213 protein-coding genes, 1 tRNA gene, 1 other RNA gene, 1 pseudogene and 1 riboswitch (1 of these 217 running past the window's edge) are annotated in these 230686 nt (G+C 55.0%); of the genes and pseudogenes, 119 read left to right on the top strand and 97 right to left on the bottom strand.

The window, feature by feature from the left end; genetic code table 11:
* Position 1: 1 nt before the first annotated feature.
* The 3 genes from rpoD to rpsU all read right to left on the bottom strand — a co-directional run bounded on the left by rpoD (position 2) and on the right by rpsU (position 4598).
* Entirely contained in the window at positions 2 to 1846 is a 1845-nt protein-coding gene (rpoD, locus tag RAC90_RS08805; protein WP_028723590.1) for an RNA polymerase sigma factor RpoD, read from the bottom strand.
* Positions 1847 to 2520: 674 nt separating this feature from the next.
* Complete coding sequence (gene dnaG / locus RAC90_RS08800) at positions 2521 to 4266, bottom strand: DNA primase (protein ID WP_033739835.1); 1746 nt, start codon at positions 4264 to 4266, stop codon at positions 2521 to 2523.
* Between the two features lie 116 nt (positions 4267 to 4382).
* Positions 4383 to 4598 (bottom strand): 30S ribosomal protein S21, encoded by a 216-nt coding sequence (gene rpsU / locus RAC90_RS08795; protein ID WP_001144069.1) that lies wholly within the window; start codon positions 4596 to 4598, stop codon positions 4383 to 4385.
* A gap of 278 nt (positions 4599 to 4876) precedes the next feature.
* Between rpsU and tsaD the strand changes: the two genes are divergently transcribed.
* Complete coding sequence (tsaD, locus tag RAC90_RS08790) at positions 4877 to 5890, top strand: tRNA (adenosine(37)-N6)-threonylcarbamoyltransferase complex transferase subunit TsaD (protein WP_006118207.1); 1014 nt, start codon at positions 4877 to 4879, stop codon at positions 5888 to 5890.
* A gap of 34 nt (positions 5891 to 5924) precedes the next feature.
* Here tsaD and plsY read toward each other — a convergent pair whose 3' ends face one another.
* Entirely contained in the window at positions 5925 to 6524 is a 600-nt protein-coding gene (gene plsY, locus RAC90_RS08785) for a glycerol-3-phosphate 1-O-acyltransferase PlsY (RefSeq protein WP_006118206.1), read from the bottom strand.
* Between the two features lie 108 nt (positions 6525 to 6632).
* On the opposite strand from plsY, the gene folB reads away from it, so the two are divergent.
* Positions 6633 to 6992, top strand: a complete 360-nt coding sequence (gene folB, locus RAC90_RS08780) for a bifunctional dihydroneopterin aldolase/7,8-dihydroneopterin epimerase (protein WP_006118205.1) — start codon at positions 6633 to 6635, stop codon at positions 6990 to 6992.
* 193 nt (positions 6993 to 7185) lie between these two features.
* A complete protein-coding gene (bacA, locus tag RAC90_RS08775; RefSeq protein ID WP_054633121.1) occupies positions 7186 to 8004 on the top strand; it encodes an undecaprenyl-diphosphate phosphatase in 819 nt (272 codons plus the stop codon).
* 28 nt (positions 8005 to 8032) lie between these two features.
* On the opposite strand, the gene RAC90_RS08770 is transcribed toward bacA, so the two are convergent.
* Complete coding sequence (locus RAC90_RS08770; RefSeq protein ID WP_375124241.1) at positions 8033 to 9250, bottom strand: multifunctional CCA addition/repair protein; 1218 nt, start codon at positions 9248 to 9250, stop codon at positions 8033 to 8035.
* Positions 9251 to 9409: 159 nt separating this feature from the next.
* Positions 9410 to 10030, bottom strand: coding sequence for a TIGR04211 family SH3 domain-containing protein (locus tag RAC90_RS08765; RefSeq protein WP_006118202.1), 621 nt, complete (start codon positions 10028 to 10030; stop codon positions 9410 to 9412).
* A 264-nt stretch (positions 10031 to 10294) separates the two neighbouring features.
* Here RAC90_RS08765 and RAC90_RS08760 point away from each other — a divergent pair, with 264 nt between their 5' ends.
* From RAC90_RS08760 to hldE, 3 genes are all read left to right on the top strand, one after another.
* Positions 10295 to 11605, top strand: a complete 1311-nt coding sequence (locus tag RAC90_RS08760) for an inorganic triphosphatase (protein ID WP_375124240.1) — start codon at positions 10295 to 10297, stop codon at positions 11603 to 11605.
* A 29-nt stretch (positions 11606 to 11634) separates the two neighbouring features.
* Positions 11635 to 14487, top strand: coding sequence for a bifunctional [glutamate--ammonia ligase]-adenylyl-L-tyrosine phosphorylase/[glutamate--ammonia-ligase] adenylyltransferase (glnE, locus tag RAC90_RS08755; protein WP_375124239.1), 2853 nt, complete (start codon positions 11635 to 11637; stop codon positions 14485 to 14487).
* A 61-nt stretch (positions 14488 to 14548) separates the two neighbouring features.
* Positions 14549 to 15973 carry a bifunctional D-glycero-beta-D-manno-heptose-7-phosphate kinase/D-glycero-beta-D-manno-heptose 1-phosphate adenylyltransferase HldE gene (hldE, locus tag RAC90_RS08750; protein WP_033739825.1) on the top strand — a complete coding sequence of 475 codons (1425 nt, stop codon included), beginning with the start codon at positions 14549 to 14551 and terminating at the stop codon, positions 15971 to 15973.
* Between the two features lie 38 nt (positions 15974 to 16011).
* Here the strand turns inward: hldE and RAC90_RS08745 are convergent, their stop codons facing one another.
* Positions 16012 to 16350: an accessory factor UbiK family protein gene (locus RAC90_RS08745; RefSeq protein ID WP_006118198.1), complete on the bottom strand. Its 339-nt coding sequence runs from the start codon at positions 16348 to 16350 to the stop codon at positions 16012 to 16014.
* Positions 16351 to 16521: 171 nt separating this feature from the next.
* Positions 16522 to 16670: riboswitch (FMN riboswitch) on the top strand.
* A 110-nt stretch (positions 16671 to 16780) separates the two neighbouring features.
* Here RAC90_RS08745 and ribB point away from each other — a divergent pair.
* Both ribB and ygiD read left to right on the top strand, forming a co-directional pair.
* Positions 16781 to 17437: a 3,4-dihydroxy-2-butanone-4-phosphate synthase gene (gene ribB / locus RAC90_RS08740; RefSeq protein WP_006118197.1), complete on the top strand. Its 657-nt coding sequence runs from the start codon at positions 16781 to 16783 to the stop codon at positions 17435 to 17437.
* A gap of 182 nt (positions 17438 to 17619) precedes the next feature.
* Positions 17620 to 18402: a 4,5-DOPA dioxygenase extradiol gene (gene ygiD, locus RAC90_RS08735; protein WP_054687032.1), complete on the top strand. Its 783-nt coding sequence runs from the start codon at positions 17620 to 17622 to the stop codon at positions 18400 to 18402.
* Between the two features lie 40 nt (positions 18403 to 18442).
* Here ygiD and RAC90_RS08730 read toward each other — a convergent pair whose 3' ends face one another.
* The 3 genes from RAC90_RS08730 to tolC form a co-directional block, all read right to left on the bottom strand.
* Positions 18443 to 19603: a glutathionylspermidine synthase family protein gene (locus tag RAC90_RS08730; RefSeq protein ID WP_006118195.1), complete on the bottom strand. Its 1161-nt coding sequence runs from the start codon at positions 19601 to 19603 to the stop codon at positions 18443 to 18445.
* Between the two features lie 8 nt (positions 19604 to 19611).
* Positions 19612 to 20280 (bottom strand): DUF1190 family protein, encoded by a 669-nt coding sequence (locus RAC90_RS08725; RefSeq protein WP_033739822.1) that lies wholly within the window; start codon positions 20278 to 20280, stop codon positions 19612 to 19614.
* 142 nt (positions 20281 to 20422) lie between these two features.
* Entirely contained in the window at positions 20423 to 21895 is a 1473-nt protein-coding gene (gene tolC, locus RAC90_RS08720; protein WP_006118193.1) for an outer membrane channel protein TolC, read from the bottom strand.
* Positions 21896 to 22106: 211 nt separating this feature from the next.
* Here tolC and nudF point away from each other — a divergent pair, with 211 nt between their 5' ends.
* The 5 genes from nudF to parE are packed head-to-tail and all read left to right on the top strand — an operon-like array spanning position 22107 to position 26563.
* A complete protein-coding gene (gene nudF, locus RAC90_RS08715; protein ID WP_375124247.1) occupies positions 22107 to 22742 on the top strand; it encodes an ADP-ribose diphosphatase in 636 nt (211 codons plus the stop codon).
* Positions 22739 to 23164, top strand: a complete 426-nt coding sequence (locus tag RAC90_RS08710; protein WP_006118191.1) for a DUF1249 family protein — start codon at positions 22739 to 22741, stop codon at positions 23162 to 23164. The genes nudF and RAC90_RS08710 overlap by 4 nt, the downstream gene beginning before the upstream one ends.
* A 42-nt stretch (positions 23165 to 23206) precedes the next feature.
* Complete coding sequence (gene cpdA / locus RAC90_RS08705; protein ID WP_033739819.1) at positions 23207 to 24034, top strand: 3',5'-cyclic-AMP phosphodiesterase; 828 nt, start codon at positions 23207 to 23209, stop codon at positions 24032 to 24034.
* A 3-nt stretch (positions 24035 to 24037) separates the two neighbouring features.
* Positions 24038 to 24619: an esterase YqiA gene (gene yqiA / locus RAC90_RS08700; protein WP_039342135.1), complete on the top strand. Its 582-nt coding sequence runs from the start codon at positions 24038 to 24040 to the stop codon at positions 24617 to 24619.
* A gap of 48 nt (positions 24620 to 24667) precedes the next feature.
* Complete coding sequence (gene parE / locus RAC90_RS08695) at positions 24668 to 26563, top strand: DNA topoisomerase IV subunit B (protein ID WP_375124238.1); 1896 nt, start codon at positions 24668 to 24670, stop codon at positions 26561 to 26563.
* A gap of 65 nt (positions 26564 to 26628) precedes the next feature.
* Here the strand turns inward: parE and RAC90_RS08690 are convergent, their stop codons facing one another.
* Positions 26629 to 26937: a putative quinol monooxygenase gene (locus tag RAC90_RS08690; protein WP_033739815.1), complete on the bottom strand. Its 309-nt coding sequence runs from the start codon at positions 26935 to 26937 to the stop codon at positions 26629 to 26631.
* 31 nt (positions 26938 to 26968) lie between these two features.
* A complete protein-coding gene (locus RAC90_RS08685; protein WP_033739814.1) occupies positions 26969 to 27550 on the bottom strand; it encodes an NAD(P)H-dependent oxidoreductase in 582 nt (193 codons plus the stop codon).
* A gap of 175 nt (positions 27551 to 27725) precedes the next feature.
* Here RAC90_RS08685 and RAC90_RS08680 point away from each other — a divergent pair, with 175 nt between their 5' ends.
* Entirely contained in the window at positions 27726 to 28475 is a 750-nt protein-coding gene (locus RAC90_RS08680; protein ID WP_006118186.1) for a transporter substrate-binding domain-containing protein, read from the top strand.
* A gap of 287 nt (positions 28476 to 28762) precedes the next feature.
* Here RAC90_RS08680 and RAC90_RS08675 read toward each other — a convergent pair whose 3' ends face one another.
* The 6 genes from RAC90_RS08675 to RAC90_RS08650 form a co-directional block, all read right to left on the bottom strand.
* Complete coding sequence (locus tag RAC90_RS08675; RefSeq protein WP_006118185.1) at positions 28763 to 29623, bottom strand: ketose-bisphosphate aldolase; 861 nt, start codon at positions 29621 to 29623, stop codon at positions 28763 to 28765.
* Positions 29624 to 29709: 86 nt separating this feature from the next.
* A complete protein-coding gene (locus RAC90_RS08670; RefSeq protein ID WP_033739812.1) occupies positions 29710 to 30561 on the bottom strand; it encodes a class II fructose-bisphosphate aldolase in 852 nt (283 codons plus the stop codon).
* A 9-nt stretch (positions 30562 to 30570) separates the two neighbouring features.
* The gene (locus tag RAC90_RS08665) at positions 30571 to 31662 is read right to left on the bottom strand and encodes a PTS fructose transporter subunit IIC (protein ID WP_039342140.1); all 1092 of its coding nucleotides are present in this window, start codon (positions 31660 to 31662) and stop codon (positions 30571 to 30573) included.
* An 11-nt stretch (positions 31663 to 31673) separates the two neighbouring features.
* Entirely contained in the window at positions 31674 to 31988 is a 315-nt protein-coding gene (locus RAC90_RS08660) for a PTS fructose transporter subunit IIB (protein WP_006118182.1), read from the bottom strand.
* A 20-nt stretch (positions 31989 to 32008) separates the two neighbouring features.
* Entirely contained in the window at positions 32009 to 32479 is a 471-nt protein-coding gene (locus RAC90_RS08655) for a PTS sugar transporter subunit IIA (protein WP_033739808.1), read from the bottom strand.
* Between the two features lie 18 nt (positions 32480 to 32497).
* Positions 32498 to 34060, bottom strand: a complete 1563-nt coding sequence (locus RAC90_RS08650) for a BglG family transcription antiterminator (protein ID WP_375124237.1) — start codon at positions 34058 to 34060, stop codon at positions 32498 to 32500.
* 392 nt (positions 34061 to 34452) lie between these two features.
* On the opposite strand from RAC90_RS08650, the gene parC reads away from it, so the two are divergent.
* From parC to ftsP, 3 genes are all read left to right on the top strand, one after another.
* Positions 34453 to 36726, top strand: a complete 2274-nt coding sequence (gene parC, locus RAC90_RS08645) for a DNA topoisomerase IV subunit A (protein WP_033739803.1) — start codon at positions 34453 to 34455, stop codon at positions 36724 to 36726.
* A gap of 45 nt (positions 36727 to 36771) precedes the next feature.
* Positions 36772 to 37509 (top strand): 1-acylglycerol-3-phosphate O-acyltransferase, encoded by a 738-nt coding sequence (locus tag RAC90_RS08640; RefSeq protein WP_039342149.1) that lies wholly within the window; start codon positions 36772 to 36774, stop codon positions 37507 to 37509.
* A 146-nt stretch (positions 37510 to 37655) separates the two neighbouring features.
* Positions 37656 to 39086 (top strand): cell division protein FtsP, encoded by a 1431-nt coding sequence (gene ftsP / locus RAC90_RS08635; RefSeq protein ID WP_039342152.1) that lies wholly within the window; start codon positions 37656 to 37658, stop codon positions 39084 to 39086.
* Positions 39087 to 39130: 44 nt separating this feature from the next.
* Here the strand turns inward: ftsP and RAC90_RS08630 are convergent, their stop codons facing one another.
* Both RAC90_RS08630 and dkgA read right to left on the bottom strand, forming a co-directional pair.
* Positions 39131 to 40063, bottom strand: a complete 933-nt coding sequence (locus RAC90_RS08630; protein ID WP_375124236.1) for a flagellin — start codon at positions 40061 to 40063, stop codon at positions 39131 to 39133.
* Between the two features lie 478 nt (positions 40064 to 40541).
* Positions 40542 to 41369, bottom strand: coding sequence for a 2,5-didehydrogluconate reductase DkgA (gene dkgA, locus RAC90_RS08625; RefSeq protein ID WP_006118176.1), 828 nt, complete (start codon positions 41367 to 41369; stop codon positions 40542 to 40544).
* Between the two features lie 193 nt (positions 41370 to 41562).
* Here dkgA and RAC90_RS08620 point away from each other — a divergent pair, with 193 nt between their 5' ends.
* Positions 41563 to 42471: an AraC family transcriptional regulator gene (locus RAC90_RS08620; RefSeq protein WP_033739797.1), complete on the top strand. Its 909-nt coding sequence runs from the start codon at positions 41563 to 41565 to the stop codon at positions 42469 to 42471.
* An 11-nt stretch (positions 42472 to 42482) separates the two neighbouring features.
* On the opposite strand, the gene RAC90_RS08615 is transcribed toward RAC90_RS08620, so the two are convergent.
* The 3 genes from RAC90_RS08615 to RAC90_RS08605 form a co-directional block, all read right to left on the bottom strand.
* Positions 42483 to 43142, bottom strand: coding sequence for a DedA family protein (locus tag RAC90_RS08615; RefSeq protein ID WP_006118175.1), 660 nt, complete (start codon positions 43140 to 43142; stop codon positions 42483 to 42485).
* A 218-nt stretch (positions 43143 to 43360) separates the two neighbouring features.
* On the bottom strand, positions 43361 to 44551 hold the full coding sequence (gene metC / locus RAC90_RS08610; RefSeq protein WP_133745626.1) for a cystathionine beta-lyase: 1191 nt from the start codon (positions 44549 to 44551) through the stop codon (positions 43361 to 43363).
* A 78-nt stretch (positions 44552 to 44629) separates the two neighbouring features.
* A complete protein-coding gene (locus RAC90_RS08605; protein WP_039342159.1) occupies positions 44630 to 45436 on the bottom strand; it encodes an IclR family transcriptional regulator C-terminal domain-containing protein in 807 nt (268 codons plus the stop codon).
* Between the two features lie 186 nt (positions 45437 to 45622).
* Between RAC90_RS08605 and RAC90_RS08600 the strand changes: the two genes are divergently transcribed.
* From RAC90_RS08600 to pcaC, 6 genes and pseudogenes are all read left to right on the top strand, one after another.
* The gene (locus RAC90_RS08600; RefSeq protein WP_375124234.1) at positions 45623 to 46312 is read left to right on the top strand and encodes a 3-oxoacid CoA-transferase subunit A; all 690 of its coding nucleotides are present in this window, start codon (positions 45623 to 45625) and stop codon (positions 46310 to 46312) included.
* A 10-nt stretch (positions 46313 to 46322) separates the two neighbouring features.
* Positions 46323 to 46979 carry a 3-oxoacid CoA-transferase subunit B gene (locus RAC90_RS08595; RefSeq protein ID WP_033739788.1) on the top strand — a complete coding sequence of 219 codons (657 nt, stop codon included), beginning with the start codon at positions 46323 to 46325 and terminating at the stop codon, positions 46977 to 46979.
* A 10-nt stretch (positions 46980 to 46989) separates the two neighbouring features.
* A complete protein-coding gene (gene pcaF, locus RAC90_RS08590; RefSeq protein ID WP_375124233.1) occupies positions 46990 to 48192 on the top strand; it encodes a 3-oxoadipyl-CoA thiolase in 1203 nt (400 codons plus the stop codon).
* A 3-nt stretch (positions 48193 to 48195) separates the two neighbouring features.
* A complete protein-coding gene (locus tag RAC90_RS08585; RefSeq protein WP_375124232.1) occupies positions 48196 to 49536 on the top strand; it encodes a 3-carboxy-cis,cis-muconate cycloisomerase in 1341 nt (446 codons plus the stop codon).
* A pseudogene (gene pcaD, locus RAC90_RS08580) lies at positions 49533 to 50288 on the top strand (3-oxoadipate enol-lactonase); the annotation flags it as partial. The gene RAC90_RS08585 and the pseudogene pcaD, both read left to right, overlap by 4 nt.
* Entirely contained in the window at positions 50289 to 50675 is a 387-nt protein-coding gene (gene pcaC, locus RAC90_RS08575; RefSeq protein WP_226374744.1) for a 4-carboxymuconolactone decarboxylase, read from the top strand.
* A 9-nt stretch (positions 50676 to 50684) separates the two neighbouring features.
* Here the strand turns inward: pcaC and RAC90_RS08570 are convergent, their stop codons facing one another.
* The 3 genes from RAC90_RS08570 to pcaH are packed head-to-tail and all read right to left on the bottom strand — an operon-like array spanning position 50685 to position 53035.
* Positions 50685 to 51617: a LysR substrate-binding domain-containing protein gene (locus tag RAC90_RS08570; protein WP_162285894.1), complete on the bottom strand. Its 933-nt coding sequence runs from the start codon at positions 51615 to 51617 to the stop codon at positions 50685 to 50687.
* Between the two features lie 60 nt (positions 51618 to 51677).
* Positions 51678 to 52298, bottom strand: a complete 621-nt coding sequence (gene pcaG / locus RAC90_RS08565) for a protocatechuate 3,4-dioxygenase subunit alpha (protein WP_033739781.1) — start codon at positions 52296 to 52298, stop codon at positions 51678 to 51680.
* On the bottom strand, positions 52295 to 53035 hold the full coding sequence (gene pcaH / locus RAC90_RS08560) for a protocatechuate 3,4-dioxygenase subunit beta (RefSeq protein ID WP_033739780.1): 741 nt from the start codon (positions 53033 to 53035) through the stop codon (positions 52295 to 52297). Before pcaH ends, pcaG begins: the two co-directional genes overlap by 4 nt.
* 233 nt (positions 53036 to 53268) lie before the next feature.
* On the opposite strand from pcaH, the gene RAC90_RS08555 reads away from it, so the two are divergent.
* Complete coding sequence (locus RAC90_RS08555) at positions 53269 to 55161, top strand: bifunctional sugar phosphate isomerase/epimerase/4-hydroxyphenylpyruvate dioxygenase family protein (RefSeq protein ID WP_162285896.1); 1893 nt, start codon at positions 53269 to 53271, stop codon at positions 55159 to 55161.
* A gap of 279 nt (positions 55162 to 55440) precedes the next feature.
* Positions 55441 to 56817 carry an aromatic acid/H+ symport family MFS transporter gene (locus RAC90_RS08550; protein WP_162285897.1) on the top strand — a complete coding sequence of 459 codons (1377 nt, stop codon included), beginning with the start codon at positions 55441 to 55443 and terminating at the stop codon, positions 56815 to 56817.
* Positions 56818 to 56832: 15 nt separating this feature from the next.
* On the opposite strand, the gene RAC90_RS08545 is transcribed toward RAC90_RS08550, so the two are convergent.
* On the bottom strand, positions 56833 to 57348 hold the full coding sequence (locus RAC90_RS08545; protein WP_239001149.1) for a hypothetical protein: 516 nt from the start codon (positions 57346 to 57348) through the stop codon (positions 56833 to 56835).
* Between the two features lie 695 nt (positions 57349 to 58043).
* Between RAC90_RS08545 and exbB the strand changes: the two genes are divergently transcribed.
* The 3 genes from exbB to RAC90_RS08530 all read left to right on the top strand — a co-directional run bounded on the left by exbB (position 58044) and on the right by RAC90_RS08530 (position 60835).
* On the top strand, positions 58044 to 58769 hold the full coding sequence (gene exbB / locus RAC90_RS08540) for a tol-pal system-associated acyl-CoA thioesterase (protein WP_199227862.1): 726 nt from the start codon (positions 58044 to 58046) through the stop codon (positions 58767 to 58769).
* 5 nt (positions 58770 to 58774) lie between these two features.
* Positions 58775 to 59197, top strand: coding sequence for a TonB system transport protein ExbD (gene exbD / locus RAC90_RS08535; RefSeq protein WP_006118163.1), 423 nt, complete (start codon positions 58775 to 58777; stop codon positions 59195 to 59197).
* Between the two features lie 315 nt (positions 59198 to 59512).
* Complete coding sequence (locus RAC90_RS08530; RefSeq protein WP_375124231.1) at positions 59513 to 60835, top strand: MFS transporter; 1323 nt, start codon at positions 59513 to 59515, stop codon at positions 60833 to 60835.
* Here the strand turns inward: RAC90_RS08530 and RAC90_RS08525 are convergent.
* From RAC90_RS08525 to RAC90_RS08505, 5 genes are read right to left on the bottom strand one after another with little or no spacing between them, the layout of a single operon-like run.
* Entirely contained in the window at positions 60832 to 61806 is a 975-nt protein-coding gene (locus RAC90_RS08525; RefSeq protein ID WP_006118161.1) for a spore coat U domain-containing protein, read from the bottom strand. The genes RAC90_RS08530 and RAC90_RS08525 overlap by 4 nt on opposite strands.
* The gene (locus RAC90_RS08520) at positions 61803 to 64250 is read right to left on the bottom strand and encodes a fimbria/pilus outer membrane usher protein (RefSeq protein ID WP_162285898.1); all 2448 of its coding nucleotides are present in this window, start codon (positions 64248 to 64250) and stop codon (positions 61803 to 61805) included. Before RAC90_RS08520 ends, RAC90_RS08525 begins: the two co-directional genes overlap by 4 nt.
* Positions 64251 to 64256: 6 nt before the next feature.
* Complete coding sequence (locus tag RAC90_RS08515; protein ID WP_006118160.1) at positions 64257 to 64955, bottom strand: molecular chaperone; 699 nt, start codon at positions 64953 to 64955, stop codon at positions 64257 to 64259.
* A gap of 18 nt (positions 64956 to 64973) precedes the next feature.
* Positions 64974 to 65495, bottom strand: a complete 522-nt coding sequence (locus tag RAC90_RS08510; RefSeq protein WP_006118159.1) for a spore coat U domain-containing protein — start codon at positions 65493 to 65495, stop codon at positions 64974 to 64976.
* Positions 65496 to 65519: 24 nt separating this feature from the next.
* Positions 65520 to 66086 carry a spore coat protein U domain-containing protein gene (locus RAC90_RS08505; protein ID WP_006118158.1) on the bottom strand — a complete coding sequence of 189 codons (567 nt, stop codon included), beginning with the start codon at positions 66084 to 66086 and terminating at the stop codon, positions 65520 to 65522.
* Positions 66087 to 66138: 52 nt separating this feature from the next.
* On the opposite strand from RAC90_RS08505, the gene RAC90_RS08500 reads away from it, so the two are divergent.
* The 3 genes from RAC90_RS08500 to RAC90_RS08490 all read left to right on the top strand — a co-directional run bounded on the left by RAC90_RS08500 (position 66139) and on the right by RAC90_RS08490 (position 70299).
* Entirely contained in the window at positions 66139 to 66477 is a 339-nt protein-coding gene (locus RAC90_RS08500; RefSeq protein ID WP_375124230.1) for a hypothetical protein, read from the top strand.
* A 246-nt stretch (positions 66478 to 66723) separates the two neighbouring features.
* Positions 66724 to 68820 carry a bifunctional diguanylate cyclase/phosphodiesterase gene (locus tag RAC90_RS08495; RefSeq protein WP_033739769.1) on the top strand — a complete coding sequence of 699 codons (2097 nt, stop codon included), beginning with the start codon at positions 66724 to 66726 and terminating at the stop codon, positions 68818 to 68820.
* 72 nt (positions 68821 to 68892) lie between these two features.
* A complete protein-coding gene (locus RAC90_RS08490; protein WP_054633191.1) occupies positions 68893 to 70299 on the top strand; it encodes a PLP-dependent aminotransferase family protein in 1407 nt (468 codons plus the stop codon).
* Here RAC90_RS08490 and RAC90_RS08485 read toward each other — a convergent pair.
* The 3 genes from RAC90_RS08485 to RAC90_RS08475 all read right to left on the bottom strand — a co-directional run bounded on the left by RAC90_RS08485 (position 70296) and on the right by RAC90_RS08475 (position 72342).
* Positions 70296 to 70778, bottom strand: coding sequence for a YlaC family protein (locus RAC90_RS08485; RefSeq protein ID WP_006118156.1), 483 nt, complete (start codon positions 70776 to 70778; stop codon positions 70296 to 70298). The two genes, RAC90_RS08490 and RAC90_RS08485, sit on opposite strands and share 4 nt — an antisense overlap.
* 78 nt (positions 70779 to 70856) lie before the next feature.
* On the bottom strand, positions 70857 to 72017 hold the full coding sequence (locus RAC90_RS08480) for an amidohydrolase (RefSeq protein ID WP_375124229.1): 1161 nt from the start codon (positions 72015 to 72017) through the stop codon (positions 70857 to 70859).
* Between the two features lie 55 nt (positions 72018 to 72072).
* Positions 72073 to 72342: a hypothetical protein gene (locus RAC90_RS08475; RefSeq protein WP_375124228.1), complete on the bottom strand. Its 270-nt coding sequence runs from the start codon at positions 72340 to 72342 to the stop codon at positions 72073 to 72075.
* Between the two features lie 303 nt (positions 72343 to 72645).
* Between RAC90_RS08475 and RAC90_RS08470 the strand changes: the two genes are divergently transcribed.
* From RAC90_RS08470 to RAC90_RS08405, 14 genes are all read left to right on the top strand, one after another.
* Positions 72646 to 73647 carry an LLM class flavin-dependent oxidoreductase gene (locus RAC90_RS08470; RefSeq protein ID WP_058708807.1) on the top strand — a complete coding sequence of 334 codons (1002 nt, stop codon included), beginning with the start codon at positions 72646 to 72648 and terminating at the stop codon, positions 73645 to 73647.
* 15 nt (positions 73648 to 73662) lie between these two features.
* Positions 73663 to 74817, top strand: a complete 1155-nt coding sequence (locus RAC90_RS08465) for an amidohydrolase (protein WP_375124246.1) — start codon at positions 73663 to 73665, stop codon at positions 74815 to 74817.
* 77 nt (positions 74818 to 74894) lie between these two features.
* A complete protein-coding gene (locus tag RAC90_RS08460) occupies positions 74895 to 76208 on the top strand; it encodes an LLM class flavin-dependent oxidoreductase (RefSeq protein ID WP_324020876.1) in 1314 nt (437 codons plus the stop codon).
* Between the two features lie 11 nt (positions 76209 to 76219).
* Entirely contained in the window at positions 76220 to 77158 is a 939-nt protein-coding gene (locus RAC90_RS08455; RefSeq protein WP_205950752.1) for an ABC transporter substrate-binding protein, read from the top strand.
* A gap of 10 nt (positions 77159 to 77168) precedes the next feature.
* Entirely contained in the window at positions 77169 to 77681 is a 513-nt protein-coding gene (locus RAC90_RS08450; RefSeq protein ID WP_006118148.1) for a GNAT family N-acetyltransferase, read from the top strand.
* 9 nt (positions 77682 to 77690) lie between these two features.
* A complete protein-coding gene (locus RAC90_RS08445) occupies positions 77691 to 78617 on the top strand; it encodes an amino acid ABC transporter permease (protein ID WP_058708812.1) in 927 nt (308 codons plus the stop codon).
* Complete coding sequence (locus RAC90_RS08440) at positions 78601 to 79395, top strand: amino acid ABC transporter ATP-binding protein (RefSeq protein ID WP_133745628.1); 795 nt, start codon at positions 78601 to 78603, stop codon at positions 79393 to 79395. Before RAC90_RS08445 ends, RAC90_RS08440 begins: the two co-directional genes overlap by 17 nt.
* Before the next feature lie 9 nt (positions 79396 to 79404).
* Positions 79405 to 80304, top strand: coding sequence for an ABC transporter substrate-binding protein (locus tag RAC90_RS08435; RefSeq protein WP_375124227.1), 900 nt, complete (start codon positions 79405 to 79407; stop codon positions 80302 to 80304).
* 375 nt (positions 80305 to 80679) lie between these two features.
* On the top strand, positions 80680 to 81282 hold the full coding sequence (locus tag RAC90_RS08430; protein WP_033739757.1) for a cupin domain-containing protein: 603 nt from the start codon (positions 80680 to 80682) through the stop codon (positions 81280 to 81282).
* 301 nt (positions 81283 to 81583) lie between these two features.
* The gene (locus tag RAC90_RS08425; protein ID WP_033739756.1) at positions 81584 to 83290 is read left to right on the top strand and encodes a lysophospholipid acyltransferase family protein; all 1707 of its coding nucleotides are present in this window, start codon (positions 81584 to 81586) and stop codon (positions 83288 to 83290) included.
* A gap of 74 nt (positions 83291 to 83364) precedes the next feature.
* The gene (locus tag RAC90_RS08420; protein ID WP_375124226.1) at positions 83365 to 84432 is read left to right on the top strand and encodes an ABC transporter ATP-binding protein; all 1068 of its coding nucleotides are present in this window, start codon (positions 83365 to 83367) and stop codon (positions 84430 to 84432) included.
* Between the two features lie 15 nt (positions 84433 to 84447).
* Complete coding sequence (locus RAC90_RS08415; RefSeq protein ID WP_375124225.1) at positions 84448 to 85449, top strand: ABC transporter substrate-binding protein; 1002 nt, start codon at positions 84448 to 84450, stop codon at positions 85447 to 85449.
* A 2-nt stretch (positions 85450 to 85451) separates the two neighbouring features.
* Positions 85452 to 87194, top strand: coding sequence for an iron ABC transporter permease (locus RAC90_RS08410; RefSeq protein ID WP_033739752.1), 1743 nt, complete (start codon positions 85452 to 85454; stop codon positions 87192 to 87194).
* A complete protein-coding gene (locus tag RAC90_RS08405; protein WP_033739751.1) occupies positions 87182 to 88270 on the top strand; it encodes an MBL fold metallo-hydrolase in 1089 nt (362 codons plus the stop codon). The genes RAC90_RS08410 and RAC90_RS08405 overlap by 13 nt, the downstream gene beginning before the upstream one ends.
* 17 nt (positions 88271 to 88287) lie before the next feature.
* Here RAC90_RS08405 and RAC90_RS08400 read toward each other — a convergent pair whose 3' ends face one another.
* Complete coding sequence (locus RAC90_RS08400) at positions 88288 to 89352, bottom strand: LacI family DNA-binding transcriptional regulator (RefSeq protein ID WP_039342364.1); 1065 nt, start codon at positions 89350 to 89352, stop codon at positions 88288 to 88290.
* Positions 89353 to 89569: 217 nt separating this feature from the next.
* Between RAC90_RS08400 and RAC90_RS08395 the strand changes: the two genes are divergently transcribed.
* Complete coding sequence (locus RAC90_RS08395; RefSeq protein ID WP_133745631.1) at positions 89570 to 90877, top strand: MFS transporter; 1308 nt, start codon at positions 89570 to 89572, stop codon at positions 90875 to 90877.
* Between the two features lie 10 nt (positions 90878 to 90887).
* A complete protein-coding gene (locus RAC90_RS08390; protein ID WP_133745632.1) occupies positions 90888 to 93251 on the top strand; it encodes a TIM-barrel domain-containing protein in 2364 nt (787 codons plus the stop codon).
* A gap of 70 nt (positions 93252 to 93321) precedes the next feature.
* On the opposite strand, the gene ftnA is transcribed toward RAC90_RS08390, so the two are convergent.
* The gene (gene ftnA / locus RAC90_RS08385; protein WP_006117595.1) at positions 93322 to 93828 is read right to left on the bottom strand and encodes a non-heme ferritin; all 507 of its coding nucleotides are present in this window, start codon (positions 93826 to 93828) and stop codon (positions 93322 to 93324) included.
* A gap of 423 nt (positions 93829 to 94251) precedes the next feature.
* Here ftnA and RAC90_RS08380 point away from each other — a divergent pair, with 423 nt between their 5' ends.
* From RAC90_RS08380 to mrdA, 11 genes are all read left to right on the top strand, one after another.
* Positions 94252 to 94851, top strand: coding sequence for a pentapeptide repeat-containing protein (locus tag RAC90_RS08380; RefSeq protein WP_006117596.1), 600 nt, complete (start codon positions 94252 to 94254; stop codon positions 94849 to 94851).
* 347 nt (positions 94852 to 95198) lie between these two features.
* Entirely contained in the window at positions 95199 to 96785 is a 1587-nt protein-coding gene (gene prfC / locus RAC90_RS08375; RefSeq protein ID WP_039342235.1) for a peptide chain release factor 3, read from the top strand.
* Positions 96786 to 97040: 255 nt separating this feature from the next.
* Positions 97041 to 97655 (top strand): molecular chaperone OsmY, encoded by a 615-nt coding sequence (osmY, locus tag RAC90_RS08370; protein ID WP_006117598.1) that lies wholly within the window; start codon positions 97041 to 97043, stop codon positions 97653 to 97655.
* Positions 97656 to 97754: 99 nt separating this feature from the next.
* Entirely contained in the window at positions 97755 to 97916 is a 162-nt protein-coding gene (locus RAC90_RS08365) for a DUF1328 domain-containing protein (protein WP_003848537.1), read from the top strand.
* A gap of 239 nt (positions 97917 to 98155) precedes the next feature.
* A complete protein-coding gene (locus tag RAC90_RS08360) occupies positions 98156 to 99205 on the top strand; it encodes a patatin family protein (protein ID WP_006118237.1) in 1050 nt (349 codons plus the stop codon).
* Complete coding sequence (locus RAC90_RS08355; RefSeq protein ID WP_375124224.1) at positions 99202 to 99975, top strand: TatD family hydrolase; 774 nt, start codon at positions 99202 to 99204, stop codon at positions 99973 to 99975. The genes RAC90_RS08360 and RAC90_RS08355 overlap by 4 nt, the downstream gene beginning before the upstream one ends.
* 231 nt (positions 99976 to 100206) lie before the next feature.
* Entirely contained in the window at positions 100207 to 100986 is a 780-nt protein-coding gene (deoC, locus tag RAC90_RS08350; RefSeq protein WP_033739743.1) for a deoxyribose-phosphate aldolase, read from the top strand.
* 59 nt (positions 100987 to 101045) lie between these two features.
* Positions 101046 to 102374 (top strand): thymidine phosphorylase, encoded by a 1329-nt coding sequence (gene deoA, locus RAC90_RS08345; protein ID WP_054687052.1) that lies wholly within the window; start codon positions 101046 to 101048, stop codon positions 102372 to 102374.
* Positions 102375 to 102467: 93 nt separating this feature from the next.
* Positions 102468 to 103691: a phosphopentomutase gene (deoB, locus tag RAC90_RS08340; protein ID WP_033739739.1), complete on the top strand. Its 1224-nt coding sequence runs from the start codon at positions 102468 to 102470 to the stop codon at positions 103689 to 103691.
* 33 nt (positions 103692 to 103724) lie between these two features.
* Positions 103725 to 104438: a purine-nucleoside phosphorylase gene (gene deoD, locus RAC90_RS08335; protein ID WP_375124222.1), complete on the top strand. Its 714-nt coding sequence runs from the start codon at positions 103725 to 103727 to the stop codon at positions 104436 to 104438.
* 205 nt (positions 104439 to 104643) lie between these two features.
* A complete protein-coding gene (gene mrdA, locus RAC90_RS08330; RefSeq protein ID WP_039342248.1) occupies positions 104644 to 106527 on the top strand; it encodes a penicillin-binding protein 2 in 1884 nt (627 codons plus the stop codon).
* On the opposite strand, the gene RAC90_RS08325 is transcribed toward mrdA, so the two are convergent.
* The 4 genes from RAC90_RS08325 to RAC90_RS08310 are packed head-to-tail and all read right to left on the bottom strand — an operon-like array spanning position 106524 to position 109440.
* On the bottom strand, positions 106524 to 107234 hold the full coding sequence (locus RAC90_RS08325; RefSeq protein ID WP_033739733.1) for a GGDEF domain-containing protein: 711 nt from the start codon (positions 107232 to 107234) through the stop codon (positions 106524 to 106526). The two genes, mrdA and RAC90_RS08325, sit on opposite strands and share 4 nt — an antisense overlap.
* Entirely contained in the window at positions 107231 to 107635 is a 405-nt protein-coding gene (locus RAC90_RS08320) for a DUF1987 domain-containing protein (RefSeq protein WP_033739731.1), read from the bottom strand. Before RAC90_RS08320 ends, RAC90_RS08325 begins: the two co-directional genes overlap by 4 nt.
* Positions 107628 to 108194 (bottom strand): SiaB family protein kinase, encoded by a 567-nt coding sequence (locus tag RAC90_RS08315; RefSeq protein ID WP_006118245.1) that lies wholly within the window; start codon positions 108192 to 108194, stop codon positions 107628 to 107630. The genes RAC90_RS08320 and RAC90_RS08315 overlap by 8 nt, the downstream gene beginning before the upstream one ends.
* Before the next feature lie 16 nt (positions 108195 to 108210).
* A complete protein-coding gene (locus tag RAC90_RS08310) occupies positions 108211 to 109440 on the bottom strand; it encodes a SpoIIE family protein phosphatase (RefSeq protein ID WP_006118246.1) in 1230 nt (409 codons plus the stop codon).
* A 295-nt stretch (positions 109441 to 109735) separates the two neighbouring features.
* Between RAC90_RS08310 and RAC90_RS08305 the strand changes: the two genes are divergently transcribed.
* Positions 109736 to 109811 (top strand) — tRNA-Phe (locus RAC90_RS08305).
* Positions 109812 to 110237: 426 nt separating this feature from the next.
* Here the strand turns inward: RAC90_RS08305 and RAC90_RS08300 are convergent.
* The gene (locus RAC90_RS08300) at positions 110238 to 111548 is read right to left on the bottom strand and encodes a glycosyl hydrolase family 28-related protein (RefSeq protein ID WP_205950744.1); all 1311 of its coding nucleotides are present in this window, start codon (positions 111546 to 111548) and stop codon (positions 110238 to 110240) included.
* Positions 111549 to 111901: 353 nt separating this feature from the next.
* Between RAC90_RS08300 and RAC90_RS08295 the strand changes: the two genes are divergently transcribed.
* Positions 111902 to 112072 carry a hypothetical protein gene (locus tag RAC90_RS08295; RefSeq protein ID WP_205950743.1) on the top strand — a complete coding sequence of 57 codons (171 nt, stop codon included), beginning with the start codon at positions 111902 to 111904 and terminating at the stop codon, positions 112070 to 112072.
* A gap of 440 nt (positions 112073 to 112512) precedes the next feature.
* Here the strand turns inward: RAC90_RS08295 and RAC90_RS08290 are convergent, their stop codons facing one another.
* Positions 112513 to 113787, bottom strand: coding sequence for an MFS transporter (locus RAC90_RS08290; RefSeq protein ID WP_375124221.1), 1275 nt, complete (start codon positions 113785 to 113787; stop codon positions 112513 to 112515).
* Positions 113784 to 115205, bottom strand: a complete 1422-nt coding sequence (locus tag RAC90_RS08285) for a M20 family metallopeptidase (protein WP_375124220.1) — start codon at positions 115203 to 115205, stop codon at positions 113784 to 113786. The genes RAC90_RS08290 and RAC90_RS08285 overlap by 4 nt, the downstream gene beginning before the upstream one ends.
* A gap of 145 nt (positions 115206 to 115350) precedes the next feature.
* Here RAC90_RS08285 and RAC90_RS08280 point away from each other — a divergent pair, with 145 nt between their 5' ends.
* Entirely contained in the window at positions 115351 to 116265 is a 915-nt protein-coding gene (locus RAC90_RS08280) for a LysR family transcriptional regulator (protein ID WP_164482557.1), read from the top strand.
* Here RAC90_RS08280 and RAC90_RS08275 read toward each other — a convergent pair.
* Together RAC90_RS08275 and RAC90_RS08270 are read right to left on the bottom strand one after the other, a co-directional pair.
* A complete protein-coding gene (locus tag RAC90_RS08275; protein ID WP_375124219.1) occupies positions 116212 to 117102 on the bottom strand; it encodes an EamA family transporter in 891 nt (296 codons plus the stop codon). The genes RAC90_RS08280 and RAC90_RS08275 overlap by 54 nt on opposite strands.
* Positions 117099 to 118232, bottom strand: a complete 1134-nt coding sequence (locus RAC90_RS08270; RefSeq protein WP_164482555.1) for an MFS transporter — start codon at positions 118230 to 118232, stop codon at positions 117099 to 117101. Before RAC90_RS08270 ends, RAC90_RS08275 begins: the two co-directional genes overlap by 4 nt.
* 209 nt (positions 118233 to 118441) lie before the next feature.
* Here RAC90_RS08270 and RAC90_RS08265 point away from each other — a divergent pair, with 209 nt between their 5' ends.
* The gene (locus tag RAC90_RS08265; protein WP_164482554.1) at positions 118442 to 118906 is read left to right on the top strand and encodes a helix-turn-helix domain-containing protein; all 465 of its coding nucleotides are present in this window, start codon (positions 118442 to 118444) and stop codon (positions 118904 to 118906) included.
* Positions 118907 to 119194: 288 nt separating this feature from the next.
* Entirely contained in the window at positions 119195 to 119557 is a 363-nt protein-coding gene (locus tag RAC90_RS08260; RefSeq protein WP_006118252.1) for a hypothetical protein, read from the top strand.
* Between the two features lie 131 nt (positions 119558 to 119688).
* On the opposite strand, the gene RAC90_RS08255 is transcribed toward RAC90_RS08260, so the two are convergent.
* From RAC90_RS08255 to RAC90_RS08220, 8 genes are all read right to left on the bottom strand, one after another.
* On the bottom strand, positions 119689 to 120897 hold the full coding sequence (locus RAC90_RS08255; RefSeq protein ID WP_375124218.1) for an aldose 1-epimerase family protein: 1209 nt from the start codon (positions 120895 to 120897) through the stop codon (positions 119689 to 119691).
* A gap of 294 nt (positions 120898 to 121191) precedes the next feature.
* Positions 121192 to 121965, bottom strand: a complete 774-nt coding sequence (locus RAC90_RS08250) for a DUF1868 domain-containing protein (protein WP_375124217.1) — start codon at positions 121963 to 121965, stop codon at positions 121192 to 121194.
* 445 nt (positions 121966 to 122410) lie between these two features.
* Complete coding sequence (locus tag RAC90_RS08245) at positions 122411 to 123697, bottom strand: methyl-accepting chemotaxis protein (RefSeq protein WP_375124216.1); 1287 nt, start codon at positions 123695 to 123697, stop codon at positions 122411 to 122413.
* Between the two features lie 757 nt (positions 123698 to 124454).
* Entirely contained in the window at positions 124455 to 125741 is a 1287-nt protein-coding gene (locus RAC90_RS08240; RefSeq protein ID WP_033739723.1) for a PAS domain-containing methyl-accepting chemotaxis protein, read from the bottom strand.
* A 287-nt stretch (positions 125742 to 126028) separates the two neighbouring features.
* Positions 126029 to 126424 carry a thioesterase family protein gene (locus RAC90_RS08235; RefSeq protein WP_006118258.1) on the bottom strand — a complete coding sequence of 132 codons (396 nt, stop codon included), beginning with the start codon at positions 126422 to 126424 and terminating at the stop codon, positions 126029 to 126031.
* A 187-nt stretch (positions 126425 to 126611) separates the two neighbouring features.
* The gene (locus RAC90_RS08230; RefSeq protein ID WP_133745640.1) at positions 126612 to 128189 is read right to left on the bottom strand and encodes a methyl-accepting chemotaxis protein; all 1578 of its coding nucleotides are present in this window, start codon (positions 128187 to 128189) and stop codon (positions 126612 to 126614) included.
* Positions 128190 to 128631: 442 nt separating this feature from the next.
* Positions 128632 to 129297 (bottom strand): YfdX family protein, encoded by a 666-nt coding sequence (locus RAC90_RS08225; RefSeq protein ID WP_033739721.1) that lies wholly within the window; start codon positions 129295 to 129297, stop codon positions 128632 to 128634.
* 112 nt (positions 129298 to 129409) lie between these two features.
* A complete protein-coding gene (locus tag RAC90_RS08220; protein ID WP_033739719.1) occupies positions 129410 to 129652 on the bottom strand; it encodes a hypothetical protein in 243 nt (80 codons plus the stop codon).
* Between the two features lie 443 nt (positions 129653 to 130095).
* Between RAC90_RS08220 and RAC90_RS08215 the strand changes: the two genes are divergently transcribed.
* The 5 genes from RAC90_RS08215 (at position 130096) to RAC90_RS08195 (ending at position 134271) form a co-directional block, all read left to right on the top strand.
* The gene (locus RAC90_RS08215; protein WP_375124215.1) at positions 130096 to 131034 is read left to right on the top strand and encodes a diguanylate cyclase; all 939 of its coding nucleotides are present in this window, start codon (positions 130096 to 130098) and stop codon (positions 131032 to 131034) included.
* A gap of 140 nt (positions 131035 to 131174) precedes the next feature.
* Complete coding sequence (locus tag RAC90_RS08210) at positions 131175 to 132005, top strand: alpha/beta fold hydrolase (protein ID WP_006118263.1); 831 nt, start codon at positions 131175 to 131177, stop codon at positions 132003 to 132005.
* Positions 132006 to 132601: 596 nt separating this feature from the next.
* Entirely contained in the window at positions 132602 to 132766 is a 165-nt protein-coding gene (locus tag RAC90_RS08205) for a general stress protein (protein WP_006118264.1), read from the top strand.
* Positions 132767 to 133270: 504 nt separating this feature from the next.
* A complete protein-coding gene (locus tag RAC90_RS08200; protein WP_006118265.1) occupies positions 133271 to 133768 on the top strand; it encodes a ferritin-like domain-containing protein in 498 nt (165 codons plus the stop codon).
* The gene (locus RAC90_RS08195; RefSeq protein ID WP_033739715.1) at positions 133765 to 134271 is read left to right on the top strand and encodes a ferritin-like domain-containing protein; all 507 of its coding nucleotides are present in this window, start codon (positions 133765 to 133767) and stop codon (positions 134269 to 134271) included. Before RAC90_RS08200 ends, RAC90_RS08195 begins: the two co-directional genes overlap by 4 nt.
* Before the next feature lie 70 nt (positions 134272 to 134341).
* On the opposite strand, the gene RAC90_RS08190 is transcribed toward RAC90_RS08195, so the two are convergent.
* Positions 134342 to 136000 carry an alpha,alpha-trehalase gene (locus tag RAC90_RS08190; protein ID WP_050504863.1) on the bottom strand — a complete coding sequence of 553 codons (1659 nt, stop codon included), beginning with the start codon at positions 135998 to 136000 and terminating at the stop codon, positions 134342 to 134344.
* Between the two features lie 317 nt (positions 136001 to 136317).
* Between RAC90_RS08190 and RAC90_RS08185 the strand changes: the two genes are divergently transcribed.
* Positions 136318 to 136824, top strand: a complete 507-nt coding sequence (locus tag RAC90_RS08185; protein WP_052133206.1) for a GNAT family N-acetyltransferase — start codon at positions 136318 to 136320, stop codon at positions 136822 to 136824.
* A gap of 49 nt (positions 136825 to 136873) precedes the next feature.
* Here the strand turns inward: RAC90_RS08185 and RAC90_RS08180 are convergent, their stop codons facing one another.
* The 4 genes from RAC90_RS08180 to RAC90_RS08165 form a co-directional block, all read right to left on the bottom strand.
* Positions 136874 to 137584, bottom strand: a complete 711-nt coding sequence (locus RAC90_RS08180) for a helix-turn-helix transcriptional regulator (RefSeq protein ID WP_044241491.1) — start codon at positions 137582 to 137584, stop codon at positions 136874 to 136876.
* A 5-nt stretch (positions 137585 to 137589) separates the two neighbouring features.
* Positions 137590 to 137973, bottom strand: a complete 384-nt coding sequence (locus RAC90_RS08175) for an amino acid-binding protein (protein WP_039342299.1) — start codon at positions 137971 to 137973, stop codon at positions 137590 to 137592.
* Positions 137966 to 138289 carry an antibiotic biosynthesis monooxygenase gene (locus RAC90_RS08170; RefSeq protein WP_006118272.1) on the bottom strand — a complete coding sequence of 108 codons (324 nt, stop codon included), beginning with the start codon at positions 138287 to 138289 and terminating at the stop codon, positions 137966 to 137968. Before RAC90_RS08170 ends, RAC90_RS08175 begins: the two co-directional genes overlap by 8 nt.
* Positions 138290 to 138460: 171 nt before the next feature.
* Positions 138461 to 139318, bottom strand: coding sequence for an SDR family oxidoreductase (locus tag RAC90_RS08165; protein WP_185200159.1), 858 nt, complete (start codon positions 139316 to 139318; stop codon positions 138461 to 138463).
* 103 nt (positions 139319 to 139421) lie between these two features.
* Between RAC90_RS08165 and RAC90_RS08160 the strand changes: the two genes are divergently transcribed.
* From RAC90_RS08160 to RAC90_RS08125, 8 genes are all read left to right on the top strand, one after another.
* On the top strand, positions 139422 to 139805 hold the full coding sequence (locus RAC90_RS08160; RefSeq protein WP_033739707.1) for a helix-turn-helix domain-containing protein: 384 nt from the start codon (positions 139422 to 139424) through the stop codon (positions 139803 to 139805).
* Positions 139806 to 140574: 769 nt separating this feature from the next.
* A complete protein-coding gene (locus RAC90_RS08155; protein ID WP_033739705.1) occupies positions 140575 to 141987 on the top strand; it encodes a cytochrome ubiquinol oxidase subunit I in 1413 nt (470 codons plus the stop codon).
* A 1-nt stretch (position 141988) separates the two neighbouring features.
* Positions 141989 to 142993 (top strand): cytochrome d ubiquinol oxidase subunit II, encoded by a 1005-nt coding sequence (gene cydB, locus RAC90_RS08150; protein WP_033739704.1) that lies wholly within the window; start codon positions 141989 to 141991, stop codon positions 142991 to 142993.
* A gap of 1 nt (position 142994) precedes the next feature.
* Positions 142995 to 143162, top strand: a complete 168-nt coding sequence (locus RAC90_RS08145) for a DUF2474 domain-containing protein (protein WP_006118277.1) — start codon at positions 142995 to 142997, stop codon at positions 143160 to 143162.
* A gap of 223 nt (positions 143163 to 143385) precedes the next feature.
* Positions 143386 to 144252, top strand: a complete 867-nt coding sequence (locus tag RAC90_RS08140; RefSeq protein WP_375124214.1) for a helix-turn-helix domain-containing protein — start codon at positions 143386 to 143388, stop codon at positions 144250 to 144252.
* A gap of 166 nt (positions 144253 to 144418) precedes the next feature.
* Positions 144419 to 144613: a hypothetical protein gene (locus RAC90_RS08135; protein ID WP_006118279.1), complete on the top strand. Its 195-nt coding sequence runs from the start codon at positions 144419 to 144421 to the stop codon at positions 144611 to 144613.
* A 212-nt stretch (positions 144614 to 144825) separates the two neighbouring features.
* On the top strand, positions 144826 to 145608 hold the full coding sequence (locus RAC90_RS08130; protein ID WP_324020898.1) for a siderophore-interacting protein: 783 nt from the start codon (positions 144826 to 144828) through the stop codon (positions 145606 to 145608).
* A 79-nt stretch (positions 145609 to 145687) separates the two neighbouring features.
* Positions 145688 to 146221, top strand: a complete 534-nt coding sequence (locus RAC90_RS08125) for a PadR family transcriptional regulator (protein WP_006118281.1) — start codon at positions 145688 to 145690, stop codon at positions 146219 to 146221.
* Between the two features lie 16 nt (positions 146222 to 146237).
* Here RAC90_RS08125 and RAC90_RS08120 read toward each other — a convergent pair whose 3' ends face one another.
* Entirely contained in the window at positions 146238 to 146531 is a 294-nt protein-coding gene (locus RAC90_RS08120; RefSeq protein WP_375124213.1) for a SelT/SelW/SelH family protein, read from the bottom strand.
* A 256-nt stretch (positions 146532 to 146787) separates the two neighbouring features.
* Here RAC90_RS08120 and RAC90_RS08115 point away from each other — a divergent pair, with 256 nt between their 5' ends.
* Positions 146788 to 147303, top strand: coding sequence for a CinA family protein (locus RAC90_RS08115; protein WP_054687184.1), 516 nt, complete (start codon positions 146788 to 146790; stop codon positions 147301 to 147303).
* Here RAC90_RS08115 and RAC90_RS08110 read toward each other — a convergent pair.
* Complete coding sequence (locus tag RAC90_RS08110) at positions 147300 to 148283, bottom strand: MDR family oxidoreductase (protein ID WP_054687074.1); 984 nt, start codon at positions 148281 to 148283, stop codon at positions 147300 to 147302. The two genes, RAC90_RS08115 and RAC90_RS08110, sit on opposite strands and share 4 nt — an antisense overlap.
* A gap of 581 nt (positions 148284 to 148864) precedes the next feature.
* On the opposite strand from RAC90_RS08110, the gene RAC90_RS08105 reads away from it, so the two are divergent.
* Entirely contained in the window at positions 148865 to 151015 is a 2151-nt protein-coding gene (locus RAC90_RS08105; RefSeq protein ID WP_039342318.1) for an ornithine decarboxylase, read from the top strand.
* Between the two features lie 1236 nt (positions 151016 to 152251).
* On the opposite strand, the gene mltC is transcribed toward RAC90_RS08105, so the two are convergent.
* The 5 genes from mltC to RAC90_RS08080 all read right to left on the bottom strand — a co-directional run bounded on the left by mltC (position 152252) and on the right by RAC90_RS08080 (position 157841).
* Positions 152252 to 153331, bottom strand: a complete 1080-nt coding sequence (mltC, locus tag RAC90_RS08100; protein WP_375124212.1) for a membrane-bound lytic murein transglycosylase MltC — start codon at positions 153329 to 153331, stop codon at positions 152252 to 152254.
* A 52-nt stretch (positions 153332 to 153383) separates the two neighbouring features.
* Positions 153384 to 153656 (bottom strand): oxidative damage protection protein, encoded by a 273-nt coding sequence (locus RAC90_RS08095; protein ID WP_006120869.1) that lies wholly within the window; start codon positions 153654 to 153656, stop codon positions 153384 to 153386.
* Positions 153656 to 154741 carry an A/G-specific adenine glycosylase gene (gene mutY, locus RAC90_RS08090; protein ID WP_375124211.1) on the bottom strand — a complete coding sequence of 362 codons (1086 nt, stop codon included), beginning with the start codon at positions 154739 to 154741 and terminating at the stop codon, positions 153656 to 153658. The genes RAC90_RS08095 and mutY overlap by 1 nt, the downstream gene beginning before the upstream one ends.
* Before the next feature lie 248 nt (positions 154742 to 154989).
* Positions 154990 to 156402 carry a melibiose:sodium transporter MelB gene (gene melB / locus RAC90_RS08085; protein ID WP_375124210.1) on the bottom strand — a complete coding sequence of 471 codons (1413 nt, stop codon included), beginning with the start codon at positions 156400 to 156402 and terminating at the stop codon, positions 154990 to 154992.
* Between the two features lie 83 nt (positions 156403 to 156485).
* The gene (locus RAC90_RS08080) at positions 156486 to 157841 is read right to left on the bottom strand and encodes an alpha-glucosidase/alpha-galactosidase (protein ID WP_375124245.1); all 1356 of its coding nucleotides are present in this window, start codon (positions 157839 to 157841) and stop codon (positions 156486 to 156488) included.
* Between the two features lie 252 nt (positions 157842 to 158093).
* On the opposite strand from RAC90_RS08080, the gene melR reads away from it, so the two are divergent.
* From melR to RAC90_RS08060, 4 genes are all read left to right on the top strand, one after another.
* Positions 158094 to 159029 carry a transcriptional regulator MelR gene (gene melR, locus RAC90_RS08075; RefSeq protein WP_006120865.1) on the top strand — a complete coding sequence of 312 codons (936 nt, stop codon included), beginning with the start codon at positions 158094 to 158096 and terminating at the stop codon, positions 159027 to 159029.
* 175 nt (positions 159030 to 159204) lie between these two features.
* The gene (gene trmB, locus RAC90_RS08070) at positions 159205 to 159924 is read left to right on the top strand and encodes a tRNA (guanosine(46)-N7)-methyltransferase TrmB (protein ID WP_033739664.1); all 720 of its coding nucleotides are present in this window, start codon (positions 159205 to 159207) and stop codon (positions 159922 to 159924) included.
* Positions 159924 to 160250, top strand: a complete 327-nt coding sequence (locus tag RAC90_RS08065) for a YggL family protein (RefSeq protein ID WP_006120863.1) — start codon at positions 159924 to 159926, stop codon at positions 160248 to 160250. Before trmB ends, RAC90_RS08065 begins: the two co-directional genes overlap by 1 nt.
* 42 nt (positions 160251 to 160292) lie before the next feature.
* Positions 160293 to 161009: a DUF2884 domain-containing protein gene (locus tag RAC90_RS08060; protein ID WP_006120862.1), complete on the top strand. Its 717-nt coding sequence runs from the start codon at positions 160293 to 160295 to the stop codon at positions 161007 to 161009.
* Between the two features lie 57 nt (positions 161010 to 161066).
* On the opposite strand, the gene RAC90_RS08055 is transcribed toward RAC90_RS08060, so the two are convergent.
* From RAC90_RS08055 to RAC90_RS08045, 3 genes are read right to left on the bottom strand one after another with little or no spacing between them, the layout of a single operon-like run.
* Complete coding sequence (locus tag RAC90_RS08055; RefSeq protein ID WP_375124209.1) at positions 161067 to 162443, bottom strand: PTS ascorbate transporter subunit IIC; 1377 nt, start codon at positions 162441 to 162443, stop codon at positions 161067 to 161069.
* Positions 162444 to 162487: 44 nt separating this feature from the next.
* Complete coding sequence (locus tag RAC90_RS08050) at positions 162488 to 162757, bottom strand: PTS sugar transporter subunit IIB (protein WP_262959439.1); 270 nt, start codon at positions 162755 to 162757, stop codon at positions 162488 to 162490.
* 25 nt (positions 162758 to 162782) lie between these two features.
* Positions 162783 to 163244, bottom strand: coding sequence for a PTS sugar transporter subunit IIA (locus RAC90_RS08045; RefSeq protein WP_375124208.1), 462 nt, complete (start codon positions 163242 to 163244; stop codon positions 162783 to 162785).
* A 455-nt stretch (positions 163245 to 163699) separates the two neighbouring features.
* On the opposite strand from RAC90_RS08045, the gene RAC90_RS08040 reads away from it, so the two are divergent.
* Complete coding sequence (locus RAC90_RS08040) at positions 163700 to 164434, top strand: GntR family transcriptional regulator (protein ID WP_039339294.1); 735 nt, start codon at positions 163700 to 163702, stop codon at positions 164432 to 164434.
* 52 nt (positions 164435 to 164486) lie between these two features.
* On the opposite strand, the gene hemW is transcribed toward RAC90_RS08040, so the two are convergent.
* The 4 genes from hemW to RAC90_RS08020 are packed head-to-tail and all read right to left on the bottom strand — an operon-like array spanning position 164487 to position 167508.
* Complete coding sequence (gene hemW, locus RAC90_RS08035; protein WP_054687085.1) at positions 164487 to 165626, bottom strand: radical SAM family heme chaperone HemW; 1140 nt, start codon at positions 165624 to 165626, stop codon at positions 164487 to 164489.
* Entirely contained in the window at positions 165619 to 166212 is a 594-nt protein-coding gene (locus tag RAC90_RS08030; protein ID WP_006120856.1) for an XTP/dITP diphosphatase, read from the bottom strand. The genes hemW and RAC90_RS08030 overlap by 8 nt, the downstream gene beginning before the upstream one ends.
* 21 nt (positions 166213 to 166233) lie before the next feature.
* A complete protein-coding gene (locus RAC90_RS08025; protein WP_006120855.1) occupies positions 166234 to 166788 on the bottom strand; it encodes a YggT family protein in 555 nt (184 codons plus the stop codon).
* 12 nt (positions 166789 to 166800) lie between these two features.
* Entirely contained in the window at positions 166801 to 167508 is a 708-nt protein-coding gene (locus tag RAC90_RS08020; protein ID WP_039339277.1) for a YggS family pyridoxal phosphate-dependent enzyme, read from the bottom strand.
* A gap of 15 nt (positions 167509 to 167523) precedes the next feature.
* Between RAC90_RS08020 and RAC90_RS08015 the strand changes: the two genes are divergently transcribed.
* Positions 167524 to 168519, top strand: a complete 996-nt coding sequence (locus tag RAC90_RS08015) for a type IV pilus twitching motility protein PilT (protein WP_054687086.1) — start codon at positions 167524 to 167526, stop codon at positions 168517 to 168519.
* Here the strand turns inward: RAC90_RS08015 and ruvX are convergent.
* The 9 genes from ruvX to metK all read right to left on the bottom strand — a co-directional run bounded on the left by ruvX (position 168516) and on the right by metK (position 177991).
* Positions 168516 to 168932: a Holliday junction resolvase RuvX gene (ruvX, locus tag RAC90_RS08010; RefSeq protein ID WP_006120852.1), complete on the bottom strand. Its 417-nt coding sequence runs from the start codon at positions 168930 to 168932 to the stop codon at positions 168516 to 168518. The genes RAC90_RS08015 and ruvX overlap by 4 nt on opposite strands.
* Positions 168932 to 169495, bottom strand: coding sequence for a YqgE/AlgH family protein (locus RAC90_RS08005; RefSeq protein WP_033739653.1), 564 nt, complete (start codon positions 169493 to 169495; stop codon positions 168932 to 168934). Before RAC90_RS08005 ends, ruvX begins: the two co-directional genes overlap by 1 nt.
* Before the next feature lie 79 nt (positions 169496 to 169574).
* Complete coding sequence (gene gshB / locus RAC90_RS08000) at positions 169575 to 170525, bottom strand: glutathione synthase (RefSeq protein WP_375124207.1); 951 nt, start codon at positions 170523 to 170525, stop codon at positions 169575 to 169577.
* 112 nt (positions 170526 to 170637) lie between these two features.
* Entirely contained in the window at positions 170638 to 171369 is a 732-nt protein-coding gene (gene rsmE / locus RAC90_RS07995; RefSeq protein ID WP_006120849.1) for a 16S rRNA (uracil(1498)-N(3))-methyltransferase, read from the bottom strand.
* 74 nt (positions 171370 to 171443) lie between these two features.
* Complete coding sequence (gene endA, locus RAC90_RS07990) at positions 171444 to 172151, bottom strand: deoxyribonuclease I (RefSeq protein ID WP_375124206.1); 708 nt, start codon at positions 172149 to 172151, stop codon at positions 171444 to 171446.
* A 75-nt stretch (positions 172152 to 172226) separates the two neighbouring features.
* Positions 172227 to 172739 (bottom strand): SprT family zinc-dependent metalloprotease, encoded by a 513-nt coding sequence (locus RAC90_RS07985; protein WP_110268430.1) that lies wholly within the window; start codon positions 172737 to 172739, stop codon positions 172227 to 172229.
* Positions 172740 to 172834: 95 nt separating this feature from the next.
* The gene (locus RAC90_RS07980; protein ID WP_375124205.1) at positions 172835 to 174769 is read right to left on the bottom strand and encodes a methyl-accepting chemotaxis protein; all 1935 of its coding nucleotides are present in this window, start codon (positions 174767 to 174769) and stop codon (positions 172835 to 172837) included.
* Between the two features lie 234 nt (positions 174770 to 175003).
* Positions 175004 to 176395 carry a sugar porter family MFS transporter gene (locus RAC90_RS07975; protein ID WP_006120845.1) on the bottom strand — a complete coding sequence of 464 codons (1392 nt, stop codon included), beginning with the start codon at positions 176393 to 176395 and terminating at the stop codon, positions 175004 to 175006.
* A gap of 444 nt (positions 176396 to 176839) precedes the next feature.
* Positions 176840 to 177991, bottom strand: coding sequence for a methionine adenosyltransferase (gene metK, locus RAC90_RS07970; RefSeq protein WP_006120844.1), 1152 nt, complete (start codon positions 177989 to 177991; stop codon positions 176840 to 176842).
* An 801-nt stretch (positions 177992 to 178792) separates the two neighbouring features.
* Here metK and speA point away from each other — a divergent pair.
* Both speA and speB read left to right on the top strand, forming a co-directional pair.
* Positions 178793 to 180772 (top strand): biosynthetic arginine decarboxylase, encoded by a 1980-nt coding sequence (gene speA / locus RAC90_RS07965; protein ID WP_033739647.1) that lies wholly within the window; start codon positions 178793 to 178795, stop codon positions 180770 to 180772.
* A 158-nt stretch (positions 180773 to 180930) separates the two neighbouring features.
* Entirely contained in the window at positions 180931 to 181851 is a 921-nt protein-coding gene (speB, locus tag RAC90_RS07960) for an agmatinase (protein ID WP_033739645.1), read from the top strand.
* Positions 181852 to 181893: 42 nt separating this feature from the next.
* On the opposite strand, the gene RAC90_RS07955 is transcribed toward speB, so the two are convergent.
* A complete protein-coding gene (locus RAC90_RS07955; RefSeq protein ID WP_006120841.1) occupies positions 181894 to 182649 on the bottom strand; it encodes a M48 family metallopeptidase in 756 nt (251 codons plus the stop codon).
* A 269-nt stretch (positions 182650 to 182918) separates the two neighbouring features.
* On the opposite strand from RAC90_RS07955, the gene tkt reads away from it, so the two are divergent.
* From tkt to RAC90_RS07920, 7 genes are all read left to right on the top strand, one after another.
* On the top strand, positions 182919 to 184913 hold the full coding sequence (tkt, locus tag RAC90_RS07950; RefSeq protein ID WP_006120840.1) for a transketolase: 1995 nt from the start codon (positions 182919 to 182921) through the stop codon (positions 184911 to 184913).
* A 307-nt stretch (positions 184914 to 185220) separates the two neighbouring features.
* Positions 185221 to 186240 carry an erythrose-4-phosphate dehydrogenase gene (epd, locus tag RAC90_RS07945; RefSeq protein ID WP_033739643.1) on the top strand — a complete coding sequence of 340 codons (1020 nt, stop codon included), beginning with the start codon at positions 185221 to 185223 and terminating at the stop codon, positions 186238 to 186240.
* Positions 186241 to 186291: 51 nt separating this feature from the next.
* Positions 186292 to 187455 carry a phosphoglycerate kinase gene (pgk, locus tag RAC90_RS07940; RefSeq protein WP_033739641.1) on the top strand — a complete coding sequence of 388 codons (1164 nt, stop codon included), beginning with the start codon at positions 186292 to 186294 and terminating at the stop codon, positions 187453 to 187455.
* 109 nt (positions 187456 to 187564) lie between these two features.
* Entirely contained in the window at positions 187565 to 188644 is a 1080-nt protein-coding gene (gene fbaA, locus RAC90_RS07935) for a class II fructose-bisphosphate aldolase (RefSeq protein WP_039339288.1), read from the top strand.
* Positions 188645 to 189006: 362 nt separating this feature from the next.
* Positions 189007 to 189882, top strand: a complete 876-nt coding sequence (gene mscS / locus RAC90_RS07930; RefSeq protein ID WP_375124204.1) for a small-conductance mechanosensitive channel MscS — start codon at positions 189007 to 189009, stop codon at positions 189880 to 189882.
* Between the two features lie 122 nt (positions 189883 to 190004).
* Positions 190005 to 190628 (top strand): arginine exporter ArgO, encoded by a 624-nt coding sequence (argO, locus tag RAC90_RS07925; RefSeq protein ID WP_006120835.1) that lies wholly within the window; start codon positions 190005 to 190007, stop codon positions 190626 to 190628.
* 141 nt (positions 190629 to 190769) lie between these two features.
* Positions 190770 to 191501 carry an oxidative stress defense protein gene (locus RAC90_RS07920; protein ID WP_006120834.1) on the top strand — a complete coding sequence of 244 codons (732 nt, stop codon included), beginning with the start codon at positions 190770 to 190772 and terminating at the stop codon, positions 191499 to 191501.
* A gap of 456 nt (positions 191502 to 191957) precedes the next feature.
* On the opposite strand, the gene RAC90_RS07915 is transcribed toward RAC90_RS07920, so the two are convergent.
* The gene (locus tag RAC90_RS07915) at positions 191958 to 192860 is read right to left on the bottom strand and encodes a LysR family transcriptional regulator ArgP (protein ID WP_006120833.1); all 903 of its coding nucleotides are present in this window, start codon (positions 192858 to 192860) and stop codon (positions 191958 to 191960) included.
* A gap of 181 nt (positions 192861 to 193041) precedes the next feature.
* On the opposite strand from RAC90_RS07915, the gene rpiA reads away from it, so the two are divergent.
* On the top strand, positions 193042 to 193701 hold the full coding sequence (gene rpiA / locus RAC90_RS07910; RefSeq protein ID WP_033739634.1) for a ribose-5-phosphate isomerase RpiA: 660 nt from the start codon (positions 193042 to 193044) through the stop codon (positions 193699 to 193701).
* 279 nt (positions 193702 to 193980) lie between these two features.
* Positions 193981 to 195219 (top strand): phosphoglycerate dehydrogenase, encoded by a 1239-nt coding sequence (gene serA / locus RAC90_RS07905; protein ID WP_006120831.1) that lies wholly within the window; start codon positions 193981 to 193983, stop codon positions 195217 to 195219.
* Positions 195220 to 195261: 42 nt separating this feature from the next.
* Here the strand turns inward: serA and RAC90_RS07900 are convergent, their stop codons facing one another.
* The 3 genes from RAC90_RS07900 to zapA form a co-directional block, all read right to left on the bottom strand.
* Positions 195262 to 195858 carry a 5-formyltetrahydrofolate cyclo-ligase gene (locus tag RAC90_RS07900; RefSeq protein WP_375124203.1) on the bottom strand — a complete coding sequence of 199 codons (597 nt, stop codon included), beginning with the start codon at positions 195856 to 195858 and terminating at the stop codon, positions 195262 to 195264.
* Positions 195859 to 195935: 77 nt separating this feature from the next.
* A non-coding RNA gene (gene ssrS / locus RAC90_RS07895) (6S RNA) lies at positions 195936 to 196119 on the bottom strand.
* 39 nt (positions 196120 to 196158) lie between these two features.
* Positions 196159 to 196488: a cell division protein ZapA gene (gene zapA, locus RAC90_RS07890; protein WP_006120829.1), complete on the bottom strand. Its 330-nt coding sequence runs from the start codon at positions 196486 to 196488 to the stop codon at positions 196159 to 196161.
* Positions 196489 to 196658: 170 nt separating this feature from the next.
* On the opposite strand from zapA, the gene RAC90_RS07885 reads away from it, so the two are divergent.
* The 8 genes from RAC90_RS07885 (at position 196659) to RAC90_RS07850 (ending at position 206683) form a co-directional block, all read left to right on the top strand.
* Positions 196659 to 197237 (top strand): YecA family protein, encoded by a 579-nt coding sequence (locus RAC90_RS07885; RefSeq protein WP_375124244.1) that lies wholly within the window; start codon positions 196659 to 196661, stop codon positions 197235 to 197237.
* A gap of 33 nt (positions 197238 to 197270) precedes the next feature.
* Positions 197271 to 198593 (top strand): Xaa-Pro aminopeptidase, encoded by a 1323-nt coding sequence (gene pepP, locus RAC90_RS07880; RefSeq protein WP_080752861.1) that lies wholly within the window; start codon positions 197271 to 197273, stop codon positions 198591 to 198593.
* Positions 198590 to 199768, top strand: coding sequence for a 2-octaprenyl-6-methoxyphenyl hydroxylase (gene ubiH / locus RAC90_RS07875; protein ID WP_375124202.1), 1179 nt, complete (start codon positions 198590 to 198592; stop codon positions 199766 to 199768). The genes pepP and ubiH overlap by 4 nt, the downstream gene beginning before the upstream one ends.
* 13 nt (positions 199769 to 199781) lie before the next feature.
* Positions 199782 to 200984: an FAD-dependent 2-octaprenylphenol hydroxylase gene (ubiI, locus tag RAC90_RS07870; RefSeq protein WP_033739628.1), complete on the top strand. Its 1203-nt coding sequence runs from the start codon at positions 199782 to 199784 to the stop codon at positions 200982 to 200984.
* A gap of 432 nt (positions 200985 to 201416) precedes the next feature.
* Complete coding sequence (gene gcvT / locus RAC90_RS07865) at positions 201417 to 202514, top strand: glycine cleavage system aminomethyltransferase GcvT (RefSeq protein ID WP_375124201.1); 1098 nt, start codon at positions 201417 to 201419, stop codon at positions 202512 to 202514.
* Positions 202515 to 202538: 24 nt separating this feature from the next.
* Positions 202539 to 202925: a glycine cleavage system protein GcvH gene (gcvH, locus tag RAC90_RS07860; RefSeq protein ID WP_033739626.1), complete on the top strand. Its 387-nt coding sequence runs from the start codon at positions 202539 to 202541 to the stop codon at positions 202923 to 202925.
* 81 nt (positions 202926 to 203006) lie between these two features.
* Positions 203007 to 205880 carry an aminomethyl-transferring glycine dehydrogenase gene (gcvP, locus tag RAC90_RS07855; RefSeq protein WP_375124200.1) on the top strand — a complete coding sequence of 958 codons (2874 nt, stop codon included), beginning with the start codon at positions 203007 to 203009 and terminating at the stop codon, positions 205878 to 205880.
* A gap of 59 nt (positions 205881 to 205939) precedes the next feature.
* Positions 205940 to 206683: an SDR family oxidoreductase gene (locus RAC90_RS07850; protein WP_033739622.1), complete on the top strand. Its 744-nt coding sequence runs from the start codon at positions 205940 to 205942 to the stop codon at positions 206681 to 206683.
* 34 nt (positions 206684 to 206717) lie between these two features.
* Here RAC90_RS07850 and RAC90_RS07845 read toward each other — a convergent pair whose 3' ends face one another.
* On the bottom strand, positions 206718 to 208145 hold the full coding sequence (locus tag RAC90_RS07845) for a 6-phospho-beta-glucosidase (RefSeq protein ID WP_375124199.1): 1428 nt from the start codon (positions 208143 to 208145) through the stop codon (positions 206718 to 206720).
* Positions 208146 to 208259: 114 nt separating this feature from the next.
* Complete coding sequence (locus RAC90_RS07840) at positions 208260 to 208979, bottom strand: MurR/RpiR family transcriptional regulator (RefSeq protein ID WP_054633252.1); 720 nt, start codon at positions 208977 to 208979, stop codon at positions 208260 to 208262.
* 163 nt (positions 208980 to 209142) lie between these two features.
* On the opposite strand from RAC90_RS07840, the gene RAC90_RS07835 reads away from it, so the two are divergent.
* Positions 209143 to 209796 (top strand): hemolysin III family protein, encoded by a 654-nt coding sequence (locus RAC90_RS07835; protein ID WP_375124198.1) that lies wholly within the window; start codon positions 209143 to 209145, stop codon positions 209794 to 209796.
* Between the two features lie 32 nt (positions 209797 to 209828).
* Here RAC90_RS07835 and ygfZ read toward each other — a convergent pair whose 3' ends face one another.
* A complete protein-coding gene (gene ygfZ, locus RAC90_RS07830) occupies positions 209829 to 210815 on the bottom strand; it encodes a tRNA-modifying protein YgfZ (protein ID WP_033739617.1) in 987 nt (328 codons plus the stop codon).
* 224 nt (positions 210816 to 211039) lie between these two features.
* On the opposite strand from ygfZ, the gene sdhE reads away from it, so the two are divergent.
* Together sdhE and RAC90_RS07820 are read left to right on the top strand one after the other, a co-directional pair.
* Positions 211040 to 211306: an FAD assembly factor SdhE gene (sdhE, locus tag RAC90_RS07825; protein WP_006120816.1), complete on the top strand. Its 267-nt coding sequence runs from the start codon at positions 211040 to 211042 to the stop codon at positions 211304 to 211306.
* Positions 211281 to 211697, top strand: a complete 417-nt coding sequence (locus RAC90_RS07820; RefSeq protein WP_054633211.1) for a protein YgfX — start codon at positions 211281 to 211283, stop codon at positions 211695 to 211697. The genes sdhE and RAC90_RS07820 overlap by 26 nt, the downstream gene beginning before the upstream one ends.
* Positions 211698 to 211707: 10 nt before the next feature.
* Here RAC90_RS07820 and fldB read toward each other — a convergent pair whose 3' ends face one another.
* Positions 211708 to 212226: a flavodoxin FldB gene (fldB, locus tag RAC90_RS07815; protein ID WP_006120814.1), complete on the bottom strand. Its 519-nt coding sequence runs from the start codon at positions 212224 to 212226 to the stop codon at positions 211708 to 211710.
* 102 nt (positions 212227 to 212328) lie between these two features.
* Between fldB and xerD the strand changes: the two genes are divergently transcribed.
* From xerD to RAC90_RS07785, 6 genes are all read left to right on the top strand, one after another.
* Positions 212329 to 213222, top strand: coding sequence for a site-specific tyrosine recombinase XerD (gene xerD / locus RAC90_RS07810; protein WP_033739613.1), 894 nt, complete (start codon positions 212329 to 212331; stop codon positions 213220 to 213222).
* 21 nt (positions 213223 to 213243) lie between these two features.
* Complete coding sequence (gene dsbC, locus RAC90_RS07805; protein WP_039338429.1) at positions 213244 to 213957, top strand: bifunctional protein-disulfide isomerase/oxidoreductase DsbC; 714 nt, start codon at positions 213244 to 213246, stop codon at positions 213955 to 213957.
* Between the two features lie 3 nt (positions 213958 to 213960).
* Complete coding sequence (recJ, locus tag RAC90_RS07800; RefSeq protein WP_375124197.1) at positions 213961 to 215700, top strand: single-stranded-DNA-specific exonuclease RecJ; 1740 nt, start codon at positions 213961 to 213963, stop codon at positions 215698 to 215700.
* Positions 215701 to 215890: 190 nt separating this feature from the next.
* Positions 215891 to 216989, top strand: a protein-coding gene (gene prfB, locus RAC90_RS07795; RefSeq protein ID WP_100208631.1) for a peptide chain release factor 2 whose coding sequence is annotated in 2 segments (ribosomal slippage) — positions 215891 to 215965 and positions 215967 to 216989 — 1098 coding nt in all. Because the reading frame shifts where the segments join, the coding sequence is not laid out codon by codon here.
* 9 nt (positions 216990 to 216998) lie between these two features.
* A complete protein-coding gene (gene lysS / locus RAC90_RS07790) occupies positions 216999 to 218519 on the top strand; it encodes a lysine--tRNA ligase (protein WP_033739607.1) in 1521 nt (506 codons plus the stop codon).
* A 124-nt stretch (positions 218520 to 218643) separates the two neighbouring features.
* Positions 218644 to 219135, top strand: coding sequence for a cupin domain-containing protein (locus RAC90_RS07785; protein WP_039338424.1), 492 nt, complete (start codon positions 218644 to 218646; stop codon positions 219133 to 219135).
* Here the strand turns inward: RAC90_RS07785 and RAC90_RS07780 are convergent.
* Positions 219132 to 219758 carry a hypothetical protein gene (locus RAC90_RS07780; RefSeq protein WP_006120808.1) on the bottom strand — a complete coding sequence of 209 codons (627 nt, stop codon included), beginning with the start codon at positions 219756 to 219758 and terminating at the stop codon, positions 219132 to 219134. The two genes, RAC90_RS07785 and RAC90_RS07780, sit on opposite strands and share 4 nt — an antisense overlap.
* A gap of 368 nt (positions 219759 to 220126) precedes the next feature.
* Between RAC90_RS07780 and RAC90_RS07775 the strand changes: the two genes are divergently transcribed.
* Positions 220127 to 221290, top strand: a complete 1164-nt coding sequence (locus tag RAC90_RS07775; RefSeq protein WP_375124196.1) for an MFS transporter — start codon at positions 220127 to 220129, stop codon at positions 221288 to 221290.
* On the opposite strand, the gene RAC90_RS07770 is transcribed toward RAC90_RS07775, so the two are convergent.
* Complete coding sequence (locus RAC90_RS07770) at positions 221287 to 222207, bottom strand: LysR family transcriptional regulator (RefSeq protein ID WP_375124195.1); 921 nt, start codon at positions 222205 to 222207, stop codon at positions 221287 to 221289. The genes RAC90_RS07775 and RAC90_RS07770 overlap by 4 nt on opposite strands.
* 101 nt (positions 222208 to 222308) lie before the next feature.
* Between RAC90_RS07770 and lysA the strand changes: the two genes are divergently transcribed.
* Positions 222309 to 223565, top strand: coding sequence for a diaminopimelate decarboxylase (gene lysA, locus RAC90_RS07765; protein ID WP_375124194.1), 1257 nt, complete (start codon positions 222309 to 222311; stop codon positions 223563 to 223565).
* A 51-nt stretch (positions 223566 to 223616) separates the two neighbouring features.
* On the opposite strand, the gene RAC90_RS07760 is transcribed toward lysA, so the two are convergent.
* From RAC90_RS07760 to mutH, 4 genes are all read right to left on the bottom strand, one after another.
* A complete protein-coding gene (locus RAC90_RS07760; protein WP_006120804.1) occupies positions 223617 to 224657 on the bottom strand; it encodes an NADP(H)-dependent aldo-keto reductase in 1041 nt (346 codons plus the stop codon).
* Positions 224658 to 224796: 139 nt separating this feature from the next.
* A complete protein-coding gene (locus tag RAC90_RS07755; RefSeq protein ID WP_006120803.1) occupies positions 224797 to 225015 on the bottom strand; it encodes a YgdI/YgdR family lipoprotein in 219 nt (72 codons plus the stop codon).
* Positions 225016 to 225134: 119 nt separating this feature from the next.
* Complete coding sequence (locus RAC90_RS07750) at positions 225135 to 225845, bottom strand: TerC family protein (RefSeq protein WP_006120802.1); 711 nt, start codon at positions 225843 to 225845, stop codon at positions 225135 to 225137.
* Positions 225846 to 225943: 98 nt separating this feature from the next.
* Entirely contained in the window at positions 225944 to 226621 is a 678-nt protein-coding gene (mutH, locus tag RAC90_RS07745; RefSeq protein ID WP_006120801.1) for a DNA mismatch repair endonuclease MutH, read from the bottom strand.
* Between the two features lie 685 nt (positions 226622 to 227306).
* Between mutH and rppH the strand changes: the two genes are divergently transcribed.
* From rppH to lgt, 3 genes are all read left to right on the top strand, one after another.
* Entirely contained in the window at positions 227307 to 227834 is a 528-nt protein-coding gene (gene rppH / locus RAC90_RS07740) for an RNA pyrophosphohydrolase (protein ID WP_006120800.1), read from the top strand.
* 12 nt (positions 227835 to 227846) lie between these two features.
* Positions 227847 to 230093 (top strand): phosphoenolpyruvate--protein phosphotransferase, encoded by a 2247-nt coding sequence (ptsP, locus tag RAC90_RS07735; protein ID WP_006120799.1) that lies wholly within the window; start codon positions 227847 to 227849, stop codon positions 230091 to 230093.
* 108 nt (positions 230094 to 230201) lie between these two features.
* Positions 230202 to 230686, top strand: the 5' portion of a protein-coding gene (gene lgt, locus RAC90_RS07730; RefSeq protein ID WP_033739682.1) for a prolipoprotein diacylglyceryl transferase. It continues 397 nt past the right edge of the window; the window shows 485 of its 882 coding nt (coding positions 1-485); it begins with the start codon at positions 230202 to 230204; the stop codon falls past the right edge of the window.

Raw genomic sequence — 230686 nt, 5'->3', positions numbered from 1 at the left:
CTTAGTCGTCGAGGAAGCTACGCAGCACTTCCGAGCGGCTCGGGTGGCGCAGTTTACGCAGGGCTTTCGCTTCAATCTGACGAATACGCTCACGGGTAACGTCAAACTGTTTGCCCACTTCTTCTAACGTGTGGTCGGTGTTCATATCGATACCGAAACGCATGCGCAGCACTTTGGCTTCACGCGCGGTCAGGCCAGCCAGCACGTCGTGGGTCGCAGAACGCAGGCTCTCAGAGGTCGCAGAGTCCAGCGGCAGCTCCAGCGTGGTGTCTTCGATAAAATCACCCAGATGTGAATCTTCATCATCACCAATCGGCGTCTCCATAGAGATAGGCTCTTTGGCAATCTTCAGCACCTTGCGAATCTTATCTTCTGGCATCAGCATACGTTCAGCCAGTTCTTCTGGCGTCGGCTCACGGCCCATCTCCTGCAGCATCTGGCGCGAAATACGGTTGAGTTTGTTAATGGTCTCAATCATATGCACCGGAATACGGATGGTACGCGCCTGGTCAGCGATAGAACGGGTAATCGCCTGACGAATCCACCATGTGGCGTAGGTCGAGAACTTGTAGCCGCGACGGTATTCAAACTTATCAACCGCTTTCATCAGACCGATGTTACCTTCCTGAATCAGATCCAGGAACTGCAGACCACGGTTGGTGTATTTCTTGGCGATTGAAATCACCAGACGCAGGTTAGCTTCAACCATCTCTTTCTTCGCGCGGCGGGCTTTCGCTTCACCGATCGACATACGACGGTTGATGTCTTTCACCTGCTCGATGGTCAGGCCGGTTTCTTCTTCAATCTGTGCCAGCTTCTGCAGCGAACGCATCACGTCATCCTGCACGTCCAGCAGTTTTTCAGACCATGGCTTGTTCATCGCCAGTGCGGCTTTGAACCAGCTCTCGTTGGTCTCGTTACCGGTGAACAGCGTAATGAAGTTTTTCTTCGGCATTTTGCACACTTCAATACACAGCTTCATGATCAAACGCTCCTGGGTACGGACACGTTCCATCATTTCGCGCATGTTGTTCACCAGATAGTCGAACTGCTTCGGTACCAGGCGGAACTGTTTGAAGACGTCCGACAGGTTCTGGATCTCAGCGACAGAGGCCGCATGACTGCGTCCTTTGCTCTTGATCACATCGCGCGTTGTTTCGTATTGCGTACGCAGGTCAGAGAACTTCTCGCGCGCCAGTTCCGGGTCGATAGAGTTATCGTCGTCAGAGCTGTCGTCGTCGCTCTCTTCGTCGTCATCGTCGTCGTCATTACGATCTTCTTCGGACAACTCAGAACCGACGTGGGTGGCGGTCGGTGCGAGGTCTTCTTCTGCGTTAGGATCGACAAAGCCAGTGATAAGGTCTGACAGTCGCGACTCACCGGCTTCAACACGATCGTACTGATCCAGCAGGTAGGTAATGGCTTCCGGATATTCAGCAACGGAACACTGAACCTGGTTGATACCGTCTTCAATACGCTTCGCGATGTCGATTTCGCCTTCGCGGGTCAGCAGTTCAACGGTACCCATTTCACGCATGTACATGCGAACCGGGTCGGTGGTGCGGCCAATTTCAGATTCAACGCTGGATAATACCTGAGCGGCAGCTTCCGCGGCATCTTCGTCAGTATCGGAGCTGTTTTCATTCAGCATCAGATCGTCGGCGTCCGGGGCTTCTTCAACCACCTGGATGCCCATGTCGTTAATCATCTGGATGATGTCTTCGATCTGATCGGAGTCGACGATATCTTCCGGCAGATGGTCATTGACCTCAGCATAGGTCAGATAGCCTTGCTCCTTACCACGGGTGACAAGAAGCTTGAGCTGTGACTGCGGGTTTTGCTCCATAAGACGGTATCCACACTTCTGTTAATTAGATTGGTGTCGGTCGGCAGCGAGCCAACAATAACATTGAAGGCATTTCGTTCTCGCCGCTGCCTTCGTCGCGGCCTGGGCTTTGCCCATTAGTAATCGGCACTTAAGCCGCAAATTTTATGTCGGGCCTGGCTTACTCGCCATTTTTGCCTCTGACAGTGCTCGTCATCCTCACGTACATCAGTACGCTCCGGTGACTGCGCGCTTTCAGCGACAAAACCTGCTTCGACGCCGACGGCCCGAGGGCGGAAGCTGGATTACTCGCCATTTTTGCCTCTGACAGTGCTCGTCATCCTCACGTACATCAGTACGCTCCGGTGACTGCGCGCTTTCAGCGACAAAACCTGCTTCAACGCCAATAGCCCGAGGGCGGAAGCTGGCTTACTCGCCATTTTGCCTCTGACAGTGCTCGTCATCCTCACGTACATTAGTATGCTCCGGTGACTGCGCGCTTTCAGCGACAAAACCTGCTTCAACGCCAATAGCCCGAGGACGGAAGCTGGCTTTCACAACATTTTTGCCACTGGCGGTAATCGTCATCCTCACATAGCGGAGGTAACGGTTCGCTTACCGCGGCAAAACCTGCTTCGCCCTGAATAACTAAACCTGCCGCTCCGGTTACGGACAGCAGCAGGTAGGGTAACCTGTTACTTTTTCGCGAAGGCCTGGCTCAGGGTCCAGAGCTCGCGACGTTCATCGGTGCTGAGTCCATGGGTGCGTTCTCGCGCAATCAGGAACTCCAGTCGTTCTTCCAGAGCCGCGTCATAAATACTGGCCAGGGAATCCTGGAACACCGCTTCGCTCTCTTCATCCACTATCATGTGGTTCCACACGGCCAGTGTTTCAAGCGTTTGGCTAAAATTTGTTCCGCGATATAACTCTAGTAGCTGACCGGTGGTCAATCCAGGATTCTCGTTACAGCGCTTCACTAATTCAATAAATAGCGGTAACCCGGCTATTTTTGACTCGGCCAGCCCATCCAGTGCAGGGACCAGACTTGCCAGTTGTGGATTCTGAATCAGCAACGCCACCAGAACGCGCATTGTGGTGCGTTTCAGCGGCGGAGCAACCGGTGCGCTTGCGCCCTGTGCCTGTTTAGGCATCAGCTTTTCAAGCTGCGCATCATCCAGAATACCGAGTTTGTTTCCCAGCTCCTGACGCAGATAAATGCGTAACGTTTCACCGGGAATCTGCGTGATCAGTGGCAATGCCAGTGTACTTAAACGCGCTTTGCCGTCACGAGAGCTTAAATCGACCTGCGGCAACAGGCTGTCGAACAAAAACGAAGAGAGCGGCATAGCCTGCTCCATCCTCGCTTCGAATGCGGCTTTACCTTCTTTGCGAACCAACGTATCCGGGTCTTCGCCGTCAGGTAAAAACATAAAGCGTAGTTGACGACCGTCATTCATGTAAGGCAATGCGGTTTCAAGCGCTCGCCAAGCGGCTTCACGTCCGGCGCGATCGCCGTCGTAACAGCAAATTACGTTATCCGTACTGCGAAACAGCAACTGAATATGTTCAGCCGTGGTCGATGTACCCAGTGAGGCAACCGCGTAGTCCACGCCGTATTGCGCCAGGGCAACGACATCCATATAGCCTTCCACCACTAACAGGCGTTTCGGTTCAGGATGATTTTTTAAGGCTTCATACAGGCCATACAGCTGACGACCTTTATGAAAAACAGGCGTTTCGGGCGAGTTAAGATACTTCGGCGTATCATTACCCAGCACGCGGCCGCCAAAGCCGATAACGCGGCCTCGCTTATCGCGGATGGGAAACATCACGCGCTCGCGAAAGCGATCGTAAACCCGGCCTTTGTCATTACTGACCAGCATGCCCGCTTCCATTAACGACTCGCGATCTTCCGGCTGCTTACCAAAGCGTTTGAGAACATTGTCCCAACCGGCGGGGGCATAACCTATCGCGAAATGATTAATGATATCGGCGCTCAGGCCGCGATGTTGAAGATAATCGCGCGCTGACTGGGCACTGGATTGCTGCAAACTCTGCTGATAAAAACCGTTAAGGTTGTCCATCAGCTGGTACAGGCTCTGGCGCTGATGGCGTTCCATCGGGCTGGGCCCGTTACCCGCTTCGTAAGGGACATCTAACCCGTGAGAAGTGGCTAACTCTTCGATACTTTCAACAAACTCCAGACGATCGTAGTTCATCAGAAAGTCGATGGCATTACCGTGCGCACCACAACCAAAACAGTGATAGAACTGTTTTTCGCCATTTACGGTAAAAGAGGGGGTTTTCTCATTATGAAAAGGACAGCACGCATGATAATTCTTTCCCTGCTTTTTCAGCTTTACGCGAGCATCGATCAACTCCACGATGTCCGTGCGGGCAAGTAAGTCATTGATAAATACGCGTGGAATTCGTCCTGCCATAAGCCCCGTTTTTTCAGCTCATAAACGACAACAAGCCGCGCTTCCTTTCGGAAAGCACGGCCTTTTACTTGACTCGGTCTGCGTTTATCACGCTGTGGAGGCGAACCTCCGGGATATTAGTACAGACGAGTGCGGCGTGCGTTTTCGCGAGCCAGTTTTTTGGCATGACGCTTAACTGCAGATGCTTTAGCGCGCTTACGCTCGGTCGTTGGTTTTTCATAAAACTCACGACGACGAACTTCAGCCAGAACGCCTGCTTTCTCGCAAGAACGCTTAAAGCGACGCAGTGCTACGTCGAACGGCTCGTTTTCACGTACTTTAATTACCGGCATGTAACTCTCACCTCAATAAAATTCGGTTTTTCTGCTGACTGCGGCGCCAGCACATTTCAAAATGGTGCAGCATTTTACTCCAACTCGCGTCGGCTTGTAAAGCACCATGGATAATTAAGAACCAACAGGAGCGTGTGCCTGTGCGGCTGCCGGTTTTTTCCAGGGGCGGGAGTATAGCGCACTCTTTAGGCAGCAGAAAATGACTTTTTGCGTGGATTGAGTCCTCTTTTTGCATAGTGGCTATGCTAAACTGCGCGCCGCAAGAATGAGGTGAAGCAATGCGAATTCTGGGTATTGAAACATCGTGCGATGAAACCGGCATCGCAATCTATGATGACGAGGCTGGCTTAGTCGCGAACCAGCTCTACAGCCAGGTAAAACTGCATGCCGATTACGGCGGCGTGGTACCGGAACTGGCTTCGCGCGATCACGTACGTAAAACGGTGCCCCTGATTCAGGCGGCGCTGAAACAGGCGGATTTAGCGCCGCAGCAGATTGATGCGGTGGCCTATACGGCGGGGCCGGGCCTGGTCGGCGCGTTGCTGGTGGGCGCGACGATTGGGCGCGCGCTGGCCTTTGCGTGGAAGGTGCCTGCGGTACCCGTGCATCATATGGAAGGCCATCTGCTGGCGCCGATGCTGGAAGACAATCCACCCGCCTTCCCGTTTGTGGCCTTGCTGGTTTCTGGCGGCCACACGCAGCTGATCAGCGTTACCGGCATTGGTGAATATGTACTGCTGGGCGAGTCAATTGACGATGCCGCAGGCGAAGCCTTCGATAAAACCGCCAAATTGCTGGGGCTGGATTATCCCGGCGGTCCCATGCTGTCGAAAATGGCGCAGCAGGGCACGGCTGGACGCTTCACGTTCCCGCGTCCGATGACCGATCGTCCGGGGCTGGATTTCAGTTTCTCGGGCCTGAAGACCTTTGCGGCGAATACCATTCGTGGCCATGACGATGACGCGCAAACCCGTGCCGACATCGCCCGTGCGTTTGAAGATGCGGTGGTGGATACGCTGGCCATCAAATGCAAACGCGCCCTGGATGAAACCGGCTTTAAGCGGCTGGTGATTGCGGGCGGCGTGAGTGCCAACCGTACGCTGCGCGAGCAAATGGCGGTCATGATGCAGAAGCGCGGTGGTGAGGTGTTTTATGCCCGTCCTGAATTTTGCACCGATAACGGTGCCATGATTGCCTACGCGGGCATGGTGCGTCTGAAAGGCGGTACGCGGGGAGAGCTGGGCGTAAGCGTCAGACCGCGCTGGCCGCTGGCCGAACTGCCTGCCATCTGACAGAAAAAAGCCGGTTAACCGGCTTTTTTTACGCTTACTGTTTCTTTTTGCGCTTCCAGATTTTACTTTCCTGACGACGCCACAGACGTTGGATGTTGTCATGATGCCGCAGCAAAATCAGGCAGGAGAGCATGGAAACCGGGAACGTAAACTGCGGTTTAAACCACCAGACATAGAACGGCGCAATCAGGGCGCTGACAATCGCCCCAAGCGATGAGTAACCGCTGAGCAGCACGGTCAACAGCCAGGTGCCGGTCATCAGCCCGGTCAGATCCCAGCCGATAGGCGCGATAGCACCAAACGCGGTCGCCACGCCTTTCCCGCCTCTGAAGCGGAAAAACACCGGATAAATATGGCCCAGACAGGCGGCAATAGCGGTTAAGCCCAGGTAGAGCGGGGGCACGTGAAGCAGGTACGCCAGCCAGACAGGCACCATACCTTTCAGAATATCGAATACCAGCACCGTTGCTGCCGCCGCTTTGCCGCCAAGGCGCAGCACATTGGTGGCACCCGGGTTGCCTGAACCGTGGGTGCGGGGATCGGGTAGCCCGGCGAGTTTGCATACCAGAATCGCACTGGAGATGGACCCACACAGATACGCGAAAATAATCATACCAAGCGCGAAAGCACTCATAACACCGTCCCGTTTCCTTTGGGGTCGTTTTGATCACGTCAACTATGGATAATACGCACAATCTGCCGGAAGTGGTATCCGGCCTGGCCAAAAACAGAGAGCACCGTCATGGATATCGTCTTTATAGAACAACTCACCGTCTTCACTACAATTGGCGTTTACGACTGGGAGCAGGGGATTCAGCAGAAGCTGGTGATCGATATCGAAATGGCCTGGGATAACCGCCAGGCGGCCGCCAGTGACGATGTTAAGGATTGTCTGAGCTACGCCGACGTCTCTGAGGCGATCCTGACACATCTGACGGGCGGACGTTTTGCACTGGTCGAACGCGTTGCCGAAGAAATTGCGGATCTGTTGATGAACCGTTTCAATTCGCCCGGTGTGCGTATAAAGGTAGCAAAACCGGGCGCTGTAGCGCAGGCCGCGCAGGTTGGCGTGCGAATTGAGCGCGGGACTATTCCTAAATAATGATGATGTGATTGCCATCACAATGAAACCAAACCAAATTATGGTCTGTCTCAGCAGGTGCCGTTTCGTTATAACAAACTCAATGGCAAGCGAGCTTAATGTTATATTCAGGCTGGACAGATAAGATTCAAGGCGATAGCGCGACTGCTAGCGCCTTTTTCATGGTTTTAAAACGGACAGAGGAAATACATTGATGGCAGATATTCATCAGCTGTGGGTAGCTGCAATCCTGGGCGTGGTAGAAGGGCTGACCGAGTTTTTACCGGTCTCTTCCACCGGGCACATGATTATAGTGGGGCATTTGCTTGGCTTTGAGGGTGACAAAGCCGAAACCTTTGAAGTCGTGATTCAGCTAGGCTCCATTCTGGCGGTAGTCGTGATGTTTTGGCGGCGTTTGTTTGGCCTGATCGGCATCCACTTTGGCGAAGTCAAACACGAAGGGACAGGAACCGGTCGCTTAACGCTGATTCATATCCTGCTGGGCATGATTCCTGCTGTCGTGATAGGGCTGGTCTTACACGATCAAATTAAAACGCTGTTTAATCCGATAAATGTTATGTATGCGCTGGTGGTCGGAGGTTTGCTGCTGTTAGCGGCGGAATTCCTGAAGCCAAAACAGCCAAAATCCGTTGGCGTGGATGACATTACCTATCGTCAGGCGTTTATGATCGGCTGCTTCCAGTGTCTGGCGCTGTGGCCGGGCTTTTCGCGTTCAGGTGCCACGATTTCAGGCGGGATGCTGATGGGCGTGAGTCGCTATGCGGCGTCCGAGTTCTCCTTTATCCTCGCCGTACCGATGATGATGGGGGCGACCGGGCTGGATCTGTACAAGAGCCTGGGCTTCCTGAGCATGGCCGACTTCCCGATGTTTGCAGTGGGTTTTATCACTGCCTTTGTCGTCGCGATGATTGCGATCAAAGTGTTCCTGGAGCTGATCAAACGCATCTCTTTCGTATCGTTTGCGGTCTACCGCTTTATCGTAGCGGCTGCGGTTTACATGCTGTTCACGTAAACCCAACGCGGCCAGGTCACTGGCCGCGTTAACCTCTGCCTTCGGCAACGGCGTCGATGCGGCGCCGCGTCAGCTCTTCCCGCACCGCACTCCCTTTAAAGCCCGCCTCAACCACCGCTTTCGATGACACGGCCTGCGCCCGCGCAAATGCGTGTCGCAGATAGTCACCCTGTGGATACGGCATGCTGGCGAGCCCACCGCGCCCACGGGCATCGGCTTCGCTACACAGCGCCAGTTGATGCACGCGTTCAGGCTTACGCCAGGCGTCGAGACGGTCAAATAACGCCACAATCGCCTCAGAAGGCAACTGCTCAATAGTGTGCATCGTGTCGTGGAATTCGGTTACCAGCAGGGCTAAATCGCGAATGGCATTCGGCACGCGCAAACGCTCACAGAGTGCGGCAACCAGCGGCACACCGGCGGGGCCATGACCGCGATGGCTGGGCCACTTTTCAACGGGCGTTAACGCTTTGCCTACATCGTGAAACAGCGTGGCAAAACGTACATCAATGGCCTCACTTAAGGCGGCGGACAGCGTCAATGCCATCAGCGTATGCACGCCCGTGTCAATTTCAGGATGCCATCTGGCGGGGGCGGGGATGCCATAAAGGTTATCGATTTCCGGGAACAGCACCTTCAGGGCACCGCAGTCACGCAGCACCTGAAAATAGACCTGAGGATTATGCGAGGACAGCGCTTTTTCGGTCTCTTTCCAGACGCGCTCAGCGGTAAGATCGGCCAGCTCGCCGCTCTCGACCATTTGCCGCATCAGCGCCTGGGTTTCATCGGCAATGCGAAAGTTAAGGTGGGCAAAGCGCGCAGCAAATCGCGCCACGCGCAGCACGCGCAGCGGATCTTCACTAAAGGCTTCTGAAACGTGGCGCAGCAGTCGGTCAGCAATATCCTGTTGCCCATGGTAGGGATCATAGAGCGTGCCGTTTTCATCGCGGGCGATAGCGTTGATCGTCAGATCGCGGCGTTGTAAATCCTGCTCCAGGGTGACGTCCGGGGCCGACCAGGTGGTAAAACCGGTATAGCCTTTGCCGTTTTTGCGTTCGGTGCGCGCCAGTGCATATTCTTCGCGGCTGTCAGGATGCAGAAACACCGGAAAATCGCGGCCCACCTGCTGATAGCCCTGTTCCAGCATGCTTTCTGGCGTTGCGCCCACGACCACCCAGTCTTTGTCTTTAACCGGCAATTTCAACAACGCATCACGTACCGCACCGCCAACAAGAAACGTCTTCACGCACCACTCCAGAGATAAATAAGCGACCTGTGCGTCTGCGGGCGTCCTGCACCTGAATTCAGACGGGCACAACCCTTATTGTTACACAAATTCGACATATTGCAGACAGGCCAAAAAGGGCATCTTGCGATCCCCTTTTGCAGCGAGCGGTGGAAAAGGTTAGTTCATCCAGCGATCGTTTTTCTTACGACGCGGCACCATATGCGGCAGCAACAGACCCAGCAGCAGGCCCACGCCGAGCACGCCGCCACCGTACATAAACCACTGCATGATGATCGTGCGCTGTTTGTCATCCAACTGAACGTTAGCGGCATTGACCTTCTTCTGGGCCACGATCAGTTCGTTCTTCAGCTTCTGATTTTGCTCTTTCAGCCCATTGATGACGCTGTCGCTGCTGGCCACTTTATTCTGCATCTCGGCCGTGCGCTGGTTCCAGCTGTTGTCAATGTTCGCTAACTTAGCCGTCAGGTCTTTAACCTGTTGTTCTAACTGAGGCACCCGGGTGCGCAGGCTGGGATTTTCACTCAACTGCGACAGGGGAATCCAGACGGTGCGGCCTTCCGCATCGCGCACCTGGCCATATTTGGTGGCGTCATTGGTTTGTAGCAGTTCGACCTGTTCACCCGCGTTCAGCTTACCGAGCAGGCGAAACTGGTCGCCGGGGCCGCTGCGAACCCAGGTGGATAATTCGTCAGAAACATAGCGTTTTTGATCGGCATGAGCAGGTGTAAGGGCGCTGAGGGCCAGCAAAGTGATTCCAGCAAGTGTGATTTTTTTCATTCGATTTCGTTTTGTTTAAAAATAAAGATAATTTACCGGCACAGTCTGTAGAGGCTTCGCATAAATCTGAATGAGAACTATCCTGGTCTCATAACAGTGCGAAAAGGCGAGCGAAAGCAGAAAGAAACCAGAGACAGCAAGGCTTCTGTGCATTACTCTTCGCCTGAAAACCCGCATCTTCGGCTCAGTGGATGCAGCAGAAGATAACCTTAAACGGGCAGGGAATATATCCTCAAGTGCCAGCGACGTAGTGAATAAAAAAATATGACCATCGAGATTGAGCTTAAGTTCATTGCAAAACCCAACGCTGCCGGGAAACTGGCAGAGAAGCTGGCGGCTTTTCCGCATCAGCATCAGGCAGCGCGCCAGCTGACCAATATCTATTTTGAAACCGACGATAACCAGTTACGTCGGTGGAACATGGGCTTACGTATTCGCGGCGTGGACCAGCGCTACGAAATGACGCTGAAAACGGCCGGCAGTACGCTGGGCGGTTTACATCAGCGCGGCGAATACAACGTTGACCTGACGGAACCTACGCTGGATATCAGCCGTCTGCCCGCCGACATCTGGCCAGAGGGAACGGATATCGCGGCCTTGCAGCAGCGCCTGAACCCGCTGTTCAGCACGCATTTTGACCGTGAAATCTGGCTGGTGACGGCAGGTAAGAGCGAAGTGGAAATCGCGTTCGATAAAGGCGAGGTCGCGGCCGGTGAGCATCAGGAAGCGCTGTCAGAAGTCGAACTGGAGTTAAAAAGCGGTGAGCGCAGCGATATGCTGGCGTTTGCGCAGCAGCTGATTGCCGTGGGCGACCTGCGTATGGGCAGCCTGAGCAAAGCGGCACGCGGCTATCAGCTGGCGAAAGGTAACCTTCCACGTGAATTACGTGCTTTTCCGCTTTTGAAAGCCGGGCCGAAGGCGACGGTGGAAGCTGGCATGGTGGCGGCAATGGCCGCTGGCCTGGAGCACTGGCAATATCATGAAGAAGTGTGGTTACGGGGCAATAAGCGCGCGCGGGAATCAGTACGTGAAGCGCTGGACGTGCTGCGCCAGGCCTTTGCGCTCTTTGGTGCGTTAGTGCCGCGTAAGGCCAGTAGCGATCTGCGTCAGAAGCTGACGACGCTGGAAGAAACGCTGCTGAATGAAGACGTGGATGCAGACAGCTTCTGCTTCTCTACTCGCTCCGTAGAAACCCAGTTAGCACTTACTCACTGGCTGGCTGAGGCACAATGGACGCCGTGGATTGATCAGAAGGGGCAAGCCAAGCTGCAAGGTTCCTTCAAGCGCTTCGGCGATATCATGCTGGGCCGCATTAATGCCGATCTGAAAGAAACCTTTGCCACCATTCATCAGGCGAATGAATATCAGGACAAAGCCACGCGTCTCTATCGACAATTACTGGCCGTTCATTTGCTGGCGGGCGCTTACTCGCCGGACGCGGTAGAGCACTGGCTGGCCCCGTGGCAGCAGCTACAGCGCGCCATACACGAAAAGCAGCACGTCAGCTTAGACGGCTTAACCGCGCAGGCAATGAAACAACCGCCGTTCTGGTTAACCAGCGGCTCGCCGCGCTGAATCTAACAGCACGCTATCAGGGAGAGAACATGTTGCCAGCCTTACCTACCGTATTGCGTACTCAGGCCGAGCGGGCGGTCAAACAGTCAGGTCTTACCGGTTCTGCTCTTACGGAAGAGCAACTTGCCGGTCTGGCCTTCAGCGATTTCGTGCTCGACAACCTGCAGCAGAACCCGGACTGGTGGCAGGCGATCGCTGACCGCTCGCCTCAGCCTGAAGAGTGGCGGCACTATGCGCAGTGGCTGAGTGGTGACATGGCGGCGGCAGACAGCGAAGCCAGTCTGATGCGCGTGCTGCGCCTGTTTCGGCGTCGGATGCTGGTGCGCATTGCCTGGATGCAGTGCCTGCATCACGCCAGCACAGAACAGACGTTGCAACAGCTGAGTGTACTGGCGGAGGTCCTGATCAGTGCGGCGCGTGACTGGGTTTATCAGGACTGCTGTCGTGAGTTAGGCACGCCCTGTAATGCCGCGGGTGAGCCTCAGCCGCTGCTGATCCTGGGCATGGGAAAACTGGGCGGCGGCGAGCTGAATTTCTCCTCTGATATCGATTTAATTTTTGTCTGGCCCGAGAACGGCAGTACCCGTGGCGGTCGGCGTGAACTCGACAATGCGCAATTTTTTACCCGTATGGGGCAGCGCCTGATCAAGGTGCTCGATCAGCCCACCGCGGACGGGTTTGTTTACCGGGTGGATATGCGTTTACGGCCCTTTGGGGACAGTGGGCCGCTGGTGATGAGCTTTGCCGCGCTGGAAGATTATTACCAGGAGCAGGGGCGCGACTGGGAACGCTATGCCATGGTGAAAGCCCGACTGATGGGCGATGATCAGGATCGCTGGAGCCAGGAGTTGCAGCAGATGCTGCGGCCGTTTGTCTATCGCCGCTACATTGATTTCAGCGTGATTCAGTCGTTACGTAACATGAAGGCGATGATCTCACGTGAAGTGCGCCGCCGTGGCCTGAAAAATAACATCAAGCTGGGGGCGGGCGGCATCCGCGAAACGGAGTTTATCGTCCAGGTCTTTCAACTGATTCGTGGTGGACGTGAGCGCTCGCTTCAGCTCAGAGCCTTGCTGCCCACGCTTTCCGCCATTGAATCCCTGGGCTTACTGCCACCGGAGCAGGTTGCTGCACTGCGCGAGGCCTACCTGTTTTTGCGGCGGCTGGAAAACCTGCTGCAAAGCCTGGCCGATGAACAAACGCAAACGCTGCCGGAAGATGCCCTGCACCGCGCCCGACTGGCTTGGGCGATGCAGTGTCAGGACTGGTCAGAACTTAGCGCAAAACTGGATACGCACATGGCCGCCGTGCGGGCAATCTTTGACGAGCTGATCGGTGAAGATTCGCCGGATGTTGGCGATCAACCGGAGCTGGCCGATTTTAATATGCTCTGGCAGGACAGTCTGGAAGACAGCGAGCTGGCCCCGCTGGTTCCTCAACTGGACGCGGAACACTGTCAGGCGCTCAATCAGGCACTGGAAGCGTTTCGTCAGGATATCAGCCGCCGTTCTATTGGTCCGCGCGGCCGTCAGGCACTGGATCAGCTGATGCCGCGCCTGCTGAGCGAAGTCTGTCTGCGCAGCGATGCGGCCGTCACCTTTAGCCGGCTGGCACCGCTGCTGCTCAGCGTGCTGACGCGCAGTACCTATCTGGAGCTGCTGACGGAATATCACGGAGCCCTGCGGCACCTGATCCGTCTGTGTGCAGCCTCGCCGATGGTGGCAAGCCAGCTGGCGCATTATCCGCTGCTGCTGGATGAGCTTCTCGATCCCGCCACGCTGTATCAGCCCACCGCGACGGATGCCTATCGTGATGAACTGCGCCAGTACCTGATGCGCATTCCCGCCGACGATGAAGAGCAACAGCTTGAAGCGTTACGCCAGTTTAAACAGGCGCAGATGTTACGCATCGCGGCAGCCGACATCGCAGGGACGTTGCCAGTGATGAAAGTGAGCGATCACTTAACCTGGCTGGCCGAAGCCATCATTGAATCGGTGGTGCAACAGGCCTGGAATATGATGGTGCAGCGTTACGGTCGGCCTTCGCATCTGGTGCAGGAGCACGAGCGGGGCTTTACCGTGCTGGGCTATGGCAAGCTGGGTGGATGGGAGCTGGGTTACAGCTCCGATCTTGATCTGGTTTTTCTGCACGACTGCCCGCTGGACGCGGTGACCCAGGGCGAACGCAGCATTGACGGCCGACAGTTTTATCTGCGGCTGGCCCAGCGCATCATGCACCTGTTTAGCACCCGCACCTCGTCCGGGATTTTGTACGAAGTGGATGCGCGCCTGCGTCCTTCCGGTGCGGCGGGCATGCTGGTCAGCACGTTTGACGCTTTTGATGACTATCAACGTAACGAAGCCTGGACGTGGGAACATCAGGCGCTGGTGCGTGCCCGGGTTGTCTTCGGTGAGCCCGCCCTGAGCGAACGTTTCAACGCCATTCGCCGGGCGATTCTCTGCCTGCCCCGTGAACCGGTGGCGTTGCAAACCGAGGTCAGGGAGATGCGTGATAAAATGCGCGCGCATCTGAGCAATAAGCATAAAGGGCGCTGGGAGATCAAAACCGACGAAGGCGGCATTACGGATATCGAGTTTATTGCCCAATATCTGGTACTGCGCTATGCCGCAGCAGAGCCTGCCTTAACGCGCTGGTCGGACAATGTGCGGATCTTTGAACTGATGGCAAACCATCAAAAAATGGCAGACGACGAAGCGGCGGCGTTAACCCATGCCTATGTCACGCTGCGCGATGCCTTGCACCATCTGGCGCTGCAGGCGCTGCCGGGACACGTCGAACCGGATGCCTTTGCGCAGGAAAGAGCGTCGGTCAACGCCAGCTGGCAGCGGTGGTTGCAGTCAGCAGAATCTCTCACGGCGTGATGCTGATAGCAACTGTGCTATCATCCGCGCACTATTTTGAATGCAGTCTGGAGTGTCTGGAATGAAAGTTACTCTGCCCGCGTTCGGCCAGGCTTCGGTACTGGTCGTTGGCGATGTCATGTTGGATCGTTACTGGTATGGCCCTACCAGCCGTATTTCCCCTGAAGCCCCGGTGCCGGTGGTGAAAGTGGAGACCGTTGAAGAACGCCCTGGCGGCGCCGCTAACGTGGCGATGAATATTGCTGCGCTGGGTGCCGGTTCACGGTTGATCGGGCTGACCGGTGAGGACGATGCGGCTCAGGTCCTGAGTAAAACGCTGAAGGACGTTCGTGTTGACTGCGATTTTGTCACGTTAAAAAGCCATCCGACGATCACCAAACTGCGTGTGCTGTCCCGCAACCAGCAGCTTATCCGCCTGGATTTTGAAGAGGGTTTTGAGCAGGTTGATGCCGCACCGATGCACGAAAAAATGCGCCAGTCGCTGGCCAGCAGTGGCGCGGTGGTGTTGTCGGATTACGGCAAAGGGGCGCTCGACAGCGTTCAGCAGATGATCACTCTGGCGCGTGAAGCCAGTGTGCCCGTCCTGATCGATCCGAAAGGCACCGATTTTGCCCGCTATCGCGGCGCGACGCTGCTGACGCCCAACCTGTCGGAATTTGAAGCTGTTGTCGGTAAATGCAGGACGGAGCAGGAAATTGTTGAACGCGGCATGAAACTGATTGCCGATTGCGACCTTTCCGCGCTGCTGGTCACGCGTTCTGAGAATGGCATGTCGCTGCTACAGCCGGGGAAAGCGCCGCTGCACTTGCCCACGCAGGCACAGGAAGTGTTTGACGTTACCGGCGCCGGGGATACGGTGATTGGTGTGCTTGCTGCTGCTCTGGCGGCGGGGGATTCGCTGGAAGAAGCCTGTTTCCTGGCCAACGCGGCAGCCGGTGTGGTGGTGGGTAAACTGGGAACCTCAACCGTCAGCATCGTGGAACTGGAAAACGCCATTCATGCCCGTCCGGAGCGCGGTTTTGGCATCATGACCGAAGCGGAACTGAAAGAGGCCGTCGCTATGGCCCGTCAGCGCGGCGAAAAAGTGGTCATGACCAACGGCGTCTTCGACATTCTGCATGCCGGTCATGTTTCCTACCTCGCAAACGCCCGTAAACTGGGCGATCGCCTGATTGTGGCGGTAAACAGCGATGCGTCGACGAAACGTCTTAAAGGCGACAGCCGTCCGGTGAATCCGCAGGAAAACCGGATGATCGTGCTGGGTGCGCTGGAAGCCGTAGACTGGGTCGTGCTGTTTGAAGAAGATACGCCGCAGCGTTTGATCGCCAGCATATTACCGGATTTACTGGTGAAAGGCGGGGATTACAAGCCAGAAGACATTGCAGGCAGTAAGGAAGTCTGGGCGAATGGCGGTGACGTGCGGGTGCTGAACTTTGAAGATGGCATTTCAACCACCAATATCATTAAAACCATTCGCGGCAACTGAGTCGTGATGGCGGGAGCCTGCGCTCCCGCCAGCCAGCATCACTCGCCGGATTTATCCGCAGGGTTCGCCGCCGGGACAATCGCCGGTGCCGGGCCTGGCGTGGTGGGCACCGCGGGTGCAGACGATGCGGTCCCGGTTCCTTTGCTTTCCAGCTGGGCCAGACGTTGTTCCAGCGCCGCCAGTTTTTCCCGCGTACGCAGTAAAACCTGAGTCTGTACATCAAACTCTTCACGGTTGACCAGATCCATGCGGGTCAGCTGGGCCTGCAGAGTCTGCCGTATTTTCTTTTCAACATCATCGCCAAATTCACGAACTCCCTTCGGCAGCGCGTCATGAACCTGACGGGCAATTTGTTCAATTTTTTTCGTGTCGATCATGATGATTTCCTGGTTACGGGTTGCTGTGGCAGCATTTTACCAACGCTAGAGTCACTTAAGTGTAATGCCTGAATTGAAAAGGTTAAACCTGAAATCCATAGCGCAAAAAAAGCTAAAGCAATAATGGCTTTGTGGATTGCTGCCCTGACGGGGAAACGTTATAGTTAAAACGCTTATTCTCAGGGCGGGGCGAAATTCCCCACCGGCGGTAAATCAGCCCAGGCTGAAAGCCCGCGAGCGCTTCGCCGTAATGGTGAAGGTCAGCAGATCCGGTGTAATTCCGGGGCCGACGGTTAAAGTCCGGATGGGAGAGGGTAACGACATCTGTCAGGCATTATGTCTGTTTTGCGTCATTGCTACGTCTTTACGACGTCACTCCTAAGCTTGCCCTGATTCTGGTAACCCAACACATTTATAAGGTTTTATTACCATGAATCAGACTCTACTTTCTGAATTTGGCACGCCGAAACAGCGTGTAGAACGTGCTATCGCAGCCTTACGCGAAGGCCGTGGTGTTATGGTTCTCGACGATGAGAATCGCGAAAACGAAGGTGACATGATTTTCGCCGCGGAGACCATGACCGTGGAGCAGATGGCGTTAACCATTCGTCACGGCAGCGGTATCGTTTGTCTGTGCCTGACTGAAGAACGTCGCCAGCAACTGGCGCTGCCGATGATGGTGGAAAACAACACCAGCGCCTACGGCACCGGTTTCACCGTGACGATTGAAGCGGCAAAAGGCGTAACCACCGGCGTATCTGCTCAGGATCGTATTACCACTATCCGTGCCGCGATTGCCGATGACGCAAAACCTGAAGATTTAAACCGTCCGGGTCACGTCTTCCCGCTGCGTGCCCATGATGGCGGCGTTCTGACGCGCGGTGGCCACACTGAAGCCACTATCGATCTGGTGACGCTGGCAGGCTTCAAGCCCGCAGGCGTTCTGTGTGAACTGACCAACGACGACGGTTCCATGGCGCATGCGCCGGAAGTGATCGCGTTCGCGAAACAACACGCCATGCCCGTCGTCACCATCGAAGATTTGGTAGCCTACCGTCGCGAACACGAAACGCGTCAGGCCAGCTAGTTTTCGTCTTAATCAGGCCAGTTCTCTGGCCTGATCGTCTCGCCTTGTCCTGTCTGTACGCTTCCTCAGTCCCTGCCATTTTTATTCAAAATTTCTGACAGAGAACATCATGCTTATCCGCGTGATCACGCCGGTAAAAAGCGTATCGTGGTGTTCACAGAATGAACACATCAAGGATCACTATGAGTCAGGTTCGCATGCCGGCGCTGTTTTTGGGACACGGCAGCCCAATGAATGCCTTAGAAGAAAACCGCTATACCGCTGCCTGGCGTAAAGCCGGTGAAACCCTGCCACGGCCACGTGCGATTCTGGCGGTTTCGGCTCACTGGTACACACAGGGAACTGCCGTAACGGCGATGGACAATCCACGCACTATTCACGATTTTGGCGGCTTTCCTCAGGCGCTTTTTGATACCCGTTATTCCGCGCCGGGCTCACCCGCACTGGCGGAAGAGATTGCAGAACGGTTATCCCCGGTGCCGGTTCATCTGGATCACGCATGGGGATTGGATCATGGCTCGTGGGGCGTGCTGATTAAGATGTATCCCGACGCAGATATCCCGGTCGTCCAGCTCAGTATTGACAGCGGCAAGCCCGCCGCCTGGCATTTCGGGATGGGAAGAAAGCTGTCTGCGCTGCGCGATCGCGGCGTGATGATCGTCGCCAGCGGTAACGTGGTGCACAACCTGCGTAAAGTTCTCTGGGGCGGTGGCGAAGCTTACAGTTGGGCGACGGGGTTCAATAACTTCGTGCGGGACAATCTGGCGGTGCAGGCCGAGGCGGATGCACATCCGTTGGTGAGTTTTATGCAGCATCCGGATGCGGCCTTATCCAACCCGACGCCGGAACACTTCCTGCCATTGCTGTATGTGCTGGGTTCCCGTCACGCAGATGAGCCTGTGACCGTTCCGGTGGAAGGTATGGAGATGGGCGCAATCAGTATGTTGTCGGTACAGGTCGGTTAACGCGTAAGACAGGCCAGCGAACTGGCCTGGAGATAAAAGGCTATTCAATGAAGGCGTGCGGATAGAAACGCGACAGATCCTGCGTGATCAACTCCCGATCTTCCCGCAGGCCAATACCGGCCGGTTGATCGTCGATGAGCCAACTGCCAATCAGCGTATAACTGTCACCAAATTTTGGCAGCGGATGGAACTGCTGCACAATCATGCCTTCTTCGCCGTATGGACCATCCACCCGGGCGATCTCTTTGCCGTTTTCCACGATACGAATGTTAGCGCCTTCGCGGGAGAACAGCGGTTTGACCACATACTTGTCCATAGGCGGCACGTCGTCTTCAGCAAACCAGGCAGGCAGCAGGTTGGGATGATTGGGAAACATCTGCCACAGCATTGGCAATAACGCTTTGTTTGACAGAATGCTTTTCCAGGCGGGTTCAAGCCACCGCACGCCCGCATCCGCCAGCTTGGTCGAAAACATTTCGCGCAGCATAAATTCCCACGGGTAAAGCTTAAACAGATTACTGATCACCTGATCGTGCGGGTCAGTAAACTGGCCTTTCTCACCCAGCCCTATCTCATCAATATAGAGAAATTCGCTGGGTAAGCCGGCTTCCGTGGCGCAGTCCTGCAGGTATTGCACCGTGCCGCGATCTTCCTCGGTATCCCGGCAGCAGGCAAAGTGCAGCCAGTTAAAGCCGTGCTGCTGATGCAGCACCGTGAAGCGATCGATAAGCTTTTCCTGCAGGCTGTTAAACTGGTCGCTGCCAGGCGGCAACTGGCCCGCATTCAGCTGGTCTTCCAGCCACAGCCACTGGAAAAACGCCGCTTCATACAGCGAGGTCGGTGTATCGGCGTTGTTTTCCAGCAGTTTGGCATCGCCTCGGCCATCCCACGCCAAATCGAGACGGGAATAGAGTGAAGGCTGACGCTGATTCCACGAGTCACGCACGAAGTCCCAGGTATGTTTTGGAATACGGAAGCGGGTAAGCAGGGCTTCACTGTTTACCACTTTTTCCACCACCTGCAGACACATCTGATGAAGTTCGGCGGTCACCTCCTCCAGATAGTCGATTTGCGCCAGGGTAAACTGATAGTAAGCATCTTCGCACCAGTAGGGCTCACCGTGCATGGTGTGAAAACGAAAACCAAACTCTGTGGCTTTTTCCCGCCAGCCCGGACGCTCAGAAATCGCGATACGTTGCATAAACGGTATTAGCCTCCCAGCGAACGACTGGAGGTCCCGGAAGCACTGCTGCGCTGCATCGCGTTTTGTTTCGCAACCGTTTCGCCAAAACCACCACGTGTGATGGTGGAGGTGGTGGTCGGTTTCGGCGCCAGGGCAGTTTTGGGCACGTTCATGGTTTTACCTGGGGTGGCATTACCGTAGTTACGGCCAGAGGCATCCACGAACTGACCGTTTGCCGGGCTGTTGGGGGTTTTCGGTGAGAACAACGGTTGCTGGGCAAAGCCCGCGCCACCGCCCATCATGCGCCCCATCATGTAGCCTGCCATTAACGGCATCCAGAAGCTGCCACTTTGCTGCGCTTCGGCATTCGTACTGCCTGTGCCCGCCTGTGCCGGTGCCTGCTGGCACTGGTTTTCACCAAATTCGGCGACACAGTCTTCACGTGTCGCGTATTTTGGCGCGGTGCGTTCAGCTTCCTTTTTAGCGTTGTTAAACGCGGTGGTGCACTGCGCACTTTGTCCCGGATTGGCTTTTGAACAGTCGTCCGCGTTTTGATAAAGGGTGACGGTTTCGTCGTTTTGCTCACAACCTGCCAGCATAAATACCGCTGAAACAGCGATAGCAACAGGCGTTAAGTGTCTTGCTTGCCAGCTCTTACGAAAGGCGGCATAGCGGATCGTTTTAGTCCGTTTCATTATAAATATCCTGTGCCCAAAGGTAGTGCATAGAATAGGGGATGAGTGGTGAGAAATGAAGCTAACGGCCAGGCAGGACGGGGATCTTTACGTAGTTATACGTTTTGCAGAGAGGCGGGCCGCAAAGCAGCCCGCAACAGGCTTAGTGACTGAACGGATTACGGCTGCTCTTATGTGCGGCCTTATGTACGGGGGCCGGTGCTGGTGCCGTTTCGGAAGTGGAGATGTGATCTTCACCCAGCACCTGCTGTACATTTTGTGGCTGAACCGTTTCCGGCGAGGTTGAGATTTCTTTACCTAACTGACTGTTAAGCACACCCAAACTCTGCTCGTTCAGCGTGCCCAGGGCATAGCTGATATTCAACTGGTTAATCAGATAGCTGTAACGCGCATCCGACAACTGCTGCTTAGCGTTATAAAGCGTTGATGTCGCATTCAGCACGTCAACGATGGTACGGGTTCCCACCTGGTAACCGGCTTCCATCGCGTCTAATGAACTTTGTGCGGATACCACGGCTTGTTTGTAAGCGGCAATGCTACTTGCTGACGCATTGACGTTGTTGTAAGACGAGCGCACGGTCTGCACGGCTGAACGGTGCGCGGCTTCCAGCTGCTCACTGGCGCTGACAAAGTTGTATTGCGCCTGTTTCACCTGCGAGGTCACGCTGCCACCGCTGTAAAGCGGCAGGGTAAAGCTCAGGCCCACTTTGTTGTTGCCGGTGATGGAATCTGTCGAGCTGGCATTTTGCTCAGCACGGCTTCCGCCGTATTTGCTGTTGGACAGGCCAGTCGAGGCGGTCAGATCCAGCGTCGGTAAATGGCCCGCCTCCGCTGAACGGATTTGCTCACGGGCTAAGTCCTGGTTCAGACGGGCAGAAAGCAGGTTCAGGTTGCGGCTTTCAGCCTGCTTAAGCAGCGAGTTAACCGCTTCAGGTTTAGTGGTTTTGAAGCGATCAATATCCAGCGACGCCAGCGCCAGGTAATCCATACCGGTAATCTGACGCAGAGACTCCACTGCGTTGTCCAGGTCATTACGCGCGGTCACTTCATTCGCCAGGACACTGTCGTACTGCGCGCGGGCGTTCTGCACGTCGGTGATGGCGACCAGGCCCACGTTGAAGCGCTGGGTCGTTTGATCCAGTTCGCGATAAATCGACATCTTCTGCGCTTCGACGTAAGAAAGCGTATCAATGGCTTTCAGCACATTGAAGTAGGCCGTCGCGGTGTTCAGAATCAGATCCTGCTGGGCGACCTGGTAGGTCACATCCTGAATACCGGCTGCTTTTTCCTGCAGCGTCAGCGCACGCCATTTTGACATATCGAAAATGGTTTGCGTCAATTGCAGCGAGCCACTGGTGGTATTGGAGTGAATACCGCTACTATCACGGTAGCCGTTTGCGTAGGTATAGTCTGCACCCAAACCCAGTTGGGGTAATAAAGGACTGCGCGCTTCGTTAATTTTCTCGAACGCCGCATCACGCGTCGCCGCAGAGCTACGCAGATCAGGGTTGCTTAAACGCGCTTGCTGGTAAACCTGAAGCAGGTTTTCCGCCTGGCTGGCGAAGCTGAAACCGCCCAGGCTCAGCCCAATAAAAAATGGGAGCAGTTTTTTCATTTGCATTCCTTTTGTTGCAGCAAATCGCAGTGACTGTGCCGCCTGTAAGCCAAAAATTATCGCAGATTCTAGCAGAGGGCAACTGTGAGATAAGGTGGCTGAACGTGCCATATTTGTGTGTTTCAGGTAAATAACTCAGTAATAACCCTTTGGATGGCATCTGGGCTTGTGTTTTATCTGTGTTATCCCAATCTGCATAAGGAACTTAATGATGAAGGACAATAAAACATCACCTGTGACTTTCACAAAAAATGATGTAGAAATTATTGCACGAGAAACCGCGTACGAGGGTTTTTTTTCCATTGTGCGTTATCGCTTTCGTCATCGGTTGTTTAATGGCCAAATGAGCCGGGAAGTGACGCGTGAAGTTTTTGAGCGCGGTCATGCCGCTGTGCTGCTACCTTATGATCCCGTCCGTGATGAAGTGGTGCTGATTGAACAGGTCCGCATCCCGGCTTTCGATTGCAGTCCCACGCCCTGGCTGCTGGAAATGGTGGCAGGCATTATTGAACCGGGTGAAACCCCGGAGCAGGTGGTGCGCCGTGAAGCCGTCGAAGAAGCGGATCTGACGGTTGGCCGGGTCAAACCGGTGCTGAACTACCTGGCCAGCCCCGGCGGCACCAGCGAACGGTTATCGGTAATGGTCGGAGAAGTGGATGCCAGCCAGGCAAAAGGATGCCATGGTCTGGAGGAAGAGAATGAGGATATTCTTGTCCATGTGGTCAGTCGTGAACAGGCTTACCATTGGGTGGAACAGGGGATTATTGATAACGCGGCATCTGTCATCGCCTTGCAATGGCTGGCACTGCACCATAAAAAACTTCGAGAAGAGTGGACGCAAAAATGAAACAGCGCTATATCCCTGATTTCCCCGAGATGATGAGGCTGTGCGAAACCAATTTCGCCCAGTTACGTCGTCTGCTACCACGTGATGACGCAGCAGGCGCATCGGTGATCTATCAGGTGAGTGGCGCCCGCTACCAGGTAACCGTTGAGGAATCAACGCGTTATACTACCCTGGTCGATATCCGTCAGACAGCCCCAGCCGTAAGTTACTGGAGCCTGCCGTCAATGTCTGTCAGGCTGTATCATGACGCGATGGTGGCTGAAGTGTGTTCGACACAGCAGATCTATCGGTTCAAAGCACGTTATGATTATCCGAATAAAAAAATGAATCAGCGTGATGAGAAGCATCAAATCAATCAGTTTCTTGCTGACTGGTTACGTTATTGCCTGACGCACGGCGCGATGGCAGTACCGGTTTGCTGATGCGTATAATGCACTGAATGGCGTAGAGACGAAGGAAACGCTTTGGATAGCCTGCTAACTCTTCCTGCGACAACAGAATCTGAGGTTCGGATTCTGCAAGTAACGGACACGCATTTGTTCGCAGGAAAACACGAATCCCTGCTGGGGGTGAATACCTGGGCCAGTTATGACGCGGTACTGGATGCGATAATCGCGCAGCAGCGTGATTATGATCTTATCGTTGCCACCGGCGATCTCTCTCAGGATCACTCAGTCGAAGCCTATCAGCATTTTGTTGAGGGCATTTCGCGCCTGCCTAAACCTTGCGTCTGGCTGCCGGGGAATCATGATTTTCAACCTGCGATGGTCGATACGCTGGCAGAGGCCGGCATTAACGCACACAAGCATGTGCTGTTAGGCGATCACTGGCAGGTTGTTCTGCTGGACAGCCAGGTCTTCGGCGTGCCCCATGGCATGTTAAGTGACTACCAGCTTGAGTGGCTGAATACCACGCTTGCCCGTTATCCGCAGCGCCATACGCTGGTGCTGTTGCACCATCATCCTTTAGCGTCGGGCTGCACCTGGCTTGATCAACACAGCCTGCGCAATCCGCATCAGTTAGACGCCGTGTTGCAGCACTATCCGCTGGCAAAAACGCTGGTCTGCGGCCATATTCATCAGGAAATGGATGTACCGTGGCAGGGTCGCCGTGTGCTGGCAACGCCGTCGACCTGCGTGCAGTTCAAACCGCACTGTACCAGCTTTACCATCGATACCGTTGCGCCCGGCTGGCGCTGGTTTACGCTGCACAATGACGGTCAGCTTGAGACCGAAGTCAACCGACTCACCACACAGGCTTTTCGCCCCGATCTGGATGCTGAAGGATATTAACGGATGAAGGCGCTGCTTTATCTGCACGGCTTTAACAGCTCACCGCGTTCAGCAAAAGCGACGTTGTTTAAACAGTGGCTGAGCCAGCATCATCCCGATATCGAGATGATTGTGCCGCAGTTGCCCACGTTTCCTGCGGATGCGGCAGCTATGCTGGAAGATATTGTGCTCAGCCACAGCGGACGACAGTTGGGCCTCGTCGGTTCTTCGCTGGGCGGCTACTACGCCACCTGGCTGTCACAATGTTTTATGCTGCCGGCGGTGGTGGTCAATCCCGCCGTTCGCCCGTTTGAGTTGCTGGTGGATTTTTTGGGTGAAAATCAGAATCCCTACACCGGTCAGCAATATGTGTTAGAGTCTCGCCACATTTACGATCTGAAAGTGATGCAGATTGATCCGCTGGAAGCGCCTGATTTATTGTGGTTGCTGCAACAAACCGGCGATGAAGTGCTCGACTACCGCCAGGCACTCGACTATTACAGCGCGTGCCGTCATACGGTTGAAGAGGGCGGAAATCATGCATTTACTGGATTCGAGCGCCATTTCCCGCAAATTCTGGACTTTCTGGGCCTGAATCACGCTTGAGCAACGTGGAAATCGCAACCATTTTCTTCATCTAATCAGACAGTTACCATGAGTCAATCAAGCTATAATGCGGGTGACATTGAGGTCCTGACTGGCCTTGAGCCGGTTCGCCGTCGCCCGGGAATGTATACCGATACGACGCGCCCTAACCACCTGGGTCAGGAAGTCATTGATAACAGCGTCGATGAGGCACTGGCGGGCCATGCCAAACGGGTAGAGGTGATTTTGCATGCCGATCAGTCGCTGGAAGTCATCGACGACGGGCGCGGCATGCCGGTGGACATCCACCCGGAAGAAGGCGTTCCGGCTGTTGAACTCATTTTGTGCCGGCTGCACGCGGGCGGTAAATTTTCCAATAAAAACTACCAGTTTTCCGGTGGCCTGCACGGCGTCGGGATTTCGGTGGTTAATGCCCTGTCCAAACGCGTTGAAGTGAATGTGCGCCGTAACGGCGAGATCTACACTATCGCCTTTGAAAATGGTGAAAAGGTGCAGGATCTGACCGTCACCGGCACGGTTGCCAAACGCAACACCGGCACCAGCGTCCATTTCTGGCCGGACGAACACTTCTTTGACAGCCCGCGTTTCTCGGTTTCCCGCTTATCTCACCTGCTGAAAGCGAAAGCCGTGTTGTGTCCGGGTGTCGAAATCGTCTTTAAAGACAAGCTCAACAATACCGAGCAGCGCTGGTGTTACGAAGATGGCCTGACAGATTATCTGGGTGAAGCCGTAAACGGCCTGCCGACGCTGCCGGAAAAACCGTTTGTGGGTGCCTTTGCAGGCGATATCGAAGCGGTGGACTGGGCGTTACTGTGGCTGCCGGAAGGCGGTGAGCTGTTGACCGAAAGCTATGTGAACCTGATCCCGACCATGCAGGGTGGGACACACGTTAATGGTCTGCGCCAGGGCCTGCTGGACGCCATGCGCGAGTTTTGCGAATACCGCAATATCCTGCCGCGTGGCGTGAAGCTGTCCGCCGAGGATATCTGGGAGCGCTGTGCCTATGTGCTGTCGGTCAAAATGCAGGATCCACAGTTTGCCGGTCAAACCAAAGAGCGCTTATCTTCACGCCAGTGCGCCGCCTTCGTGTCAGCCGTGGTCAAAGATGCCTTCAGCCTGTGGCTGAACCAGAACGTGCAGGCGGCAGAACAGCTGGCAGAGCTGGCGATTTCCAGCGCCCAGCGCCGGATGCGCGCGGCGAAGAAGGTCGTGCGTAAAAAGCTGACCAGCGGCCCGGCGTTGCCCGGAAAACTGGCAGACTGTACAGCACAGGATCTGAATAAAACCGAACTGTTCCTGGTGGAAGGGGACTCGGCGGGCGGTTCAGCCAAGCAGGCACGCGACCGCGAATACCAGGCGATCATGCCGCTTAAAGGCAAGATCCTGAACACCTGGGAAGTCTCGTCGGATGAAGTGCTGGCTTCACAAGAGGTGCACGATATCTCTGTGGCGATCGGTATCGATCCCGACAGCGAAGATCTGACGCAGCTGCGCTACGGTAAGATCTGTATTCTCGCCGATGCCGACTCAGATGGGCTGCACATTGCCACGCTGCTCTGCGCGCTGTTCGTGAAGCACTTCCCCACGCTGGTGAAAAACGGCCACGTTTATGTAGCGATGCCGCCGCTTTATCGTATCGATCTGGGCAAAGAAGTCTATTACGCGCTGGATGAAGACGAGAAAGAGGGCGTACTGGAGCAGTTAAAGCGTAAGAAGGGCAAACCGAACGTTCAGCGCTTTAAAGGGCTGGGTGAAATGAACCCGCTTCAGTTACGTGAAACCACGCTCGATCCGAATACCCGCCGTCTGGTTCAGCTTACCGTCAGTGACGACGATATTGAGCAGACGCTGCGGACGATGGACATGCTGCTGGCGAAGAAGCGTTCTGAAGATCGCCGCAACTGGTTACAGGAAAAAGGCGACAAGGCCGATATCGAAGTCTGAGTCGGTTACCCGCTGCAAAAAGCCCCGGCCTGTACCGGGGCTTTTTCGTGTCAGCGTTGCAGAAATTACTGGCCGGGTTCCAGCACCAGAATTTTTACGTCTGTCACGTATTCTTTAATGGCAGCGCGATGGGCTTCCATATGCGGCATTTGCTGATGCTGGTCGAGATGACGCAGGGTTTCCCACTGCTCCAGCATGAAAATCGAATCGGGTGAGTTGTGTTTCCACGGCACCTGCGCCTGATGATCGACCAGCGCGCTGTACTGATGGCAGCCTTCTTCTTCCAGCACGGTCGGAATCACCTGATGAAACGCCTCTAGTACTTTCTGACGGTAGCCTGGCTTCACACAAATTTCAGCAACGACGGTTAACATTCACGTTTCCTCTTTCGGGGGGAAAGTCTATTTAAGCAAAAATTTCGCTGAGATGCGCTCGATAACGTGCAATATCCCGCGGCACATCAGGCTGCTTTATCACGTCGTTACAGATGAACGTCGGTAAGGCTTCCATTCCCAGGAACTGATTAGCCTTGTGAAAATGCAGGTACAGGCCATCCACGCCGACGCCTTCGAAGAATTGCTCAGGATCGGTAAAGGCTTCCAGCGGAGCGTTCCAGGTCAGGGAAAGCATATATTTTTTGCCCTGAAGCAGGCCGCCAGAACCGTATTTTTTCTCGCTGTCTGAACGTGTGCGACCATCGCTGGCATACAGCTTGCCGTGGCCTTCCGTAAAGACTTCGTCAATATAACGTTTCACGGTCCAGGGTTCGCCCATCCACCAGCCTGGCATCTGATAAATCACGACATCGCTGTCGAGATATTTTTGGATCTCATCTGCCACAACATAGTCACTGTCGGCGACGGTAACGGTCACCTCATGGCCCAGATCGCGCAACTGGCTGGCGGCCACGTCGGTCAGCGTATGATTCAGTTCACCTTTAGAATGGGCGAAAGTTTTACCACCATCGATAATTAGAATGTTGCTCATTAAGCGCGTCTCCCGTATGCGTTTATGGGGAGTAGCTTAGGCCGCGACGCGCGGGAGAAAAATGCGAGAATGATCACAACACTTTTGCGATTAGCGCAATAACCCGTAAGGTTATGTCACCATAACGGCGCAAACTCACCTCCGAAAAAAAAGAATGATGAAGAAAACACTCATAATGACTTTACTGCTGGTGGCTGGCGGTGCTCAGGCCCAGTCACGTCTGGACAGCGTGCTCAATACCAAAACCCTGAAAGTCTGTACGACCGGGGACTACAAGCCCTACAGCTTTCTGAAACCCGATGGCCACTATGAAGGGCTGGATATCAGCATGGCGGAGTCGCTGGCGGCGTCACTGGGAGCAAAAGTGCAATGGGTACCTACCACCTGGAAAACCCTGATGCAGGACTTTTTAGCGAAACAGTGTGATATTGCACTGGGTGGCGTATCGGTTACGCTGAAGCGCCAGCAAACCGCCTGGTTTGCTCAGCCGCTTGGCGTGGACGGCAAAATTCCGCTGGTGCGCTGCGCGGATAAAACGAAGTATCAAACGGTTGACCAGCTAAATAAACCTGGCGTCCGGTTAATCGAACCCGCGGGCGGGACGAACGAAGCCTTTGTGCACAGTTATCTTCCTCAGGCGGCGTTAACGCTGTTTCACGATAACGTCACCATTTTCCAGCAGTTAGTGGATAACAAAGCCGATGTGATGATTACCGATGCCTCAGAGGCGCTGTATCAGCAAAAACGCTTTCCTTCCCTGTGCGCACTCAACCCGGATAAACCGCTTCAGTATGGCGAGAAGGCCTATATGCTTCCGCGTGATGATATGAGCTGGAAACAGTATGTCGATCAGTGGCTACACCTGAGCACGGCCACGGGAGAATATGCGAAGATTGCGCAGCAGTGGATGGGCGTGATGAAGTAATCATGTTTTGTGCGCTCAGTTTTTTTTGCAGCGGTGCACACGCCATCCGACAGGGTTTCTGAGCGGGCGTCCTCACGCCGCTGTCGCGGTTGCCTTCATGTCGCGCTTCAGCCTGATGGACCGACGGAGACGATACAGCCTGTACCGACTCCGTATTTTGCCCGCGTCCTGCGGGCAAATCCTGGTTTTATCGCTCTGTTCAGCGCTGCGGATTGCCTGCTCCGACTTCCTGTCAGATGGCTTTGAAACGCCACGGTTCGGTTGTCTGAATCAAAAAGCGAAGATGCTTAATACAACGACGCTTTACCCAGCCCACCAAACAAATTCATCTTGTAGCGAATGACCGCTTTTGCCGCCTCAATCGCTTCGGGATAAATTACGTTCGGATCCCACCAGGTTTCACGGGTTAACACTTCACGCACTTTCTGGAAATAGGCATATTTCATGTCGCTGGAGATGTTGATTTTACCCACGCCCAGCGTCACCGCCTCGGCCACTTCGGCATCGGGATTCGCCGAGCCGCCATGCAGCACCAGTGGAATGGAAACGCGCTGTGAAATGTCGCGCAGGATATGCATTTGCAATTCCGGTTTCATATCTTTGGGATAGATACCATGCGCGGTGCCGATGGCGACCGCTAAGGTATCCACGCCGGTTCGCTGCACAAAGTCTTCGGCCTGAGCCGGGTCGGTGTAGATCACTTTGCTCACGCCGCCTTCCACGGTCGTCCCGGTATCGCCAATCGTCCCCAGTTCGCCCTCAACCGACACGCCCACCGCATGGGCCAGTTTCACCACCTCTTTCGTCAGCGCCACGTTTTCTTCATAAGGCAGCAGGGAACCGTCAATCATCACCGACGTGAAACCGCACTGAATAGCGCGCAGCACATGGGCCACCGATGCACCGTGATCCAGGTGCAGCGTAAACGGCACGCTGCTTTTCAGTGTGCGCTCCCGCACATAGCCAAAAAATGCATCGGTGACGAATTCCAGTTCACTGGGATGAATCGAGATAATGGCCGGGGTTTGAGTGGCTTCGGCTTCTTCCACGACCGCGCGGATAAAACAGCTGTCAGCGACATTGAAGGCGCCAATCGCAAAGCGATGTTGACGGGTGGGTCTTAACATCTCTTTCATAGAAATCAACATGTTAAATCTTCCTCAGCTTGTTTTATGACAAAGGGTTGCCCTGCGCTGACGTTCAGAGACGCGCACCGGGTTACAGCAGAAAGCCATCAGGCCTGACGGGCGGAGCCAGACCAGCTCAGATAGTCACTGACGACTTCACAACAGGCGGACTCCATCAGGGCGAGTAAGTCCGGCAGTTCGGTGGTGGGAGGGTGTTTAAGCGCCTGGTGCAGCGCCTGTTTACCGGCTTCAAATACCGCCGCGCCAACGTTAATCTTGGCGACGCCGTGCTGACTGACGCGCCGAATATCGTCCGCTGGCGTGCCACTGCCGCCGTGAAGCGCCAGCGGGCGCGATGAGGCCGCGTGCAGGTCTGCCAGACGCTGGAAATCGATTGTCGGCTGCACCCCAGCGGGATAAAGCCCATGCGCGGTGCCAACCGAAACCGCGAGCAGATCGATATGAGTCTGCTCAAGAAACGGCAGGACATCCGCCACCTGGGTCATTTTGACCGCCGCGTCGGCCAGCGCGTAGGTGGGCGCATCGGCGATATGGCCCAGTTCACCTTCGACGCAAACCCCGGCGGTGTGGGCCATGTCGACCACGCGGGCCGTCTGACGAATATTTTCGGCCAGCGGCTCCGCCGAAGCATCGATCATCAGCCCGGTAAAGCCTGCGCGAAAGGCCTGGCCAATCAGCGGAAAGGCCTTGCCATGATCGAGCGCCAGCGCGATTGGTACGCTGGCCTCTGCCGCCAGCGCCTGCACCAGCGGCACCGCGATGGCTGGCGGAAAATGACGGCTATGGCCTTGATACACATTCAGTATCAGGGGCGCACGCTGCTGCTCCGCCGCCTTAACCGCCGCCCGGGCACTTTCCAGGTTGAAGCAATTGATGGCCAGAACGGCATATTTTTTCTGCGCAGCCTGGCTTATCAGGTCGTTCATTGCCGCGTACATACTCACTCCTTATTCCAGTGTGAATTTAATGTCGTCGTCGCGAACGGTGTGATCTTCCACGTCGTCAAACTCTTCGTCGGCTTCAGTGACGGGCTTTTTCAGCAGCGAAAGCATGACGCCACAGATCGTGGTGCCGATACCGAGCGCCAGGCAGAACAACCCGGGTTTGGTGAACAGCGGTACGACAAACATGCCGCCGTGAGGCACCGGCGCTTCCACGCCCCAGACCATGATCAGGCCACCGGCAACGGCTGAGGCAACCACACAACTCCCGACGACCCGGAACAGATCGCGTGCGGCAATGGGGATCACACCTTCGGTGATCATGCAGATCCCCATCGGGAAGGCCGCTTTCAGGGCTTCTTTTTCCGCGCGGGTATACTTATGGCGCGTGAGCAGCCAGGAGAGCGTGATGCCAAAGGGCGGGATCATCGAACCGGCAAATTTGACCGCTTCCGGCCCGTAAATGCCGTCCACCAGCATGCCATCCGCAAACAGCGACATGGTTTTATTGACCGGCCCGCCGAAGTCAAAGGTCGCCATCGCCCCCAGAATCGCCCCCATGATGAACTTAGAGCCCCCCTGCATTGATTCCAGCAGGGCGATCAGCGCCTTTTGCAGCCAGACAATGGGCTGACCGATAAACGTCATCATGAGCAGCCCGGCAATGATGGTGCTCAGTACGGGCAAGACCATTATCGGCATCAGCCCCTGCATCGATTGTGGCAACCGGATACTGCGCCGCAGCAGAATCACCGTGTAACCCACCAGGAAGCCACCCAGGATGCCACCGATAAAGCCGGTGCCAATCTGTCCGCAGATAAACCCGACGATCAAACCCGGCGCGAAGCCCGGCCTGTCGGCAATCGAGTAAGCGATAGCCGCACTGATCAACGGGACGATTAAGCCCATGCCCCAGCCACCGATCTGGTTCAGCATCCAGGCGATCGTACCGGGATGTTTACCCACATCGGGCCCGCCAATCACCTGACCCAGCGCAATGCAGATCCCGGCGGCGACAATCAGCGGGATCATCCAGGAAATCCCGGTTAACAGATGGCCTTTGATCGCTGGCCCGTACTGGCTTTTGTTAGCGTTCATTGTGGATCTCCTCAGGCACGCGCCAGTGAATCCGCCACTTTTTCCAGAAACTTGATGGGCGACTTGATCACCACTTCGGTTTTCACCCGCACGATCGGTTTGCCACGAAAACGTTCCTCGCCGGTGATCTTCACGTCCACCGCCAGGATCACCACGTCGGCTGCCGCTATCGTTTCGGCATCCAGGGCGTTTTCTGTCCCGATGGTGCCCTGCGTTTCCACATGGATGGTGTGGCCAAGGGCGTGAGCGCCTTTGATCATTTTTTCACGCGCAATGTAGGTATGCGCGATGCCCGCCGTACAGGCGGCAACACAGACAATGTTCATGATTACCTCGGACTCCAGGGTTAACAGAGGTCGGTTTCGGCGTACTGACTAAACAGCCGAATAATTTCGCTGGGATCGTTTTCCACCAGCAGCTGCGCAATCACCTCATCATCGGCCAGTGCACTGGCCACCTGTGACAGCAGGCGAATATGGGTCGTGTTTTGATCTTCCAGCCGCACGGCAAACAGGATGATGCAGCGCACCTTGCTGCCATCCAGCGTCTCCCAGGGGATATCCTGCTGGCTGCGCCCGATGGCCAGCGTGGTTTGCTTAACGGCGGAGGACTTACCGTGAGGAATGGCGATATGATTCTCAAACCCGGTCGATCCCTCCGCCTCGCGTAGCCAGACATCACGGATAAAGGCCTCTTTATCGCTAATGGCACCGTCACTGAACAGCAACTCCGTCAGTTCGATAATGGCCGCTTCTTTGCTGCTGGCCTGCAGATTGAGATTGACGCGGCGTGGCGTGAGAATGCGAGAAATATCCATTAATCAGACCTCATTCAGTTAATGTTCTGCCAGTGCGCGCGTTGCGGCCTGTGGCAGTTGGCGACCAATCATGGCGTCCGTCACCCGGCGAATATCGTCGTCGTTAAAAAACGCAGTAACATACACGGTGGGCAAGGTGCTGATATCGAGATGAATGGTGGAGATGACCAGATCCACGGGCTCCTGCTGACAAAAGTCGTCCAGCGTGCTGGCCGAAATAACGCCCACGATAATCCAGTCCGGAAAGGCGCGCAGGATGCGACTTTTCAGCAAATGCGACGTGCCGACGCCGCTGGAACACACCAGCAAAATACGTTTATGGGCGATTTGCCGTTCAAGCGCGGCCTGAAAATGCACGCACAGATAACCGATCTCATCGTCAGCGATTGGCCCATAATGAAACCGCTCGGCCGTTACTTGCATGGCGCGTTGGGTCAGCGTGAAAATATCCTGTAATTCCGCTTTTATGTCATCGAGTAAGGGATTGCGAATCGTAATATGATATTTAAGCCGGTTAAGTAGCGGCTTAATATGGAATAGCAAACCTTCAAATAATAAAGAATCGGTCGACAGATCCTTTTGGATGAATGCGGAAAAGCAATGAATTAATTCGAGCGTAATATTGCGCGATGCTGCATTTGAAAAAGGAGAGTGCGATAGCATGTGGCTGCCGCGTTCTTCGACTACAATGCCCGATGAAATAATATATTGATAAATAAATCCCACTTCATCCGCGGGCGCGGATTGCCCCAGCCGCTGTTCAATCTGTACTACCATCTGGCGGGCAATCTTCAGAATGCGGTTGTCCATTTCTGACGCGCTCAGAGCCAGCGGCAGGGACAAGGCTTTGCCCTGCGCCATACGGTGAATCATGATCAGAATATGGGTGGACAGATTGAGGTAATACGCATCGCTCAAAGGGTAGCCAAGCTGCTGCTCCATTTGCTGCAGTAAGCGCTGCACAAAGGCCACGTCCTCTTCGCCAAAATAGTGGATCAGCGCCTGATAACTGCCGGGGTCGAGCCGCGGCAGGGCCATATTGCTGCCCGTGTTATGCTGCATAACGTCGTTAATCAGCAAAACCATGGCCTGGCGCAGTGCCTGTTCGCTGCCTGCCACATGCGTGCCGCTCTGGCTACGGACCAGCCCCAGCTCCAGCGGCTGCAACCACTCTTCAATCACCTTGAGGTCATTAACAATCGAAGCGTGACTGATGAAATAACGTTCAGATAACTTACTGATCGAAGTTTCACGTGGCGCGTCTCGTAGCAACTGGGACAGGATTTTTACCCGCCGCGCATTGTTGCTTAAGCCCGCAGACCAGTTATCGTCGCTGGCAACATGCTGCTGCAAGCGCAGCCGCTGTTCATGATCGTGTGTTTCCAGCGCCACACAGCGGCCAGGCAGCTTCACCAGTTGCGCCTGCCAGCCATGCAGCCAGGGTTCCAGACTTTGTAAATCGCGATAAATACTTTTTTCAGAAACGGTTAACTGTTGGGCTAATTGCGCTAACGCCAGCGGCGTGCCCGCCTGTAACAGTAATTTCAGTAATCGGTGTTGTCGTGAAGTCAGATTTTGCATTCAGTCACCTGTCTATTATTTCGTTAGCGGTGCTTAAGTGGCAATTCGTTAAATCCAACCAGGGCATAAAATAAAACCGGTATATGTCGCTGAAATTGAATTTAGGTGGTGAAAGAAAAAGCAACAATACTAAATGTTGTCCCGGGAACGGGACAGGATTAATACGCTATAAATAAGCTGATAATTAATTGCGAGGAAGGTCACAAACTATTAAAAATAAGCGCACGGGGATTTTTACCGGTGTGGTTTTTTCGGCGACCGGAAAACAGGGAAAAAAGAGTGACCAGCCCGCTCCAGGACTGTGACTAATACCCACGAATAAGGTACTATCCTCGCCAAACAACCGCCGGGTGATCCGCCGTTGCGGGTCACGATGTGAGGATGAGGACTTAATGAGCGAATTGACGCAGGATGGTGCAGAGCGTCTTGCCCTGCATACGTTTACTGAGAATGCGTACTTAAACTACTCCATGTACGTCATCATGGACCGTGCGTTGCCTTACATTGGCGACGGCCTGAAACCCGTCCAGCGCCGCATTGTATATGCCATGTCGGAGCTGGGGCTTAACGCTACCGCCAAATTTAAAAAATCGGCCCGTACCGTGGGTGACGTGCTGGGTAAATACCATCCTCATGGTGACAGCGCCTGTTACGAAGCCATGGTGTTGATGGCACAGCCGTTCTCCTACCGTTATCCGCTGGTCGATGGCCAGGGAAACTGGGGGGCACCTGACGATCCTAAATCTTTCGCCGCCATGCGTTATACCGAGTCTCGCCTGTCGAAGTATGCCGAAGTGCTGCTGGGTGAGCTGGGGCAGGGCACGGCAGACTGGGTGCCAAACTTTGACGGCACGATGCAGGAGCCGAAGATGTTGCCGGCGCGCCTGCCAAACATTCTGCTGAACGGCACTACTGGGATCGCGGTGGGCATGGCAACCGATATTCCGCCGCATAACCTGCGCGAAGTGGCGCAGGCCGCTATCGCCCTGATTGACGATCCGAAAACCAGCCTGGATGCGCTGCTGGAGATTGTGCAAGGGCCGGATTTCCCGACCGAAGCCGAAATCATTACGCCACGCGACGAGATTCGCAAAATCTATCAGAACGGGCGCGGCTCGATTCGCCAGCGTGCGGTGTGGAAAAAAGAGGACGGCGAGGTGGTGATCACCGCGCTGCCGCACCAGGTGTCCGGTGCCCGGGTACTGGAGCAGATTGCCAGCCAGATGCGCAATAAAAAGCTGCCAATGGTCGAGGATTTACGTGATGAGTCCGATCACGAAAACCCGACTCGCCTGGTGATTGTGCCCCGGTCAAACCGTGTCGATCTGGATCAGGTTATGAACCACCTGTTCGCCACGACCGATCTGGAAAAAAGCTACCGTATCAACCTGAATATGATCGGACTGGATAACCGTCCGGCCGTGAAAAACCTGCTGGAAATCCTGTCTGAATGGCTGGTGTTCCGTCGCGATACTGTTCGTCGCCGTCTGAATCATCGTTTAGAACGCGTGCTGCGCCGTCTGCATATCCTGGACGGTTTGCTGGTGGCCTTCCTTAATATTGATGAAGTCATTCACATCATCCGTACCGAGGACGAACCAAAGCCAGTGCTGATGTCGCGCTTTGAGATCAGTGAAACCCAGGCCGAAGCGATTCTTGAACTCAAGCTGCGCCATTTGGCGAAGCTGGAAGAGATGAAGATTCGCGGTGAGCAAAGCGAACTGGAAAAAGAGCGCGATCAGCTGCAGGCGACGCTGGCCTCTGAACGCAAAATGAATACGCTGCTGAAAAAAGAGCTGCAGGCAGACAGCAACAGTTTTGGTGATGATCGCCGTTCGCCTCTGCGTGAACGTGAGGAAGCCAAAGCGCTCAGCGAAACCGAGCTGGTTCCGTCTGAGCCGGTTACGATTGTTCTGTCGCAGATGGGCTGGGTGCGCAGCGCCAAAGGACATGATATCGACCCGGCGGGCCTGAGCTATAAAGCCGGTGACAGCTTCCTGGCGGCGGCACGCGGCAAGAGTAATCAGCCTGTGGCCTTTATCGATTCCACGGGTCGCAGCTATACGCTGGACCCCACCTCGCTGCCGTCGGCACGCGGGCAGGGCGAGCCACTGACCGGTAAACTGACGCCACCACCGGGTGCGGTTGTTGAACAGGTATTGATGGAGCCGGAAGAGCAGCGCCTGCTAATGGCTTCGGATGCCGGATATGGCTTTATCTGCACCTTCAACGATCTGATTTCGCGCAACCGTGCGGGCAAAGCGCTGCTGACCCTGCCGGAGAATGCGCGCGTCATGACGCCGATGGCTGTGCATCATGAAGACGACATGCTGTTAGCGATCACCCAGGCGGGCAGGATGTTGATGTTCCCGGTCGGCGAGTTGCCGCAAATGTCGAAAGGCAAGGGCAACAAGATTATCTCGATTCCGTCGGCAGATGCCGCGGCGGGCACGGATAAACTGGCCTGGCTGATGATTCTGCCACCAGGCAGCGCGATTACGCTGCACGTCGGTAAACGCAAGCTGTTGCTGCGCAGTGAAGAGTTGCAGAAATTCCGTGCCGATCGGGGTCGCCGTGGCACGCTGTTACCGCGCGGTCTGCAAAAAATTGATCGGGTCGAACTGGATGCCCCGGCACGTCCTGACAGCGCTGACAGCGACGCGTAATTCATCCGGCTGGTTCATCGCCAGCCGTGTTACATTGAGGAAGCTATGTTACTGATATTACGCACGATTATTGTGGTAATTTATTCGATTCTGGTCTGTGTATTTGGCTGCATCTGGTGTCTGTTCTCGCCGCGCAATCCGCGTCACGTCGCCACCTTTGGTCATCTGTTTGGCAAATTATCGACGCTGTTCGGTCTGAAGGTTGAACTTCGTCGCCCAGAGGGCGCGGATAATTACGGTAATGCGATTTATATCGCTAATCACCAGAACAACTACGATATGGTGACGGCCGCTAAAATTGTGCAGCCCACCACCGTGACCGTGGGGAAAAAAAGCCTGCTGTGGATACCGTTCTTTGGTCAGCTTTACTGGCTGACCGGTAATCTGCTGATTGACCGTGACAACCGGGCCAAAGCACACGGCACCATTGGCGAGCTGGTCGAGCAGTTCAATAAAAAACGGATTTCGTTCTGGATGTTTCCTGAAGGTACGCGCAGTCGCGGGCGGGGATTATTACCGTTTAAAACCGGTGCGTTTCACGCTGCGGTGGCGGCCGGCGTCCCGATCATCCCGATTGTGGTGTCCAATACGCACAATAAAATTAATCTCAACCGCCTGAAAAACGGTCTGGTGATTGTGGAAATGCTGCCGCCGGTAGACGTCAAACAATTTGAGTCGTCGTCTGTGCGCAAACTGGCTACCCACTGTCGTGAACTGATGGCCGCGAAGCTGGAAGAGCTTAACGCCGAAGTCGAAGAACGCGAAAAAAACGGTAAAATCTAACCGACAAATCCGTTGTCGGACTATTCTGCATGGATGCCCCACGGCGAGTGACGTCCTGCGTCGCTCGCCGTGAAAGCAGCACAGCAATGACAGCAATAAAAACAGGGTTGGCGTTTCAGCGCCACGCGTAAAAGGTCTGAAATTTCATGTCTTTCAGCAGACGTCAGTTTATCCAGCTTTCTGCCGGTGTGGCGCTCAGTGCCACGGTAATGCCGCATGCGGCACGTGCCGCTTCCTTGCGTGGTGACACGCCGCTTCCCGTTCCGCCGTTGATCGAATCCCGCCGCGGTCAGCCGCTGTTTCTGACCTTACAGCGTAGCCACTGGTCGTTTAACGGTGACAATAACAAGGTGCCGGTCTGGGGCATCAATGGCATGTACCTTGGGCCAACTGTCCGTGTTTACAGCGGCGATGATGTCAAACTGATCTACAGCAACCGCCTCAATGAACCGGTTTCGATGACCGTCAGCGGCCTGCAGGTGCCAGGCGCACTGATGGGCGGCGCGCCGCGGATGATGTCAGCGGGCGTCGACTGGGCACCGGTGTTACCGATTCGTCAGAACGCCGCCACCTGCTGGTATCACGCCAACACGCCAAACCGCATGGCACCGCACGTCTATAACGGCCTGGCGGGCATGTGGCTGATCGAGGACGACCTCAGTAAGCAGCTTCCGTTGCCAAAACACTATGGCGTGGATGACTTTCCGCTGATCATTCAGGACAAGCGGCTGGATAACTTTGCGACACCGGTTTATGACCCACCCGCTGACGGCGGTTTCCTGGGCGATACGCTGCTGGTTAATGGCGTACGCAATCCGTTTATTGAGGTATCACGCGGCTGGGTGCGCCTGCGGTTGCTCAATGCCTCCAATGCCCGACGTTACGAACTCAGCATCAGTGATAACCGGCCGTTTACGGTCATCGCCAGCGATCAGGGTTTTTTACCGTCGCCGGTAGCGGTACAGCGGTTAACGCTGGCTCCCGGTGAGCGGCGCGAAGTTCTGGTGGATATGTCGCAAGGGGATGAGGTCTCCATTACGGCGGGCACCGCGGCTGGCATCATGGATCGCCTGCGCGGTTTCTTCGAGCCTTCGACGATTTTGACCTCAACGCTGGTGCTCACGCTTCGTCCCACTGGCCTGCTGCCGCTGGTGACGGATAACCTGCCAATGCGTTTACTGGCCGATCAGATTCTGGACGGCGCTTCGGTGCGTACCCGGGAGTTTCGTATTGGCGACAGTATGCCCGGCATCAACGGTGCCGTGTGGGATATGAACCGCATTGATACCACCGCGCAGCAGGGCACATTTGAGCGCTGGATTATCCGTGCCGATCGTCCGCAATCGTTGCATATTCAGGGTGTAATGTTCCTGATTAAGAGCGTGAACGGTGCGCAGTCGATGGGGGAAGACCGGGGCTGGAAAGACACCGTCTGGGTGGACGGCGAGGTCGAACTGCTGGTCAACTTTACCCAAAGCTCTTCAGACCATTTCCCGTTTGTCTATTACAGTCAGACGCTGGAGCTGGCGGATCGGGGAACGGCAGGTCAGCTGCTGGTGCAGCCTGCCACGGCATAACGGAGCAGACTGTGCCGGGCAGGGCTTTCAGCTTTTGCGTTTGGCTAGCGCAGAAGCTGCAACATCAGTTGGGGCATCTGATTTGCCTGGGCCAGCATGGCGGTACCGGCCTGCTGTAAAATCTGCGCCTGTGACATCGCCGATACCTCCGCAGCGTAGTCTACGTCCTCTATCCTGCTACGGGCAGAGGTAAGGTTTGTGACCATATTGTTCAGGTTGGCGATAACCGACTGAAAGCGGTTCTCATAGGCACCCAGCATACTACGCTGACTATCAACGGATTTAATCGCCCGATCGAGAGCGGCCAAAGGCGTACCGTCTGTCGCGGTTCCACTTGTTCCGCCGGTAACATCCCCTTTTAAAACGTCAAAGCCTTCTGCCGCAACCGTACGGGCCACGCCATTTACGGTATCTCCTGAGGTCATTTGCCGGATATTAAGTGTTGAGCCGGTGGTACCCGCTTTCAGAAGGTTATAGCTGTCGCTGGCATCCAGATCGATCGTGATCGTTTCGCCGTCTTCCGCACCGACCTGAAAGCGATACGCAGCCGAGCCCGATCCGGTATTCAGCATACTAATGCCGTTAAAATTCGTTTGTGCGGTAATACGGTTAATCTCCTCCATTCGCTGATTCACTTCTGTCTGAATAGAGTCGATATCCGCAGCGGAGTTGCTGCCATTTTGCGCCTGCACCGTCAGGTCACGTATGCGTTGCAGATTGTCGTTAATCGTGGAGAGCGCCCCTTCAGCGGTTTGTGATAGCGAAATCGCATCATTGGCATTCCTGCCCGCTACCGTCATGCCGTCGATGTTTGAGGTCAAACGATTAGCAATCGCCATTCCCGCCGCATCATCTTTCGCACTGTTAATGCGCAAACCTGAAGACAGGCGCTCAATGGCGGTCGATAAAGCATTTTGAGAGTTATACAGATCGTTTTGAACGATCAACGACACGATATTGGTATTGATAACCGACATGATACGCTCCCTGGTTAAGTCGCTTAACGTTCTGAAAACCGTGAAATGACGTTCAATGGTGGTAGCCGGGATCACGCGACAGGTGTGACAGAAAACAGTATTACCTGCACAACGACGTTTTCACAAAAGCGGAGCGGCTTCGGTGTGTTGCAAAATTTTACCTGTTATAACAAGGTAAGGTGAGATGATTAGAATTTTAAGTTTTTGATTTAAAAGACAAAATACAAGGCGGAATTAAGGTGTCAGCGTTCAGCGCAAAAAATTTGATTTAACAGAGCGGAAAGAGAGGGGGATTTCGGTCAGGAAAGGGTTTTTTTGCCCGGCGCCGCGCCCTGCCCAGAAAGGCGTTGCGTAATTATTATGCGTTTTGTCATACATTTTAAGGACGTTTAACATTTTGCGTGGGCGCTAACCGTAAAAAAGCCCCTCCCGGAGGAGAGGCCTGCACGAGGCGTGCATCGGGTCCGATGCGCCCGTGTTAGCCGTTAAACGTATCCGGGTCAGGACCTAAACGCTTACCGGTATCAAGCTGGGCAATCTCACTCATTTCTGCCTTATCCAGGCGGAAATCGAACACATTGAAGTTTTCTTCGATGCGTGCCGGCGTGACGGATTTCGGGATAACCACCAGCCCGCTGTCCAGATGCCAGCGGATAACGATTTGCGCCGGCGTCTTACCGTATTTTTTGGCCAGAGACTTGATGATTTCCTGATCGAATACGCCTTCGCCGCCCTGAGCCAGGGGACTCCAGGACTCGGTCTGAATCTGGTGCATGGCGTTCCAGGCATGCAGCGTGCGCTGTTGCAGCATCGGATGCAGCTCGATCTGGTTGATCACCGGGGTTACACCGGTTTCTTCCAGCAGACGTTTCAGGTGCGGCTGGTTGAAGTTACAGACGCCGATGCTTTTGACCAGGCCTTGTTGCTGCATCGCAATCATGTTCTTCCAGGCGTCAACGTACTGATCTTTCTCCGGGCACGGCCAGTGCATCAGATACAGATCTACCTGCTCCAGCTTCAGTTTTTGCAGACTGGTTTCCAGTGCCTGCTGGACATTTTGCTGGTCAGCATTCCACAGTTTAGTGGTGATAAAAATATCCTCACGCGCGACATCGGTTTCCTGTAACGCCTGACCAATCGCTTCTTCGTTTTTGTACGCGGCGGCGGTATCAATTGAACGATAGCCAACGTCCAGCGCTTTCAGCACGGCGTTGCGCGCATCTTCCATGCTGGCTTGCCACACGCCAAGTCCGAGCTGTGGCATCATGTTACCGTCGTGCAGTTTGATAATAGGTTGGTCTGCCATATCCTGCTCCTTACATTTGCAGTAAACCAGGGAATCTTCGCTGTGCTTAAGTCTAGCTAACAATTTTCAGGCTGCCTGCGAACAGGCGAGGATAACCCTGCCTGATCCTGTAAACTTCTTGCCTGATTCTCCATTTTGCTGGCGATTTAACCAGGCGCGCGGCAAACTGCGCTTTTAATTTTCAGGAGTGATGATGCCCCACGACTTACTGTGTCAGCGGCTGGCTCAACAGGTGGTCACGCTGATGACGAACGGACGCGAACAGCTGTGTCCGGTGGAAAATGTCTCACTGATTTATGCGGGGCAGCACCGACCGCGTGAGCCCATCATGTATCAGCCCGGCATTGTCATTTTGTTTCAGGGCAGCAAAACCGGTTATCTGGGCAGTACGGTTTTTCAGTACGACGCCACAAAATACCTGATGCTCACCGTGCCGCTCCCGGTCGAATGTGAAACCTGGGCGTCACCCGAGCAGCCTCTGGCCGGGATGTGCCTGCGCGTGGATACGGCCAGCCTGCAGGATTTGCTGATGGACATCGGTGATGACGAAGGGTTTCAGCCTCAGCCGTTGACCTCGGGCATTCACTCTGCCTTTCTCACGGAGCCGATGCTGTGTGCGGCAGAACGCCTGCTGGATGTGATGACCCAGCCTCGTGATGCAAGGGTGCTGGGGCCACAGATTGTGCGGGAAATTCTTTACTATGTGCTGACCGGCCCGATTGGGGGGGCACTGCTGTCACTGGTGAGTCGTCAGACGCAGTTCAGCCAGATTGCCCGGGCACTGCGCCGTATAGAGAATCACTACGCCGACAACCTCAGCGTGGACACGCTGGCGGCAGAGGTGAACATGAGTGTCTCAGCGTTTCATCATAATTTCAAAGCGGTGACGCAGACGTCGCCGCTGCAGTATCTCAAGCGGTATCGCCTGCATCAGGCGCGTTTACTGATGCTGCAGGATGGCCTGAAAGCCAGCGTCGCGGCGGTGCGCGTCGGTTATGAGAGTCCGTCGCAGTTTTCGCGGGAGTTTAAGCGCTACTTTGGCGTAACGCCGGGTGAGGAAGTGAATCGGGTGCGTCAGACGGTGGCCGAACCGCCCGCCTGACGCACGCGTGGTCAGGCTCTTTGACGACGTTTTTTCCAGATAACCACGATGCTGCCAACCAGCCCGACGACCAGCAGCACCATCGGTAATACCATCAGGACAGCCATCACCTGATCTTCGTGCCGTTTAATAAACGGCACCTGGCTGATGCCGTAACCCAGCGTCACCACAATGCCCACCCATAGCAGACCGCTCAGCCAGTTAAACAGCTGAAAACGGCTGTTCTTCAGGCCGGAAATGCCCGCCATTGTTGGCAAAATGGTACGAATAAAGGCCAGAAAACGTCCCACCAGCAGCGCCATCAGGCCATGACGATTAAACATATTCCATGCGCGTTGGTGATATTGTGCCGGAAGCTGCATCAGCCAGCTCTTAACCAGTCGGGTATTACCCAGCCAGCGGCCTTGCAGGTAACTGAGCCAGCAGCCCAGACTGGCGGCGGTGGTCAGAATCAAAAGCGTGGGGAAAAAATCCATCACGCCTTTGGCTACCATCGCGCCAGCCAGCAGCAGCAGACTGTCGCCGGGCAGAAAAGAGGCGGGCAGTAAACCATTTTCCAGGAATAGCGTCATAAACATCACGCTGTAGACGATCCATACCACTTCCGGATTGGCCAGCGCGGCGAAGTCTTGATGCCAAAGCGCGTGCACAATCTCATGTAAAACACCCATTAGCTATCCCATTACGTCACAATCATGCTGAATTATAGTGTTCAGATCGGCCTGACCTCTTGGTTGTCGCCTGCCCCAGAGTGGGCGACAACCTTAACCTGCGGGGGTTCTTCTGCTCGCTGAACACTTTTATATTAAGAGAATTTTAACATCTATCTGGCTGTGGCCTGTCGATATATCACACGGGTCTGTATCTGGTTTATATCAGGTTTACTCTTTTAGCGCGTCAGGCGTGCAAAACCCGCGTCAAGATCAACCAGTAAATCATCCACATGTTCCAGACCGATGTGCAGCCGTACCAGCGTACCGCTGAAATCAATGCCGCCCGCCGGGCGAATAGCCGCCAGCTCTTCGGGTTGACTGGCTAAAATCAGCGACTCATAACCGCCCCATGAGTACGCCATGCTAAAGTGCTGAAAATGATCAAGATACATCGCTAACTGCTCGCGGCTCAGTTTTTCCTTCAGCACAAACGAAAATAATCCGCTGCTGCCGCTGAAGTCGCGTTGCCAGAAGGCGTGACCGGGGCATGAGGGCAGCGCCGGATGATTCACTCTGGCGACCTCCGGGCGGGCGGCCAGCCATTCCGCGACCTGAAGTGCACTTTCTTCATGCTGCCGCAGACGTACGCCCAGCGTACGTAACCCCCGGCTGGCCATGTAGGCGGTATCGGCATCCACCATCTGCCCCATCAGGTAGCTGTTCTCGCGCAGTTGATCCCAGCAGCGGGCATTAGCGACGGCGGTCCCAATCATGGCATCGCTGTGACCAATCAGGTATTTGGTGCCAGCCTGAATCGAAATATCCACGCCCAGCGCTAGAGGACGAAACAGCACGCCCGCCGCCCAGGTGTTGTCGATCATAATAATCGCGTCCGGTGCTTTTGCGCGCACCGCCGCCACAATGGCGGGGACGTCCTGCACTTCCATCGTGATGGAGGCGGGCGACTCCAGGAACACCACGCGCGTGTTGGGCTGAATCAGGGTGGCGATCGCATCGCCGATGCCGTGATCAAACCAGGTGGTGGAGACCTGAAGTTTAGCAAGGATTTTGGTGCAGAAATCCTGGGTTGGTTCATACACCGCGCCGCTCATCAGCACATGATCGCCTGCTTCAACAAACGCCAGAATAGCGTTAGAGACCGCTGCGGCGCCGCAAGGATACAGCACACAGCCCGCGCCGCCTTCCAGCTCTGTCATGGCGTCCTGCAAGGCAAAGTGGGTCAGCGTGCCACGACGACCATAAAACAGTTCGCCCTTTGCCCGCCCTGCGGTCGCGCGTTTTTTCTCCGCAACGGTATCGAAAACCAGCGACGAGGCTCGCTGAATGACCGCATTCACCGAACCCTGGGTATAACGTTTATCGCGTCCTGCGCTGACGAGTGTGGTATCAATTTTTTTTGTGGTCATGAACTCCCTGCCTTGCCGCTTGCACCTGAGCCTTCACGTTAGCACGAATTCGGCGATGACGTTGAGGGGCAACACAGATTATTCGCGCAGCAACAGGGAGATTTCCCGTGCGGCCTCCTGCAGTAGCGGCAAATGGTGTTGACGCAGCGTATCCGCAGAAACCTGTCCGGCATGGACGCCGACGTTCAGAGCGGCCACGATGCGTCCGTCGGCGCCACAAAGCGGCACGGCAAGCGAACGCAGACCGATTTCCAGTTCCTGATCGTTAATGGCGTAACCCTGCTGCCGGACGCGGGTCAGTTCTTCACGCAGTGCGCTGCTGCTGACCAGCGTGTGGCTGGTATAACGCAGCTGGGTCAGCCGCGCCAGATAGTCGTTCAATGGCTCAGCGGCAAGCCCGCTCAGCAGCACTCTGCCCATGGAGGTGGTACTGGCGGGCAGACGACTGCCGATATGCAGGTCGATCGTCATGATGCGCGACGCGGACGCGCGGGCGATATAGAGAATGTCATCCCCGTCCAGCACCGCCATCGAGCAGGACTCGTTCAGCGTCTGGCTCAGCTGGCGTAAAACCGGCTGTGAGGCGCTGGCGAGCGGCGTGGCGCCCAGCCAGTTATGACCCAGAGTGAGCACGCGCGGACGCAGTTCAAAGTTTTTACCATCTTCGGCGTAGACAAAACCCAGCTTACTCAGGGTGTACAGACAGCGCCGCACGGCTGCGCGCGGAATACCGGTGCGCTGACTGATTTGCGACACGGACATCACGCGTCGCTGTGGGGTGAATGCCTGCAAGACCTCCAGCCCACGCGCCAGTGAAGCCATAAAGTTCGGATCCCCTTTCCAGGGATCGCTGCTGCCGCGCAGCGTCTGATCGTCATCCATCATGCTTTTCTCCCGAGATTAACAGGATCGTCCTGCAACTGTGCGAACGATCACATTGTGCCATTTGGTTTTGCCAGTGACCGATAATCGCACACTATTTCGATAATCGGTATTGTTTGCGCTCACAGAGCGATCTACTTTTTGGCTATTCACTACTAACCGGCTGATGCCGGTCTAAAGGAACAGCTAATGATCAATAAAAGTGTGGCAACACTGGCAGAGGCCGTGGCGGTCATCCCGGACGGGGCCAGCATCATGATTGGCGGATTTGGACCTGCCGGTCAGCCGCTGGAACTGATCGATGCGTTGATCGAAAGCGGCGCTCGCGGGCTGACGGTAATCAGCAATAACGCTGGCAACGGTCACAGCGGCCTGGCCGCGCTGCTTAAGGCAGGCCGCGTTGACAAAATGATTTGTTCATTTCCGCGCCAGGTTGACTCCTGGGTATTCGATGAACGCTATCGTCGTGGAGAGATTGAACTGGAGCTGGTGCCACAGGGCAACCTTGCCGCCAGGATGCAGGCCGCAGGCAGCGGTTTAGGCGGCATTTTCACCCCCACCGCCTTTGGCACGCCGCTGGCGGAAGGCAAGGAAACGCGGGAAATCGATGGCCGCCATTACGTGTTCGAAAAACCGCTCAAAGCCGATTTCGCGCTTATCAAAGCTCATCAGGGCGACCGCTGGGGCAACCTGGTGTACCGCAAAGCGGCGCGGAATTTTGGCCCCGTGATGGCAATGGCCGCCACCACGACCATTGCCCAGGTAGCAGAGCTGGTGCCGCTGGGCCAGCTCGATCCTGAAAACGTCGTCACGCCGGGCATTTTTGTCCAGCGCCTGGTGTGCGTTCCCCATCCCGTTACCCTGACCGTTTCAGCCTGAGGAGTCGGCAATGCAAAAACTCACCCGTGACCAACTGGCACAGCGCGTGGCGCGCGATATTCCGGAAGGGGCTTACGTTAACCTGGGGATTGGCCTGCCGACCCGCATTGCGAACTATCTGCCTGCGGACAAAGAAATCTTTTTGCACAGCGAAAACGGACTGCTCGGCATGGGGCCAGCGCCTGCGCCGGAAGACGCCGATCCGGAGCTGATCAATGCCGGAAAAGAGCTGGTAACCCTGCTGCCGGGCGGCTGCTTTTTCCATCATGGCGACTCCTTTGCCATGATGCGTGGCGGGCATCTGGATATCTGCGTCATGGGCGCGTACCAGGTATCCGTCAGCGGCGATCTGGCGAACTGGAGTACCGGTGCGCAGGATGCAATTCCTGCTGTCGGCGGCGCCATGGATCTCGCCATTGGCGCGCGCAAGGTTTACGTGATGATGGACTACCTGACGAAAAAAGGGGAATGCAAGCTGGTGAAGCAGTGCAGCTATCCGCTCACCGGGCTGGGGTGCGTCAGCCGGATCTATACGGATATGGCCGTGATTGATATTACGCCGGACGGTCCGCTGGTGGTCGAGTGCTGCCCCGGACTGAGTTTCGAGGCGCTCCAGGCGGTCACGCCGGTGCGTTTACTGCAACCTGAACTGGCGACCACCGCCTGAGGAACCGCGAATGCAACAGGCTTTTATTTGTGATGCGCTCCGCACGCCATTTGGCCGTTATGGCGGCGCGCTCGCGGGAATTCGGGCAGACGATTTGGCGGCCTTACCGCTGGCGGCGCTGCTTGCCCGTCAGCCTGCTTCTGTCGCGCAGGCGATCGATGATGTGATCTATGGCTGCGCCAATCAGGCAGGCGAAGACAATCGTAACGTGGCGCGTATGGCCCTGTTACTGGCCGGGCTGCCGTCCAGCGTGCCTGGCACGACGATCAATCGTCTTTGCGGTTCGGGGCTGGATGCCATCGGCATGGCGGCCAGGGCAATAAAATGCGGCGAAGCCGAGGTCATGATCGCAGGCGGCGTAGAGAGTATGTCGCGCGCGCCCTTCGTGACCGGAAAAGCAGAAAGCGCGTTTAGTCGCAGCCTGAAAATGGAAGACACCACCATGGGATGGCGTTTCATCAACCCGCAGATGCGCGCCCGCTTTGGCATTGAAACCATGCCGGAAACGGCGGAAAACGTGGCACGCGATTTTGCTATCAGCCGCGCCGATCAGGATGCCTTTGCGTTACGCAGCCAGCTTCGTACCGCGCGTGCGCAGGAGATGGGACTGTTCAGTGACGAGCTGATGACCGTCACTCTCCCGCAGCGCAAAGGGGAAGCTATCACTGTTGCCTGCGATGAGCATCCGCGCAGTACCTCCCTGGCGGCGCTGGCGGGATTAAAAGGCGTCGTGACGCCGGACGGCAGCGTGACGGCAGGCAACGCCTCGGGCATCAATGACGGGGCCTGCGCCTTATTACTCGCCAGTGAAAACGCGGTTGCCGCCCACGGCCTCACGCCGCTGGTGCGTGTGGTCGCGATGGCTGCCTGCGGTGTTGAACCGCGTATCATGGGTTATGGTCCCGTACCTGCGGTACGCAAAGTGCTGGCCCAGAGTGGCCTGACGCTGGCACAAATGGACGTAATCGAATTAAATGAAGCGTTTGCTGCCCAGGCGCTGGCTGTGACGCGGGCGCTCGGGCTGGCCGACGATGCCGCGCAGGTGAACCCTAACGGCGGCGCAATAGCGCTGGGCCATCCGCTCGGCGCATCCGGTGGAAGGCTGGCCATGACCGCGGCCTATCACCTGCGGCGCACCGGAGGACGTTACGCACTCTGCACCATGTGCGTCGGTGTCGGGCAGGGAATCGCACTTATTCTGGAACGGGTATAATCAATGTCTCTTTACCGCGCCATGTTTATGGCTTCTCCTCTCAGTGAGGGCTTCAGCGATACGGCGCTGCTGCAGGGGATGCTGGATTTTGAAGCTGGCCTGGCACAGGCACTTGCCAGTGCGGGGCTGATGGACCGCGAATCTGCGCAGATCATTCAGGACTGCTGCCGTGCCGACGCGATCGATGCCGCTGCGCTGACCCAGGCCGCAGGGCTGGCCGGCAACCTGGCGATTCCCCTCGTCAAACAATTGACCGCTTTGGTGGCTGCCCGATCGCCCGAGGCGGCGCGCTATGTCCACTGGGGCGCAACCAGCCAGGACGCAATCGACAGCGGACTGATGCTGCAACTGCGCGCGGCGCTCAGCGGTACGGCTACGCTGCTGGATCGGCTGATTGCCGTGCTGAGCGCGCAGTGCGAACGGCACAGCAAAACGCTGATGGTCGGACGCACGTGGTTGCAACATGCCTTGCCCGTTACCCTTGGGCTGAAGCTGGCAGGCACGCTGGACGCCCTGGTACGCGATCGACAACGCCTCAGGGCGATGCAGCCGCGGGTACTGGCGTTGCAGTTTGGCGGGGCGGCAGGCACGCTGGCCTCGCTGGGCGATAAAGGCGAGCAGGTCGAGCAGGCACTGTCCGAGGCGCTGAATTTGCCGCGTAGCGCCACGCCCTGGCATGCTCAGCGCGACAGGCTTACCGAGCTGGCAGGCTGGTATGCCGGCCTGACCGGGACGCTGGGCAAGCTGGCGCGGGATATGTCGCTGCTGATGCAGAGCGAGGTAGGGGAGATCAGCGAACCTCAGGCGGCAGGGCGGGGCGGCTCCTCAACCATGCCGCATAAACGTAACCCGGTATTGTGCGCCGCCATTCTCAGCGCGGCCAATCGGGTACCGGCGCTGATGTCCGGTCTGTATGCCGGGATGGTGCAGGAACACGAGCGTGCGCTGGGTGGCTGGCAGGCCGAGTGGCAGAGCCTGCCGCAACTGATCATATTAAGCGGCGCGGCGCTGGCCCATAGCACGGAACTGATCGACGGGCTGGAGGTGCATGAAGATGCCATGCAACGTAACCTTGGCCTGACGCAGGGATTAATTATGGCGGAAGCGGTCACGCTGGCGCTGGCGAACGAGATGGGACGCCAGCAGGCGCACCATCATATTGAGCAGTGCTGCCGCCGGGCGCTGGACACACAGCAGAGTTTGTTGTCCGTACTGAGCGCGGATGAAACGGTCAGAACGCGCCTGAGTCATTCAACGCTGGAGGCGCTGCTCGACCCGGCCAATGCCACGGGCAGTGCGGCGCGCTTTATTCAACAGGTTTTAGCGGCGGCGAGGGAATCATGACACTTCATTACATCCTTGAGGGGCCAGACGATGCTCCGGTGGTGTTATTCAGCAACTCCTTAGGAACGGCGGCAGACATGTGGCAGCCCCAGCGCGATGCGCTGATCGGTCATTATCGCATTCTGCGTTACGATGTCCCGGGGCACGGTGCCTCGGCACCGAACGGACAAACCCGTTCGCTGGAACAGCTGGGGAGGGCGGTGCTGTCGCTGCTGGATAAGCTGGCTATCGACAGGGTGCATTTTTGCGGCATTTCGATGGGCGGGCTGACCGGGCTCTGGCTGGCCCGTTTCCATCCTCATCGCCTGATCACGCTCACGGTCGCCAACAGCGCCGCGAAGATCGGTGAGTCTGCGGCCTGGCAGCAGCGCGCAGCGCAGGTGCGTCAGTACGGTATGGCGGCGATTGCTGACGGGGCCGCCGCACGCTGGTTTACGCCGGCGTTCAGCGAACGGGCACCCGCCACCGTGCAGGCGTTGCTCACGCAACTGCGTGCCTGTGATGCAGAAAGTTATGCGGACTGCTGCGATGCGCTGGCTGCCGCAGATTTACGTCACGAACTGGCGGCCATTCATCTTCCTGTGCTGGTCATTGCGGGGCGGGACGATGCCGTGACGACGGTGGCCGACGCAGAAGCCATGGTGGCGCACATCCACGGCGCGCAGCTGGTGGTGTTGCCTGCGTCGCATCTCTCCAGTGTGGAGGTGTGGCTGGCGTTTAATCGTGCCCTGCAGCCGTTTATTGACGCGCAACTGACGCAGCAGCAGCGTTATCAGCAGGGAATGACGGTGCGCCGCGCGGTACTCGGTGACGCGCATGTGGAGCGCACTTTGGAGAATCTGTCCCCTCTGAACGACGAATTTCAACACTTCATCAGTCGTTACGCCTGGGGGGAGATCTGGACCCGGCCCGGTTTGTCGCGCCACACGCGCAGCCTGATCACCATCGGTATGCTGATTGCGCTTAACCGTGAAGCCGAACTGAAAATGCATCTGCGGGCCGCATTTAACAACGGGGTCAGTCGGGATGAGATCAAAGAGGTGCTGATGCATGCCGCGCTGTATTGTGGCCTGCCTGCGGCGAACGCGGCCTTCCACCTGGCGCAAAGCATTTTCGACGAGCGGGATAGTGCCCGTTAAATCGCGGTGTCAGACCGGGACATCCAGCACCCGCTGACGCAATGCCGCCACCAGATGTTGTTGTTCAGGGGGCGGTGTATGCTGCTGACGGGTCAGGATGCCCACCGCTTCGGCCATGCCCTGGTTCGGCAGCGGCAGAGCCCGAAGCTGATTACTCGTTAAGTCGTCGCGCACCGCGCCGTAAGGCACCAGCCAGACGTAACCGTGGTTTTGCGTCAGCCGCCGCGCCAGCGTCGTTGACAGGGTTTCTACCGCGCCTTCGGGCAGGGTCAGCCCATGGCTGGTCATCAGCGATTCCGCATTTTGACGCGGTACGGTGCCGCGTGGCGAAAGGATCAACGGCCAACTGAGCGCTTCTGCCAGGGTCACGCCCGCATGCAGCAAGGGATGGTGCGGGGCCACGACCAGACGCAGTGTTTCCAGATACAACAGTTCAAAGTTCAGACCGTCCATCAGAACCGGTTCCGCCATCCGTCCGATTCCCAGCGTCATTAGCCCCGACTTTATCGCCATCAGCAGCGCGTCGTTCGAAAGCGTAGTGACCTGTATACGCCAGCCCGGATAGTGCTGCTGCAGGCTGGCCAGCACCGGCGCAACCACGCTGCCGATGGCGGTCGGCAAGGCACCGATATGCAGAGGCGCGAGAGGTGGCGCGCTGTCCGGACGCATGACCTGATCGACCAGCGTAAGTGCATCCAGGATGCGAATGGCGTCATGCAGAAAGCGCGTCCCGCTGGCGGTCAGCGCTGTTCCCTGGCGGCTGCGCACCAGCAGTTGTTCACCGGTCAGGTATTCCAGTTCGCTGAGGGTTTTCGATAAGGCGGGCTGAGTAATACCCAGTTGGCGGGCGGCACGGCCCAGCGTCCCTTGCTGCGCGGTGGCAACAAAAGCGTGAAGATGACGCAGGCGCACGCGCTGACTGAACCGGGAAACACTATCCATGGCTCATGGTAAGAATTTGCCGCCGCAGCGGCAAGGACAATGTAGCGAGTTTGTTAAGCGTCAGACATCAAAAAACACGGTTTCGTTTTCGCCCTGCAGAACGATATCGAAACGGTAAACCGTTTCGCTGCCACGTTGTTCACGGTGTGCCAGCAGGGTGTTGCGCCGCTTCTCCCACTCAATCAGATTCAGCACCGGATCCCGGGCATTTGCCGCCTGCTCATCGGCAAAATAGAGGCGGGTGTTCAGGCCGATATTGATACCTCGTGCCACAATCCATAAGTTAAGGTGAGGCGCCATGGGACGTCCGTCGCGGCCGGTCACGCTGCCGGGCTTGATGGTTTCAAAACGCCAGATGCCGCTGTCAAAATCGGAGCAGGTGCGCCCCCAGCCGCGAAACGCCGGATCCAGCGGCTTGTCATGCTGCTGGTCAGCGGGATGCTGGTAGCGCCCGGCGGCATTGGCCTGCCACACTTCAATCAGCACATCGCGCACCGGCGTGCCAGAACCATCGTAAACACAGCCTTCAACGGTAATGCGCTCACCGCGCGTTTCCGGCTGCGTGAGCACCTCGCTGAAATTATGTTCAAAGATATCAAAGCCCGCGGCATGCGGTGCCAGGCCAATGTGCACGTAAGGGCCGGCAGTTTGTGAGGCCGTTTCAGGCAGATAGTTTTTCATGATGCGGCTCCCTGAGTGCGGTTTTCGAACCAGGTTGCGCGGTGACCCCGCAATACCAGATCAAAGCGATAGGCCAGACAGTCCAGGGGAATCGCCGAATGCGTATCCAGCTCTGCAATCAGGGTGCGGACGGCTTCTTCGCTGCCTACCGACTGCAGGATAGGACAGCGTCCTACCAGCGGATCGCCCTCAAAATACATCTGCGTAATCAAGCGCTGAGCAAAGGCTTCGCCAGAAAGGGAAAAATGAATATGGGCTGGACGCCAGTCGCTGACCTGGTTACGCCAGGGATAGGGGCCGGGCTTAATGGTCCGAAAGCAGTAGTAGCCATTGTCGTCGGTCAGCATGCGACCACAGCCGCCAAAATTCGGATCGATGGGGGCCAGATACTGATCTTTTTTATGACGATAGCGACCGCCAGCATTGGCCTGCCATACCTCAACCAGGGCATTCCGCACCGGCTGACCAAACGCATCGCGCACGTAGCCATGCACAATGATGCGCTCGCCAATCGGCAGGCCGTCCTTCGCATAATTAAGAATCAGATCGCTGTCCCGGGGGCCCAGCTCCTGACGGGTGAACACCGGTGCGGTGATTTCCGATAAGGAATTTTGCAGCGAAATCAGCGCATTGCGCGGCGAGCGCAGTATGCTGGTTTTGTACAACGGCGCAAGCGCCGGCGGGTGATGGCGGTAATCACGGTGTACCAGTTCACGGGCGGGCCAGTCATTTTTCATCCAAACATCCTTATTGTTTTGTTTTTCGCGTACAGAGGAACGAGTGTAGGAAGCGTAACTTGTAAAAGAAAAGTGAAAAAACGTAGCTGTACTCATAACCAAAAATCATGACCTGTCACATTGACGAAATGTTCCATCTGGTTCATAACAATTGCCAATCTCCGTTAGCAGAACGCCTCGCTGCTGACTGGCTGCTTTAAGGTCACCCTGTGACCGTTTATCAGGAGGCAATAATGAAACGTTCTGTCGCAACGGTCTCGGTATCGGGCACGCTGCCGGAAAAGCTGCGCGCAATCGCCGCCGCCGGCTTTGATGGTGTCGAAATTTTCGATAACGATTTAGTCTATTATCCCGGCTCACCCGTGGAGATTCGCCAGTTGTGCGAAGAGCTGGGCCTGGAAATTTTACTGTTCCAGCCCTTCCGTGACTTCGAAGGCGGCCCGCGTGACAGGCTGGCACAAAATCTGGCCCGTGCGGCGCGCAAGTTTGAGGTGATGACGCAACTGGGCTGCCAGCGGATGCTGGTATGCAGTAATGTGTCACCCGACTGCAGCGATGATTTCAACACCCAGGTCAGCGATCTGCGTGCGCTGGCGGAGCTGGCCGCGCAGTACGGTATTACCCTCGGTTATGAGGCGCTGGCCTGGGGCCGACATGTCAGCCTGTGGCGTGATGCCTGGGCCCGCGTGGAAGCGGTGGACCATCCCTCCTTTGGCATTGTGCTCGACAGTTTTCATATTTTGTCTCGCGGCGACAGCCTTGACGGCCTGGACATCGTGCCGCCCGAAAAAATAGTGTTCGTGCAACTGGCAGATGCGCCGCTGCTGAAAATGGACGTGCTTTCCTGGAGCCGTCACTTCCGCTGCTTCCCCGGCCAGGGGGAACTGAATCTGACGCAGTTTATGACGCAGCTGTCAGCACATGGCTATCGCGATGCCTGGTCGCTGGAGATTTTTAACGACGGATTCCGCGCTTCACCGGTAGTGCCGACGGCGCAGGACGGCTACCGATCGCTGTTGTGGCTGGAGGAGCAAACCCGCGACTGGCTGGTCAGACAACCGCTGCTGCCCAGCGCGCTGGCTTCACTGGCGGGAGAAGAATTATTTCACTCAGCGCCTCAGCCGCCGCTGCTGGCACTGGAGTTTATTGAATTTGCCGTCAGCCATAACGATGCGCTGGCGTTAGGGCAGTGGCTCACGCAGCTTGGCCTGGTGCACGCGGGCGAGCACCGTTCGAAACAGGTTTCGCTTTATCGCAACGGCAAGGTCAACGTCATTCTGAATGCGCAGCCCGACAGCCAGGCCAGCGGTTACTACCATCAGCATGGTATTTCCCTCTGTGCAGTGGCCTGGCGCGTACGCGGCGTGGAGAACCTGATTCAACGGGCGCAGGATTATGGCTACGCTATCTGGCAGGGCGAAACCGGCCCGAATGAACGTCAGATACCGGCTTTATGCGCGCCGGATGGCAGCCTGATTTATCTGGTGGAAGACGAGCCCGCCGGTCAGGACGGTTACCACAGTGATTTCAATTTAACGCATCGCAGCGCGCCTCAGCCTGCGATGCAGACCCTGGATCATCTGGCGATCGCGTTGCCGGATGAAACGCGCGACAACTGGATTATGTTCCTGCGCAGCGTACCGGGCTTTGTTCAGGATACCGAATGGGAACTGCCTGATCCGCTTGGGCTGGTGCGCAGCCGCGTTTTACGCAGCCCGAATGATGCTATCCGTCTGCCGTTGAATATGTCGGTCAGCCGGGAAACGCAGATCGCCCGTGCGTTGACGACCTACCAGGGGGCGGGATTACAGCACGTGGCGTTTGGTTGCGACGATCTGTTCAGCGCAGTAAAAGCCGCCCGCGAACGCGGCCTGAAAACTTTGCGCATCCCCGCTAACTATTATCAGGATCTGCTGGCGCGCTTTGACCTCGACCCGGATTTTCTGGCGCAGTTACAGCGCTTTGACGTGATGTATGATCGCGATGAACAGGGCGGAGAGCTGCTTCACGTCTATACGGAACCCTATGAAAAAGGGCGCTTTTTCTTTGAATTACTGGAGCGGCGGCGTCGCTATCACGGCTTCGGTGCGGCAAACGCGCCGGTACGGCTGACCGCCATGCGGTAATTCACAGGGGCCAGGCTGACTGGCCCCGTTACCCCAATCCCGCGTTTTCTCTCTTTCCCCTTGCTGGCATCACGCCGATCACGCTCACAATCCTCACCGGACAGTCCAGACAGACTTTCCAGAAAATTCCTTATTTTTAACAAGCCATTAACGCATTTCAGCTGCCCGCACGGGCGCAGGTTGCGCGATAAACGCACAAAATTTCGATTATCGCCATTTCTTGCCCTGCAGCGCCTGCATATAGTAACTGCACATTACTTATTTCACCGGAGAGTCACCGTGGCGGAAAGCAAAGCAATTGATGTTCGGGCGTTAATCGACAGCCGCCCGCTGGGGATGTGGCAAAAGATGGTGGTGCTGTTCGGCTTCTGCATCATCGCGCTTGATGGGTTCGATATCGCCATCATGGGGTTTATTGCCCCTGAATTAAAAGCAGACTGGGGGATCACGAATCGCGAACTGGGGCTGATTATCAGCGCGGCGCTGGTGGGACTGGCGCTGGGGGCGATGCTCTCGGGTCCGCTGTCCGATAAGCTGGGCCGAAAAGTGGTCATCATTAACAGCGTGTTCTTTTTTGGCGCGTGGACGCTGATCACCGCCTTCTCGCAAAATATGGAACAGATGGTCCTGTTTCGCTTTCTCACCGGCCTGGGTTTAGGCGCGGCGATGCCGAATGTGGGGACGCTGGTGGCAGAGTTTGCCCCGGCCAGACGGCGCGCCTTTCTTATCACCGTCGTTTTTTGTGGCTTTACTTTTGGCGCGGCACTGGGCGGTTTCGCCGCCTCCTGGCTGATGCCGCACTTTGGCTGGCATGCTGTGCTGTTGCTGGGCGGTATCCTGCCGATCCTGTTTGTGCCGTTACTGCTGTGGGCGCTGCCGGAGTCGGTCTGCTTTCTGGTGGTCAGGCGCGCGGCCAGCCAAAAAATTCACCGTATCCTGGCGAAACTGGCCCCGGATCTGGATCTGCAACAGTGTACGGTGGCGTTGCCCCCGGTCAGTCGGGCTCACGCGCAACCTGTGAAAGTCGTCCTCAATGACACCTACCGCTTCGGCAGCCTGATGCTGTGGGGCGCCTATTTCACCGCACTGTTTCTGTTTTACACCCTGGGCAGCTGGCTGCCGATGCTGATTAAAGACAACGGCTTTAGCGTGGTTCAGGCGGCGGTTATTACGGCCTTGTTCCAGGCTGGCGGCACCTGCGGTTCTCTGTTTTCCGGCTGGCTGATGGATCGTATTGAATCGCATCGTGCCTTATCGCTGATTTACGGTGCGGGTGGACTGTTTACTGTTTGTATGGGGCTGTCGATGACGCATCCGGTGTTGCTCGGCGGCTGCGCACTGATGATAGGCTTTTGCATTGGTGGCGCGAACACGGGAATGAATGCCCTGTCGGCCAGCTTTTATCCCACCGAGGCGCGGGCAACCGGTTCCAGCTGGATGCACGGCGTCGGGCGCGTTGGCGCAATCCTGAGTGCGCTGGCGGGCGCGGAAATGCTGGCGCTGGGATGGGGCGTTACCACGATTTTCGCGGTATTAGCGATTCCGGCCTTGCTGACGGTGGCAATGATTGCGGCGAAAGGACGCTATCAGCAGCGTCAGCGCGCGGACAGCGGCACCGTCTCCCGCTGGGGCGTCAGCCCGGGGGATATCCATTAACCTGCCCAGCCGCCGTCAATGCAGACAGGGCAGTAAGCCCGCGTCCATGTCCCGTTGCGGCACAAACAGATTTTGCTGTGCCGCGTTGTCTGCCTGACTCAGGCAGGGCGGCAGCGGTTGCGCAGGGCGCTGACGCAGTAAGGTATCAGGCTGGAACAGGGGGGAGGTTGACGTACTTACCGGTGTTGGCGCTTCCCCGCTGTCTGCACGGAATGGCGGCCGGACGGAGTTTTTACCGGCGTGATGCGCATAGTGAAAACGCTTCAGTTTGCCCGGCGGTGCCGCATTGCGTGAAGCATGAATAAAGCGAATGAGCGCGACCGTGCGGAGCTGACGACTGAAACACTTCACCATACCGGATGAGGGCTTACCCGATTCATAGCAGCGCCTGAAGAAGTGTAACGTAATCAAGGTGTTCGTCGCGGCATAGCACGCCCCTGAACAGGGTGAAACCATGCCCGATCCCGGCAACAGCAGTGAGATAAGCAGGAAGACGCGCGACAGCCAGAGAGAGGCTGGGCGTCCCGGCATTTGTGGCGAGTCCTCAGCGCCTGGTACAGATACCAAAGAGGACCGGCGCGCGCCGGCACTCAGTGACGCATCTTCCGCATGGGCCCGGACGGATTGCCGATCAGCGTGGCGATTGCAGGCAGCGATCCTGTTATGTGAAGCACAGCGGCCCTGCTGCTTTATTCGACGAAAAAACGTCATCAGGCTGGCGATAAAGAGGTTACTCATCGGCTGTTTTCATTATGTTTGCGCAACGGCCACTTACAACAGGCAAACCTTGACTGGCGGCCTCAATGTTTTACGTGCTGGCTTATCTGACAATGAAAATTCAGATTGATGCTGGACCGGATAAAATTATTTTTCTCGCGCCATTATGACGCCCGATGGCTTATTAAACGCCACAAAACACTTTCCCTGCGTCTGCGGTTAGCGTGCTCAGCAGGGCGGGCTGCGGATCAACTCACTCTCCATGCGCATCAGCCATCGACCAGGCAGTTTCTGACCGCCCTCATCGCTGCGTTGCATACTGTCCGGATACAGGCAACACGGTGCAACAGATACGGCTACGCGTTATCCCTTCTTCCAGCGATGTCCAGCTATTTGATTGTAAATACTAATGAGAACCACTATCAATTCGATTGATTTTTGCTATCATTTGCCCTTATTCCGCATCCTGTATATGAAGTTGGAGAAGCAGCGTGGTAGCCAGTGATTTAATGCAAGCGGACCTTTCCGTGTGGGGCATGTATCAGCATGCCGATATTGTGGTGAAGGTTGTCATGATCGGTCTGTTACTGGCCTCAGTCGTGACCTGGGCCATTTTCTTCGGGAAGTACGCTGAGCTGAGCGCCGCCAGACGTCGCCTGAAGCGTGAACAGCTGGCATTAGGCGAAGCCCGCAGTCTCAATGATGCCGCGCGCGCGGCCCAGAGCTTCCATGCGGCCAGCCACAGCGCGGTGCTGTTACATGATGCGCAAAACGAGCTGGACCTGTCCGCAGGCGTTGAAGAAACCGGCGGCATTAAAGAACGCACTGCGTTTCGTCTTGAGCGTCGGGTTGCGGCATTCTGCCGTCATGCGGGGCGCGGGAATGGCTTCCTGGCCACGATTGGCTCGGTGGCGCCCTTCGTCGGCCTGTTTGGTACCGTCTGGGGCATCATGAACAGCTTTATCGGTATTGCCAAAACCCAGACGACTAACCTGGCGGTCGTGGCACCGGGTATCGCCGAAGCGCTGCTGGCGACGGCCATTGGTTTAGTCGCGGCGATTCCGGCGGTTGTGATTTATAACGTGTTTGCCCGTATGATCGCTAATTACAAAGCCTCCTTAGGCGACGTTGCCGCGCAGGTCATGCTGTTGCAAAGCCGCGATATCGACCTGGGAAACCTGGCTCAGCCTGAGGTCAGCCGTCCTGCCGCCGCGCAAAAACTGCGTCTGGGGTAAGCGTTATGGCAATGCGATTTAACGACAGCTCAGAAACCGATGGTGAAATGCATGAAATCAACGTCACGCCGTTTATCGACGTGATGCTGGTACTGCTGATTATCTTTATGGTGGCTGCGCCCCTGGCAACGGTGGATGTGCGTGTGAATCTGCCCGCGTCCACCAGTGCGCCGCAACCGCGTCCGGAAAAACCGGTCTATCTCTCGATTAAAGCCGATAAGCAGCTTTACGTAGGTAACGATCAGGTGAACAAGGACGCGCTTATCAACGTGTTGATGCAGCAGACGCAAGGCAACAAAGATACCACCATTTTCTTCCAGGCCGACAAATCGGTCGATTATGAAACCCTGATGAGCGTGATGGATGAACTGCGCACGGCGGGTTATCTCAAGATCGGCCTGATGGGGATGGAAACGGTAAAAAAATAACGCGTCGTTGATGTGCGCAGGCTAAACCCGTCCTGCACAGCCTTGCAGTGAGTGCGTTTCGCCTGTTTCTCCTTCATCCGTTTATCCCTTGTTTTGTAAGAAAGCGCGTTCAGCCCGACGCGCTTTTTTTATGCCTGAATTTTTGCCACATCTTGTCTGGCAAATCCTGCGCCGAGCAGGCAGTTATGCTACTGTAACCCTTCTGTTAATTTCTTGTTACTTAAACCAGAGAGTTTGTAAAGTGCAATGGTGATGGAGGTCACATTAATCTCACCTCTGGCAGGCTAAAAGGGATAAAAAACCAAGGAAGCAGTTATGAGCCATAGTGAAACTTTACAAAAGCCGCCAAAAGGTGCGGCCAGAACCATTTTCAATGTTACCAGCGGTAACTTCCTTGAAATGTACGATTTTATGGTGTTTGGCTACTACGCCACGGCCATTTCCAAAACCTTTTTCCCCGGAGACGATCCCTTCTCCTCGTTAATGCTGACACTGATGACCTTCGGTGCCGGCTTTCTGATGCGTCCTCTGGGGGCGATTATTCTGGGAGCGTACATTGACCATCATGGCCGTCGTAAAGGACTGCTGTTAACGCTTGGGCTGATGGCGTTAGGCACGCTGACTATCGCACTGGTACCGGGTTATGCCACCCTGGGTGCTGCCGCACCGATACTCATTTTACTTGGTCGCTTATTGCAGGGTTTTTCTGCCGGGGTAGAACTGGGCGGCGTTTCGGTTTATCTGGCCGAAGTGGCACCGAAAGGGCGTAAAGGGTTCTTTGTCAGCTGGCAGTCCGGTAGCCAGCAAATCGCGGTGATCTTCGCGGCTCTGCTGGGGCTGGGGCTGAATCATCTGCTCTCACATGATGAGGTGACCGAATGGGGCTGGCGTATTCCGTTTGTCGTGGGCTGCCTGATCGTCCCTTTCCTGTTCTATATTCGTCGCATGCTGGAAGAGACCGAAGCCTTTAGTCAGCGTAAACACCATCCATCAATGACCGACATTATGCGTTCCGTCGCCAGCAACTGGGCACTGGTGCTGGCCGGTATGCTGATGGTGGTGACCACCACGGTGATGTTTTACATGATCACCGCGTTCACGCCAACCTTCGGCAAGACCGTATTAATGATGAGTGACAAACAGGCCTTTATGGTGACGCTGTTTGTGGGGATTTCCAACCTGTTCTGGCTCCCGGTGATGGGCGCGCTGTCTGACCGCGTAGGTCGTCGTCCGCTGCTGCTGACGTTTACGGTATTGATGATTGCCACCGCCTGGCCTGTGCTGCACTGGATGGTTGGCGCGCCGAGCTTCGGCCACCTGCTGGCGGCGGAGCTCTGGCTCTCCTTCCTGTACGCCAGCTACAACGGCGCGATGGTGGTTTATCTGGCAGAAATTATGCCCGCTGAGGTGCGTGCCGCCGGTTTCTCGCTGGCTTACAGCCTGGCCACGGCGCTGTTCGGTGGCTTCACGCCCGCCGTTTCCAGCTATCTGATCCACGCCAGCGGCGATAAGGCGATGCCCGGCGCGTGGCTGACCTTTGCGGCCATTTGTGGATTGATCGGGACATTACTGATTGGCCGCATGGTGAAACAGTATCGCGCCCGCCATAGCGGAACCCCCGTCAGCGCGCCGCTCTAAAACGCGATATCCACCACGACGCTGTCGGTATAATTCCCTGCAGGCGGCGTATTTTGGGTGGTGAGGACACGCGCAGTGTAGTTGTAGCTGCGCGTCAGCCCATCGGTACTGACGGTATCCGCCGCCGTGCTGCTTACCCGTTCCGTGCCACTCGGTCCCCAGCGATTACTGGTCGTTCCTTTATAAATCTCGTAACTCAGTCGGTTCGTCCCACTCGCCATATTACGTACGCTGCTTACCGCGTTATTGCCGTTGCTTAACCCCACTGTATAGGTGCTGCCTTTACTGCACAGGACATTGATGGTTTGTGACACGCTGCCAAAACTGGCGACCAGCGGTGCGCTGCCAAAGCTGATATTGGGCGCGGTGATGGCGGTACAGTCGTTGCTGAGCACCACGGTAACAGTAATGGGAATGACGCCGCTGCCGGTTTGCGGTGTGAGACACAGGCCAACAGCCGAAACGCTGGTACAGATGTTGTAGGTGACCGTCATATTCAGCGTTACCGTGTAGGTTCCGGCGGCCACGGTTTGCCCGGTGAGGGTGCGTAAATAGACCGGAATAGCAAAGTTGAGGCTACCCAGCAATCCCGCCAGGTTGATTAAGGTAGCGGAGTTGTAGACAAACGCAGGTCCGCCAATGGTGAGCTCACTGGCACAGGCGCTGTCGGTACATAACCGCACCGGAATGTTGTCGCTGCCGGTATCGCCGCTCCGTTTGAGGATGCCGCGCGTCCCATTGGCATTGCTGGCGCTGGTCAGCTGAAAGGTGATCTGGTTATTGCTCAGCAGCGACAGCGCGCTGCCGGACCCGCAGTTGACGTCAGCATTGGTCGAGGTGCTGCTGACCGTGGTGTTAGCCACAAAGGTGGTCACACTGCCAAAGCTGGCGCTGGAGGCGGGCAGGGCACAGGCGGCGTAACTCAGCGAGGGTAACAGCAGCAGGCAAAGCAGCAACATTAGCGTTTTCATGGGGTGATTCCGGCAGTGGCGTTATCGGGATTAGGCACGGATGCACCTCTGGGGAGCGGCGGCAACGGGCAGGTAAGCGGGCCATACGTTTTGAGTGCCTGCGGCTGACCGCCAGGCAACGTCAGGATCGTTTCGCAGGCGCGACCATCAGGGGCGATCACGCGGATGGGATTGGTGGCACCCAGTTCTTCCATCCAGACAATACCGTCCCAACCCACATAGCCCGTAGCCCGTCCCGGCCGAATCACCTGGCTGGACACGGGCAGCGGCTTATCCTGACCGTCATGCAGTATCACGCTGGCGGCGCGCAACCGCTCGACCGGGAAGTTCAGCAAAAACCCACTTTGCCGTTTAACGGCAAAGCGCTGCTCGACGTTGGGCACCGTCATATCGGCGGGCAGATCGAGCGTATCGATGTCGTATTTAGCGGGATAGTAGCTGCTGATCGACGGCACCAGCAGATAGCCCTGGCGGTCGGTGCGTCCCATCGACTGATTTTCATAGCGCACATTCACGTCAGGGTAATGGGTTTTCACCACCACAAACGCATCGTTAATGGTGTTAGCGGCAAACACCTGGCTGTCCATTAACACCACCGAGCCGGACACATCGACCCACTGGGTGAGGTTGTCGTCATCGCCGTAGAAGCCGGCAGAGGTATCGATCTTGTTATTGCGGTAACGCAGACTGCCCTGGCGATAGTCGCCACTGTTGCCGCCCTGGTTCGCCCAGGAGGCATCCCAGGCGAATCCGCCATCGCTGGGCATGGCGCGGGATAAATACGCCCGCTGGCTTTGTTGACCCTGTTGATCGCGTTCGACGCTCAGGGAAGCATTACTGTTTTCACCAAACGGAATCACCAGCGAGACTGCGCCGCTCCATTCTCCCTGCTCTCTGTCGCGGCTGGCGGAGACATACAGGCTGGCATTGCCCCACAAATTTTTACTCCAGGAGAGGTTCCACAGGCGGGTACGCTGGTTATCGCCGCTGGCAATGTCGATCCAGGCCGCGCCCAGACTGCCATAGCGATTGAGCGACACGCTGGCGGTGTACTGCGCCGTGCGCCGTGCCAGGCTGTAGCGGTTATCTGCATAGAGGGCGTTGCTCTGGCTACTCACCAACGCCAGGTTGCCAAAGCCCGCGCTGCGCACCGTATGCTGAGTGCCCAGGCTGAAACGGCTGGTGTTGTATTGATAACCCCAGCTGTACTGATTGCCCGACTCGCTGTCCAGGTGGCTCTGTGCGGCGGCTCCGTTGATCACGCCCCAACTGCCGACTTTAAACAGGGCACCTGCGCCGCCCATGGCCAAATCGCGGCTCCCTTCACCATGGGTTTCCAGTGTGAGCCAGTCTGTCAGGCCATAGCGCCACGAGCCGCTCATCGCGGCCGCACCGTAATCGGCGTTTTTGATGCCGTAATTTTGCCGAAGCGCACCGGCTGAAAAGGCGTAGTCAGACAGGCCTGGCTTGAGCAAGTTACTGGACACATAGAACGGCAGCGTCGTGACGACCTGACGACCCACCGCATCCGTTGTTGTAATCACGGCGTCACCGGCACCGTTAACGAAAGGCACGTTAGTGAGCGACCAGGGGCCAGGCTGGACATTCGCCTGAGTAGAGCGGTAGCCATTGACAAACAGATCCACCGTTGACGGCACCGCCGCCTGGCCAAAAAAGGCAGGCAAGGGATAGGTGATCAGATCCGGCCGCACGCTAAAGTCGCGGGCAATCTGGATGCCGCCGAGCCGCACGCTGCTGCTCCATGACAGCGCATCGGTAGTCAGATCCCCCACCCGCCAGCTCAGGATGGCGTTTTCATCTTCATTGCTCCACCAGGTGTCGTAGCGAATGTAGCCGTCATTCTGGTAGCGATTCTGTCCTTCCAGCTGCTGCTGTAAAACGCCATTGCTGGAGAAGTGTCCGGCGGGACCAAACACGCGCAGCTCATTAAAGGCGGCCAGACGCGTGCCTGCCACATCGGTGCGCGTGGCATAGAGATCGTAATTGAACAGCGCCCCGGTACTCACGCGTCCGGGGAAGCGCGACCCGTTCCTTTCCTCACCAATGGTCTGTTCAGGCAGCCAGCCGGGCGGCACGGTCAGCAACAGGCGCTGACGGCGATCGTCGTACTCCACGTTGACCCCGGCGAGCTGATTCACATCGACCTGCTGTTGCCCCTGAATCTTCTCCGCCGGGATCCCCGCGCGCTGTAAGTCGCCTGCCCGCACCAGGAAGTGACCGTTTTGTTGCTCCACGGGCACAATATCGCCACGTGACAGCTGATTCACCACCAACTCCAGCATATAGCGTTGGCCCGTGGCCCCGTTGTCAACGGGCGGCGGCGGGGGAAGCGATGTAAACGTTTCTGCCCACACAAACGTGGGCACCAGACAACACAGACTCGCAATGGCGAGCGCAACGGGATGCGGGGAATACGGCTTCATTGCGATTTACTGCGCCGCGGCGCTGCGCCACTGTCCGGTGTTGGTCTCTGCGCGCAGTTCACCGCTGACGGCGGATCTGAGCGGAAAGCGCTGTGTGCTGTTCGCCAGCACATAACCATAGAGGCCGTTGCCGAGCCGCTGGCCACCAATGGTGACATTGCTGAGTCGGGCATGGCCGTTACCGCGATTCGTCAGTTCCAGGTAGCGCTTACCGCCCGCATTCACCTGACGCCAGCTCAGGGCGGGTTTTGCATTGTCGCGCACCAGACCGTTGCCATAGACAAAGAGCGGCACCGAATAGCGCATCTGAAAATTGAGCCCGGCCTGATTATCGCCAACGGCACGTGGCGTGGGGATTTCATCCAGCACAACGCGATAGGCCATCTCCTGTCCTGCGGCAGGCGGGATCTGTTTAATCAGACGGACCAGTTGCTTTTGCCCCGGTTCAATGCGCACTAACGGGGGACTGGCAACAATCTGCTGCTGGGTCTGATACTGCTCCTGGTTGTTCGTTTGCTGCCAGGCAAAAATGCGCACCTGCATCAGCGTGGTAGTATTGCCTCGGTTTTCCAGCCACAGTTCACTGGCCTTATCTTCCGGATCGATGGCCGGATCGATGGGCCAAATCATTACGGAATTTGCACCCTGAGCCTGAGGCAACACCAGAAAAGCGAACAGAAAAAACAGGGCACGCAGGGATGGCATGGTAAAGCTCCTTTTTCATCACCAGGTCAGCGTGACGCTGAGGGTGTCAGAATAAACCCCGGCGCTTGTCGGACCGGGTAATTGCAGCAAGCCGTAAATAGGTAACGTAATGTTGTTCGCGTTGCTGTAACTCAATGGCACGGCTGTGTTCACCGGAATCGGCGTGGTGTGTGCAGCATTGCTGTAGAGGTAATAAGGAATCGTGTTGGTATTGTTCGCCAGCTTCAGGTTACGGGCCGTGGTGTAATTGCTGCCGCCGTTGATGGTCATACTCAGCGTCGTACCCGGCGTGCAGGCCAGGTTAATCGTGGAACTTTGAACATAGCTGGCGCTGACGCTGCTACTGGCCAGCCCCGACTGGGTGCCAAAATTGAGCGTGCCGAAGATCCCCGTATTGGTGCCGGAGATCACGCAACCTGCCACGATTGACGCTGAAACCTGGAATGTTGTGGAGCTGGTCGTAATGCTCCACCCATTCATACACACGATCAGCAGCAACCCGCCAGCGGTGAACGAAACAGGTGACCGTCTTACCGTCATCTGCATCTACGCCAACACAGGCACTTAATAGTTCACGGCAACGTTAATCGTGTCGGTATAAGTCCCGGCCGGGATCACCGGATTAAATCCGCCGCCTACCACACGTCCATAGATCGCGTAATTGGTGCCGAGGGTCGGATCGGTCGTCCCGCTGGGCGCAATATTCGTGTTGTTGGCGATGGCGGTCGTAAAGGACGCATCGCTGTAGAGGGTATAAGCGATGCCTTGAGTATTATCGGCGCCCAGCACCAGGTAGCGTGGCGCAGAAGAAACGGTACCGTAGACGGTTCCCGGTGCTGCGTTACTGCTGGTCACCTGAACGTTAAACGTTTGGCCGGTCGTACAGCGCACATAGATGCCGTTACCCGCCGCGCCGACCAGCGTAGCGTTCAACGTACCAAAGGTGGCTGCGCTGCTACCGAAGTTCAACGAACCGAAGTTGACGCCAGAGGTGGCCGACTGGCCGTTCACCAGACATCCCGTGGTTAATGTTAGCGTAGCGTTAATTGCACCCGTGGTAGTGGCAGCAAACGTCGCGGACGGCAGGGTGGTAGCAACACCGGCAGCTAACAGAAAAAGCTTGAATTTCATAACCATTCCTTACTGATTATTTAGGGTCAGTGCTTTTTCACCTGATGGTATAATGCAAAAACCTCGAAAAAATAACATTAAATCGCCAGATAACAGCAACCTGCCGTCACTCTCTCCAGCGCCCCAGAAAAAATGGGTGCTGATTTATATTAGTTTTTTTTACTATACATCAGCGCAGGCAAAGTGGCGAAACTCATCGATAAATTTTTTATTATTTTGTTACATTGCCTGCCGCAACGGCGAATCGACAGGCGATCACGGGCTGAAGACGCAGAGCCGCAGAACTGTTTTGCCTGTCTGTGGTGTCGCTGTTATGTCTCCGTCAGTTTGGTATGAGAAAGAAGCGCATGCGGGATGTGAGGCTGAAAAGCGGCAGATGCGCTATCTTTGAATAGCTGCTGTCTGCCCGTGCGGTAAAGGTCGTCAGTGCAGGCATAACGTTGTGGTCAGGCAGCAAAACGGCGGCTCATATGCCAGCTAAAAGAATTGATTGAGCCGGACGCTTGCAGGTATCGGAAAGCGCTATTAAAAAAGCCTAATTTAGTCGTTTCCCGCGCCGATAAAAGGGTAACAAGGCGAAAATTCCTTTTCATCATCTCTTTAACAGCGGCGTGTTCGGCGCTATTCGGAAATCACTATGTTAGTGGCCTCATACAACTCATTCATTGTCGTCATTTCGGTCTTAGTGGCGATGCTGGCTTCATTCACCGCGCTGGATATGGCGGGACGGGTTGCGACCTCAACCGGTAAAGTGGCCCTGGCGTGGCTCTTTGGCGGTGGCTTTGCCATGGGGATAGGGATTTGGGCCATGCACTTCATTGGCATGCTGTCCATGGACCTGAACATGATGATGAGTTACGACGCCTCGCTGACGGCGCTGTCCGCCGGCATTGCGGTGTGCGCATCCATCTTCGCCTTGTGGCTGGTTTGCCAGGGCAACCTGCCGCTGTTCCGCTTGCTGGGCGGCGCGATTGTCCTGGGCTGCGGCATTGTCGCGATGCACTACACCGGCATGGCCGCGCTGATGCTTTCACCGGGTATTCGCTGGAAGTGGGGCTGGGTCGCGGCTTCAGTCATTGTTGCCCTTGTGGCCTCGGTGGCCGCACTGTGGCTGGCTTTTAAACTGCGCGAAGGCCCACAGGGGCGAATTGCCGCCTTGCGGCTGTGTGCCTCTATCGTAATGGGGGCCGCGATTGCCGGCATGCATTATACCGGCATGATGGCGGCGGAATTCCCGATGGGTAGCCATACGATGTCATCCGGCGTCAACAGCAACTGGCTGGCGATTGTCGTCACGGTAGTAACCCTCGCCATACTGGGGATTACGCTGCTGGTTTCCATGCTGGATGCCCGTATGCAGGCGCGCACCTCGATCCTGGCCAGCTCGCTGGCTGAAGCCAACCGTGAGCTGGCACAACTGGCGCTGCACGACAACCTGACCCGGTTGCCAAACCGTATTCTGCTCGAAGATCGCCTTGAGCAGGCCATCAATAAAGCGAATCGTGAAAGCACGCAGTTTGCGCTGATGTTTATGGACCTTGATGGCTTCAAGGCCGTAAACGATGCCTTTGGTCACCACATCGGTGACAGCCTGTTGATCAGCGTCACCAAAAGAATGAGTGACCAGATGAAAGGCTACTACACGCTGGCACGTCTGGGCGGCGACGAGTTTGTACTGCTGATTGAAATTACCGAGCCGAATGATGCGGCGGCGGTCGCCGATCAGCTGGTTAAGGCCGTTGACCGCCCGTTCCCCATTTCGCGTTACGATCTGGTGGTGTCACTGAGCATTGGCATTGTTGTCTATCCCGGTGATGGCGAGGATGAGCGCGAGCTGATGTTTAATGCCGATGCCGCGATGTACCACACCAAAAACAATGGCCGAAACGGTTACACCTTTTTCCAGCCTTCTATGAATCTGCTGGCACAGAGCCAGTTACAGTTGAACAACGACCTCTGGCATGCGCTGGACAATGATGAACTGCGCCTGTTTTATCAACCCAAGTACTGCGCACCGCACGGCCCGATTCTGGGCTTCGAAGCGTTGCTGCGCTGGCAGCATCCCCAGCATGGCCTGCTGTCGCCGGATCGCTTTCTGCCGATAGCGGAAAAAACTGGCATGATTGTGAATATTGGGGGATGGGTCATTAACGAAGCCTGTCGCCAGCTGCATCAGTGGCACCTGCAGGGCCATCAGACGTGGTCAGTCGCGGTCAACCTGTCGGCGCTGCAGTTTGAGCAAAGCAATCTGATCGACACCGTTAAGCTGGCACTGGCGACACACCAGATTCCGGCGGAGCTGTTGACGCTGGAGGTGACCGAAACCACCGCCATGCGCAATCCCGATGAAAGCGTGCGGATTCTGACCGAACTGACGCAGTTGGGCGTGAAAGCCTCGATTGATGATTTTGGTACCGGCTATTCCAGCCTGTTGTACCTTAAACGCCTGCCTGCAAGTGAGCTGAAAATTGACCGCGCCTTCGTCAACGAACTGGAGCATCATTCTGAAGATGCCACCATTGTGTCGGCCATTGTGGCGCTGGCGCAGTCATTGCAGTTAAAGGTCGTGGCAGAGGGCGTGGAAACGTCGGAACAGCAAGCGTTTCTGACCCAGCTTGGCTGTAATACGCTGCAGGGCTATTTGCTTGGCAAACCGCTGCCACCCGATCGGATCGATGAGCTGAAGGAGTTTGTCGGCCCGCACGCTACTGAGCCTGCCGCACTGGAAGTGTAAGGCCCGCCAGGGATTTTTGTTAGCGCTGATCAACATGATAAAGTGACGCCTCTGCATCAGGAGCGACAGGCCGTGGCGAAATATCAGCGATTAATGGATGACATTCAGCAGCAAATAGAAGCCGGTATCTGGCCGCCGGGTACCCGGCTCCCGTCGCTGCGCCAGCAGGTCGCGCGTCAGGGGCTGAGCCTGATGACGGTGCTGCACGCCTACGAACTGCTGGAAAGTCAGGGCTGGATCGTTTCGCGTCCGCAGTCAGGCTATTACGTCGCGCCCCGTGCCCTTGCCGCCGCGCCGCTCAGCGTTGCCATCAGCGAACGGGTCGATATTAATGACTTCGTGTTCGATGTGTTACAGGCCTCGCGCGATCCCGCCATTGTGCCGTTTGGCTCAGCTTTTCCCGATCCGGCGCTGTTCCCGCAACGTCCGCTGATGCGTTCGCTGGCAAATGTCTCGCATCAGCTCACGCCCACGGATGCGCTGCATAACCTGCCGCCGGGCAACGCGACATTGCGCCAGCTCCTGGCTCAGCGCTATGCCCGCCAGGGCATCACCTTGTCGCCCGACGAAATCGTGATAACCAGCGGCGCACTGGAAGCCCTGAACCTCAGCCTGCAATCGCTCACCGAACCGGGTGACTATGTGGTGATCGAACAGCCCAGTTTTTATGGTGCCCTGCAGGCCATTGAGCGCCTAAAGCTCAAGGCGCTGGCGATCCCGAGCGATACCCAGCACGGCATCGACCTGCAACAGCTTGAAGACGCGCTTCAGCGCTGGCCGGTTAAAGCCTGTTGGTTAATGACCACGCTGCAAAATCCCCTCGGCGTGACCTTAACGCCGGCGCGTAAAGCGCAACTGGTTGCCCTGCTGGAACGCTATCAGGTGCCATTGATTGAAGATGATGTCTACGCAGAGCTATGGGACGACAACAGCACACCGCCGTTGCCCGCTAAAGCCTGGGACAGCCAGGGGAATGTGCTGCACTGCGGTTCCTTTTCGAAATCGCTGGTGGCGGGGTTCCGTGTCGGTTGGGTCGCGGCCGGGCGGCATGCGCAGCGAATTCAGCGCCTGCAACTGATGAGCACACTCTCGACCAGCGCGCCGATGCAGTTGGCGTTAGCCGATTTCCTGGCGACCCGACGTTACGATAATCACCTGAAACGGCTGCGGCAAAGTCTGGCTAAGCGTCAGCAACTGGCGCGCCAGGCCCTGATAAAGGTGCTGCCTGCGCAGTCAACGGTCAGTGACGCGGCGGGGGGCTATTTTTTATGGGTGACGTTGCCAGACAGTATTAATACCACACAGCTTTATCAGCGTGCGCTGGCAGAAGGGATCAGTATTGCACCGGGACAGATGTTTGCCGCAGGCGAACAGTTCAGTCACTGTTTTCGGCTTAACACCGCCTGGCCGTGGGATACGCGGGCCGAGGCGGCGGTGGTCACGCTGGGCAGGTTAATGGCAGAGATGGCGCAGGATTAAACCTGAGCGGCCTGACGATGTCCCCAGGTCAGGTAATACACATCGTAAAAGTCCACTTCACCTTTCTGCTTCAGCAAACGGGTAATGCCGCTTTTTACACGCTCTGGCGCATCCGGCAGTGACAGGATGCGGGAGACCGCCTGTTCAGGGACGGGCTCCACGTAATACCATTCGCCGTTGTAGCAAACCCGCAGATCCAGAGCATCAATATCCTCAAAACGGTATTTAGGATTGATGTCCAGCAACATCAGAAAGCTCATCACCAGCACAAATGCCGTCGCAAACCAGAACGCGGGCCAGCCCAGCATATCCGTAGAAAAAATCAGCGCGACGCACAGGCCATAGCACAGGTACATCACTGCCCACAGTCCGGGATGGGTTTTTAAAAACGAGAAGCTGAAACGCGGCAAATTATCGCGGCGTCCTTCACGGTTTAGCGTATTAATTTCGTCGATTAAGATCTGTTTAATGGCGTCCATCGTTCCCCTCACTTTCAACTGATAGCGATTAGAACAGATAACAGTCAACTTGTTCAGACACAGATTACGCCCGTTTTTCTATAACAGTTGCGCCAATGCCTCCTTGCGCGCCGCAATCCGGCGTAGGGCGTGCGGAGCCAACTGACTAAAATAGTCGACAGCCGGTCCCATCAGCGCTTCGTCAGGATTAAAGGCCGGATGATGAAGCCCCGATTCACTGGCACTGCCAATGCTGACAAATGCCCCCGGCACCTGCTGCAGGTAAAAGGCAAAATCCTCACCTCCCATCAGCGGTACTTCAGCCCGTTCGGCGCGATAACCGCTCTGGGCAGCCTGTTGCAGGGCAAAGTCGGCCCATTCCGGGGTATTCAGCAGCGCAGGCGGTCCCGTTATCCACGCCAGTTCAGCGTGCGCGCCAAAGCCCGACGCGATGCCCTGAATCAGCGCGGTCATGCGTTCAGGCATGTGCTCACGTATGGTCGCATTGTGCGTACGTACCGTACCTTCCAGTTCCACCTGCTCTGGTAGCACATTCCAGGTATTGCCGGCGGTAAAGCGGGTGACGCTTAACACCACCGTGTCCAGCGCGCTAAAGACGCGAGCCGGTAGCGTTTGCAGTGCCGAAACGATATGACTGGCGATCACGATGGAATCAATGCCTTCCTGCGGTCGGGCGGCATGCGCACCTTTACCCAGCACCCGAATGGTAAAGCGGTCAACATTGGCGTAAAACGCGCCGGGGCGGGTGCGCAGCGTACCCAGCGGCAAATCCGGCGCGTTATGCAGACCAAAAATAGCCTGTACGCCCGTCAGTGCACCGGCATCAATCAGCTGTCTGGCACCGTCGAACGTTTCTTCTGCGGGTTGAAAAAGAATTCGTACCCGGCCAGGCAGGGCGGCTTCCTGCTGTTTCAGCTGATGCGCAACGCCAAGCATGACTGACGTATGAATATCATGTCCGCAGGCGTGCATGACGCCGGGCCGCTGAGATTTCCAGGGCACGTTCACCGCCTCGTCAATGGGAAGGGCGTCAATGTCGGCGCGAAAAGCAATCAGCGGCTCGCCCTGACCAATCTCCACCACCACACCTGTCGTTAACGGCAGGGGCAACAGACGAATATCCGCCTGCTGTAACCAACGGGTAAGACGTTCCGTGGTCGCAAACTCCTGATGAGAGAGCTCGGGATGCTGATGCAGTTCACGCCGCCACTGCACCAGTTTTTCCGTTAAAGAAGTCATGATTCTCCTGATAACACAGACTGAGACCCGGTCAGCAAAAGGGGCCGCGTTGTCTTTAAATATGATTGGGCTGCCAGCGATAATCCGGTAATACCGTGAGGGCACTGTCGTTCCGCGATAATGGCGTTTGGATAAAGGCTTGCTGCACGTTGTTCTTTTCACGCGTCTCAGGCGCAGGAATATTATTCAGGCATGAACCGCTGTCAGAATACGTCTGATTAGATGCGCGGTCTGGCGTGGCAGGCGGGATAGCCGACAGTCTTTTTTTTGAAAAACCACCCGGTTTCAGAACGTTTTTCCGTATCAGGCCAATGATGTTATTCATCCTTATCTTCCTCTTGAAACGCGGTGTTTTTACAATGGTTTCATCATGAAACGTTCTGTCTTTCAGATAAAATAAGGAATAGCGCAAAGCTTAGTGAAAATACGCAAATGCCTGAGATATGTTGCCGGGTTTATTTCCACAGGTCGTCTAAACAGGGAGGCGGAAATAACGTTACTCTCTGCTTTTTTTATTCTTTTAAATTCTATTGCCGTTTTTTAACTTCATATTCTCATAATTGTTGTTTTACGAAATATAACGTTCTCGCCACACTAGCTTTCAAAGGAAATAAGCGAGGGCAGGTGAATGGCATATCAGTTAAGTCTGTTAGATAAAGCGCCCGTGGCGGAAGGGGAATCGCCCGCCGCGGCCCTGCAACGTACGCTGCGGCTGGCGCAACAGGCCGAGAAATGGGGCTATCACCGCTTCTGGCTGGCTGAGCATCACAACATTGAACAGCTGGCGAGTCCGTCACCCGAAGTGTTAATCGCCTGGATTGCGGCACAAACGACGCGCATCCGGCTGGGATCGGGTGGCGTGATGCTGCAGCACTACAGCCCTTACAAAGTGGCAGAAAATTTCAATCTACTGGCCTCGCTGGCCCCCGGACGTGTCGATCTGGGTATTGGCAAAGCACCGGGCGGCCTGCCGCTTTCCACCCGGGCGCTGCAGCGCGGTGTGCATCAGGATGAAAAAGGCAGCTTTGCGGAACAACTGCGCCAGTTAGCACACTGGCTGGCGCCCGGCGCGGCGCAAGAGGATAAGGACGAAACGTTACGCGCCACGCCGATACCGGCGCGCCCGGCGCAGCGTTTTTTGTTGGGTGGCAGTGAACAGAGCGCACAGTTGGCGGCAGAGCTGGGCTGGCAGTTTGTCTTTGCCGCTCACATCAATGGCGATCGCCCGTTACTTGAGCGTGCACTGAAGACCTATTCACATCTGACCCGCGGCAAGCGGGCACTGGTGGCGGTACAGGTTGTGGTGGCGGATTCTCCCGCCCAGGCCGATCTGCTGGTCGCGGGGCTCAAACAGTTCCATGTCCAGGTTAAAGACGGGCCGGGCGTCAATGTTGCCAGTCTGGAACAGGCTGAACGTTATGTCCGTCAGGGTGGATTCACGGACTACCTGATTGAGCCGCGCACGCCCTCGCTGCTGAAAGGAACGGCCTCACAGGTTCACGCGCAGCTTGACGCGCTGCATCAGAACTTCAGTATTGATGAATTCGTTATCGACACGCCGGTTGCCGATGCGCGCGCCCGATACCGGTCTCTGGAATTACTGGCAACCCATCAATGGGTCGCTGCCTGAATCGCCGAGGTCATGATGAGTCTGAACGAAGCACAGCTAATTGAATGGCGACGTGAACTGCATACCTGGCCCGAACTTTCCGGTCAGGAATTTGCCACCACCGCGCGCCTTCGCCAGTGGCTCCAGGCCGCCGGGGTTCGCTTACTGGATTACCCACTGGCAACCGGCGTGGTGGCGGAAATCGGCCAGGGTGAAAATGTGATCGCACTGCGTGCCGATATTGACGCGTTGCCAATCCATGAAGCCAGCGGCGTCAGTTTTCATTCCCGTCAGCCCGGCGTCATGCATGCCTGCGGTCACGATCTCCATACTGCCGTCATGCTGGGCGCTGCACTTGAGCTGCAGACAAGGGCGCATCAACTACCAGGACGGGTACGTATTTTATTTCAGCCCGCCGAAGAGATCGCACGCGGTGCCAGACAGTTTATTGAGGCCGGCGTGCTGGAGGGCGTTCAGGCAATTTTTGGCATGCATAACGAGCCGGGCCTGCCGAGCGGCACCTTTGCCACGCGCAGCGGTGCGTTTTATGCCAATGCAGACAAGTTCGTCATTCAGGTTACCGGCAAAGGCGCGCACGCGGCGCATCCTGAGCAGGGCGTGGATGCCATTGTGGTGGCCAGCCAGATTATTCAGTCTCTTCAGACGCTGACCAGTCGCAGCTTCAATACACTCGACAGCCTGGTGCTCAGCGTGACCCGTATTGATGGCGGCAAAACCTGGAATGTATTGCCGGGTTCTGTGGAATTTGGCGGCACTGCCCGCACCCACGACCTGCAACGCCGTGCCGAACTGGAAGACCGTGTGCGCACGCTGGTGGAGCACATCGCCCGGGCCAGCGGCGCGCAGGCCAGTCTGAGCTGGCACGCCGGACCGCCTGTGCTGATCAATGATGCGCAGTGGGCGCAGTTTACCAGCGAAGTAGCGCACGATGTCGGCTATCGGGTACAGACGGCTGACCTGCATCTGGGGGGAGAAGACTTTGCCTTCTACCTGCAGCAGGTGCCCGGTGCCTTTGTCAGCATCGGCAGCGGCAGCGACTTTGGTCTGCACCATGCCGGTTTTACACCCGATGAAGCGTCGATCGCGCCCGCTGCCCACTACTTTGCTCAACTCGCGCAGCAGGCCCTGCGCCATCTTCATGACCGATGTCGTGAACCCGCCCTGAATTAAGTTCCACTTCCTGACGACCTGTGCGGCTTGTCGCGGACAACCGCCTGGCATTGTGACGCAGAAAAAAGAGAGTAATCATGACCACAAGACAGCTTAGACTGGGTACCCTGTTGCACGGTGCCTCGGGTAACATGTCCGCCTGGCGCCACCCGGCCGCTCAGGCGGATGCCAGCATCAGCTTCGACTATGCCAAAAAAATCGCGCGTAAAGCCGAGCAGGGCAAACTGGACTTTCTGTTTGTCGCCGATGGTCTGTTTATCAATGAAAAATCGATTCCTCACTTCCTGAACCGTTTTGAACCTTTAACGCTGCTCTCGGCGCTGGCCGGCGTTACGGAACATTTAGGGCTGGTGGGCACGGTCTCCACTTCCTATAGCGAACCTTTTACCGTGGCGCGCCAGTTCGCCAGCCTGGATCATCTGAGCGGTGGCCGCGCGGGCTGGAACGTCGTCACTTCGCCACTCGAAGGGTCGGCAAAAAACTTTTCCCGCCAGCAGCACCCGGAACACGCTTTGCGTTACCGCATTGCCGACGAATACCTTCAGGTAGTGAAAGGGCTGTGGGATTCATGGGAAGAGGATGCCTTCGTTCGCAACAAAGAGAGTGGCCAGTTCTTCGATCCCGCCAAACTACACACACTGCATCATCACGGCGATTTCTTTCAGGTACAGGGGCCGCTCAATATTTCACGCACGCCGCAGGGACGGCCTGTCATTTTCCAGGCCGGCGCGTCTGACGACGGTAAAAAGCTGGCGGCGCGACATGCCGATGCCATCTTTACGCACCAGCCGACGCGGGAAGAAGCCCAGGCCTTTTACCGGGATGTGAAGCAGCAGCTGGTGAAAAACGGACGGCAACCGGACGATTTGCATATCTTTCAGGGCGTCAGCGTCATTGTGGGTCGCGATGCAGAGGATGTGGAGCAGCAGTATCAAACTACCGCTGCGCTGGTCTCGATTGATGATGCGCTGAATTATCTCGGCCGCTTCTTCGATCACCATGACTTCTCCCAGTATCCGCTCGATGCGCCGTTCCCCGACGTTGGCGACATTGGCCAGAACAGTTTCCGCAGCACCACCGACGAAATTAAACGCAAAGCCCGTGAACAGGGACATTCACTGCGCCAGGCGGCACTGGAAGCCGCCACGCCACGGCCGCTGTTTCATGGCACGCCAGCGCAGGTTGCCGACGGCCTGCAGGCATGGTTTGAGAGCGGGGCTGCAGACGGTTTCATCATCAATGGCGGTACGCCGGATACGTTTGAGCGCTTTGTTGATGAAGTGGTGCCTGTTTTGCAGGCGCGTGGCCTGACAAGACGTGAGTATCCGGGGCGCACACTGCGTGGCAGCTTCGCCTTGCCCAAGCCGGTCAATCAGTTCACTTTGCAATAAGGACCTTTGCTATGCAGAAAAAAATGCTGATGGCGCTGATGCTGCTGACGGCCAGCGCTACCAGCCAGGCGGAAAGCACCAGCGTCGCGGTAAATGGGCAGCGCGTCAGTCTTGAAGCCAATAAAACGCCTGTCCATACCGTAAAGAATGCGCAGGCCATCGCACAGTTGCCCGCCGGTTACCACTTTGCTGTGCCGGGTTCGTTCACGGTGGCGGTGGCGGCCCTGAACTCGCCGCCGCTCACCGTTTTCTCGGACGACAATACCACGTTGTTGGGGAGCGAAGTCGATATCGCGCGACTGGTCGCAGACAGCCTGGGGTTAAAGCTCAACGTGGTGCCCACCTCGTGGGAGGACTGGCCGCTGGGCGTGGCGTCCGGAAAATATGATGCCGCCATTACCAACATCACCGTGACGAAGGCGCGCAAAGCGAAATTCGATTTTGCTACCTACCGCAAAGATTCGCTGGGGTTCTACGTAAAAACCAGCAGCCCGATTAAATCACTCACTCAAGCCGACGATATCGCCGGGCTGCGCATCATTGTCGGTTCCGGGACCAATCAGGAGGCCATTTTACTGGCCTGGGACAAACAAAATCAGGCCAAAGGGCTTAAACCGTTTACACCCATTTATACCAAAGACGATGCGGCACAGACGCTGGCGCTGCAGGCCGGACGTGCAGATGCCTATTTTGGCCCTAACGTGATTGGCGCCTGGAAAGCCGCGCTCAACGGTAAGACTCGTCTGGTCGGCAGTGTGGATGGCGGCTGGCCCAAGGCGGCGCATATCGCCGTGACGGTGAAGAAAGGCAGCGGCTTAGCGCAACCTGTCAGTACGGCGCTGAACGGCGTCATTCAAAATGGCGCTTACCAGAAGGTACTGGATCGCTGGGGCGAAGGCGTTGAACGCATCGACCATTCCGAAATTAATCCACCCGGTCTGGGTGACTGAGGCGCACACGATGAGTCAACAGCAATTCCGTGAACTGTCACCTGATGCACCAGAGTTAGAGCCCATTCTCACCGGCTTATTTGGTGAATATGCGGCCCGCTATGGCGATTACTTCAGCCGCCACAAGGAGCAGGAAAAAACCGAATGGTATCTGCCGCCGCACGGCTTATTCATCGTGCTGGAGCGCGACAAGGAGATTATCGCGATGGGGGCGTACAAACCTTACGACGCGCAGACGGCAGAGCTGAAGCGAATCTGGACGCGTGGCGATCTCCGGCGACAGGGGTTAGCCCTGGTGGTGCTGAAAGAGCTGGAGCGACGGGCCCTGCGCGCCGGTTATCAACGGCTGTTTCTGACTACCGGTTTCCGGCAGCCCGAGGCCGTTCGCTTATATACCGGCCACGGCTATGAGCCGCAGTTCGATCTGAGTGGCGATCTGGAGCGTTACGGGCAGCCACCGCACGATGGCCGCTTACGGTTTATCAAAGTGATTGGCGTGCACAGCGTTGTGCAGGCAAGTTAAGGAGTCAGTATGAACTCTCATCAACATTTACATGTCGTGCCTGCCCGTTATCCTGCCCGCACGCTGGGCGCGGTGGTCGCGCTGTTTATCCTGGCAGGCGTGGTGCAGTCGGTCGCGTTTAATCCACGCTGGGAATGGGGCGTGTTTGCCCGCTGGTTCTTTGATCCCGTCATTCTGCATGGTCTGGGGCAAACGCTGCTGCTAACGCTGTTGGGCACGGTATTCAGCCTGCTTTTAGGCGGGCTACTGGCGCTGGCGCGGCTGTCGTCGTCCTGGCTGCTAAGCAGCCTGGCGTGGGGATACATCTGGCTGTTTCGATCGCTGCCGCTTATCGTGGTGCTGATCATTCTCTATAACTTCTCTTATCTCTACGACACGCTGTCCATTGGCGTGCCTTTTACCACGCTGTCCTGGGGCCATTTTCAGACGATTAACGTGCTGGGGCAGTTTCCGGCGGCCGTCATTGGCCTGACCCTGGTCCAGGCGGCCTACAGTGCAGAGATCATCCGGGGTGGTTTTCTGGGCGTTGATCACGGTCAGGTGGAAGCGGCTTCCGCACTCGGGCTGTCTGCCACGCGGCGCACCTTCCGCATTATTCTGCCCCAGGCCCTACGCGCCATTATTCCCACGGCCTTTAACGAAATTATCAGCCTCGCGAAGGGCACGGCAATGGTCTATGTGCTGGCGATGCCGGAACTGTTTTACACCATTCAGATGATCTACAACCGCAACCAGGAGGTGATCCCCTTACTCATGGTCGGTGCGGCCTGGTATCTGATTATCACCACCGTTCTGTCACTGATTCAGCACAGCGTCGAACGCTGGCTGGCGCGTAGCGTCAGCCGTGAACCCCAACCGTCGCGCTGGCGACAATGGCGCAGCCGCGTCACACCGCTCAATCCTGTTGAGGAGATCAGTCATGTCCGAAGCCATTGATTACCGCGTAGCGCATCGTACCGGGGCCATCAGCATTACCGGGGTCAGCAAACATTTCGGCAAGCTCAAGGCGCTGGACGACGTCTCGCTGGAACTTGAACCCGGTTCTGTGACGGTGATTCTGGGGCCATCCGGTTCAGGAAAGTCGACCCTGCTGCGCACCATCAACCATCTGGAACGCGTGGACGAAGGCTTTATTCAGATCGACGGTGAGTACATCGGTTATCAGCGTCGGGGAAATACACTCTATGAACTGAAGGCGCGAGCGATACTGCGCCAGCGCGTCAACGTTGGCTATGTTTTTCAGAACTTCAATTTGTTTCCTCATCTCACGGTGCTGGAAAATTTAATCGAAGCGCCGATAGCGCACCGGCAGCTCTCAAAACGTGAGGCGATCATCCGGGCTGGCGAGCTACTGGAGACGGTCGGCCTGCGCCATAAAGCGGATGCCTGGCCGCGTCATCTGTCGGGCGGTCAGCAACAACGCATTGCGATTGCCCGGGCCCTGATGCTGCAACCCCGTGTCATGTTGTTTGATGAGCCGACTTCCGCGCTGGATCCTGAACTGGTAGGCGAGGTGCTGGATGTGATTAAAAAACTGGCCCGCTCCGGCACCACCCTGGTTATCGTGACGCACGAGGTTGGCTTTGCCCGTGAAGTTGCCGACAACGTGGTGTTTATGGTGGACGGGAAAATTGTCGAGCAGGGCAGCAGTGCCCAGGTGCTAAACCATCCACGTCATGAACGCACCCGCCGCTTTCTGGCACGCGTATTATAAGGAGCCGATATGAAATACGCGTCTCTCACGCTGTTAGCGGTGTTGGTGAGCGGTACGGTATGCGCCGAAGAAAGACGGGATGCCGCCCAGAATGAACAGCCCATTCATGCGCCCGTGAACCCGGAAGCGGTGAGAAAAATCCCGGCGAATTTTCCGTTTGTGGAGCCGGGCACCTTGACCGTCGCCACCTCGGCTATCCACTCACCGCCGCTGGCGCTGCTGGCGTCGGATAACGTGACGCGCATTGGCAGCGATCCGGACATTGCCCGCCTGCTGGCAGACAGCCTGGGACTCAAACTGAAACTGGTGCCGGCCTCCTGGGAGGACTGGCCCCTGGGCATTCGCGCAGGCCGCTATGACGTAGCCATGTTTAACATCGCAGTAACCGAAGAGCGAAAGCAGAAATTTGATTTCGCGACCTATCGTGCCGATAACCATGCCTTTTCGGTCAAAGCTGACAGTCCCCTCCGCGCGATCACCTCACCGGCGGACGTGGCAGGCAAACGTATCATCGTGGCCTCGGGGACCAATCAGGAACGCATACTGCTGAACTGGGACGCACAGAATCGGGCGAAGGGCTTACCGCCGGTTACGCCGATTTATCTGACCGATGATGCTTCAGCCACGCTGTATCTGCTATCTGGGCGGGCCGATGTGATGTTTGGTCCACATTCTGTGGCGGCCTGGAAAGTCGCCTCACGGGGCCAGACGAAACTGGTGGGCCAGGGGCCGTTTCGCGCCTGGGTTGCCGTCACCACAAAAAAGGGTAATGGCCTGGCGGCGGCGCTGCAAACTGCACTCAATGGCACGATTGCAGGCGGACAATATCAGCAGGTTTTGCAACGCTGGGGTGAGCAGGATGAGGCGATCACCCATTCCACGATTAACCCACCCGGTATTGTGTACTGATTCAGGGCCTGCAGGCGGATTTTCCCTCACAGGCCCTGACAGTCCAGCGCCAGCACGGGCGAATAATCCCGTCTCATCTGACAGAAGAAGGCTGCGCGGTCAGACTGTTTTCGCTCATCCCTTCCTGATATAAACAGGCTGCATGGCCGGTTGCCCTGGCAGGTTTTCCCGGCCTGCTCAGCGACGGGCGCATTGTGTTGCGCGTTTTACAGATTAATCCTACCACGATACAAAGCCTTACCGACTTAAGGTGGAATTGTTAACAATTAATTTGGCTTTGGTTAGCGAGTTTGGATGATTGTGTAAATTGTGATGCATGGCGCACATTACATCACCTGCGACCTTTGTCACACTATAGAAAAAAGGAGACATTGTATGACTGCCCAAACTTCCAGTCTGATGTTGCTGATGTCTTTCGCCGCAGGGACATTTTCAGCCGGTGCATCGAATAACCCGCAACATTTGATGTTCGCCAGCCCGTCTGCTGGCGTGCCCAATAATCCGTTGCCGCTCATCATCTGGCCGCGCGTTGTGCCTGAAGAGGAAGAGGACATCGCGCGCTGGTTTGAGACGACGTTTGAAAAAAATGGCTGGCCTTCGGACTGGCGCGATCAGATCTTCCCCTACATGCACTATCATCCCAACACGCATGAGCTGCTGGGTGTGGCGGAAGGCTGGGCTGAAGTGCTGTTTGGTGGGGACAGCGGCCGTATGATTACCCTGCGGGCGGGCGATGCCGTCCTGATTCCTGCGGGCGTTGGGCACCGTCAGGTGTCGGCCAGCGAAGACTTCGTGGCCGTGGGCGCGTATCCCGAGGGCCTGAAGCCCGAGATTCTGCGCGACGAAATCGGCCTGCTCAAACTGTCGCAGGAAAAAGTGAAAAAAGTGCCCCTGCCAACACGCGATCCCTTCACAGGCAAAGCCGGGGCGATGACGGAGATCTGGAATCCCGTTGCCACCATCATGCACCAGCAGTAAGGCAGGGACCCGCTGCACGGTTGCGCTGCCGTTTTTTACGCCGCGCAACCGCCCCTTGTTTCTCCCGGCAAGGGCAAGTGACTGCCACGTCATAGCCGACTTTTCCCCCTTTACGCCGCGTTTCGCTCTGGCGAAATTGTCTTTATTAACCTGCTGTTTTTAGTAAATAAAATCCGTGTTTCCATGCGTTCTCAGCAGACTGTGCTGACAATTTTGCCCTTCGATTTGTCCCGATTCATAAAAGTGCAAACATCGCGACTTACTTTCGCTGTATCTCTGGGACAGGCACGAAAGGTTAACTATGTTTTCAGTCGATCAGGTTATTGAGAGTTTCTGGCCTAACCAGCGTCCTGCCAACTGGCAGAAACGGATGCTGAAGTGGGTGTTGCGTGAAGATGAATTCCAGCGCTTTGCCGCGCGCTATCCGCACCTGAAAGGGCTGGATATGGTGGAGCAGGTACTGGAACACCTTGATGTACGCTGCGAACTCAGCGAGCGCGATCTGGAACAAATTCCGCCGCGCGGCCCGGTCGTGGTGGTGGCGAACCATCCGCTGGGCACGATTGATGGCATGGCACTCCTGCATGCGATCTCTCAGGTGCGCCGTGATGTCAAAATCGTGGCAAACCGGTTGATTATGTTACTGGAGCCGCTCAACAGTCTGATGTTGCCTGTCGACAACATCGGTAACCGTACCAGCCGCCAGCAGCTGCAACACATGCAGCAGCACCTCAATAATCAGGGCGTACTGATTATTTTCCCTGCTGGGGAAGTTTCCCGTCTCACCAGCGCGGGCGTTCGCGACCGTGAATGGCATCACAGCTTCCTGCGCCTTGCCGCGAAAGCCCGCGCACCGCTGGTACCGGTGCACGTTGAAGGGCGTAACAGCTCCCTGTTTTACACCACCGCCAAAGTCGCCCCACCGGTGGCGATGCTGATGCTGGTGCGTGAAATGTTTAAACAGCGCGGCATGCGCATCAAACTGCGCATTGGGGCACAGATTCCGTTCGCGCACTGGCACGACGGTCATACGCCAGGCAAAGAGCTGGCCAAACGTGTGCGTAAACATGTCTATCGCCTGGGGCAGGGGAAAAAGGGGCTGTTCCAGACCGAATCCGCTATCGCCCTGGCGGAAGACCGCGCTGAACTGAAGAAAGCGCTACTGCAAAGCGAGCTGCTGGGAACGACCACCGACGGTAAGCAGATCTATCTGTGGCGACGCAACGGCGCAACCTGGGTGCCAATCCTGCGCGAGCTGGGCCGGTTGCGTGAAATTGCGTTTCGCGCCGTGGGCGAGGGCAGCGGACGTCGTCGTGACCTGGACAGCTACGATGATGACTATTATCACCTGATTCTGTGGGATGACGCCGAACTGGAAATCGTCGGTGCCTACCGGTTTATTCCGGGTGGCGAACAACTGGAACGGCGCGGAATGGAAGGTCTCTACAGCCACAGCCTGTTCCATTACGATGAACGGATGATCCCGATCCTGCGCCAGGGCATCGAGCTGGGCCGTAGCTTTATTCAGCCAGCCTATTGGGGCAAACGTGGACTGGATTACCTCTGGCTCGGCATTGGTGCCTATGTCGCCAAATATCCCGAAGTACGCTATCTGTTCGGGCCGGTCTCGATTTCAGGCACCATGCCGCTGGCGGCGCGTGATTTGCTGGTGGCGTTCTACCGCATCTACTTCCCCACAGATTTTCCGCTGGCCACCTCACGCTGCCCGTATCCGGCCTCGCTGCCTGACGTGCTGGCACAGTTCAGCGGTAATGATTACAAAGAGGATCTGCAGCGGCTGAAACAACTGCTCAGTAACCTTGGCGCCGCGATTCCGACCCTGTACAAACAGTACTGCGAAGTGTACGAGCCGGGCGGCGTGCAGTTTATTGATTTCGGAAGCGATCCCGATTTTAACAACTGTATTGATGGGCTGGTGCTGGCGGATCTCACCAAAATCAAGCCGTCGCGCTATGAACGTTACGTGGCGGTGCATCTGCCGAAGTAGCGGGATGTCACGGTGCTGTCATCAACGTGTCGTAACGTTTAACGCAGGACGTTTATGGCAAAGGCACAGTAGATATGGCCGCACTCTCTCTCACCGGGCTGCATAAGGCCTTCGCGGCGCAGCCGGTTATCCATGACGTAACGCTGAAGATCCAGCAGGGCGAATTTGTCGCCGTGCTGGGTCCGTCCGGCTGCGGCAAGACAACCTTGCTACGCCTGATCGCCGGATTCGAAACGCTGGATCGCGGCGAGATTCGGGTGGACGACACCGTGTTTGCTGCTCCGGATTTTCACCTGCCTCCGGAACGTCGCGATCTTGGCGTGGTGTTTCAAAACTACGCGCTGTGGCCGCACATGACGGTGGCCGAAAACGTGGGCTACAGCCTGAAAGTCACCGGCGTAAACCGAACTGAACGGGCGGATCGCATCCGGCAGGCCTTGACGCTGGTCGATCTGCTGGCGTTTGCCGATCGGCACCCGGCCGATCTCTCCGGGGGCCAGCGTCAGCGCGTGGCGCTGGCGCGTTGTCTGGTGGCCAGGCCACGGCTGGTGCTGCTTGATGAACCTCTGGCTAACCTTGACGTACATCTGCGCGCGGCGATGGAAGACGAATTTCGCCGTTTTCATCGTCACAGCGGCGCGACGCTGATTTACATCACCCACGATCAGCGTGAGGCCATGGCACTGGCCGATCGTATTGTGGTGATGGAGGGGGGTCAGGTGATGCAGTTTGCCTCGCCACAAACCTTGTGGCGCGAACCGGCCAACGAGATGGTTGCCACCTTTATCGATGAAGGACGTGTGCTACCGGTACAGGATATTGAACCCCTGGGACAGGGCGTGGCATCGGTCATGCTCTGCGGTACGCGACTACGGCTGCGTTGTGCCGCGCAGCAGACAGCCTTACCTTATGGCAAAGCCAGTTTCCATCGCGCCAGTTTCCGCCTGGCCCAGGGCGAAACCGGGCATTTTGCCGCGCAGATCATACGTCTGGTCTACCGTGGCGGTCATTACGACGTCCATCTGTCCCCCTCGGCAGCGCCTGATGTGTCTTTCACCCTGGCCCTCGACGACGTTTCTGCGCTTACGGTTGACGATACCGTCGGCATTATCGTGACTGACGGCTGGATTCTCCCCGCATAAAGGACTTCAGACAGTATGAAAAAGGCTATTTTCACTTCGGTGACCTCGCTGCTGTTTACCGTATTGCTGGCAGGCTCAGCGCTGGCGCAGGCGGCAGACCAGCCCACCGGTAAACTGGTGGTGTACACCTCACAGGCACCGGAAATTGCACAGCAAACGATGGATGCGTTCAAAGCGGCCTATCCCGATATTCAGGTGGAGTGGACGCGCAACGGCACCACGCAGTTAATGAACGTGCTGCATACGGAAATGATGAGCGGCAGAGTCAAGCCTGATGTGCTGCTGGTTGCGGATGCCATTAATCTCGGCGCGCTGAAGAAAGAGCAGCAGCTCTATGCCTGTCAGGACGCCCCCGTTGCACACCTGAAGCCGTCCTTCTACGATCGTGACAAGACCTTTTTTGGCACCAAGATCATTGCCACGGTCATTGCCTACAACACGCAACGGGCCAAACCGGTCAACAGCTGGAACGCATTGCTCAACGCCGATAACAAAGGGCAAATCGCGATGCCGAGTCCGCTCTATTCCGGGGCGGCCTTGTACAAACTGCATACCGACATCGCCACGCCTGACATCGGCTGGAACTTCTATAAACAGCTGGCGGCGCTGGGCATCGCGCCGCAGGGAGGCAACGGGCCAGCACTGAAAGCCGTGGCGAGCGGGATGGATAAATATGGCGTGATCACCGATGCCGATATTATCCGGGCGAAAAAGCAAGGATCGCCGATCGATCTGGTGTATCCCAAAGAGGGCGTGTCTTACGTCACCGAACCGGTTGCCATTATGAAATCCGTCCACAACCTGCCCGCTGCGAAAGCCTTTGTGAATTTTTTACTGTCAGAGCAGGGCCAGAAACTGGTGGCCGATCAGGGCAACCGGCCGGTTGACGATCGCGTAGCCGCGCCGGAAGGCTTTGTTCCGGTTGCGCAGATCAAACTGCTGACGCCGGACGTGGAAAAGGCGGTCGCAGATGATGCGCAGGTGCGGGCGCAGTTTACCGCACTGTTCGGAGGCTGAGCATGAGCGTGCTGAGTCACGACAGTCAGCCTCGCTGCTGGCATCTTACACGCGGGCGTTTTCGCGCCGAGCCGTGGGTGCTGGGCGTGCTGGTGTTGATGATTGGGCTGCTGTCGGTGGCGCCTTTTGCCCGGCTTATCTGGACGGCGGTAGCGCCGCAGGGCGTCCCCGATCTGACGCGGCTGGCGCAGTTGCTGGTCAGTCGGCGGGTCCTCAGTGCAACGCTCAATACCTTGAGTATCGGGCTTTGTGCCACACTGTTGTCGCTGCTGCTGGGCACGCTCGCTGCCTGGCTGGTCGCGCTCAGCGATATGCGCGCCAAAGCAGCCTGGGTTTTTGCGTTTATTCTGCCCTTGATGATTCCGCCCCAGGTGACCGCGCTGGCCTGGCTGCAGGCGCTGGCACCGGGTAGCCTGCTGGCCTCACTGTTTCAGTTACTGGGTTTACCCTGGTTCGCGCCAGGCGATCAGCCGCTCTTTTCATGGGGCGGCATCGTACTGCTGCTGGGCCTGCACAGCGCGCCGCTGGTGTTTCTGACGGTACGGGCCGGTCTGCGGCGTTTACCCGCCGAACTGGTGGAAGCGGCGCGTATCAGTGGCGCGTCACATGGGCAGATTCTTCGCACCATCATTTTGCCGCTGGCGCGTCCGGCCCTGTTTGCCGGCGCCGCGCTGGCCTTTGTCGCGGCCGTCGGCAATTTTGGTATTCAGGCCATGCTGGGCATTCCGGCGCGCCTGCCGACGCTTATCACCCTCGTCTATCAACAGCTTAACGCGACAGGTCCGGGTGCGTTGCCGGACACGGCTGTCTATTCGTTGCTGATGGCGCTGATTAGCCTGTCGGGCATGTTGCTGAGCGGCTGGCTGGGCGGACGGCGCGATGTCCGCGTCAGTGGATCCCCGCAGGCGTGGCGACAACCGCTACAGGGCGCACGTTTGCCGACAGAAATTCTGGCCTGGCTGTGGATGGTCGCAACGCTTATCCTGCCCGTCAGTGCGTTGCTGACCAGCGCGTTGACGCGGGGTTTTGGACAGGCTCTGACGTGGCAAACCCTGACGCTGGAAAACTTTTTTCAGGCGCTGTGGGGCTATCCCGCCATCCGCCATGCTTTTGCAACCAGCCTGTGGCTGACCGGGCTGGCGACGCTGATCCTGACCGCCATGGCGCTGTTTCTGGCTTTTTTTCTGAGCTGGCAGCGTACCCGACTGGTTCGCGGCCTGTGGTTCGCCAGCGAGCTGACCTATGCGCTGCCTGGTATTGTCACCGGCGTGGCGGCAATCCTGTTTTTTCTGCCGCCGCTTCCGCTGCTGGACGTGTCGATTTATGGCACGGTCTGGATCATTCTGGCCGCCTATCTGTCCAACTTTCTGGCGCTGGTGTTGCGGCCTGTGCTGGCTGGCTTCGCGCAAATCGAACCTGCGCTTGATGAAGCCGCCCGTCTGTGTGGCGCAGGACTGATGCGCCGTATGCGCGATATCTTACTGCCGCTGGCCGCACCCTCCGCACTGGCAGGCGGTCTGTTGGTGTTTCTTACCGCGTTAAACGAAATTCAGGTATCGGTTCTGCTGGTGACATCGGAAACGCAAACCCTCGGTCCCACGATTATCTTTCTTGATGAAGGCGGATCTGCCCCGCTGGCGGCGGCGGTGGGTTGCCTGATGATACTGGTGGTTCTGACCTTAATGCTGCTGGCGACGCGTTTAACGCGTCGTCTGCCACAGGGTACATTGCCATGGCAAGCCTGACCGTTGTAAGCGGGGTGGGCGGCAAATTGCCCGCGGCGTTCCTGCTGGAGATTCAGGGCTATCGTCTGCTGTGGGACCTGGGAGCCGGGCCGGAGCCGGGCGTCAGACCCGATCTGGCCGCCATCGGTCAGGTTGATGCGATCTGCCTGACCCATTCTCATCGCGATCATACCGGGGCGCTGGACAGCTGGCAGCAACTGGGCTCGCCACCGGTTTACGCGACGGACATCACCTGGCAGCAGTTGGGCGACGGTCCGGTGCCTGCGCGCTGCCGACATGCGCTGCCTTTACAGGGCCAGTGCGCCGTAGGGCCACTGAATCTGTTTACCGGCCGGAGCGGACATTCACCGGGATCCGTGTGGCTTCATCTGCCTGTCGCTGGCGGCATCACCTATATGGGTGACTGGAGCCGCGAGTCATTATTGTTACCGTTTGACCGCCCACCACGGGCGCGCTGGCTGATTACCGATGCGTCCTACGGCGACCGTCATCAGCGTCTGCATCAACAGGTCGACGCGCTGGTGCAGGCGGCCCGACACGGGGCGGTGGTCACGGCACCGTTACATGGCAGAGGGCCAGAGATGGCCCTGCGACTGCGCAGCCAGGGATTACCGGTCAGGCTGTGTCCGCAGGTGCGCGAGGAAGTCTCCCAGTTGCTGGCGCAAAAAACGTTACCGGCCGCCACGGCGCTGGCGTTACTGCCGCTGCTGCGCGAGCCGACACCGGCACGCTGGCAACCTGACAGCGTAATCGTGGCTGCCGATGCGGTCGCCGACAGCGGTCTGGCGGCCACGCTGAGCCACTGCCCTGAGTTTACCCTGATTTTTAGTAGCCACGTCGCCCGCGGGACACGAGCCTTTGAGATGCTGCAAAACGGGCTGGCGCAGTGGCTGCCCTGGAACGTTCATCCGCCGCTGGACGATCAACTGGCCCTGATAAAACACTGCGGAGCCGAGCAGGTGATCCCCGCCTTTGTCGCACCCGAACAGTGTCAGCAGTTGATGGCCCGTGCGGGTAGCACGCTGTGCTGGCAGCGTCACTTCACGCTGTCATCCCGCTGGGAGAGTTTTGTCTGACGCTTTAGCAAACGGCTTCAACTGTAAAGCCCGTACTGCTGGACCGGCGCATGGCCCGGATTATCCCGGATGCGGCGTACCGAATCGCGCACCACCAGTTTGCCGTTCAGCAGCAGGTTACCCGGAGGAAGATCCGGATCTAACCGGAGCGACTGAAGAATTCTCACCGCGGCTTCGCCCAGCTCATCGCGTGGCACCTGTACTGAGGTTAAGGGAATCTCCTGAACGGTCGCCAGGTTAAAACCATCCATGCTCATCACCGACACATCCTCCGGCACCCGCAGGCCCGCCTGCTGTAACGCCTGAACCGCCCCGGCGGCAATATAATCGCCGCTGGCCAGAATGGCCGTGGGCCGCTGCGCCTGAGGGCAATGGCGCAGGTAGTCGCTCAGCCGGTCGCGGGCGTCATTGCTGCTAAAGCTGTTCAGCGTTAGCAGATGCTGACGACTGTCGAAGCGCAGATTCATGGCATGCCAGGCATCACGGACGCCTTGTAGCCGCTGCTCCATCGTGTAGCGGCGCAGGCAGTGCAGCGACAGGATTTGCCGGTGGCCCTGTTCAAACAGATAGCGTGCTGAGAACTCGCCAATCAAATGATGATCGGGGGAGACCGACGGCAGGCGCATCCGGCGGTCGCGGGCATTAATCAGCACGCAGGGCTTGTGCATTTCAGCGGCCAGCTGATGGATATGTTCATCATCAATACCAATCACCAGCGCAGCTTCGGTCTGCTGCATCTTATCGATAAACAGTGCCGCATCGCTGTCGACTTCTTCCAGCGGGCAGTAGCGCACCCGGACATCGTGCGGTTTCACGGCTTCGCTGATCCCCTGGATCACCTTGTAATAGAAAATATCCGTACGGATATCGAAGGCACGCGGCGGCGCAAACACGATCAGGTCATTAAGCAGCAGCCGGCCATGGTGCAGGTTGTCCAGCACACCTTGCTGTTGGGCAATACGCAGTACCTTGTCGCGCGTGGCAGGGCGAATGTTGGCTTTGCCGGCCAGAACGCGTGAAACCGTGCTCACCGACACACCGCTCAGGGCGGCAATTTCGCTCACTTTTAAGCTTTGTTTCATTCTGTGATCGCCCTCAAGTCTGCAAATGAAAAATTTTTCATAAAGTGCTGAATCGTGTCCTTTCTGGTGTGAACGGACATTTTTGTTGTGCTGCAAGCTTGCCATGAAAAGAGTTGCAAAAAATTGGCTGTACCCACGTTTTGCGCTTTTTTAAGGTCGGGGCAGAGAGAAGTTTGTTCACGGCAACGTGATAATCACTGGCTACAGGAGCGTCATCATGAGTCTCGACTCAACCTCTGCCCGCAGCGCATCGCGCCCGCTGCGGATCATAAAAAATCTGCGCTGGTGGATGCTGGGCATGTTTCTGCTTGGCGTGACGGTGAACTACATCACCCGAAACTCCCTGGGCATTCTGGCCCCTGAACTGAAAAACACCCTGAATATGAGCACCGAGCAATATTCCTGGGTCGTTGCCGCCTTCCAGCTGGCCTACACGTTGTTTCAGCCCGTGTGCGGTTGGTTAATCGATGTCATCGGTCTGAAGATGGGCTTTCTGATTTGCGCCGTCATCTGGTCGATCACCTGCCTGCTGCACGCCGGGGCGGGAAGCTGGCTGCATCTGGCGCTGCTGCGCTTTGTGATGGGTGCCTCCGAAGCGGCGGCGACGCCGGCCAACGCCAAGGCCATCGGCGAGTGGTTTCCGAAAAAGGAACGTCCGGTTGCGGCAGGCTGGGCGGGCGTGGGGTTCTCTATTGGCGCGATGCTGGCACCGCCCATCATCTATGTCGCCCATATCTCCTTTGGCTGGCAGGGCGCGTTCCTGCTGACCGGCGGCCTTGGCCTTATCTGGGTCACGCTCTGGTGGTGGGGTTATCACTCACCGGAACGCCATCCTCGTTTGTCGGATGAAGAGCGGGATTTTATTACGCAGGACAAGGAAGTCATCGGTGAAAAGTTACCGTTCTTTACCGCGCTGAAAGTCATCGGCAAAGAAAAGAAATTCTATGGCATTGCCATTCCGGCCTTTTTAGCCGAACCCGCCTGGGCCGTGCTGAGCTTTTGGGTGCCGCTCTACCTCGCCAATGAACGCGGCATGGATCTGAAACAGATCGTGATGTTTGCCTGGCTGCCCTTCCTGGCGGCAGATATTGGCAGCGTGGCCAGTGGTTATCTGACCAAAATTTATGTGCGCTGGTTTGGCTGCACCCGGGTGAACTCGATCGTTGCCAGTTCGATCACCGGTGCGGTGCTGATGATCTCGCTGGCGTTAATGACGCTGGTTAAAGATCCCTACCTGGCCATCGCGCTGATCTCCATTGGTGGCTTCGGTCATCAGGTGATCTCCTGCATGTTGAGTGCGCTGGTGGTAGAGCGTTTTGATCGCCGCCAGATGGCGACAGTCAACGGCATGCGCGGATCCTGCGCCTGGATCGCCAGCTTTATCTTCTCGCTGATTATCGGCGTCACCGCCGACACGATTGGCTTCAATCCCCTGTTTATTGCCATGGGTTTCTTTGACCTGATTGGCGCGGTTTTCCTGGTGATGTTTATCGCCGAACGCCGCCAGAATATTGCTAAAAATTGAGGGTAACCTGATGAAAACGCTTAAGACATGGACGCTCCATCAGCAGGCAGCGCACTTCGTCGAACTGAAAACCGAGCAGCGTCACTTTTTACGTATTTACGTATTGGAAAGCGGGCTGATGCGCGTGTTATTGAAACGCGATGGGGAGCTGGCATTAAACCGGACCTGGAGCATTGCGCCTCAGGATGACGTGCCCTGGCAGGGGCGCGATCGGGAATCGCTGGAAGGCTTTTCGTTGCCCGCATTCACCTTTGAACAGGGGGCGCAGTTTGTTCGCCTGGCCACCGACCGGCTGCGCGTGACGGTGCATTCGCCGTTGTACCTTAGCTGGGAGCATTTCGATGGTACCGAGTGGCAGCCGCTGGCGGCCGATCGTCATACCGGGGCTTATCTGCTGAACATGCATGGCGATGGCGTTGAACATTACCAGCGCCGTCAGCCGCAGGATCGGGTGTATGGCCTGGGCGAAAAGAGCGGGGATCTTAACCGGGTTAATCGCCGCTATGAGATGCGTAATCTGGATGCGATGGGCTATAACGCGGCCAGCACCGATCCGCTCTATAAACATATTCCCTTCACGCTGACCCAGCGCGACGGCGTCAGTTTTGGGCTGTTTTACGATAATCTTTCCAGTAGCTGGCTCGATCTGGGCAATGAGCTGGATAACTACCATCTGCCTTATCGCCGCTATCGTGCAGAGGCGGGCGATCTGGATTACTACATGATGCTGGGGCCGACGCTGCTGGATGTGACCAAGGCGTTTGTGCGCCTGACGGGCCGAACGCTCTTTCAGCCGAAATGGAGCCTGGGCTACAGCGGATCCACCATGCACTACACCGATGCGCCGGATGCGCAACACCAGCTGCTCTCCTTCATCCAGCTGTGCCGTGAGCATGAGATCCCCTGTGATTCGTTCCAGCTGTCATCCGGTTATACCTCAATTAATAACAAGCGCTATGTCTTTAACTGGAACTACGACAAAGTGCCCAATCCCGAGGCGATGACCGCCGCGTTCCATTATGCCGGGATGAAGCTGGCAGCCAATATCAAACCCTGTCTGTTACAGGATCATCCGCGCTATGACGAGGTGGCGGCTCAGGGACTGTTTATCCGTGATTCTGAGCAGGATCAGCCAGAACGCTCCGTGTTCTGGGACGACGAAGGTTCGCATCTGGATTTCACCCATCCCAAAACGGTGGCGTGGTGGCAGGAAAACGTCACGGAGCAGTTGCTGAAAAAAGGCATCGACGCGACCTGGAACGACAACAATGAATATGAAGTCTGGGACGGCGAAGCGCGCTGTCATGGCTTCGGCCAGCCGATTGCCATTAAGCATATTCGTCCGGTCATGCCGTTGCTGATGATGCGCGCCTCGCTGGAAGCCCAACAGCGTTTTGCCCCGGAAAAACGCCCGTACCTGATTTCCCGTTCGGGTTGTGCCGGTATGCAACGCTATGTGCAGACCTGGAGCGGGGATAACCGGACCAACTGGCAGACCCTGCGCTACAACATCCGCATGGGACTAGGCATGAGCCTGTCAGGATTGTTTAACGTGGGGCACGATGTCGGCGGCTTTGCCGGGGATAAACCGGATCCGGAGCTGTTTGTGCGCTGGGTTCAGAATGGTGTTATGCATCCGCGTTTTACCATTCACTCATGGAATGACGATCACACCGTGAATGAGCCGTGGATGTATCCGGAAGCCACGCCAATGATTCGCGAGGCGATTCGCCTGCGTTACCGGCTGATGCCGTATCTGTATACGCTGGCATGGCAGGCCAGCGCGCACGATGAACCGATGCTGCGTCCGACTTTCCTGGACCATGAGAACGATGCACGGACCTATGATGAGTGCGATGACTTTATGCTGGGACGCGACCTGCTGGTCGCCAGCGTTGTGGAGCAGGGCGCGCGTACCCGATCCGTATATCTGCCCGAGAATCCACACGGCTGGTATGACTGGCATAACGGCAACTGGCTGGCGGGCGGACAAACAGTTACGCTGGATGCACCGCTGGATCGCCTGCCACTGCTGGTGCGCGCAGGTGCCGCGCTTCCGCTTGGCCAGTGTGAAACCACCACCGATGCGCAACGTGACAACGTGCGTGAACTGCAGGTATGGCCTGCGCCGGGCAACGCCACGACCCACGGTGAGCTGTTTGACGATGACGGCGAGTCGCACGGCTGGCGCCAGGGCAATGCACTCTGGCTGAGCTGGACGTTAACCAGTAGCGCGTCGCGGCTGGATCTGACGGTCGGGAAGCGCGGGGATTATCTGCCAGCATGGCGGGAAATGACGGTTATCTTACCGCCGGGTGAGAAACGTACGTTGTGGATCAACGGTGAAATGACGTCATGCTATCGGCTGGCATAAGCCGTAACGTGTCAGACCGGTAGGGTTCGTTACGATAACCACCGGCCCACCTGCGTGGGCCGGTTTGTATTCATGCTGAGTGCGTTTCAGTGCTCATGCGTCCCAGGTCTTTATCTACCAGGAACAGGCCATTGCCGCCTTCGCCGACCATCGCCAGTTTGTCCAGTACGGTTTTAAACAGCTTCTCTTCTTCATGCTGTTCCGCAACGTACCATTGCAGGAAGTTGAAGGTCGAATAGTCCTGGGTGGTCATTGCCGCATGGGCCAGCTCGTTAATCTTACTGGTGATCAGCTTTTCATGATCCAGCGCCTGAATCAGCACTTCGTTCAGTGAATTGTAGGCAACAGGCGGGGCTGCGATGGTACCCAGCACCGGCATCGCACCGGTATCGCTCAGGTAGTTAAACAGGCGCTGCATGTGTTCCATTTCTTCACGTGAGTGCATTTTCAGGAAGGACGCTGCGCCCTCATAGCCTTTATCGCTGCACCACGCACTCATCTGTAAATAGAGATTCGCGGAGAAAAATTCCAGGTTCAGCTGGTCGTTTAAACGCCCAGTCATTTCAGCAGTCAGCATGGCCGCGTCCTTATTTCATTGTAAATAGACAGGTGATAAGTGATGAATTATGCATCAGGCTTATAAGAAATGTGAAGCGTTTTGTTAAAAAAATACCATTTTATCTGATTGATTTAAAAAGAATTATTTCAACTCTTGAATGCGAGCGATTATCATTGTGGTCTGCTTTTCTGCCTGTATCTGAGCCAGGTTGTGCCGGACGCGCGGGCGTGAAGGCGGTTTATCCAGTCGGCCCGGATCCGTCAGTGAACCGCGTTCTGCGGCGTTCTGCTACTGTCCGGCAACCGCTTTTTCCCGTCCCGGTGATAAGGTAAGGCCATAATCGCGTCAGGAAGCATGAACAGCATTACACTGGTGTACCTGACCGGGGTTTACTATGCGGAGCGGGGCCTGTGTCTTCGCACGAAAGAGGATGGCGTAAAAATGCAATCTTTGGAAAGCAACACTGAATACTATGATGCGTGTTTTACCACCTGCGATCTCAGCGAACGGGTGCTCACGCAGGCGCATTTTGAAGACTGTGAATTTACGCACGTTAACTTTACCTCGGCGCGCTTTTCAGCCTGTAAATTCATTAACTGCGTCTTTACGCACTGTAACCTCAGTCTGGTCGATCCGTCCGGCACCCGCTTCTTTGGCGTTCACTTTAACGACTGCAAGCTGACCGGCATGGACTGGACGAAAGCCTGGTGGCCTGATTTTTACCTGGACCATGAATTGCACTTTTCAACGTGTATCCTGACCAGCGGATCGTTTTTTGGTCTGCGGCTACACGGCGTGAAAATGGAAGGATGCAAACTGATCGAGGTGGATTTTAGAGAGTGCGATTTAACGGGTGCCACGCTGACCGAATGTGACATGACGGGCAGCCTGTTTCATCACACCGTGCTGCGCGGGGCCGATCTGACGGAATCCTGGCATTACGCCATCAACATCTTTAACAACACAGTCGAAAAAGCCCGCTTTTCGCGGCTGGAGGCGGTTTGCCTGCTGGAAAGTCTGGGCATTGAGCTGGTGGATTAACCCGCTGGCGAGGCGGCGGGATGAATACCGTAAAGACGGGAGAAAACCCGGCGTCATTTCCCCCGCGTTGGCTTCACCAGCAGCCCTCTGCTGCACGGTGACCCGCTGTTTGCCGGTGGCGCGACTTTCTCTTCCGTCCGCTGTAGGCCAATAGCGCAAAATATTGTATGCTATGCCGCCTTAAAGTTGACCAGGTAACCGGAATCACGCCAATGTAACTTTGCGCTCATCCCGCGACGACAGAAAGTCGCATCTGGCACCGTTTACTCGCCGGTAAAATTCTGCCGGCCACCGTGATTTATCTGCTGCGCCTGAGAGTGCGTGGCTACGTTGAGAAGAATTCACTCATGTCTAATCCCTTTTTAGAAGAGGTGGCACGCCGCCGCACCTTCGCGATTATCTCGCACCCGGATGCCGGTAAAACCACCATCACCGAAAAAGTTCTGCTGTTCGGACAGGCTATCCAGACCGCCGGTACGGTAAAAGGCCGTGGCTCTAACCAGCACGCAAAATCCGACTGGATGGAGATGGAAAAGCAGCGTGGTATTTCGATTACTACCTCCGTTATGCAGTTTCCCTATCGTGACAGCCTGGTAAACCTGCTGGATACACCGGGGCACGAAGACTTCTCCGAGGATACCTATCGTACGCTGACGGCGGTCGACTGCTGCCTGATGGTGATCGATGCGGCGAAAGGCGTCGAGGATCGTACCCGTAAGCTGATGGAAGTAACCCGTCTGCGCGATACGCCGATCCTGACCTTTATGAACAAACTTGACCGTGATATCCGCGATCCGATGGAGTTGCTGGATGAAGTGGAAAGTGAGCTAAAAATTGCCTGCGCGCCCATCACCTGGCCGATTGGCTGCGGCAAGCTGTTTAAAGGCGTTTACCATCTCTACAAGGACGAAACCTACCTGTATCAGACCGGTAAAGGTCACACGATTCAGGAAGTCCGCATCGTTAAGGGCCTGAACAACCCTGACCTTGATGCGGCCGTCGGGGAAGAGCTGGCCTCGCAGTTGCGTGACGAGCTGGAGCTGGTGCAGGGTGCATCACACGAGTTTGAACTGGACGCTTTTCTCAGCGGTCAGCTGTCGCCGGTGTTCTTCGGAACCGCACTGGGTAACTTCGGCGTAGATCATATGCTGGATGGCCTGGTGGCGTGGGCGCCGCGCCCTATGCCGCGCCAGACCGATACCCGCACCGTTGAAGCCAAAGAAGAGAAATTCACGGGCTTCGTGTTTAAAATTCAGGCCAACATGGACCCGAAACACCGTGACCGCGTGGCCTTTATGCGCGTCGTGTCGGGGCGTTATGAAAAAGGCATGAAGCTGCGTCAGGTCCGTACCGGCAAAGATGTAGTGATTTCGGATGCGTTGACCTTTATGGCGGGCGACCGTTCGCATGTGGAAGAAGCCTATCCGGGCGACATTATCGGCCTGCATAACCACGGCACCATTCAGATCGGCGACACCTTTACGCAGGGTGAAAACATGAAGTTTACCGGGATTCCGAACTTCGCCCCCGAACTGTTCCGCCGTATCCGCCTGCGCGATCCGCTTAAGCAGAAACAGCTGCTGAAAGGATTAGTCCAGCTGTCGGAAGAGGGTGCAGTGCAGGTGTTCCGCCCGGTGCATAACAACGACCTGATTGTCGGTGCGGTCGGTGTGCTGCAGTTTGACGTGGTGGTGGCGCGCCTGAAGAGCGAATACAACGTCGAAGCCATCTATGAGGCGATTAACGTGTCGACGGCGCGCTGGGTTGAATGCAAAGACGCCAAAAAATTTGAAGATTTCCAGCGTAAAAACGAGGTCAACCTCGCGCTGGATGGCGGCGATAATCTGACCTATATCGCTCCAACAATGGTGAACCTGAACATCACTCAGGAGCGCTATCCTGACGTCATTTTCCGCAAAACCCGCGAGCACTAATCGCGTTTTCCGGGCCATTCTCCCTGGGAATGGCCCGGTTTCCCACGATACAGAACCCTCCTAAAACACGCTTTTTCCTCGCTTTTGACGCACGATCAACCAGTTACCCGAGCAAAGTGACAAATCCCGACTATCCTTATTTCATCGGACGGTTAAAGAGACTTATTTCTCCATGCGTCCTGTGCCGCAGTAGCGTTGTTTGCTGCTCTTGCGCCCACAGTCTGGGGCGAATTAACAGATAGAAGGATGATATCGATGCACACAACTAAGCTTACTAAAACATTAATGGCTGCAATGGTAGGTACCGCACTGTTAAGCGGAAACGTTTTTGCAGAAGAGTCCGCGTCTCAGAAAGCGTCACAAACCGCTGACAGCGCGGGCGCGAAAATCGACAGCTCAATGAAGAAAGTCGGTGGCTTTATGGACGACAGCGCGGTGACCGCGAAAGCGAAAGCGGCGCTGGTGGATGACGACTCGATTAAGAGCACCGATATTTCGGTCAAAACCCACAACGGCGTTGTGACGCTGAGCGGTTTCGTGACTTCACAAGACCAGGCGGAAAAAGCCGTGGCCGTGGTGAAGAAAGTGGAAGGCGTGAAATCCGTTAGTGACAAGCTGCACGTAAAAGACGTGAAAAAGCAGTCCATGAAAGGTTATGCCGGTGACGCTGCTACAACCAGCGAAATTAAAGCTAAGCTATTAGCAGATGACAAGGTTCCTTCACGTAACGTGAAAGTTGAAACCACCGACGGTGTGGTACAGCTCTCAGGTGAAGTGGCGAACCAGGCGCAGTCCGATCGTGCCGAGAGCATCGCGAAAGCTATCGAAGGCGTAAAAAGTGTTAAAAACGACCTGAAGGTCAAGTCTTAACATGACTCCGTGCGGCCTCTGTCCGGGCCGCACAAATAAGAATACCCATCCTGGGATGAAACAAGCAGTTCAATATTAAAAATGGTTAAGGAGAGGCTTATGTTTCGTTGGGGCATTATTTTTCTGGTGATTGCACTGATCGCCGCTGCATTAGGTTTTGGTGGCCTGGCCGGTACCGCAGCATGGGCAGCGAAAGTCGTGTTCGTGGTGGGTATTATTCTGTTCCTCATCAGCTTGTTTACTGGCCGTAAAAAGCTATAGCGATGACCCAGACAGGTTAACGCTGGCATAGTCAGCGTTAAACGGAGACCAGTTATTTGTCGCGAAAGGTAGTGTGAAGCAAAGGATGCTTCATATTCGCAACGAAGTGTTAAAAAGCGCAACGCTAATAGCACAATTAATGGACACTCTGACTGGTTCTCCGTGCTAGTATCGACCCACAATTAACTCCCTGCATTCTCTTCATTCGTATTTCGGGATCCCACTCTGAGGTCGGTACATTGGGTATACGTATTCCCGTGACGCTCGGGGCCATTGAACCCCTTGCACTCACACCGTTTAAAGCCAACAAGATTGCCTTAGTGTGCGAGGGCGGCGGCCAGCGCGGCATTTTCACAGCAGGCGTTCTGGATGAGTTCCAGCGGGCAAAATTCAATCCCTTTCAGTTGCTGTTAGGCTCTTCTGCTGGTGCGCAGAACCTTTCCGCTTATGTCTGCGGCCAGCCGGGCTATGCACGTCGGGTGATTACCCGCTATACCACCAGTAAGCTGTTCTTTGACCCCGTGCGTTTCCTGCGCGGCGGTAATCTTATCGATCTCGACTGGTTAATTGATATCACCCGCAGCGAATTTCCGCTGGCCATGACCAGCGCAGAAACCTTGTTTGCTTCGGGGCGGCAATTTTACATGTGCGCCTGTCGCAGTGATGACTATGCCCCCAGTTACTTTGCCCCCACAGCCAGTAACTGGCTGGATATTATTAAGGCTTCCAGCGCCATTCCGGGCTTTTACCGTCTGGGCGTGGATTTGGAAGGCATAAGCTATCTGGATGGCGGCGTCAGCGATGCGATTCCCGTACGCGAAGCGGCAAAACGCGGGGCCGATACCATTGTGGTCATCCGTACCGTGCCGTCGCAGATGTTCGATGTGCCCCGTTGGGTGACCCGTATGGAACGCTGGTTCAGCGGCGGGGCGCTGCAGCCGATGATCAAGATTCTGCACCATCACGAGCAGACCTATCGCGAAACCCAGCAGTTTATTGAAAAGCCGCCGGGTGATTTACGTATCATCGAAATCTTCCCGCCGCGCGTGTTAGCCAGTAACGCACTGGGCAGTCGTATTGCCGCGTTGAATCAGGATTACCATCTGGGGCGCCGCTGTGGTCGCTACTTTATTGCCACGCTGGGGCAATGGCTGAGCGATGCCGAGCCCCACACAGGGCTGGATATTGTGGTCCCTTCTGCGCCGGTGGCAAATGAGCCGGGGGATATCGCTCCGGTCATCCCGCTGACCGGCAACGATGGCACTTATGGCGAGGGTCCGCTGACATGAGGTTTGTTGATACCCACTGTCACTTTGATTTTCCGCCGTTTGTGGACTCGGCCGACGTCAGTCTGCGCCAGGCTGCGGACGCGGGCGTAGAAAAAATTATTGTGCCATCGGTCGAGGCAGGGCGCTTTGACCTTGTTTGCCAGTTAGCCCGGCAGCACCGCGCGTTATATGCCGCACTCGGCCTGCATCCGATTGTGACGGAGCAGCACGAGGAGCAGCACCTCGCTCAGCTTGAAAGCCTGTTACAACAGCGGCCCCCAAAGCTGGTGGCCCTCGGTGAGATCGGCCTGGATCTGTATCGGGACGATCCGCAGTTTGATAAGCAAACCTGTTTCCTGGATGCGCAACTGAAGCTGGCGAAACGTTACGATCTGCCGGTGATCCTGCATTCGCGCCGCACGCACGATCAGCTGGCACTGCATCTGCGTCGGCAGGCTGTGCCACGGCGCGGCGTCGTACACGGTTTTGCCGGTAGCCTGCAGCAGGCGCAGGCGTTTATTAAGCTCGGCTATGCGATTGGCGTAGGCGGCACGATTACGTATCCCCGCGCCAGTAAAACCCGGCAGACGATTGCCCGTTTACCGCTCTCGTCGCTGCTGCTGGAAACCGATGCGCCTGATATGCCGCTGAACGGCTACCAGGGCCAGCCAAACCGACCCGAGCGCGCCGTTTTAGTCTGGCAGGTGTTGTGTGAACTGCGTGACGAGCCGCCCGCCGAAATCGCCGACGCGTTATGGCACAACAGTCATGCGCTGTTTTCGCTTGCATAATCCCCGCCGTCACATCGTGTCCTGGTGAAATGTTATAATAGTAACATCCCTGTGGCTGAATTATACTGGCTTCCTTGCGCCATACCTTGCATATAATCTAAATTTTCGCTGAGTGTTTGCAGCCGTTTCATAGTTTTATGTGATTTGGTGCACACAAAATGGCCGTTATCATTGTTAATATTATCACATTCAAGGGTGGGCGAACGTTTACCCGATGTTCTGGAGATCACCATGACCGATATTAAACAGCAGGCCCTGCGCGCCCTGAAACTGATGGATTTAACCACGTTGAACGAGGATGACACCGACGAGAAAGTGATCGCGCTCTGTCATCAGGCGAAATCTCCGGTGGGTAACACCGCTGCCATCTGTATTTATCCGCGTTTCATTCCCGTGGCGCGTAAAACGCTGCGTGAGCAGGGCACGCCTGACGTGCGCATTGCCACCGTAACCAACTTCCCTCATGGCAATGACGATATTGAGATTGCGCTGGCCGAAACCCGTGCCGCCATCGCTTACGGCGCTGATGAAGTGGATGTGGTTTTCCCTTATCGCGCGCTGATGGCAGGCAATGCGCAGGTCGGCTTTGATCTGGTCAAGGCCTGCAAAACCGCCTGTGCGGAAGCCGGCGTTTTACTGAAGGTTATTATCGAAACCGGCGAACTGAAGCAGGAAGCGCTGATTCGTCAGGCCTCTGAAATTGCGATTGATGCCGGGGCTGACTTTATCAAAACCTCAACCGGTAAAGTGCCGGTCAACGCCACGCCGGAAGTGGCGCAGATCATGATGAGCGTCATTCGCGACAAAGGTGTGAAAGCGCAGGTTGGCTTCAAACCGGCAGGCGGCGTTCGCACCGCTGAAGATGCCGCTGTCTATCTGCAGCTGGCGGATGACACGCTGGGTGCCGACTGGGCCGATGCCCGCCATTTCCGTTTTGGTGCCTCCAGCCTGCTGGCAAATCTGCTCAACACGCTTGGGCACAGCAGCGACACCAGCAAGTCGGGTTACTGATTCATCCGGGCGGCTCACGGCCGCCTCTTCTCCTCTTTCCCTGACGTAAGGGGGCGACATTGTACCTCGCACAAGAAATCATTCGAAAAAAACGTGACGGCCAGGCGCTGACTGAAGACGAAATTCGTTTCTTCATCAACGGGGTGCGCGATAACAGCGTGTCCGAAGGGCAAATTGCCGCACTGGCAATGACCATCTATTTCCACGATATGTCACTGCCGGAGCGCGTTGCGCTGACCATGGCGATGCGGGATTCCGGCACCGTCCTGAACTGGGCTTCACTGAATCTGAACGGGCCGGTGGTCGACAAGCACTCCACGGGCGGCGTGGGCGATGTGACCTCGCTGATGCTCGGACCCATGGTGGCGGCCTGTGGCGGCTATATCCCGATGATCTCCGGACGCGGACTGGGCCATACCGGCGGTACGCTGGATAAGCTGGAGGCGATTCCCGGTTTTGACATTTTCCCCAGCGATGACCATTTCCGCCAGACCATCAAACAGGTTGGTGTGGCCATCATCGGGCAAACTAACTCGCTGGCACCGGCGGATAAACGTTTTTACGCGACCCGCGATATCACCGCCACCGTGGATTCCATTCCGCTGATTACCGCTTCGATCCTGGCGAAAAAACTGGCCGAAGGCCTGGATGCGCTGGTGATGGATGTCAAAGTCGGCTCCGGCGCCTTTATGCCGACCTGGGAAGCCTCTGAGAGTCTGGCGCAGGCCATTGTGGGTGTGGCGAATGGCGCGGGCTGCCGTACCACGGCGCTGCTAACAGATATGAATCAGGTCCTGGCTTCCTCGGCGGGCAATGCCCTGGAAGTGCGCGAAGCCGTGCGCTTCCTGACGGGTGAGCAGCGCAATCCGCGCCTGCTGGACGTGACGCTGGCCCTGTGCAGCGAAATGCTGATTTCCGGCAAACTGGCGGCTAACGAAACCGACGCCCGTGAACAACTTCTCGCCGTGCTGGATAACGGCAAAGCCGCAGAGGTATTTGCCCGCATGGTGGCAGCACAACGTGGCCCAACCGATTTCGTTGAGCGCTACGACAGCTACCTCACAGCCCCTGTGATGAGCAAAGCGGTTTATGCCGATGGCGCAGGTTACGTCACGCAGATGGATACCCGCGCGTTAGGCATGGCGGTGGTTGCGATGGGCGGTGGACGTCAGCGCGCCAGCGACGCCATTGATTACAGCGTGGGCTTAAGCGACATGATCACGCTGGGCGAGCGGGTGGACGCTTCACGCCCGCTGGCGGTTATTCATGCCAGCAGCGAAGCGCACTGGCAGCAGGCCGCCGCCGCTGTCAAAGCGGCCATCACTCTGGGGGACAGCGCCCCGGCGACCACACCGGTGGTTTATCGCCGTGTGACTGAAGCGGGATAACGCGGATAACAGACTGTATACCGGAGACGATTCGGGTATACTGATCTGATCGCTTTTTTTGACTTGTCGCGCGCGTTAGCGCAGGAGACTGGCATGAAACGTGCTTTTATTATGGTGCTGGATTCCTTTGGAATCGGCGCCAGCAAAGATGCCGACAAATTCGGCGATGCAGGTTCCGATACGTTAGGTCATATCGCAGAAGCCTGTTTTAACGGTAAAGCGGATCAGGGCCGTAAAGGACCGCTGCACTTACCGAATATGACCGCGTTAGGTCTGGGCAAAGCGGCCGAGCTTTCTACCGGGCGTTTCCCGCCGGGACTGGATCCTGACGCTGAGATAAAAGGCGCTTACGCTTACGCCAGCGAACGCTCATCCGGTAAAGATACGCCGTCAGGCCACTGGGAAATCGCCGGTGTGCCTGTTCTGTTCGACTGGGGCTACTTCAGCGATAAAGAGAACAGCTTTCCGCAGGAGCTGCTGGATAAACTGGTTGAGCGGGCGGAGTTGCCGGGTTATCTCGGTAACTGTCACTCATCCGGTACGGTTATTCTCGACCAGTTGGGTGAAGAACACATGGCTTCGGGCAAGCCGATTTTTTACACCTCGGCGGATTCCGTGTTTCAGATTGCCTGCCATGAAGAAACCTTCGGCTTAGATCGCCTGTATGCGCTGTGTGAAATTGCGCGCGAGGAGCTGACGGAAGGCGGTTATAACATTGGCCGCGTGATTGCCCGCCCGTTCGTGGGTGACAAAGCCGGCAGCTTTGAGCGCACCGGTAACCGTCACGATCTGGCCGTGGAGCCGCCATCGCCTACCATGCTGAAGAAGCTGGTGGATGAGAAGGGCGGTCATGTGATTTCGGTAGGTAAAATTGCCGACATCTACGCGGAGCAGGGCATCACCAAAAAAGTCAAAGCCACCGGACTGGATGCGCTGTTTGATGCCACCATCCAGGAAATGAAAACCGCGCCGGATCAGGCGATTGTGTTTACCAACTTCGTAGACTTCGACTCTACCTGGGGCCATCGTCGCGATGTGGCAGGCTATGCAGGCGGGCTGGAGCTGTTCGATCGCCGCTTGCCAGAGTTGATGGAGCTGGTCAAAGAGGATGATATTTTGATCCTCACCGCCGACCACGGTTGCGATCCGACCTGGCAAGGCACGGAACATACGCGCGAGCATATTCCGATCTTAATTTACGGCCCGAAGGTCGAGCCGGGATCGCTGGGTTACCGCGATACCTTCGCGGATATCGGCCAGACGATTGCACACTATTTTGACCTGTCCCCCATGGACTACGGCAAGAACATGCTGTAAAAACAGCGAAATTTTTAAAAAGGATAGAGAATCATGGCAACTCCTCACATTAACGCAGAAATGGGTGATTTCGCTGACGTCGTACTGATGCCGGGCGATCCGCTGCGTGCGAAACACATCGCAGAAACCTTTCTGGACGATGCCGTTGAGGTCAACAACGTGCGCGGCATGCTGGGTTACACCGGCACTTATAAAGGCCGCAAAATCTCTGTTATGGGCCACGGCATGGGCATTCCGTCCTGCTCTATCTATGCGAAAGAGCTGATCACCGAGTTCGGTGTGAAGAAAATCATCCGCGTGGGCTCCTGCGGTGCGGTGCGTCCCGATGTGAAACTGCGTGACATCGTGATCGGCATGGGGGCATCCACCGATTCCAAAGTGAACCGTATGCGCTTCAAAGACCATGACTTTGCCGCTATCGCGGACTTCGACATGGTGCGCAACGCGGTGGATGCGGCCAAAAACCTGGGCGTCGAGGCGCGCGTCGGTAACATCTTCTCGGCCGATCTGTTCTATACGCCCGATCCGCAGATGTTCGACGTGATGGAGAAGTACGGCATTCTGGGTGTGGAAATGGAAGCCGCAGGCATCTACGGCGTAGCCGCTGAATTTGGCGCGAAAGCGCTGACCATCTGTACCGTGTCTGACCATATCCGTACTCACGAGCAGACCACGGCCGCAGAACGCCAGACCACCTTTAATGACATGATTAAAATCGCGCTGGAGTCGGTGCTGCTGGGTGGTTAATCCCCACGGTGGCTGATCGGCCCCTTTATCCGGCTGCGCATCTGCGGCCGGATGATCCTCTCCCGTTTTCCATTTCGCAACATTCTCACTAAATGACACACTTTTCATCAGGCTTGTGCATCTTCGCGCTGGCACGACGGGCTGATGTCACTATCATGAAGCCGAACAATTAATAACAACACGCCATACAGAAAATACCTGCCTGATGAATTTCCGTGATTTCGACGCTGAAGAGAAGTTGTTTGTCCGCCGTGCCGCTATGGCGTTTGTACTGGTTTGCCTGTGCTTTAGCATCCTGGGTTTTAACCTGTATCGCCTGCAGGTCCGCGACCACAGCTATTATCAGACGCGCTCGAACGAGAACGACATCAAAATGATCCCCATTGCGCCCACGCGCGGACTGATCTTTGACCGCAACGGGATCCCGCTGGTGCGCAACGTGACCTGGTATGACATCACGGTTACCCCGTACAAAGTGGAGGACATGAAGGCGCTGTTGCAAGAACTGACGCCACTGGTTGATCTGACCCCGGAAGATATTGAGCGCTTTCAGCACGATCTGCATCAGACCAGCCGCTATAAGCCCGTCATTCTCAAAGAGGAACTCACAGACGAAGAGGTGGCGCGTTTTTCGGTTAACCAGTTCCGTTTTACCGGCGTCAGCATTGATACCTATCAGGACCGGGAATATCCCTATGGGGCCGATCTCGCGCATGTGATCGGCTATGTTTCCAAAATCAACGATAACGACTACAAGCGGCTGAACGCAGAGGGCATCGCTGAAAACTATGCTGCCGACCATAACATCGGTAAGCAGGGGATTGAGGGCTATTACGAATCCCTGCTGCACGGCAAACCCGGCTATCAGGAAGTGGAAGTGGATAACCACGGGCGCATTGTCCGGGTGCTGAAAGAAGTGCCGCCGGTGGCGGGAAAGAACATTACGCTGACGCTGGATCTGCATCTGCAACAGTACGCGGAAAGCCTGCTGGTCGGGCAGCGCGCCGCGTTGCTGGTCGAAGATCCCCATGACGGCTCAGTGCTGGCGATGGTTTCCAGCCCCAGCTACGATCCCAATCCGTTCGTAAAGGGCATCAGCTATCAGGCGTACAAAAAGCTGCTGCAGGATAAAAATTTACCGCTGATCAACCGTGTCACGCAGGGCCTGTATCCGCCGGCCTCAACGGTAAAACCCTATATGGCGATGTCGGCGCTGCTCACGCACGTCATTACGCCACAGACCACCTTTTTTGGCGGGCCCACCTGGACATTACCCGGTACTGACCGCCGCTATCGCGACTGGAAAAAAAGCGGTCACGGTACGCTGGATGTCACTAAAGCGATCGAAGAGTCGGCGGATACCTTCTTCTATCAGGTGGCGTTTATGATGGGCATCGATCGTATTCACACCATGCTCAGTAAATTTGGCTACGGTCAGTCCACCGGCATCGATCTGAATGAAGAGTACAACGGACTGCTGCCCAGCCGTGACTGGAAGATGAAAGTGCATAAGAAACCCTGGTATCAGGGCGATACGGTGTCAGTCGGCATTGGTCAGGGCTACTGGATTGCCACGCCGATCCAGATGGTGAAGGCGCTGGTGGCGCTGATTAACAATGGCAGAGTCATTGCCCCGCACCTGCTGGAGAAATCGCAGCTTGGCAACCACGTGCAGCTTTACCAGCCGAAACTGCCGCAGGCGCAGATTGGCGATCCGCATTCCCCTTACTGGTCGCTGGTGCGTCACGCGATGTTTGGCATGGCTAACGCGCCGAACGGCACAGGCTACAAGTATTTCCACACCGCGCCTTATGGCATTGCGGCCAAGAGTGGAACGTCGCAGGTATTCAGCCTGAAACAAAATCAGACCTACAATGCCAAAATGATCCCGGTGCGGCTGCGCGATCATACGTTTTATACCGCCTTCGCCCCCTTTAACGATCCTAAGGTGGCTGTGGCGTTGATCCTGGAAAATGGGGGCAGCGAAGGCGTGCTGGCCGCGCCGGTAATGCGGCAGCTTCTCGATCATATTTTCCTGCCGCCCACCACGCCGCCGCCCGTTGAGGTTGCCCAGCGTCCGGCCCGCTAGCGGAAAAATACCCGGTTACGTCCGTGCTTTTTAGCATCATAGAGTGCGGCGTCGGCATGCGTATAAAGCGCTTCGAAGTGGGAGCCCGCCGCGCCCCAACTCACGCCCAGGCTGGCGGTGACCAGCCGCTCGGGCAACGCATCCAGGGGAGACGCGTTCAGTGAGGCGAGAATCGCCCCGGCGACAATCACCGCTTCCCCAAGGAACGTATCCGGCAACATAATCGTGAACTCTTCCCCCCCAATGCGCCCGATGCTGGCAATGTCCGGTGTGTTGCGCTGGATACGTTGCACCAGCTCGCAGATCACTTTGTCCCCGGTGGGATGGCCATATTCGTCGTTAATCCGTTTAAAAAAATCGATATCAAGAATGATCAGAGCGGCGGGGGTTCGCGTCAGTGTGTCGCTGATACGCTGAATAATGGCGCTGCGGTTCCAGACATTCGTCAGCGGATCGTGAGTGGCTTTGTATTCCAGCTCTCTCGTCAGCTCAATAAGCTGCTCATTCACCCGGTTTAACTCACGCTCGGCTCGATCGCTGCGCGAGATCAGCCGGTAGGTTTCGCGCATCAGCCGCTGATAGTGGTTATTAAGATCGGACAGCGCCTGGCGGTACTCTTCGGCGTGCAGACAGCTCTGCGCCGCCACATGGCTGGCATGGTTCAGCGCCTGGGTTTCTTCCAGAAACAGCTCATTAAGATGCGTCATTGGCGCTGTTCCGCATGTAATGTGACGGTCAGGGCGGTGAAATCCAGCGACAGCTCCTCGCCAAACTCTTCTGACACGTCATCTTCAGCGTCATAGAACCAGTTCAGCACAATCTCACAGCCGTTCTGCGCCAGCCTGTTGAACTGATCGAACAGCCCGAACAGCATTTTGGTGCTGGAGCTGTTGAAATAGCTCAGGTCGATATTGACTTCAGTCAGCTGGCTGGCCTGCGGTTGCCAGGATTCCAGTGCACTTTGCAGCGGGCGATAAAAGGCGGCCGCATTTTCCGGCCAGGATTCGCCCCGCAGGGAAAATCGCTGGGCCGCAAAATCAAATTCCACGGCGGGCGTGCATTCGGTGGCGGTGAGATGAATGGTTTGCATAGAGGATTCTTTAGTCATGGCAGATTGTCGCCTTTAGCCAAAAGGCAGAGAGCTCGCTGGCTTCCAGTGGCTGGAAGCAGTATTCCAGCGGTTCACTGACGTCGCGGGCAAGGGTAAGTAAGCCGATATTGGCGCCTTTGCTCCAGACAGGACTCTCTGCGCGTAACCGACTGCGGTAGGCTTGTTTAATTTCGTCTGCGTTCATGACCCGTAACGAGTCCAGATCGCCACGCAGTTGAACGCTGGCATCGCTGCCTACCAGATTGGCACTTTCCAGATAGTAGCGCCCACCATCATAGCGCAGGCTCAGCGATCCAAAACGATAGAGCTGATCGTTGTGGCTCAGCGCCCGGCTGTCCTGCGAGTAGCGCAGGATGTTTTGCGCGATCTCGACAAAGCTGGAGAACAGCCGTCGTCGCACTTTCTGTGACTGCTCGTGGTTCTCCAGAAACAGTTTGACCACTTCACCCATTGCCGTGATGTTTTGCGGCGAAAAAAAGCCGGTGTACTGGAGCGCGATAAGACCAGATTGCGATTCGGTGTTGAACGGCAGACCACGGAGTGATTCGTTTTTCATTTTCTTCCCGGTGCAATCAATAGCGAAAGCCAAACCAGGTGACGTCGTCGCGTCGCGCCTGATTACCTTGCCAGCTTAAATAGTCTTGCTGAAACGCCAGCGATAACTCCGCCATAGGCAAATGCTGATAGCGCATCAGCAGTGACTGAATGCGCTTATTGCCAAACATAATATTGCGCTCGCCACCCGGCTGATCGGTGACGCCATCCGTCAGCACAAACAGCATATCGCCGCGATTAAATGCCAGGCTCTGTTCCGGCCAGTCATAATCCTCCGGCGTATCGGTATACCCCACGCCGACGCGATCCTGGCTGAGCGCGATGATTTCGTTACTGATGTTGCTGAGCATAAATGCCTGGGTTCGGGCGCTGGCCCAACGCAGCTGATGCAGTTCGGTATCGACAGACAGCACGATGGCATCGCAGCCATCGTTAGAGAGTGACGTTTGCTGAGACGCATTTAACTGTCCCAGGGTTTGTTTAATATGGTGGTTAAGCGCATGCAGAATGCGGGCAGGCGCCTGCAGATCGGCCTCGCGTAGCGCATTTTCCAGCGCAGACTGCAAAATTACCGTCATAAAGGCACCAGGAATGCCGTGGCCCGTACAGTCGGCAATGACCGCCAGCCAGCCGTTATTATGACGGTGAAAGGCGTAATAATCGCCACCCACGCCGTCCCTGGGCTGCCAGTACAGACACCAGTCGTCGAGCAGGGTCGCGATCAGTTGGTTGGATCGGTCCAGCATTGCATCCTGAATCACCCGCGCGTAATCAATGCTTTGTAAAATCTGCTGATGCTGGCGCGCCTGTAAGTCGGAGACGCGGCGGATCAGATCGATCCCTAAACCAATGCCAATATAGTGTCCGTTCTCCGTCAGGATAAAGCCATCAGCGACGGACTTATCGCCATTGGCCACCACCTGCTGCGCCACGCTTTCCAGCGTGTTTTCTACGTCGATCACCAGCGGGAACTTATCCATAAAGGCAATGCAGCTTTTACGGTCATACAGTTCGGGAAAGAACGGGCGCGCCATCTGCGACAAAAAGATGTGGCGGTTAATCATGCCAAACGGTTTGCCGTTTTCTACCACGGGCAAACCGATGAGATCTTTATGCTCGGCAAACAGCGCCATCACCGCACGGTTATCCGTCTCCGGACTGACAAAAGGGACCTCAATGCATAACACCCGCGCGTCGTAACGACTTGAGGCGGAAACCACAGTATTCACAGAGGCGGGTAACTGCATGATGCGGCTCTTGATTGTCCAGGAATAATCTTAAGAGTAATGAGCGCAGATGACGGATTTATGGCAAAAAAACAGTTAGTAAAAAGAGCGCCGATAAATCGTGGATAAAGCAAAATAGCAGCGAAAAACCGCCAGCCAGGCGGCGTTAGACAGCGTGAAAATCCGGCACCCGAGTTATGCGCCACCGGGACCGGCGGTCAATGTTGCTGCGGTTGATGGAAAAGGCGGCAGTTGATTTCATTTTTGTGAAAAGCGTTTGACGCTGGGGCCTGCATAGGGTTTAATGCGCCCCGTTGCCCGAATAGCTCAGTCGGTAGAGCAGGGGATTGAAAATCCCCGTGTCCCTGGTTCGATTCCGGGTTCGGGCACCATAAATTTGAAACCCTCGCTTCGGCGGGGGTTTTTGCGTTTGGGGGCAAGGCCGTAGTTATCGGGACGGCTAAACGTGCAAAACAGCCTCTTCGTGGCGAGGGACAAGGCGTATGTCGTTTGCCAGCCTGTTACGGCATCTGCCCATAAAAAGGCTGACTGAGTGGCGATAGCACCTCGATCTTCCCTTTGTCATGCGCTTCTCCGAAAAGTATGCAGTCCGGTAGCAGAGCAGAAAGACCTCTTTTTACCGGAAGCCTGTTATCATCAGGTTAACGGGATCACGCCGCTGACGCCTGCCAGACGCAAGGACTGACATCCAGTTTACTGCTTCGGCCTGTTGCCCCATTCGAATTGCGTAAATCAGGCTGTCCAGCCTGGCCCGGGCTAATAATAAACCCCGGCCGGTACCGGGGCGAAGCGAGAGGCTACACGGCTGGCATGATCGGCTGAAGATTCAGATAGGGCAACGCATAGTCAGGTAACAGATCGATGATCGCTGGCAGGGGTATTTCTGCGATGACGCCTGCTACCACCACCCGTTTTCCGCTGTCGGCAAAGCGGTTTTCCGCGCAAAGAAAAGCGTCAGGGAACAGGGTGACGCCAGGGCCAGGCGAGCCAATGAGTTGAGAATCTTCGCTGCGATTAATAAACAGATTAGAGAACACCAGATACTTTGAAACGGTGATGTGTTTCTCTGGCGTATCATAAATGTTACTCCAGTAGCTAATCATTCCATCGTTCAAATAATTATTGAATATAAAGGTATCTTGCATGATGCGCCATTGAACGGCTAAATCGTCGTAGGGACGTGCATCAAATGAGATACTTTTTAGATAGTTACCGGCAAATACGAGGCCTCGGGCATTACGGAATTTCAACTGACCGGACGCATCAGCAGGCCAGCCTGAAAAATAGTTCTCAACAACTTCAACCTGGTCGTAGGCTTTAATATAAACAGCATGATCCCGGACAATATCATTTTCACCGCTGGCCGGATTATACAAGCGGGGAGTCGTGCTACCTGAAAAGAAATTTTTACGGAAAACCCCTTTTTTCAAATTGCTGGTCGAGTACCACCCGGCAACAAAGTGCCCCTGCTCATCATCAAATGTCATTATCCCCCGTGTGCGTAATGCGATAAGCGTCAGCAGCATCGCTTTTGTGGTTGCATCAATCCACGCTTCCGCAACAGAAATGTCCGTTATTGAACCCAGAAAATTTTGCTCGATTATCAGGCCGGGCGCATTGCCATAGGTATTTATCGCCACGCCGGGATAACCCCGGCCACGCATAAAAACATTGCCCTTAATCAGGTAAGCCTTTGTTGAGCAGGTTAACTGGGCCTCGTTAGTATCGCTCACCGTATTAATAAAAACATTATAGTTAACATTAATGCCGGTTTTTCTTCCGTAAAAATACAGCGTCGCATTCTCAAAGATAATATTTTCTATTGTCAGGTTAGCGACGGTGTTGCCATATTGACCGTCACCAAACATGACGGCGCGTTTGTTGTTGATACCGCGAAATACCGTGCCGGTAACATCACCTTTCAGTGAGTTAAACGATTTGAGCTGGATATCCTGCGAGAAAAGGTAGACGCCTGCGGGGAAATAAATGCCTTTTTTCTGTTGCGTGCTGATATTTAATAGCGCAATGAGTTTTTCAGAGAGATCTTCGGATGTATCAGGGTAAATACCCATGTCGGGCGCAAAAATATAGTCATATAACGTATCCATATTCACCTCATTTTTAACGTAAAACCTACTTGATCTGCATGGTGTGTCTGTCCGTATTTAATGTAAATTACGCAATGTTTCTACTGCATCTTCAGCAAGGGAGGGCCGAATAATGGCAGGTTTGCATGATTGCACGTAATAAAAAACGGGTTTCTGCCTGGGTAGGCAACATTAAGCGTAAGAACATTGAGCGAGATCAAAATGGTTTCCAGAGCCGGGATGAGTTAAACAGAATACGGGATAGATTTTACAGTTAAAGCCGATCTGAAATGATTCACAGATCCCTGCCAAATCGCGCAACAGGAAAAAGGCGAACGGGTCGCTGACAAACAGCATATTCAGGCGGAGGAAAGATGTCTCACTGGCCAGGCGAAAAGTCATGGTCTGATAGTTTTAATGCTGCTAAAAAAATACTTCCGATATGGGCTGTTCTTAATAACGCTGTAATAACCTTTGCTCGTATTGGTGAACGCATCCTTATTGTTCTGCCGTTCCATCACTGGAATAAAAACGGTGCGTGTTAATTGTTAGTGGGTTCTCCGTAAGTCTTGCTGCTGGAACGCAGCAGAATATGATGGTTCACAGAGCTTCTTTATCGTGACTGGATTGTTATTTTTCATTATCGTCAGCTTGCCAGACGGCATAAAGATGATGCCTCATGTGAGTAAGTTAATCTTGTTTACAGTATTAATGCGTCTTTTCTACCGTTCCGTTTTCGGGGTGGCAGACCACACATTGAGCCATTACCGGGTTTTATGAAGACTGTTACATTCTAAAGTGGGTGGGGATGAATATTGTTGACAGCAATCGGTGGGGTTCTTAGCAAGGTATAAAGAAAGGAAAAATCAGTCAGCTTTCTCAGCCCGACTGATGCTGGGGTTATTGAAGCAAATGAAGCGTTAACAGCCAAACTTCTGCCACCTTGTAAAATCCGTCAGGTGCACAACCCTGTGCACCTGTTCTCCTACTTCACGCTCTTCTGGCTGCGCAGCAGTGCCAGGCCGCTCAGCACCGACATGGCCATCAGGTAATAGCCGGGTGCCAGGCTGGTGCCGGTGGCCGTGATTAACAGCGAACAGATCAGCGGTGCAAATCCGCCAAATACGGTCACTGCGATGTTATAGCTGATCGCCATGCCGCTGGCGCGGGTGCCCATCGGAAACAGATCGGCCATGACCGACGGCACGGTTGAGAAGTAGATCGATTTCAGCAACGCCATCCAGCAGACCAGCGCGACAAGCGTGATGGGCGTGGTGTGACTGACGACCAGCTTAAAGGCGGGATAGATGGTGACGATCAGTAAAATCAGCGATCCCCACATCAACGGAACCCGGCCGATGCGTTCTGCCCACAGACCCATAACCGGCGTCACTACAGTCAGGATCACACCCGCCATTAACGTCGCGGTAAAGGCCACAGAGCCGGGCAGGTGCAGATTGCGCGTGGCATAGGTCGGTACATAGTTGAGCATGTAGTTAACCGCCGTGGAGATGACCATCAGGCCAATCGCCAGCAACATCAGCTCTTTCTGGCGGCCAAACAGGCGTTTAAGTGGGGCAACATCAGGTTGATGTGTGGCAAAGCTGGCAGGTTCATGCACATGGCGGCGGATATAAATTCCCAGTGGGCCAATCAGCAGACCAAAGGCAAAGGGAATGCGCCAGCCCCAGTCCTGAATCTCGCTTTCCGTCAGGATTTTCGTTAATCCCAGACCAAACGCGGATGCCATCAGCGTACTGGCCCCCTGAGTGGCAAACTGCCAGCTGGCGATAAAGGCTTTGCGCTCGGGAAAATGCTCCACCAGGAACGCCGTCGAGCTGCCAAATTCGCCGCCGGCAGAAAAACCCTGAACCAGCCGCGCCAGCAGGATAAGTACAGGGGCCATCAACCCAATACTGTCGTAACCCGGCATAAACGTAATCACGGCACCGCCCAGCATCATCAGATTGATGGAGAGCAGTAGCGCCTTTTTGCGACCATGGCGGTCAGCATAGTTGCCCAGCACAATCGCGCCCAGCGGCCGGATCAGGAAAGACACACCGAAACTGCCGAACGTAAGCAATATCGACACGGACGGATCGCGGGTCGGGAAAAACGCATGGGCGATATAGCTGGCAAAGAAGCCGTAAACCGCAATATCAAACCACTCCAGCGCATTACCGATGCAGGTGGCAAACAGGGTTTTGTGCAGGCTGGGTTTATTCGCGTGCAGAGATGCGGTGGTATTAAGTGTGCTCATGCGGCACCTCCGGCATGGTGACGATGCTTCGCGACCAGTTCGCGGCCTTGTTCGCCCAAATCCCACAGCAGTCGGGTCATGATCTGCAGGCCTTCGCGCGCAATTGACTTCAGCATATGCTCGTTCACGCCGTGCTGACCGCAGGCGGGATAAGAGTGCGGCACCCACAACGTGGGCAGGCCGAGAATGTCGGAGAACACCTCATTAGGCAGTGAACCGCCCAGGTTCGGCAGCAGTGCCGGCGTTTTGCCGCTGGTTTCGGCCATGCTGGCCAGCACCCAGTCGACTAACGGATCGGTGGGATCCAGCCGCGTGGCAGGCGATCCGCGCATAAACTCGACGTTCACGTTGTCAAAGCCGTGCTGTGAAAGGTGTTTCCTGACGTGCTGCGCCAGATTTTCCCAGTCGGTGCCGACCACAAACCGCAGCTGACATACCGCGGTCGCCTCGCCCGGAATGGCGTTCATGGGGCGGGCAGGATTGCCGGTGAGAAAAGACAGCACCTCCAGCGTGTTCCAGCCATACAGGCGTTCTGTGGGGGTAAGTGCCGGTTCGCCCCAGTCCCTGTCAATCTCGGGATCGCCAGGCATGCCGCCGACGTGAATCTGACGGAGAATATTGCGTACCTGCTGAGTGAGTGAACTGGGTTTCAGCGCCGCCACCTGAAGCACGCCCTGAGCATTCACCAGCGAGGCAATGGCATTGGCCAGTTGCGTGCCGGGGTTACTCAACAGGCCACCCCAGTTGCCGGAGTGATAGGCGTTGTCGCGAGCCGTGATGGTAAGGCGAAAATTGACGGCGCCGCGCGAGCCCAGGAACAGGGTCGGCTGCACCGCGTTCAGGCGTGGACCGTCTGAGGCGACAAACAGGTCGGCTTTGAGCAGATCGCCGTGCTGCTGGCACAGCTGTGCCAAACCTGGCGAGCTGATCTCTTCGCCCATCTCGAACAGCAGCTTGCAGTTGAAACCCAGCCTGCCGCCGCGCGCCTGAAACACCTGTTCCAGCGCGGCCAGGTTAACGCAGTGCTGACCTTTGTTATCCGCACTGCCGCGGGCATACCAGCGGTCGTCTTCTTCAACAAGCTCCCAGGGCGTTAACCCTGCGCGCCAGTTTTCGTCATCGCCAAACACCACATCGCCATGACCATAGCTCAGCAGGGTGGGTAGAGCGGGATCTTCAATGCGTACCGCCACCAGAAAGGGACGATGGGCTGCTTCGGTGTTCTCAATAAAGTGCAGAGTAAAGCCCAGCGCGCGCAGCTGCGGCCCAATCTCATCGTGTAAATAGTGATGCAACTCGCCGTCGCGATCCTGGCGCTGGCTCTCGGTGCGCTGCGCCACGCGACGCGCCAGAATGCGTTGAAATTCCCCACTGTCGAACCAGGCGGTGGCCTGTTGTATGGCGTTTTGCGCTGTCATGTTTGCGTATCTTTTATGCGTATTATGTTGTCCCATCATTTCCGAAACGCTGCTTTGCCACAATTATCAATTTATCGAGTAAGATTTGCTTTTAAAGCAAAGCTAACCTGCCCGTTTTCGAGGCATGCACCAGCATGAGGCGCGCATGATCAGTAATGAAATCCGCTATTTTCTCGCCGTGGCGAATACGGGCTCGTTAAGTGCGGCGAGCGAACAGTTGTTTATTGCGGTGTCGGCTATCAGCCGTCAGATTCAGCGGCTGGAGACCCAGGTGGGCGTTCCGCTGTTTGAACGTCACGCTCGCGGGATGGTACTGAATGAAGCCGGGGAGATTTTTGCCCACCATGTGCGCAAGAACATGCTGGATATGGACTATGCGCTGGCCGAGATCAAAGGGCTGAAAGCCGTGCGGCGCACGCTGATTCGGCTGGCCTGTACCGACGGGCTGGCCTTTACGTTGCTGCCGCGCATGATTGCCGACTTTCGCGAGACGAATCCCGGCATCCTCTTTGACATTAATGTCGCCAGCCCGCAGGGCGTGTCCGAACGAATACGCAGCGGCGAGTGCGACCTGGCGCTGCAGTTCAGTCTTCATGCCGAAACGGGCGTGGAAATTATCGGCTCCTGGCCTGCGCCGGTGTTGTTAGTGATGCATCAGAGCCACCCACTCGCCAGCGCGCCGCAGGTGACATTGCGTGATATCAGTCCCTATCCGCTGGCACTGCCCCAGCAGAATACCACCGTGCGTCAGCTGTTTGAGCTGGCGAGCCATATGAGTGGCAACCTGATTGAGCCGGTGGTGACCTGCGATAATTTCTCTACCTTATTCCAGTTTCTGCTGCGTACGCCGTTGGCCATGACCATCTGTAGTGCCTTCAGCGTGCTACAGGAAGCCGAAGCGCATGGACTGGTGATGCGATCTGTCGACATCGATCAACTGAGCCAGCGCAATCTGCAACTGCAGGTGCCTTCTGGTCGGCCCCGCAGCGCCGCGCTGGAGATGTTTTTAGCGTTTGCGCGGCAGCAACTGAACACGCTGGACGAGTCGTTGACCATATAACCCCACCGTCAGCCCGATAATAATCAACAGCAGAGCAAGCATTTTTTGCGGTGAGATGTGCTCGCCGAATATCATCATGGAACCTAAAATCCCGAAGACCGGCACCAGTAGTGAAAGCGGTGCTACTGTGGAAACAGGATACTGCTTGAGTAACGAATTCCATATCCAGTAACCGAAAAGGGTATTGGGATAGACCTGGAATAAAACAGACAGCAACGCGCGGTTGTCCATGTGGCTAAACATCTCTGTAAAGCCGTTGCTGCCGTTAACCAGCCAGTCCAGCCCAAAAAGCGGTAGTGGCGAAAACGCGCTCGACCATACCAGAAAGGCGAATACCTGTTTTGTGCCTGCCTTTTTAATAATGATGTTAGCGATGCTCCAGGCAAGCGCACCGGCCATGACCAGCAACATGCCACTCAGTGTAACCGAGCCATCCGTGACAAACACGATGCTTAGTAAACCCGCACAGGCGATAACAAAACCGGTGATTTGATAGCGACTGAGGCGCTCCCGAAATATTATGCTGCCCAGCAATAAGGTAAAAAAAGCGCTGAACTGCAGCACAAGCGATGCTATCCCGGCAGACAAGCCTGTTTTGATTCCCAGATTGACCAGCCCCCACAGACCGATGCCAAAAATCAGGCCATAACCGATGAGGTAACACCATGGCACATCGGGCTTTTTGATGAAAAACAGGGCAGGCAGGGCACTCAGCGTGAAGCGAATGGCTGCCAGTGTGAAGGGATCGATAGTGTGCAGGCCAAGTTTAATGACGGAAAAGTTTACACCCCAGATTGCGGTAACCAGGATGGCGAGCAGAAGATGCGGATATTTCATGATTGACGGGATCCTGACCAGATAAGAAAAGCACACACGCTGACCGAGGCACCGGCAAGGCAGACGGCCTGCCATCCCCAGTAGGCGTACAGTTGCGTTGCAATGAGGGCGCCTGCTGCGCTGCCCACCGAATAAAAACACATGTAAGCACCGACCAGACGGCTTGCTGCTGCGGGTCTGGCGGCAATGATGAGACTCTGATTGGTGACATGAACGGCCTGCACCGCAAAGTCCAGCGCGATGATGCCCGCCACCAGCCAGCACAAAGAGGTTTCGACATACGCGACGGGCAGCCATGAGAACGTCAATAGCGCCAGCGCTAACCCTGTTGTGCGTTGGGCAAATCCTCTGTCAGCCCACTTGCCCGCGCGTGATGCCGCGAGCACGCCAGCAATTCCGGCTAAGCCAAACATCCCTGTCTGGGTATGTGGCAGGGAAAGTGCCGTAAGTGGCATTACCATGGTTGTCCATAGCATGCTGAAAGCCGCGAAGATCAGCAGCGCAATCATTCCACGTTTTCGCAGTTGAGGTTCCGTAATAAACAACCGAAAAACCGACTTCAGCAGGGAAAGGTAACTTGGCTTACAGGGCAGTGGCGGGGGCGATGGCATCACTTTCCAGACGAAACAGGCAATCAGCAACATCAGGCAGGCAGAGGTGAGATAAACGGCCCGCCAGCCGGCGATATCGGCAATGGCGCCTGAGATAAAACGGGATAACAGAATGCCTGTAACAATTCCGCTGGTCAGGGTGCCAATCGCCTGGCCTCGTTTCTGTGGCGTCGCCAGTCTCGCTGCCCACGCCACGATAAGCTGCACCACCACGGCCATCAGGCCAATCATCAGCACGGCGCAGAGCAGAATCGTGACACTGCGTGATAACCCCGCCACGACTAACGCCACGACGGACAATAGCAACTGCGTCATCACTATGCGTTTAGGATTCATCCAGTCCCCGAGCGGCACCAGAAACAGCAGGCCGATGGCATAGCCCGCCTGTGTGGCAGTGACAACGCTGCCGATCATAGCGGGTGAGACTTTCAGGCTTGTCGCCATCGAATGGAGTAACGGTTGCGCAGAATACACATTGGCTACCGCCAGTGCACAGGTCAATGAAAATAGTATCGTCATTCCTGAACTCAGCGCAGTGACACCGGGCGATGCAGTTTTAGTCCCGTCATCGCGGCACGTACTTGCCTTATCTACCATAAGATGCCTTTATTCTGGTTTTTTTTTAAAACTAGATTACTTATAGAAGTAACAAGAGTGGTTTTTTTTTGCAACTATTAAATGTGGGAATTAAGCTTACATCAGTGGACAGACTGACAGGGAGAACACCGATGGCAAAACAGGAATCGCTCAGAACCAGCGAATGTCCCGTTGCGCGGACGCTGGAATCGATTGGTGAGCGCTGGTGCATGATGATTATCCGCGAGGCATTTGATGATGTGCGGAGATTCAGCGAGTTTCAAAAAAATCTGGGGCTTGCCAAAAACATACTGGCCTCACGTCTGAAACATCTGGTCGATATCGGCGTGTTCGACATATTGCCAGCATCGGATGGCAGCGCCTACAGGGAATACGTCCTGACGGAAAAGGGGCGTTCCGTTTTCCCCATTGTTGTAGCGATGCGGCAATGGGGAGAGCGTTATATGTTTGACCAAGGGGAAACCTATTCTGTCCTGCTTGATAACGAACAGGGTAAGCCGGTTCAGCTTTTGGATGTGCGTTCCTCCCAGGGAAACAAACTGCAACCGGGTGACTGCCACCGCAGGCGCGTCGTTTCTGATAAAACCGCCAGGTGAATTGCTGAAATACCCGCAGGAAAATGATGTGAAGCGTCTGAAGGTTATGGCGCAGCCTTCGATGGCTGACCGCTCGCTCACCAGTGGACTACGCCGCGCCGTGATCACCATGACATCACTCGTTAGGTAGTGTAAAGGACGTAAAAGGCTGTAAAAACGCGCGTTTTTAGCCTGTGACGCGCTTATCATTCCTGCCATACGTCACTGTCACTCAGTCGGAAGTTTGCCGATAAAACAGAAAACAGTGCACATACTGACCTGAACATTCATCTGCAAAGGAGAACCACCATGGATTCTTTCTTTCCTGAGGATGTCATTGATACCCTCAGTAAAACGTTCTGGCAGCGCGTCAGTGCGATGAAAGGGCTTATCGAACGTCACCAGAGTTTTCGTCTGCTGTGGTTCGGCGAGGCGCTGAAACGTAACCACAACTGGACTGATATCAGCGCGGAGCAGGCCGTCAACCGCGTGATTAGCGAGAGTCAGGGGCTGCCGCTGGCGGAGGTCAGAAAAATGACCATCGCCCAAAAGTGGGTTGCACTGTCAACGGTGAGAAAGACGCTCTATTCACAACCGGATGGTAAAACGTTTCAGTGGCTGGTGGAGAAGAAGCTGGACGAGCTGGATAATCCCGGCCAGTTTTCAGCGTAATGCCATATTGCGTTCAGCTGCGCAATAAAAAACCTGTCCACGCTGTTCGCGTTAACATCAACTGGCCGGGGTTGCCCCCGGCTCTGTGATGAACAGCGAAACCTTACCGCTTTTGTGGCAGTAAACCGCGCTTATTCATTCGCGATCGGCGTCGAATCTTCCTCGATTTTGGTGTCGCCCTGAATCGCTTTAATCCGCTTCTCTACCGCATTTACCTGATCGCTGTTGTGCAACAGCGTGTAGGTCAGATCAAAGGTTGCACTCGCGCCCGGTGCCAGCTGTTTCACGCGCTTCTGCTCCCGTTCAATCGTGACCGGATAGGCATAGTTGGTGCCGGGCTCAATCCCGGTGACATAGCCTTGTTTAAGCGTGTCGGTATTTTTCCACAAGGTCAGCAGCGGCAACTGCTGAGTATCAAACTGAATGGACGCGCCTTTGTTGCCCGCTTTATTAACCACGGCGGCGACCGTCTGATGATCCTTGTCGGACAGCGGTTTGATGTTAAACACCATTTCATCGAAGTCTTTGGTTGGGCCTTGATAGGTCTGCCAGTTTTTCAGCCCCGCTTTGGCATAGTCATTGAACGGGCTGATGCCCGACATCGGGGCCATAAAGCGGGCACCTTCTTCCAGAATGGGCGTACTGAAGTTGCTGTGATAGATGATCTCGTAATCGTGCGGATAATCGGAATGGTTGGTCAGCACGTCGTGCAGGCTGAACTGATTGCTGCCCGGCACATAACGCAATTCCGTCCACGTCTGCAGATCGGCTTTCTTAAACGTGCTCTCTTTGATCAAACCGCGAATACGGATTTCATGCGGGGCCGCATCCGCCACCTCGACTTCAAGCTGCGAGACCGGCGTGTTTCCGGCTTTGCCATGCAGCGTGTAGATACGGCCTTTGTCGTTCACCGGATGGCCGGTCCATTCGTAGCCACAACGCACCATCATTTCGTTGAATCCTTCCAGCCAGCCCAGGCCATTGCGACTTTCAAGATTGATGAACGCCGGGTTTACCACCTCTTTAACGGGGGAATCCCAGCCCAGGCGGGTGCCGAATCCCTCTACGCGGAGCAGGTTCATACCGCGTGTCGGAATAAGCGTAATAGTCAGGCCATCCTGACTGCGGATGACCAGAAGCTTACTGCCTTCCTGCTTGCCGCCATGCAACACTTTCTGCTCAATGCTGAACGGTTTGCCCTGAATGTTCAGCTCGCTGCTGTTTATCTGCCAGTTTCCTTTGTCGGTGCCTTGTTCAGCACTCGTCAGCACCCAGGTTTTTGCAGATACCGAACCCGAAATCATTACGGCCAGCACCGTCAGTGCGAGTTTCGTCTTCATCGTTTACCTCTCTGGCTGAATCGTTTTTTCATTAGTGAGAGGAATTTACTGATTTGGGCTACGCGGAAACGTGATTTCTCTCACCTGCTGGAAAATCAGGCAGGATTAAGCGTGTTAGTGGGATGTTGCTCACATTTAAAATGCTTATTAATGCTGTTATGTCATCTTTTTATCGGCATAAACGCGAAAGCTGTAAACGTTTCAGCCACCACCGGTAAAACGTGGCTGGCGCGTAAAGTCAGGAATCAAAACAAAGGCGCGAAGCAGGGGCGTCGCGCTGCACAGTGAGGCGGATCAGGTCAGATAAAACTGTCGCTTGAAGGCAAACATATCATTCAGCAGGCAGTACTCGGGATCACCGAGCGTAATAACTGGCGCGCGCTGCGCGATCATCGTTTTCCAGTTCGCCAGTGAACGTCGCCAGGCGGCGTCTTCGTCGTCGGTCAACGGCGCAACCTGATATCCCAGCGTGATATGAAACTGGTAGCGATCGTGGTCTGGTTCGCGAATGCCGGTGACCTCGGACAGCCGATCGCGTAAACGGCGCAACCGCGTCTCTGTCTCCGCATCCGCCGTTAACAGGCGCAGCGTTAACGGGGTTTCACGCGCAGACGGCGCCTCCGGATTGACGCGCATGTGGTAAGGCGAGGCATCCTCACCCAGTTTATATGTCCGCAGGCGTTCAGCCAGAATCCGGTCGCACTCGTCCATGGGCATGTCCAGCGGCAGCCCGGCAGGCCATAAGGGATAGCGTCTTGCCTTGTCGTTGGCTCCGCCGAAAACAGTCATGTGATAACTGGAGGGCGGCAGTGCGGTAACCTTCCTTGACCAGCTTTCGCCGGGCAATTCACGATAGACATCAAGCAGGGCATCAAAGGGTTCTGAGCCGTCACCTTGCTGCGGCAGATGGCAGATAATCGTGTTTCCTTCAAAGGGAAGAACCCGGCCATCTGCGTCAAACTTACGTCCCACATCGTTGGGGCGGTGTTCCGCACCGATGGCGAGGGAAGCGGCCAGACCGCCCAGGGTGGCAATCGTACCTTTCAACAGCCTTCTCCGTGTTGTCATCGAATAACCTCTGCATTTAGCCGGTTCCGACAAGGTCGGTAACGGTACCGTTTCCCCGCGCAATGCCACCCGTATCTGCGCGTGATGTATTCCTGAGAAGCTGTTCTCATGCCTGACCGGGCTTAACAGGCAGGGGTGCTGTGATAAGGGGACAATAACGCGCATGCGCAGAAACAAAGAACCCGACGTCATCCTGCACGGTGATCCGCTCAGGGCGCTTCTCAACCGGGGAGCTTAGTGAAGATCTGTGACTAAAAAATGACTGAAGATGTACAACGAGCGAAAGAGGAATATCTGTTATGACTAAGCGGGCCGCAATGGCGCTTGCAGCACGCTTCATAACGCCCGATGCAGCGTCGTCGTGGCTTGTTCATCTGCGCGCTTTTTTCTGCTCGTCTGAGAAAGAAAAAGCCAGCGTTACGCCGCTGGCATGACGTTTTCATGCTTATACATTGAGCCGGTGAATGACCGTCACGAATTCATTTACCCCGCGATTGATCTCCTGGAAACTGCGCGAGAGGTTGCTGATCTTATCGTTTTCAGTCGTAAGAAAGCGTCTGATTTCATCAAGCTGCCGGGACATGTTTTCAATGAGCGCGGTATTTTCTTCCACAACTTTCGTGATTTTAAGCGTCGCCTGCGACGTCGAAGCCGCCAGTCGCCGGACCTCCTCGGCCACCACGGCAAACCCACGTCCCGCTTCGCCTGCCCGCGCGGCCTCAATCGCCGCGTTTAACGCCAGAATATTGGTTTGTCCGGCGATGGTGTTGATCGTCGAAACAATTTCTTTTATGTCCATGGAAGAATGATTGAGTCTGTCGCCAATGTCTGCTGCCGCACCCACCTGTAACGACATGGATTCCGCATTGCGGATGGTCTCTCCCAGGACATCATTGGCATTAAAGGTGATTTGCGACGTCTCTTCCGACGTTGTAACGGCAATGTCAGCGATCCGTTTGGCATTCTCTACGCGGTCGGTGATATCAGACGCCAGTTTAATAACCTTATAAACATGCCCGGAGGCATCTTTGACAGGGTTATAGCTGGCCTCCAGCCAGACGCGTTTTCCAGACGCTGTCACACGTTCAAAACGCCCTGTGAAAGCACGCCCCTGCTGAATCTTTTGCCAAAAATCAGGCTGCTCCTTATAAAATTCATCAAAGCAAAATATGCGATGATGTTTACCTTGAATGGCCTCAAGCTGATAGCCCATTAATTTCAGAAAATTGTTATTGGCGTCAATGACCTCACCCTGCGGTGTAAACTCAATCATGGCCATGGAGTTATTCAACGCGGTAATGATGGCTTCTTTATGCTTTAACGCTTCATGTTTATGCGTAATGTCGTTGGCAATTTTTATGATTTTTTTCACCGCACCGTGGCGATCTTTCACAGGGAAATAGGTGGCGCTCAAATACAGCCGGCTGTGATTTTTGCGAAACCGCTCAAAGATACCGCTGAACGAGTGACCTGAGCCGAGTGTTTGCCAAAAGTGCGTATAGTCGCTGGAGTGCACAAATTCATCATCGCAGAACAGGCGATGGTGCTGACCGGCGATCTCATTTAGCGTGTAGCCTGTCAGTTCGAGGAAAGGCGTGTTTGCCGTAATGATGCGACCGTCGGGCGTAAATTCAATCCAGCCGATGTTGGCTTTGATCGCCTGTGTATTGGTCTGGTCGTCCGCTAACCCCGGTGAAGCTTTACCAGGCATAAAACGTGTCAGGGCTAACATACTTCTCTCCATCTGATCCAGTGAAAGGGGCGTAAAGCGTCGGGCCTCGTGGCGGAGAGTTTGCTGTCTGATGGAAAGTAAAGCGTCCGGCCCGGGTCATTTAACTTATCGGCACAGGCCGGTTCATATTTAGAAATGTATTAAAAAAATTGATGCTTATCACAGTGACAGTCAGTGCACACAGATAACGAGCTACGTCTTCTGACAGACTGCCTGTAACAGTGAAAAGATGGCGAAAGCAGAAAAACAGCAGCCATGTGGCGGATTGCTTCCCGCTGCCAGACAGGACGGCAGATAAAAAAGCAGGATGAGCGGGGGCTTTTCCGGGCAGATGTCAGCGGCAACCGCTACAGCCCGGATAAGATTGTTAACCAGAGTTTGTCAAACGAGGTAAAAGAAGACATCAGGAGGGGTTATACAGTCAACATAAAGTGTTTAGGGCTTGTTGCAGTGTAGGGACGTTTTTATGACAGGAAAGCGCGAATCAGCGAGAGCGAAGCCGATGGCAATGGCGTCGCCAGGCGTTTTCATGCACACCCGAGAACGCGCCTGCGATGGCGATGAGCCGGATTTTCTGTCAGGCAGGCATGTCGCCGCAGTGATACCCAGGCGCTGCATCACCACACGGCGGCGTTGACAGGCTGGTGGCAGCAGAAAAGGCTGACGCGTCAAACAATGACGCGCCCGTGTGTGGGGCGTAACCCTGACAATAAAACCGTATGCAGTGCCGTGAATCGCATTAATGCTGCCTGTGCCCTCAGACCTTCAGTCGATGAATCACCGTTACGAATTCGTTTACGCCGCTGAAAATTTCCTGAATGTTGTCGGACAGATGCGTGATTTTGTCGTTTTCTGTGGTGAGAAAGCTGTTAATGCCGTCGAGTTGCTGGTGCATATCGCCAATCAGGCTGGCATTTTCTTCGACCACCTTGCTGATTTTCTGCGTCGCCTGTGAGGTAGAAGCAGCAAGACGTCTGACTTCTTCTGCCACCACGGCAAAACCGCGTCCTGCTTCGCCTGCCCGTGCGGCTTCAATCGCAGCATTGAGCGCCAGGATATTGGTTTGTCCGGCAATGTTATGGATGGTTGAGACAATCTCTTTGATGTCTTTGGCTGAGTAATTCAGTTTGTCGCTGATTCCCGCTGCCGCAGCGACCTGCGAGGCCATCGATTCGGCGTTACGCACCGTCTGACTGAGAACATCATTGGCATTCACGGTGATGTGTGACGTTTTTTCAGACGTGGTCATGGCGATATCCGCCACATCCTGCGCCGTGACGACACGTTCGGTAATATCCGACGCCAGCTTAATCACTTTATAAACGTGTCCCGAGGCATCTTTCACCGGGTTGTAGTTGGCCTCAAGCCAGACGCGTTTTCCTGATGCTGTTACCCGTTCGAAGCGCCCGGTGAACGCGCGCCCCTGTTGAATTCTGTGCCAGAAGTCCGGGTTTTCTTTATAGAACGCGTCAAAACAGAACAGACGGTGATGTTTGCCCTGAATAGCGGCCAGATCGTACTCCATCAGCGTAAGGAAGTTTTTATTGGCATTAATGACCTCGCCCTGTGGCGTAAATTCAATCATGGCCATGGTGTTGTTCAGCGCCGTAATAATCGCTTCTTTATGCGTGAGTTCTTCATGCCGATCGGTAATGTCGTTAGCGATTTTGATAATTTTTTTGACCGTGCCGTGTTTATCTTTCACGGGGAAATAGTTAGCGCTTAAGTAGAGCAGGCTGTTGTCTTTGCGGTAGCGTTCGAAAATGCCGCTGAATGACTGGCCTGAGGCCAGGGTTTCCCAAAACAGGGCATATTCACGGGAGCGCACAAAATCAGGCTTACAGAACAGCCGATGGTGCTGACCGGTGATCTCACTGAGCTGGTAGCCTGTTACGGCAAGGAAGGCCGGGTTAGCCGTGAGAATAATGCCCTCGGGCGTGAATTCAATCCAGCCACTACAGGCCTGGATGGCCTGAATATTATTCTGATCATCCGAGGCGCTCCGCGCGTTTTTGCCGCGAAGTAAACGCATAAGGGAAAACATAGATCTCTCCAGATATCGCTGTAATAAGCTCGAAAGGTGATGACCGCGTAGTGGAGAGACAGCGACCCGGTTAAGGGGAAGTCGATCGGCTCGGGTCTACTTCGTTATCGGCATTGCGCATGTCATATTTAGGTCACATTTCAGCCACGGTGAGCGCACAGTGAGATGCGTCACGTTACAGGTGGTGGGCAAGGCAGGTACATCGACACAGGAGAGGACGTCTCGATCTCAACATGATGAGAATGTCGTGATCGAGCGTCGCGGTAATCAGGCGGAAAGCCGGCGCGTTAGTTTCCGGCGTCAGGTATCGCACTACGTAAAAAAGCCGGAATAACGGGACGCCCTTTTTCCAGACAGGTGCCGGTGAAAACCGCCTCAGCATAAACAACGTTATCAACCAAAATTTGCTGAACGAAATTAACACGGTTACGCTTTTCGTTTGCCGCGAGTGCGCAGGTCACCTGCATCTCATCGCCTTTTTTCAGGCTCTTTTTAAAGCGAAGCGTATATTCAAGCAGCATATGGATACGGCCTTCGGCAAACTCCGCTTCCAGATCCACGCCAAGGTGCTCTTTCATAAACGCGTGGCGTGTCCATTCCATATAGAAGGGATAGTAAAGTCCGTCTACAACGCCCTGAAAATCGATATGCTTTTCGTCAACCTGATACGTTTTGCTAAACATAGTATGGCCACTGGTAAGTGAGGGAAGGCCCACTTTAGTCGGCATGGCTGTTTTTTTAAACGGCTTTTTTCAGGCGACAGAGGAAGGTGAGTGATTCACGCTAACAGTAAAATCGGCACGCGCCAGAATCATCCAGACACGTGCCGGGTGGGCTTTACGTCATGCCGCAGCTAAACACCGAGGCTGTTTAGCGCAGCACAGCGGCTGGCTGGTGTCGGTCAATACGGAAAATGGACACGGCATTACGTAACAGGGTCGTTTGTTCCACCATGCCCTGGGCCGCAGAGGAGACCTGCTGCACCAGCGCGGCGTTCTGCTGGGTAACCTGGTCCATTTGACTTACGGCAATGCTGACCTGCCCGATACCGTTGCTTTGCTCATCCGACGCAATGGTGATTTCGCCCATAATGGTCGTCACGCCCTGTACGGATTTCACGATCTCCTCCATCGTGTTACCTGCCTGTTTCGCCAGGCCCGAACCTTTTGCCACGTGTTCAACCGACTGGGTGATCAAATCTTTGATTTCTTTAGCCGCGGTAGAACTGCGTAAGGCGAGCGAACGTACTTCTCCGGCAACCACCGCAAATCCGCGTCCGCCTTCACCAGCCCGTGCGGCTTCAACGGCGGCGTTCAGGGCCAGAATATTCGTCTGGAATGCAATCCCTTCAATGACAGAGATAATCTCGGCCACTTTGCCTGAGCTTTCTGAAATAGAGCGCATGGTTTCGACAACCTGTTTCACCACATCTCCCCCCTGCAGGGCCACGTGCGAAGTGGTATCCGCCTGAGAATTTGCCTGACGGGCGTTATCGGTATTTTGACGGACGGTAGCTGTCAGCTCCTCCATACTGGCGGCCGTTTGTTCCAGTGCGGCAGCCTGCTCTTCAGTGCGCTGAGCCAGGTCAATATTGCCCTGGGCGATTTCGCTCGCTGAGTTATTGATCAGTTCCGCAGAGGACTGAATGCCACTCACAATGGTGACCAACTGTTGGCGCATGGCTTCCAGCGAGGCCATCAGGCTGCCCTGGCCTTTAAGCGGCACAGCAATGTCTACCGTCAGGTTACCCTGGGCAATCATGCCAGCAATATCGGCAGCCGCTTTGGGTTCGCCGCCCAGTGCGCGAACGATACTGCGTGTAATGATGGTGCCCAGCACCAACGAGAGCAGGATGGTGGTTAACCCGGCCAGACTGAGCGTCATTTTCGTGGCAAAGGCCAGGCTGTTTACGTCGTCAGAGCGCGTAGCCAGCAGCGACGATTCTGCGTTGTTGAAATCGGCGGCGACGGCGCGGTAGCGATCCATAAAGGCTTTATCACGCCCTTCCTGAAAAAAATGCGTCAGGGCTTCGAGCGGTTGTTGTCCACCATTAACCTGACGACGCAATGCGATTAGCTGATCGTCAATGGCCTGGACGCTGTTGTGCAGGTCAAGTAATGACGTCAGTCTTTGCTGTTGACTGGCATTATCTGCCGTCATGGTGCGGAGTTGATTATATTTCTGGTCGAACGCCGTTTTGCCTGCGTTGAACGGTGCCAGGAAGGCTTCATTACCGGAGATGACAAATCCCCGCACGCCCGTTTCCATATTAACCATGTCAGTTAACATGCTGTCGCTCAGACTCATCACCTTATAACTGTGAATATTCCAGCTATTGGCCTGCCGTAGCTTGAGAAAGTTAATAATCGACAAGCTGCTGCCTATTAATGACACAAGAACAATGATGCCGAACGCGAACGCGATTTTGCGGCCTGTTGTGATTTTCATGTTGATTCCCCGTTTAGTAATTTTTTTATTTTTGTAATAACAACCCTTGCTTTTCGAGTATCGGCAACAAAGGAAGGCAGTTTATGAAAGCGAAGCCGTTTTTTAAAAAAAAAGTTTAAAAACTATCCTTAAGTTTAGTAAAAAGTTAATTTCCTGAGTTATCTATAGTATTCGATAGAAAGGACGAGATTAGCGTAAGGTGTATAAATAAACTGAAAATAAAAGTGATAATGAAAAGGAGGTACTGGAGATTTGTGTTAAGTGAGCGTAGTTGCTGGGGTAGGGAGAAAAAAATGGATGATAATCAGGCCGTATCATTGTGCGCTTGATATCTGAACGGATTAAATAAGGTTGACGCTTTCATCTCACCTTATCGATGAAATGAAAGCGGCCTTATTGTTTAACATCGTCATCGTGTATTTAATGTCACGCTTATTGATAATTACGAGCCTTTATTACTCTGTGATGCACTGGCACCGGTCTGTGAGTGATGCAGGGTAGGGCTCACAGGCAGTTCAGAATAAGTTTGCGTATCGTAAATCACGCCTTCTTCTGCGGATTTCAGCAGCATGCCTGCCTGGTAGTATTTATCCTGTTTCATTAAAGCAAGGGCATTTGAAACATCATTTTCTGTTTGTTGTAGCGGCATCAGTTCCTGCGTTTCAGTGACGGCTACGCCAGCCAGCTTCAGCGCATCAAGCGCACCTTGCTTATCACCTGCTTTAATATGCTGATTGGCTTTATCGATCGCGTCATTTTTCTGTTTTGATAACTGGTAATCTTCCGACACGGATACATCGGAGCCGATGCGAATATAATTATCTCCCGTCATCGGAGCTTTTTTGTCATAGCGAATATACTTTGTCCAGTCCACACTATTATCTTTTAAATAGGTGTCAGCCTGAGTCGCCAGCGCTTTTGCTTGTTGAGTTTGGCCATTAAATAACGCGTTGCGTGAAAGCTGAATATCATTCATGGCCTGCGCGGCCTGGGCCGAAATGACTTCATTATTTAATGTATGGCTGTCTTTAAAGGACTCAGCGGCCGCAGCGCCACCAGTAAACACTAATACGGCTACAATCATTGAGCTAATAATCATCTTTTTCATGATATTTATCCTCTGTATTTATGCATCCGAAAGGTGCTAACGTCATTGATTACATCTGTAGTGTTCATTTACCTGGACTGTCTTTTTTCGAAAAAGCAATAACACTGCGTTGTCAGACAAATGCAACGTCGCTGTTTTTGCTGTTTGGGAAACAGTTATCCAGAATGGCATTCTTCACGCAAAAATAATGAGGTGAAACGGCGTTGAAAACATAATCCGCCTGCGAAATGTCCGGGCTGTTTTTTGAGAAAAACATATCGCCAACAAACAGGGCGTCGGTCAGATGTGAATCCTGGCGTGAATAATCACTTTTACACAGGTTACCGTGGTAAGAAAGCAGAAGGGGCAGAGCCATAATGTTATCTCCTTGATGTCGTCTTGACGTCTTTACTTAACACCCGGAGGATATTTAATTGTAATTATGAGTTTGCAGAAAAATGTCACTGTTACAATTTCATGGTTTTTTTATCATTTTAATTCAATGGCTTGCGAATCAGTGTTTGTTACATCTTACCGCTTCTTTAAAAAACCTGAGTTTTCTATAGAAGAAAGCGTACAGGCTGACAGTCGGGTTATAAAAGAAGCCACATCAGCCGCGCCGTCGTTGATCACTCTCTGTGCAAGATAATCATTCAGCGCGCTGTCACTGAGCGTCTGCCGTATGCTGGTTCTGATGCGGCTAAGCGTGGTTAATTCTGAACGGGTTGACTTTATCCCTGTCTCATCGTGTTTTGAACATGTTGCTTTACAGTGCGCATGGCAATGGCAAAATAGCCTTTTCTCTTTCCCGCTATCGATATGTCTGAAGATGCCCTGCGGCAGCAAATTGCGAATTTAAAAAAACACAATGCGCGATTAAGGCGTATTGCGCATGATGCCCGCGATAAATTGGGTGCTGCGCTGGACGGCACGGGCCTGTGCTTGTGGCAACTGGATATTCCCACGGGCAAGTTGGTTATTTTTAACCGCCGATGGGGATCCATGCTGGGTTTTCAGCCTAAAGAAACGGATGCCCATTTTGATGTCTGGAAATCCTGCCTGCATCCTGAGGATGCCGCAGATGTTCTGAAGGCGTTCTATGACCATATCGAGGGCAAAGCACCCTTCTATGAAGCCTTACATCGGATGATTGGTAAAACAGGAAAAATTACGTGGGTGCTGGACCGGGGCCGCGTCAGTGAATGGGACGAGCAGGGCAGACCGATCAAAGTGACGGGCACACACATTGATATGACCAAAGAGAAACAGTACGAAGCGCAACTGGCTTCACTGGCAATGCACGATCCCCTGACGCAATTAACCAACCGGCATGCGTTGATCAATCATTTTCGCGATATGAAGAAAAAGGCATTATGTATTGCCTTTATTGATTTAGATAATTTTAAGCATGTCAACGACACGTTAGGGCATCGCAGTGGCGACGAAGTCCTGATTCAACTTAGTCTGCGCTTTATCGCAGCCTGCCCACCAAGTGTCATTATTGGGCGACTGGGCGGCGATGAGTTTGTTTTACTGATTCCGCTCGCGTTAACCCATCCACTCACGAAGAGGCTCACGCACGCCTGTCTTAATGCTGCCATGCAACCTTTTGAGCTGGCCAACGGTACTGCCGTCATTGGCGCATCCATTGGGGTTGTTCAGGTTGAGGAGCCAGAAAACTTTGACAGTGCGCTGGCCCGTGCTGATGAGGCGATGTACCGCATCAAAAAAAACGGTAAACGCGGTGTAGCGTTGTAAAAACGCGTTTTTTCTGCTTCTGGTTTGACCATCGGTTTCCCTCTGCCATGCTTGACAGGTAGTGCCGCGCGCCGGAACGTCGCTGAGCTTCTCAGACGATGGCCGGAAGCGTCATCACCTTCATCCATAGCGAGGCGTTTATGAGTCTGTTTAAAAGCAAAGATGGATTTAACCTCTACTACAAAGACTGGGGCAAAGGGCAACCGGTACTGTTTAGCCATGGCTGGCCGCTGGACGCGGATATGTGGGATAGCCAGCTCAACTTCCTTGCCGAACGCGGCTATCGGGTTATTGCTTTTGACCGGCGCGGTTTTGGACGTTCCGACCAGCCATGGGAAGGATACGACTACGATACGTTTGCTGACGACATTCATAGCCTGATCACACATTTACAGCTCAAGGATGTCACGCTGGTCGGGTTCTCAATGGGCGGCGGCGACGTATCGCGTTATATTGGAAAATATGGCACGGGCAACGTTAAAGGGCTGGTTCTGTTAGGCGCAGTCACGCCCGTGTTTGGTAAGAAAGACGATCATCCCGAAGGCGTAGAGAAATCGGTTTTCGACGATATCAAACAGGGACTGCTTGACGACAGAGCGCAGTTTATTAAGGATTTTGCCGCCCCCTTTTATGGCACCAATGCTGGCCAGTCAGTATCCGAGGGCGTATTGACGCAGACGTTAAACATGGCCCTGCTGGCATCGCTCAAGGGAACGCTGGACTGTGTTACCGCTTTTTCTGAAACCGACTTCCGCGCGGATCTCGCTCGCGTTGATGTGCCCACCTTAATCATTCATGGCAGCCATGATCAGATCGTCCCGTTCGAGGCGACCGGAAAGCTGGCCCATGAACTGATTACGGGTTCAGAACTCAAGATCTACGATCAGGGGCCTCATGGATTCGCTGTCACGCATCAGGCTCAGCTCAACAACGATTTACTCGCCTTCCTGCAAAACAGCAGGGCAGAATAGTCCGAAAAAAACGCCCGTCAGGGCGTTTTTATTTTTATTGCCGCTTCGCTTACCTGAAATGTGATGAGCGGTATTTCTTCCGCTTGTGAGAAGTGCCATTTTACTAATTGTCGCCTGCCTGGTCATTTTATGATCTTTTCTTTCTCTTCATTCTAATAAACGAGACGTTTACCGCTTCGCTTATTTTTGCATGTTGCAAACCCTGCCGTAATGAATTCGATTTTATCGCGCTTAGTTAAATAGATCATTTATTGATCATATTGACGATAGGCAATGTCACCTGGCCGTCCCTGCGCTGCGATTGAAAATAAAATCAGTGTGGACTTTTTAATAAATAGATCGATTAATAGAGCCTTAGAGGAGCGTTTTCATTAAAGTTTTCGCCAGGAGCGTTAAACTAGAGTTTCCTCGAAAAATAGTTTCATCACTAAAGAATTAACTGGATGTACAAATAAGGTATATGTATCTGCCTTTGTGAGTGTCGTGGCCGTCATGCTTGATTAGGTGATTTTTACAGCTACATTTGTTTGTGCACCCTTTAGTTGATGCAACTTCCACTGTGCTATTTCAATAATTAAACTTGCGGAGAACACAGAATGACTCAATATCGTGGTGGGGCCGGTAATTTCGCTGCAGACAAAGAGAGAGCAGCAGAAGCAGGCCGTAAAGGCGGACAAAACAGCGGTGGGAATTTCAAAAACGATCCCCAGCGAGCTATTGAGGCGGGGCGTAAGGGAGGTAAGGTCAGTCGAAGGAGTTAATTCAATATTAACAAGGGGTTAGATATTTAAACTGAAACCTTCAGTGAAGCTGACTTCTACTCAATATATAAACTTCGCTGTTTAATCCATGAAATAAACCACCTCTGGTTTAGGATTTGGTCAATCTTGCCGGAAAGGATATTCCTTTCCGGTTTTTTTATTGCTGCTTTTCCGGTCAACGCACGGCTGTCTGAACGAAAAAATGAAATCCGGGTTCACCAGGTGAAACGCCTCTATTTTAACTGAAGGTTAACTTGTACGGTTTTTGCTAATTCTGTACAGGTTTGTCTTAATTGAGGTGAGGCGGAGCATTTATCAAAATAACTCATTTTGAGTAAAGTACTGGTAATTAAGGGAAAAGGGCATTTTCAATGCTACTTTAAAATCTGAATTAAACGGAGCCGAATGCATTCTTCGTTAAATAGTCTAAGGTTAGTGAGTACATTGTCACTGGCGCTGCATTAAAAAATAGTGGCGTAGCCGTTCAATTAATGAGGCTCTTTTATGACTGTCAAAACGTTAAACGATCTCTTTATCCATGACTTGTCCGATGTTTACAGTGCGGAAAAACAAATCGCGAGAGCACTGCCCAAAATGGCGCGTGCGGCAAGTGATGAAAATCTTATCGCTGCGTTTAATCAGCATCTCGAAGAGACACGCGGGCAAATCGAACGTCTGGACGAATTAGTCGACGTTACGCCTGAAGTGAAAATCAAGCGAATGAAATGCCATGCCCTGGAAGGCCTGGTAGAAGAAGCCCAGGAAATTATTGAGTCTGTTGAAAAGGGTGAAGTACGCGATCAGGGATTGATCGGGGCGGCGCAGAAGGTCGAGCATTATGAAATTGCGACCTACGGTACGCTGCACGCGCTGGCCTCAAAGCTGGGTTATACCAAAGCCGCGAAGCTGCTGGCCCAAACCCTTGCGGAGGAAAAGCAGACGGATGAAAAACTGACCAGCGTTGCACAGACCATCAGTTCGGCTGAAGGAGTCGCGAAATGACAGCCATTGAAAACTATCATGACTGGTTGCGTGACGCGCATGCCATGGAGAAGCAGGCCGAGAGCATGTTGAGCAAAATGGCGGGTCGTCTGGAGCATTATCCCGCTCTGGAGCAGCGCCTTGCCCAGCATCTGGATGAAACTAAGCATCAGCTTACTCTGCTTGAACAACTGTTGGATCGCCACGGCATTGACCATTCCATTATGAAAGACGTGATGGGCAAAATGGCCGCCACAGGACAGGCGATTGGCGGCATGTTTACTTCTGACGAAGTCGTCAAAGGCGCGATGAGCGGCTATGTGTTCGAAAACGCGGAAATCGCCAGCTACACCAGCCTGATCGCGGCTGCCGAGCAGGTCGGCGACAGTGATGGCGTCAGAGTCCTGACCGAAATTCGCGATCAGGAAATTGCGATGGCCGAATGGCTGTTCACGCATCTGCCGGAAGTCACTCAGCAGTTCCTGCAGCGCTCTGCGGCGCCAGGCGTTGAAGCGAAAAAGTAAGTTCTCTACAGAGAAATCGCCAGAAAAAAGCCGGGAACGTTTCCCGGCTTTTTTGTGCCTGCGACACAGATTAGTCCATCATCATATGGCCATACATCGCCATCAGCCGACGGGTTACGCCGTTTGTCCAGCCAAAGCCGTCCTGCAGAGGATATTCACCGCCGCCACCGGGACGCGCGCGGTCACCGCTGATATCGTACTTCTCGACCAGTTTATGGTGTAACTGGTAGAAGTTATTCACGGTTGTCAGCCAGTTCACGGCGATTTCGCTCGCCAGGGTTTCTTCGCCGTAGTTATTCAGGCCCACCACCGCCATCCACTGCATAGGCGCCCAGCCGTTAGGTTTATCCCACTGTTCGCCGCTTTCCACCATAGAGGTCAGCAGCCCGCCATTGCTGAGCAGCAGATGGCGCAGCGCGATAGCCTGTAAATGCGCCTGATAAGGCGTTGCCAGTCCGACGAAGAGCGGCACTACCGCAGCGGCGGTGAACGCGCCAAAGCGGGCGCGGCGCCAGTCATAATCACGGAAAACGCCTGCGGTACTGTCCCACAGGTAACGGGTAATGGCACGTTTGCGGGCGTCCGCCTTATTCTGCCAGGCCAGCGCAGTCAGCTCTTCGCCTTTAACGTGAGACAACGTCGCAATCATCAGCTCAAGCTTGTACAAAAACGCATTGAGATCGATCGGGATAAACTGCGTTGTACGGATGCTCGACAGACGTTTTGGATTACGCAGCCAGCGTGATGAATAGTCCCAGCCTGACGCGGCACCCGCGCGCAGATCGCGGTAAACTTCGCTTGCCGGACGCTTAGAATGACGCGCTGTTTCGATGTCCTCGATCCAGGATTCATCACGTGGTGTGTCGCGGTCGTCCCAGTAACGATTCAGAAGCGAGCCGTTCGGCATCCGGACCACATGGCGATAAGCCTGGTTGGGCATCAGTGAGCCGGCGCCATCCATCCAGAACTGATACTCTTTCATCAGCTGATCCAGATAGCGCTGTGAGCCTTGCACGCCGTCCTCTTCGAACAGTTCCACCATCAGCGCAAACACAGGTGGCTGTGAGCGGCTCAGATAATAAGTGCGGTTCCCGTTCGGAATGTGCCCGTAGTTATCAATCAGCCAGGCAAAGTTGTCGGCCATATGACGTAACAAATCGTCACGCCCTGATTCCGCCAGGCCGAGCATCGTGAAGTACGAGTCCCAGTAATAGGTTTCGCCAAAACGACCACCGGGCACGACATAAGGTTTAGGCAACGGCAGCAACGACGAATGCGGCATATGCTGCTGCGGCATCTTGGTAAGAACCGGCCACAGATCGTCGATGTGCTCGTTAAGCGTTTTGTCAGGGTTCGAAACGTAGAAGCTTTCGTTGATGCCTGGCATGTAGAAATGGTCGGCAACGAAACGCGCCAGATCGAAGTCCTTGCTGCGCTTCTGACGGCGGTAACGCATCAGCACATCAAGCGGATCGTATTTGGGCGAGCAGTCGGGGAACGTTTTGCTGTCCTCGAAGATGCCCGACATCTGAACGGCCTCGAAAAGCTCAAGATAGCGATCGGCAGGCGTCAACGCATCCGGGGCAGGCAGACCTTCGATCAGCTCTGGCTCGGGTTCAGAATCCTGCATGCGCTCCAGCTTCAGTTCATGGGGATCGTATTGATACTCAACTTCCGCCCCGGCACGATTCTCTTCGAATGCATTGAGTTGCTGGCGATAAGTATTAATAACGGCCTCCTGAGCGAACGGGGTTGCACAAAAAGGAAATTATAGACCTCTCGCAGGCAGGAACAACAATGCAGATTGTCTATGAACGTAATAAAAATTGTCTATTAATCGTATAGATTGAATAAAACACAGACAATTCAACCGAATATCTCGACTTATGACGTAAATGCATTTCAGATGAATCTCTTACGGCAGGCTTAATAAAATTTTGCCTGGGCCAAAAGTGGCTGTTTTTTCCCTGTGCGGCAGGAAAATGAAGCAAAAGTGGCATGATGTAAGAAAATACCCTCTGGGGTGCCCTGTTAAGGAGAATGATCGTGCGTTCCTTTACTCTGCGACGACTCACCGGCAGCGACAGTGTAGGCTATCGCGCCATTCGGCTGGACGGATTACAACGCCATCCTGAGGCGTTTGGCGCGGATTATGCGCGTGAGCGCTCAGAACCTGACGCGTTTTTTGCGGCTCTGCTGCAAAACAATACTGTGCTGGCCGGATTCGATCCCCAGGGCGAGATCGTGGGCGTGACGGGTTTACGCTTCCATCCCGGCCAGAAACAGCGGCACGTCGCCACGATTTGGGGAATGTATGTGCTGCCTGAGTGGCGGGGAAGCGGCCTGGCGAAGACGCTGCTCATGACCGCAATCGCGCAAGCCCGTGAATGCATCAGCATCCGGCTTGCCGTGAGCGCCACCAATGCAGCAGCAACGGCCCTGTACCGGTCTGCGGGATTTACGACCTACGGAACAGACGTCGCGGCGCTGTATGTCGACGGTGTGTTCCACGATACCGTGCTGATGCGGCTGGACTTAACGGCTATCGGCTGAGGCGCACTGCCAGCATGCGCGCGCGTGGTATAAGGCGAAAAGGAGGCTGTCAGACGAGGCGGAGGTTAAATATGCGCGACAGGCCAGTTTGGCCGCGTGCGGTGACGCCAAGCTCCCGATAGCCGGGCGTCTGCTGTAGCCAGGCTTTTTGTATCATGAAGCGCAGCAAGGCTGCACCGGCCTCGCCACCAAGATGAAAGCGCCTCTCACTCCAGTCCAGGCAGGGGCAACAGGGCTTTCGTCGCGACGGCGAAGTCAGCTCGATGCCTGTTGCGGCAAAATGCGCCTTGCCCTCCATTGTGAGCGCCGTGCCATCCGGCATCAGCCAGCCCGCTGACTGCATAGCATCATAGATACCGACGGCAATCTCACCGGCCAGATGGTCATAACAGGTGCGGGCTCGCCGGAGCCGGTCTGGCGTGGTTGTTTTCAGGACTGAACCGGGCCGGGTCGAAATGCCCATCAGGTTTTCCAGCAGGCCCGCCACCTCATGGCTGGCCAGACGGTAATAACGATGCCGTCCCTGTACCACGCAGGTTAGCAACCCTGTCTCCGTCAGCTTATTCAGATGGCCGCTGGTAGTGGAGGGCGCAACGTCAGCGACCACGCTCAGCTCGGTCGCCGTCCAGGCCCGGCCATCCATCAGGGCACAGAGGATGTGCATGCGCGAGGTATCCGCCAGCGCAGTGGCCACCGTCGCCATGCTGAAGGTCAGAGAAGAGTGTGTGCTGTCATCACACCGGGCCGCCATGCGTGTCATTCTGCTCATCCTTTCCACTGGCGGGTCAGTGCTTCGGCCCGCCTGTCATCATCGGTAATCAGCACCAGCCAGTTGCTGTGATCGCTGTACTGCGCGCAAATATTAATGCCATTTTGCGCCAGGCACTGCGCAATTTCACCCAGTTCACCTGGCCGCTGCTGAGGGAGTTTTCGGCGCAGTGGCCTTCGGACGTCCCTGACATCGAAACCGGCATTCACTAACACCTGCCGGGCGCGCGGGCCATCCTCCACCAGAAAATGAGCGTGACTTTCCTTGCCCGTTGAAAAGACGCCGCCGCCTTCCAGGCCGATGCCATGCTGCCCAAGCAGTGTTCCAAACGCGGCCAGCGACCCCGGTTCGTTCCTGAAGACCACATAAAGATTAAACATGCCGGGTGTTCTCCTCTGGACCAGCATAATCACGCATAACCTTCGCAACGCGCAGGCGGTAATGGCTGAAAATTGTGTTCTGGCCTTCCCGCTGTGCCGACTGATGCAGGCTGTTTTCCCGCCAGTGACGCACCGCCCGTTCATCTTCCCACCACGACAGGGACAATATCTTGCCAGGCTCGCTCAAACTCTGAAAGCGCTCAATCGCGATAAATCCTGGTATCCTGTCCAGTTCGGGCCGAAGTTCGGCCGCCAGTTCAATGTAACGCTGTTGCGCTGCCGGTAAGGCCTCTGCTTCAAAAAGTACGGCAATCATTTCTCTCTCCCTTAAGTCAGCCTGCAGACAGCGTACCCGATGCAAAAGCGGTTACTTCGGTGTGCACCGAATCGTGGCTGATGGAGCATCAGAAAGGGGAGAAAGGGAGTGAGAGAGGATAATCGCTGCGGTTAACCGGCAGGGCTTAACCGCAGCGTAAGCGTGAGTGCGTTATCCCTTTGTCAGCGCCGCGCGGATCACCTCGGCATAAGGCGTGGTGGGGCGACCAAGCAGTTGGCTCAGTGTGCGGGACGCATCGAACAGACCGCCCTGAGCGGCACCCGCATCGGAATCTGCCAGAAGCTCTGCCAGCGGGGCCGGCAAGCCTGCGCTTTTCAGTGCGGCGGCAAAATCTGCCTGTGGCAGATTGACGTAATCCACCTTTTCGCCGCTCTGCGCGGCGATTTCAGCCGCAAACTCCGCCAGCGTATAGCTGTCATCGCCGGCCAGCTCGTACACCTTGCCCGCCTGGCCGTCACGCACCATAACTTCGGCTGCCGCGTCGGCATAATCCCGACGCGCCGCAGAAGCGATACGGCCCTGTTCTGCCGCGCCGAGAAACGCATGGTGCGCCAGGGCAGGGGTGATGCTCGCCGCGTAGTTTTCGGTGTACCAGCCGTTGCGAAGCAGGGCATAAGGCACGCCAGACGCTGCCAGCAGGGCTTCGGTAGCCCGATGTTCAGCGCCCAGCGACAGCGGAGACTTATCGGCATGGAGGAGGCTGGTATAGGCGATAAATTTCACGCCTGCGGCTTTAGCGGCATCAATGACTGCATGGTGCTGCGCTTCACGCTGGCCCACTTCACTGCCGGAAATCAGCAGGAGTTTGTCGACCCCTTGCAGGGCGGCCGTTAAGGTTTCTGGGCGGTTGTAATCCGCCTCACGTACGTGAACACCACGGGCGGCGATGTCACTCGCTTTCGCCGGCGTGCGTACGGCGGCAACCAGCGTATCTGCGGCTACTTTTTTCAGTAATGCGTCGATAACTAAACGGCCCAGTTGGCCTGTTGCTCCAGTCACTGCGATCATCACATAGCTCCTTTAAGAGGACAGTTGGTCAACAGCAGCCTATGCGATATGCTAACTTTTAGTAAGTACTTACAGAATTGTTAGGATGAAGGGTTTTGTTTAAATGACTGATAAATTAAGCGAAAAATTTATGCGCGGCGAATTGCTGAATGTTAACTGCCCGTCGCGCGATGTGTTAAAGCGCATTACCAGTCGCTGGAGCGTATTAATTTTACTCGCGCTGAAAAATGACACGCTGCGTTTTAGCGAACTCCGGCGTGCAGTCGGCGGCGTCAGCGAACGTATGCTGTCGCAGAGCCTGCGCTATATGGAGGAAGACGGCTTTGTTGAGCGCATCGCCTACGATGTTGTGCCGCCGCATGTTGAATACCGACTGACACCGCTGGGTCTGGAAGTAGGGGAGCAGGTGGTAGGACTGGCCGACTGGCTGGAGATGAATGTAGAACGCATCCTCGCCCACCGGGAGAAACAGTCCGCCGACGCGTAAGACCGTTCATAAGACGGGACCGAAGCGCGCAGAGAAACACTCCCCTCGGCCACCGTAAAAAAATGCCTGTCCGACATAACAGATTCATTCTGCGTCGGGCGGTCTTAATTACTCACAGCATTTCTTTAACATCCTTTTTACCAGGCGACTTTTTCCTGAGGTTTCTGGCTGCGTTAATTATTGCGCGAGATAAAGATGTGATGAGTTATTTACATATTGCATATGATTTTTAACATGCCTGACCGGTTGAGCTTCGTTTTCCTGCCCGGAAATAGCGAAGCCAGAGTGCGAAAAACCGGACGTATTCTAAAAAAAAGCATCATAAAGCGCAGATAAGATAAATATCCTGCTAACAATATAATAAAACACGTGATTCCCCTGTCAGAACGGTACTTTTCTCTGTTTAACGAAGCGCGGAAATGGCGAATGACGCTTAAAAACAGCGAGTTGCGTTATTTTTTAGCGGTAATCTCGTTTGGCCGTTACGGCTCCGTGCAGGGTCTGTTTTAATAACAATAATGTCACATTGCCCCTTTGAAATTAACGTTTTGCTTATTCGTCCTAAATAAGAAAACTTTCAACAAAAAAATGATCTTAATCAAAAAATACTGTTATAGTTTTTACTTATCTGATTGTCTCTGTTTTACCAGGACGAAGCATCTTACATTCGTCATGGCATTTTTCCATGCACTGGAATGACATGCTTTGTGTATAAGTCGTTAATTATAAGTAACTATATGTGGTGCTCTATGTGGCAAAGAGGTAAGCAATGTTTGGATTAGATGCCTTTCATCTCGCCAGGATCCAGTTCGGTTTTACTGTTTCCTTCCATATTATCTTTCCAGCCATCACCATCGGTCTGGCCAGCTTTCTTGCTGTGCTGGAGGGAATGTGGCTCAAAACACGTAATCAAACCTACCGCGATCTCTATCATTTCTGGTCGAAAATTTTTGCGGTGAATTTCGGCATGGGCGTGGTTTCCGGGCTGGTCATGGCGTATCAGTTTGGGACCAACTGGAGTGGTTTCTCCCAGTTTGCCGGCAGTATCACGGGTCCCTTGTTGACCTATGAAGTGTTAACGGCTTTCTTCCTTGAAGCGGGCTTTTTAGGTGTAATGTTATTTGGCTGGAACCGCGTCGGCCCGGGGCTGCACTACTTTGCGACCTGCATGGTGGCACTGGGAACGTTGATTTCCACCTTCTGGATCCTGTCTTCTAACAGCTGGATGCAAACACCGCAGGGCTATCTCATTCAGAATGGCATCGTGGTGCCAGAAAACTGGTTTAAAATTGTCTTTAACCCGTCCTTTCCTTATCGCCTGTTACATATGTCCGTGGCGGCATTTTTGGCCAGTGCGTTCTTTGTCGGATCGTCGGCGGCCTGGCATCTGCTTAAAGGAAATGACAATCCTGCCATCCGTAAAATGTTCTCAATGGCGTTGTGGATGGCGCTGATTGTCGCCCCTGTGCAGGCCATGATTGGTGATGCGCATGGACTGAACACGCTGGAGCATCAACCTGCAAAAATTGCGGCCATCGAAGGCCACTGGGAAAACCCACCCGGTGAAGCCACGCCATTAATACTGTTTGGTTTACCGGATATGGAAGAGGAACGTACTAAATATGCGCTCGAAATCCCGTATCTGGGCAGCCTTATCCTGACGCACAGTCTGGATAAACAGGTCCCGGCGCTGAAATCTTTCCCGAAAGAGGACCGTCCTAACTCCACCATCATTTTCTGGTCATTCCGCGTCATGGTGGCAATGGGACTGTTAATGATCACCCTTGGCGTAGTCAGCCTGTGGCTGCGTTACAAAGGACGCCTGTACCAGTCGCGTCCGTTCCTGTGGTTTGCTTTGCTCATGGGACCCTCCGGCCTGATCGCGATTTTAGCAGGCTGGTTTACTACCGAAATCGGTCGTCAGCCTTGGGTAGTTTATGGCGTTCAGCGAACGATTGATGCGGTATCTCCCCATGGCGAAATGCACATGAGTATCAGCCTGCTCGCCTTTATTCTGGTTTACTCCTCCGTCTTCGGTGTGGGTTATCACTATATGATGCGCTTGATTAAAAAAGGGCCGGTCACCGGCGAAGGCGATACCGTGGAAACAGGTGGCCCCGGACAAATCAAAACGCCAGCGCGCCCGCTCTCTGCGGCCACTCACCATCATGAGGAGCGTTGAGATGATTGATTTTTCTGTTATCTGGTTCGCGATTATCGTTTTTGCTGTCCTGATGTATATCGTCATGGACGGTTTCGACCTGGGCATCGGCCTGCTGTTTCCTTTTAACAAAGACGCAGGCGAGCGCGACATGATGGTCAACACCGTTGCGCCTGTCTGGGACGGCAACGAAACCTGGTTAGTGCTGGGCGGCGCAGGACTGTATGGCGCTTTCCCGCTGGCCTATGCGGTAATAGCCGATGCGCTTTCCGTGCCGTTAACCGCCATGCTGATTGGGCTGATTTTCCGTGGCGTCGCCTTTGAGTTCCGCTTCAAGGCTGTCGAGCACCATCGGGCCTTCTGGGACAAGTCGTTTATTGCCGGTTCACTCCTCGCAACCTTTAGCCAGGGCGTTGCCGTCGGCGCGATGCTGGATGGCATTCCTGTCGAAGGCCGCAGCTTTGCAGGCTCGACGATGGACTGGCTGGCCCCGTTCCCGCTGTTCTGCGGCGTCGGGCTGGTTGTGGCATATGCGCTGCTGGGCTGCACCTGGCTTATCATGAAAACCGAACATGAACTGCACCGTAAAATGTCAGCCCTGGCGACACCGCTGTTGATTGCGCTGTTGTTAATTATTGGCATCATCAGTATCTGGACACCGTTCACGCATCAGAACATTGCACATCGCTGGTTCACCACGCCAAATCTGTTCTTATTCCTGCCGGTGCCTGTACTGGTGCTGCTGTGTGCATGGGGACTGCGCCGCGCAATCAAGCGCGAGGCGCATTATTCGCCTTTCCTGCTGACGCTGGCCCTGATTTTCCTGGGCTTCTCGGGTCTGGGTATCAGTATCTGGCCGAATATTATTCCGCCCTCGGTATCCATCTGGGACGCCGCGTCCCCGCCGCAGAGCCAGGCCTTTATGCTGGTAGGTAGCTTACTGATCATTCCAATGATTCTGGGATATACCTTCTGGAGCTACTACGTGTTCCGTGGAAAAATCAAAGCAGACGAAGGATACCATTGATATGCAGACCCAGGTCAGCAGCAAAGAACGTCAGAATGAAACCCGGTCACCGTGGTGGAAACGCGTGCTGTGGCTGGTGGTCATCTACAGTGCCAGCGTGCTGGCACTCGGTGTGGTCGCGACGCTGTTCAGAATGATGATGACCGCCGCAGGCATGCGTAGCCACTGAGTCCTCCGAACGAGGCAGTGCATTCCTGACTGCCTCCGTTGTTCCCCTCGTCCTTCCATAAGCCAGCCTGTGTGCTGGCTTTTTAAAGTAGTAACCCAGGCAATTAATGCGCTTTTTGCCGCTATCCGGCCCTGGCTGGCCCATGAGTCATGACATCCTGCAACGCTTTTTGTTACTATTTTATTACAAATCTTTCCCTCTTTTTTCTTTTCACGTTTTTAAAATGCTAAGTCAAACCATAAAAAAACAGCATATAAATGATTTAGTCGACTGGATTGAAGCCAACCTGACCAACGACATTTCCATCGATCTGATTACGCTCAAATCGGGCTATTCCAAATGGCATATGCAACGTTTGTTCAAGGAGATGACCGGACAAACGCTGGCGGCCTATACGCGCAAGCGCCGCTTAACCCTTGCCGCTATGGCGTTACGACTGACGCGCATGCCGTTAATTGATATCGCCGTCCGTTTCGGGTTTGAAAATCAGCAAAACTTTAACCGCGTGTTTAAAAATCACTTCTCTGTTACGCCGGGCGGTTTTCGCCGTCTTAACGTGCTGCCTGTCCGGTATTTTCACGGCCGTATTGCCCAGCGCGAGCCGGTCATGCCGGTATCGCTTTACCGGCGCGAAGAGGAGTTGCTCCTGCAGGGCGATACGCTGGAATGGGAATGCCCGTATGGCGACTATATTCGCGACCGGCATCAGCGTATGGCCAGCCTGGTACGCCATTTTGTCCGTACGCAGCAGGGTGACGCGCAAGGATGGCTGGGATTTCAGTATGGCCCCGGCAACGCGTCCGTCGATCAACAGCACATCAGCCTGTTTCGTGGCGTCGCGCTGGCAAACACGGATGCCGGGCCAGGCGATCTTCAATGCCGCAAGGTGCCTGCGGGGCTTTACGCCCGCCTGGCATGGCGTGGCTCACCGGAAGAACTGACTCGTTTCATCGCGGATATTTACTACCTTTATCTGCCGCAGCTGAATGTGGCCTGCCGACCGGGAATGGATTTGCTCTGTCTGGATTTAACCCGATGCACAGCCGACAACATTGAAGGCGTGTTCTCTATTCCTGTCACGCAGGGATAATGCACATTATGTGCGTCATTGTGTGATAAAGCGCACGATTTTATAAGCAGGCTGGCAGGCAAGGCGTAAAATCCTTACCGAAGCGCTGAGCGCAGCTACGCATACTGTATTTCCTTCTCAGCGCTGGATATTCACCTGCTTTTTACGCCTGAACAGGCAAAATACCATGACCAAAATAACACAAATAGCCGCCTTTTTTCTGACTGTCGCGCTGTGTGCCGCTCCCGGCCTGGCGACTGCACAACTCACCGATCCCGGCAATGTTCGCACAGGATTACATCCCGGCAGTCAGGCCGGCCACAGCGAGATACTCGGTGACAGCTCGCTGCCGCAAAACAGCGGACAAAATCAGGCGCAGTAACCGCCCGATGACCGACAGTCCTCCTTTAAAAGGCGCGTAAGCGCCTTTTTGCTTTTCAGCGATAAAAGGCCGACAGATGTGCCTGCACGTACTGCCGGACCGCATTTTTAGTCATTGTTCTTAAGATATATCATAGCTATTCTCTCCGACTGACATGAGAATGATTTTTGTTTACTAAGGTTGCGTACAACCCTGTTTTTCGGAGAGCCACTGTGCCTGCATCTTCTTCCCGCCGTTTACCTGAACGTATCCGTAACGCGCTCCGCTTTCGCTGTATTCACGTTGCCACCAAAACCAAAGTGGCTGACCGGTTTTGGCGCATCGTGTTTACGGGCGACGACCTGAAAGGATTTAATTCGCCCGGTTTTGATGATCACATCAAAGTCTTTTTCCCACCCACCGCTGACACGACGCTGCAACTGCCGACGATGGACGATGACGGCATTCACTGGAAAGACGGCTTGCGGCCGGCTGCGCGTGACTACACGCCGTTTGACTTTGATGGTGAATCTTCGCTGACAATCGATTTTTACCTGCATGAAAGCGGTGTCGCCAGCGACTGGGCCGCGCAGGCACAGACCGGCGACAGCCTGATTATCGGTGGACCTCGCGGTTCTCTGCTGGTCCCAACGGATTATGCTTTCCAGCTTTATGTCTGTGATGAAACCGGTCTGCCTGCGTTTCAGCGCCGCAGCCGCAGCATTGAAGCCGAAACCCTGCACCTGTTTGCCTTCACCGATGAAAAAACGGGGCGTGACTACTTAGCGGACACCGGCAAGGCAAATGTGGCCTGGCTCGGTAGCCAGCAGATGACGCAGGCGGCTTTGCCAGCCCTGACGGCGGCGCTGGATAAGATAGCGATACCGTCGCATGACGCTTTTATCTGGCTAACGGGAGAAGGGCGCGTCGTTAAACAGCTCGCTGACTACTTCACAACGCAACGCGGCGTGGATGCTGATCTTGTGCGTGCGGTTGCTTACTGGCATCACAAGTGAGTGACCTGCCGTTGATTGAATTTTACCTGGTGGCCCTCTACCATCAGGCTCTTTCTCCTTAAACAGGCAGAGGCGACAGATGGATTCGGCCCATTCAGAACAGGATAACCGCAGCCAGTCTGCGCGGCCTTGCGCAGCGCGGCGGAAGCGCCGGGAAAAGATGCTTGATGCGGGTGAAATGCGCCTGTTGATGCTGCACTTTATCGCTCAGCGCGCCTCTCACGGTTATGAGCTGATTAAATGCGTTGAAGAACTGTCGAAAGGGGAATATTCCCCCAGCCCGGGTATCATTTATCCCAATCTGACCTTGCTTGAGGAAATGGAGGCCATTGAGATTGTCGATCCCCAGGCGGCGAGAAAGGCTTATGTAGTGACCGCAACGGGTCAGGCGATGTTAGAGGCCGAAGCCCAGCCATTGTCGCGTTTGATTACGCGTCTTTCCTCGCTGGCTGTATTAGTCAACAATCGCAGTATTCCCGACATAGAACAGGCCATCTTTCAGTTTAAAAACGCCTTAAATGGCCGTCTGGCACAGCAGGACATCACGGACGAAACACGGCATAAGATTGTGGCTGCGCTGAACGCAGCCGCTGAGCAAATCAGCCGCAGTTAACGCCGGATCGCGCTCGTCAGCTTCCGTCAGTTTTGTTTTTGTCGATGTGTCCCAGTGAGCGTTCCGGAAAGCAGAGGTCTCTGACACGCTGCTTGAGCACCTGAGCATCGGGAAAGCCGCCGTCACGTTTACGTTCCCACACCAGATGGTCATCTACCGTGACTTCAAATATGCCGCCGCTGCCGGGGCGAAGCGTGACGCTGGCCAGGTCCTGAGCAAAAGTGTGCAGCAATTCCTGTGCCATCCAGGCTGAGCGCAGCAGCCAGTTACACTGGGTACAGTAGTGGATCACAACGACAGGTTTTTGCATATTCTTTCTCCTTTTCCTGAATAAGGGCTGTCAGCGATGTTACGCAATGGCAGACAGGCTACATGAAACATCTACAGGCTGACCGGGACAAACCGGTTCGCGTTGCCAGCCGAAACGGCAGAGAACGATGGGCGACGTGTTAGCCGAAACGGTACAGGCCATTTTCCTGTTTACGCTGATAAAACATCAGATTAGCCGCATCAGATTACTGAGTTTCAGCCATACTTTACCTGTGACAGAAAACAAAGGAAAACTCATGACCATGAAACTCAGTCAGGCTGCTGAACAACTGGGTCAGCAGCTTTTATCCTCTGGTTTGCGTCTGGCAACCGCAGAGTCCTGCACGGCGGGATTGATCAGCATTACGCTGGCGGCGGTCGAAAACAGCGGTGATTTTTTTACCAGCGGCTTCGTCACCTACAGCGAAAGCGCCAAAGTGCGTCTGCTTGGCGTTAACCCGCAAACGCTGGAAAACCACACTGCAGTCAGCAGAGAAACCGTGTGTGAAATGGCGCTGGGGGCGCGTGAACGGTCCGGCGAACCGGTGAGTCTGGCGATAAGCGGCTATGCCGGACCGGACGGCGGCGAAGATGGTACGCCTGCAGGCACTATCTGGGTAGGATGGACATTGCCTGATGGCAAAGTCGTTGCCCGTTGTCAGCACTTTTCTGGCGACCCCAAAGCCGTCATGGAGCAGGGCGCGAGCTGGGCACTGCAGGGGCTAAGCGCGTTACTGATGCAGCAGGATGCGCCGCCCCATAAAGACCGTTAGCGGCAGTCCACCACCAGGCGGCCGCGAACCTTGCCTTCAAGCAGATCCCGCGCGCCCTGACTGGCTTCGCTAAGTGGGATGACCGTGATCATCTGAGACAGTTGCGCATCATTCATCAACTGTCCGAGCCTTTGCCAGGCCTGCTGGCGAAGCGGTTTAGGGCACATCACGCTGTCCACGCCCGCTAACGTCACGCCGCGTAAAATAAAAGGCGCGACGCTGGTGGGCAGATCCAGCCCCTGAGCCATGCCACAGGCGGCGACAACGCCATCGCGCTGCGTACCCGCCAGAACGTTACTCAGCGTATGGCTGCCCACGCTGTCGACAGCCGCGGCCCAGCGCTCTTTGCCCAAAGGTTTGCCCGGCTGAGACAATTCAGCACGATCCATAATCCTTTTCGCGCCCAGCGTATTGATCAGCCAGTTTTCATCGCTGGCGCGGCCGCTGGAGGCGATCACCTCGTAGCCGAGTTTTGCCAGCAGGCTGACGCTAAAGCTGCCCACGCCACCGCTGGCACCGGTGACCAGCACGGGGCCGCGATCGGGCGTAACGCCCTGTTTTTCTAAAGCCAGCACGCACAGCATGGCGGTAAAACCGGCGGTGCCAATGGCCATCGTATTCAGTGGCGATAAGCCGTCTGGGATAGGCACTAACCAGTCGCCTGCGACACAGGCTTTTTGCGCCAGGCCGCCCCAGTGTTTTTCTCCCACCCCCCAGCCGGTCAAAATAGCGGTGTCGTCCTGCTTCCAGTCGGAATGCTGGCTGGCGACTACGCGACCGACGAAATCAATCCCCGGCACCATGGGAAATTCACGGACAATCGGGCCTTTATTACAGATGGCCAGCGCATCTTTGTAGTTCAGGGTGGAATAGTGCACGTCGAGCGTGACATCCTGGTGGGGCAACTGTGTTTCGGAGAGTTCTTTTAACTCGGTACGGTAACCTTGTTCGTCATTTTCAATGACCAGTGCCTTAAACATACAGCCTCCGTCAGGCGTAAGAATCATCAGGCAAGTTTACGCCCGACAGCCTGAGAGGGCCAGGTACTGGCCCGACAAGTACACCGCTCTGAGGCATTATCAAACATTCAGGTGGCGGGGCGGCAATGTCCGGACATGGCATAATTTTGCATTGATTACAGAAGCTTAGTCGCTTAAAGATATTGCAACTGAATGATATGTATTGTTTTTTATTTTAAATTTATTGACCTGATATTTAACGTTGTCGGGTTGTCCCTGTCAGTAAAAAATGACATTATTGCCGCCACATTTTTCCCCGCCGCCATCCCAGACAGAGGACGCTACCATGTCCGGATCAATGCGTTTTTGCACTTGTTCCCACTCGCCAGACCTGGCGCGTGACCTGTTTTCCGCCGTCATACCGGTTACACAAATTTCCGTCACTATGCGGTGACGCCAGCCTGGTCGTTGCTGTTGGACATGAGTAAGGACTACTCTTTACTGATGTCTATCGGTTTGGCCCGTCAGATATCATTCGCCGGGGAAATTTCCCTATTGCCGTGCCTCAGGCACCCACTCCCTGACTGTTAGGGATTTGTGTTATGACACCACTTAAAATTGCTGCCAGCGCTGCCGTTGCGCCAAGTCTGTCCCTGAATACTGCGCGCGACGTGGTCACGCTGGATAATACTGATTTTACCGATGTGGCGGCTGTGGTCGTCTCGCTTGCGGATACACGCAGTGGCGTGCTGGCCTTATTGCGGCATACCGGTTTTAACTTACCGGTGTTTGTTGCCAATGCCTTTGAAGAAGAGGTCATGCATCTGCCCGGCGTGACGGGTGAGTTGAACGGTGAACCGCAGGACTGGGCGGCACTGGAAACGGCGGCGCAGGCGTATGAAGCTGAGTTGCTGCCCCCGTTCTTTGAAACGCTGACCCGCTATGTCGATATGCAAAACAGTACATTTGCCTGCCCCGGTCATCAGGGCGGTGCCTTTTTTAAAAAGCATCCGGCAGGTAAGCAATTTTATGATTTTTATGGCGAAAACGTTTTTCGCTCAGACATGTGCAACGCTGACGTTAAGCTGGGCGATCTGCTGATCCATGAGGGATCGGCCAAGCATGCACAGAAGTTTGCTGCCAAAGTTTTTAATGCCGATAAAACCTACTTTGTGTTGAACGGCACCTCAAGCGCCAACAAAGTGGTCACGAATGCCTTGCTGACGCGCGGCGATTTAGTGCTGTTTGACCGCAACAACCACAAGTCCAACCACCATGGGGCGCTGATTCAGGCTGGCGCAACGCCCGTTTATCTCGAAGCGGCCCGTAATCCGTTTGGCTTCATTGGCGGCATTGACGCGCACTGTTTTGATGAGGATTATCTGCGTGCTCAGATCGCCAACGTGGCCCCTGAGCGTGCACAGGAAGCACGTCCTTTCCGCCTGGCGATTATCCAGTTAGGCACCTATGACGGCACGGTGTACAACGCGCGTCAGGTGGTGGATCGCATAGGTCATCTGTGTGACTACATCCTGTTTGACTCCGCCTGGCTGGGCTACGAACAGTTTATTCCGCTGATGGAAGGCTGCTCACCGCTGACGCTGTCGTTAAACGAAAACGATCCCGGCATTTTCGTGACGCAGTCGGTACACAAGCAGCTTGCGGGCTTTTCACAGACCTCGCAGATTCATAAAAAAGACAACCATATCCGTGGTCAGAAGCGTTTCTGCCCGCATAAGCGATTGAATAACGCCTTTATGCTGCACGCCTCTACCAGCCCGTTTTATCCGCTGTTTGCCGCACTGGATATTAACGCCAAAATGCACCAGGGCGAGGCGGGACGTCGCATGTGGGACGAGTGCGTCATGCTGGGCATTGAGGCGCGCAAGGCAATCTTTGAGCGCTGCGATATGATCCTGCCTTTTGTTCCTGAAACGGTGAACGGCAAACGCTGGCAGGATGCGCCCACAGAGGAGATCGCGCGGGATCTGCACTATTTCAGCTTCGAACCCAACGCCAAATGGCACGGTTTTGCGGGATACGATCGCGATCAGTACCGCGTCGATCCCTGCAAACTGCTGCTGACCACGCCGGGCATTGACGCGGCAAGCGGCGAATATGCTGACTTTGGGATTCCGGCGACGATCCTGGCCAACTACCTGCGTGAAAACGGCATCGTACCGGAAAAGTGTGACCTTAACTCCATCCTGTTTCTGCTTACGCCAGCGGAAAGCCCGGAGAAAATGGCCAACCTGGTCGCCATGCTGGCGCAGTTTGAGCAGCATGTAAAAGACGACACGTTGCTGGCTGAAGTCCTGCCCACGCTTTACCGTAAGAACGCCAAACGCTACGCCGGATACACGTTGCGCCGCCTGTGCCAGGAGATGCATGACCTGTACGTGAGCTTCAATGTGAAAGATCTGCAACGTCTCATGTTCCGTGAGCAGGGCTTACCTCAGGTCAAAGTGAATCCACAGGACGCACATCAGGCTTATATTCGCGGTGATGTGGAGCTGGTGCCGATTGCGTCAGCAGAAGGGCGCATCGCCGCAGAAGGCGCGCTGCCTTATCCGCCTGGCGTACTCTGTGTCGTTCCCGGTGAAGCCTGGGGTGGGGCGGTACAGCGTTATTTTCTTGCGCTGGAAGCAGGCATCAACCAGCTCCCGGGTTTTTCACCCGAGCTACAGGGCGTTTACACCGAGGAAGATGCCGAGGGACGTAAGTACCTGGTGGCGAACATGATGCAGGGGTAAGTGCTGGTTGGCTGTTTGCACAGCCTGGCTGGAATCAGGGGCCATGGCTGGCCCTGAGATGGTTTGAGTCGCTGGCAGCTTATGAAACGCTGAGAGGGTTTCGCTCGCCAGACGGCCTGGAGTTTCAGCCAGCCCGGTGCGGGCGGCCGACAAGGGGCCGCCAGCCGCCGCGGCCCCTTGACCCCGGCTCCTGTCCTGCCCAATTCCCCCGCTCTAAGATTTGCGCCTGTTCAGGCGTTTTTATTGCTTTGGATACAGATAATGAGTTGCGGTGATGCTTGCGCGAGCAGGCGTTGAGAAGGTTTGAGTCGCTGACAGCTTATGAAACACTGAGAGGGTTTCGCTCGCCAGGCGGCCTGGAGTTTCAGTCTGCCCGGTGCGGGCGACCGACAAGGGGCCGCCAGCCGCCGCGGCCCCTTGACCCCGGGCTCCCGTCCTGCCCACCCGCCGCTGCGCGGTGCCTTCGCTGCTTCAGGATTTCTGCGGACCGCCAGGACGCGCCATCCGTGGCGCGGCCCGGCTCTCGCCGACGTCCTGTCGGCTCATCCGGAAATCCCTCATCCGCTCAGCGGGTAGGAAGGCCGCCCCAAACCCCCGCTTCACTATCTCTGTGTTAAAGCCACTTCCGGTGCCGCTGTAAGTAATCGCAAAACCTGCTTTTGTGGGTTCTGAAGCACTCCCCGTTTATCAAGTCTGCTCTTTTTAAGCCTCACTGAACACATTCAAACAGACAACACCCGCTTTTAAAAGAAACCAGGACTGGCAGGCGGGGGGGGTTCTGCCGGCATCCGGCGCGCTGAGGAGAGAACGGAGGCCAGGGCGGCGCGGCAGGGATGCCGCGACGAGGACGGCTGCGCCAGGGAGGGCGCATCCGGACGGCCCGTGGGGCCGGAGTGAGAGACGAAGGAACAGCGACGGCTGACGGCCGCCGGGATTGTTAAGGGGCTGGCGCGAGCCCCTTAACACGTCCGCCTGCACGGGCAGGCTGAAACTCCAGGTCGCCTGGCGAGCGGAACCCGCTCAGAGCAACCCGCAGCCCCACCACCAGGCGGGCGGAACCCGCTCAGAGCAACCCGCAGCCCCCGCCACCTGGTGAGCAGAACCCGCTCAGAGCAACCCGCAGCCCCGCCACCAGGCGGGCGGAACCCGCTCAGAGCAATCCGCAGCTCCCGCTATCAGGCGGGCGGAACCCGCTCAGAGCAACCCGCAGCACCTGCTGAGCGGAACCCCGCCAAATCAATACCTGTGATAACTCCGCTGCGCCGAACTCACCTTATACAAATACCGCCGCGATTCCGCCGACGGATGCTGCTTCGACAGCGTCTGATAAACCTGACCCGGCGACATACTGTTAATAATGGTAAAGGCACGATCTTTATCGCTGGAGAACACGCGCAGCACGCTACCTGCGCCGCCGTTATAGGCGGTGATAACCGCATAGCGGCGTGAAACCGGATCCTGAATACCGGCCAGATAGTTGCTCTGCAGCAACGACAGATAGGCAGTACCGGCATCAATGTTGTTCTCAGGATCCAGCAGATAGCTGCGGCTCGGCTTGCCCCATTTGCCCTTCATGCGGAATACATCCACACCGGCGGTACGCTGCACTACCTGCATCAGGCCGAGCGCATCAGAATGGCTGACTGCGTAGGGGTTAAAGCTGGATTCGGTCTGCATAATAGCCAGAATCAGAGACGCATCTACACCGTACTCTTCGGCGGCTTTACGCACCATAGGCAGATATTTATGCGCACGCTTATCCAGATGGTTTGGCACCATCGGAATCGTGACCGAGTAGATCACATGCAGGCCGGACGTACGGCGTTGCAGTTTATTGGCAATCAAGTAGTCAGCAAAGGCCTGAGCACGTCCCTGCCAGCGAATCGCCTGACCGGTGTTATCCAGCACCTGTCCGTACAACAACGGCTCTTTACTGATCTGAATGTCGTTGGCATCAGAGTAGAGATCGACATTTCCCGGATCGTCGCCGATCAGTAACGTAGTCACGATCGCCTGACGCAGACTGGCGGCAGGATCGGTACCGGAAATGGTCTCAATGGTGATGTTCCCGCTTTCAAAGTTGATGTGGCTGCGGGTGTAATAATTGTCGGTGTATTTAACGTAGTCTTTCGGTCCGGCGATCAGGACCTCATTGATACCCCAGATGTTCTCAATGTTATGGGCGAATTGCCCCATCAGAATGTCAAATCCGTTGGTATCTTTGACCCATTCCTCTGAATATTCCGGATGTTTTTTACCGGAGCAGGACACCAAAAGGGGGGCAATCACCAGCAGGGCTATCAGCTTTTTATTCATCTAAAATACGTGCCTGACCTGGAAAACGGCCTCAACACGGAGGCCAATAAAGTTATGCTTCGGGTGGCGTGTAGCCTTCAATATGAACGTCTTTACCTTCGAACAGGAAATTGATCATTTCCTTTTCCAGCACTTTGCGATCGTCGGGATTCATCATATTGAGTTTTTTCTCGTTGATCAGCATCGTCTGCTTAGCCATCCATTGCTGCCAGGCTTCTTTCGAGATTTCATTGTAAATGCGTTTTCCCAGATCGCCAGGGTAGAGCTGAAAATCCTGCCCTTCAGCGTCGCGTTGTAAAAAAGTACAAAAAATGGTGCGGCTCATTACTCTTCCTCATTAATCTCACCGTCGCCCACAGGCAACGGCTGGGGATGGCGCAGTTCGTGTAAAAGATGCTCTACAGGTGCGGCTAATCCCACAGATGGCGGCAGCGTTAAGTTATACCAGAGACCGCCAGCTTCATCCATTAATGCCCCGGCAGAAGGCCATGACAGCCACATGGGAACGATATCCAGATGAAAATGGCTGAAGGTGTGACGAAATGCCGTAAGCTGCTGCGGTTTGGCATGGATGCCGCGCGTCGACAGCCAGGCGTTCAGATCGTCTTCGCTGGTGAACTGCGGGAAGCAGAATAAACCGCCCCATAAACCCACCGGCGGACGCTGTTCAAGCCAGACATTGTCGCCGTTTTGCATCATCAAAAACCAGCCGCTGCGTTCAGGCAACGTCTGCTTAGGTTTTTTGCCCGGATAGTTTGCCCAGCTGTTCGTCGCGCGGGCTTCGCAACCATCGCTGAGCGGGCAGATTTCACATTTCGGGCGCGAGCGGGTGCAAACCATGGCGCCCAGATCCATCATGGCCTGGTTAAACTGACTGACGCTTTCGGCTGGCGTCACGTCTTCACTAATTTGCCACAGCCGTTTTTCAACATCCTTCCTGCCCGGCCAGCCAGCCACTGCGTAACAGCGAGCCAAAACCCGTTTCACGTTACCGTCCAGAATCGGGAAGTGCAGGCCCAGCGATAGCGATAAGATCGCACCCGCTGTCGAGCGGCCTACGCCGGGCAGCGCGGCGACGTCATCGTAGTTGCGCGGGAACGCGCCGCCGTGCACCTCAACCACCTGTTTGGCGGCTTTGTGCAGGTTACGCGCACGCGCGTAGTAACCCAGACCGGTCCAGAGATGCAGCACTTCGTCCAGCGGCGCGGCGGCCAGATCGCTGACGGTCGGAAAGCGCGCCATAAAGCGCTCAAAATAGGGGATAACGGTGGCGACCTGGGTTTGCTGTAACATCACTTCGGACAGCCACACCTTATAAGGTGTTTTCTCCAACTGCCACGGCAGGGTTTTGCGGCCAAAGCGTTGATACCAGTCCAGCACCTGTTGCGCGAACTGCGGGGCTTGCATCATAAAGGGGATATTTCCGTGATTACGCGACATTCAGGCGGGAATTCCAGCATAAGCGCCACTGAGAGTAAACCTGAAGATTGCAAAGGCCTGTTTCTTTCTGGTGGCCACTGACGCCCGGTTGTCAGATAAGGCCGGTTACACACAAGAAGGCGATGAAAATGTTGCTGATAAAACACGGGTTGTTTCTCGTTTTCCGGCATAGCCGAAACTCAGACTTAAAACAGAAGCCCCGGGTCGGGGCTTCGCGTTTAAATTTTTATCTCTTTGGTTGCTGCGATCGGCACCGCTTCCTTTTCCGGTGGTTTACGGTATTTATCCAGCAGGCGGATGTGAATTTTCCGTAGCATGTCGCCGTTCAGTGTATAGAAACGGAAATAGAGCAGCAGCGTCAGGGCAAAAAAGACAGCGGGCAGCACGATCATAATAAACTGCATGCCAGCAAGGGTTTCCTGCGACTGGTTGACGTTGGGCAGATAGCCAATCATGCCCAGCACGACAGCGATAAAGAAAGCCGCCAGCGCAGAGCCGCCTTTAACGACCATGGTTTGCACCGAATAGGCAATGCTTTCACAGCGCAGATGCAGTTTGTATTCGCCGTAATCTACGGTATCCGCCACCATAATTACCTGAAGCACCCAGAAAAGCGCCGTTCCGGTATTGAATAAAATTCCGGCAACAACGATTAAGGATGTCGCGTGACTGCCTGCTAATGCCATAGCGAACAGCACACCGCCGCTCAGAATCGGCAGGGCAGACGCCGCCGCCCATAGTATCCGGCGTGACAGCAGATTCACTAATTTGGGGAACAGAACCAGTGTTGCCAGGTTCGCCGCGCCAGCATAGGAGAGGTAGTAAGGGAAGAGACTGGCATCGCCGATCACATAGGTAAAATAGTAAATCGCAAAACCGGTAATGATATTCGCCGCAATGTTATAGGCCAGCGCCATACCGAGCAGGCAGGCAAGCTGATCGTTGCGGTAGATAAGGCCGACGATCGCGCTCAGTCCCATCCGGCCGCCGTCCTGGGTCTGCGCGCCGTCTGATGAATAAACCTCATGAACATTACGCAGCGTGATGAGGGTTGCCGCGATGAAAAACACGATCAGGATCAGGGTAAACATCTGAAAGCCAAAGCCGCGATCGTCGCCCCCGATATAACTGACAAACGGTAGCGCAATGCCGGCCGTGACAAAGGAGGCGAGGCTGGCAAAAAAGCGTGGCCAGGGCACCAGCTCTTCGCGCTCACGTTTGTCCAGCGTAATGGTCGGTACCAGTGACCAGAACGGAATATCCATTATGGTATAGGTCATTCCCCACAGAATGTAGGTGACCCAGACAAAAACCAGCTGTGTCGTCCCTTCAAACAGGTGAGCGCTAAATAACGCGAACAGCACCAGCGAGTTTGTCAGCGTGCCAGTTAAAATCCAGGGTTTAAATTTCCCCCAGCGAGAACGTGTAATGGTAACGATCCACCCCATGATGGGATCGTTAATCGCATCCCAGATTCGGGCGACTAAAAACAGCGTGCCGACCATGCCAACCGATAATCCCACTACGTCGGTGTAGTAATACATCAGGTAGAGGTAAACAATGCCAATCGCGAAGTCTTTTCCAAACGCACCACATCCGTAACTGAGTTTTGTCGTTATCGAAATGCTCATCGGTTGCCGGGTCGCTGTTGCCAGCACCCGCCCACTGTTATGACGTAGAATCGCGACCGGACATAGCATCCGGCGACAAAGAATTAACGATGAAGCCAGGCGGGCAGCCAACTGCCGTGCTCAGTGATGAGTTCGTCCACCAGTGCATAGATCTCATCAAGGCTTAATACCGCTGCCGTATGCGGATCCAGCATGGCGGCGTGATAAACCCGGTCGCGGTTTTCAGTCAGAATGGCTTCGGTCAGCAGTGTCTGCACATTAATATTGGTTTGCATCATGGCGGCCAGATGTGACGGAATCGTGCCGACTTTGGTGGGCTGAATCCCATTGGCATCGACCAGACAAGCGACTTCCACGCAGCATCCCTGCGGCAGATTATCGATCAGGCTATCATTACGCACGTTGCCATAAATGACCGCCGGTTCGCCGGTCCAGATAGCGTTCATAATCGTGCTGGCGTATTCACGCGAGGGTTTGCTTTCAATACGTTCGGCGCGACGGTAACGTGCCAGTTCTGCCCGCCATTCCGCCAGTTGTTCTTCACAACGTTTGGGATATTCATCCAGCGGAATCTGATACCGTTCAATAAGATCTTCGCGGCCTGGTTTGATAAACCACGGCGTATATTCTGCGAAGTGCTCTGAGGATTCGGTGACGAAATAGCCCAGCTTTTTGAACATTTCATAGCGCACAATGTTGGGACAACGCGTATTGCCGTGCAGGTTGGGCTTCGGCACCTGGCCAGCGTTCCAGGCCGCCAGCAGGTCGGGATAGAGATCAACGTAACTGCCGTCAGCGGTTTTGCGCTCCAGCGTCAGATAAAACGCCATATGATTAATCCCGGCGCAGCGGTAACGCAGATCGGCAGGATTTAAATTCAGATCATTGGCCAGTTCCTCCGCCGTTCCCTGTACCGAGTGGCACAGCCCAACCTGTTTGATATGGGGATAGCGCGCATACATTGCCCAGGTGTTCATCGCCATGGGGTTGACGTAATTAAGCAGGGTGGCATGCGGGCAGACTTCCGTCATGTCTTCGCAAATCTGCCACAGGTGCGGGATGGTGCGCAGGGCGCGCATAATGCCGCCGGGGCCCAGCGTATCGGCTATGGTTTGCTCCAGACCATAGCGTTTACAGACCTCAAAATCGGTGACGGTACAGGGCTGATAGCCGCCTATCTGAAAGGCGACCACGACAAAATCCGCATTCGCTAAGGCCGCTTTCTGATCGCTGTGGCAGGTAATCTGGCCAGCTGCGCCCGCGGAATCCATAAGTTTACTGACGACGGTATAGGATTCTTCAAGCCGGGTTGCATCAATATCCATCAGGGCAATATGAGCCGATTTTAGCGCATCGCGATGGAAAACATCGCCAAGGATATTTTTGACGAAGATAGTGGAACCCGCGCCAATAAAGGTAATTTTGGGTGCAGACATCAGAACGCTCCATGAGAGGGTGGAATAATCTCATGGTGGCACGCTGTGCGGGCGAAAACTTCCGTCTTATCGGATGAGCATTCCCAAAAACTCAGATCAGATGCTGGCAACGAACAGATCTGAGTTTTTGGGATAAATTAACGTAAAAAGAAGAGTATCTGGTCTGAAAGAGCGCTTAGTATAGGGAATCCACTGCTGTTTTTGACCGTCTCCGCGGGTACGCTGGGCGGGGTTCTGATAATTCAGGAGAGAATCATGACGACATTACAGCCCGTTGCCACGCTGCCGCCCGATCCGCATATGTGCAGCAGTGACGAAAAGCAAACCCGCAGCCCGCTGTCGCTCTATTCCGAATATCAACGTATGGATATCGAACTGCGTCGGCCGCTGGCGATGAGCAGCTGTCACTGGCATGGACAGGTTGAGGTCAATGTGCCGTTCGACGGGGACGTGGAATATTTAATCAATAATGAAGTCGTGCAGATTAAGCAGGGCTATATCACGCTGTTTTGGGCCTGTACACCGCACCAGCTTACCCGGCCCGGTAACTGCCAGAACATGGCTATCCTTAATCTGCCGATGCATCTGTTTCTGTCATGGCCGCTCGACCGGGAACTCATCAATCATGTCACACATGGCATGGTGATTAAGTCTGTGGCAAAACAGCAGCTCAGCGCCTTTGAAGTGCAGCGCTGGCAGCAGGAACTGAACAGCCCGGATGAACAGATTCGCCAGCTTGCTGTGGATGAAATTGGCCTGATGCTTAAACGCTTTAGTCTGTCAGGTTGGCAGCCTGTGCTGGTGAACAAAACGTCGCGGACACACAAAAACAGCGTGTCGCGCCATGCGCAGTTTTATGTCAGCCAGATGCTGAGCTATATTGCCGACAATTATGACCAGGCCCTGACAATCAATGACGTCGCAGAGCACGTCAAGCTTAATGCAAACTATGCCATGGGCATCTTTCAACGCGTCATGCAGCTTACGCTAAAACAGTACATTACCGCGATGCGCATTAACCACGTCCGGGCGCTGCTGAGCGATACCGATATTACCGTGCTGGATGTGGCGCTGACGGCCGGCTTCCGTTCCAGTAGTCGCTTTTACAGCACCTTTGCCAGGTATGTCGGCATGTCGCCACAACAGTACCGCAAGCTCAGTCAGCAACGGCGGCAGACCATGACGTTATAATTCTGTTTCCGGCCAGCAGCCTCCCAGGCAATTTTCTTGCATTACTCTACACTCAGGCAGGAAAACGCATGTCAAAACACGCCGGGTGCGCGCGGAAAGTGGCAAAGGCTTGCTTCTGCTTTTGAACTTTGCATAATGCCCGTTTCCCTGAACAGGCTAACCAGCAGGCTTCAACATGATTAATGACGTCATCACCCCAGAATATGATGAAAATGGACGCCCGTTGCGTCGGATTCGTAGTTTTGTGCGCCGCCAGGGCCGCTTAACCAAAGGCCAGCAGCAGGCGCTGGACAACTACTGGCCGGAAATGGGTGTTGAATATCAGCCAGAGCCCATTGATTTGCCCGCGCTGTTTGGGCGCGATGCGCCTGTCACGCTGGAGATCGGCTTTGGTATGGGCGCGTCGCTGGTCACCATGGCGCAAAATAATCCGCATCAAAACTTCCTTGGCATCGAAGTGCATGCGCCCGGCGTGGGAGCCTGCCTGGCGTCGGCGAAAGAGGCCAATGTCAGCAATCTGCGGGTGATGTGTCATGATGCGGTGGAAGTGCTGGAGAAAATGATCCCGGATAATTCACTGCGCATGGTTCAGCTGTTCTTTCCCGATCCGTGGCATAAAGCCCGTCACAACAAACGCCGTATCGTGCAGGTGCCGTTTGCCGAGCTTGTGATGCGTAAACTGAAACTGGGCGGTGTGTTCCATATGGCGACCGACTGGGAAGCCTATGCCGGGCATATGCTTGAGGTGATGAGCAGCATCGCGGGTTATCGAAACCTGTCTGAAGACAATACGTATGTGCCGCGTCCTGAGACGCGTCCACTGACCAAATTTGAGCAGCGCGGGCAGCGTTTGGGCCATGGCGTTTGGGATTTAATGTTTGAGAGGGTGAAATAATGGCCACACAACGCAGCCGTCGTTTACGTAAAAAATTGCATATTGATGAGTTTCAGGAGCTGGGCTTTTCCGTAGCCTGGCGCTTCCCGGACGGCACCTCTGAAGAGGTTATCGACGAAACGCTGAATCAGTTTATTAACGAAGCGATCGATCCCAATGGCCTGGCTTATGACGGTAGCGGCTATCTGGCCTGGGAAGGGTTAATCTGCCTGCAGCAAACCGGTAAATGCACCGAGGAACATCGCGAGCTGGTACGTAAATGGCTGGAAGATCGCCAGTTACTGGATGTAAAGGTGACCGAACTCTTTGACGTCTGGTGGGACTAAGTTACCAGCGATGTCGCTTTCACACCCAGACAGGGAGAACGTATGATTCGTAACGTGCTGGTCGCTGGCCTCTTGCTGGCGGCAACGCAGGCCCAGGCGGCCTGGGAATGCAGCGTTAAACCACAGGATGATGTGGTCATTAGCCCACAAAACGTGCAGGTCGTTGGCGCAAACGGCAATCTTGTGATTTCGCCGCAGGGCGATGTGCAGTTCAACGGGCAAAAAATCACGATGAACGCCGCCAGTCGTCAGCAGGCCATTAATTACCAAAATGCGTTACGTCGCGATCTGCCGTGGATCGATAACGGTGCCACCTCCCGTCTGGAGAAAGGTCGGCTGGCGCTGGATAAGATCATCACTGAGCAGGTAGGGGAATCAAGCCGCTTGCACAGCCGACTGGCCACGCTGAATGCCCAGTTAAAAACCCAGATGAACCGCATTATTGAACATCGCAGTGACGGACTGACGTTCCATCACCAGGCGATCGATCAGGTTCGTGCCGATGGGCAGCAACTGGTGAATCAGGCGATGGGCGGTATCCTGCAGGACAGCATTAATGAGATGGGGACGAAAGCCATGACCAACGGTGGCGGCAGCGGGCTGCAGGGGTTGATGGGTAACCTTGGTGGTCTGCAGAACGCCATTCAGAGCGAATGGAATAATCAGGAAACGGACTTCCAGCAGTTTGGTAAAGACGTCTGTAACCGGGTTATCTCGCTGGAAAAAGACCGTAAAACGCTGGTTAAATCATTTAACTAACCCGTTTTATGTCCTGCCCTGTCAAGAAGGGGCTGAATCATCAGCCCCGTTTAGGTCTCAGTCGCTGTTAGCTTCTTTGGTCACGGTCTTGTTACCGGCGACATAGTTATAGATCACCAGCAGCGCAAAGATGCCCGTAATAATCATGGTAATGGTGCCTTTATCGAGGAACCTCGCCATATTACCCAGCAGAATCCCTGTCACGCCAAAGTCCGTATCTGAGAATGTGGTATTCGTCAGACCAATCGCACCCAGCACAGGCAGTAACGCAACCGGCAGGAAGGTAATCAGAATACCGTGTGCAAAGGCGCCAATCATCGCACCCCGCTTGCCGCCCGTCGCATTGCCAAAGACACCCGCCGTCGCCCCGCAGAAAAAGTGCGGCACCACGCCGGGCAAAATCAGCACCCAGTGCAACTGCCCAAGGATAAACAACCCGACGAGTCCACCGATAAAGCTGGAAATAAAGCCGACCAGAACGGCATTGGGCGCATAGGGAAACACGATAGGGCAGTCCAGAGCAGGACGCGCGCTGGGCACCAGCTTCTCTGAAAACCCGGTAAAGGCCGGTACAATCTCCGCCAGAATTAAGCGCACGCCCTGCAGGATAATAAAGACCCCGGCAGCAAAGGTAATGGCCTGCACAAACGAATACACCAGATAGTTTTGACCATGACTGAACTGACTTTCAACATACTCTCTGCCCGCCGAGACGGACAAAATAAAATAGATGATCATCATGGTCAGAGAGATGGAGATGGTACTGTCGCGCAAAAAGCTCAGGTTTTTGGGCATGTTCATCTCTTCGGTGGACTTTGAACCTTTGCCCACTATAGAGCCTATCCAGCCTGACAGGACATAACCCACCGTGCCGGTATGAGCCAGCGCAACCTGATCGTGACCGATAATTTTACGCATATAGGGCTGAGCCAGGGCCGGGAAAAAGGCCATCAGCATGCCCAGCGTCAGCGAACCGGTATAAATCAGCTGCACATCTTCAAAACCGGCAACGGACAGAATAATGGCAATCATACAGGCCATATAGAAGGTGACGTGGCCAGAGAGATAGATATATTTCAGGCGGGTAAAGCGGGCGACGGTAATGTTTGCCACCATGCCGAACGCCATAATCAGCGTGGTAGGCGCGCCGTATTTCGCCAGCGCGATGGATACCATCGCTTCGTTATTAGGAATAATGCCCTGAACGTTGAATGCGTGCTTAAAAATATCGCCGAGCGGCGTCAGCGAGCCCACCAGAACGGTGGCACCGCCTGCCAGCACTAAAAAGCCCAGAATCGTTTTTACCGTTCCCTTTATCACATCCGGCAACGGCTTGCGCTGCGCGATCAGGCCGAACATCGCGACTAACCCGACCAGAATCGAAGGGACTTTCAGCACATCGACAACTACCAGTAAAAGGTTTTGTATAAACATAATAACCTCAGCGGTAAGTGTTCTTATCAAAGGGGATAACGGTGTTATTTGTTGAAGTAGTCGCGAATTTTCTGCTCAACTTCTTTCAGGTCGATGATGTTGTTGATGATAATGACTTTTTCCGGGGGCAGATTAGCGCTGTAGGCAATGTCTTTTGCCATCACGAATACATCTGCGACGTCCGGCGTCACCGAGCCGAGGTCGGCATGTTCGACCTCCGCCGTCATACCAATCGCTTTAAGCACTTTTTTGATGTTCATTTCCATCATGAAGCTGCTTCCCAGGCCTGAACCACACACTGCCATAATTTTCATAACTACCTCTTCTTATTTGAAATTGTTAACTGATAAGGTCGTCTGTCAGCAGAACCGTGCACAGTTCCTGCTGGCTTTGTGCGTGATAAACGCGTTGCATGATGTCCTCGTCTGTCAGCACTTCAGCCAGCTGCGAAATCATCTCGATATGGCTGTTGCTGTCAGGGGCCGAGAACATAAAAAGGATGTCGACAGGATCGTTTTCATCAGCATCAAAGTTGACAGGGGTTGCCAGTTTCACGACGGACAAGCCCAGTTTCTTCGCGCCCTGTTCAGGACGCGCATGTGGCATCGCGATTCGGGGGGCGATCACGAAGTAGGGGCCGGTCTCTTCTTTGAGCCGGACGATGGTGTCAATGTAATCCTGCGAAATAGCGCCTTCACGGCAGAGAGGATTACCGGTGACCTGAATCGCCTCTTTCCAGTCGGAAACGCGCTCAATGTATTGAATTTTTTCAGCATTCAGCCATTGGGTAAGATTTGCCATACGGTGTCCTGGATAAAAAAGTTGGGCCAGCAGGCAGGCTGCTTGTCATTGCAAGATGTACAGTCAGCTTTTTGCCTTTTTCAGCGGTCAACCTGTTTGTTTTTCCTGATTCTCTTCCACACACGTCAGGGTAGATAAAAAGTCAAAACCAGTTATTTGATTAGTAATGACTTTTATTGCTAAAGCAGGCGTCAGTTCTGACAATTGCCTGTTGCACAAATTTATTTATACGTATAGACATGTTTAACGTGTCTAGTCATCTTGATGATGCACCTCGACCTGTACAGATACAATATGCAAGAATCAATTCTGGCTGGACAGGCGACACTGGAGTGCAAAATCGTTAGCTGGATCACACTGGTTCCTGTCTCACTCATACGCAGTGACGGAAATCAGGCATACAGGCGATGCGGCGGCGCACCGCAGGCACGGGCTTACTATTCGGGAACAGCGTGATGTTCGATGGCATAACAGAGAAACAAAAAGAGGTTGTCGACTATATTCTGACCAAGATCATGCAGGACGGACTGCTGCCGGGCGACAAGCTGGATACCGAAATTGCGATAGCAAAGAACATCGGTATCACCCGGGCGACGGTACGGGAAGCAACCCGTATTCTGATTGAGCAGCAGCGTATTTATCGCGTGAAGGGGTCGGGACTGTTTGTCGGTTCTATCGGCAAGAGCAATCACGCCGGCCGGTTCCATGCGCTTTCGCCCTTTGATTATCAGGCTCATAAAAAAGGCCATAAAGCGGTCAGGAAGGTGCTCACTGCCAGCATCATCAAGGTGCCCGGACCGGAGATGGCGCAGGCGTTACGTATCAGAAACAGCGATCAGATATACAAAATTCTTCGACTGATGTGCTTTGACGATATTCCCGTGGCGCTGGAATATATCCACCTGCCTGTCAGCCTGTTCAGCAGCATGGAGTTTGGCCGGCTGGAAATCTCGAAATACTCTTACATTGAACAAATCACCGGCAAAAAGATTCAGCGCCGCGACCAGCAGCTTAATGCGATTAACGTGACCGACAGTGAGCAACTCAGACTGCTGAATTTTAGTGCGAATGAGGCGGCGCTGGAGATTAATGAGACGGTTTATCTGGATGATGGCATGCCCTGCGAGGTGAACATTGCCATCATCAATACCCGGTTGTTGCAACTGAGACAGAATACTGAGCGCGGATAAGGATTCGGCCTCCTTCATACAGCCGCAGTTTGCACGCCGAACCCGAAGCGCGTTACTCGTCGGCCAGGAACAGTTCCAGTAGCGAGTTCAGAAACAGTTTGCCCTTCTCGGTAATTTGCCAGATGTCCTCTGTTTCAGTGATATAACCTGCGGCAATAGCCTGATCGAGCTGTGGACGAATCAGCGCTTCATTCAGCCCGGTATAGCGGCTGAAGTCCGCGCGTGGCGCAGGCTCCAGCAACCGGAAACGGTTCATAAAGAACTCGAACGGCTTGTCACTGTCTGCTACCTCGTACTGTTTATCGAGATAGTTGCCCTTCATAAAACCCCGCGGATGGCGCACTTTGACCGTGCGAACAATACGGCCATCGGGTTGGGTCAGCTTGCCATGGGCACCACAGCCAATCCCAAGATAATCGCCAAAACGCCAGTAATTCAGGTTGTGCTCACAGCGGTATCCCGGTTTGGCATAGGCCGATGTTTCATATTGCTCATAACCGGCAGCGGTCAGCAGCTGATGTCCCTGCTCAAAGATGTCCCACAACGCATCGTCGTCGGGCAATTTAGGCGGACGTGAGCCAAACAACGTATTCGGTTCGATGGTCAGCTGATACCAGGACAAATGCGGAGGATTAAGCGCGATCGCCTGACGCAAATCGTCCAGCGCTTCCGTCAGTGACTGGTCGGGCAAACCGTGCATCAGATCGAGGTTAAAGCTGCGCAGGTTCAGGCCCTGCGCCAGCGCCGCGGCGCGCTTCGCTTCCTCGGGACCATGGATGCGACCGAGACGTTCCAGCTTCTGCGGGCTAAAGCTTTGTACCCCAATGGAGATGCGGTTAATCCCGGCGCGCTGATAGGCGCTGAAACGGTCGGCTTCGACCGTGCCTGGATTCGCCTCCATCGTAATCTCCGCCCCTTCTGCCAGCGTCAGGCGCGCGCGTACGCCATCCATCAGCATCTGCATCGCGCTACTGCTTAACAGGCTTGGCGTTCCGCCACCGATAAATATCGTGCGCACGTCACGTCCGTGAATCAGCGGCAGATCGTTTTCAAGATCGCGCAGCAGGTGCTGCACATACTCAATGTGCGGCACCTCATCTTTTAACGCGTGAGAATTAAAATCGCAGTAAGGGCATTTCTGGACGCACCAGGGAATATGGATATATAAACTCAGCGGGGGTAAATCAGGCATTACGCATCGCTTCCAGTAACAGCGTCAATGCTTTACCTCGATGAGAGACTTTTCCTTTCTCTGCTTTTGTCAGCTCGGCGGCGGTTTTACCCAATGCCGGAATGTAGAACACCGGGTCGTAGCCGAAGCCGCCTTCACCGGCTGGGGTGCGGGTGATTTCGCCGTCCCAGGCGCCGTGAAACACCAGCGGCGTGGGATCGGCAGCGTGACGTAAATACACCAGCACGCAGTGGAACTGGGCCTGACGCTGTCCGTCCGGGGTGCTTTCCAGCGCCTGAAGCAGCTTTTCCAGGTTCTGTTGGTCACTGGCGTCGTCACCGGCATAGCGGGCCGAATAAATGCCCGGTGCGCCGCCCAGCGCGTTGACGGCCAGCCCGGAGTCATCTGCGATAGCGGGCAGCCCGGTCACCTGCGCGGCATGGCGCGCTTTCAGGATGGCGTTTTCAATAAAGGTCAGGCCGGTCTCCTCGGCGGATTCAACGCCGAGGTCGGTTTGCGCCACGATATCCAGACCAAAGGCGGAGAGCAGATCCGCCAGTTCACGGACTTTGCCGGGATTACCGGTGGCAAGAACAACTTTTTGCATAACAGTTCCAGTTTGGTTCATTTACAGCAAATACCAGAGACCCGGGAACAGGTCCATGCCGAGGAAATTCAGGGCATACAGCACCAGAATGACGATCATGGCGGAGAAGTCGATGCCGCCCATCGCGGGCAGAATGCGGCGAATCGGCGCCATTAACGGCTCGGTCAGCTGAATCAGCACATAGTCCATCGGACCGCGGCCCTGGCTGATCCAGCTCATCAGGGAACGGATAATAATGACCCAGAACACCAGATAACCGGCGGATTTCAGTAGCGACAGCAGGCCGACCAGCAAGTTAGCGGGATCGACAGAGAACACGCCGACCTGAATCAGCAGCAGAAGCGGATATTTCAGCGTAGTGAGCACAAACGCCAGCAGCAGAGAAGCCGTATCAATCGGACCCAACGCAGGCAGAATGCGACGCAACGGTTTCACAATCGGCTGAGTGATCTTCACGACAAACTGGGCAAGCGGATTATAAAAATCGCAACGTGACCACTGCATCCAGATGCGCAGCAACAGCACCATGACGTAGAGATCGATTAGCGTTTTTACCAAAAACGTCATTGTTAACATGAAGTTCCTCAATTATTGTTGTGAAGGCTGTGTGTAATCACGTGCGCCAAATATTGCGGTGCCAATGCGCACCAGGGTGCTGCCTGCGGCAATCGCCGCCTCCATATCGTCACTCATTCCCATCGACAGCGTATCAACATCACTATAGTGCTGTTTTAACTGGTGAAATGCATCAGCCATTTGCTGGCATACCGCCAGCTGTTTCTGATAATCCTGTTCGGGTGCCGGAATCGCCATCAGCCCGCGCAAACGCAAACGCGGCATCGCGGCAATAGCCTGCGCCAGTTCGTCGACGGCCTCCAGCATGATGCCAGATTTGCTGTTTTCGTCACTGATATTTACCTGAATCAGCACATTGAGCGGTGCCAGATGTTCAGGCCGCTGATCGTTAAGCCGCTGTGCAATCTTCAGACGATCAAGGGTGTGGCACCAGGCAAAGTGTTCTGCCACCAGTCGGCTTTTATTGGACTGCAGCGGGCCAATGAAGTGCCATATCAGATTGGGATGTGAGGTCAGCGCCTGAACCTTTTCAACCCCTTCCTGAACGTAATTTTCCCCGAACGCGAGCTGACCCGCAGCCGCCGCTTCTTCGACTGCGCTCGCAGGTTTCGTTTTGCTCACTGCAAGTAGCGTAATTTCTTCGGGAGCCCGGCCGCAACGCGTTGCAGCAGCGGCGATTCGCTGGCGGACTTGCTGTAGGTTGTGCTGGATTGAAGTCATAGTCGGGAGAACACAATGAATCTGGATGAAATCGTGGCGCTTAGTGTAAAGCATAACGCTGCCGATCTGCACCTTTGTAGCGGACATTTGCCGTACTGGCGGCGTCAGGGCAGGCTGGAGCCGCTGCCCGATCGGTCTGCGCTGTCACCTGACTGGATGGCGCAGTTTACGTCGGTGTGGCTGGACAGCGAACAGCAGCAGCAACTTAAGCGGGAAGGGCAACTGGATTTCGCGTTGACCCTGGCGGCGGGACAGCGCCTGCGCGCCAACCTGTTTATGCAGCGTAACGGGCTGTCTCTGGCGCTACGCACCATCGCCAGCGAATGCCCGACGCTGACCGATCTGCGTGTACCAGAAGGGGTGCAGGCGTTACTGAACAAACGGGACGGACTGATATTAATCACCGGGGCGACGGGGAGCGGTAAGTCGACCACCCTCGCGGCAATGGTGGATGCGATTAACCGGCAGCAGGCCCGCCATATCCTGACCCTGGAGGACCCGATTGAGTTTATCCATCACAGTCAGCAATCTCTGATTCAACAGCGTGAAGTCGGTGTGCACTGCCGGAGTTTCAGCCAGGGCCTGAAAGCCGCACTCAGGGAAGATCCTGACGTGATTATGCTGGGGGAACTGCGCGACAGCGATACCATTCGTCAGGCGCTCACGGCCGCAGAAACCGGCCATCTGGTGCTGGCCACGCTGCACACGCGCGGTGCGGTGCAGGCGGTAGACAGGCTGGTGGATGTGTTTCCTGCGGAGGAAAAAAATCTGGTGCGCACTCAACTGGCAAGCAGCCTCAACGCAGTGATCGCGCAGCAACTGGTGCCAGCCTGTGATGAGAAGAGGACCGGGCTGTTTGAAGTATTGATGGCGACCAGTGCCGTGGTCAATCTGATTCGGGAAGGCAAAATGCATCAGATTCCGGCGCTTCTGCAAACCGGCGCTCGGGCCGGGATGCAGACATTCGAACAGAGCCGCGCAGCCCGTCAGGCTGAAGGGGTCATTCGCTAGTGAGTGTCGAACCAGTCCTGCAGGATAATGGCCGCTGACTGTGAATCGACCGACCCTTTGTTCAGCGCACGGTAACCGCCACGCTCAAACAGGCCCGCACGGGCTTCAACGGTACTGAGGCGTTCGTCCTGCAGCTCCACGCGAATGCCGAAACGCCCGTGTAAGCGGTTGGCAAACTTGCGCGCACGCGCGGTCAGTGGCTGCTCGCTGCCGTCCATATTAAGCGGCAATCCCACCACCACAAAATCAGGCTGCCACTCTTTCAGCAACTTTTCGATTTGCAGCCAGTCAGGCGTACCGTCCTGTGCTTTGAGGGCACTTAACGGACGGGCGCTGCCCGTCAACTGCTGCCCGACGGCAACGCCAATGCTTTTGGTGCCGAAGTCGAAGCCTAACAAGGTTTGGTGTGTCATCAGGCGTGACCTGCATCGCTGGCCATATTGTGAATATCCACCCCGATGCTTCGCGCCGCTTCGCGCCAGCGCTCAGCGATGGGCGTCTGAAACAGAATATTGCTGTTTGCGGGTGTGGTCAGCCAGGCGTTTTCCATCAGCTCATTTTCAAGCTGATCTTTTTCCCAGGCACAATAGCCCAGCGCCACCAGAACATGGTCGGGCTGATCGGCGGTACCTATGGCTTCCAGGACATCGCGTGATGTCGTGATCACCGTATTGTCTGAGACACGAATGCTGGAGGTAAACGTACGCTGGGCAGAGTGCAGGATAAACCCGCGATCTTCTGCCAGCGGGCCGCCGCTGAATACCGGCTTATCCAGGTTGATTGCCGGATCGCGGTTTTCCTCGGCAATCTTGAGCTTTTTCAAAATGCCTTCAACCGTCAGGTTTTCCATAGGCTTGTTAATAATCAGTCCCATTGCCCCTTCTTCGTTGTGCTCGCAAATGTAGACCACAGAACGTTTGAAAAAGGGATCCTGCAACGCTGGCATGGCAATCAAAAAGTGATGCTGTAAATTCATTCTCACATGCTTTACCAAAGATAACCGGTGCGTAAAGTCAGCACCGGTGTTGGGTTGATCACGGAGCATGGTCCCAGCGTTATGCTGAGCCCAGACGCTTCTCAATGGCATCCATCAGCATACCGGTGATGGACACAGGGAAAGCGGCCTCGATTTCACGAATGCATGTTGGGCTGGTCACGTTAACTTCTGTCAGTCTATCACCAATAATATCGAGTCCGACAAAAATCAAGCCTTTGGCTTTAAGCGTGGGTCCGACTTTGCGGGCGATCGCCCAGTCACTTTCGCTCAGCGGGCGCGCTTCACCGCGTCCACCGGCGGCCAGGTTACCACGGGTTTCACCGCCTTGAGGGATACGCGCCAGGCAATAGGGAACGGGTTCGCCATCGACGACCAGTACGCGTTTGTCGCCCTCTTTGATCGCTGGCAGATAATTTTGCGCCATGCAGTAGCGGCTTTCATGCTCTGTCAGCGTTTCGGCGATTACGCCAAAGTTCGGGTCATCCTGCTTCACGCGAAAGATGGATGCGCCACCCATGCCGTCCAGCGGCTTCATAATCACATCGCCATGCTCCTGCCAGAACGCACGGAGTTGCTGCTTCGAACGGGTCACCAGCGTATCCGGCGTAAATTCAGAAAACCAGGCGGTATAGAGTTTTTCATTGCAGTCGCGCAGGCTTTGCGGCTTGTTAACGATCAGCGTGCCCTGTTCTTCGGCACGTTCCAGAATGTAGGTGCAGTAGATGAATTCGGTATCGAACGGTGGGTCTTTGCGCATCAGGACGACATCAAGATCGGCCAGTTTGATCTGCTGTTCGCTGCCAAACTGGTACCAGCTCGCGGCATTCTGTTCCACGCTGAGCAGGCGCGTGCGGGCAAAGGCCACGCCGCCGCGCAGGGAGAGATCGTTCATCTCCATATAGTGAATTTCGTAGCCCCGGCGCTGGGCTTCCAGCAGCATTGCAAAGCTGGAGTCTTTCTTAATGTTGATGGATGCGATCGGGTCCATCACGATGCCAAGCTTAATCATTATTCTCTCCTGAAGGAGGCGGCACTAACCGTCTCGTTCCGTTCGGGCAAAAGGGGCTGATCTTTCAGGCTGGCGGTGAGGCTGCATGACCTGAACGTGCTAAAAGTATCGCTTAACCCAGGTCGCCAAACCTCACCTGAAGTGCCGTAATGGCCGTCAGCGCGGTGGTTTCGGTGCGTAAAACGCGTGGGCCAAGCAAAATATCCGTAAATCCATGCTGTGCCGTCATGGCAATTTCTTCAGCGGACAGCCCACCTTCCGGGCCAATCAGCAACCTGACGCGCTCGACCGGTTGGGGCAAGGTGTTAATACTGTGGCTGGCGCGCGGATGCAGATTCAGTTTTAACCCACTTTCCGCTTCACTGCACCAGGCTTCCAGCGTCATCGCCGGACGGATTTCCGGTACCCGGTTACGGCCACACTGTTCACAGGCGGCAATCGCAATCTTTTGCCATTGCTGAATTTTTTTCGCCAGACGTTCGGCGTCCAGTTTGACACCACAGCGCTCAGAAAACAGCGGCGTGATGACATTAACGCCCAGTTCGATTGATTTCTGGATGGTAAATTCCATTTTTTCGCCACGCGACATCACCTGACCGAGATGGAGATAAAGGGGCGATTCACGATCGTCTGTCTGACTCGTTGTGATGGATACTTTTACACGTTTTTTATCAACTTGCGTGATTTCTGCTGCGAAAGTCAGATTACTGCCATCAAACAGTTCCAGATGCTGTCCACTGGTCATGCGTAATACGCGACCAACATGGTTAGAGGCATCGTCATCCAGTGTAATCTCACTGCCAACATGCAGCGGCTGTGAGTGAAAAATGCGAGGTATGCGCATAAAGTACCTGAGAGCAAAACGCCGCGCGATCCACGCGGCGAGGCCGTAAAGACAGTTAGTTTAGGGCAGGGATTTTAACGCTTGCAAGCTTCGAGCACATAAGGATTGTGATTCCCCTGTACCCGTGCGATACGTTGGTCTCGCTCGCATTCCCACTGGCTGACCGGATAGAGCTTGTTCCAGGCCGTAAATAGCTGGGTTTGCTGGCGCGACAAGCGCAGATGATATTGATCGCGCATATAGAAGTAGGTGCGCGCGATGGCACCGCGGGCCCGTTCTGGTGGCTCTGCCTGTTTGTTTTTAAAATCAATGTGCATGCTGCACTGACCATATTGCTTCTCTGTCCCGTTCCACTGGCTGTAAGCAAAGTTACCCCGGTCGCCGTTTACTTCCCCTATTGCCGGTTGCAGATTGTGCAGATCGGTCTCCATATGGCGATAGTCGGCATCTTTACTGCAGTTTTTGCGTCCACCATTCTGCCAGCACTGACGTTGATGACCGAACTCCCAGGCAGGCATCACGTGCTCCCACTCGATGCGCGCGGCACGGTTGGCATTTTTACGCGGTTGATAACCGCAGCTGCTCAGATCAGGTTCGCCCTTTTTACCGTGCCAGGTCATTTTGCAGCCGCAATAAAAGCTGCCCGGTGCATCGGCATTAATCTCGGCCGCATAAGCTTTTGCCTGCTGAAAATTATTCTGATGGTAATTATTCAGGTTAAGCGCGGTGGCATGAAAGGAGGCCAGCAGCAGCGCGGCGGTCATGATTATTCTGTGAGACATATTCCAGTTATCACCTTGATCCTAAAAAGGGCGGCAGGGTACCAGAATGCGGGGGCAGGCGGAATGAGAATCCGGTCAGGATGGAAGGAAAAGGCCGGCTTTTAATACGTTGCCGCAATGGACACAGCGGTATTCGCTTTCGCCGCGAATCACGCGATTATGACGCCGTACGGTAAGGTGGTGCTGCTGGCACTGACAGCGGTAGGCAAAGGTGCGACTACGGACGGACGCGACTTCAAAACGGTGGGTACGCTGGGCCGGAACACCGAGGACGGTTTCCATCATCCACTTCCACTCTTTCCCGTGCGGTGCCACGCGACCGAAGGTCTTCCACACCAGCAAATGGGCCAGTTCGTGAGGGACGACTTCATCAATAAACGCCTGTTGGTTCTCCAGCAGCAGCACAGGATTGAGGCGAATCTCCCATTTTTCCAGCCAGGCGGTACCGGCGGCGGTGCCGCGTTGCTGATAAACCAGCGTGGGCTCAGGGTAGGTGCGTTCAAGCGTGCGATTAGCGCGCTCAAGAGCATCACGCAGGGCGCGCATAACGGCTTGTTGCAGGGCAATCGGAAGACGAGGTGTTTTCATGGCGCTCAGCATAAGCGCCGCAGAGGCGGAACTCAATATGAATGCGCGGGGCAAAGATGGCGAGGCCCGTCTGTCACGACGGACATCGCCACGGCTTAATGGAACTGCGCGACGGTTTGTGCCAGCTGGCGGGCCTGATCCTCAAGTGAACTGGAGGCCGCCGACATCTGCTGAACCAGTGCCGCATTTTGCTGAGTCGTGCCGTCCATTTCATTAACGGCAAGGGTAACCTGAGCGATACCACGCGCCTGTTCATCGGATGCGGCAACAATTTCACCGATGATGTGCTGCACGGATGAAACGGCATTTGTCATTTCATGCATGGTTTTGCCCGCATCATTGACCAGCACAACGCCATTCTCGACGCGCAGCGCTGACTCTTCAATCAGGGCGGCGATGTCCTTTACGGCACTGGTGGTGCGCTGCGCCAGGTTACGTACTTCTGAGGCCACCACGGCAAATCCGCGTCCCTGTTCCCCTGCACGTGCCGCTTCAACGGCGGCGTTAAGCGCCAGAATATTGGTCTGGAAAGCAATACTGTTAATCAGCGTGGTGATATCACCAATTTTCTGCGAGCTTTCATCGATCTTCGCCATGGTCGTCACGACCTGATCCACCAGCGTTTCGCCACGGTTAGCGATACGGGTGGCAGTTTCCGTCAGGCCTGTCGCCTGTTGTGCGTTGTCAGCGTTCATACGAATGGCCGCGCTAATCTGTTCCATGCTGGCCGCAGTTTCCTCCAGGGCGGCAGCCTGCTCCTCAGTTCGGGAGGACAGGTTCAGGTTGGCGCTGGCGATTTCGCCCGCGCCCTGCTGGACAGAGAGGCTGGCATCTTTGATTTGGCCGACCATCGTCCTAAGCTGTGACTGCATGGTACTCAACGCGTAGAACAGACTACGGCTATCGTCGGGCGCAACGCCAATGCTGTTGTTTAACCGCCCCTCAGCCACAGCCAGCGCGATACGCGCAGCCTCTGCCGGTTCACCACCCAGCGGGCGCATCACTTTGCGACTGAACAGCAGCCCCAGCACGGCACCCACCGACAGGATGCTGATGATCATCAGCCCGATTGCCCAGTACAGCTGGCGGTCAGCGGCCGCCATCACCTGACTGACGGGCGCCACGATCCCGACATACCAGGGTTTATCACTCTTCCCAACGCGCACGGGATACCACGTATACATGGCCTGTTCTTTGAGCACCGGATCGTATTGCTCCGTCACGTTGGTACTGGTGCTGTTTACGTTCCCCGGCCATTTCTTGCCCGCTTCACTTGTATCGGGGGAGGAAATCACGTTACCGCTGTTCGAAATCAGCAGCGCGTAACCGGTGCCTTGCCAGGGTTTGATCTGGTTGATTTTTTTCTGGATAGACGACAGCAGAATATCCGAGCTGACGACCAGTTTTAGCTTATCGTTCACCATGACAGGCGTGGCGACTGAGGTTAACCACTCGGGTTTCGCACCATCATAGGCGAAGCTGTAGGGTTCAATCAGCGTGTCTTTAAGCGTTTCTTTCGGCAGCAGATAGTAATTGCCCGCACCGGGTTGTAAAAAATCCAGCGCCGGATTCATTTTAAAATGCCCGTCTTTATCCCGATCAATATACCAGGCATAGCGCCCCTCGGGTGGCATTCCCTGCTGGCCGGCGAAAGCACTGTCACGACCGTCGAAGGCGTTGGGTTCGAACACCACGGTCATCGATACAAAGTCAGGATTTTTCTGCAGGGCATATTCCATGAGCTTATGGGCAACGTTGCGATCGGTCACGCCGGCCGCAGGCAGCGCGGCAAGGCTTTGCCCCAGGTTTTGTGCCGCGTCCAGGGCATGCGTCAGTTCCTGTTGAATTTGTCCGGCATGGCTGGCAGCAATTTGTTGCAGGTAGTCAGCGGCCAGAGATTTTTGCGCTTTTGAAGACTGCCAGCTGAGCAATCCGATGGTCGCTGCAAAGCCCACGACAATCGTCATTCCCCCTGCCAGCAGCATCTGAGCCCGGGTGCTCATTGTCTTTTTTACGCTGGGGTTGTTCATTGGATTTCCTGATGAAAATAAAGTCTGAAAACGGATTTTTATAAGGGAAACGTCAGGTCATTTATCGGCGTATATTTTTTCGACTTTAACGAAAGAAAAGCGAAGCGGGGCGGCGCAAGCCAGGCGTGGCAGGGTTTGAGCGTGAATACGCTGAGCTGTTGGCGTGGGTAAAGGGTTAAAAAAAGCCAGTCAGTTTACACTGACTGGCTTTCACGGACGCGGGCGCGAAGGAATTTACTGGCCGATATCGCGCAGTTTTTTACCCGCCATCAGGTTACGTTCAATATGTTCCAGCGACACGTTTTTGGTCTCCGGAATGAGCATAACGGTGAGCACAATAAAGAACACGTTCAGCAGCGCGTAAACCCAGAAGGTCGGTGCATTACCCAGCGTGTTCAGCATGGTCAGGAAGGTTGCGCCAACGATCATATTGGCAATCCAGTTGGTGGTGGTTGAAACCGTGATACCAAAATCACGCCCTTTAAGCGGCTGAATTTCGGAACACAGTACCCAAATCAACGGACCGGCTGACATGGCGAAGCCCACGATAAACATCAGCAGCATACCAATGGCGAAGTACTGCGCGCCTGGTGTATGGATGCCCATGTGCAGCATAGTGCCCAGGATGCCCATACCGGCAGCCATGACCAGGAAGCCCAGAATTAGCGTAGGCTTACGGCCCCAGCGATCCACCAGGCCAATGGCGATGAAGGTGGCCAGTACGTTAACCAGACCGACAATAACCGTTCCCCACATCTGCTGAGTCGTATTCGCAAAACCGGCGATCTCAAAGATTTTCGGCGCGTAATACATGATGACGTTCATCCCGGTGAACTGCTGCATCACCTGAAGCAGAATGCCGAGGAAGACCGCGCGGCGGAAGTTGGCGTTATTGGTAAACAGACCCCAGCCAGACTGCTTCACTTTCAGGCTTTCGCGGATCTCATCCAGTTCGCGTTTTGCCTGTTCACTGGTGTCACGCAGACGATCCAGAACACGCTGTGCGTCGCGGAAGTTGCCTTTCGCCGCCAGCCAGCGCGGGCTGTTCGGCAGGAAGAACACACCAATCAGCAGCAGAATGGCAGGGATCGTGATCACGCCCAGCATCCAGCGCCAGTTTCCGGTAAAGCTAAATGCGGTATCGGAGAGATACGCACCCAGAATACCGATGGTAATCATCAGCTGGTACAGCGAGATCATGCTGCCGCGGATTTTCTCTGGTGCGATTTCAGAAAGGTAAAGTGGCGCGGTATACGAGGCGACACCCACGGCGAGACCTAACAGGACGCGCGCGCAGATCAACATTTCTGGATTAGGTGCCATCGCTGACCAGAGTGATCCAATGACAAACAGAATCGCACCGGCCATCAGGCTTTTTTTACGGCCCAGACGTGATGACATCCAGCCGCTGCCGATAGCACCAATGGCTGCACCAAACATCATGGAGCTGACAATCCACTCCTGTTGGTGGGCAGTAACATTAAAGTCCTTAGCGATAAAGGGCAGGGCACCTGCGATAACGCCGATATCCAGCCCAAAGAGCAGGCCTGCGAGCGCTGCCAGAAAGCAGACAAATAAGGTCATTGCCTTATTTGAGGTTCTGCTTTTATGTGAGTTGCCAGGCATGGTTGCCTCCAAATTATCCATCATTGTTGTTATCGATGTTAAAAAACCTTATCTGGGTTAAAAGTGAGCCCGATCACATTGATGTAATCGCTTACACATGCTGAAACCCTGAAATCCAGCATTTACAACCCAGAAAGGTCAAGTAACCAGTGAGGTATAGTACCCTCGAAGTTTCTGACAATGTCCTGATTAACGCCTATCAGATGACGCTGAAAATAACGCATTTTTAAAAGAATAACTACGGCGATAAATTCCTAAATAGCCGATATTTAAAGCGTTTCAAATTGTAATCGTTAACACAAGGGCAGGGTACAAACTGAAAGAAAGTGTAGTTGAGTTAAAAAAATGTGCCGCAGGAAAAAAGCGGAGGTCGAATGCGGGATAAAGCCCATAAAAAAGCCCCGCCATCGGGCAGGGCTTTCAGGTGCACTTACTCACCGATGCTTACAGGCCAGCGGCCTCGCGCAGCTGTGCCGCTTTGTCGGTTTTTTCCCATGGGAAATGTTCGCGGCCAAAGTGACCGTAAGCAGCCGTTTCTTTATAGATTGGGTGCAGCAGATCCAGCATCTGAATCAGACCGTATGGACGCAGGTCAAAGAATTCACGGACCAGCAGCGTCAGCTGTTCAGTAGAGACTTTCTCGGTACCAAAGGTTTCCACCATGATAGATGTCGGCTCTGCCACGCCGATGGCGTAGGAAACCTGAATCTCACACCGATCGGCCAGGCCAGCCGCCACGATATTTTTGGCAACATAGCGCGCAGCGTACGCCGCGGAGCGGTCAACTTTTGAGGGATCTTTACCTGAGAATGCGCCGCCACCGTGACGCGCCATCCCGCCGTAGGTATCGACAATGATTTTACGACCGGTCAGGCCACAGTCACCCATTGGACCGCCGATAACAAAACGGCCGGTTGGGTTGATGTGGTATTTGGTGGACGCGTTCAACCACTCAGAAGGCAGTACCGGCTTGATGATTTCTTCCATCACCGCTTCCTGCAGATCGTTCTGGCTGATGGCTTCGCTGTGCTGAGTCGAGAGCACGACTGCGTCGATGCCTACAATCTTGCCATTGTCATACTGGAAAGTGACCTGGCTTTTCGCATCCGGTCGCAGCCATGGCAGCGTGCCATTTTTGCGGACTTCAGCCTGACGCTGAACCAGACGATGCGCATAGGTTACCGGGGCGGGCATCAGCACGTCGGTTTCGTTGGTCGCGTAGCCGAACATCAGGCCCTGATCGCCTGCACCCTGTTCCAGCGGATCGCTGCGGTCAACGCCCTGGTTGATGTCCTGAGATTGTTTACCGATGGCGCTTAACACGGCGCAGGAATTGGCATCAAAGCCCATATCGGAATGAACATAGCCGATTTCACGTACGGTATTACGGGTGATTTCTTCGATATCAACCCAGGCGCTGGTCGTGATTTCGCCGCCGACCAGAACCATACCGGTCTTCACGTACGTTTCGCAGGCCACGCGCGCTTTAGGATCCTGCTCCAGGATCGCATCAAGCACCGCATCGGAAATCTGGTCAGCGATTTTATCAGGATGTCCTTCTGATACGGACTCGGATGTAAAAAGATGTTTAGCCATTATGTTCTTTACCTTACCAATGGTTTGAGTTCGACTGCTTAGCGCAAGTGAGTGTTAGCTGACTTAACGCCCCTTAAGGCAAAGCCGAGAGCAGTCAGGTAGTGTCAGCACGCCAGGCCAACACCGCCTGGATATTAACCTGTTTAGATGGAAAACCATCTGGACGTCTATTTTAGGTTACGAGATGAGCGAATTACCAGCCCTTTTTTCTGATGCACTGCCGGCCTGGTGCTGAGTAGTGAATAATGCTGCGGGCAGGGCCAGCATTAAGCGAATAATCTCTTTGCATTTTTCAGGCGCAAATTGTATAAAACGCCGCTGCGTTTGCAGCAGAAAAAGGATGACGCGCTATCGCGTCGCGCCCGTCAGACCACTGTCTGGCTTTCACCCTGATGGTTTGCCACATGACGGCGTCATGTGCGGAGGTGATACACGTCATGAGCCTTATCTTCTCCTTCACGGCTTCTTTGCGTGCTGGCTTTGCGTCAGCGTTATCCTGTTTCCCGTCTTTATTTCTTTCCTGCCACCCTTTTATTCGCTTCGGTAATTATCCCGACACAAGCGCTGGCTAACCTCTGACACGTCAACGTGGGCAAGTGGCCCGACCGACGTGGTGTGAATTATTCGCGGCCCTTTTTTCCCCTGTCGTGGCGGAGTGTTTTACACTTAGGTCATGCAAGGGGATTATCTGGGCGCGTGACGCTGACAGAGCATGACGTAATATGTGGCAACGAATTTCCCTACATCCGGCTGTTGAGTCGGATTACAGTATTATCTTTCAACGGAAAATTGAGGTTCGTGATGTCTGACGGCATGAAGAATATCAAGGGTTCGTCAGCTGGCGAACAAGGTGCTCTCCGCTCTATGCAGGAGGTGGCGATGAACGATCAGGACGCCAGCCTGATGCTGCGGACCTATAACATTGCCTGGTGGGGCAATAACTATTATGACGTGAATGAACTGGGTCATATTAGTGTCTGTCCCGACCCGGATCGCCCGGACGTGCGCGTTGATCTGGCAAAACTGGTGAAAGAACGTGAGGCGCAAGGGCAGCGTCTGCCGGCGTTGTTCTGTTTTCCGCAGATCCTTCAGCACCGCCTGCGCTCAATCAACGCCGCGTTCAAACGCGCGCGTGAATCCTATGGCTATACCGGTGACTACTTCCTGGTTTATCCCATCAAGGTTAACCAGCACAAACGCGTGATTGAATCGCTGGTGAACTCCGGTGAGCCGTTGGGCCTTGAAGCCGGATCAAAAGCGGAACTGATGGCGGTGCTGGCGCATGCCGGCCACACCCGCTCAGTGATTGTCTGTAACGGTTATAAAGATCGTGAATACATTCGTCTGGCGCTGATCGGCGAAAAAATGGGGCACAAGGTTTATCTGGTTCTGGAGAAGATGACCGAAGTGCGCCTGGTTCTGGAAGAAGCGGAACGCCTGAATGTGGTGCCGCGCCTCGGCATTCGTGCGCGTCTGGCGTCGCAAGGTTCCGGTAAATGGCAGTCGAGCGGTGGCGAGAAATCCAAATTTGGCCTGTCTGCCACGCAGGTGCTGAAGCTGGTTGAAATCATGCGCGAAGCCGGACGCATTGACAGCCTGCAACTGCTGCACTTCCACCTTGGCTCTCAGATGGCGAATATTCGCGATATCGCCACCGGCGTGCGCGAGTCGGCACGTTTTTACGTGGAGCTGGCGAAGCTGGGCGTCAACATTAAGTGCTTCGACGTCGGCGGCGGCCTGGGCGTGGATTATGAAGGGACGCGTTCACAGTCTGACTGCTCGGTAAACTACGGGCTGAATGAATACGCTAATAATGTTATCTGGGCCATCGGTGCCGCCTGCGACGAACACGGACTTGAACATCCTACCGTCATCACCGAGTCAGGTCGCGCCGTAACGGCGCACCATACGGTGCTGGTCTCTAACATCATTGGTGTTGAGCGGAACGAATTCAGCAAACCTGAAGCGCCCGATATCGATGATGCGCCACGTCCTATCCTGAGCATGTGGGAAACCTGGCAGGAGATGCACGAGCCGAATACGCGCCGCTCTCTGCGTGAATGGCTGCACGACAGCCAGATGGACCTGTTTGATATTCACACCGGCTATTCGTCAGGCATTTACAGCCTTAAGCAGCGCGCCTGGGCTGAACAGCTGTACCTGAGCATTTGCCATTATATTCAGCAGCATCTGGATCCCAGCAACCGCGCACATCGCCCGATTATTGATGAGCTGCAGGAGCGCATGGCGGATAAGATCTATGTGAACTTCTCGCTGTTCCAGTCGATGCCGGACGCGTGGGGCATCGATCAGCTGTTCCCGGTGCTGCCACTGGAAGGCCTGAATAAAAAGCCCGAACGTCGGGCCGTGCTGCTGGATATTACCTGTGACTCCGATGGCACCATCGATCATTACGTGGATGGCGACGGCATCGCGACGACCATGCCGATGCCGGAATATGATGTGGAGAACCCACCGATGCTGGGCTTCTTTATGGTCGGCGCGTACCAGGAAATTCTGGGCAACATGCACAACCTGTTTGGTGATACCGAAGCGGTGGATGTCTTCGCATTCCAGGATGGCGAAGTGGAAGTACAGCTTTCCGATGAAGGCGATACCGTGGCCGACATGTTGCAGTATGTGCAGCTGGACCCCAATGAGCTGATGACGCTGTTCCGTAAACAGATTCAGACTTCTGAACTGGACGAAGACCTGCGTGAGCAGTTCCTGCAGGAGTTTGAAAGCGGTCTGTATGGCTACACGTATTTAGAAGACGAATAACGCCCTGCGAAGCGCTTGCAGCCGGGCGGGACATTGTTGATAATCGCGGCAACACATCCCTTCCTCGTCGGGCCTAACGACGCGGAGGGGATTTTTTTTATCTCAACCTGAAAGGTGTGCGGGCCCGGCCCGGTTCAGACATTAACAGAGGACGACTTATGTACAATACCCTCGGTAATCAGTACGACAATTCACTGGTTTCTAACGCCTTTGGTTTTATGCGTTTTCCAGTCAATTTTCAGCCTTACGACAGCGACGCAGAGTGGGTGATCACCGGCGTTCCGTTTGATGCAGCAACCTCTGGCCGTCCAGGCAGCCGTCTTGGCCCTGGTGCTATCCGTCAGATTTCAACGAATCTGGCCTGGGAAGGCTGTCGCTGGCCGTGGGATTTTGACCTGCGTCAGCGCCTGAATGTCGTCGACTGTGGCGATTTGGTTTATGCCTTTGGCGACTCTCAGGATCTGTCTGACAAGTTGCAGGCTCACGCAGAGAAGCTGCTGGCTAACGGTAAACGTATGATGACGTTTGGCGGCGATCACTACGTCACGCTGCCGCTACTGCGTGCCCACGCGAAGCACTTCGGTAAAATGGCGCTGGTGCACTTCGACGCGCATACCGATACCTATTCTAACGGCCCCACGTTTGACCATGGCACCATGTTCTTTACGGCGCCAAAAGAGGGCCTGATCGATCCGCAGCACTCCGTCCAGATCGGTATCCGTACCGAGTTCGATAAGAGCCTGGGCTTTAACGTGCTGGATGCGGCACAGGTTAACGACCGCAGCGTGGACGATATCCTGGCGGAAATTAAGCGCACCGTTGGCGATCTGCCGGTTTACCTTACCTTTGACATTGACTGCCTGGACCCTGCGCATGCGCCGGGTACCGGTACGCCAGTGATCGGTGGTTTAACGACCGACAAAGCGACCAAGTTGATTCGGGGTTTGCAGGGCATGAATATTGTCGGGATGGATCTGGTGGAAGTGGCCCCGGGCTATGATCACGCCGATCTGACCGCGCTGGCTGCCGCAACGCTGGCACTGGATATGTTACACGTTCAGGCCGCCAACAAAGGCTAATGCCACAGCGGGATAACGCAGCGTTATCCCGCTGATTCAGGCTTACTTGCTGTCTGCCGCGATACGATCGCGAATGTGTTGTGCGCGGGCTTCAGAATCAGGGTGCGAATCGAACATAGAGCTCTGGCGACCCTGTTCCAGTTTCGCCAGTTTTTCAAAGCTGGTCGCTAATCCGACAGGGTCAATTCCCCGTTTTTTAAGCAGATCGTAAGAGTAGTCATCCGCCTGCGTTTCCTGAGTCTGGGAGAACTGCGCATTCACCAGTTTTTCGCCCATATCGCCCAGTTGTGACTGCGACAGCGAGCCAATGATGCCTCCTACGGACGCGGCAGCGGTGCGCGCGGCGGTCGTGGTAAAGGCAACCTGCATCGCTTTACGTGTATGGCCCAGCGCGACGTGACCCATTTCGTGCCCCAGCACCGCCTCCACTTCATTGTCGTTCATCATGTCCATCAGGCCGCTGTAAACGCGTATACAGCCGTTGGCCATCGCCCAGGCATTCACATCTTTGGTCTGGTAGACCTTATAGTTAGCCGGCGTACCGTTAATGTTGTCGCCCAGTGCGGCCGCGATTTTATTCAGACGTTGCTGGTATTCGCTGTTCGCCGGCGCGACCTGATTGTCTTTGTCCATCTGGGCACAGGATTGATCGCTCAACTGCTTCACCTGGGCATCGCTTAATGTGTACGCCTGGAAAGCCTGTGCACCTGACTGCAGCAGGCCGTTGTTATTCATCCCCTCGCAGCCGCTTAACAGCGCGATCATCCCCAAAGCCAGTACCGTTTTCTGAATTTTCATTCCATCTTCCCAATAGTAACAAGATAAAAAACAATCACCTGACGCGGTGGCTGGTGATCGAACTTACTGGTTATAGTCGGCGGTAAACCGTTTTGCTAGCAGACATTACCGGAAAAGCCAAACGCGCCGGGCATATTTCGCGTTTTACGACATTACTTTTAGGCCGTTTTTCATGTACATTGTTGTGAAAGTTTCCCCTCGCTTTGCCCGATAACTGATTAATTACAAAAGGTTAAGGCGCAAATCGTTAATCCGAAATGGAGTAGAAGATGCCCTCTCGTAAAGATCTTGCCAATGCCATTCGCGCGTTAAGTATGGATGCAGTGCAAAAAGCTAAATCGGGACATCCGGGTGCCCCTATGGGCATGGCGGATATCGCCGAAGTGTTATGGCGTGGCTACCTGAATCATAATCCAACTAACCCATTGTGGGCTGACCGCGACCGTTTTGTGCTGTCGAATGGTCACGGTTCGATGCTGATCTACAGCCTGCTGCATCTGACCGGTTACGATTTGCCCATCAGCGAACTGGAAAACTTCCGTCAGCTGCACTCTAAAACCCCGGGTCACCCTGAGTACGGCTACACCGTTGGTGTGGAAACCACCACCGGTCCGCTGGGCCAGGGCATTGCCAATGCCGTGGGTTTTGCCATTGCTGAGCGCACATTAGCGGCGCAGTTTAACCGTCCGGGTCATGACATCGTAGACCATAACACTTGGGTGTTTATGGGCGATGGTTGCATGATGGAAGGCATCTCACACGAAGTCTGCTCACTGGCCGGTACGCTGAAGCTCGGTAAGCTGGTGGCCTTCTATGACGATAACGGTATTTCAATTGATGGCCATATCGACGGCTGGTTTACCGATGACACCGCTAAGCGTTTTGAAGCCTATGGCTGGCATGTGGTGCGCGGTGTGGATGGGCATAACGCGGATGCGATCGCGAAAGCCATCGAAGAAGCGAAAGCCGTAACCGATAAGCCTTCACTGCTGATGTGCAAAACCGTGATTGGTTTCGGTTCACCAAACAAAGCGGGCACCCATGATTCACATGGCGCGCCACTGGGTGACGACGAAGTGGCCTTGACCCGTAAGCAACTGGGTTGGGAGTATCCGCCATTTGTTATCCCGTCTGAGATTTATGCCGAGTGGGATGCTAAAGAAGCGGGCCAGGCGAAAGAAGCCGCGTGGAATGAAAAATTTGCCGCTTACGCCAAAGCCTTCCCGGAACTGGCTGCCGAATTCAAACGTCGCATGAGCAACGAACTGCCAGCTAACTGGCAGCAAGAGTCGCAAAAATTCATTGAGCAGTTGCAGGCGAACCCGGCGAAAATTGCCAGCCGTAAAGCCTCGCAGAATGCGATTGAAGCGTTTGGTAAGATCCTGCCGGAATATCTGGGCGGCTCAGCGGATCTGGCACCCAGTAACCTGACTATCTGGTCGGGCTCTAAGCCAATCAATGAAGATGCTGCGGGTAACTACATCCATTATGGTGTGCGCGAGTTTGGTATGACCGCGATTGCTAACGGTCTGGCCCTGCACGGCGGTTTCCTGCCTTATACCGCAACCTTCCTGATGTTCGTGGAATATGCGCGTAACGCGGCACGTATGGCTGCGCTGATGAAGATCCGTCAGATCATGGTGTATACCCATGATTCAATCGGTCTGGGTGAAGATGGCCCGACGCACCAGCCTGTTGAGCAGATGGCAAGCCTGCGCACGACGCCGAACATGAGCCTGTGGCGTCCGTGTGACCAGGTTGAATCTGCCGTGGCGTGGAAATATGCCATTGAGCGTAAAGACGGCCCAAGCGCCCTGATCTTCTCGCGTCAGAACCTGGCACAGCAGGAGCGTACACCCGAGCAACTGGCCAACGTGGCCCGCGGTGGTTATGTCCTCAAAGACAGCGCAGGCACGCCAGAACTGATTCTGATTGCCACCGGTTCCGAAGTGGAACTGGCCGTCGCGGCTTACCAGAAGCTTACCGAAGAAGGTCGCAAGGTGCGCGTGGTGTCTATGCCATCGACCGATGCTTTCGATAAACAGTCCGAAGAATACCGTGAATCTGTTCTGCCAAAAGCCGTTGCGGCGCGCGTCGCTATTGAGGCTGGTATCGCCGATTACTGGTTTAAATACACCGGCCTGAACGGGGCTATTGTTGGGATGACCACCTTTGGTGAGTCGGCCCCTGCTGAGAAGCTGTTCGAAGTGTTTGGTTTCACGCTCGACAACGTTGTCGCAAAAGCAAAAGCGTTGCTGGCGTAATGCCACAATCCTGACGCGTGCCTGCGCGTCAGGATAGCAATAAAAAGGGGGCGCTTTTTGCCCCCTGACTGACGCAATTATTCCTGGAGTAATCGCTCATTTTTGCTCAATTATGTGATGCAGATCAAAAAATTCGCAGCTCGCTTGATCGCAGTCATTCCTGTTATTCCTCACTTCTATTATTCTCGCTGAACCGTTTCAGTTATGGCGCGTTCACCCTGCATCGGGTAAGAATCTCCTGTACAAAACGTGGTGAAACGCTCAGGCTATCTGCACCTTTTTTTCAGTCTGGTTTGGCAGGAGAAAGATGACCATTCGGGTTGCAATAAACGGCTTTGGTCGCATTGGACGCAACGTGTTGCGTGCACTGTATGAAACGGGACGCCGTGCTGAAATCACCGTGGTGGCGATTAATGAGCTGGCGGAAGCCGCAGGCATGGCGCACTTATTAAAATACGACACCAGTCATGGCCGTTTTGCACTGGATGTTCGCCAGGAGCGGGACCTGCTGTGGGTGGGAGAAGATACTATTCGTATTCTGCACCACGCCGGACTGGACGCGCTGCCCTGGCGCGAACTCAATGTCGATGTGGTACTGGACTGTACCGGCGTTTATGGTTCCCGCCAGGATGGTGAAGCTCATCTGCGCGCTGGCGCTAAAAAAGTCCTGTTTTCCCATCCGGGTGGTCACGATCTTGATGCCACCGTCGTGTACGGTGTTAACGAGCAGGAACTGAAACAAACGGACTGTATTGTCTCGAATGCCTCCTGCACCACCAACTGCATTATTCCCGTGATTAAGCTGCTGGATGATGCGTTTGGGATTGAGTCGGGCACGGTGACGACGATCCATTCGGCGATGCACGATCAACAGGTGATCGATGCTTATCACAGCGATCTGCGCCGCACGCGTGCAGCCAGTCAGTCTATTATTCCGGTGGACACGCGCCTGGCGGCAGGCATTACGCGTATTTTTCCGAAATTTAACGATCGCTTTGAAGCCATTGCAGTGCGTGTGCCGACGATCAACGTGACCGCCATTGATCTCAGCGTTTCTGTGCGTCAGCCGGTTAAGGCCTGTGAGGTTAACGCCTTGTTGCTGAGCGCGGCAGAAGGGGCGTTTCGTGGTATAGTTGACTATACGGAGTTGCCGTTAGTCTCAATAGATTTCAACCATGATCCGCACAGTGCCATTGTGGACGGTACACAAACGCGGGTCAGCGGTCAGCATCTGATCAAAACCCTGGTCTGGTGCGACAACGAATGGGGCTTTGCTAACCGAATGATCGACACGACGTTAGCGATGGCCGCAAGCGGTTTCAGGTAAGACGCGGTTTGCGTCTGGCAAAACTTATGAGAATCAACGAGAGGGTTCACCATGTCCGTAATTAAGATGACCGATCTGGATCTTGCTGGCAAACGCGTTCTAATCCGCGCCGATCTCAACGTGCCGGTAAAAGAAGGGAAAGTGACGTCAGATGCACGTATCCGTGCGTCTCTGCCTACCATCGAAGCAGCCCTGAAGCAGGGCGCTAAAGTGATGGTTACCTCTCACCTGGGTCGTCCGACCGAAGGTGAATACAACGACGAATTCTCACTGCTGCCTGTAGTGAACTACCTGAAAGAAAAACTGAACGGCACCCCGGTAACGCTGGCGAAAGACTACCTTGACGGCGTCGATATCGGCGCGGGCGAGCTGGTTGTGCTGGAAAACGTTCGCTTTAACAAAGGCGAAAAGAAAGACGACGAGGCGCTGGCAAAAAAATACGCAGCACTGTGTGACGTGTTCGTGATGGATGCTTTTGGCACCGCGCACCGCGCCCAGGCCTCTACACACGGCGTGGGTAAATTTGCGCCTGTCGCCTGTGCGGGCCCGCTGCTGTCGGCTGAGCTGGACGCGCTGGGTAAAGTGATGAAAAACCCTGAGCGTCCGCTGGTGGCCGTCGTCGGTGGTTCTAAAGTCTCAACCAAATTTGATGTGCTGCAGTCGCTGGTCAAGATTGCTGACACCGTGATTGTCGGCGGTGGCATTGCGAACACCTTCGTCGCTATCGATAACAAAGTGGGTAAATCGCTGTATGAGCCAGACTTTGTTGAAGCGGCAAAAGGCCTGCGCGATCAGTACGGTATTCCTGTCCCAACCGACTCACGCGTTGGCACGGAATTCTCTGAAACTGCCCCGGCAACCGTGAAAAAGGTTTCGGAAGTGGCAGATAACGAAGAGATTATGGACTTCGGCGACGAAACCGCTCAGGCCATGGCAACCATCCTCAAGAATGCGAAAACCATTCTGTGGAATGGCCCGGTTGGTGTGTTTGAGTTCCCGAACTTCCGTAAAGGCACCGAGATTGTCGCTAACGCGATTGCAGACAGTGACGCGTTCTCTGTTGCAGGTGGCGGTGATACGCTGGCTGCTATCGATCTGTTTGGCATTGAAGACAAAATCTCCTACATCTCGACAGGCGGCGGCGCGTTCCTTGAGTTCGTTGAAGGCAAAAAACTGCCTGCCGTTGCCATGCTGGAAGAGCGTGCGAAGCAGTAATCCTTTGGGGGCGGTGCCTGGCGGCACTGCCTGAAAACTCGCCCGATACCGGGCGTTTAAATCGCTGTCCCCATGTTGGGGATAACCGGTCACGAAACAGGACACAATCATGTCTAAAATTTTTGATTTCGTAAAACCCGGCGTTGTCACTGGTGACGACGTTCAGAAGATCTTCAAAGTAGCGAAAGAGAATAAATTCGCTCTGCCAGCGGTTAACTGCGTCGGTACTGACTCAATTAACGCTGTGCTGGAAGCCGCCGCGAAAGTTAAAGCCCCGGTTATCGTACAGTTCTCTAACGGCGGTGCTGCGTTCATCGCCGGTAAAGGTTTTAAAACCGACAAGCCACAGGGCGCCGCCATTTTCGGTGCGATCTCTGGCGCACAGCACGTGCATCTGATGGCTGAACAGTATGGCGTGCCGGTTATCCTGCACACCGACCACTGTGCCAAAAAACTGCTGCCGTGGATCGACGGTCTGCTTGACGCAGGCGAAGAGCACTTCAAAAAAACCGGCAAGCCGCTGTTCTCTTCTCATATGATCGACCTGTCTGAAGAGTCACTGGAAGAAAACATCGAAATCAGCAGCAAATACCTGGCGCGCATGGCGAAAATCGACATGACCCTGGAAATCGAACTGGGCTGCACCGGCGGTGAAGAAGATGGCGTGGACAACAGCCACATGGACGCTTCCGCCCTGTACACCCAGCCAGAAGACGTGAACTACGCGTACGAAAAACTGAATGCGATCAGCCCGCGTTTCACCATTGCGGCATCCTTCGGTAACGTCCACGGCGTTTACAAACCCGGTAACGTGAAACTGACCCCAACCATCCTGCGTGACTCCCAGAAATTTGTCTGTGAAAAACATGGCCTGCCGCACAATGCGCTGGATTTCGTGTTCCACGGTGGTTCAGGTTCTTCTGCTGCAGAAATCGAAGAGTCTATCAGCTACGGCGTGATCAAGATGAACATCGATACCGATACTCAATGGGCCACCTGGGACGGTATTCTGCAGTACTACAAAAAGAACGAAGGCTATCTGCAGGCGCAGCTGGGTAACCCAGAAGGCGCTGATAAGCCGAACAAGAAATACTACGATCCACGCGTCTGGCTGCGCGCTGCGCAGGCATCCATGGTGGTGCGTCTGGAGCAGGCGTTCAAAGAACTCAACGCCGTTGACGTTCTGTAAGTAGCGTTGCTCAGCGCTGAGGTCTTCAGGACGTCAGCGTGACTGACTCTGTCCCGATCAGCCGATCGGGACTTTTTTTTATCCCGCCTTTGCACACCTTTCTCTTTGCGCTTTTGATAAGTCGACGTCCGGTTACAGCGGCATCGCTTACCACCTTTCATGCTCAAAAACTTCTCAACAGGGAAGGGCGAAGCGAGGGGAGTCAAACGCATTGTGGCGACGATTCAGGCTGCCCGTCCTCATTATGGTGCCATGTAATTTGGCACCAGGCTAAATAATTGATTACCCTTAATCCCTGGGTGTCGGATTACATCTGGCAGTTTTTGTTTTTCCCCTTGGGGATTCATCAACAGGGCTTACAAATGGAAGACTTGAATGTTGTGGATGGTATCAACAGTGCCGGTGGCTGGTTAGTACACAACCAGGCGCTGATTCTGAGTTATGCCGTGAATATCATTGCGGCTGTTGCCATCATTATTGTCGGGATGGTCATCGCCAGAGTGATTTCAAACGCCGTTAATCGTCTGCTCATCGCGCGTCATATTGACGCCACCGTGGCAGACTTTCTTTCCGCGCTGGTTCGTTATGGCGTCATTGCGTTTACGGTGATTGCTGCGCTGGGACGCGTTGGCGTGCAAACCGCGTCGGTCATTGCCGTGCTGGGTGCGGCAGGTCTGGCCGTCGGCCTTGCGCTACAGGGCTCATTGTCCAATCTGGCAGCCGGTGTACTGCTGGTCACGTTCCGTCCTTTCCGTACCGGTGAGTTTGTTGATCTGGGCGGCGTGATGGGCACCGTACTGAATGTGCAGATTTTCTCGACCACACTGCGGTCGGCGGATGGCAAGATTGTGGTGGTGCCCAATGGCAAAATCATCAGCGGGAATATCATCAACTTCTCGCGTGAACCCGTGCGCCGTAATGAATTCATTGTCGGCGTGGCCTATGAAGCCGATGTGGATGAGGTGATTGCCCTGCTGCGTGAAGTGGTGGAAGCCGATCAGCGTGTCTTAAAAGATCGTGGCATCCAGATTGGCCTGAATGAATTGGGCGCTTCATCGCTGAATTTCGTTGTGCGTTGCTGGAGCAACAGTAGCGATCTGCAGGACGTTTACTGGGATCTGCTCAAGAACTTCAAACGTGCGCTGGATAACAAAGGCATTGGTATTCCTTACCCACAGATGGATGTCCATCTGCATCAGGTGAACAAACCTGACGCGGAAACTGCGGTCACCCGTTAAGCCGATGGGCGGCAGCCGCCGCCCATTAAAATGGCTAATGACGTATTAATTTTTTCCATTTCCGCTAATCATATCGGCTTCCCTATAATGCCTGACATCTGACTGATGTAAGGATATTTCCCGTGTTATCGATTTATTTTCAAGGGCTTGCTCTTGGGGCCGCGCTCATTCTGCCGCTGGGGCCACAAAATGCCTTCGTACTTAATCAGGGCGTGAAACGGCACTATCATCTGATGACCGCCACGCTCTGCTCGCTGAGCGATGTTGTGCTGATCTGCGCGGGGATTTTTGGGGGAAGTGCGCTCCTGCAGCAGTCGCCACTGCTGCTGACCGTGATTACCTGGGCAGGTGTGGCCTTTTTGCTCTGGTATGGCTGGGGCGCATTACGGACCGCTTTTCGCCGCGAGCTGGCGCTGGCGTCAGGCCTGGATATCCGGCAGAGCCGAGGCCGGATCATTGCTACCCTGCTGGCAGTCACCTGGCTCAATCCCCACGTTTATCTCGATACCTTTGTTGTGCTTGGCAGCCTGGGAAGCCAGTTTCCTGATACCCACGCGCGTCAGTGGTTCGCCCTGGGGACCGTCAGTGCCTCTGTGTTGTGGTTTTTTGGCTTAGCCCTGTTGGCGGCCTGGCTTGCGCCGTTACTGCAGACAACGCGCGCGCAACGCCTCATCAACCTGCTGGTCGGCGCGGTCATGTGGTTTATCGCGTTTCAACTCGCACAGCAGGCCATCACAGGATTTTGAGCAAAAGGTAAACGAAAACGGGTTATCCAGACCCGTTTTCCGAACTTTTGTCATTACCTTCACTCCAAGCAAGGCGTAATATGATGCGCGTGCCGGCTTCGGACCCGAAGCCACCGAACTGACCTTTCAAGGAGGACTTTCATGAAACTGAAAGCATTGGCGCTTGTCGCGATGATGAGCGCAGGGGCATTGCCTTTAAGCGCACAGGCTGATGAACTGCCAAACGGACCCCATGTTGTGACGTCAGGCAAAGCGACGGTTGATGCCCGCCCGGATATCGCGACGCTGTCAATTGTGGTGAATGTCTCATCGAAAGATGCCGCAGAGGCAAAGAAACAGGTCGACAGTCGTGTTGCGCAGTATTTTGATTTCCTGCAGAAAAACGGCATCGAGAAAAAGGATATTGAAGCGGCCAACCTGACCACGCAGCCAGAATACGATTATACCAAAGACGGTAAATCGCAGTTGAAAGGTTACCGTGCGGTACGTCAGGTTCAGGTGACCGTCCGCCAGCTGGACAAGCTGAATGAGCTGCTTGACGGCGCGCTGAAATCGGGCCTGAACGAAGTTCGCAGCGTCGAGTTAGGCGTCGCCAATCCTGAGCGCTACAAGCAGCAGGCGCTGAAAGCCGCCATCAAAAATGCGACTCAGCAAGCCACAGAACTGGCAGAAGGCTTTAACGCCAAACTGGGGCCAATCTACAGCATTCGCTATCAGGTCGCTAACTACCAGCCTATGCCGATGAATCGCATGTTTAAAGCCTCCGCGGCAGCGGCCGATACTTCCGCGCAGGAAACCTACGACCAGCAAAGCATTAACTTCGATGACCAGGTTGATGTGGTTTTTGAGATGAAACCCAATACGGCACAGTAAGCCTATCGATGCTGTCGTGAAGCCATCAGCGGCCGTGTTTACCAGGTGCGCTTTGCGCCGCTGATGCGGTGCCTTTCCATCGCTCAGCAACCTGACGGACTGTCGCAGTCGGCCTGTTCCTTTGCCGGCGGCGCTTTTCCCCCGCATCCCTGCGGGGGCAATCTCTGGTTGATTCCCGCTTTTCAGCGCCCGGTATCACCTGCTGAAATCACGCCCCTGATGGCCATGGAGCCGTGCTGCTTTTAGCAGGGTACACTCTCACTGCAACGCCTGACGCTTGCTGCGGCACAGGGGATTATTCTCTTTAGTTCAGCAGAAGCCCGGACAGGCTGTCCGGTTCCGGGCGGTTTGTCAGGAGAATAAGCAGACCAGGAATGCTGCCCGGTAGCGGCAGAGAGTCGCGTTTGGCACGCACCGTCTTCCAGTTTATCCGGCCTTCACTTTCGCCTCTGGCCGCTATTCCATCGTGTCCTGACGCAGAACCCGATGACCATGCGCAATCAGCGCATCGGTTACCCGACGCATCAGTCGGCTTTCCGGTGCAAAACGGTGCCAGTACAACATCCGGCGCTGATACAGCCCCGGTGTCAGATCGATCAGCTCACCGCTCGCCAGTTCGCGCTCAATCTGCAGATGCGGGATCATACAGCAGGTCGAGCCCTGCCGGGCCATCTGCACAAAGGCTTCAGAAGAGTTAACGATATGGCAGGGCACGCTGCCCGGCGAAAGATCGAAGTTCTGCTGTAAAAAGGCCTGATGCATATCATCCAGATGGTCAAATGCGACGGCAGGCGCTTTCAGCAACGCGGAACGGGTGACGCCGTTGGGAAAAAAGCGCTCGGCAAAGTCACGGGAAGCCACAAACAGGTAATCCAGGGCGCCCAGTTGATCAACCAGACAACTGGGTAAAGGCTGGGGCTGGATACTGACTGCGCCGACCACTTCGCCACGTCTCAGACGTTCCTGCGTACGGGTTTCATCTTCAACCTGGAGGTTAAGGCGCACCGGCGAATCGGCCAGCACGTCTTTTAATGCAGGCAACAGCCAGGTGGCCAGACTGTCGGCGTTCACCGCCAGGGAGAGCAGTAACGGCGTCGTACCGCTGATTTCATCCCCCAGCCACTCTTCCTCCAGCAGTTCAACCTGGTGCAACAGCGCAAGCAGCTTTTGCCCCTGCTCAGTGGGACGAGGGGGCACGGTGCGAACCAACAGCGGCTGACCAAACAGGTTTTCCAGCTGTTTGATGCGTTGCGATACGGCCGACTGGGTGATGCAAAGTTTTTGCGCAGCACGTTCAAAGCCACGTTCACGTATCACTGCGTCCAGCGCCTGAAGCGTTCTGTAGTCCGGGCGTTTCATTATTCTTTTCTCTCCTTCAGGGTGGACGTTACGATGCCACAAATGTGCCTGAGCAAAAGTCTGGGGTATTTTTGTGGGCTGGCTTCCAAAGCATTAAATCCGCCCAATGCATCCGAGCATTTTCAGCAAACCTTGCTTTATACTACGCGCATTTTCTTATCGCACAGGTTCTAAACATACCATGACGCAGGATGAACTGAAAAAAGCTGTTGGTTGGGCTGCACTTGATTATGTCCAGCCAGGTACGATCGTCGGCGTGGGAACAGGCTCTACCGCTGCCCATTTTATTGATGCGCTCGGCAGCATCAAACACCAGATTGAAGGTGCCGTGTCCAGTTCTGAAGCCTCCACGCAAAAGCTCAAAAGCCTCGGTATTCAGGTGTTTGATTTGAATGAAATCGATGACCTGGCCATCTATGTTGATGGTGCCGACGAAATTAATCCCCAGATGCAGATGATCAAAGGCGGCGGTGCCGCGCTGACCCGCGAAAAAATCGTCGCGGCCGTGGCTAAAAAGTTTATCTGTATTGCCGATGCATCGAAAGAAGTCGACGTGCTGGGGCGTTTTCCGTTGCCCGTTGAAGTGATTCCCATGGCACGCAGCTACGTCGCGCGTGAACTGGTCAGACTGGGCGGTTTGCCTGAGTATCGCCAGAATGTCGTCACTGACAACGGTAATATCATCCTGGACGTGCATAATCTGCGTATTCTGGATCCCATTGAGCTGGAAAAAACCATTAACGCGTTACCGGGCGTCGTCACCGTCGGGCTTTTCGCTACCCGGGGTGCCGATGTGGCGTTGATTGGCGGACCGGATGGGGTCAAAACGCTGAAAAAATAACGCGACGGGCGCATAATTTGCGCCCGCGTTTTTTAATTAAAAAAAAACTTTTCTCGCCAGGCTGAAATTTGGTGACTTATGTCACATAAGCGTCATCAACAGCGGGTTCATTCTCCCCGATGCGGCCAACCCACGATTTTGTCCGGCAAAGTTTGGCTTCTGAATCCAGCCAGCCAGCCGGTCAGGCAATCGTTTGTATTGCTGCTGGCGTTTTTTTTGATATTTTGACTGCTGGCTGACTGCGTTCAGTCCTCGTTGAATTCTGAATAGGGTTGGGAAATGGCAAAGGTTTCACTGGAAAAAGACAAGATTAAGTTCCTGCTGGTGGAAGGTGTCCACCAGAGCGCGCTGGACAATCTTCGTGCTGCAGGTTACACCAATATTGAATTCCACAAAGGCGCACTGGATAGCGAGTCATTAAAGGCTTCCATCCGTGACGCGCACTTTATCGGTATCCGTTCCCGTTCCCAACTGACTGAAGAGATTTTTGCCGCAGCAGAAAAACTGGTCGCTGTGGGCTGTTTCTGTATCGGTACCAACCAGGTTGATTTAAATGCGGCGGCAAAGCGCGGTATTCCCGTTTTTAACGCCCCGTTTTCTAACACGCGCTCGGTCGCCGAACTGGTGATTGGCGAAATGCTGCTGATGCTGCGTGGCGTGCCAGAAGCGAACGCCAAAGCTCATCGCGGTGTCTGGAATAAGATTGCTAAAGGTTCATTCGAAGCGCGCGGTAAGAAGCTGGGCATTATCGGCTATGGTCACATTGGTATGCAGTTAGGCGTGCTGGCCGAGGGCCTGGGCATGCACGTGTATTTTTATGATATTGAAAATAAGCTGCCGCTGGGTAATGCCTCGCAGGTGCGAAGCCTGACGCAGTTGCTGAATATGAGCGATGTCGTCAGTCTGCATGTGCCTGAAACCGCCTCGACACAAAATATGATCTCTGCTGACGAGCTGGCGCAGATGAAACCTGGCGCGCTGTTAATCAACGCCTCACGCGGCACCGTCGTGGATATTCCGGCACTGTGTGACGCGCTGGCCAGCAAGCAGGTCGGGGGCGCGGCCATTGACGTGTTCCCGGTTGAGCCAGCCACAAACAGCGATCCGTTTGTCTCGCCACTGAGTGAGTTCGATAATGTCATTCTGACGCCACATATCGGGGGTTCCACCGAAGAAGCGCAGGAAAACATTGGTATTGAAGTGGCAGGCAAACTGGCGAAATATTCCGATAACGGTTCAACGCTGTCTGCAGTGAACTTCCCTGAAGTGTCCTTGCCGATGCACGGCGTCAGCGCAAGCCGTCTGCTGCACATTCATGAAAACCGTCCGGGTGTGCTGACCGCAATTAACCAGATTTTTGCCGAACAGGGCATCAATATCGCGGCGCAGTACCTGCAAACCTCACCCATGATGGGGTATGTGGTGATTGATATCGATGCCGAGCACGAACTGGCAGAGAAAGCGCTGCAGCTGATGAAGGCTATCCCTGGCACTATCCGCGCCCGTCTCCTCTACTGATTTATCGACATAATCAACCCAGGCGCACAACAGTGCCTGGGTTTATTCTTCCCACAACCACAGCGTTGACGGCGTCAGCACGGCGGGCAAAGGAATATCCCAGGCCGCCACAGGCAGCGAATCGACCAACTGGCAGTCGTGCGCGATGCCAACCGGTAAAAAAGCGTGCTGTTTCCAGTTTTGTAACGTGCGGTCGTAAAAGCCGCCCCCCATGCCCAGACGCTGACCACTGCGATCAAAGGCCACCAGCGGCACCATCATCACATCCAGTTCGTCCAGCGTAACCATATGCCGGATATCGAGTGGCGGTTCAGGAATACGTAGCTTGTTCGGGCTCAGCGGCGTTTCTGGCGTATAGCGCAGAAAAAGCAGATGACCGGCAGAGAAGGGATGAAGCACAGGAAGATAAACGCGTTTGTTCTGCTGCCATAATTTTGCGATAAGCGGACGCGTATTAATTTCCCCATCGACGGATAAGAACAGCGCGACGTTTTGGGCGTCGGAGACAGGCGCAAAGTTAATCGCGTGTTCCGCAAGCTGTTCGGCGGCAGTATGTTGCTGTTCGGGGGTTAAGGCGCGACGTAAATAACGAACATGCTGACGAATGTCCTGTCGCTGAAGTAAAGAGGGTTCTGACATGGTGTCCCCAAGAAGAAGTCGCCTGAGCGACGCACTATATCATGTCTGGTGGGGGATAATGCAGTACAACCAGAAAGGAGATCTCCGAGATGCCGCCGTAGGCTGTAACCCTTGAACCCTTGGTTCAAGGTGAACATGCCGTCGCAACCATCAGGCTTCTCGGACGGACCGAGCATGCTCACAGGTTGCGGAGCGTCACATTCTGTTGGTATGAAATATCGGCTCAGGGGACTGGCCCACTTGCAAACATCTCAGAGAAAATTGACTTCACCGTCAGTGTAGCACAGTGACCATGAAGTATTATTCGAACTTCGCATCCTGACGATCAGTTATGCGACCTTGCTCAACTAATGCCTGCTCTATCGTCTGCTGTAACATACGGATTCGTTGTTCCATATTAGCAGCATAGTCGCGCGTCTTGTTTTTTTCTTGTGCCAGTTCATGGCAAATGTTTAACGCGGCAATGAACACCAGTTGCTCTGTATTGGTGACTCTAGTGCGAACTTTTAAATCTTGCAACCGTTGATTGAGATCTTCCGCCGCCGCGTTCAGCGCATCTTGCTGTTCAGGCGGACAATTTACTCTCAAAGAACGACCAAAAATTTGTAAATCTACCGGTTGTGCAGACATGCCACCTTCCTGACTGATTACCTGGCTCGCCATTCCCTTAGCCTTCAATGGCCTGGGAGGCGGGCAACTATATAGACCTGAGAAATAAGATACAACCCCTTTTCTGGAAACCTTGAGGCAGCTAGTGGTAGCATACCACGAACTCTTACAGCCAACGACGATGAAAAATGATGTCTTCACAGAACGCAACCCCTGATTACAATGCGCTGGCGGCGGCGCTCTCACAGCACGGCGTCGGAATGACACCTGCCGAAATGCACGGATTACTCAGCGGTATTCTGTGTGGCGGTAATCAGGATACCAGCTGGAAAACGCTGGTCCACGATCTCGCGAATGAAGGCATGGCTTTTTCGCACACGCTGGCCCAGCCGCTGCAGGATTTGCATGCAAATATTACGACGGCGCTTGAAGAAGATGGCTTTCTCTTTCAACTGATGCTGCCCGACGATGATGACATCACCGTGTTTGATCGGGCGGACGCCCTGGCTGGCTGGGTAAACCATTTTTTACTCGGCCTGGGCGTAACTCAGCCTAAACTGGATAAGGTCACCGGCGAAACCGGCGAGGCCATTGATGATCTGCGTACTATCGCGCAGCTTGGCTATGACGAAGACGAAGATCAGGAAGAGCTGGAGCAGTCGCTGGAGGAGGTGAGCGAGTACGTCCGCGTCGCGGCGCTACTTTGTCACGATACGTTCACGCGCCCGCAGCCAACCGCACCTGAAGTACAGAAGCCAACGTTACACTAAGCCAGATATCTCAGTTCAACAGGGAGTGCAGACATGATTTCACTGGAGACCTTCCAGCAGCGTCGTCAGGCGCTGTTAGCGAAAATGGTTCCGGGCAGCGCAGCGTTAATTTTTGCGGCGCCTGAAGTAACGCGCAGTAACGACAGCGAATATCCGTTTCGTCAAAACAGTGATTTCTGGTACTTCACAGGTTTTAATGAGCCTGAAGCCTTATTGGTGCTGATCAAAAGTGATGAGAACCACAACCACAGTGTGCTGTTTAATCGTGTCCGCGACCTGACCGCAGAAATCTGGTTTGGTCGCCGTCTGGGCCAGGAGGCGGCACCGGCAAAACTGGGTGTGGATCGCGCACTGCCCTGGAACGATATCGGTGAGCAGCTTCATCTTTTGTTGAACGGTCTGGATGAGGTTTATCACGCGCAAGGGTTATATCCTGAGGCTGACAAGCTGGTGTTCAGTGCACTGGATAAACTACGTCGCGGTTTCCGCCAGAACCTGAGCGCCCCTGCCAGCCTGACAGACTGGCGTCCCTGGGTGCATGAGATGCGCCTGTTCAAAAGTCCGGAAGAAATCGCCATTCTGCGCCGTGCAGGTGAGATCAGTGCGCTGGCCCATACGCGCGCTATGCAGGCCTGTCGCCCCGGCCTGTACGAATATCATCTGGAAGGCGAAATTCATCATGAGTTTAACCGCCACGGTGCGCGTTTTCCCTCCTACAACACCATCGTCGGTTCCGGTGAAAATGGATGTATTCTGCACTATACCGAGAATGAATGTGAGCTGCGGGATGGCGACCTGGTGCTGATTGATGCGGGATGTGAATGGCAGGGGTACGCAGGCGATATTACCCGCACCTTCCCGGTAAACGGTAAATTCTCACCCGCTCAACGTGCTGTCTACAACATCGTGCTGAAATCATTAGAGACGGCATTATCCCGTTTCCGGCCTGGCGTCAGTATTCGCGAGGTGAATGATGAGGTGGTGCACATCATGGTGACCGGTCTGGTTGAACTGGGCGTGTTGCAGGGCGAGGTTGACGCGTTAATTGCTGAAGACGCGCATCGCAAATTCTTTATGCATGGCCTGAGCCACTGGCTGGGGCTGGATGTCCATGATGTGGGGCACTACGGCACGCCAAGCCGGGATCGCATTCTGGAACCGGGCATGGTCATTACTATTGAACCAGGCTTATACATTGCCCCCGATGCCGACGTGCCGGTGGAATACCGCGGTATCGGCATTCGCATTGAGGATGACATTGTGATCACTGAAACAGGTAACGAGAACCTCACTGACAGCGTGGTGAAAGATCCAGATGCTATTGAGGCGCTGATGGCGGCGGCACGCGCAGGATGACCGTCCTCATCGCGGGTGGCGGAATGACCGGTGCCACGCTGGCGCTGGCTATTTCGCACCTGACACAGGGCGCGCTGCCCGTCACGCTGATCGAAAGCAGCGAACCTGCCAGCCGCGCGCATCCAGGTTATGACGGCCGTGCCATTGCGCTGTCTGCCGGCACCTGTCAGCAACTGGCCAATATTAATCTCTGGCAGCGCATTGCCCCCTACGCAACGCCGATCACAACGATCCATGTTTCCGATCGGGGTCATGCGGGTTTTGTCTCACTGGCGGCCAGCGACTATGCGATTCCCGCGCTGGGCCAGGTCGTCGAATTGTTCGACGTAGGCCAGCGTTTATTCGCGCAGCTTAAACAGGCTCCCGGCGTCACCCTGCGCTGTCCGGCACGGGTCACCAATGTGAACCGTACTCAGGCGCACGTGAAGGTCACGCTGGATAATGATGAACAGCTGGACGCTGATGTGCTGGTAGCGGCTGATGGCTCGCGTTCGGCTGTTGCGGCAGCCTGCGGTATTCAGTGGCAAACCGAAACTTATCAGCAGCTGGCACTCATTGCGAATGTCACCAGCGAGATACCGCACCAGGGGCGGGCCTTTGAACGGTTTACTGCGTTCGGCCCGCTTGCCCTGCTGCCGATGTCTGACAACCGTCTGTCGCTGGTGTGGTGTCATTCATTGGATAAGCGCCCGCAGCTTGAGCGCTGGGACGACGAGACGTTTCTCAGCGAACTTCAGCGCGCGTTCGGCTGGCGACTGGGGAAATTTACCCACACCGGTAAACGCGATATCTATCCGCTGGCATTGCAACAGGCCGAACCGGTCGTTTCACATCGTGTTGCCACCGTGGGCAACGCAGCCCAGACGCTGCACCCTATTGCCGGGCAGGGATTTAACCTGGGCCTGAGGGATGTCATGTCCTTAGCCGAAACCCTGGCCACCGCGCACCGGCAGCAACAGGACCCTGGCAGCTATGCTGTCATGCAGCATTACCGCCAGCGTCGCCAACAGGATCGGGCCACGACAATCGGTCTCACCGACGGTCTGGTGCGCCTGTTTGCCAACCGCCATGCACCGCTGGTCGTCGGGCGCAACCTTGGCCTGCTGGCAATGGATCATCTGCCGTTGCTGAGAAATCTTCTGGCCGAGCGCACGCTTGGCTGGGTTAAGCGTTAACTGAGAGGCACTGATGCAAACTTATGATGTGGTGATCGCCGGTGGCGGTATGGTAGGACTGGCCGTGGCCTGCGGTCTGCAGGGCAGTGGCTTGCGTATCGCCGTACTCGAACAAGCGCCCGAGCCGCAATTTGATGCCACCGCTTCTCCGTCTGTCCGCGTATCGGCTATCAATGCGGCCAGTGAACGTCTTTTACAAAAACTGGATGTCTGGTCGACGATCCTGTCGCTCAGAGCCAGCCCTTATCAGGCCATGGAAGTCTGGGATCGTGACAGCTTCGGTGCTATCTCATTTGACGGTGAGCAGCAGGGCTTAACCCATCTCGGGCACATTATCGAAAACCCGGTGATTCACTGCGCCTTATGGCAGCGAGCCAGGCATTGCAGTGACGTGACGTTGCTGCCGTCGTCACATCTTCAGCAGGTGGCATTTGGCGATAACGAAGCCTTCATTACGCTACAGGATGGCGGCATGATGAGCGCACGGCTGATGGTTGCCGCAGACGGTGCCAATTCCTGGCTGCGCAACAAAGCCGATATTCCGCTGACTTTCTGGGATTATGAACACCATGCCCTGGTGGCGAACATCCGTACCTCCATGCCACATGATGGCGTCGCGCGTCAGGTATTCCATGGGGATGGCATTCTGGCGTTTCTGCCGATGCAGGATCCGCATCTGTGCTCCATCGTCTGGTCGCTGTCGCCCCAGGAAGCCACCCGGCTGGAAACGATGCCTGAGGCGCTCTTTAATCAACAGTTGTCGGTGGCGTTTGATATGCGCCTTGGCCTGTGCGAACTGGAAGGCGAACGGAAGGCATTCCCCCTCACGGCACGCTATGCGCGCAGCTTTGCTGCACATCGGCTGGCGCTGGTGGGTGATGCTGCGCATACCATTCATCCGCTGGCCGGGCAGGGTGTCAATCTCGGTTTTATGGATGCCGCAGAGTTGATTGGTGAAGTTCGCCGCCTGCATCAGCAGGGCAAAGATATCGGGCAGCACCTCTATCTGCGCCGCTATGAACGCAGCCGTAAACACAGTGCCGCCATGATGCTCGCGGGCATGCAGGGATTTCGTGAGCTGTTTGCGGGCAATAATCCGGCTAAAAAGCTGCTTCGCGATGTCGGGCTAAAATTGGCTGATAATTTACCGGGCGTGAAACCTGTCATGTTGCGGCAGGCGATGGGCCTGAACGACATTCCCGCCTGGCTTCGCTGACGCGAATCCCTTTCTTAAAGCCAGCGTAATTGCTGGCTTTTTTATATTAAAAAAAGGACTGCACCGTAAAAATGCAGTCCTGCACCGTTGCAGCGCCTCATTTGATTTATTCTAATTTTGCGTGATGTTTCGCATTACTTATTTTTATTCGACGCCATTTTTGCTTCGCTATTTTTTTAACATCTTGCGTGTCAGTACGAATAAAATGGCTGTAAAAAAATGAATAGGTCGTATTTGTTGTGTGTTTAATCACAGAATTACAGTCTTTTGTCCTGCTTTTTCTTTTGCGCGGTTAGGCTGTGCGCCTGCGTTCGACCTCGCTTTGCTTATGGTTAATCGACCCGTTCAGTGGTAACGTCATTGCAAAGAGAACGTTTGCGTCGACTCCCGGCGGCGTGGTTTCAAACTTACTTGTTTCAGCACAGGATAGTTATGACTCAGCACACACCTCTGTTTGACCAGCATCAGGAAAACGGTGCGCGTATGGTGGATTTCCACGGTTGGATGATGCCGCTGCACTATGGCTCCCAACTGGATGAACATCATGCTGTTCGCAACGACGCAGGCATGTTTGATGTTTCGCACATGACCATCGTCGATCTGCACGGTGCACGTACGCGTGAGTTTTTGCGTTTTCTGCTGGCAAACGATGTCGCGAGGCTGACGCAACCCGGCAAAGCGCTTTACACCGGCATGCTGAATGCGTCGGGCGGCGTGATTGACGATCTGATCGTGTATTTCATGGATGAGACGTTTTTCCGCCTGGTCGTGAACTCTGCGACGCGTGAAAAGGATCTGGCATGGATCAATGAGCATGCGCAGGGTTATGGCGTGGAAGTCCGCGAGCGTGACGATCTGGCGATGATCGCCGTGCAGGGCCCACAGGCCCAGCAAAAAGCACAAACGCTCTTCAGTGATGCACAGCGTCAGGCTGTACAAGGTATGAAGCCGTTCTTTGGCATCCAGGCCGGGGAGCTTTTTATCGCCACCACCGGTTATACCGGCGAAGCAGGTTACGAGATCGCGCTACCTGCGGCGCAGGCCGTTACATTCTGGCAGCACCTGCTCGCTGCGGGCGTCAAACCCGCCGGACTGGGCGCACGTGATACATTACGTCTGGAAGCGGGCATGAATCTTTACGGTCAGGAAATGGATGAAAGCGTCTCACCGCTGGCCGCCAACATGGGCTGGACCCTGTGCTGGGAACCGGCGGACCGCAATTTTATCGGGCGCGAAGCACTGGAAAGTCAGCGCGAAAAAGGCACTGAAAAACTGGTTGGCCTGATCCTGACAGAAAAAGGCGTACTGCGTAACGGCCTGCCCGTGCGTTTTACGGATAGTCAGGGGCAGATGCAGCAGGGCATTATTACCAGCGGATCTTTCTCACCAACGTTGGGTTACAGCATTGCGCTGGCCCGCGTGCCTGCGGGCATTGGCGAAGACGCTATCGTCGAAATCCGCAACCGTGAAATGCCCGTAAAAGTGACTAAACCCGTTTTCGTTCGCGCCGGCAAGCCGGTTGCGCAGTAAAACATAATTACAGGAGAAAGGGCGATGAGCAATGTGCCAGCTGAGTTGAAATACCGCGACAGTCATGAATGGCTGCGCAAAAATGCGGATGGATCTTACACCGTCGGCATCACCGAACACGCGCAGGAATTACTGGGCGATATGGTCTTTGTGGACCTGCCAGAAGTAGGGGCGACGTTCGCTGCCGGCGAAGAGTGCGCCGTCGCCGAATCCGTAAAAGCGGCTTCCGATATCTATTCACCTGTCAGTGGCGAAATTATCGCCGTGAACGACGCGCTGAATGATTCCCCAGAACTGGTTAACAGCGAGCCTTATCAGGACGGCTGGTTATTCCAGATCAAAGCCAGCGATGAGTCAGAACTAGACTCACTGCTGGACGCGGATGCCTACAAAGCATCTATTGACGAGTAATCGTTGCGCGGCCTCCAGATGAGGCCGCCGATATCTGACCAGCACTCTCTGTTACCCAGCCCGATTCAGGATTTACAGCTCATGACTCAGACTCTCAGCCAGCTTGAACACAACGGTGCGTTTATCGAGCGCCATATTGGTCCGTCGCCAGAACAACAGGCCGTTATGCTGGAGGCGATTGGTGCCAGCTCTCTGGCGTCGTTGATTGGTTCTATTGTTCCCGCCGACATTCAGTTGCCCGGTCCGCCCGCGGTTGGCGATGCGGCAACCGAACAGCAGGCGCTGGCAGAGTTAAAAGCGATTGCCGCGCAAAACCTGCGCTACAAATCCTTGATCGGCATGGGATACAGTGCGGTGATAACGCCGCCCGTTATCCTGCGGAACATGCTGGAAAATCCGGGCTGGTACACGGCTTACACGCCGTATCAGCCCGAAGTTTCTCAAGGGCGCCTGGAGGCGCTGCTAAACTTCCAGCAGGTCACCATTGATCTGACCGGCATGGATATCGCGTCCGCTTCACTGCTGGATGAAGCCACCGCGGCGGCCGAAGCGATGGCGATGGCAAAACGCATCAGCAAACTGAAAAGTGCCAACCGCTTCTTTATTGCTGATGATATCCATCCGCAAACGCTGGATGTGGTACGGACCCGCGCCGAAACCTTTGGTTTTGAACTGATTATCGACAGCGCGGAGAAAGCCCTGGAGCACGATAATCTGTTTGGTGTCCTGCTTCAGCAGGTAGGCACCACGGGCGAGGTACACGATTACACCAGCCTGATTGCCGAGCTGAAAACCCGTAAGGTGGTCGTCAGCGTGGCCTCGGATTTTATGGCCCTGGTGTTACTTGAATCGCCGGGCAAGCAGGGCGCGGATATTGTGTTCGGTTCCGCTCAGCGCTTTGGTGTACCAATGGGCTATGGCGGTCCTCATGCGGCCTTCTTTGCCAGCCGTGATGAACACAAGCGTTCTATGCCTGGCCGTATTATCGGTGTCTCCCGCGACGCCGCTGGCAACACCGCGTTGCGTATGGCGATGCAAACTCGCGAGCAACATATCCGTCGGGAAAAAGCCAACTCCAATATCTGTACCTCTCAGGTGCTGCTGGCCAATATCGCAGGACTGTATGCCGTGTTCCACGGGCCTGTTGGGCTGAAACGTATCGCTTCACGTATTCACCGCTTCACCGATATCCTGGCTGCCGGACTGCAACGTGGCGGACTGAAGCTGCGTCATCACCACTGGTTCGACACGCTGACAGTGGACGTGACCGATAAAGCCGCCGTGTTAAACCGTGCGCTGAGTTTCGGCGTTAACCTGCGTAGTGATATTCATAACGCTGTCGGTATCACGCTGGATGAAACCACATGTCGTGAAGACGTTGCGACATTGTTCGCCATCCTGCTGGGCGATGATCATGGTCTGGATATCGATCAACTTGATAGCCAGGTTGCGGCAGACAGCCAGTCAATCCCTGCAAGCCAGCAGCGCGTCAGCGACATCCTCTCTCACCCTGTGTTCAATCGCCATCACAGTGAGACCGAGATGATGCGCTATATGCACAGCCTGGAGAAAAAAGATCTGGCTCTCAACCAGGCGATGATTCCGCTGGGTTCATGCACGATGAAGCTTAACGCTGCCGCAGAGATGATTCCCATCACCTGGCCTGAATTTGCCGAAATGCATCCGTTCTGCCCGGCAGAACAGGCGGGCGGCTACCTGCAAATGATTGGCCAGCTTTCCCAGTGGCTGGTTCAGCTTACCGGTTACGATGCGCTCTGCATGCAACCGAACTCCGGTGCACAGGGGGAATACGCGGGGCTGTTAGCGATTCGTCGTTACCATGAAAGCCGTGGTGAAGGTGAACGTCATCTTTGCCTGATTCCCAGCTCAGCACACGGGACCAATCCGGCCTCAGCCCAGATGGCGGGCATGGATGTGGTGGTCGTGGCCTGTGACAAACAGGGTAATATCGATCTGGGCGACCTGCGCGAAAAAGCCGCACAGGCGGGCGATAAACTGTCATGCATCATGGTGACCTACCCATCCACGCACGGCGTGTACGAAGAGACTATTCGTGAAGTGTGCCAGATCGTGCATCAGTACGGCGGCCAGGTGTACCTGGACGGTGCGAACATGAATGCCCAGGTGGGCATTACGACGCCGGGTTATATTGGCGCTGACGTTTCGCACCTTAACCTGCACAAAACTTTCTGTATTCCGCACGGCGGCGGCGGCCCGGGCATGGGACCTATTGGCGTGAAAGCGCATCTGGCACCGTTTGTACCCGGTCACAGCGTGGTGCAGATTGATGGTGTGCTGACACAGCAGGGCGCTGTCTCTGCTGCACCGTTTGGCAGTGCTTCCATTTTACCAATCAGCTGGATGTACATCCGCATGATGGGCGCGGAAGGGCTCAAGCAGGCCAGTTCGGTGGCGATTCTCAATGCCAACTACATCGCCAGCCGTCTGAAATCAGCTTATCCGATTCTGTATACCGGGCGCGATGGTCGTGTGGCGCACGAATGTATTCTGGATATTCGTCCGCTGAAAGAGCAGACCGGGATCAGTGAACTGGATATTGCAAAACGCCTCATTGACTACGGTTTCCATGCGCCAACCATGTCATTCCCGGTCGCGGGCACGCTGATGGTAGAACCTACCGAATCGGAAGGCAAACTGGAGCTGGACCGCTTTATTGATGCCATGCTGGCGATTCGTATGGAAATTGGGCGGGTGGAAAAGGGCGAGTGGCCAATGGATGATAATCCGCTGGTTAACGCGCCTCACACACAAATGGAAATGACTGGCGAATGGACGCATCCTTACAGCCGCGAGCTGGCCGTTTTCCCGGCAGGCAGCCACAATAAATACTGGCCAACAGTGAAGCGCCTGGATGATGTTTTTGGTGACCGCAACCTGTTCTGCTCATGTGTACCGATTAGCGACTATGCCTGAGTCGGGTTAACACAACTGTTTTGAGGGCCGGTTTTCGGCCCTTTTTTATGGAGGCTCAGATGAAACTCGCGCTTGTTACTGGCGGTAGTCGCGGCATTGGCCGTGCGACCGCCGTTTTACTGGCGACACGGGGCTACCGTGTGGCCGTGAATTATCGCGCGCGCGAAAGTGAAGCGCAGCGGGTAGTGGATGAGATTGTGCGTAACGGCGGAGAAGCCTTTAGCGTACAGGCCGATATCAGTGAGGAGGCGCAGGTCATGGCGCTGTTTCAACGGCTGGATCAGGAGAACCTGCCGCTCTCGCTGCTGGTAAATAACGCCGGTATCCTGTTTCAGCAATGCCGTCTTGAGCAACTGGACGCGGCGCGCATTCAACAGGTTTTTGCGACAAATGTCACGGGCACCTTCCTCTGCTGTCGTGAAGCCGTCCGGCGCATGGGAACGCACCTGGGAGGACTGGGCGGCAGTATCGTGAACGTTTCCTCTGCGGCAGCCCGTACGGGTTCTCCCGGTGAATATGTCGACTATGCCGCATCGAAGGGCGCGATGGATACGCTGACGAAAGGACTGTCACTGGAGGTCGCGCAACAGGGAATTCGCGTCAATGGCGTGCGGCCCGGTCTGATCTACACCGGGATGCATGCCGATGGCGGGGAGCCCGGCCGCGTTGACCGACTGGCGAGCGGCGTTCCGATGGGACGTGGTGGACATGCCGAAGAAATTGCAGAAGTGGTGGTCTGGCTGGCCAGCGATGCGGCCTCTTACATCACCGGCAGCATCATTGATGCCGCCGGCGGGCGGTAAATTCATGCCGCAGCGTGACGCTGCGGCAGCCGACTTACAGCTTTTCACCGTTACTGGCGATAACCTGCTGATACCAGGCAAAGCTTTTCTTTTTCGCGCGTGAGAAATCACCGCTGCCATCGTCGTTTTTGTTAACGTGAATGAAACCGTAGCGCTTGTCGTACTGGCCGGTCGTAAAGGATACACAATCGATGCAGCCCCACGGCGTATATCCCATCAGATCCACACCATCATGAATGACGGCTTTTTTCATCTCTGCGATATGCGCCGCCAGATACGCAATGCGGTAATCATCTTCGATCACGCCCTGCGCATTCGGTTTGTCGATCGCGCCAAAGCCGTTTTCCACAATAAACAGCGGCTTCTGGTAGCGTTCGTACAGATCGTTCAGCACATAACGCAGGCCAACGGGATCGATCTGCCAGCCCCAGTCTGAGGCGCTGACATGCGGGTTTTTGACCACTCCGTCAAAACCGGTAATGGGGTCGTCAACACCGCTGGCGCTGTGCTGCACGGCATTACTCATGTAATAGCTGAAACCGATGTAATCGGCACAGCCCTGACGCAGGGTATCTGCATCCTCTGGTTGCATCTCAATGTGGTAGCCTTTGCGTTCCCACTCTTTCAGCGCGTAGGCAGGGTAGTAACCGCGCATTTGTACATCGCTAAAGACATAGCGTTGATGCATCGCTTCTTTAGCCAGCATGACATCGTCAGGATGGCAGGAGAACGGATAAACCGGCACCATGGCGATCATGCAGCCAATTTTGAAGTCCGGGTTGATCTCGTGTCCGCGCTTCACCACCCGGGCACTGGCAACGAACTGATGGTGCATGACCTGATACATCGCCTGTTCAGGTTTTTCATGGTCGGTGAAAATAACGCCGGAACAGCAGTAGCCAAACAGCGGATATTGCCAGTTACGTTGGTTGTTAATTTCGTTAAAGGTCATCCAGTATTTAACTTTATTTTTGTATCGTTCCAGCACGACTTCACTGAAACGCACAAATAAATCGACGACTTTACGGTTATGCCAGCCGCCATACTCTTTTACCAGGTGGTAGGGCATTTCAAAATGGGAAAGGGTGATTACTGGTTCGATGCCATATTTCAGTAATTCATCAAACAGGTCATCATAAAACTGCAGGCCGGCTTCGTTAGGTTGCTGCTCATCGCCATTAGGGAATATACGCGTCCACGCAATCGAGGTACGGAAGCATTTAAATCCCATCTCCGCAAATAACGCAATATCCTGCTTGTAGTGTGAGTAAAACTCGACGGCCTGATGATTAGGGTAAAATTTTCCGGGCTGAACGCCATCGGTAATGACACGATCCACGCCGTGTGCACCCCCTGTCAGCACGTCAGCGATGCTAATACCTTTTCCACCCTGATCCCACCCGCCTTCAACCTGGTGAGCCGCGACGGCACCGCCCCACAAAAATGTGTCTGGTAAGCTCATTACCCACTCTCCAATAAAGATAAAATTGGGCTGAGTGTAGCAAAGCACTTTATAAAGTCACGGTATAACACCGTGCGAAAAAAGGGATTTGTCACAGCTAAAAAACGCTGTGTTTTACTGGCTTAACCGTCGTCCAAGCGATTCGATAATATAAATCGCCGGTACCTGAGTGGTAATATCGCAGTTATCCTCCAGGCGGATAACCGGGACGTGATAGGAAACCGTAAAGTCGCTCATTTTTGCCAGCGAACAGTTTTCACTGTTGGTGACCGCAATAATTTTGCATTTATTCAGGCTAAACTGGCTGGCGATACGCAGTACTTCTTCTGTTTCGCCCGAGACAGAAAGGATGATCGCCAGGGCATTTTCATACAGGCTCGGACTGACGGGATAATAAGGATCATCAATAGCATGACTGAATTTCCCCACATTCGAAAAAAAACGTGCACCGTATTTTCCCAGGCTTCCTGATGTGCCCACACCAATAAAAAAAACCCGCTCAGCCTGCCTGATCATCGCGGCTGCCTGGGTGATGACCTGCTCAAATTCAGCATTATTGATGCTTTTAAAAAAACTCAGCATATCGGCCGGGCCAGAGACCGGTAAAGCTGGGGCCGTGTGTTCCTGGGCCAGCCGCAGACGGATACGAAACTCAGACCAGCCTTCACAGTGCATTTTGCGACAGAAACGCAGCACGGTGGTAGTTGACACGGCGGCCTGCTCCGCCAGTTCACGAATGGTCATGTAACTGACACTTTCACGATGTCTGATGATGTACTGATAAACCTGCAATTCCAGATCGTTGAGCGTGGCAAGATCGTGATGCGCGAACATGAAAAAATCACCAGATAGTTGACCAGTCAGCATTTTAACAGAATTTGAACCGGCGTTGACCGCATTAATTAATTTAAGCTTACACTTGTACACTGAAACTTTTTCTGATTAATTTGTCTGGTGATTAATCTGCAATGGCTCTCACTTTTCAGGCAGGAAGGTTATGACGCATAAACATTTTTCCACGCAGGGCTATCCACTGGCAGAGGAAATTGCCAACAGTATCAGTCACGGGCTGGGTTGCCTCTTTGGAATCGTTGGGTTAGTGCTGCTACTGGTTAAAGCAACAGCGATCCATGCGGATGTCACCACCATTGTCAGCTCAAGCCTGTATGGCGGCAGCATGATCGTGCTGTTTCTGGCGTCCACGCTTTATCACGCTGTCAGTTATCCACGCGCCAAACGCGTGCTGAAAAAAGTGGATCACTGCGCCATTTATCTGTTGATTGCGGGCACTTATACGCCGTTTTTGATGACAGGGCTGCAGTCACCGCTGGCTCACGCATTAATGGCGGTCATCTGGGGACTGGCGCTGCTGGGCATCCTGTTTAAACTGACGATCGCTGAACGCTATAAGGTGCTGTCACTGGTCACGTATCTTTGTATGGGATGGCTGTCGCTGGTGGTGGTCTATCAACTGGCGATGAAACTGTCGCCGGGGGGAATCTGGCTGTTGGCGCTGGGAGGCATCATCTATTCCCTGGGGGTGATCTTTTATGTGGCGCGCCGCGTGCCGTTTAATCACGCCATCTGGCACGGTTTCGTGTTAGGCGGCTGCATCTGTCATTTCTGCGCCATTTATTTCTACGTCATGTAGAAACAGGGCGGGAGAGGTTCCCGCCCCGACACTCAGTTTTCGTCCAGCGAATAAGGCAAAGGCTGAATAGTGAGTTTGCCCCCTTCATCCCCTTCGACGCGCAATACGCTGTCTGGCTCCAGATCGTTATTCATCACGACCTGCACCCAGGTCACGCCATCATCAAGCTGCACGGCGGCGAGAACGGTACCTGTGCGACGCCAGCGTTCACCCATCTGCAATTCCAGCGAGTCGTTTGCGGCAGGCAGATGGCTGGCCTGGCCTGACAGCCAGTACAGGGCGCGCTTATTGGCGCCACGGTATTTCGCGCGGGCCACCATCTCCTGCCCGGTGTAGCAGCCTTTTTTGAAGCTGATCGCGTCCAGTGCCTGCAAATTAGTCGCCTGGGGAATAAACTGCGCGCTGGTCGCAGGTTCAATCACCGGAATACCGGCTTCAATGTCCAGGGCCAGCCACTGTGTGCTGTCTGTTAACTGAGCATCCTCGGCCAGCTTCTGTTTCAGTGCTTCTGCCTCAGCAAGCGAGGTGACCAGTAAAAAGCGCTCTGCGGGCTGGGCAAACCACAGCAGGGTGGTTTCGCCCTGTTGCACCACGGGAGTGGTACTGTCAGGAAGGGCTTCAAACCGGTCGGCCAGCGCCGCCCGAGCCTGGAAACCGGCAACGCCCAGTAACACCACATCGTCATCGGCGGCCAGCGTCACTTTAGAGAATACGGCGTATTTTTTTAGCTCCGGCAACTGAGTATCACGCAGTGCCCGGCGCACTAAATAGGCATAACCTTCGCCGCGGTGAAACAGACGCAGATTGCTCCACATTTTGCCTTTCGCATCGCAGTGGGCGGCGGGCAGATGATGGGCGGCATCCAGCGCGGCGACATCCAGCGTCAACTGACCCTGCAAATAGGACGTACTGTCAGGGCCCACTACAGACACCAGAGCCCAGGTATCCAGAGACATTAACGTGAGCGGCAGACGCGATGAGGCCGCAGGTTGACGTGGGGGAAGCGTAAATGTTGGCATTGATAAATCCTGAGTATGAAGGTTCATCCGGAACAATATCTTCAATGGTAAAAGAGCAGACTGGCATTGCAACCTGTTTACTGAACAGGGCGCACAAAACGCGTGATGAACGCCATAAAAAGCGTCATCCTGCGGCGTTGTGCACATGACGAAGTCTGGAGCCTGCAGCCGCTGTTAATCCAGGTTACACTAGTCGCCACGATGTGAAACAGGAAAACTGATGCATGGATATTCATGATAAATCGCGCGTTCAATGGGCCTGCCGTCGTGGCATGCTGGAACTGGATGTCGCTATTATGCCGTTCTTCAAGTACGAATATGACACGTTAAACGATACCGACAAGCAGGTTTTCATTGCCCTGCTGAAAAGTGACGATCCGGACCTTTTCAACTGGATGATGAACCACGGCGAGCCAGCCGATCCCGAGCTGAAACGCATGGTGAAGCTTATTCAGCAGCGTAATCGTGAACGCGGCCCGGTGGCAATGTAACCTTCATCCCTCGTTGCAGGCGCGCACAATCCTTGCCCTGACGCTGGTGGTAACGCTAGCCGGCGTCGGGCTGATGCCCTTGTCTGCGGCAGAGTGGGTGATAAAGCCGGTGCTGTTCGCCCTCATCGTTTGGGAAGGATGGCGGCAGGACAGGCGCTTGTGTCTGCGCTGTGGAGCGCTACGACGCGACAGTGCCCGTGACTGGCACTGGCAGGATGAACACTGGCAAACGCAGCAACCGCTTTACTGGTTACCCGGCGCGGTGTTGCTGGTCATGAAGAACCCTCAGGGCAGGATAACGCGGTTTTGGCTCATGCAGGATAATATGCAGCCTGCTGAATGGCGCGCCTTACGCGCCTGCTGTTTTCGCGACAGACAACGCGCGCATTAACACCGACAGCCTAAAGTCGTTCGGCCGTTTCCGTCAGAATCTGCTCGCACCACTGCTCAACGCGCTCATCCGTCACGTCAAACTGATTGACGTCATCCAGCGCCAGCCCCACAAACTGTTTGCCATCCGCGCTAAGCGGTTTGGGGCTGGTAAATTCATAGCCATCCAGCGGCCAGTAGCCGACAAACTGCACGCCCATGGGTTGCAGCAGGTCGTGCAGCATACCCAGCGCGTCGAGAAACCATTCACCATAGCCAATCTGGTCGCCCATGCCGTAAAGCGCCACTATCTTGTTATGCAGATTGAGGGTGGGCAACTGCGGCCAGATGGCCTCCCAGTCTTCCTGTAGCTCGCCGAAGTCCCAGGTCGGAATGCCCAAAATCAGCAGGTCGTACTCTTCCATCAGACGCGGATCGTCATCTTTCACGTTGTGCAACGTCACTAACTCGTCGCCAATAAAATCCCGAATCTTCTCTGCTACGATTTCGGTGTAGCAGGTACTGGAACCGTAAAAAAGACCAATTTTCATGCAGATAGTGCTCTGTTAATCCAGACTTTGGCGTAATTGTATCAGAAGCAGGGGTGAATCAGGCATAATGAGCACGATTTCAGACTGAACGGCGGGGAAAACGTGCAAGACAGCGAACTGACAGAACAGTTTCTTGACGCGCTGTGGATTGAGCGCAATCTGGCGCAAAATACCTTGTCCTCCTATCGACAGGATCTGCAAACGCTCACCGGCTGGCTGGCACATCACGGCCTGACGCTGGTGTCATTAAGCCCGCAGGATCTGCAACAGTTTCTCGCAGAGCGACTGGAAGGCGGCTATAAGGCCACCAGCTCAGCGCGTCTGCTCAGCGCTATGCGCCGCCTGTTTCAGTACCTGTACCGTGAAAAGATTCGTGTGGACGATCCCAGCGCCCAACTGGCCGCGCCAAAGCTGCCCCAGCGGCTGCCCAAAGATCTGAGCGAGGCACAGGTCGAGCGTTTACTGCAGGCTCCGGATGTCAACGTGCCGCTGGAACTGCGCGATAAAGCCATGCTGGAATTATTGTATGCCACCGGGCTGCGTGTTTCGGAGCTGGTGGGATTAACCCTGAACGACGTCAGCCTGCGTCAGGGCGTGGTGCGGGTGATCGGTAAGGGCAATAAAGAGCGCCTGGTGCCATTAGGTGAAGAGGCGGTTTACTGGCTGGAATATTATATGGAACATGGTCGTCCGTGGTTGCTCAACGGGCAAACGCTGGATGTGTTCTTCCCCAGTAGCCGCGCGCAGCAAATGACGCGGCAGACGTTCTGGCACCGAATCAAGCACTACGCCACGCTGGCAGGCATTGACAGCGAAAAGCTGTCGCCCCATGTGCTGCGCCACGCCTTTGCCACACATTTGCTGAACCACGGGGCAGACTTGCGTGTCGTACAGATGTTACTGGGACACAGCGATCTCTCCACGACCCAGATTTATACTCACGTCGCCACGGAACGTCTGCGACTGTTACATCAACAGCATCATCCGCGTGCATGACCGACGGATATAAGGAAAACAATGAACAAACATGTTGCCACGCTGGCGCTGCTGGTCAGCGCCTTTTCCGGTTTAACTCACGCTGATGACAGCGCTATTCAGCTTTCCCTGAAAAAACTGGGTTTACACCAGACCGAGATTCAGCCGTCTCCGCTGCCAGGCTTCAAAACCGTGCTCAGCGAAAGCGGCGTCCTGTATGTGACCGATGATGGTAAGCACATGATCCAGGGTCCCCTTTATGATGTCAGCGGCACGCAACCGGTGAACGTGACCAATACGCTGCTGGATAAAAAGGTCGACGCGCTGGTTCCGGAGATGATCATCTATAAAGCGCCAAAAGAGCAGCATGTGGTCACGGTGTTCACGGACATTACCTGTGGCTATTGTCACAAGCTGCACGAGCAGATGGCCGATTACAATGCGCTGGGCATCACGGTTCGTTATCTTGCTTTCCCACGCGAAGGGATGAACGGCAATGTCGCCAGCGCCATGAAAGCGGTCTGGTGCAGCGCCGATCGTAACAAAGCCTTCGATGACGCGATGAAAGGTGATGCGCCGAAGATGGAGGCGCCTGCGTCATGCAAAACTGACATTGGTCAGCAGTATAAACTCGGCATTCTGTTCGGCATTCAGGGCACGCCGGCCATTCTGACCGATAGCGGAATGATGATCCCGGGCTACCAAAGCCCTCAGGAACTCAAACAGGTACTGGATAATCAAAAGCGTGGTGGTTAAGGCGTGGTAAAGCACGAAGTCGAATTACGTCGTCGTGAGGCGGTACCGGCTTTGCCCGGGCTCCCTGCTGATTTGCCGCCGCTTCTGCGTCGGCTTTATTTGCAACGCGGCGTCAGTGATGCCGCTCAGCTTGAAAGAGGCGCGAAAAACCTGCTGCCGTTTAGTGCGCTGAGCGGTATTGATAAGGCCGTCGCCTTGCTGCATGAAGCGCTGCTGGATGGACGCTGTATTATGGTCGTCGGCGATTTTGATGCTGACGGTGCCACCAGTACCGCGCTTACCGTGCTGGCTCTGCGCAGCATGGGATGCAGCAATGTTCAGTATCTGGTACCTAACCGGTTTGAGGATGGATACGGCCTCAGTCCTGAGGTTGTCGAACAGGCGAAAGCGCGCGGCGCGGAGATGATCCTCACTGTCGATAACGGTATTTCCTCTCATGCTGGCGTCGCCGTCGCGCATGCGCACGGGATTGCGGTGCTGGTGACCGACCACCATTTACCCGGCGAAACGCTGCCTGACGCGGACGCTATCGTTAACCCAAACCTGCCTGATTGCACTTTCCCGTCGCGTGCGCTGGCAGGCGTTGGTGTGGCCTTTTACCTGATGATGGCGCTGCGTGCCCATCTGCGAACCCAGGGCTGGTTTGGCGTCACGCGGGCAGAACCTAACCTGGCTGACCTGCTCGATCTGGTGGCGCTGGGCACGGTTGCGGATGTCGTGCCGCTGGATGCAAATAACCGTATTTTGGTCTGGCAGGGCCTGAGCCGCATTCGTGCCGGTAAATGCCGACCGGGCATCAAGGCGCTACTGGAAATCGCCAATCGCGATGCGCGCCAGCTGGCCGCCAGCGACCTGGGGTTTGCGCTGGGACCGCGGCTGAATGCGGCCGGAAGGCTCGACGATATGTCAGTCGGCGTCGCGCTGTTACTGACGGACGATCTCAGCCAGTCGCGTATGCTAGCCAGCGAGCTGGATGCGCTTAATCAGATGCGTAAAGAGATTGAACAGGGTATGCAAAGCGAGGCGCTGGCGCTCTGTCAGACGCTGGAGCGTGAGCAAACCGATTTGCCGCTGGGGCTGGCCTTTTATCATCCCGAATGGCATCAGGGCGTGGTAGGTATTCTGGCTTCCCGGCTCAAAGAGCGTTTTCACCGTCCGGTCATCGCCTTTGCGCCTGCGGGCGACGGCATGCTGAAAGGCTCGGGACGTTCGATTGCGGGCCTGCACCTGCGGGATGCCCTGGAACGGCTTGATACGCTCCACCCCGGGCTGATGCAGAAGTTTGGTGGTCACGCCATGGCGGCCGGGCTGTCGCTGGAGGAGGCGCGCTACGAGGAGTTTCGTCAGCGGTTCGCTGAACTGGTCGGCGACTGGCTGGCTGGCGAAGCGCTGCAAGGGGTGATGTGGTCTGATGGCGCGTTACAACCCGCTGAGTTTTCTCTGGAGACCGCCGAAATGCTGCGCGATGCCGGTCCCTGGGGACAGGCCTTTCCGGAGCCTGCGTTTGACGGCAAATTCCGGCTGTTGCAGCAGCGGCTGGTGGGGGAACGTCATCTGAAAGTCATGGTGGAGCCACTGGGCGGCGGGCCACTGATCGACGGCATCGCGTTTAACGTAGATACCACGCTGTGGCCTGACAGCAGCGTTCGCGAGGTTGAACTGGCGTACCGGCTGGATATCAATGAATATCGCGGTAACCGCTCAGTGCAGTTGATTATTGAACATCTCTGGCCGCTCAGTTAACGGATGAAGGTGGACGGACGGGAGTCCGTCCGCCAGGCCTTTCTGACGTTGCCTCCCTCCCTTTCAGCACAGCCTGTCCCAAACGTTTACACCCTGCGCATTTTCTCAACGCTACAAACTGTCGCCGGTTTCGGGTAAACTCGCAGGTTACATTTCTTATTCCATCAAACGTTAAAAAGACGCTAAACACATGTTTGAAATTAATCCGGTCAAATACCGTATTCAGGACCTCACCGAGCGCAGCGACGTTCTTCGGGGGTATCTTTGACTACGATGCCAAGAAAGAACGCCTTGAAGAAGTAAACGCAGAACTCGAACAGTCTGACGTCTGGAACGAACCTGAACGCGCCCAGGCGTTGGGTAAAGAGCGCTCCTCTCTCGAAGCAATCGTGAATACGCTGGATCAGATGACGCAGGGGCTGGAAGACGTACAGGGCCTGCTTGATCTGGCTGTGGAAGCCGATGACGAAGAAACCTTTAACGAAGCGGTCGAAGAACTGGACGCGCTGGACGTTAAACTGGGTGAACTCGAATTCCGCCGTATGTTCTCGGGTGAGTACGACAGCGCAGACTGTTATATCGACTTGCAGGCTGGCTCTGGCGGCACCGAGGCGCAGGACTGGGCCAGCATGCTGATGCGTATGTATCTGCGTTGGGCCGAAGCGAAAGGCTTCAAAACCGAGATTATTGAAGAGTCCGAAGGCGAAGTGGCGGGCATTAAATCGGTAACCATTCGCGTGTCGGGCGATTATGCGTTTGGCTGGTTACGCACCGAGACAGGCGTTCATCGCCTTGTTCGTAAGAGTCCGTTTGACTCCGGTGGTCGCCGCCATACCTCATTCAGCTCCGCGTTTATCTACCCGGAAGTCGATGACGATATCGATATCGACATTAACCCGGCAGACCTGCGCATTGACGTTTACCGTGCCTCGGGTGCCGGTGGTCAGCACGTTAACCGGACGGAATCTGCGGTGCGTATCACCCATATTCCGACCGGTACGGTCACGCAGTGTCAAAATGACCGCTCTCAGCACAAAAACAAAGATCAGGCGATGAAGCAGATGAAGGCGAAGCTGTACGAGCTTGAGATGCAGAAAAAAAATGCCGAGAAGCAGGCGCTGGAAGACAATAAGTCGGATATCGGCTGGGGAAGCCAGATCCGTTCTTACGTTCTGGACGACTCACGAATTAAAGATCTGCGTACCGGCGTGGAAACGCGTAATACGCAGGCGGTTCTGGATGGCGATCTGGACCGTTTCATTGAAGCAAGTTTAAAAGCAGGGCTATAAGGAACCGACATGTCTGAACAACAACCGCAGAGCGCTGACGTCGCACTTGAGTTAAATAACGAACTGAAAACGCGTCGCGAGAAACTGAGCGTGCTGCGTGAAAACGGCGTGGCGTTTCCTAACGATTTTCGTCGTGATACCACCTCCGATCGGCTGCACGCCAGCTATGACGAGAAGAGTAACGAAGAGCTGGAAGACTTAGGCATTGAGGTCAGCGTGGCGGGCCGTATGATGACGCGCCGTATTATGGGCAAAGCGTCTTTCATCACCCTGCAGGACGTTGGCGGCCGCATTCAGCTGTACGTAGCACGTGACGATCTGCCTGAAGGCATCTATAACGAGCAGTTCAAAAAGTGGGATCTGGGCGATATCCTCGGCGCACGCGGTAAGTTGTTCAAAACTAAAACTGGCGAGCTGTCTGTTCACTGTTCAGAACTGCGTTTACTGACCAAAGCGCTGCGTCCGTTGCCTGATAAGTTTCACGGCCTGGCCGATCAGGAAACACGTTATCGTCAGCGTTATCTTGATCTCATCGCCAACGATGAATCACGCAACACCTTCAAAATTCGCTCTCAGATTATGGCCGGTATTCGCCAGTTCATGGTCGCTCGCGACTTTATGGAAGTGGAAACGCCAATGATGCAGGTGATCCCGGGCGGCGCATCAGCGCGTCCGTTTATCACGCATCATAATGCGCTGGATATCGATATGTACCTGCGTATTGCGCCAGAGCTGTATCTGAAACGTCTGGTTGTGGGCGGTTTTGACCGCGTGTTTGAGATCAACCGTAACTTCCGTAACGAAGGGATTTCGCCACGTCATAATCCAGAGTTCACCATGATGGAACTCTATATGGCGTATGCGGATTATAAGGATCTGATCGAACTGACCGAAAGCCTGTTCCGCACGCTGGCGCAGGATGTGCTGGGCAGCACCGTCGTGCCTTACGGTGAGCAGGAATTCGATTTCGGCAAGCCGTTTGAAAAGCTCACCATGCGTGAAGCCATCAAAAAATACCGTCCGGAAACCGATCTGGCCGATCTTGACGATTTCGATAAAGCCGTGGCAGTCGCCCAGGCCATCGGCATCAAAGTCGAGAAAAGCTGGGGCTTAGGCCGCGTGGTGACCGAGATTTTTGAGGAAACCGCAGAAGCGCACCTGATTCAGCCTACCTTCATTACCGAATACCCGGCGGAAGTTTCTCCGCTGGCTCGTCGTAACGATGAAAACCCGGAAATCACCGACCGTTTCGAGTTCTTTATCGGCGGACGTGAAATCGGCAACGGCTTCTCTGAGCTTAACGATGCGCAGGATCAGGCTGATCGCTTCCTGCAGCAGGTTAATGCCAAAGACGCGGGCGATGATGAAGCCATGTTCTATGACGAAGACTACGTTACCGCACTGGAACATGGCTTACCGCCAACGGCAGGTTTAGGCATTGGTATCGACCGGATGGTGATGCTGTTTACCAACAGCCATACCATCCGTGACGTGATCCTGTTCCCGGCGCTGCGTCCTGGCGCTAAATAAGTCTTGTTGTTCTGTAAAAAGGCCGGGTTATCCCGGCCTTTTTTCTTTCTGCTGTTCGCGATGCCGTGCTTGAGTCATCCCGCTCCCTCTGCCAGACTGAAATCTCAACAGGGAGCCAACCACGATGACACAACGTCCCGACTGTATTCGCCACTGGCAGACGCTGGAAGGCGACGATAACGAACACTATTCTGACAGCGATGAGCGCATGTCGATTGGCGCGCCACTGGGGCGGTTACTGGGGTTAACCCGCCTCGGCATTCACCATGAAAGGCTGTTGCCCGGACGCCGCATGTCCTATCCGCACGCGGAGAGCGCGGAAGAAGAGTTTATCTTTGTGCTTGAAGGTCATCCTGACGCCTGGATAAACGGTGAGTTGTACCCGCTGTCGCCGGGCGATGCCGTTGCTTTTCCGGCCGGAACCGGCATCTGCCATACCTTTATCAACAACCGCGACCATGAGGCGCGCTTTTTAGTGGTGGGCGAGGTGAGCAAACCCGAAAACCGTATTACTTATCCGCTCAATCCGGACTACGAAGCAACCCGTGAGGACAGGTGGCTGAATCCGCCTGAACAGACGATGGGCAAGCATCCCGGTTTGCCCGACAAAAATTAAGATTTTACGGCGTCATCCAGCCAGTGCTGAAAGCGAGAGTAAGGAACATAAAGGGCGACGTCTTTATACAACGTCTTGCCGCTGTGGTTATCGTTAATGCGCTGGCTGTAGCCGACAATCACGCCAGCCAGTGTGTCGTCAGAGGCATTGTAAACCGCGCCACCAGACATCCCTTTCACTACGCCGGCATTCGCTGCCACCACCACACAGTTAGCTTTGTTCCAGTCATTGGCCAGCGTGGTATTCACCAGATTCTGACCGGTTGAGCTGACCGGCATGGCCGAGATAAAGCTGTACCCGTAAAGGTTCACCTTGTCGCCAATGTGGCTGTTACGGAAGGCGGGAGGAAGGTTGGCTTCGCTGTTCTTGTGGTAGACCACCGCCAGGTCGCACTCCGGATGCCAGGCTTTCACCCGGTAAAGCGAATATTTCGCCACGTGGGCCGCCGTGAGGCTGTAGTCCGGGGTCAGGGGAATGGTCGTACCCAGCGTGCCCAGCCCCATGATGGTTGGAATGCCGGTAACGGTCATATCAACCCGCTTTTCAGCTTCTTTACTGTACTCATAGTGACCGACTGAGCAACCCGTTAAGCCCAGTACCAGTAAGAGGGTAAGCCGTTGCATTATTCTCTCTCCGCGTCAGTTGGACTGCATTTCATCTGGCGATTCATAAGAGCTTTATCGGCAACGCTAATACTTTATTGATAACTAAAATCGGTATTAGCTAAAAAACGGCTACTTCGCTGGCAACCTTTCTGCTTGTTTTAAGTGGCGGGCTATCCCTTTCTCCTTAACCTCATGTTTAATAAGCATAGTTCATCTTACTGTCAATTATTGCCTTTCCTGCAATACAGTGTTGCCTCTGTGTGAGTATCCGATGACAGTCAGCTATGGTGTAATACAGAATGTGACAGAGATCATAAATTATAGCCTGTTCATCGCGATGCACGCGGAAGCAACCGCGTCGCAATAATCATATTTGGGAGAGTGTTATGCCTGTGGCATTACTGGCATTGGCGCTGAGTGCGTTCGCCATCGGAACCACTGAGTTCGTTATTATGGGGTTACTGCCGGAAGTGGCAAACGATTTACAGGTGACCATTCCGTCAGCGGGCTGGCTCATCAGCGGCTATGCCCTGGGCGTGGCCATTGGCGCGCCGGTCATGGCACTGTTGACCGCGAAACTGCCACGCAAGAAAACGCTGATTCTGTTAATGGCCATCTTCATCATCGGTAACCTGTTGTGCGCGCTGGCGTACAGCTACAACCTTCTGATGCTGGCGCGGGTGATTACCGCCCTCTGTCACGGTGCGTTTTTTGGCATTGGCGCTGTGGTGGCTGCCAGTCTGGTGGCTGCCGATCGCCAGGCGTCCGCCGTGGCGCTGATGTTTACCGGCCTGACGTTAGCCAACGTATTAGGCGTGCCATTGGGGACCTGGTTTGGTCAGCTGTTTGGCTGGCGTGCCACCTTCTGGGGCGTTGCGGTAATTGGTGTGCTGGCCTTTATTGCGTTGATCACCAGCCTGCCGGGAAATAAAAACGAGAAGCCCGTCAATCTGGCCAGCGAAATCAGCGCGCTGGCAAACGGTAAACTGTGGCTGTCGTTACTGATGACGGTCTGTTTTGCTGCCGCCATGTTTACGCTGTTCAGCTATATTGCGCCGTTGCTGTTGCAGGTCACCGGCATCAGCGATCATGGCGTGAGCTGGACTCTGTTCCTGATTGGGGCGGGGCTGACGGCAGGCAATATTTTGGGCGGCAAACTGGCTGACCGCAATGTGGCGCTCAGCCTGACAGGCAGTTTCCTGCTGATCGCGCTGTTCTCACTGCTGTTTAGCTGGACCAGCCATGCGCTGTGGCTCGCGGAAATCACCTTGTTCCTTTGGGCGATGGCTACCTTCGCTACGGTACCCGGCTTGCAGATAAATGTCGTGCGCCACGGTAAGGAGGCACCAAATCTGGTGTCGACCCTGAACATTTCGGCCTTTAATGTCGGGAATGCACTGGGCGCCTGGGTAGGCGGAGCGGTTATTGCCCGTGGCTATGGGCTGACCAGCGTGCCGGTTGCCGCGGCCGCGCTGGCGGTGGTGGGGCTGATCGTCTGCGTGATCACCTTCCGTAAATCAGGCGGCGCGGCGGCCAGCGTACACGCCTAAACCAGCCTGGCCGCAATCAGCGCCGGAAAACGGGCAATCTGATGTTGAAGATGCGCCGCAAAGGCGTCAACCAGCGCTGAAGCCGGCCGGTGGCGCGGCCGGACCAGACTGACGGTAAAGGGCACCGCCACGCTAAACGGACGCATGACGATCCCGCTGTCAGCATAATCGAGTGCTGTCAGCGGATTAACGACAGAAATACCCACGCCAGCCTGCACCATCGCGCACACCGAGGCTGCGCTATGGGTTTCCATCACCATCCTGCGCGTCACGCTTTGCTCATGAAACAGTGCATCCAGTAACTGCCGATAGCTGTCCGTACGTGACAGGCTGACATAGTTCTCACCCGCAAAATCCTGCGGCGTAAGTAAGTTGCGCTGCGCCAGAGGATGCTGTTTCGGTAAGACACAGACTTCATCGCAGGTCAGTAAAGCCTGGCGATCGGTACCGGCAGGTGCATGCAGCGTTTCTGTCAGGCCCAAATCATAGCGCTGCGCCGACAGCCACTCTTCCAGCAGCGGTGAATCCTGCGGAATAATGTTCAGGCTGACGTCGGGATAGCGTTGTAAAAATGTCTGACAAATGGGCGGCAGCAACGACTGTGAGAAGGCCGGCAGACAGGCAATCGACAGCTCGCCCTGACGAAACTGCCGTAAACCTTCTGCCGCATCCATAATGCGGTCCAGCCCATACCACGAGCGCTGCACCTCTTCAAACAGGCGTAATCCCTGCACCGTCGGTTGCAGGCGGCCACGCACGCGCTCAAACAGTTGCAGACTCAACTGCCGTTCAAGCCGCGCCAGTTCACGGCTGACCGTGGGCTGTGAGGTTTGCAGCAGCGTGGCGGCCTGGGTGAGGTTGCCGCTGGTCATCACGGCATGAAAGATCTCGATGTGGCGCCAGTTAATCGTGGCCATGGGATATCCCATATCATTTATGCATAGATGCTATTAAAACAGATATTTTTCGACATGGCACGAATCTGGCTTAATAGGAGGATTGCCACAGGAGACATGCCATGCCGCGTCCGTTAAACACCACAGAAACCGCCCTCAACGTTGATCATCTGCTGCCGCTTGCCCGCCAGTATTCGGGCCCGTTCTGGGCTTACGATGCGCAGGTGATTCAGCAGCGTATTGCACAGCTTCACGCTTTTGATGTGGTGCGCTTTGCTCAAAAAGCCTGTTCAAATACGCACATCCTGCGCCTCATGAAATCGGCCGGGGTTAAGGTGGATTCTGTTTCGCTGGGCGAAATTGAGCGCGCCCTCGTGGCTGGTTTTACGCCTGGCGGTGACGACATCGTGTTTACGGCTGACGTGCTGGATGAACCTACACTCGCCAGAGTTGCGGAACTAAAGGTGCCGGTGAATGCCGGTTCGGTCGATATGCTGCATCAGCTGGGTGCGGTTTCGCCAGGGCACGCGGTCTGGCTGCGTATCAATCCGGGATTTGGTCATGGCCACAGCCAGAAAACCAATACCGGCGGTGAAAACAGTAAACACGGCATCTGGCCGAGTGATTTGCCTGCTGCTCAGGCGGCGATTGAGCAATATGGATTGCGCCTGATCGGCATTCACATGCATATCGGCTCGGGCGTGGACTATGCGCACCTGCAGCAGGTCTGCGATGCCATGGTCGATCTGGTGGTGGCGTTCGGTCAGGATCTGGAGGCGATTTCTGCGGGCGGCGGTTTATCCATTCCCTATCACTATGGGGAGGAAGCGATTGATACCGATCACTATTTTGGCCTGTGGGACGCCGCGCGCCAGCGTATTGCCTCATATCTGGGCCACGCCGTGAAGCTGGAAATTGAACCGGGCCGTTTCCTGGTGGCGGAGTCAGGCGTGCTGGTGTCGCAGGTGCGGGCCGTTAAAGAGATGGGCAGCCGTCACTTTGTGCTGGTGGATGCCGGATTCAGCGATCTTATGCGCCCATCGATGTACGGCAGCTATCACCATATCTCCCTGATGGCTGGCGACAACCGACAGATTGATGAACAGGATACGCGTGAAAGCGTTGTCGCGGGGCCACTTTGCGAGTCCGGCGATGTGTTTACTCAGCTTGAAGGGGGCAAAGTGGAAACCCGGGCGATTCCCGACGCGAAAGTCGGCGACTATCTGGTGTTCCACGATACCGGGGCGTACGGTGCGTCCATGTCTTCTAACTACAACAGTCGACCGCTGATTCCGGAAATCCTGTTTGAAAACGGCACGCCACGCGAGATTCGTCGCGCGCAGCGTATCGAGGATCTGCTGGCTCTGGAATTGGGTTAACGCAGGCTGTCAGTCAGGACTGCCAGCCGCACTTGCGGCTGGCAAATGGCATCAAGGTGCAGGGTAGGTATAACGGCGGTGAATCGCCTCAAGCTCTTCCAGAATCTCACTACTGAGCGTCAGGTTGGCGCTGTCGATATTGATCTTTAACTGATCCAGCGTGGTGGCGCCCAGCAGCGTGCTGGAAACAAACGGTTGCTGGCGAACAAACGCCAGGGCCATTTGCGAGGGATCGATCTGATGCTTGTTTGCCAGCGCCACATATTCTGCGACTGCCAGCTGAGACTGCTCGCCACTGTAGCGGGTAAACCGGCTAAACAAGGTATTACGTGCACCAGCAGGCTGTGCACCGTTCAGGTATTTCCCACTTAGCGTACCAAAAGCCAGGCACGAATAAGCGAGCAGTTCCACGCCTTCATGCTGGCTGATTTCCGCCAGGCCCACCTCAAAACTGCGGTTCAGCAGGCTGTAGGGATTCTGAATAGAAACAATGCGCGGTAACTCATGTTTTTCTGCCAGTTGCAGGTAACGCATCACGCCCCAGGGGGTTTCATTAGAGACGCCGATGTAGCGAATTTTACCCGCCCGCACCTGTTCTGCCAGCGCTTCCAGCGTTTCCAGCAGGGTCACCGGGACGCTGGAAGCGCTGTACTGATAGCCAAGTTTGCCAAAGAAGTTGGTCTGGCGCTGCGGCCAGTGCAGCTGGTACAGGTCGATATAATCGGTATTCAGGCGCTTCAGGCTGGCATCCAGCGCTTCGCGAATGTTCTTACGATCCAGCGCCATATTAGGGCGAATGGAGGCATCGTTGCCGCGGGTCGGCCCTGCGACTTTACTGGCGAGAATGATTTTATCGCGGCTGCCGGTCTTTTTTAACCAACTGCCAATGTACTTTTCGGTCAGGCCCTGGGTTTCCGGGCGAGGCGGCACCGGATACATTTCGGCAGTATCGATCAGGTTGATGCCGGAACTGATCGCAAGATCCAGTTGCGCGTGGGCGTCGGCTTCGCTGTTTTGCTCACCAAACGTCATGGTGCCCAATCCAAGCTGACTCACTTCCAGCGTGCTATGGGGGATACGGTGATAATGCATTGCCGGCTTCCTTTTCTCTGAGGATGGATATTGTGTCTTAAGGGACTATAGCGCGAGGCGTAGCGGCTAAGAAAGGGAAACAACAAGGAGAAACAGCCTGCCGGGGAGGGAAAGGTCGACAGGCCTGCTCGTTTCGCATTTAACGCTCAATGATGGTTGATACTTCATCACTGTTAATCTGTACCGTATGGCCTGACTGATCGGTGTACTGTACCAGTCCGGTCTCCTTATCAATGCTCGGTTTGCCTTCCGTCATAATCATGCGACCGTCTTTCGTCGCCATCACATAATCAGAACTACAACCACCTAATGTCACTGCGGCAACGGCCGCCAATATAATCTTACTCAGCCCTTTCATTGTGCTTATCCTCGCAACGCGTCCACTATAAAAAAGTGTAGTAATAAATCCTTTTACCGATTGGGTTAATCGTATCAATCTGAAAATAGGTGGGCGGCAGGCCGCCGCCCTTGACAACGCTAGCTGACTTTTTTCTTACTGCGCATCAGGTTAAGGCACTCAACGGCCATCGAGAAGAACATGGCAAAATAAATGTAACCTTTTGGTACATGCACGCCGAAACTCTCCAGAATGAGGGTGAAACCCACCAAAATCAGGAAAGAAAGCGCCAGCATTTTGACCGACGGATGACGGTCAACAAATTCGCCAATACTGCGTGCCGCAAACATCATCATTAAGACGGCAATCACCACGGCGGCCATCATAATAAACAGATGGTCGGAAAGGCCGACGGCTGTAATAACCGAGTCGAGGCTGAAAATAATGTCGAGCAACATAATCTGCACAATCGCTCCCAGGAACGAATGCACATTGGATTTGTGTTCGGTTTCCTCACCTTCGATGGTTTCATGGATTTCCATGCTGGATTTCCAGAGCAGAAATAAGCCACCAAACAGCAGAATAAGATCGCGCGCGGAGAACGGATGATCCATCAGGGTAAACAGGGGATTGGTCAGTTTTGCTACCCAGGCAATCGAGGCCAGCAGTCCCAGTCGCATCAGCATCGCGCCCATCAGACCAATGCGCCGTGCGCGGGCCTGCTGATGTTTAGGCAGTTTTGCCACCACTAATGACAAAAAGATAATGTTATCAATGCCCAAAACCACTTCCAGAATGGTCAGGGTGCCCAACGCCAGCCAGGCGTTAGGATCGGAAATCCACTCGAACATACCTGCACTCGTATCCTAAACGAAAAGTAAACGAAGATTATACGCACCTAATCTGTCGAACTCACATTTAAATAGTGCATGGCCGGGGGAAAGGGGATTCAGAGAAGAAAATGGCGGGCAAGCAGCGGGGCGGTAAAGCTTTTCTTGAGATAAAACCCGCGCGGTAACGTCATAATGGGCTGTCCCTGTTCGCCGATCCCTTCGGTCAGGGCCCGGCTGTTAGCCGCTTTGGGGCGAATTTGCAGCCAGGCACCATGACGGGCAGTAATACGTTCCACCTGACCCAGCACAATCATATCCATAAGTTCTTCCCAGTCCTGACGCAGCATGTCTTCTTCTTGTGCCGTCGGGCTCCACAGCAAGGGCGCGCCTACCCGGCGCTCGCCAGGGGGAATATCACGCTCACCCTCAACCGGCATCCACAGTACGCGAGCCAGCTTATGGCGAACATGACTGTTTTCCCACGTCACGCCGCTGTTACCGGTCAGCGGTGCAACGCAGACAAATGTGGTTTCCAGCGGTTTGCCTTCACGATCGACAGGGATAGTTTTCAACTCAATGCCCAGATGCGCAAAATCCTGCTCGGCTTTACTGCCTGCGCTGGCCCCCAAATGCCATTCCAGCAGCATGCCCACCCAGCCTTTATCGCGCTTCAGATTGGCTGGCGTTGGAATGCCGGCCTGTTCTGCCAGACAGTGTAAAGGTAAACCTGCCAGTGCCTGCGCCCGCGCGAACAGTACCGATTCGTTTTCAGGTGGCTCTGGAAGAGTGATCATATGCGTAACCCGGTATGGTTAAAAAATAAGCGCCCTGCGGCCTGTCAGGTTTTCCACAGGAATGAGCAGGGTAGGGCGCGCATAATAACATGAAACATAGTGCTTTTTTAAGAATGCACCGCCTCATGCTGTTAACGACGGGTCAGGTTATCCCAACTTGCTATCAACAATGAACAGGATCTTATGACCAGTTATCCACAGAAAGATGGGATAACCTGGCATCAGACGGGTTACTGGTTCGATTTACAGCCTTGACTTTGCTGTTTTTTAGCAAAAATTAGCCGGTTTGCTGCAAGCTTGAACCGATCTCTGTGGATAAAAAGCCGGGTGGTGGATCTTTAGCCAATTGTCAGCGGCAGGACATTATACAATGTCACTCAGACGAATTTATTCAAACCTCAGCAGAGAAATAGTCTTATATTTCAATGGCTATTTCAGAATCACAGTAAAGCGTATTCAGATTCCTCCCAACGGGTTATTCAGTTAACTCCCGTGTTCTACACAAAGCTATCCACAGAAAACGTGAATAAGATCGATGTTTTCTCGTTACTTTGTTTATAACTTTGCATTCTTCTGTGAGTTATCCCGAGATTACGGTCCCCATTGCCCGCGAATCCAGTGGTTTACCGCCTGTAAGGAGTGTGAAACAATCAGACCATTCAAATTTAGCTTTTGAGGTAGTCCAGTGATCGATGATGATGGCTACCGCCCGAATGTTGGTATCGTAATTTGTAACAGGCAGGGACAAGTGTTATGGGCCAGGCGCTTTGGACAGCACTCCTGGCAATTTCCTCAGGGAGGCATCAATCCCGGTGAAACCGCAGAACAGGCGATGTATCGCGAATTGTTCGAAGAAGTAGGGTTACACAGAAAGGATGTCCGAATACTTGCATCTACCCGTAACTGGTTGCGCTACAAATTGCCAAAACGTTTGGTGCGTTGGGACACAAAACCGGTTTGTATTGGTCAGAAACAAAAGTGGTTTCTTCTGCAGTTGATGTGCAGTGATGCAGATATTAATGTGCAACACAGTAGCACGCCGGAATTCGACGGCTGGCGCTGGGTGAGCTTTTGGTATCCGGTACGTCAGGTTGTCTCTTTTAAACGCGATGTGTACCGTCGGGTGATGAAGGAGTTTGCAGGCGTTGTCATGTCCATGCAGGAGAGTGCGGTGCAGCGAAATCATCCTGCCCATCGACGTAAAAGAGGATAGGCCACGCCCTTTATGCTCACTCAGTTGCGAGAAATTGTTGAAAAGGTGGCGAGTGCGCCCCGTCTGAACGAAGCACTCGACATCCTGGTTAATGAGATCTGTCTGGCGATGGAAACGGAAGTCTGTTCCGTTTATCTGGCCGATCACGATCATCGCTGTTATTACCTGATGGCGACGCGCGGTCTGAAAAAACCGCGTGGCCTGACGGTGAAACTGGCGTTTGATGAAGGGATTGTGGGCCTGGTCGGTCGCCTGGCCGAGCCTATCAACCTTGCTGATGCGCAGAGCCATCCGAGCTTTAAATACATCCCTTCCGTTAAGGAAGAACGCTATCGCTCTTTCCTTGGTGTGCCCATCATCAGCCGCCGCCAGCTTCTGGGCGTGCTGGTGGTGCAGCAGCGCGAGCATCGCCAGTTCGACGAAAGCGAAGAGTCTTTTCTGGTTACGCTCGCCACCCAGCTAGCGGCCCTGCTGTCACAATCGCAGCTGAGCCAGCTGTTTGGTCAGTATCGCCAGGCCCGTGTTCGCGCCATCGCGGCCGCACCGGGTGTGGCGGTTGCACCGGGCTGGGTGGATGAAACCCAACCCCTGCTCGATCAGGTCTCCGCGGCCTCCACGCTGGATCCACTGCGCGAACGTGAGCGCTTGTCACTGGCGATGAGCGAAGCTGCCAGTGAGTTTCGTCGCTTCAGTAAACGCTTTTCTGCCAGCGCGCAGAAAGAAAGCGCGGCAATCTTCGATCTCTACTCGCACCTGTTAACGGATGCCCGCCTGAAAAAAGATCTCTTCGATGAGATCGAACGCGGATCCGTGGCCGAGTGGGCAGTCAAAACCGTGATTGAAAAGTTTGCCGCGCAGTTTGCCAGCCTGACGGATAGCTATCTGAAAGAGCGCGCGGGCGATCTGCGGGTGCTTGGACAGCGGTTGCTGTTCCACCTTGATGATTCCCTGGTGGGCGTCAATGCCTGGCCCGAACGCTTTGTATTGGTAGCCGATGAGCTGACAGCGACAACGCTCGCCGAGATCCCGCATGATCGCCTGGCCGGTATTGTGGTGCGTGACGGCGCCGCGAATTCGCACGCCGCGATCCTGACCCGCGCCATGGGGATCCCCACGGTGATGGGCGCAGACATTCAGCCCGGCCAGCTCAATAAGCGTCTGCTGATTGTCGACGGCTATCGTGGTGAACTGCTGATCGACCCTGAACCGGTGATCGTGCAGGAGTACCAGCGGTTAATCAATGAAGAAAATGCCCTCAGCAAGATGGCTGAAGGCGGTGTAGACAGACCGGCAGAACTGAGAAGCGGTCAGCGCATACAGGTGATGCTTAATGCGGGACTGAGCCCGGAGCATGAGCAAACGCAGGGCAGTTGGGTTGACGGCATCGGTCTTTACCGTACGGAAATCCCGTTTATGCTACAAAGCGGATTCCCGTCAGAAGAAGAGCAGGTGGCACAGTATCAGGGCATGTTACAGCTCTTTCACGACAAGCCCGTTACGCTGCGTACGCTGGATATCGGGGCCGATAAACAACTGCCTTACATGCCGATTAGCGAGGAGAACCCGTGTCTGGGCTGGCGCGGGATTCGATTGACGCTCGATCAACCGGAAATTTTCCTGGTGCAGGTGCGCGCGATGCTGCGTGCGAATGCCGCCTCCGGCAACCTGAGCATCTTACTGCCGATGATCAGCCACATTGATGAGATCGACGAGGCCAAACGGCTGATTCAGCGTGCCGGGGCAGAAGTGGAAGAGATGCTCGGCTATGCGATTCCTAAGCCGCGCATCGGCATCATGATTGAAGTGCCCTCGATGCTGTTTATGATCCCGCATCTGGCCTCGCGTGTTGATTTTATCTCGGTAGGCACCAACGATCTGACCCAGTATTTGCTGGCGGTCGATCGTAACAATACGCGCGTGGCGAATCTGTACGATTCCCTCCATCCGGCCATGTTGCGCGCACTGCAGGCCATTTCTGTTGAAGCCCATTTGGCGAATCTGGAATTGTGTTTGTGTGGTGAAATGGCGGGCGATCCGACCTGCGTGGCGCTGTTGGTAGGAATGGGATATCACCACCTCAGTATGAACGGGAAAAACGTCTCGCGTGTTAAATACCTGCTGCGTCATCTGGATTACGAAGAAACGCAGAAGCTCAGCACCCAGGCGCTTAAAGCCTCGTCAGCGACGGAGGTACGCCAGATGATGTCGGCGTTTATGGAACAGCGTGGTCTGGGCGGTCTGATCCGCGGCGGGCGTTAACCCAGGTTACATTTCTGCGACTACGCAAAAAACTGGCTGTGCTATGATGCACAGCCTTAATTTATGTGCATCACGTCCCCTTTCAGGGCAGAAAAAAAACGGTGAATGATGAATAACGGCTACATCGCATTTCCACAGTTTGATCCGGTGATTTTCTCAATCGGACCGCTTTCGCTTCACTGGTACGGGTTGATGTATCTGGTGGGATTTGTGTTCGCCATGTGGCTGGCGGTGCGCCGCGCGAACAAACCCGGCAGCGGCTGGAAAAAAGAGGAAGTCGAAAACCTGTTGTATGCCGGCTTCCTGGGGGTTTTCCTGGGCGGACGCATCGGTTACGTGCTGTTTTATAACCTGCCGCTGTTCCTGGAAAATCCGCTTTACCTTTTCAAAGTCTGGGATGGCGGCATGTCGTTCCACGGCGGTCTGATTGGCGTCATCCTGGTGATGCTGATTTTTGCGCGCCGTACCAAACGTCATTTCTTCCAGGTTGCTGATTTTATTGCCCCTCTGATTCCGTTCGGCCTCGGCGCCGGTCGTCTGGGCAACTTTATCAATGGTGAACTGTGGGGCCGTGTCGATCCCAATTTCCGTTT

The organism is Pantoea sp. CS_6 (genome assembly GCF_041954745.1).
In the GTDB taxonomy this organism is placed as follows: Bacteria; Pseudomonadota; Gammaproteobacteria; order Enterobacterales; family Enterobacteriaceae; genus Pantoea; species Pantoea stewartii.
This window is presented reverse-complemented; position numbering and strand designations above follow the sequence as displayed.

Bases quoted from the DNA above. Each gene is read 5' to 3' on its own strand.
- rpoD (WP_028723590.1), bottom strand. From the start codon at position 1,846: ATGGAGCAAAACCCGCAGTCACAGCTCAAGCTTCTTGTCACCCGTGGT.
- dnaG (WP_033739835.1), bottom strand. From the start codon at position 4,266: ATGGCAGGACGAATTCCACGCGTATTTATCAATGACTTACTTGCCCGC.
- rpsU (WP_001144069.1), bottom strand. From the start codon at position 4,598: ATGCCGGTAATTAAAGTACGTGAAAACGAGCCGTTCGACGTAGCACTG.
- tsaD (WP_006118207.1), top strand. From the start codon at position 4,877: ATGCGAATTCTGGGTATTGAAACATCGTGCGATGAAACCGGCATCGCA.
- plsY (WP_006118206.1), bottom strand. From the start codon at position 6,524: ATGAGTGCTTTCGCGCTTGGTATGATTATTTTCGCGTATCTGTGTGGG.
- folB (WP_006118205.1), top strand. From the start codon at position 6,633: ATGGATATCGTCTTTATAGAACAACTCACCGTCTTCACTACAATTGGC.
- bacA (WP_054633121.1), top strand. From the start codon at position 7,186: ATGGCAGATATTCATCAGCTGTGGGTAGCTGCAATCCTGGGCGTGGTA.
- RAC90_RS08765 (WP_006118202.1), bottom strand. From the start codon at position 10,030: ATGAAAAAAATCACACTTGCTGGAATCACTTTGCTGGCCCTCAGCGCC.
- RAC90_RS08760 (WP_375124240.1), top strand. From the start codon at position 10,295: ATGACCATCGAGATTGAGCTTAAGTTCATTGCAAAACCCAACGCTGCC.
- glnE (WP_375124239.1), top strand. From the start codon at position 11,635: ATGTTGCCAGCCTTACCTACCGTATTGCGTACTCAGGCCGAGCGGGCG.
- hldE (WP_033739825.1), top strand. From the start codon at position 14,549: ATGAAAGTTACTCTGCCCGCGTTCGGCCAGGCTTCGGTACTGGTCGTT.
- RAC90_RS08745 (WP_006118198.1), bottom strand. From the start codon at position 16,350: ATGATCGACACGAAAAAAATTGAACAAATTGCCCGTCAGGTTCATGAC.
- ribB (WP_006118197.1), top strand. From the start codon at position 16,781: ATGAATCAGACTCTACTTTCTGAATTTGGCACGCCGAAACAGCGTGTA.
- ygiD (WP_054687032.1), top strand. From the start codon at position 17,620: ATGAGTCAGGTTCGCATGCCGGCGCTGTTTTTGGGACACGGCAGCCCA.
- RAC90_RS08730 (WP_006118195.1), bottom strand. From the start codon at position 19,603: ATGCAACGTATCGCGATTTCTGAGCGTCCGGGCTGGCGGGAAAAAGCC.
- RAC90_RS08725 (WP_033739822.1), bottom strand. From the start codon at position 20,280: ATGAAACGGACTAAAACGATCCGCTATGCCGCCTTTCGTAAGAGCTGG.
- tolC (WP_006118193.1), bottom strand. From the start codon at position 21,895: ATGAAAAAACTGCTCCCATTTTTTATTGGGCTGAGCCTGGGCGGTTTC.
- nudF (WP_375124247.1), top strand. From the start codon at position 22,107: ATGAAGGACAATAAAACATCACCTGTGACTTTCACAAAAAATGATGTA.
- RAC90_RS08710 (WP_006118191.1), top strand. From the start codon at position 22,739: ATGAAACAGCGCTATATCCCTGATTTCCCCGAGATGATGAGGCTGTGC.
- yqiA (WP_039342135.1), top strand. From the start codon at position 24,038: ATGAAGGCGCTGCTTTATCTGCACGGCTTTAACAGCTCACCGCGTTCA.
- parE (WP_375124238.1), top strand. From the start codon at position 24,668: ATGAGTCAATCAAGCTATAATGCGGGTGACATTGAGGTCCTGACTGGC.
- RAC90_RS08690 (WP_033739815.1), bottom strand. From the start codon at position 26,937: ATGTTAACCGTCGTTGCTGAAATTTGTGTGAAGCCAGGCTACCGTCAG.
- RAC90_RS08685 (WP_033739814.1), bottom strand. From the start codon at position 27,550: ATGAGCAACATTCTAATTATCGATGGTGGTAAAACTTTCGCCCATTCT.
- RAC90_RS08680 (WP_006118186.1), top strand. From the start codon at position 27,726: ATGACTTTACTGCTGGTGGCTGGCGGTGCTCAGGCCCAGTCACGTCTG.
- RAC90_RS08675 (WP_006118185.1), bottom strand. From the start codon at position 29,623: ATGTTGATTTCTATGAAAGAGATGTTAAGACCCACCCGTCAACATCGC.
- RAC90_RS08670 (WP_033739812.1), bottom strand. From the start codon at position 30,561: ATGTACGCGGCAATGAACGACCTGATAAGCCAGGCTGCGCAGAAAAAA.
- RAC90_RS08665 (WP_039342140.1), bottom strand. From the start codon at position 31,662: ATGAACGCTAACAAAAGCCAGTACGGGCCAGCGATCAAAGGCCATCTG.
- RAC90_RS08660 (WP_006118182.1), bottom strand. From the start codon at position 31,988: ATGAACATTGTCTGTGTTGCCGCCTGTACGGCGGGCATCGCGCATACC.
- RAC90_RS08655 (WP_033739808.1), bottom strand. From the start codon at position 32,479: ATGGATATTTCTCGCATTCTCACGCCACGCCGCGTCAATCTCAATCTG.
- RAC90_RS08650 (WP_375124237.1), bottom strand. From the start codon at position 34,060: ATGCAAAATCTGACTTCACGACAACACCGATTACTGAAATTACTGTTA.
- parC (WP_033739803.1), top strand. From the start codon at position 34,453: ATGAGCGAATTGACGCAGGATGGTGCAGAGCGTCTTGCCCTGCATACG.
- RAC90_RS08640 (WP_039342149.1), top strand. From the start codon at position 36,772: ATGTTACTGATATTACGCACGATTATTGTGGTAATTTATTCGATTCTG.
- ftsP (WP_039342152.1), top strand. From the start codon at position 37,656: ATGTCTTTCAGCAGACGTCAGTTTATCCAGCTTTCTGCCGGTGTGGCG.
- RAC90_RS08630 (WP_375124236.1), bottom strand. From the start codon at position 40,063: ATGTCGGTTATCAATACCAATATCGTGTCGTTGATCGTTCAAAACGAT.
- dkgA (WP_006118176.1), bottom strand. From the start codon at position 41,369: ATGGCAGACCAACCTATTATCAAACTGCACGACGGTAACATGATGCCA.
- RAC90_RS08620 (WP_033739797.1), top strand. From the start codon at position 41,563: ATGCCCCACGACTTACTGTGTCAGCGGCTGGCTCAACAGGTGGTCACG.
- RAC90_RS08615 (WP_006118175.1), bottom strand. From the start codon at position 43,142: ATGGGTGTTTTACATGAGATTGTGCACGCGCTTTGGCATCAAGACTTC.
- metC (WP_133745626.1), bottom strand. From the start codon at position 44,551: ATGACCACAAAAAAAATTGATACCACACTCGTCAGCGCAGGACGCGAT.
- RAC90_RS08605 (WP_039342159.1), bottom strand. From the start codon at position 45,436: ATGATGGATGACGATCAGACGCTGCGCGGCAGCAGCGATCCCTGGAAA.
- RAC90_RS08600 (WP_375124234.1), top strand. From the start codon at position 45,623: ATGATCAATAAAAGTGTGGCAACACTGGCAGAGGCCGTGGCGGTCATC.
- RAC90_RS08595 (WP_033739788.1), top strand. From the start codon at position 46,323: ATGCAAAAACTCACCCGTGACCAACTGGCACAGCGCGTGGCGCGCGAT.
- pcaF (WP_375124233.1), top strand. From the start codon at position 46,990: ATGCAACAGGCTTTTATTTGTGATGCGCTCCGCACGCCATTTGGCCGT.
- RAC90_RS08585 (WP_375124232.1), top strand. From the start codon at position 48,196: ATGTCTCTTTACCGCGCCATGTTTATGGCTTCTCCTCTCAGTGAGGGC.
- RAC90_RS08570 (WP_162285894.1), bottom strand. From the start codon at position 51,617: ATGGATAGTGTTTCCCGGTTCAGTCAGCGCGTGCGCCTGCGTCATCTT.
- pcaG (WP_033739781.1), bottom strand. From the start codon at position 52,298: ATGAAAAACTATCTGCCTGAAACGGCCTCACAAACTGCCGGCCCTTAC.
- pcaH (WP_033739780.1), bottom strand. From the start codon at position 53,035: ATGAAAAATGACTGGCCCGCCCGTGAACTGGTACACCGTGATTACCGC.
- RAC90_RS08555 (WP_162285896.1), top strand. From the start codon at position 53,269: ATGAAACGTTCTGTCGCAACGGTCTCGGTATCGGGCACGCTGCCGGAA.
- RAC90_RS08545 (WP_239001149.1), bottom strand. From the start codon at position 57,348: ATGCCGGGACGCCCAGCCTCTCTCTGGCTGTCGCGCGTCTTCCTGCTT.
- exbB (WP_199227862.1), top strand. From the start codon at position 58,044: ATGCAAGCGGACCTTTCCGTGTGGGGCATGTATCAGCATGCCGATATT.
- exbD (WP_006118163.1), top strand. From the start codon at position 58,775: ATGGCAATGCGATTTAACGACAGCTCAGAAACCGATGGTGAAATGCAT.
- RAC90_RS08530 (WP_375124231.1), top strand. From the start codon at position 59,513: ATGAGCCATAGTGAAACTTTACAAAAGCCGCCAAAAGGTGCGGCCAGA.
- RAC90_RS08525 (WP_006118161.1), bottom strand. From the start codon at position 61,806: ATGAAAACGCTAATGTTGCTGCTTTGCCTGCTGCTGTTACCCTCGCTG.
- RAC90_RS08520 (WP_162285898.1), bottom strand. From the start codon at position 64,250: ATGAAGCCGTATTCCCCGCATCCCGTTGCGCTCGCCATTGCGAGTCTG.
- RAC90_RS08515 (WP_006118160.1), bottom strand. From the start codon at position 64,955: ATGCCATCCCTGCGTGCCCTGTTTTTTCTGTTCGCTTTTCTGGTGTTG.
- RAC90_RS08510 (WP_006118159.1), bottom strand. From the start codon at position 65,495: ATGACGGTAAGACGGTCACCTGTTTCGTTCACCGCTGGCGGGTTGCTG.
- RAC90_RS08505 (WP_006118158.1), bottom strand. From the start codon at position 66,086: ATGAAATTCAAGCTTTTTCTGTTAGCTGCCGGTGTTGCTACCACCCTG.
- RAC90_RS08500 (WP_375124230.1), top strand. From the start codon at position 66,139: ATGCAAAAACCTCGAAAAAATAACATTAAATCGCCAGATAACAGCAAC.
- RAC90_RS08495 (WP_033739769.1), top strand. From the start codon at position 66,724: ATGTTAGTGGCCTCATACAACTCATTCATTGTCGTCATTTCGGTCTTA.
- RAC90_RS08485 (WP_006118156.1), bottom strand. From the start codon at position 70,778: ATGGACGCCATTAAACAGATCTTAATCGACGAAATTAATACGCTAAAC.
- RAC90_RS08480 (WP_375124229.1), bottom strand. From the start codon at position 72,017: ATGACTTCTTTAACGGAAAAACTGGTGCAGTGGCGGCGTGAACTGCAT.
- RAC90_RS08475 (WP_375124228.1), bottom strand. From the start codon at position 72,342: ATGAATAACATCATTGGCCTGATACGGAAAAACGTTCTGAAACCGGGT.
- RAC90_RS08470 (WP_058708807.1), top strand. From the start codon at position 72,646: ATGGCATATCAGTTAAGTCTGTTAGATAAAGCGCCCGTGGCGGAAGGG.
- RAC90_RS08465 (WP_375124246.1), top strand. From the start codon at position 73,663: ATGAGTCTGAACGAAGCACAGCTAATTGAATGGCGACGTGAACTGCAT.
- RAC90_RS08460 (WP_324020876.1), top strand. From the start codon at position 74,895: ATGACCACAAGACAGCTTAGACTGGGTACCCTGTTGCACGGTGCCTCG.
- RAC90_RS08455 (WP_205950752.1), top strand. From the start codon at position 76,220: ATGCAGAAAAAAATGCTGATGGCGCTGATGCTGCTGACGGCCAGCGCT.
- RAC90_RS08450 (WP_006118148.1), top strand. From the start codon at position 77,169: ATGAGTCAACAGCAATTCCGTGAACTGTCACCTGATGCACCAGAGTTA.
- RAC90_RS08445 (WP_058708812.1), top strand. From the start codon at position 77,691: ATGAACTCTCATCAACATTTACATGTCGTGCCTGCCCGTTATCCTGCC.
- RAC90_RS08440 (WP_133745628.1), top strand. From the start codon at position 78,601: ATGTCCGAAGCCATTGATTACCGCGTAGCGCATCGTACCGGGGCCATC.
- RAC90_RS08435 (WP_375124227.1), top strand. From the start codon at position 79,405: ATGAAATACGCGTCTCTCACGCTGTTAGCGGTGTTGGTGAGCGGTACG.
- RAC90_RS08430 (WP_033739757.1), top strand. From the start codon at position 80,680: ATGACTGCCCAAACTTCCAGTCTGATGTTGCTGATGTCTTTCGCCGCA.
- RAC90_RS08425 (WP_033739756.1), top strand. From the start codon at position 81,584: ATGTTTTCAGTCGATCAGGTTATTGAGAGTTTCTGGCCTAACCAGCGT.
- RAC90_RS08420 (WP_375124226.1), top strand. From the start codon at position 83,365: ATGGCCGCACTCTCTCTCACCGGGCTGCATAAGGCCTTCGCGGCGCAG.
- RAC90_RS08415 (WP_375124225.1), top strand. From the start codon at position 84,448: ATGAAAAAGGCTATTTTCACTTCGGTGACCTCGCTGCTGTTTACCGTA.
- RAC90_RS08410 (WP_033739752.1), top strand. From the start codon at position 85,452: ATGAGCGTGCTGAGTCACGACAGTCAGCCTCGCTGCTGGCATCTTACA.
- RAC90_RS08405 (WP_033739751.1), top strand. From the start codon at position 87,182: ATGGCAAGCCTGACCGTTGTAAGCGGGGTGGGCGGCAAATTGCCCGCG.
- RAC90_RS08400 (WP_039342364.1), bottom strand. From the start codon at position 89,352: ATGAAACAAAGCTTAAAAGTGAGCGAAATTGCCGCCCTGAGCGGTGTG.
- RAC90_RS08395 (WP_133745631.1), top strand. From the start codon at position 89,570: ATGAGTCTCGACTCAACCTCTGCCCGCAGCGCATCGCGCCCGCTGCGG.
- RAC90_RS08390 (WP_133745632.1), top strand. From the start codon at position 90,888: ATGAAAACGCTTAAGACATGGACGCTCCATCAGCAGGCAGCGCACTTC.
- ftnA (WP_006117595.1), bottom strand. From the start codon at position 93,828: ATGCTGACTGCTGAAATGACTGGGCGTTTAAACGACCAGCTGAACCTG.
- RAC90_RS08380 (WP_006117596.1), top strand. From the start codon at position 94,252: ATGCAATCTTTGGAAAGCAACACTGAATACTATGATGCGTGTTTTACC.
- prfC (WP_039342235.1), top strand. From the start codon at position 95,199: ATGTCTAATCCCTTTTTAGAAGAGGTGGCACGCCGCCGCACCTTCGCG.
- osmY (WP_006117598.1), top strand. From the start codon at position 97,041: ATGCACACAACTAAGCTTACTAAAACATTAATGGCTGCAATGGTAGGT.
- RAC90_RS08365 (WP_003848537.1), top strand. From the start codon at position 97,755: ATGTTTCGTTGGGGCATTATTTTTCTGGTGATTGCACTGATCGCCGCT.
- RAC90_RS08355 (WP_375124224.1), top strand. From the start codon at position 99,202: ATGAGGTTTGTTGATACCCACTGTCACTTTGATTTTCCGCCGTTTGTG.
- deoC (WP_033739743.1), top strand. From the start codon at position 100,207: ATGACCGATATTAAACAGCAGGCCCTGCGCGCCCTGAAACTGATGGAT.
- deoB (WP_033739739.1), top strand. From the start codon at position 102,468: ATGAAACGTGCTTTTATTATGGTGCTGGATTCCTTTGGAATCGGCGCC.
- deoD (WP_375124222.1), top strand. From the start codon at position 103,725: ATGGCAACTCCTCACATTAACGCAGAAATGGGTGATTTCGCTGACGTC.
- mrdA (WP_039342248.1), top strand. From the start codon at position 104,644: ATGAATTTCCGTGATTTCGACGCTGAAGAGAAGTTGTTTGTCCGCCGT.
- RAC90_RS08325 (WP_033739733.1), bottom strand. From the start codon at position 107,234: ATGACGCATCTTAATGAGCTGTTTCTGGAAGAAACCCAGGCGCTGAAC.
- RAC90_RS08320 (WP_033739731.1), bottom strand. From the start codon at position 107,635: ATGACTAAAGAATCCTCTATGCAAACCATTCATCTCACCGCCACCGAA.
- RAC90_RS08315 (WP_006118245.1), bottom strand. From the start codon at position 108,194: ATGAAAAACGAATCACTCCGTGGTCTGCCGTTCAACACCGAATCGCAA.
- RAC90_RS08310 (WP_006118246.1), bottom strand. From the start codon at position 109,440: ATGCAGTTACCCGCCTCTGTGAATACTGTGGTTTCCGCCTCAAGTCGT.
- RAC90_RS08300 (WP_205950744.1), bottom strand. From the start codon at position 111,548: ATGGATACGTTATATGACTATATTTTTGCGCCCGACATGGGTATTTAC.
- RAC90_RS08295 (WP_205950743.1), top strand. From the start codon at position 111,902: ATGTCTCACTGGCCAGGCGAAAAGTCATGGTCTGATAGTTTTAATGCT.
- RAC90_RS08290 (WP_375124221.1), bottom strand. From the start codon at position 113,787: ATGAGCACACTTAATACCACCGCATCTCTGCACGCGAATAAACCCAGC.
- RAC90_RS08285 (WP_375124220.1), bottom strand. From the start codon at position 115,205: ATGACAGCGCAAAACGCCATACAACAGGCCACCGCCTGGTTCGACAGT.
- RAC90_RS08280 (WP_164482557.1), top strand. From the start codon at position 115,351: ATGATCAGTAATGAAATCCGCTATTTTCTCGCCGTGGCGAATACGGGC.
- RAC90_RS08275 (WP_375124219.1), bottom strand. From the start codon at position 117,102: ATGAAATATCCGCATCTTCTGCTCGCCATCCTGGTTACCGCAATCTGG.
- RAC90_RS08270 (WP_164482555.1), bottom strand. From the start codon at position 118,232: ATGACGATACTATTTTCATTGACCTGTGCACTGGCGGTAGCCAATGTG.
- RAC90_RS08265 (WP_164482554.1), top strand. From the start codon at position 118,442: ATGGCAAAACAGGAATCGCTCAGAACCAGCGAATGTCCCGTTGCGCGG.
- RAC90_RS08260 (WP_006118252.1), top strand. From the start codon at position 119,195: ATGGATTCTTTCTTTCCTGAGGATGTCATTGATACCCTCAGTAAAACG.
- RAC90_RS08255 (WP_375124218.1), bottom strand. From the start codon at position 120,897: ATGAAGACGAAACTCGCACTGACGGTGCTGGCCGTAATGATTTCGGGT.
- RAC90_RS08250 (WP_375124217.1), bottom strand. From the start codon at position 121,965: ATGACAACACGGAGAAGGCTGTTGAAAGGTACGATTGCCACCCTGGGC.
- RAC90_RS08245 (WP_375124216.1), bottom strand. From the start codon at position 123,697: ATGTTAGCCCTGACACGTTTTATGCCTGGTAAAGCTTCACCGGGGTTA.
- RAC90_RS08240 (WP_033739723.1), bottom strand. From the start codon at position 125,741: ATGTTTTCCCTTATGCGTTTACTTCGCGGCAAAAACGCGCGGAGCGCC.
- RAC90_RS08235 (WP_006118258.1), bottom strand. From the start codon at position 126,424: ATGTTTAGCAAAACGTATCAGGTTGACGAAAAGCATATCGATTTTCAG.
- RAC90_RS08230 (WP_133745640.1), bottom strand. From the start codon at position 128,189: ATGAAAATCACAACAGGCCGCAAAATCGCGTTCGCGTTCGGCATCATT.
- RAC90_RS08225 (WP_033739721.1), bottom strand. From the start codon at position 129,297: ATGAAAAAGATGATTATTAGCTCAATGATTGTAGCCGTATTAGTGTTT.
- RAC90_RS08220 (WP_033739719.1), bottom strand. From the start codon at position 129,652: ATGGCTCTGCCCCTTCTGCTTTCTTACCACGGTAACCTGTGTAAAAGT.
- RAC90_RS08215 (WP_375124215.1), top strand. From the start codon at position 130,096: ATGTCTGAAGATGCCCTGCGGCAGCAAATTGCGAATTTAAAAAAACAC.
- RAC90_RS08210 (WP_006118263.1), top strand. From the start codon at position 131,175: ATGAGTCTGTTTAAAAGCAAAGATGGATTTAACCTCTACTACAAAGAC.
- RAC90_RS08205 (WP_006118264.1), top strand. From the start codon at position 132,602: ATGACTCAATATCGTGGTGGGGCCGGTAATTTCGCTGCAGACAAAGAG.
- RAC90_RS08200 (WP_006118265.1), top strand. From the start codon at position 133,271: ATGACTGTCAAAACGTTAAACGATCTCTTTATCCATGACTTGTCCGAT.
- RAC90_RS08195 (WP_033739715.1), top strand. From the start codon at position 133,765: ATGACAGCCATTGAAAACTATCATGACTGGTTGCGTGACGCGCATGCC.
- RAC90_RS08180 (WP_044241491.1), bottom strand. From the start codon at position 137,584: ATGACACGCATGGCGGCCCGGTGTGATGACAGCACACACTCTTCTCTG.
- RAC90_RS08175 (WP_039342299.1), bottom strand. From the start codon at position 137,973: ATGTTTAATCTTTATGTGGTCTTCAGGAACGAACCGGGGTCGCTGGCC.
- RAC90_RS08170 (WP_006118272.1), bottom strand. From the start codon at position 138,289: ATGATTGCCGTACTTTTTGAAGCAGAGGCCTTACCGGCAGCGCAACAG.
- RAC90_RS08165 (WP_185200159.1), bottom strand. From the start codon at position 139,318: ATGATCGCAGTGACTGGAGCAACAGGCCAACTGGGCCGTTTAGTTATC.
- RAC90_RS08160 (WP_033739707.1), top strand. From the start codon at position 139,422: ATGACTGATAAATTAAGCGAAAAATTTATGCGCGGCGAATTGCTGAAT.
- RAC90_RS08155 (WP_033739705.1), top strand. From the start codon at position 140,575: ATGTTTGGATTAGATGCCTTTCATCTCGCCAGGATCCAGTTCGGTTTT.
- cydB (WP_033739704.1), top strand. From the start codon at position 141,989: ATGATTGATTTTTCTGTTATCTGGTTCGCGATTATCGTTTTTGCTGTC.
- RAC90_RS08145 (WP_006118277.1), top strand. From the start codon at position 142,995: ATGCAGACCCAGGTCAGCAGCAAAGAACGTCAGAATGAAACCCGGTCA.
- RAC90_RS08140 (WP_375124214.1), top strand. From the start codon at position 143,386: ATGCTAAGTCAAACCATAAAAAAACAGCATATAAATGATTTAGTCGAC.
- RAC90_RS08135 (WP_006118279.1), top strand. From the start codon at position 144,419: ATGACCAAAATAACACAAATAGCCGCCTTTTTTCTGACTGTCGCGCTG.
- RAC90_RS08125 (WP_006118281.1), top strand. From the start codon at position 145,688: ATGGATTCGGCCCATTCAGAACAGGATAACCGCAGCCAGTCTGCGCGG.
- RAC90_RS08120 (WP_375124213.1), bottom strand. From the start codon at position 146,531: ATGCAAAAACCTGTCGTTGTGATCCACTACTGTACCCAGTGTAACTGG.
- RAC90_RS08115 (WP_054687184.1), top strand. From the start codon at position 146,788: ATGACCATGAAACTCAGTCAGGCTGCTGAACAACTGGGTCAGCAGCTT.
- RAC90_RS08110 (WP_054687074.1), bottom strand. From the start codon at position 148,283: ATGTTTAAGGCACTGGTCATTGAAAATGACGAACAAGGTTACCGTACC.
- RAC90_RS08105 (WP_039342318.1), top strand. From the start codon at position 148,865: ATGACACCACTTAAAATTGCTGCCAGCGCTGCCGTTGCGCCAAGTCTG.
- mltC (WP_375124212.1), bottom strand. From the start codon at position 153,331: ATGAATAAAAAGCTGATAGCCCTGCTGGTGATTGCCCCCCTTTTGGTG.
- RAC90_RS08095 (WP_006120869.1), bottom strand. From the start codon at position 153,656: ATGAGCCGCACCATTTTTTGTACTTTTTTACAACGCGACGCTGAAGGG.
- mutY (WP_375124211.1), bottom strand. From the start codon at position 154,741: ATGATGCAAGCCCCGCAGTTCGCGCAACAGGTGCTGGACTGGTATCAA.
- melB (WP_375124210.1), bottom strand. From the start codon at position 156,402: ATGAGCATTTCGATAACGACAAAACTCAGTTACGGATGTGGTGCGTTT.
- melR (WP_006120865.1), top strand. From the start codon at position 158,094: ATGACGACATTACAGCCCGTTGCCACGCTGCCGCCCGATCCGCATATG.
- trmB (WP_033739664.1), top strand. From the start codon at position 159,205: ATGATTAATGACGTCATCACCCCAGAATATGATGAAAATGGACGCCCG.
- RAC90_RS08065 (WP_006120863.1), top strand. From the start codon at position 159,924: ATGGCCACACAACGCAGCCGTCGTTTACGTAAAAAATTGCATATTGAT.
- RAC90_RS08060 (WP_006120862.1), top strand. From the start codon at position 160,293: ATGATTCGTAACGTGCTGGTCGCTGGCCTCTTGCTGGCGGCAACGCAG.
- RAC90_RS08055 (WP_375124209.1), bottom strand. From the start codon at position 162,443: ATGTTTATACAAAACCTTTTACTGGTAGTTGTCGATGTGCTGAAAGTC.
- RAC90_RS08050 (WP_262959439.1), bottom strand. From the start codon at position 162,757: ATGAAAATTATGGCAGTGTGTGGTTCAGGCCTGGGAAGCAGCTTCATG.
- RAC90_RS08045 (WP_375124208.1), bottom strand. From the start codon at position 163,244: ATGGCAAATCTTACCCAATGGCTGAATGCTGAAAAAATTCAATACATT.
- RAC90_RS08040 (WP_039339294.1), top strand. From the start codon at position 163,700: ATGTTCGATGGCATAACAGAGAAACAAAAAGAGGTTGTCGACTATATT.
- hemW (WP_054687085.1), bottom strand. From the start codon at position 165,626: ATGCCTGATTTACCCCCGCTGAGTTTATATATCCATATTCCCTGGTGC.
- RAC90_RS08030 (WP_006120856.1), bottom strand. From the start codon at position 166,212: ATGCAAAAAGTTGTTCTTGCCACCGGTAATCCCGGCAAAGTCCGTGAA.
- RAC90_RS08025 (WP_006120855.1), bottom strand. From the start codon at position 166,788: ATGTTAACAATGACGTTTTTGGTAAAAACGCTAATCGATCTCTACGTC.
- RAC90_RS08020 (WP_039339277.1), bottom strand. From the start codon at position 167,508: ATGACTTCAATCCAGCACAACCTACAGCAAGTCCGCCAGCGAATCGCC.
- RAC90_RS08015 (WP_054687086.1), top strand. From the start codon at position 167,524: ATGAATCTGGATGAAATCGTGGCGCTTAGTGTAAAGCATAACGCTGCC.
- ruvX (WP_006120852.1), bottom strand. From the start codon at position 168,932: ATGACACACCAAACCTTGTTAGGCTTCGACTTCGGCACCAAAAGCATT.
- RAC90_RS08005 (WP_033739653.1), bottom strand. From the start codon at position 169,495: ATGAATTTACAGCATCACTTTTTGATTGCCATGCCAGCGTTGCAGGAT.
- gshB (WP_375124207.1), bottom strand. From the start codon at position 170,525: ATGATTAAGCTTGGCATCGTGATGGACCCGATCGCATCCATCAACATT.
- rsmE (WP_006120849.1), bottom strand. From the start codon at position 171,369: ATGCGCATACCTCGCATTTTTCACTCACAGCCGCTGCATGTTGGCAGT.
- endA (WP_375124206.1), bottom strand. From the start codon at position 172,151: ATGTCTCACAGAATAATCATGACCGCCGCGCTGCTGCTGGCCTCCTTT.
- RAC90_RS07985 (WP_110268430.1), bottom strand. From the start codon at position 172,739: ATGAAAACACCTCGTCTTCCGATTGCCCTGCAACAAGCCGTTATGCGC.
- RAC90_RS07980 (WP_375124205.1), bottom strand. From the start codon at position 174,769: ATGAACAACCCCAGCGTAAAAAAGACAATGAGCACCCGGGCTCAGATG.
- RAC90_RS07975 (WP_006120845.1), bottom strand. From the start codon at position 176,395: ATGCCTGGCAACTCACATAAAAGCAGAACCTCAAATAAGGCAATGACC.
- metK (WP_006120844.1), bottom strand. From the start codon at position 177,991: ATGGCTAAACATCTTTTTACATCCGAGTCCGTATCAGAAGGACATCCT.
- speA (WP_033739647.1), top strand. From the start codon at position 178,793: ATGTCTGACGGCATGAAGAATATCAAGGGTTCGTCAGCTGGCGAACAA.
- speB (WP_033739645.1), top strand. From the start codon at position 180,931: ATGTACAATACCCTCGGTAATCAGTACGACAATTCACTGGTTTCTAAC.
- RAC90_RS07955 (WP_006120841.1), bottom strand. From the start codon at position 182,649: ATGAAAATTCAGAAAACGGTACTGGCTTTGGGGATGATCGCGCTGTTA.
- tkt (WP_006120840.1), top strand. From the start codon at position 182,919: ATGCCCTCTCGTAAAGATCTTGCCAATGCCATTCGCGCGTTAAGTATG.
- epd (WP_033739643.1), top strand. From the start codon at position 185,221: ATGACCATTCGGGTTGCAATAAACGGCTTTGGTCGCATTGGACGCAAC.
- pgk (WP_033739641.1), top strand. From the start codon at position 186,292: ATGTCCGTAATTAAGATGACCGATCTGGATCTTGCTGGCAAACGCGTT.
- fbaA (WP_039339288.1), top strand. From the start codon at position 187,565: ATGTCTAAAATTTTTGATTTCGTAAAACCCGGCGTTGTCACTGGTGAC.
- mscS (WP_375124204.1), top strand. From the start codon at position 189,007: ATGGAAGACTTGAATGTTGTGGATGGTATCAACAGTGCCGGTGGCTGG.
- RAC90_RS07920 (WP_006120834.1), top strand. From the start codon at position 190,770: ATGAAACTGAAAGCATTGGCGCTTGTCGCGATGATGAGCGCAGGGGCA.
- RAC90_RS07915 (WP_006120833.1), bottom strand. From the start codon at position 192,860: ATGAAACGCCCGGACTACAGAACGCTTCAGGCGCTGGACGCAGTGATA.
- rpiA (WP_033739634.1), top strand. From the start codon at position 193,042: ATGACGCAGGATGAACTGAAAAAAGCTGTTGGTTGGGCTGCACTTGAT.
- serA (WP_006120831.1), top strand. From the start codon at position 193,981: ATGGCAAAGGTTTCACTGGAAAAAGACAAGATTAAGTTCCTGCTGGTG.
- RAC90_RS07900 (WP_375124203.1), bottom strand. From the start codon at position 195,858: ATGTCAGAACCCTCTTTACTTCAGCGACAGGACATTCGTCAGCATGTT.
- zapA (WP_006120829.1), bottom strand. From the start codon at position 196,488: ATGTCTGCACAACCGGTAGATTTACAAATTTTTGGTCGTTCTTTGAGA.
- RAC90_RS07885 (WP_375124244.1), top strand. From the start codon at position 196,659: ATGTCTTCACAGAACGCAACCCCTGATTACAATGCGCTGGCGGCGGCG.
- pepP (WP_080752861.1), top strand. From the start codon at position 197,271: ATGATTTCACTGGAGACCTTCCAGCAGCGTCGTCAGGCGCTGTTAGCG.
- ubiH (WP_375124202.1), top strand. From the start codon at position 198,590: ATGACCGTCCTCATCGCGGGTGGCGGAATGACCGGTGCCACGCTGGCG.
- ubiI (WP_033739628.1), top strand. From the start codon at position 199,782: ATGCAAACTTATGATGTGGTGATCGCCGGTGGCGGTATGGTAGGACTG.
- gcvT (WP_375124201.1), top strand. From the start codon at position 201,417: ATGACTCAGCACACACCTCTGTTTGACCAGCATCAGGAAAACGGTGCG.
- gcvH (WP_033739626.1), top strand. From the start codon at position 202,539: ATGAGCAATGTGCCAGCTGAGTTGAAATACCGCGACAGTCATGAATGG.
- gcvP (WP_375124200.1), top strand. From the start codon at position 203,007: ATGACTCAGACTCTCAGCCAGCTTGAACACAACGGTGCGTTTATCGAG.
- RAC90_RS07850 (WP_033739622.1), top strand. From the start codon at position 205,940: ATGAAACTCGCGCTTGTTACTGGCGGTAGTCGCGGCATTGGCCGTGCG.
- RAC90_RS07845 (WP_375124199.1), bottom strand. From the start codon at position 208,145: ATGAGCTTACCAGACACATTTTTGTGGGGCGGTGCCGTCGCGGCTCAC.
- RAC90_RS07840 (WP_054633252.1), bottom strand. From the start codon at position 208,979: ATGTTCGCGCATCACGATCTTGCCACGCTCAACGATCTGGAATTGCAG.
- RAC90_RS07835 (WP_375124198.1), top strand. From the start codon at position 209,143: ATGACGCATAAACATTTTTCCACGCAGGGCTATCCACTGGCAGAGGAA.
- ygfZ (WP_033739617.1), bottom strand. From the start codon at position 210,815: ATGCCAACATTTACGCTTCCCCCACGTCAACCTGCGGCCTCATCGCGT.
- sdhE (WP_006120816.1), top strand. From the start codon at position 211,040: ATGGATATTCATGATAAATCGCGCGTTCAATGGGCCTGCCGTCGTGGC.
- fldB (WP_006120814.1), bottom strand. From the start codon at position 212,226: ATGAAAATTGGTCTTTTTTACGGTTCCAGTACCTGCTACACCGAAATC.
- dsbC (WP_039338429.1), top strand. From the start codon at position 213,244: ATGAACAAACATGTTGCCACGCTGGCGCTGCTGGTCAGCGCCTTTTCC.
- lysS (WP_033739607.1), top strand. From the start codon at position 216,999: ATGTCTGAACAACAACCGCAGAGCGCTGACGTCGCACTTGAGTTAAAT.
- RAC90_RS07785 (WP_039338424.1), top strand. From the start codon at position 218,644: ATGACACAACGTCCCGACTGTATTCGCCACTGGCAGACGCTGGAAGGC.
- RAC90_RS07780 (WP_006120808.1), bottom strand. From the start codon at position 219,758: ATGCAACGGCTTACCCTCTTACTGGTACTGGGCTTAACGGGTTGCTCA.
- RAC90_RS07775 (WP_375124196.1), top strand. From the start codon at position 220,127: ATGCCTGTGGCATTACTGGCATTGGCGCTGAGTGCGTTCGCCATCGGA.
- RAC90_RS07770 (WP_375124195.1), bottom strand. From the start codon at position 222,207: ATGGCCACGATTAACTGGCGCCACATCGAGATCTTTCATGCCGTGATG.
- lysA (WP_375124194.1), top strand. From the start codon at position 222,309: ATGCCGCGTCCGTTAAACACCACAGAAACCGCCCTCAACGTTGATCAT.
- RAC90_RS07760 (WP_006120804.1), bottom strand. From the start codon at position 224,657: ATGCATTATCACCGTATCCCCCATAGCACGCTGGAAGTGAGTCAGCTT.
- RAC90_RS07755 (WP_006120803.1), bottom strand. From the start codon at position 225,015: ATGAAAGGGCTGAGTAAGATTATATTGGCGGCCGTTGCCGCAGTGACA.
- RAC90_RS07750 (WP_006120802.1), bottom strand. From the start codon at position 225,845: ATGTTCGAGTGGATTTCCGATCCTAACGCCTGGCTGGCGTTGGGCACC.
- mutH (WP_006120801.1), bottom strand. From the start codon at position 226,621: ATGATCACTCTTCCAGAGCCACCTGAAAACGAATCGGTACTGTTCGCG.
- ptsP (WP_006120799.1), top strand. From the start codon at position 227,847: ATGCTCACTCAGTTGCGAGAAATTGTTGAAAAGGTGGCGAGTGCGCCC.